The sequence below is a fragment of the Devosia epidermidihirudinis genome, from assembly GCF_000971295.1.
GTDB lineage: Bacteria > Pseudomonadota > Alphaproteobacteria > Rhizobiales > Devosiaceae > Devosia > Devosia epidermidihirudinis.
In genome coordinates, this window is record NZ_LANJ01000011.1 from 449837 (window position 1) to 680522 (window position 230686).

Here is a 230686-nt window from a genome sequence, read left to right on the forward strand (position 1 = left end):
AGCCGCCCCAGCCGCAGCCGATTTCCAGCACCGACGAGCCTTCCGTGACCCCCGCCATATCGGCGACGCGGCGGTACTTTGCCGCCTGAGCTTCCTCAAGGCTCTGATCGCCCGAGGTGAACAGCGCCGAGGAATAGGTCATCGAAGGGTCGAGCCACTCGCCGTAAAAATCGTTGCCGAGATCATAGTGCTCGGCGATGTTCTTTTTGGAGCCTTCGAGCGTGTTGCGGCGCGACAGGTGATAATGCAGGTCGCCGGCAGCCTTGCGGAAAAAGCCGGGATTGGCCTGCTCAAACATGTCGCGGTTTTGCAGGAAGAAGCGGAACAGCGCGGTCAGGTCGTCGACCTCGATATCGCCGTTCATATAGGCCGAGGCAAAGCCGACCGTGCCGCGCTGCATGGCTTCGGTCAGTACGCGGAAATTGTTGAGGCGCAACACGGCATGTTCGCCGGTCGCCGGGTTGCCTACGATGCGGGTGCGCCCATTGGGCAAAATAACCGTAACACCGCCATGCTTGGGTCTACCAAGAAGTGCGAACCCTACGCGCTCGACCACCCATGAGGCGAAACTCGTCCAAAGGGTTGTGCCCGCGCGCGAGTCTTCTACTGCTGTCTTCGTCATCGGCCGCTAATCCAACTATCGCTAGGAAGGCGGCAAATGAAGTCGCCTTGGTGTGTGCGTCGACTGCATACGAAAGCAACGCAAGCCTGGATCACCTGCGTGTGCCTGCAAATACTTTAGCCGCGATAGTTGGATATGCAAGCCACAGTTTAAGGCTCTGGCAGACACGACGATCCGGAGCCACACGGCCAGTAATCGCCTGCTAGCGTTGCGGTTTTGCCATGTCGGTCAGGCGGAACTGCACCTGTTCCCGCCCCTGATAATGATCGATCGACAGCGCGCCCGCGAAGTGAAATGCCGTATCGCTATCGCGTAAAAGGGCATCCCCCAGGGCGGTGTTTGCGGCACGGAAAGCGATGGCCTTGAGTCGCGCGCCATCTTCCGAGGTCAGTGCAAAACTGACATGACCGCCCTTACCCACGATCTGCGCGTAGCGCGCCCGATGGGCGGGGAAAGCGAACAGGGGACCAGGATTGCCCGAACCATAGGGCCCTGCCCGCTCGATATCCTTGACCAGATCCAGGCTGGCCCCGCGGGCGGTCAGCGCGGCGTCAATCGGCAGGGCCGTTGCGGCACGAGCGACCGATACGTCAGATGACAGCGCATCGGCCAGGAACGAGCGGAACGGACCCAGCTGGCCCGGCTTGATGGTGATGCCGGCGGCCATGGCGTGCCCACCGCCCTTGGCCAGCAGCCCCGACTCAACTGCAGCAATGACCGCGCGCCCCAGATCGACGCCCGGCATGGACCGGCCGGAACCCGTGCCCGTGCCATCGGGCTGCAGCGCAATGGCGAATGTCGGGCGCTCGAAGCGTTCGCGCAGGCGCGCGGCGATGAGACCGACCACGCCGGGGTGCCAATTGGCCGAGGCCAGCACCAGAACTGGCGGACCTTCACCAGAGCCAATTTCCATCTCGGCGACAGCGGCCGCTTCTTCGACCGCCTCGACCTCAATGCGCTGACGCTCGGAGTTCAGCTCTTCCAGCTTGGCGGCAATCACCAGCGCCTCATGCTCGTCATCCAGCGTCAACAGCCGCGTGCCGAGCGCGGCGTTGCCGATGCGGCCACCGGCATTAATGCGCGGACCGATGAGGAACCCGAGGTGATAGGGGTTGATCGGGCCATTCAACCGCGCTGCCAAAGCCAGCGCGCCGATGCCGCGATTGTCGCCGCGCCGCGCCACTTCGAGCCCGCGCACCACAAAGGCCCGGTTGAGCCCAACCAGAGGCACCACGTCGCACACTGTGGCCAGCGCCACCAGATCGAGCAGCTTGAGCAGGTCCGGCAGGCCCGTATCGCCACGCTGGCGCAGCGCGCGATTGACCGCCACCAGCACCATAAAGGTGACGCCAGCAGCACAGAGATAGCCGAGGCCGGAGATATCGTCAGGCCGGTTTGGATTGACCAGCGCATTGGCGTCCGGCAGCGCATGGTCGGCAAGATGGTGGTCGATGACCAACACATCAGCGCCACGGCTGCGCGCATGAGCAATCGGGGCCATACTGGTGGTGCCGCAATCGAGCGTGATAATCAGCGTCGCGCCGCCATCGATCAGCTTATCCATCGCGCCGATATTGGGGCCATAGCCCTCAAAAATTCGGTCGGGAATGTGGACCTGTGCCTCGATGCCAAAATGGGCGAGGTAACGCGCCATCAGCGCGCAGGAGCAGGCTCCGTCCACGTCATAATCGCCAAACAGGGCAATCGACTCGTTATCGGCAATGGCCTTGGCGATGCGGTCGGACAGCGGGTCCATCGCAGCGAGTGTCGACGGATCTGGCATCAGATCGCGGATCGTCGGCTCAAGATATTTGGGGGCGTCATCAATGCCGACGCCGCGCGCCGCCATGATGCGTGCCAGAATTTCAGAAATGCCAGTGCGCTGAGCGATGGCCGTCGCGGTGCGCGTTGTGCCCGCGTCGAGGCGATCCGTCCACGCCCGGCCCGTGACCGAGCGGCTGACATCAAGGAATGGTCTAGGCGCATCCAGCATGAGGGATAGCTAGGCGATTTAACGAAACGGCGAAAGAGGAATTCCCGCTTTCGCCCGAATGATGCTGCGGGTGGGGCGTGGCTACTCCTAGCACCCCCAATCACAGGCGCTTCCCGCGGACTTGATCCGCGGGTCATTGTCCGCTCGTGCCGGGCTGGGAGTGGCCCACGGATCAAGTCCGTGGGAAGCGATGGTGGGTGGGGATGGTGAAGGTGTAAAGCAGGAGCTTTACGTGCCGAGCAGTTTGGTGCACCGCCCCCTCAGTCGTCACCCTCGGGCTTGACCCGAGGGGGCTTCATTTGCAGGACGGCGGCTTAGTGCAGAGCCCTCGGGCCAAGCCCGAGGGTGACGAGCGGTGGGTGGGGAGTGATCCAGCTAAGTCGCTACCCAACACCCCCCTCGGCCCACCAACCCTACCGCGCGTGCTGCGCCCGGATCCATCGCACCGTCTGGCTCCAAGAGCGCATGACGATGGTGGAGGTTTCGACCGAGTTGCGGCGGAGGCGGATACCGTCGAGCAAGGAACCATCGGTGACGCCGGTGGCGGCGACGAGGACGTCGCCTGCGGCAAGTTCGGTCACGTCATAGACGCGGTTCGGGTCGGTGATGCCCATTTCGCGCGCACGCTCGCGCTTGGCGGGGGTATCGAGGATCAGCTTGCCCTGCATGTGGCCGCCGATGCAGCGCAAGGCGGCAGCCGCGAGGACGCCTTCGGGTGCGCCGCCGGAGCCGAGATAGATGTCGATGCCGGTGTCTTCGGTGTTCACCGCATGCATAACGCCGGCAATGTCGCCGTCGCTGATCAGCTTGACGGCCACGCCCGTGGTGCGCAGCTCCTCGATCAGGCTGGCGTGGCGCGGGCGATCAAGCACGATGGCGGTGACTTCGCTGAGCGGCACGCCTTTGGCCTTGGCCAATGCGCGCACATTCTCCGTCGCCGTCCAGTCGATATGGACGGTGCCAGGCGCATAATCCGCACCAATGGCGATCTTGTGCATGTAGACGTTGCGAGCAACGTTGAGCAGGCCGCCCCGCTCGGCCATGGCCAGCACCACCAGCGAGTCTGGCTGGTTCTTGGCGCAGAGGGTAACGCCTTCGAGCGGATCAACGGCGATATCAACTTCGGGGCCCTGCCCGTTGCCGACTGACTGGCCGATGTAAAGGTTGTCGGTTTCGTGCTGCTCGCCTTCGCCGATGACGATGCGGCCGGAAATGGCGACGCCATCGAGCTCGGTTTTCATCGCGAGGACGGCGGCGTCATCAGCAGCTTTTTCGTCACCTTTGCCGCGCCATTCGGCAGCAGCAAGCGCTGCCCGCTCCGTGACGCGGACCAGTTCCAGCGTCAGGGTGCGGTGCAGGTGGGCGGGGGTTTTGGCAACCTCGACCTTGGTGAGCTTCATGTTTCCTCCCGGAGCCTGACTTGCCCGGAGGGATATCAGAGCGTTTCGATCCGGATCAACTGCGGTTCACCCACAATGAAACCGTCGGCTGCGATCTGCGCAAGCGATTCACGCACCGATGATTCCAAAGTCTGCTGAGTGATCATCACGACTGTCCGGGTCGGCGAGCCGTCCGGTGCCACAGCCTTAGCGCTCAAATCGGACCGCTGGATGACAGAGTCGATGGATATATTGCGCTCGCCCATACGGGTGGTGATTGCGGCCAGCGCGCCGGGTACATCCTTGGCGTTGAGGCGGATGTAATAGCCGCCTTCATGCGCACGCATTGGCGCTTCGCGGTATGGCATCAGCTCGTGGCTTGGCACGCCCAGCGGCGGCACGCGGGTGCCACGGGCAATGTCAAGAATATCCGACAACACGGACGATGCGGTTGGCGGACCACCGGCGCCGGGACCGGCCAGCAGCAATTCGTGCACGTGGTCGGTTTCGAGCGCCACGGCGTTCATCACGCCATCGACGCCGGCAATGGCCGAGCCCTTGGGCACAAAGGTTGGGTGCACGCGCTGCTCAATGCCATCGTCGGTACGCTGGGCAATGCCGAGCAGCTTGATCTTGTAGCCGAGGTCAGCGGCGACCTTGATGTCGTGCTGGGTGATGCGGGAAATGCCCTCGACGCGGATTTTGTCCGGGGCAATTTCATAGCCGAAGCACAGCGTCGCGAGGATCGACAGCTTGTGCGCCGTATCGAAGCCTTCAACGTCAAAGGTCGGATCGGCTTCGGCATAGCCGAGCGCCTGCGCGTCCTTGAGGCAATCGGCAAACGAGATGTCCTCATTGCCCATGCGCGTCAGGATGTAGTTGCAGGTGCCGTTCATGATGCCGAACACCTTGGCGATGCGCGCCGAACCAAGGCCCTCGCGCAGCGTCTTGATGACGGGGATGCCACCTGCAACAGCGGCTTCAAAGCCCAGCTGCGCGCCGGATTCTTCGGCCATGCGGGCAAGCGTCAACCCATGTTTGGCCAGCAGCGCCTTGTTCGCGGTGACGACCGGACGGCCGATTTCGAGCGCAGCTTTGACAGCGGCAAAGGCCGGACCGTCCTCGCCACCGATCAGCTCCACGAACAGGTCGATGCCTTCAGATTTGGCCAGGGCGACGGGATCGTCGAACCAGTCGAGATTGGTGATATCAATGCCGCGATCGCGCGAACGCGAACGGGCGGCAACAGCAGTGACCACCAGCTGGCGGCCGAGTTTTTTGGTGAGCTCAGCGCCGTCCTTCTGCAGGATGCGCACCAGCGTCGCGCCGACATTGCCCAGGCCCGCCACGCCAATGCGTAGCGGCGGCAGCGTTTCGCCATCGCCATATTCCTGCATTGCCTTGAGAATGCGCGCACGGGTTTCCGTGCGGGGCTCGCGGCCCTCGCGCAGGTCAAAGACGAACAGCGGATCGCCCGCAACGGTGCGGCCAAAGCGCGTAGGCGTCCAGCCCCGGGCAGAGATGAAAGTTTCGACGGCTTGGCGGAAAGACTGGATATCACTCATGGTGGCGCCATCTGCATAGGATTTCGCCTAGCCGTCAATAGGAGTTTGGGCGGCATTTGCGCCGCCCACGAGATTATTGCTTTGCGACCGCCTCGGCGGCCTTTTCCATCACGTCGAGATAGGTCGGCAAGCCCCAACGCAGCGACAGCGCGCTTGGCGGGGAAACGGCAGCAACATTCTCGGTGCCCACCAGCGCGGCGAGGCCGCCATTGACGATGGGTGGGTAGGTCTTGGCATAGGGCTGGGCCAGGAAATTATCCAGTGCCGATTGCTCTTCATAATAGGTGATGAAGATGTCGGCGGTGAGCTTGTCGAACAGCTCATAGCTCAACGGGAAGATATACTGACCGTCATCGGGCGCCAGTTCGATAACGCTCGGCGCCATGGTGAGGCCCAGATCGGTCAAGAACTTCATGCGCGCATCGAGCGGCGCATAGACCGCGATGGAGCCGTCATAGTCGTTGCCGCTGGCAAAAGTGACCTTGGCGAGCGAAGGGCGCTTGGCGAATTCGGTGTTGAGCCAATCGGTGGTTTCGGCGACCAGCGTTTCAGCAGCCTCGGACTTGCCGAGCGCCTTGCCCACGGTGCGGGTCACGTCCTGCCACGGGCTGGTATAGGCGTCGCCGCTATAGGCCACGGTCGGCGCAATGCCCGACAGCAGTTCATATTGCTGCTCGGTAATGCCCGAAAACGCAGCGATGATCAGGTCCGGCTCCAGCGCCGCAATCTGCTCGAACGGCGGTTCGCCGGCATTGGTCAATACGGTTGGCGCTGTGGCGCCAGCTGCCGCAAGTGCATCCTCGATCCAGGGCTGAATGCCATTGTCACCACCGCCATAGGACTGGAACGGAACGCCGACGGGAATCACGCCCAGCGCAATCACCGCATCCTCATTGCCCCAGCCCCAAGTCACCACCCGCTGTGGCGCGGCTGGAACGACGGTGTCGCCGTAAACATGGGTGAGCGTAACGGGGAATTCCTGGGCGTGAAGCGCGACGGGAGAGAGCGCGACGGCGAGAGCTAGGAGGATACGGGACATGGCAGCACCGAGTGAAGGATGATGAGCCTTCCTACAAAAGATGATTTGTGTTGTCATGTATATTTTTGGGCAGCCTGAGAGATCGAAATACCCCCTCCTAACCTCCCCCTGATTAGGGGGAGGAACAGCTCGCGTTCAGGGCAAGATGAGAGACAATCCACAGGCCGGTTCCTCCCCCTCCCAGGGGGAGGCTAGGTGGGGGTACTCCCATGCAGCCTCCCGTCATGCCGCCAAGAGCAGAAATTTCCGCATCGTTCGGGATCGGCGCACAGTAACACTCGTGTGTCTTCTTGCCTTGACCAATGCCCTGCCCTATCTTTGCGGGCGCAGGGAGGAATCTCTGCATTGTTCTCAGGGCGGGGTGTAATTCCCCACCGGCGGTAAAGGCGGCGACGCCAAGCCCGCGAGCGCGCCACGAAAGTGGCGGTCAGCAGATCCGGTGTAATTCCGGAGCCGACGGTCATAGTCCGGATGGAAGAGAACGGGACCAAGCGCTGCTTTGCCAGCGCTCGCGTAGCTTTGCGCGAGCGTTGCTGCGGTGCCACTTCCCGTAACCCTGAGGAAACTGGTTACGGAAAGGACTTTAGATGAACCAGATTTCCTCGCCTACCAACGCCCCCGTACTCGGGGCGATCTTTATGCTCGGTGCGGGCATAACCTTTGCAATCACCAATATCCTGACCCCGATCATCACCTGGCAACTGGGCGTTCCGTCCACCGCCGTGGTGTTCTGGCAATATGTGATCGCCACCATCATCGCGCTGCCTCTGATCTTCCGGATCGGCTTTTCTGCGCTCAAGACCAAGCATCCATGGGCTCATGAATCGCGTGCGCTGCTGTCGGCGCTGGGCGTGCAGTTCTTTGCCTTCGGCTTCGCCAGTGGCGTGCCGGTCTGGCAGATGGTGGCGCTCTCGATGACAGGCCCCTTCTTCATCATCGCCGGGGCCACGATCTTTCTGGGCGAAAAGCTGACGCCACAGCGACTCATCGCGTCGCTGGTGGGCTTTGTCGGCGCATTGCTGGTGTCGGAACTGGGCTCGGAGCAGTTCACCTGGTTCTCGCTGACGCCCATTCTCGCCGCAGCCTGCTGGGGCTCGGTATCGGTCATCACCAAATATCTCAGTCGCGATGAAGCGCCAGAATCCATGACGCTCTACATGCTGGTGCTGATCACCCCGAACCACCTGCTGATCGGGTTGATCCTCGGCTTTGCGGTCGCCATTCTGCCCGAAGGCACGCTTCCAGCCAGCCTCGCCACCGGCTTTGATTTCGTGCTGCCCGGCGGCGACGCCCTCTGGCTGATCCTGCTGCTTGGTGCGGTCACCGCAGGCGCGCAATACTTCCTCGCGCTCGCCTACAAGGTGGCCGACGCGACGTATTTGCAGCCCTTCGACGATCTCAAGCTGCCGCTCAATACCCTGCTGGGCTGGCTCATCCTGTCCCAGGTCCCGCATGTCTGGTTCTGGCCGGGCGCCGTGCTCATCCTTGGTGCGTCGAGCTTCATCCTGTGGAGCGAGACCAAGCGACGGAACGCTGTAAGCTTCGCCTGATAGTGAAGGCCCCCGAACGATCCGGGGGCCTTTTTCTTTTGCTCTAACGATGACGCCATCGATCCTGATCCGGGTCAACCTCGGGCAACCCCAGGTCTCGCCGCAAAGCGCAGCGCCCTGGCGCTTCGTCGGCAGCCTTGAACCAACCCCGAACAGCAGCATAAATCTTCATGAAAGTAGTGCCTATCTTCATCATGGAGGCGAGTATCAGCCAGCTTCCATAGGAAGAAAAACGATGTGTTCGCATCGATACCATGAAGGAATTTCATGCTCTTTGGATCGAAGGCTTTCCCTCCACTGCAGACTTTGCGGGCGTTTCTGGCCGTTGCTGAAACAGCCAGCTTCACCAAGGCCGCGCAGGCAATCGGCATCACGCAGACAGGCGTGAGCCACCAGATCGCTCAGCTTGAACAGTGGCTTGGCGCAGAGCTGTTCGTTCGAGAAAGAAACGCCCTTCGCCTCACCCGCGTGGGCGAAACGCTATTGCCCGAGGTGCAAAACAGCCTCTCCTCTCTGGCTGCAGCTTTGGCCAGCGCCAAGCGTGTTCCTGGCCCGCGAACCCTCGTGATTTCAACAAGCCCGGAATTTGGCTCGCAATGGTTGGTCCCCCGGATTGACCGCTTTATTCAGGATCACCCTGACCTGTCGATTTCCGTCGCCCTCAGCTATCGCCGCGCGGATCTGATGGCGGGCGAGGCAGATCTGGCAATCTGGCTGGGCTCCGGCGGACCGCCGCTGAGCGCCGAGCGCCTGGCCATCGAGGAAGAGTTTCCCGTCTGCTCCCCCGAGCTTTACCGCACCCTCCCCAGCAGGCAAGCGGCGCGCGCGGCACCTCTGCTGCACTACGTGGGCGAGCGACACACCGTTCTGGATTGGCGCCGATGGTTCACCCAGATCTATGGGACCGAGGAAGATGGCGGCCCCGACCACATCCACACCGAACTGGATCTGGATACGGGACCAACGTTCAAGACCTTCGCCGAAATGCTGGATGCATGTAGGGCCGGCGCGGGGTTTGCCTTGGTCCGTTCATCCTTGGTGGTGGATGATCTTGCAACGGGCAAGCTGGTGCGCAGCTTTAGCGAAAGCGTAAATTCGGACCTGCACTATCATGTGGTCTGGCTGCCATCGAGCCAGAAGATGGACGACATCGACACGTTCAAAGCCTGGCTCAAATCAGAGCTTGGTGCCGTGGCCCCAAAGCCTCCGGAGTGACCCGGAGACCTTCGCCACGCTAGCTGGTCAGGAACGCCCGAGCACGACGTGGGTGGCCAGCTCGGAGGGGGTGGAGCTCAGGACGCGATATCCGAGGGCTGGCAAGTCGAGACCCGCAAACATCGCCTCACCCTGCCCCAGCAGCACGGGCGAAATGGCAAAGTGCAGTTCGTCGATCAATCCCGCCTGCAGATACTGGCGCACAGTCGATACACCGCCTCCGATTTTGACGTCGCGCTCTCCAGCCGCCTCCTGCGCGCGCTCAAGCGCCGCATGGATGCCCTCGGTGACAAAATAGAATGTGGTGCCGCCTTCCATGACGATGGGATCGCGGGCGTACTGCGTCAGGATGAAGGTTGGCGCATGGTAGGGCGGGTTTTCTTCCCACCAACCCTTCCATTCCTTGTCGAGCCATTCGCCGCGCTCTGGGGTAAACATGTTTCGGCCCAGAATGAACGCGCCGAAGCCATCCATGGATCGGTGGGCAAAGGTTTCGTCCACGCCCTCGGAGCCCTGCCCGTTCCCGAACATGGACTGGAACGTCTTGGTTCCGAAGAACCACTTGTGCAGCTCCTGCCCGCGCACTCCCAACGGGTTTTGCAAACTCTGGTCCGGGCCCGCCCCGAAACCATCGAGCGACAACGAAAACCCACCAACCCTGACACGTCCCACGCAAGCCTCCTGTGCTGGCACTATGCTGCCTCGCCCAACTGATGCCTGCAATCAGGAAAAACTAGGGCGGCAGACAATGTCCACCGCCCACCAGAACCAGGAAGTTGCTCGGCGCGCCTAAAGCGAAACCCAGCGCTGCTCCTGATGGCTTTGCGCCATGGCATGCACACTCCGCTCAATGCGCAGCCCAGCGTCGAAGTCGATAACGCGCGCAGGCTCGCCGCCGATCCGGCGCAGCAGCTCGTGGCACTCGATCACCTTGAGATCATTGAAGCCCAGACCATGCCCCGGCGCCGGAATGAACCGGTCATAAGGCGCATGCTGCGGGGCAGTGAGAATGGTGCGGAAGCCCTGTTCTGTTGGCTTATCTGAGGTGAGATAGAGCTGCAGCTCGTTCATGCGCTCCTGATCGTAGACGATGGTGCCCTTGCTGCCGAAAATCTGCAGGGCGATGCGACCCTTGCGCCCCCAGGCCGAACGATCGAGCGCCATGACGCCGCTGATGCCTTCGCCCAGCTCGAACAGCACGCTGGCGATGTCGAAGGTTTCCACCGCGCGCTTGCCGCCGTCGCGGGTTGGGCGCTCGGCATAGGGCTTGCTCAGATGGGCCTGAACCTTGGAGACCGAGCCGAACAGCACATGCATGAGGCTGAGCGGGTGGACGCCGAAATCGTCAAGCGCGCCGTAGCCGGAGCTGGCTTCGCTCTTCCAGTAGAACAGCGCCTCCGGGTCGGCCATAAAGTCTTCGTCCATTTCGAAGCGGACGTGATTGACCGTGCCGATGGCGCCATCGGCCAGCAGCGCACCGATTTGCCGGATCAGGGGGTTCTGAATGTAGTTATAGCCAAGGATCGCCACCTTGCCCGAAGCCTTCGCGGCCGCAGCCATGCGCTCGGCATCGGCCAAGGCCACCGCCATCGGCTTTTCACACCAGACATGCTTGCCCGCTTCGAGCGCTGCAATAGCCATCTCCGCGTGGAAGGCATTGGGGGTGGTGATGGACACCACATCGACGTCGGAATTGGCGATCAGTTCGCGCCAGTCGCCGGTGGATTGCTCGAACCCGAACTCGTCGGCCTTCTTGCGCGCGATATCGGCGTTCACCTCTGCCAGCGACACCAGCCGCACGCTGGGCCCGTCGCCGAACACCGCTTTGACACTATTCCACGCCAAAGCATGGCATTTACCCATGTAGCCGGTGCCGATCAGGCCCACGCCAATTGAACCACCCATTCCAACCTCCGATGTTTTCGAATGTTTAATCCATTCATTCCATTTTCGGAATAGACTTTCTAACACCACTTGCCTGATGGCCCCGATTGGGGATTATTGGGGCTAAGAGACTGTAGGAACGAGATATGTCCGCTACGACCGACAAGGTGCAGCCACCGCAGGACTTCGACGCATTGCGCAGCGCGATCCTGGAACGGAAGGCAGAACTGCCAAAACGCCTGACCCAGGTTGCGGCTTATGCGCTGGATCACCCGGACGAAATCGCCTTCGGCACCGCCGCCAGCATCGCCGTGTCGGCCGACGTCCAGCCATCGACACTGGTGCGGTTTGCGCAGCACTTCGGCTTCGATGGCTTCTCGGGCCTGCAATTGCTGTTCCGCGACCGGCTGCGCGAGCGCAACTCATCGTATGAAGACCGCTTGCGGACGCTGGAGAAGAACGGGCCGGCGCTCGCCGAGAGCACAACGATCTTCAACGGCTTCATCGCTGCCGCGCAGCGCTCCATCGATGGCATTGGCGCCGATGTGAACCCCGAGGCATTCGAGCGCGCCGTGTCACTGCTGGCCAAGGCGGACACAATCTATCTGATCGCCAAGCGCCGCTCCTACCCTATCAGCAGCTACATGGCTTATGCCTTCGGCAAGCTGAAGGTGCGCTACCAGCTGGTCGGCACATCAGCCGGCATTGATGATGACATGCTGGCGATGGCCACGGAGCGCGATGCGGCTTTTGCCGTCAGCTTCTCCCCCTATGCATCGGAAAGTGCGGCGCAGGCCCGCGCGCTCGCGGCCCGCAACATTCCCGTCGTGTCACTGACCGACTCGGCCTTCTCACCGATGGCAGAATGCTCGACCGAGTGGTTCGAGGTGGTAGAAGCCGATCACGCCGGGTTCCGCTCGCTCTCGGCCAGCATGGCCTTTGCCATGGCCCTCACCGTGAGCATTGCCGAGAAGCGTCGCCGGGGCAGCTAGGGCGAAATCCTGCGTCAATTTCACAAATAGAACGTCTGTTCCATATTGACGCGACGCCAGAACCTATGTTTCATGGCGTCAACGATTTCACTGAAGCCTGCTGTATCGGAGGTTCGATTGACGAACGCGCACCCAGAGAACGGGACGATGTCGCTCGACGTCATCACCATTGGCCGCTCGTCGGTTGACCTCTATGGCCAGCAGATCGGCACGCGACTGGAAGATGTTGGCAGCTTTGCCAAATCGGTTGGCGGGTGCCCCACCAATATCTCTGTCGGCACCGCTCGCCTCGGTCTCAAGTCCGCTTTGATCACCCGCGTGGGCAATGAGCAGATGGGCCGGTTCATCCGCGAGCAGCTGGTGCGTGAAGGCGTTGAAACCAAGGGTATCGTCACCGATCCGGAGCGCCTGACCGCGCTGGTGCTGCTCGCTGTTGAAAACGAGCATTCCTTCCCGCTGATTTTCTATCGCGACAACTGCGCCGACGGGGCGCTCAACGAAGACGACATCGACGAATCCTTCATTCGCACGGCGCGCTCGGTGCTGGTCACCGGCACCCACTTTGCCAAGCCCCATACCGACGCCGCCCAGCGCAAGGCGATGCGCATTGCGCGCGCCAATGGCGCCAAGGTCATTCTCGATATCGATTACCGCCCCAACCTGTGGGGCCTCGCCGGCCATGATGCCGGCGACAGCCGTTACATCGCTTCGGACACCGTCTCAGCCCACATGAAGACCGTGCTTGCCGATTGCGACCTCATTGTCGGCACCGAGGAGGAGGTTCTGATTGCCTCCGGCGAGTCCGACCTGCTCTCCGCGCTCAAGACGATCCGGTCCTTGTCCCCCGGGACCATCGTCTTGAAGCGCGGCCCCATGGGCTGCATCGTCTATGACGGCGCCATTCCCGATGATCTGGAACAGGGCATCGTTGGCAAGGGCTTCCCCATCGAGGTCTATAACGTGCTGGGCGCGGGCGACGCCTTTCTGAGCGGGTTCCTGCGCGGCTGGCTGCGCGGCGAGCCCCACGCCACCAGCGCCACCTGGGCCAATGCCTGCGGTGCGTTCGCCGTGTCCCGCCTGCTCTGCGCACCCGAAATCCCCACCTGGGTCGAGCTGCAGTATTTCCTCGAGCATGGCAGCAAGGAACGCGCCCTGCGCAAGGACGCTGCGATCAACCACATTCACTGGGCCACCACGCGCCGCCGCGAAATCCCAAGCCTGATGGCGCTGGCGATCGATCATCGCCTACAGCTCGAAGAGATGGCCGCGGGCGATCAATCCAAGCTCGACCGCCTGCCCGCCTTCAAGGCACTGGCGGTGAAAGCCGCCGTACAGATCGCCAAGGGCCGCGACGGCTTCGGCATGCTGCTTGACGACAAGTATGGCCGCGACGGCCTCTATGCGGCAGGGGCGGAAAACCTCTGGATCGGCAAGCCCATCGAGTTGCCCGGCTCGCGTCCGCTGCAGTTCGAGTTCAGCCAGGATCTCGGCTCGCGCCTGATCGATTGGCCCGTGGACCACTGCATCAAGGTGCTGTGCTTTATCCACGCCGATGACCCCGACGAGTTGCGGCACCAACAGATCGCCAAGCTCAAGTCTGCCTTTGAGGCTGCGCGCAAGGTGGGCCGCGAACTTTTGATCGAGCTGATCGCCAGCAAGCAAGGCCCGCTGGGCGACAATACGCTCGCAAGCCTCATCACCGAGATTTACAACGAGGGCGTCATGCCCGACTGGTGGAAACTGGAATCCCAGCCGACCCCGGCCGCCTGGGCCGCCATTGATGCGGTGATCGAGGCGCGCGACCCGCTGTGCCGTGGCGTCGTGCTGCTGGGCCTTGAGGCACCACAGGCCGAGCTGGAGCAGGGATTCGCCATCGCCCAGACGTCGCGCACGGTCCGTGGCTTTGCGGTGGGGCGCACCATCTTCGCCCCTGCCGCCAAGCAATGGCTGGCGGGCGAGATCAGCGATGAACAAGCCGTGCAGGACATGGCGCGCCGCTTCGGCGCACTGGTTGAAGTGTGGGAACGGTTGCGGGCTCAACAAGCCGCCTAGCGCAGCCCCCTCACCACCACCGTCTCACCATGATAAACATATGCAGGCGCGCAGCCCGCAGGCGACGAGGAACAAGGCACTATGAGCCAGAAAACAATCCGATTGACGATGGCACAGGCCGTAGCCCGGTTCCTGACCGTGCAGAAGACCGTGATTGATGGCGAGACGGTGCCGATCTTTGGCGGCGTCTTCGCCATTTTTGGCCATGGCAATGTGGCCGGTGTCGGAGAGGCGCTTTACGGCATCAAGGATACGCTGCCGACCTATCGGGCGCAGAACGAGCAGGGCATGGCCAATGCCGCCATCGCCTATGCCAAGGCCAGTTTCCGTCGCCGCTTCATGGCCTGTACCAGCTCCATCGGCCCCGGCGCGCTCAATATGGTGACCGCCGCTGCGCTGGCGCATGTGAACCGCATTCCGATCCTGCTGCTGCCCGGCGACGTGTTCGCCAATCGCCTGCCCGACCCAGTTCTGCAGCAGGTGGAAGACTGGGGCGACGGCACGGTTTCGGCCAATGACTGCTTCAAGCCCGTCAGCCGCTATTTCGACCGCATCACCCGCCCCGAGCAGATCATCCCTGCCCTGCGCCGCGCGATGCAGGTGCTCACCGACCCGGCCGAATGTGGCCCGGTGACGCTGAGCCTGTGCCAGGACGTTCAGGCGGAAGCCTATGATTATCCCGAAAGCTTCTTTGAGGAGAAGGTCTGGAACATTCGCCGCGTCATGCCCGATGGCGACGAGTTCGCATCGGCGGCCGCTGCCCTGTTGCAGGCCAAAAAGCCAGTGATCATTGCCGGTGGTGGCGTTCTCTATTCGCAGGCGAGCCAGTCGCTGCGCAGCTTTGCCGAGCGCTATGGCGTGCCCGTAATGGAGACGCAGGCGGGCAAATCCAGCCTGCCGCATGATCATCCGCTCAATATGGGTTCGGTTGGCGTTACCGGTTCGTCCGCATCCAACACCCTGGCCGAAGAGGCCGACGTGGTGCTGGCCGTGGGCACGCGCCTGCAGGATTTCACCACCGGTTCGTGGGCGCTGTTCCAGAACGAAGACCTCAAGATCATCGGCCTCAATGTGCAGCCCTTTGATGCGCACAAGCATCGCGCGCTGCCGCTGGTGGCCGACGCCAAGGTGGGCCTCGACGCCCTCAGCCAGGCGCTGACCGGCTGGCAGGCTGACCCGGAATGGACTGATAAGGCCGAGGCCGGCAAGGACGAGTGGCTGACCGCCGCTGACAAGGCCACCGCCACCACCAATGCCGAACTGCCCTCCGATGCGCAGGTCATCGGCGCGGTGCAGCGCGCGCGTGAGAACGCAGTCGTTGTCTGCGCTGCGGGCGGCCTGCCCGGCGAATTGCACAAGCTGTGGAAGGCCCGAGGCCCCGGCAGCTACCACATGGAATACGGCTTCTCGACCATGGGCTACGAAATCGCGGGCGGCCTCGGCGTCAAGCTGGCGCGGCCTGAGGACGATGTGATCGTCATGGTCGGCGATGGCAGCTACATGATGCTGAACTCGGAGATCGCCAGCTCGATCATGCTGGGCGCCAAGCTCACTATCGTGCTGCTCGACAATGCAGGTTACGGCTGCATCAACCGGCTGCAGATGGCCACTGGCGGCGCCAACTTCAACAATCTGTTGAAGGACACCCACCATGTCACTCTGCCCGGAATCGATTTTGCCGCGCACGCCGCCTCGATGGGCGCCATCTCGCGCAAGGTCGGCTCCATCGCCGAACTCGAAACCGCCCTGCACGAAACCGAAAGCAATGACCGCACCACGGTCATCGTCATCGACACCGACCCGCTGATCACCACCGATGAAGGTGGCCACTGGTGGGACGTGGCCGTGCCCGAGGTCAGCGATCGCCCTGAAGTGAACGCGGCCCGCGAAGGCTATGTGAAAGCGCTCAAGGCGCAGCGGGTGGGGTAGCCGAATTCACACATAGAGAGCGCGGCTCCCCCACCCTGCTCTCGCATCCCTCCCCACAAGGGGGAGGGAAAGATGGAGCCGCAGCCACAGAGCCGTCGGTTCCAGCGTCTCCCTCCCCCTTGTGGGGAGGGATCAAGGGTGGGGGTTCTACCGATGTCAGCAATTCTGGAGCCATAAATTGAAAGCCAAACTCGGTATGTCGCCCATCGCGTGGTGGAACGATGATCTGGTGGAGCTCAGCGATGATGTGTCGCTGGAGGAATGCCTGCGGCAGTCGCGTTCGGCGGGCTTTACCGGCATGGAAAAGGGGCGCCGCTTCCCCGACGATCCTGCGGTGATGCTGCCCATCTTGCGCGCGGCTGACGTCACCCTCTGCGGTGGCTGGTTCTCCGGCACGCTGGTCAATGAGGAACTTGCGGCCAACAAGGACCGCATTGCGCCGATGATCGAGCTGTTCAAGGCGGTCGATGCGCCCTGCATCGTCTATGGCGAAGTGGGCCGCTCCATTCAGGGCGACCGCAGCAAGCCGCTGGCGACCAAGGCCAAGCTGTCCGCCGACGAAATGAAGGCCTATGCCCGCACGCTGACCGAATTTGGCGAGTGGTGCGCCGAGCAGGGCATGCCCCTCTCCTATCATCACCACATGGCAGCAGTCGTGGAGACTGAGGCCGAACTCGACGCCTTCATGGCCGCTTCGGGCCCAGGCATTCCGCTGTTGTTCGACGCAGGGCACATGGCCTTTGCCGGGGGCGATGTCTTGCGTGTCATAGACAATCACCACGCCCGCATCAGCCATGTTCACGTCAAGGATGTGCGCATGAACGTGATCAACGGCCTCGACCGCACCAGGCAGAGCTTCCTCGATGCGGTGGCGTTGGGTGCGTTCACCGTGCCGGGCGATGGCTCGCTGGACTTCGGCGCCATCGTGCAGAAATTTGCCGATTATGGCTATGAGGGCTGGTTTGTCGTGGAGGCCGAGCAGGACCCGACCATCAACACGCCGCTCAAGATGGCCCAGGTGGGTCACAAGGAGCTGATGCGCGTCATGACGGCTGCCGGGTATACGGTCGAAACGCAAGGTTTCCCCAAGGGGTGATCCCAAGGCGGTCACTGTGCTAGAGCATGCAGCAACACTTGGCTCGCAGGCAGGAAATCACCCGATGGCACTGAAACAAAACGATCTCAACTGGTTCCGCCCGCTGTGGCGGCGCGTCGCCGTCACGGGTTTCCTTGCGGTGTGGACCGCCTGGGAATTCCTTTGGACCAAGGACCAGTTCTGGGGCCTGCTCGTCGCCGCAGCGCTGGCTTACTCGCTCTATAACTTCTTCTACGCCTTCCCCAAGGAGGAACCAGCCAATGTCGAACCAACCGAACCTGCGCGTCCGACCGAAGGGGAAGACGGGCCTCGTTCATGATGTGACCCCGGCCAGCGCCGGGTGGACCTATGTCGGGTTCGCCCTGCACAAGCTGGCCGCTGGCACTGTTACTGGCGGCGAATCCGGCGCGCAGGAACTGTGCCTGGTGCTGGTCAGCGGCAAGGCGCGGATTTCCGTCAATGGCGAGGACTTCGGCGAAATCGGCGAGCGCATGAGCCCGTTTGAGGGCGCGCCCTGGGCAGTCTACGTGCCCGCCGGCAGCGATTGGGCCGCCGACGCGACAACCGATCTGGAACTGGCCGTCTGTGCCGCCCCCGGCGGTGGAAATCATCAGGCGCAGGTGATCCCTCCCGGCCGCCACCAGCGCATCACGCGCGGCAAGGGCGCCAATGTCCGGCATGTCTACAACATCATGCCCGAAGACGACGGCGCGGCCCATTCCCTGCTCGTGGTCGAAGTGATCACCCCCCAGGGCAACACCTCGTCCTATCCCCCGCACAAGCACGATCAGGACAACCTGCCCCACGAAAGCCTGCTCGAAGAAACCTACTTCCACCGCCTCAATCCACCGCAAGGCTTCGCCATGCAGCGCGTCTACACCGATGATCGCAGCCTCGATGAGGCGCTGGTAATCGAGGATGGCGACGTGACGCTGGTGCCGAAGGGCTATCACCCCGTGGCCACCACGGCGGGCTACGACCTGTATTATCTCAACGTCATGGCCGGCCCGAAGCGCGCATGGAAATTCCACAACGCGGTGGAGCACGAGTGGCTATTGAAGTAGGGCGATAGCTCCGCCGCCACCGCTCGTCACCCTCGGGCTTGACCCGAGGGCTCTCCACTTCCCGTACGCAAGGAAAACACCCTCGGGTCAAGCCCGAGGGTGACGCTCTGTGGGGTGGGCAAGCTTAGCTGGTCGCCGATCCCTCCCCACAATCGCTTCCCGCGGACTTGATCCGCGGGTCTCTGTCAGCGCGTGCTGTGATGGAAATGGCCCACGGATCAAGTCCGTGGGCAGCGCCGCTGGGTGGGATAGATCTGGCGCGGACAGCCCGCGCCTGAAATAGGCGAACTAGCCCAGCCCGCCCGTAATCTCGCTCACCTTCACCGCCCGGCCTTCCTTGACCGATTTCAGCGCCGCTTCCGCCAGCGCCAGTGCAATCAGCCCGTCCAGGCCGCTTGGATTGGCCGGAGATTTTGATTCAACGGCGTCGATGAAGCTGCTGATTTCGCGGGCATAAGCGTCGAGATAGCGCGTCATGAAGAAGTCGTGGAGCGGTGGACGAGTGTAGCCGGAGGCGTTGGCAACTTCGATGGAGACCGGGCGCTGGTTCTCGGCCGAGACCGAGCCCTTGGACCCGTGCACTTCGATGCGCTGGTCGTAGCCATAGGTGGCGCGGCGCGAGTTGGAGATAGTGGCGTGCTTGCCGCTGGCGGTGGAGAGCATGACCGAGGCGCTGTCATAGTCGCCGGCAGCGCCGATGGCGGGATCGACAAGTACGGAGGCCTGCGCCGTCACGGTGTCGATCTCTTCGCCCAGCAGATAGCGGGCCATGTCAAAATCGTGGATGGTCATGTCGCGGAAGATGCCGCCCGAGCGCTTGATGTATTCCACGGGTGGCGCGCCGGGGTCGCGCGAGATGATGGTGACCATTTCTACGGCACCAATTTCGCCCTTGGTGATGACATCCTTGACCGCCTGAAAGTGCGGATCAAAGCGGCGGTTAAAGCCGACCATCAGTGTGCCGCTTTCGGCGTCGACGACCTTGAGGCAGGCCTTGACGCGCTCGACATCGAGATCAATCGGCTTTTCGCAGAACACGGCCTTACCGGCGCGCACAAACTGCTCGATCAGGTCGGCATGTGTATCGGTGGGGGTGCAGATGACGACGGCGTCGATATCGGCCGAGGCGAGGATCTGCTCGATGGAGCGGACTTCGCAGGCGTACTGCTTGGCCAGATCTGACGCAGCCTGCGCGACGGCATCGGCCACGGCGATCAGTTGAGCCTGGGAGTTGGACGAAACGGCCTTGGCGTGCACTTTGCCAATGCGGCCGGCACCAAGAAGACCAAAGCGAACAGTCATGAGTAGTCTCCAAAAAGGAAGCCGGGCACAATGCCCGGCCGGAATTCATGTGCAACGGTCAGCGATCAAACCGTTCCGCCCAGAGAGGTGCTGAGCACGGCCAGTTCTTCCCCGCCCGCCATCATGTCCTGCAATTGCTCGGCGTTCAATTCACCTCTGCTGGCGGTCCCCAGTGTGCGGCCACGATTGAGCACCGTAAAGCGATCACCGACCGCCAGAGCGTGGCGCACATTGTGGGTGATGAACACGACGCCAATGCCGGACTTGCGCACGCGGTCGATGGTCGCCAGCACATTGGCCGTCTGGCGCACGCCCAGCGCCGAGGTCGGCTCGTCGAGGATCAGCACCTTGGCGCCAAAATAGACGGCTCGGGCAATGGCGACTGTCTGGCGTTCGCCACCGGACAGCGTGCCCACAGCCTGATCGGGCTCGCGCAGCTTGATGCCCATGCGGCGCATCTCTTCCATGGTGACGCGGCTGGCCATGTCCATGTCGAGAAAACGGAACGGGCCCCATTGCTTGCGCGGCTCCTGACCCATCCAAAAGTTGCGGGTCACCGACATTAGCGGGATCATCGCGAGATCCTGATAGACGGTGGCGACACCGGCCTCCATGGCGTCGCGGGGGCTGTCAAACACCACCGGCTGGCCGCCGATGCGGATGGTGCCCTCGGTGGGCTTATGCACGCCCGCCATGGTCTTGATGAAGGTGGATTTGCCCGCGCCGTTGTCACCCAGCAGGCAATGGCACTCGCCGGGCAGCACCGAGAGCGACACGCCATTGAGCGCGATCACGGGGCCGAACTGTTTCTTGATGTCGACGAGTTCGATCAGTGGAGTATCGGCCATCTCAACGCTCCCCGGTGATGAGGCGACGGATATAGGTGTTGAGGATCACCGCCAGCAGCAGGATGACACCCAGGAACACCCGGAACAGCGAGGATTCCACCCCGGCAAAGAACAGCCCTTGCTGCACCACGCCAAAGATCAGGGCACCCAGCGCCGCACCGATGACCGAGCCATAACCGCCCGTCAGCAGAGCACCGCCGATAACCACGGAGATGATGGCCTCGAATTCCTTGAGCAGACCGCGATCGGCCGCGGCGGAGCCGAACTCCATCACTTGGCAGGTGGCGAACACCGTGGCGCAGAAGGCGGTGAACACGAACATGGTGATCTTGACGAGATTGACCGGCACGCCGACATAGCGCGCCGCACGGGCATCGCCGCCAACGGCGTAGATCCAGTTGCCAAAGCGGGTGCGGGTCAACAGAACGTGGGCAAAGATGATCAGCGCCAACGCCCAGATCATTAGCATGGGAATGCCATCGACGACGGGCTGGCCTGCACGCGCACCGTTCTTGAAGGTGGCGATCCAGCCGATATCGGCCAGCCAGGTGAACACAAAGCCAAACACCTTGCCGCCGAACAACGGCGCCAGCCAATCGCCTTGCGCCGCTTCGCGCACGCCGCCGACGATGGTCTGGCGAGTGGTGGAGATCGCGAGGTAAATGGTCAAACCGCGCAGGATGTACAAAGAAGCGAGCGTCACGATGAAGGATGGCAGGCCGGTCTTGACGACCAGATAGCCGTTCAGCGCGCCGATCAACATGGCGACAGCAAAGGCAGCGAGAATGGCGGCCCACATCGGCCAGCCCAGATGCACGCTCAATAGGGCAATCACGATACCGGCAAAGCCGATCATCGACCCGACGGAGAGATCGAACTCACCGGCGATCATCAATAGGCAGGCGCCCACGGCGATAATGGCGAACTGAGCGGAAACGACGCCCCAGTTCATCACGCCATCGGCGGCGAACATGCCCGTGCCACCGGCAACAACTGCAAAATATGCGAAGACAATAACCGTGCCGGCCATGGCGCCGAGCTCCGGGCGCATGAAGGCGCGCCGCAGGCTGGATTGGCGTTGGACACGTTCGTCGCCTGACGGCAGACCTGTCTGCTCGCTCATCGGGAACACCTCAAATTATGAAAAGCTGCCCTGCCCGCCTGTAGCGCAGGGTAAAGTGGGGCCGCGCCAGGCGCGACCCCAGTCGTTCTAGCGGTACTGACCCGCGTACTTCTCAACCAGTTCGATATTGTCCTTGGTGATGAAGCCTGGGCCCGAGTTGATCGAGTTGCCGGGCACCACGCCGTAACGCACGTAGTTGGTCAGGATCACGACTGGCAGATAACCCTGCAGGAAGGGCTGCTGGTCGATGGCGAAGTTGATCGTGCCTGCCTTGATTGCCGTGGCAATGCCGGGGGAAAGATCGAAAGTGCCAAAGAAGATCGAGCCGGCCTGCCCATTGGCATCGAGTGCCGCAATGGTCGGTTCAGCCGAGTTTGGGCCAAGCGTCAGGATGCCATTGGTGTCAGGGTTGGTCTGAAGATAAGCCGCGACCTTGGACTGGATTTCCGAGGGGTCGATACCGGAGTCGATCATCTGGCTGCCCAGTTCGACGCCGAGCGCGTCAGCAAAGCCCTGGCAGCGTTCAACCGAAGCCGGATTGGTAATGTAGTGGTTCACACAGAGGAAGCTGGTGACCCCAGCGGCTTTGGCACGTTCACCGGCACCGTGGCCAGCGTCATACTCTGGCTGACCAACATGCAGCAGCGCGCCAAGTTCCTTGGATTGCTCGATGGTGCCCGAATTGATGGTGATGACAGGAATGCCACGAGCGACCGCATCCTCAAGCGGTCCCTTCAAAACGTCGAAGTCAGCGATGGTGGCAATGATGCCATCGGCATTGGATGCGGCGGCCTGCTCGATGATGCGAGCCATATCGGCGAGATCGCCGGTCGGTGGATTACGGTATTCGACGGTGACGTCCATCTGCTCGCCTGCCAGGGCGATGGCGTTTTTGATGGTGTTCCACCAGCTGTCGGAATCCGGCGCATGGGACACCAGAACAAAACGTTCGCCCTCGGCCATAGTGGGCAGCGCGGTCGCTACCGACAGGCCAGCTGCCAGAACGGCGAGCGACAACGTCTTCATTGTAAGCTTCATTCATTCCTCCCTGAGTTGGAGAATGGCGATGCGGAACAAAAAAACCACTTACGCCTACCAACGAAACAAACATTCCATTTCTGATTTCAAAGGTCAAGTGTCGATGTTTGCTGGAGTATTTGCCGTTTTGAGCAACAAAAAGTGCAACCGTGTACACGGTTGCACTCCAAATTTCGCAGCAAATAGAACGGTTGTTTAGTTTTCGCGAGCGCGTTCGAGAATACGCTTGCACTCCAGCAACTCGCGCAGGACATTTGACAGCTTGTCACGCGATTCAGCATCAAGCGCCGCATTTGCCGTCATCACGGCCTCTTCGATTTCCGCCTCATCGCCGGCCGCTTCGGCCATTTCGATCATCGGCAGGATATCTTCCAGCGGCTTGCCCTCGCCCACGGCGATGACATAGCGACTGCCCTGATCCTTGAGGATGCGCTGGACGCCCTTGATGGTGAAGCCCTGATCATAGAGCAAGTGGCGGATGCCACGCAGCAGCAACACATCTTCAGGGCGATAGTAGCGACGACCACCGCCGCGCTTCAGCGGCTTGATGGTCGAAAAACGGGTCTCCCAAAAGCGCAGGACATGCTGGGGCAGGTCCAGTTCTTCGGCAGCTTCAGAGATGGTACGGAAGGCGTCGGGCGACTTGTCCACTCTGCTCAGACTCGCGGGAAAGCTTTATTTTCCAGCATTTACCATAGATTTGTTGATCTTCGATTTCAACACGTTGCTCGGTTTGAACACAAGAACTTGGCGGGGAAGGATCGGAACCTCCTCGCCGGTCTTGGGATTCCGGCCGATACGCTCATTTTTGGAGCGCACCTGAAACGAGCCAAAGGATGAAAGCTTGACGTTCGCGCCGGTGATCAGCGCATCCCCGATCAACTCGAGGACCCGTTCCACCAGCTCAGCTGATTCCGTTCGAGACAGGCCTACGGATCCATAGACAGCCTCAGCCAGATCAGCGCGCGTTACCGTCTTCTGCGTCATTCGTACCCTCGTATTGCCGACAGGTCCAAATCCCCGCGTCGGGACGACTTTCGGTCGCGTCCCAGACCGTGTTGCTCTCTGCGCGGCCCTTATGCAGGGTCGCCATATAGCGCGGGAATAGTCCCTTGTTCAGCGCAAACCGGCCGTCACAACCCCTCGTCAGGACAGTCTTTGCGCCGGGTTCCTCAGCCCCCCATGGGACACTAATGCCTTGAAAGGCTTAACGTCAATGCGTGGGGCGGAGTTACCAGCGAATGAGCGACGCGCCCCAGGTGAAGCCGCCGCCCATGGCTTCGAGCATCACCAGATCGCCCTGCTTGATGCGGCCATCGGCCACCGCAGCGCTCAATGCCAGTGGCACGGAGGCGGCAGAGGTGTTGGCATGCAGGGCAACGGTCATCACCACCTTTTCAGGTGGCAGGCCCAACTTGGCCCCTGCCCCTTCGATGATGCGCTTGTTTGCCTGATGCGGCACGAACCAGTCGAGGTCCTCGACGGTGTAGCCGGTCTTTTCCAGCGTCGCGTAGACCACGTCGGTGATCTTGCCGACAGCGTGGCGGAACACTTCAGGGCCGCGCATATGGACATGGCCAGTGGTGCCGGTGGTGGATGGTCCACCGTCGACATAGAGCTTATCCCAATGGTGCCCGTCCGAACGCAGCGCCGTGGCGAGAACCCCCTGCTCTGGCGCGTCGTCGGCCAGCTCGACCCGTTCCATGATCACAGCGCCCGCGCCATCGCCGAACAGCACGCAGGTGGTGCGATCGGTCCAGTCGAGCAGACGCGAGAAGGTTTCGGCGCCAATGACCAGCGCACGCGTGCCAAGGCCGTTCTTGAGGTAGCTGTCGGCCGTCGCAACGGCGTAGACGAAGCCCGAGCACACAGCCTGGATGTCAAACGCCATGCCGTGATGCATGCCCAGCTTCATCTGCACGAGCGTCGCTACAGACGGGAAGGTGTAATCGGGCGTCGTGGTGGCGACGATGATCAGATCAATGTCGTCCGGCGTCAGGCCAGAGGCCTCGAGCGCCTTTTTGGCAGCCGCCACAGCCAGATCGGAGGTGAACTCACCTTCGGCAGCGATATGGCGCTCTTTGATGCCCACACGCTCCTGGATCCACTCATCCGATGTGTCGACCGTTTTGGCCAACTCGGCATTGGTGACAATTTTCTCAGGAAGATAGCCGCCGACACCGCGGATGATGGAACGCGTCTTGGTCACGCCTGTTATGCCTCGGGTTCGGTGGCAAGCGCTGCTGGCACCGCCTTAACTGGGAAACGCTTCATAGTATCACTGATCTTGTCGATCAGACGGTTACGGCCCATTTCATAGGCCAATCCGAGGGCGCTTTTGTAGCCGATTTCGTCGGTACCGCCATGGGATTTAATAACAATCCCATTCAGCCCCATGAATACGCCACCATTAAGGGTGCGTGGATCCATTTTGGCGCGCAATGCTTTTAGCGCCGACATGGCGAACAAAGCGCCGATGCGGCTCATCAAATTTGCCTTCAGCGCATTGGATAGGTAGCGGCCGACCTGACGGGCGGTGCCTTCGGCCGTCTTGAGCGCGATATTGCCGACAAAACCTTCGGTGACCACCACGTCGACGGTGCCCTTACCGATGTCATCGCCTTCGACAAAGCCGTGATAGGTGAACCCTGCCCCGCTCGCTTCGGTCAGAATGCGGCCGGCTTCCTTGATCGATTCGAGACCCTTGACCTCTTCGGTGCCCACATTGAGCAGACCGACAGTCGGAGACTTCTCGTCGAACAGGCAGCGCGCCAGTGCGGAGCCGAGAATGGCGTAGTCCACCAGCTGCTGGGCATCAGCGCCAATGGTTGCGCCCATGTCGAGCACAACGATATCGGTGCGCAAGGTCGGCCAGATCGCAGCGATACCCGGACGGGCAATGCCCTCCATCGGGCGCAGGCAGAATGTGGCCATGGCCATCAGCGCGCCGGTATTGCCGCCGGAGATAGCCACGTCAGCCTCGCCGTCCTTGACGGCCTGAATGGCCATCCACATCGACGAGGTTCCCTTGCCCTTGCGCAGGGCCTGGCTTGGCTTTTCGTCCATTGCGATGACAACGTCGCAGTGACGCACGCTGGAGGCCGGCTTCAGCGCGGGGAATTCTTCGAGCAGTGGAGCGATCTGCTCCTGGACGCCATGAAAGATAAAGCGTGCATTCTTGCGCTCTTTGAGCAGCAAATGGGCACCGTGGATGACCGCCCGGGGAGCATTGTCGCCACCCATGGCATCCACTGATATTGTTATTGTATCGGTCATTTCAGCCCGTTTTTCGGCCCGAGTGGCAAGTGTTTAAACATATCCCATCGGGGAGTCGGTGCAAAGCCCCGGGACCCGGCGCTAAGCACCGGGATCCGTGGGCTTCTTGAGTTTGGAAAGACCAGCAAATGGGCCGGTCTCTTCAGCGGTGCCAGACAATCCCAGCGATTCGAGGCTTTCTCCGGGCAGACGCGGATAAGGATCGATCGCCAGCGCCAGAGTTTCGATCAAAAGTGCGCTGAGATCGACCTCGGGGCCATCGATATGGTCAGGGAAATCGTCGTCATCGATATCGACAAACACTTCCGAGCCAGGCGTCGGCTTGTGATGCGCGGCTTCCGGCAGGAAGACCCGATCGATGGGCTCATCGATGTCCTGCGTCACCGGCTCAAACGTGACAACCGATGGCTGCACGATGCGGGCAGTCAGGCGACCGAGCGCACGGATACCCCCGCGCAGCGGCGCGACAGACAGCGTGGCGTGGAAGCTTTCCACCGCATTGAGCTTGAGCACTTCGGCCAACTCGGCGCGTGCTGCTTCATCGGGCGCCACTTTCAGCGAGCGGCCCGTGGCGGGTAGACGATCGACGCGCACGATGGCATCGAGAATCGGGGATGGTTCCTGGCTCATGGAGCAGCCTCAAAATGGACGGTGCCACCGGTGATCGCATCGGCGGGCTGGGCGGCCAGCACCTCATCCTTGGCCAGCAGATATTCTGCCAGCGCGCGGATATGAGGGCCAAACTCGCCATCAAAGATATTGCGAGACAGGACGTCTTCGAGAGCGGTCACGTCCTTGCGGTCCATGGCCTCGTTGAGCGCAGCGAGAAGCCCGAAGAAGATGTTGCCCATTTTCTGGATCTTCTTTGGCACGCCGAGATCGCCCACGCCCATCTCGCGCAGTGAGCGGTCCATATCCTTGAAAAACAGATCAAAAACGGCCTGGCTGAAGTCCTTCTGCGCGCCCGCGGCGGTGCGCAGACGGCGGAACAACAGAGCCATGTGCAGACTGATCATATCGAAGCGACCAGTAACCGTGTCAGGTACTTGCCATTCGGCGTAGAAAATCGGCTGCCGGGATTGCGCCACAATGGCGCTATAAATGGCGTAAACCGGTTCAGTAGCGGTGTTCTTACGGAATAGAGACAGGATCATGGGATTGCGCTCAGCGTCTTGATCGGTCAAACAGGCAGGTAGAACGCTTGGCCGAGCCATTGCCAGCTTGCCAGAGAGACAAGTTGGCAGCTACACATTCCGGCGGCCGAGTGGCCGCCGCCTTGTTGTCGTGCCTATAGTCGAGAGCCATCGGGAAAGTCAAATTCATGCCCATGCGTACCGTTTCCGGTTCAGTTGCACCCATCGCTGCCATTCTGCTCGCTCTGGTGCTTGCTGGCTGCACGAGCAGCACTTCGCTGATCACCAACCGTACTCAGGGCTATGAGATTTCCGAGAGCGCGATGCAGCAGATTCGCGTCGGGCAGAGCCAGGAACTGGTGAAGCTGGTGCTGGGTTCGCCGCAGTCGACCAATACGTTCGGCGATCAATCCGCATATTATTATGTCGAGACCAAGGTTCGCCAGACCGCGTTCGGCGTGACGATGATCCAGTCTCGCACCGTGCTGGCCATCTATTTCGACAAGAACAAGAAGGTGGTCGACAAGGCCGTCTACTCGCTCAAGGACGGCAAGACCGTCACTATCGAGAACCGCCGCACCCCATCGTTCGGCGCCGACCGCAGCTTTATCGACTCGATCCTGTCGTCGTTCTAAGCGCAGTCCATTCAGTTTTCAGGAGCCCCGGGAAACCGGGGCTTCTTTGTTTTGGAGACCCACATGCATCACAATAGCAAGGAACACCGCGCGCTGGTCCAATGGGCGGCCGATTGCGCTGAACGCGTGCTGCCGTTGGCCGAGGCCAATGGCGACAAGCGCGCCCGCCAGGCCATCAGCGCCGCTCGGGGCTTCGCTGCCGGCAAGAACTCGGTGGATCACGCTCGCCGCGCCGCAGAGGCCGCCCACGCCGCCGCGCGCGAAGCTGGTACCGACGCCGCCCGCAACGCCGCTCGCGCCGCTGGCCATGCCGCAGAAACCGCGCATGTGCCCGCCCATGGCCCCCACGCGGCCAACTATGCGCTGAAGGCTGTGATTGCCGCAGGCGGCGATGATGAAGCTGAAGAAAAGTGGCAGGACGAACGCGTACCTGCGATTGGGTGAGAGGCCGCCTCTAAAGGCCCCCTCCCCATCGTCATCACCCGGCTCGTCCGGGTGATCCATCGTCTCACCGCGCGTGGTGTGGATTGCCCGGACAAGCCGGGCAATGACGACCCATCATGCTGCCGTGAGCACTTTGAAATCTCCGACCCCACCGGCGCTGCCCACGGACTTGATCCGTGGGTCTATGCCCGCTTGTGCCGCATTGAGAGTGGGTACCAGTAGCGTAAACACCGCCAGCCCCTCAGGACCACCTAGTAACCTCAAGCAAAAGCTACTTCGTATCAGACAGATCGCTACCCGCTTCGCGGGCGATCGCGTCGAGCGTCGCGTTGACGAGGCCCGTGGCGTCGTCTTCGTAGAAGGCCTTCGCCACATCGACATATTCAGTGATAACCACGCGGGGCGGAATGTCCTTGCGACGCAGCAGCTCGAACGCAGCGGCGCGCAGGATGGCGCGAAGCGTTGCATCGACGCGCTCGACCGGCCAGCTATCGGCAAGCGAACGATCAACGGCCGGATCGATCTCCAGCTGGTGCTTGGCAACGCCCGAAACGATCTGGCGGAAGAAGTCCGCATCGGCGGGCAAATACTGCTCACCCTCGATCTCACGACCCAGATGATAGCTGCCGAACTGGGCCAGCGTGTCCTCAAGCGTCGCGCGGCCCACATCCATCTGATAGAGCGCCTGAACGGCTGCAAGACGGGCGGCGCCACGCTGGTTAGCGGGACGGTCGGCCTGGGGATCGCGTTTGGGGGCTTCAGCCATAGGTGGTCACTCTGATTTGGCCAGGCTGGTGACACCGGGCGGCATGCCAACCCCATAGTCGCCCAGCACGGGAACTTCAATATATTTGGGACGGAAGCGGCTATGCAGTCCGTTGATAGATGGTCAGCGTGTCTTCGCCAAGCGCCTGTGGCTCATCGGCGGTCATGCCGCCCCAAGCCAGCGCTTCTGCGAGGGAGCCGGATGCACTTGCGGGCACCCCGCCCTCGCCGATTTCACGCGTGCTGGTGATCACCGCGAAGCGATCCACCAGCTGCGCCTTGAGCAGCGCAGCAGTCAGTTTCACGCCGGGCTCCACCAGCAGATTCTGCATGCCCTTTTTGCCCAGCATTTCCATCGTGGATGCAAGGCTCAGCCGACCATTGAGGCCCTCCACCGGGAAGGTCTGGATGGAGGCGGGAAGGTTCAGCGGGGCGCCATTTTGTGCAACGATCGCAGTACGATGGCCGGAGAAGCCAGCAATCAGATTCACCTTGCGATCAACGCCTTCAGCGCCCGCGAGAATGAGCCGCAGCGGTGTACGCGACTGTAGACCCGGGATGGTCACAGTCAGCGTTGGATCGTCGATCTTGGCGGTCGCAGCGCCGATCAAAATCGCGTCGGAACGCGTGCGCAGCAGGTCGATCCACTCGCGCGCAGCCGCGCTCAAAAACGTGCTCCGGTCCGCGCCCTGACGCGCAATCATGCCATCGGCCGAGACATTGACCACAGCCGTCACCAAAGGCCGTCCTGCCGTGTGCAACATGGCGTGGCCTGCGCTCAACGCGATCGAGGGGGCATGGTTGGCGTGAATGACTTCAACGCCCGCCGACTCAAGCCGCGCCGTGCTTTCGCCCTTGGTCGCCTCATGGGTGTCGCTGGCACCGATGACGACGCGCATGATGCCCGAGCGGATAATCGCATCCACGCATGGCGGCGTACGGCCCCAATGGTGGCATGGCTCAAGCGTCACATAGAGCGTTGCCCCGGCCGCAGCAAAACCCGCCGCCTCGATAGCCTGCGTCTCGGCATGAGGACGGCCACCCTTGGCGGTGACGGCGCGGGCGATCAGCCTGTTATCCAGCGCGTCCACCAGCAAAGCGGCCACGGTTGGGTTTTCAGCGGTCGTTCCAACAAATGGCGTAGCGTAACGCGCGGCGGCATCGAGCCACCGCACATCGACTTCTGTGGGCTGGCTCAATCGTCGTCGCCTCGCAACGTCCCCTGCCCTTGGGCAAGTTCAGCGAGGAACGACCGGAAGTCGTCGGCCGCAGAGAAATTCTTGTAGACTGAGGCAAAGCGCACGAATGCCACGTCGTCGAGCCCCTTGAGGCCATCCATGACATATTCGCCGATCTGATCGGAGGTGACTTCGACATCGCCCAGCGACTCGAGCTGACGGACGATGCCGGAGATCATGCGTTCGGTGCGCTCGGGATCAACCGAGCGCTTGCGCAGTGCGGTATTGACTGAGCGGGCCAGCTTTTCACGGTCGAACGGCACCTTGCGGCCCGTCTTCTTCACCACCGTCAGATCGCGCAGCTGCACGCGTTCGAAGGTGGTGAAGCGGCCGCCGCAGCCATTACAGACGCGGCGGCGGCGAATTGCGCCGGAATCTTCAGTCGGGCGACTGTCCTTGACCTGCGTGTCGTCGTTTCCGCAATAGGGACAGCGCATAATAGACCTTTATTGACCGTAGATCGGGAAGCGGTCGGTCAGGGCACGAACCTTGGTCGCGACCTGCTGTTCGACAGCGCCGTTATTGTCTTCGCCATTGGTCGCCAGACCATCGAGCACTTCGATGATCAGCTCGCCGACGAGCTGGAACTCAGCCGTACCGAAGCCGCGCGCGGTTGCCGCTGGGGTGCCCAGACGAATGCCCGAGGTGATTGCTGGCTTTTCTGGATCGAATGGCACCGCGTTCTTGTTGCAGGTGATGCCAGCGCGTTCCAGCGCCTTTTCGGCTGCCTTGCCGGTCAGGCCCTTGGGGCGCAGATCGACGAGCATGAGATGGTTGTCGGTGCCGCCACTGACGATATCGACGCCGCCCTTGACCAGCGTTTCCGCCAGAATGTGGGCATTGGCGACGACCTGCTTGGCGTATTCCTTGAACTCAGGCTGCAGCGCTTCATGGAACGCCACGGCCTTGGCCGCGATGACGTGCATCAGCGGGCCACCCTGAATGCCGGGGAAGATCGCCGAGTTGATCTTCTTGGCGATGTCCTCGTCATTGGTGAGGATCAGGCCGCCACGGGGACCGCGCAGGGTCTTGTGGGTGGTGGTGGTCGCAACGTGGGCGTGTGGGAACGGGCTGGGGTAGACACCGCCAGCAACCAGACCTGCCACGTGGGCCATATCGACAAACAGCAGTGCGCCAACTTCATCGGCAATGGCGCGGAACTCGGCCCAGTCCATCACGCGCGAATAGGCGGAGAAACCGGCTACGATCAGCTTTGGCTTATGCTCGCGGGCGAGCTGACGAACCTGGTCCATATCGACCAGACCGTCCTGCTTGCGCAGACCGTACTGAATGGCATTGAACCACTTGCCGGACTGGTTTGGACGCGCGCCGTGGGTCAGGTGACCACCAGCGTCGAGCGACATGCCCAGAATGGTATCGCCGGGCTGAACCAGTGCCTGATAGACACCCTGGTTGGCCTGCGAACCCGAATTGGGCTGCACGTTGGCAAAGCCGACGCCGAACAGTTCCTTGGCGCGCTCGATGGCCAGCGTTTCGGCAACGTCGACGAACTCGCAGCCACCATAATAGCGCTTGCCGGGATAACCCTCAGCGTACTTGTTGGTCATGATCGAGCCCTGCGCTTCCAGAACGGCGCGCGAGACGATGTTTTCCGACGCGATCAGCTCGATTTCGTGCTGTTGGCGACCGAGCTCATTTTGAATGGCCTTGGCGATTTCCGGGTCAGACTGTGCGAGCGACGCAGAGAAGAAATCGGGAAAAAGCGGGGTATTGGTGGCAGCGCTCATGCGGGGTTTTCCTCACAAAAGATCAGGGTGACCAGCGTGGCCGTGGCTTTATCACGGCGCGTGGCGCAAATCCAAGACCCATCAATCTGAGTTGGGTTCATGGGGCTTCCCTGATCGTGGATGGGTGCCCAGGCGAGCGGCTCTATGAAGTTCGCGTTCCCCGATGGTTGCCCATCTTTTCTCGCCAGTAGCGCGAACACCTTCCTTATTGCGCAAAAGCGGGCTCAGGGAAAGGGGCTCAACAGTCGCATAAGGCACCCTGCCCGCTTCATTCACAGGCAAAAGGTCCGCATGAAGTGCGGCGCTGCGCCGGTTATTTTACTCGGCCACAAAGGTTAATTCTGCCCCGCTGCGGCAACTCTTTGCCAGCGCTAAGCATTGTCTGTGCAGAGGCGCGTCTGTGCACGCGCATAACGTGGAGGAATCCTCATGCAGAACGCGATTGCTACCTTCAGCGCAGCACTTGTTACCGGCGCGATGATGCTTGCCAGCGCCGTGCCAGCACAGGCCCAGCGTTTTGATCAGAACTACAGCCAGCGCGACCGGGTCATTCAGACCTATTGTCAGCGCAACCCAAATGACCGCGATTGCCGCGGCTATTGGAACGGCGGCTGGGGCAATAACGACTACAACCGCTTCTACAATCAGCGCCGCAACAACCTTGATTCCCTTGCCACGGGTATCTTCGGCTTCACCTTCGGCGCCATCCTCGGAAGCGCCCTTGCCGGTGGCAATAATCAGGGCAATGTCGCCCGCCCCAACAATTCCAATGCCCACATCCAGGCATGCTTTGCCCGCTACAAATCCTACGATGTCGGCACGGACAGCTACATGGGCTATGACGGCTACCGTCACCGCTGCAATCTGTAGTTAGAACAACCGCTTAGGCGGTTCGGGCGTGTCGCCGAGCTTCATACGAAGCTTGGCGAGCGCCAATTGCTGCATCTGGGCGCGCGAGGCCGATCTTGGGGTAATCACCACCACTTCGGTGCCGGTATCGGCGTGAATGGCCGCGACCCGCATTTGCTGGCCGAGCTGCACAAACTCGAACAAGACTTCGCCACTGGTCATGATGTCAGCCCCTTTTGGCGACCATAACAGGATTCGGCAGCGCACAAATGCAAACGCCCTCCACGATGGGAGGGCGTCCTTGTTTCGGCTCGAAACAATCAGGCGTCGAAGGTGACTTTGCCCTGCTTGTCGAAGTCGTAAACGTCGTCGCGGAAGCTGACGATGCCCTGCTTGTTGGCCCAGGCGGTGATGTAGGTGGTGTGGATCGGCACGCGGGCCTTCACCTCGACATCGAGACGCTTGAGCGAGTCGAAGGTCGAGTCGACCTTGCCCTGATCCCAGTCGCCATTGTCGCGCAGCAACCAATTGACCAACTGAGCAACGCCATCGACGCGCACGCAACCCGAAGAGTGGAAGCGGGCGTTTTCGCCGAACAGCGCCTTGGATGGCGTGTCGTGCAGGTAGCAATCGTACGGGTTGTAGAAATTGATCTTGCAGTGGCCCATGGAATTGGCCGCGCCAGGTTCCTGGCGATACATGTAGTTGACCTGCTGATCGGTGATCGCAGCCCAATTGATCGTCTGCGGATCAATCTTGTTGCCGGCGCCGTCGTAGATGAAAATGTTCTGCTCAGCCAGATAGTTCGGGTTCTGCAGCATGTACTTGGTCAGGTCCTGACGGACCAGCGACTTGGGCACGTGCCAATAGGGGTTGAAGTTGATCTGGCTGACCTTGCTGGCCATGATCGGCGTGGCGCGGTCGACGCGACCAACCACTGCCGTATGGCGCTGCTCGACCATGCCCTCATTCACCGCCTCGATCGTCGCGGCCGGAATGTTGACCACCACGTAACGTGGGTTGAGGTTTGCAGCCATGGTCTGAACGCGCTGAGCGTTGAGATAAAGCTGATTAAGGCGCGTCGCGGCCGGCACATTGAGCGCGTACCAGGTCGGCTCATCCACCTGACCGTTGACGATCAGGCCATGGCGAGCCTGAAATGCGCGGACGCCGCGGTCCGTCGCTTCATCAAACTGGTCGTTGACGTTGGGCACCAGCGCCATGTCACCCGACGAAATCAGGCGGCGCTTGAGTGCGATGACGGGGCGGCCTGACTTGCCAACCACGAGACGGAACGCCTCCTGAGGCACCTCTTCCCAGCCGCCATTGGCGACGAAGGGCTCATACTGGGAAATGGCCAGCTGAAGATTATAGGCCGTGTCATAGGACAGGATCGGCTCATTGGTGGCGATCAGCGCCTGTGCGGCTGCTGTATTGCCATCGGTATTGACGTTGCGCAGCACGTTACCGCGGCCGAAAATATCGAAAAGGGATTCACCTTCCTGCGCGCGCGCCACTGTTGGCAGAGCCGCAGTCGCGCCCGCGAGGGCCATGGTTTTAAGAAGGGAACGTCTATTCAGCCGCATCAAGTCACCCGAATTATCTGTCTGCCGAAGCAGCATCAGCATTTACCATCGCATCCCATCGGCCACAACGCGGACAAGCGAGTGTGAACCTTCAGACTTCATGAACCAAGAATACGCGGGAAATGGTTTCAAACCACTAACCAACGTTCATACGCGAGTTTGAGGCTGAAATAAGAAACGCCAGCCCAAGGGCTGGCGTTTGATGTTCGGTGTGGCAGCTAGGCCACAATATGTACCTGTGGCTTAGAGCTTGTAGAGAATCTGGTCGACCCAGAAGCGCTCGAGGCGGGCAAGGGCCTTGTTCAGGCCGTCGAATTCGTCGTCGCCCAGACCACCGACCTTGTCGATGGACTTGAGGTGACGGTCATAAAGCTCGTCGATCACTTCAGCCACTTCCTCGCCCTTCGGGGTCAGCTTGATGCGGACCGAGCGGCGGTCGGAACGCGAACGCTCCTGGAAGATGTAGCCGGTTTCGACCAACTTCTTGAGGTTGTACGAGACGTTGCTACCCAGATAGTAGCCACGCGAACGCAGCTCGCCAGCGGTCAGCTCGGCATCGCCGATGTTGAACATCAGCAGCGCCTGCACTGGGTTGATGTCGTCCCAGCCCATACGGTCGAACTCGTCCTTGATCAGGTCGAGCAGACGACGGTGCAGACGCTCAACGCGAGAAACAGCTTCGAGATAAAGCGGCTTCAGGCTCTGGGGACGTTCCGGGGACAGGGCCTCGGCTGCGTTGGATTTGATTGCCATTTATGCCTCACTGTTTTGCAGTCTGTGCGATTTTTCGCATCTCATGAGGCCAAACTACGGCGACCGGACTAAGATCAGCCTAAGCAGCACGCTTAAAACTATCTTACTGGAATGCAATGAGAATTTGGCTTAATTCTTCGTTCCACTGTGTCAGACAATTGTAACCTAAACGCGGTGTAAACGGGATTAGCGGGGGTAAGTCTCTACCCCCTCTCGCTATTCATGCGCGGCTCAACATCGCACGGGCGCCGGCAAGCTTGAGGACCAGCACGCCCGCAACCGCCAGCCCTTGCGCCGCCACAAACACCAGACCATGCCCCGTCATCGTGGCCCCGTAAACAACCAACAGCGTTGCGCTGCCCACGACCCAGGTCACATCGACAAACAAGTGGAAGACCAGCGCGGCGCGGTAGGTCCGACGTGCCCGCGCAGTCCGGATATTAAAGACACCCCAAGGCATCAGGAACACCCCGACTGCCAGAATGAAGCCCGAAGGCAGGGACCAGCCGATCATCGTTGTCACTTGAGCAGATAGCAAAGCGACTGCTGCGCCCATGATCATTGAGACTATGCCGTCGAGCCAATAGGCAAAACGCGGATCTGGACGAAGGGTGGAGTGAGCGAGAGCGACCATCGGGCTATTCCATGATTGAGATGACACCGGAAGCCTGTCGCCAGGAGGTCATAAATTCAATTACCTTGGAGGTAAGTGCGCTGCCTCCGTCGCAGGGGCATTGTACAGGTATGGAGGCGGCTATGGTCGGCGGAATGTTGAAGCAATGGCGCAGGCTCCGCGGCATGAGCCAACTCGATCTGGCGCTATCAGCCGAAGTCTCGTCGCGGCATGTGTCATTCCTCGAAAGCGGACGGGCGCGGCCGAGCGCTGAAATGGTCAGGCGGCTGGCCGAAGCGCTGGCAATGCCGCTGCGGGAGCGCAATGGCCTGCTTGTCGCTGCGGGCTTTGCGCCCGTGTTCGGTGACAATGACTGGACCTCACCGCAAATGGCCGAAATCCGGCGCGCTGCAGGCATCATTCTTGGCGCTCATGATCCCTCGCCCGCACTGGTGCTGGATGCCGCATTCAATGTGCTTGAGGCCAACTCCGGCGCCATGGCTCTTTTGGGCGCAGGCGCGCCTGCGGCCCCGTCGCTCAATCTGGTGGATTTGGTTTTTTGTCCGGGACCGGTGCGCGATGGTCTGGTCAATTGGGACGAAGTTGCCCTCTACCTGATGCACCGCATGCGCGAAGGGGTGCGGATACGTGGGCCACAATCGCCGTTGGGTGCGGTGATGCAACGCGCGCTCGCGCAGCCTGGGGTAAGCCAGTTGGGTCTTGGCGCGCACACCAATCAGGGACTTGTCTTGCTGCCGGTGGTGTTCAATGCGGGTGGCGTCGAAACGCGCTGGTTTACAACTGTGACCAGCTTTGGTGCGCCGCAGGATGCGCTGGCCGAAGAAATCACAATCGAGCAGTTCTATCCGGCCTGACGGTCAGTCAGCAGCGCGGGCGCGACTCATGCGGATGCCGATGACAAAGATGACCAGGATGGACGCGAGCAGCACCAGCCGCACGCCAAAACCAAATGCCGACATGGTCACGTCGGGGCTGCCCAACAAATAGAGCACCAGCTCGACACCGGTGGACGCCACCAGCAGCACAGCGCCCCAGCTGGCCTTGATCCACAAGCCAACCGCCGCGAATAGGCGCGCTAGCGAGAAGATCGCCAGATAAACGAATCCCGTCATCCCCATGGCGGCGATCGGGCTGACCGAGCCGAGATTGACGCCAAGCAGCCGCGCAGCATCGTTGAGCCCCAGGAGAAGGCTGATGATGGCGACCACACGAATGTAGATGCCGATGGGCTGAGCGTTGAAATCCATGGCCATTGTCTAGCTCCTGCATGGCGATGCGACAAGCGGGACCTTGGATGGTGCTGCCGCCGCTGCTATTAAGGCGGCGCAAAATGGAGCCGCCCTATGGCCGAAAACTGGCATAAACACGATATGGATTTTCTCGGTGGACGCCGTCTGCGTCGCACCCGGCGCACGGCCTGGAGCCGGGCCATGGTGCGCGAGTCGGTGCTGACCCCAGCAGATCTGATCTGGCCGCTCTTTGTAATCGAAGGGCAGAACGAGAAGACCGCCATCCGTACCATGCCGGGTGTCGAACGCCTCAGCATTGACCTCTGCGTGGAAGCCGCCAAGGCGGCGCGCGATGCGGGCATCCCTGCCCTCGCGCTATTCCCCAATACGCCAGACCATCTGCGCAGCGAAAACGGCGCTGAGGCCTATAACCCCGACAATCTGATGTGCCGCACCTTGTCGGCCATCAAGTCAGCCGTGCCTGAAATCGGTCTGATTGCCGACGTGGCGCTGGATGAGTATTCCAGCGACGGTCAGGACGGTCTGGTTCGCGACGGCGAAATCCTTAATGACGAGACCGTCTCGGTGATGATCCGCTCGGCGCTGGCGCAGGCCAAGGCAGGCGCCGATATAATCGCACCATCGGACATGATGGATGGCCGCGTTGCCGCCATTCGCGAGGCGCTGGATGGCGAAGGTCATGAGCACCTGCAGATCATGTCCTACGCCGCCAAATACGCGTCCTTCTATTATGGCCCGTTCCGCGAGGCCGTGGGCACCGGCAGCCGTCTGCGCGGCGACAAGCGCACCTATCAGATGGATTACGCCAATTCAGATGAGGCCCTGCGCGAGATCGAGCAGGACATTGCCGAGGGCGCAGACAGCATCATGGTCAAGCCCGGCCTGCCCTACCTCGACATCGTCCGCCGCGCCAAGGACAACTTCAACGTGCCGATTTACGCCTACCAGGTGAGTGGCGAATACGCGATGATCGAGTTCGCCGCCGCCGCCGGCGCCATCGACCGTAAGGGCGCGATCCTCGAAAGCCTCTACGCCTTCAAGCGCGCCGGCGCCAACGGCGTGCTGAGCTATTACGCGCTGGAAGTGGCCCGCGAATTGGGCCGCTAACGTAGCCCCAACCTCGATGTCATCCCGGCCCTGAGCCGGGATCCATCCCGGGATCGACTCCTCCATCACAGCGTCATTCCCGCGAAAGCGGGAATCTCCCTTCTTCTTGCCACACCAATCTTCGTGCCACACCAAAGTGGGATTCCCGCTTTCGCGGGAATGACGTCGTGGCTGGACTGCCTCCATGGCGCCCCTTCCCCCGCGCGCCAACCCCACAAATTTCCGCCCACCCTCTTGCGTCTGGCCCCCAGCATGACAATGTTTTGGCCATGAGCCAGTACGACACCTACGCACCGCGCCCGAACCTGCCAGATCCTGCGACCGCTCCCGAGCTGTTTGAGGGCGTGCTGACACGCCGAGTGCTTGCCTATCTGATCGACCTCGCCATCATCGGCGTGCTGGTTATTGCGTTCAGCATTGTCGGCTTCATCGCCGGTTTCCTCACCTTTGGTCTCGCCTGGGTGGCGTTGCTGTTCGTCGTCCCCATCACCATCGTCATCTATTACGCGGCGACCCTTGGCTCACACAAACGCGCGACCGTGGGCATGCAGGCCATGGATATCGTGCTGACGCCAACGCGCGGGCAGCCACTGGACGGCTGGATGGCACTAGTTCACGCCGCCGTCTTCTGGATCACCTTCGCCATTTGCTGGCCGATTTCTCTGTTGTTTGCGCTGTTTACGCCGCGCCGGCAGATGATCCACGACCTCATCTGCGGCACGCTGATGGTGCGCCGGTCGCCCATGACCCGCCACTGGCAGGCGCACAATCGCCGCAGCCAAGAGGCCTATTGAAACGTTGCGGGGCTAAGGACAGGGGATTACACTATCCCCTGACAGCACCAAGGGTCTTAGATGACCGACCATACGCCTGAGACAACCCAGCTCTTTTTGACCGCCGCCATGCCGTGCCCCTACTTGCCCGACAAGCAGGAGCGGAAGCTGTTTACCCATTTGACGGGGCGACGGGCGTCTGCGCTGCATCATTTGCTGAGCGATAACGGTTTCCGTCGCAGCCAGAACCTCATCTACCGCCCGGCCTGCGAAGGCTGCAACGCGTGCCAATCCGTGCGCATCGTTGCCGACGAGTTCGAGGCCTCAGGCCGGTTCCGCCGCGTCATCCGCAACAATGATGATTTGTCCGTTGAAGTGCGCCCCACCAAGGCGACCAGCGAGCAATATGATCTGTTCAAGCGCTATCTGGAGTCGCGCCATGCGGGCGGCGGCATGAACCAGATGAGCTTTGTCGACTATGAATACATGGTCGAAGACACCCCGGTGCAGTCGGTGCTCGTCGAGTATCGCCTGCGCGACCATCCCGATCAGCCGCTGGTGGCCGTGGCGCTGACCGACGTGATGCCCGATGGGCTCTCCATGGTCTATTCGTTCTACGATCCCGATCTGGCCCATCGTAGCCTGGGCACTTTCCTCATTCTCGACCATATCTCGCAGGTGCGCTCGGCCGGGCTCGGCTATGTCTATCTCGGCTATTGGGTCAAGGATTCCCCCAAAATGGCCTACAAGGCGCTCTATCGCCCGCTCGAAGTACAAAGGGGCACTTTGGGCTGGTGCCCACTGGACTAGGCTCTGCGCCATCTTTGGGCCATAAGTGTCGGCGAGATGGCCCCGAGTTTCCCAATGTCGCCGGATAGTGCATGACCTTTATTTTCAAGCTGATCCGGATCGGGCTGCTGCTCGGCGCCTTCGGGGTCACATCGCTTGCAATCCTCGCGCTGTTTGGTTTTACGGTTCCTGAGCTGGACCTGCTCAACCACGCGCAGGTCTTCCTGTTCCCCGGCACCATCGTCGCAGTCGGTCTCGTCGCCCTGCTGATGCGTGGTCAGGCCCGCAGCATCGGCCTGATCATCGCCTTTGTCGGCTTTGCCGCCTCGGCCAATGTCATGCTCCCCGAGTTCCTCGGCTCGATGCGCAGCCGTCCGGCCGCTCCCCCCAGCGGCACCGTCACCATGATGACGCACAATCTGTTCGGGATGAATTATGAGATGGAGCAGGTTACATCGGCCATTCATGCGGACGATCCCGACATCATCGTGCTGCAGGAGTACTTCGGCGAGCAGGCGACGGATCTGCATCCGCTGCTGCTGAAGGATTATCCATTCTTCGTGCGCTGCCGTGGCGGCAAACGCGCCAATCTGGGGCTCTATTCCCGCATCCCATTCGAGCAGACCGAAGACGGCGCCTGCCCCGAGAATGCTTACAGCACCGCACGCACCGCCCATATCCTCGCCAGCTTCAAGACGCCGGATGGCAAGCCGTTCTCGGTGATCACCACCCATATGGATTGGCCGCTGCCCGTGCAGCGCCAGCGCGATCAGCTCACTGTGCTGTCCGACGTGGTCAAGGAAATCGACGGCCCGCTCATCGTCGCCGGTGATTTCAACTCGACGCCGTGGTCTTACACGCTCCGCGACTTCGTCGCCCGCAACGGCTTCACCCGCGAAACCATGAACCTCTTCACCTTTCCCATGCGGTTCTACTATTTCCGCGCCTGGCGCGACACGCTGCCCTTCCTGCCGCTGGATCACGTGATGACCAAGGACGGAATTGTGGTCCACGAACTACATGCGGGGGAGCCGACGGCGAGCGATCACCTGCCGGTGGTGTTCACGTTTAGCGTGGAGTGAGTAGGGCGGGTAGCAAGAATACCCCCACCTAGCCTCCCCCTCAAAAGGGGGAGGAACAGATCGGGTTTGAACAACGATCACGCCCACCCACTGCGCGGATCCCTCCCCCTATCAGGGGGAGGATAGGTGGGGGTACTCCGATCCTTCAATCGCGCACTTACTCAACACCCCACCGCGCTGCCCTCGGACTTGATCCGAGCGCCACTTGCAACCCGGCACATGCGGTTAGCGACCCTCGGATCAAGTCCGAGGGCAGCAATTATGGGTGGGATAGATGGGGCTAGGCGCGCTTAACATAGCTCAAGCGAACGAGCAGCTCAGTCCGCCACGTCCAGATCAAACACCAGCAACCCGGCAACGCCGCCTTCGAGCGCTGCGACCAGTCGTGCGCCAGCGGCCTGATGGGCCGGGTCAACCAGATACCGGTCCCGCGCTGCAGCGTCGGCCAGGTCCATGATGAACCCATCCTTGAACCCCTGCCCCAGGCCTTCCGGCGAAACATTGGGCCCGAAGTCCGCCCGCAGCAATCCGTCGATCTGCCCCACCAGAGCATTGAGACCGGCATAGATCGCCTCCCGCTCTTCCGTCGCGACATCATCCCGGAACTTGAGAAACACGCAGTGCCGGATCATCCGACGAACTTGTTATTGCGCGGGAAACCCGTCGGTGGCTGGCGACCGGCCGTGGCGCGATCACCGACCCAGTCGGAGAGCTCTTCCATCGGCTTGGTATAGGTGCGGCCCGAGCTATCGGTCCAGGTGAGGCCATCGGCTGCGTAGAAGGTTTTGAGGTCGGAGATCCCGCCATCCTTGTAGCGCTGCAGGCGCACGCCCTTGCCACGGCTCATTTCGGCGAGCTGGCTCAGCGGGAACACCAACATTTTGCGGTTCTGGCCGATTACGGCGACGCGGTCGCCGTTGCATGGCACCAGAAGGCTCGCTTCGTCGGGCGCAGAGACATTGAGGATCTGCTTGCCCTTGCGGGTATTGGCGATCATCTCGTCTTCACCGACGATAAAGCCATAGCCCGAGGACGAAGCCACGATGCGCTTCTGGCCGGGGCGATAGAGGAAGATATCGACGATATCCTGCCCCTCTTCGATATCGACCATGATGCGAACCGGCTCGCCCTGCCCGCGACCACCCGGCAACTTGTCGCCACCAATGGTGTAGACCTTGCCGCCCGTGGTCAGCATGAGCAACTTGTCGGTCGTCTCGCATTTGAGCGTCAGCTTCAGCCGGTCGCCGGCCTTGAAGCCCTTTTCGTCTATCTCGTCGGTGTGACCCTTGAGCGCACGGATCCAGCCCTTTTCGGACAGGATGACGGTGATCGCCTCGCGCTCGATAAAGGCCTCGGTGACTTCCGCCAGATCGGCATTGGGTGCGGAGCCCAGAACGGTACGGCGGCCACCGAGCGCATGAGGTGTCACCCCGTCGGCCTCAAACAACGGATAGGCCTTTTTGAGGGCTTCGACTTCCTTGCTGATCGAGCCCCACTGGCGCTTGTCCGAGGCAAGCAGCGCGTTGAGGTGGCCCTGCTCTTCGGTCAGTGCCGCATGTTCCTTGCGCAGTTCAAGCTCCTCGAGCTTGCGCAAAGAGCGCAGGCGCATATTGAGGATGGCTTCGGCCTGCACATCGGTCAGCTCGAACGTGCTCATCAGCACGGCCTTGGCATCATCCTCCTCTCGGATGATGCGGATCACCTCATCGAGGTTGAGATAGGCAATGATGTAGCCGCCCAGCACTTCGAGGCGGTGGGCAATCTGCTCCAGCCGGTGCTGCGAACGGCGAACCAGAACTTCCTTGCGGTGCTCCAGCCAGGCCTTGAGCGCCTGCGCCAGGCTCATCACCTTGGGCACCGCGCCCTTGTCGAGCACGTTGAGGTTGAGCGGGAAGCGCGTTTCAAGATCGGTGGTCTTGAACAGCTGCTCCATCAGGATCACGGCATCGACTGTGCGGGCGCGCGGCTCGAGGACGAGGCGGATATCGTCCGAGCTTTCGTCGCGCACGTCCTTGAGCAGCGGCAGCTTCTTGGCCAGCAGCAGCTCGGCGATCTTTTCGACCAGACGCGACTTCTGCACGGCATAGGGAATTTCGGTGACGACGATGAGGTAGACGCCGCGGGCGCTTTCCTCAATTTCCCACTTGGCGCGCAGGCGGAACGAGCCGCGACCGGTGGTGTAGGACTGGGCAATCGAGGCTGCCGACTCCACCATGATGCCGCCGGTGGGGAAGTCCGGACCCTTGACGAACTGAGTCAGTTCTTCGGCGGAAGCCTCTGGGTTAACATTGATAAGATGCAGCGCGGCGTCACACAGCTCGGCTACGTTGTGCGGCGGAATGGACGTCGCCATGCCCACGGCGATACCGGTCGAGCCGTTCGCGAGAAGGTTCGGGAAGTTCGATGGCAGAACGATCGGCTCTTCGTCTTCGCCGTCATAGGTCGGCTTAAAGTCGATGGCATTTTCGTTCATGCCTTCGAGCAGACGGGTCGCCACGTCAGTCATGCGGCTTTCGGTGTATCGCATGGCGGCGGCGCCATCGCCGTCGATATTGCCGAAGTTGCCCTGCCCGTCGACCAGCGGATAGCGCAGCGCAAAATCCTGCGCCAGGCGCACCAGCGCGTCATAGATCGACTGATCGCCATGCGGGTGGAATTTACCGATCACGTCGCCGACGATACGCGCAGACTTCTTGTAGCCCTGGCCCGGATCGAGCTTGAGCAGCCGCATAGCGTGGATGATGCGGCGGTGAACCGGCTTGAGGCCGTCGCGCACGTCCGGCAGCGCACGCTGGGTGATGGTCGACAGAGCGTAGGACAGGTACCGCTCTTCGAGGGCCTGCTTCAGATCGACGACGCGTTGGTCATCGGCAGGCGGGAGAGTGTCGGTATCGGCCATCGGCTGCTATTCCATCAGAACGAATCAAGAAACCACTATATCCCGAACACCCTGAATGCACCGAAAATGCAGCCGTCTCCGGGGGTTTTGCACGGTTTTGCAGATGTGAAATCACCTGCGGGCGAGCGTTACGGCTCGTGGTCTTTCGACAGCGCCGCAATCAGTGCCTCGCGCGTTGCCGAATGCTGCAATTGGCGCGGCTCCCACACATGCGCGTTGAGGAAATGCCCCGTCAGGTGCAGTGCCGCCGCTATGTCGTGCGGCGCGGCATTGCCCCGTGATGTCAGAAACGACGGCAGCGGCAGCAAGCGATCGAGATACGGCTGCGCCGCAGCACGAGACACCGCCCTGCCCGATTTGGGCGATATGTGGGTCAGGTCCTCGGTGACGCCGGTCGCCGCGCAGCTGGTCATGTCGAGGCCATAGCCAAGGTCATCGAGCACAGCCAGCTCAAACCGCGCCAGCGCAACGCCGTCGGGCTTGCCATCGATCAGCCGCAGCGCCATGCCCAGCAGCCGGTCATACGGATCGCGCTCGGGCAGCAACCGCAGGTGCTCGCACACCAGCTGGCTCATATAGAGCCGCGTCCGATCCTCGATGAGCTCGGCAGCGCGCCCCTGCAACAGCTCGACGGTGAACATGCCGAGCTGGTCTTCCAGCCGCGCGCGCCATGTAAGCTGAATGGTATTGCCGGGTTGCAGCACGGGCGACAGCCGCCGGGACCGACCACCACGGACCAGCCCCATATGCCGACCGCGCCCAGCCACCATGACCTCAGCAATAACGCTGGATTCGCCATGGCGCCGTGCACCAATCAGCAGGCCTTCACCGGTCCATTCCATGGCACTAGGCCCTCAATGGCACGCCCTCGTCCTTCGACGGGCTCAGGATGAGGGCTACTGCAATGATGTCATAGACCTCATGGTGAGCTTGTCGAACCACGAGGTCGTGGCACGTAGAACATCAGGGCTTGTTGTGCGGGAATTCGAGGCCCATTTCGCGATAGCGCTCTGGATCTTCGCTCCACTTTTCGCGAACCTTGACGAACAGGAACAGGTGGATCGGGACTTCGTACATCTCCATCAGCTCCTTGCGGGCTTCCTGGCCGATGGCCTTGATGGTTTGCCCACCAGCGCCGAGCACGATCTTCTTGTGGCTGTCACGTGTGACATAGACCACCTGGTCGATCTTGTAGGAGCCGTCCTTCTGGATCTTGAAGCTCTCGGTCTCGACCGTCGAGTTATATGGGATCTCGTCGTGGACGCGCAGGAACAGCTTCTCGCGGGTGATTTCGGCCGCGGTAATCGCCATGGTCAGATCGGTGAGATGATCCTCTGGGAAGTGCCATGGGCCGGGTGGAATGTGCTTGACGCACCAATCCATGAAGTCCTGCACGCCATAGCCCTTGAGGGCAGAGATCATGAAGGTCGCTTCAAAGCGGATCTTGGCGTTGATCGCCTCGGAGAGCTTAAGCAGCTCTTCGTTTTTGACCGTGTCGATCTTGTTCAGGATCAGGATGCGCGGATGATTGACGTTCTCGAGGCCGGTCAGCAGCGCTTCGAGTTCTGAAGTCAGGCCACGGTCCACGTCGACGATCAGCGCGACGATGTCGGCGTCCCCTGCTCCGCCCCAGGCGCTATCGACCATGGCGCGCTCGAGGCGCTTCTTGGGCGCGAAAATGCCGGGCGTGTCGATGAAGACAAGCTGGGCCTTTTCGAGCGTAACGACGCCGCGCACCTGGCTGCGGGTGGTCTGCGCCTTATGGGTCACGATGGACACCTTGGTGCCCACCAGCGAGTTCAGCAGGGTCGACTTGCCGGCGTTTGGTGCCCCAACAAGGGCGATAAAGCCGCAGGAGGTATCAGCCAGTTCGATCGGGGTACTCATTTGGTGTCCTTCCAGACCTGCTGGCGAATGAGGAATGCTTCGGCTGCCTTGTGTTCGGCGATCTTCTTGGAAGGGCCGGAGGCGCTGAGAGGCTCGAATTCGCCGAGAATAACAGAGATTGTAAATTGCGGCGCATGGTCGGGACCGGTGCGCTCAACCTGATGATAATGGGGGGGCTCCAGCCCGCGGGCCTGTGCCCATTCCTGCAGCGTGGTTTTGGCGTCGGCCTTGTTGGCCGAACCGTCCGCGAGGAATTCCTCGAACATGCGCTCGACGAACTCATAGGCCTTGCCCAGCCCGCCGTCGCAATAAATCGCGCCGATGACGGCTTCCGTCACGTCGCCGAGAATGGCTTCCTTCTCCGCGCCACCAGTGCGCGCTTCGCTTTCGCCCAGGATCATCTCAGAGCCAAGGTCGAGCGTGCGGGCGATGACGGCGCAGGTTTCCTTGCGCACCAGCGTATTGAGCGTGCGGCTCAGCTCGCCCTCATTGGCCTTGGGATAGCGGCGATAGAGCATATCGGCCACCACGAGTCCAAGCACGCGGTCGCCCAGAAATTCCAGACGCTGATAGGAGCGCTCGATCCGCTTGGCGGGCGAGACGGCGCTGGAATGGGTCAGCGCCCGATTGAGCAGATCCGGATCGGCAAATTTGTAGCCAAGCCGGAACTGCAGTTTTTCATGATTGCGAACGGCACGGCTCACGGTGTGGTCGTCGTATGATAGGGCACGTTGGAATCGACGCCCTGGAACATACGATCCCAGCGCACATTGGCTGGCCACTGCCAGATCTGCCAGGGTGGCAGATTGTCCTTGATCGAGAAGAAGCGCGCCTCTGCCTTGGCAATGAGGTTTACGGCGGGCACGTAGCCAACCTGGCTCAGCACACGGCTATCAGCCGAGCGGTCGCGGTTGTCGCCCATCATGAAGTAATGGCCGGCAGGAACGACATACTCAGCGGTGTTGTCGAGCGGCTGATCGTCCGAGATTTCCTGGATGATGTGGGTCGTGCCTTCAGGGAAGGTCTCGCGATAGACGGTCACCTCGACGGTGCGGTTTTCGCTATCGGTGTCCTGTGCCTTGCCGAGTTCTTCACGCTCTACCATCACGTCATTGATGTAAAGGCGGCCAGCCTTCATCTGGATGCGGTCGCCTGGCAGGCCAACGATGCGCTTGATGTATTCGATGTTCTGCGGAACCGGACGGAACACGGCGATATCGCCACGGTTCGGGTCCCGGCCAAAAATGCGGTTGCTGATCGGCAGCTCGAAATCGAGCGCCGAGAAATCGCCATAGCGACCCAGCGAGAACGAGTGCTTGCCGTAACCCCAGACGAATTTATTGGCTACGAAATAGTCGCCGATCATCAGGGTCTGCTGCATCGAGGCCGTGGGGATCGAAAACGGCTGATAGAGAAACGAGCGCAGTACGATGGCGATGAGAAGCGCCTCGACAACAACGACAATGGTTTCAACCCATTCGTTGGCCGCAGACTTCTTGGCAGACTTTTTAACGGACTGGCTCATGGGATTCCCCGGAAAGGTAGCGCGGCAGCGTTAGACAGTTGCAGTGGCCGGGTCAATCGGCAGCACTTCAATGATCACGAAGGCCTGGGCCAGGCCTGCATCATCTGTAATGGTCAAATGAATGTGGGGCGTGTAGCCCGCAGGCACAAGTCGAGCCAGCGCCGCAGCGGCACCGTTGGTCAAATTCATGGTCGGTTTGCCCGATGGCAGGTTCACCACGCCCATGTCGCGCCAATAAACGCCAGAACTAAGGCCAGTGCCAAGTGCCTTGGAACACGCCTCTTTTGCAGCGAACCGCTTGGCATAAGACGCCGCCCGCTGCGCCCGACGATCAGACTTGCGCCTCTCCAGCTCGGTAAAGCAGCGATGGGTAAACCGCTCGCCGTATTTCTCCAGCGTCTGCTCAACGCGGCCAATCTGGCAAAGATCAGAACCCAGACCAACGATCATCGACAGGCTCCGATTTTGTTGAGGGGATAAGCAGACCTAACCTGTAGCGAGTAGGAACCAAATTGGGAATTCGACACGATCTCGCCCAGCGCACCGCCCGTGCTCCCTCGCCCCTGAGAGGAGAGGGTTGGGGTGAGGGGTTCAGAGATCGGGAAAGCCAACTTGCGCCCCTTAAACGCTGAACCCCTCACCCGCCGCAAGGCGGCGACCTCTCCCCTCAGGGGAGAGGTGCGAAAGGCGAAATCGTGGCTCACTTCACACCCTGAATGCCACGGCTGCCGGGCTTTACGGCCGGAATGGCAGCCAGCTCGGGTGGCAACTGGTCGGCTGGGTAAGCCGGAACCTTAAACTCGATCAGCGACACCAGCGGCACGCCCACATCGGCCTCGCCGCCAGACCGGTCGATCAGGCAGGCTGCGGCGACCACATTGGCGCCGATGGCGCGCAGGGCTTCCACGCATTCGCGGATCGACAGACCGGTCGAAACGATGTCCTCGACCACGATCACCTTGTCGTCAGGGCTGATCTCGAAACCACGACGCAGCTCGAACTTGCCGTCGACGCGCTCGGTGTAAAGCGCTGGCAGGTTAAGGTGACGGGCGGTTTCGTAGCCGGGGATAATGCCGCCGATGGCAGGCGAGACAACCTTGGTCACATCGCCAAAGCCATCTGCCTTGATCTTCTCGGCCAGCGCCTTGCAGAGCTTTTCGGTCTGCGCGGCATACTGGAACACCTTGGCCTTCTGCAGGAAGACTGGCGAGCGCAGGCCTGAGGACAGGATGAAATGGCCTTCGAGCATTGCTCCACACTCGCGGAACACCGCTAGAACTTCATCCTTGGTCATCTGCATATCTCCGATCGACATTGCCGTCCCATTCGAGGCGGGAAATCATCCCCGCTTCGCGGACGCTGGCACGTTGCACCGACGACAGGCCGGGGCTCAGTTTGAGCGTTGCCAGAACATCGGTCAGTTGCGCAAGGTCGCGCACCTCGATTTCGAAGATCATCTGGTGAAAGTCGGGTGAGATCATCCGCATCACCAGATTATTGATGTTCGCCTCGCACGAGGCAATGGCCGAGGAGATCTGGGCCAGCGAGCCCGGCTTGTTGACCGATTCCATGGTGATGACGGTCGCATAAAGCTGATCGTCGCCGCTTTTGATGTTCCAGCGCACATCGACCCAGGCCACGTCGCTGTCGTGCAGATCGATCAGCGCGTCGGAATGGATCGGATAGACCATGAGCGGATGTTCGGGCTGCAGGATGCCAACAAGACGGTCCCCCGGCACCACGCCTTCCGACGAGATCGTCACCGGCATGTGGAAGTCGAGCTTGTTCAAAGCCGCCTGTGCGCGCGAGCCGGCACGCTGCCCACCCGGCACGCGGAAGCGGAACAGATCGGTGGCGCGCAGGGCGAACCAGCCGTCAGCGGTATCGGCAACCGGCAGGTCGAGTTTGCGGCGACGCTTGCGCAGGCCTTTGATCTTGGCCAGCTCGGTCGCCATTGGCTCGGAGCCAATCTTGCCCTCTCCGACCGCGATCATCAGGTCACGCCGGTTGGACATGCCAAGAGCCTCGGCCAGCGCCTTGGCTTCGCTCTCGTCCAGCATCACGCCTTCGCGCTCCAGCATCATGGAGAGCACATGCTCGCCCAGTGCCATCGCACGCTGGGTGGTGGCGTGACGCACCGAACGGCGGATGGCCGCGCGGGCCTTGCCGGTGGCCGCAATGCCGATCCAGTTGGATGGCGGCATGTGGTTCTGGTCGCGGATGATTTCGACTTCGTCGCCGCTGCGCAGCTGGGTCACCAGCGGCAGGATGGCGCCATTGATCTTGGCGCCGACGCAGGTGTCGCCAATGTCGGTGTGCAGGGCATAGGCAAAGTCGATCGGCGTCGCGCCACGCGGCAGCGCAATCAGCCGCCCGCGTGGGGTGAAGCAGAACACCTGATCCTGGAACAGCTCCAGCTTGGTGTATTCGAGGAAATCCTCGGTCGAGGAATTGCCCGTTGTCAGGTGCTCAATGGTGGAGCGCAGCGAGCCATAGGCGTGCGACTCGTTCTCGATGCGGCTGAGGTCGGCCGATGCACCATCTTTATAGAGCGCGTGCGCCGCGATGCCGACTTCGGCGATGCGATCCATTTCCTCGGTGCGGATCTGCAGTTCCGCGCGCTGGCGGCCGGGGCCGACAATGGTGGTGTGGATCGATTGATAATCGTTATGCTTGGGGACCGAGATATAGTCCTTGAACCGCCCGGGCACGACCTTCCACTTGGTGTGGACCACGCCGACCGTGTGATAGCACTCGGCCACCGAGCCGACGATGACGCGGAAGCCGATGATATCGGACAGTTGCTCCAGCGCGATGGATTTACGCTCGATCTTGTTGAAGATCGAGAACGGCGATTTCAGCCGCGCCTTGACCCGCGCCGTAATGCCTTCTGCGGCAAGGCGCTCGGTCAGCTCCTTGGAAATGGTCGAGATCGTCTCGTGATACTCGGCCTGCATTTCGTCGAGGCGCGCGGTGATCGCCTCATAGTGATCCGGCTGCAGGATCTTAAACGAGATGTTTTCCAGCTCGTTGCGCATGTCCTGCATACCCATGCGCCCGGCCAGCGGGGCATAGATATCCATGGTTTCCTGTGCAATGCGGCTGCGCTTTTCAGGCGGCATGTATTGCAGGGTGCGCATATTGTGCAGGCGGTCGGCGAGCTTGACCAGCAGCACGCGCACGTCCTGGCTGATCGCCAGCAGCAGCTTGCGCAGGTTTTCCGCCTGCGCTTCCTCGCGCGACACCAGGTTCAGCCGCTCGATCTTGGTCAGCCCGTCGACAATCGCGCCGATTTCCGGCCCGAACAGCTGATCGATTTCCGCCCGCGTCGCGTCGGTGTCCTCGATGGTGTCGTGCAGCAGCCCCACGGCAATCGAAGCGTCATCGAGCTTGAGCTCGGTCAGAATAGCGGCAACTTCGAGCGGATGATTGAAGTATGGATCGCCAGACGCGCGTTTCTGCGAGCCATGCTTCTGCATGGCGTACACATAGGCCTTATTCAACAGGTCTTCGTCGACGTTCGGGTTATAGGCCTGAACGCGTTCGACGAGTTCGTACTGACGCATCATGGGGGGATAGCCGCTTCGCTCGTATGAACAAACTTAGCGCTTTGAAAGAAAATGGGAAAGGTTCAGCCGGGAACTATTTCGGGATGATGGTCTGCCGCAGACGCATGTCACCATTGCTCGCCTCACCCACGGGTCACCCAGGCCTTGAGCCGGGGCCCATCTCGAGATCACACCACAGCCGCGATATGGGCCGAGCAACCATCGCAGGATGGATCCCGGCTCAAGGCCGGGATGACACCGAGATTGGGGTCAGCTCGGAGTGTGCCCCAAACCCGATGGGTCCCTCCCCCCTATCAGGGAGAGACTACAAGGGGGTACTCCGATCCCCCCCCAAAAACAAAACACCCCCGGCTCGCGCCGAGGGTGCTGAATTCTCCCAACCGATCAGCGATCAGTCGTCGCGGCGTTCTGGTGGAGCAAGGCTCTCGATGCCGCGCAGCAGTTCTTCTTCGCTCATGGTGTCGAAGTTCAGCGAATCGTCGTCGCCGTTTTCGATCAGTGGAGCGGCGTGCTCTTCTGGCTCGTCGACTTCGACATACTTCTGCAGCGAGTGGATCAGGTCTTCGCGCAGATCGTCTGGCGAGATAGCGCCGTCGCCAATTTCGCGCAGCGCCACAACGGGGTTCTTGTCGTTGTCACGCGCAACAGTGATCTGTGCGCCGGAGGAAATCATGCGCGCGCGGTGAGCGGCCATGAGAACGAGATCGAAGCGGTTGTCGATCTTTTCAATGCAGTCTTCAACGGTGACGCGGGCCACGAACGTCTCCAAAATCTTATGGAATGAACCCTTCCCTTATACCACAGGTTCGGCGGGCACAAGGTTTGGTGCGCCCTGCCCGCGAGGAAACCATAAATAGGCATTCAGACCTTGTCCGACTTGCCTCCATTCCTAAAAACGTGCGAATAGCGAAGTTAAAGTAAGGTTTTGGGAACCTATATTTTGCGCGGGCGCGGCGCGGGGGCAGCGTAGTGAGCGGTGTACCGCCCGGAGTTATTTCAAAAAATGCCAATCGATCCGAGGGAAAAGATCGTTCTATTCATTGATGGGGCCAATCTCTACGCCACATCAAAGGCGATCGGAATAGACATCGATTACAGGCGCTTACTGGCCGAATTCAATGCGAAGGCCTACATGCTACGCGCCAATTACTATACGGCGTTGGTTGAAGACCAGGAATACTCCTCTATCCGCCCGCTGATTGACTGGCTGGACTACAATGGCTTCACCGTCATTACCAAGCCTGCCAAGGAATTCACCGACGCAACCGGCCGCCGTAAGGTCAAAGGCAACATGGACATCGAGCTTTGCGTCGATGCCCTCGAGTTGGCCCCCTACTACGATCACATGGTCTTGTTCTCTGGCGATGGCGATTTCACCGCCCTGGTCGCCGCGCTCCAGCGCAAAGGCAAGCGCGTCACCGTCGTCTCGACGCTCACCACCTCCACCCCGATGATCTCCGACGATCTGCGCCGTCAGGCCGATTTCTTCATCGACGTCGCTGATCTCTCCAAAACCGTTGGCCGTCCACCAAGCACCCGCCCAGTCGTCGCGCCCGTGCCGGTTCCTGCCACGGAAGAGTAAGCCGCGAGGCGACGAACTCTAGGACCCGCCCCAGTCTCACCACACACCAACGCCTCCCGCGGACTTGATCTGCGGGCCACTGGCCGTATGCGCAATGTGGAGAGAAACCCCACGGATCACGTCCGTGGGTAGCGATGTGGGCGCAGGAGACGTAGAGGCAAGCCCGCCGATACGGGCACCACTTTACCCCCGACCGCCTTCTTTCATGATGCGGGACTTGTCGCGGTTCCAGTCGCGATTGCGCTCGGTTTCGCGCTTGTCATAGTTCTTCTTGCCCTTGCCGATACCGATCAGCACCTTGGCGCGGCCCTGGTCGTTGAAGAACAACTTGAGCGGCACGATGGTATTGCCGGCGCGCGACACTTCTTGATCGAGATGAGCCAGCTGTTTGCGCGACACGAGGAGTTTGCGCGGACGGCGTTCCTCGTGATTGAAGCGGTTGGCTTGCAGATATTCTGGAATATGCGCGTTGATCAGCCACAGCTCGCCACGTTCCGGCGAAGCGTAGGATTCGGTGATCTGGGCTTTGCCCAGGCGCAGCGACTTGACCTCGGTGCCGGTCAGCACAAGGCCGGCTTCCATGGTCTCGCCAATTTCATAATCGTACCGCGAGCGACGGTTTTCAGCCACGAGTCCGTGGCTGATCACACCGTTCTTGGATTTGTCGTTCTTGCTTGCCATACGACTTAGATAAGACCTGCGTGGGATAATGCAAAGTCCACCGCGTCCTGCGTTGCCTTGGCGACGGGCACCAGTGGCAGGCGCAGCTCGTTGGTGCACAGGTTCAGACGGTTGGCGGCATACTTTACAGCGGTTGGGTTTGGCTCGAGGAACAGGTTCTTGTGCAAGTGCACAAGCTTGTCCTGCACGGCGAGCGCGCCCTTGAAGTCACCAGCCAGCGACAGCTCCTGCATCTGCGAGCAGAGGCGCGGCGCGATGTTGGAGGTCACCGAGATACAGCCGTGGCCGCCATGCGCGTTGAAGGCGAGCGCGGTAATGTCCTCGCCCGACAGCAGGATGAAGTCATGGCCCAGCTTGTCGCGCTGCAGGCTGGTGCGACCCAGATCTGCCGTCGCGTCCTTGACGCCGATGATGTTGGAGTGGGCGTCGCGAAGCCGCGCAATGGTGTCGACGGTGAGGTCGACCACGGTGCGACCGGGCACGCTGTAGAGAATGACGGGAATGCCCACAGCGCTGGCGACAGCCGAGAAATGCTGGAACATGCCCTCCTGATTGGGCTTGTTGTAATAGGGCACGATGGACAACACGGCGTCCGCGCCAGCCTCTTCGGCGAACTTGGCCAGCGAGACGGCTTCGGCGGTCGAGTTGGACCCTGCCCCGGCAATCACAGGCACGCGCTTGTTGGCGACTTCGATAGCGATTTCGACAACGCGGCGGTGCTCTTCGTGGCTCACGGTCGGGCTTTCGCCGGTCGTGCCAACGGGCACAAGACCATGTGTGCCTTCAGCAATTTGCCAATCGACGAAACGCGCGAAGGCTTTCTCATCCACGGCCCCGTCAGCGAATGGGGTAATGAGAGCCGTGATGGATCCTCGCAGCATTTGTCACATATTCCTATTTAGGCGCCACAGTTCAGCCGTGGCGAGATGGCATAAGGCGGCCAATGAGCAGCCCTTTTAATGGGGCGCACCATACTTTCAGTTGCTCGTCATCACAACGCTTTGTTGAATGGACCAGCAAGCAGTTTCGCTCAGCAACCTAACGTTTACCCTGCGGGGTTAGGGTTAGGTTAACCGCAAGGATGGGGGCCCTTGCTGGATTTGTAGAGCGTACCAGCAGGACGGAATATGCACGGTTTACTCCGCGCTGGCGTCATCGCGGCGATGCTGGGTCTAGTGACACCAGCCCCCTTCGCGCCCATGACTGCCAATGACAGTATCGACACCACCACGACCGGCTCGATCACGCCGCGCGACGGTACGCCTGCGCCTGAGTCGAAGGGTTCAGCGGCGTTCCGCTCGGCCCTCACCGAGCTCAAGGATGGTGACGCGGCCACTGCCTATGCCTTGGCGCGGAGCCTGCCAGACGCTGTCGAACGTCGCACCATTCAGTGGGCCGCCATCTATTTCAATCCCGGCAAGATCGACTATGCGACCGTCGCGCGCTTTGCCGCAGACGCGCCAGATTATGCCGCCCCGAGCATTTACCGGACCCGCATAGAACAATCGCTGAGCAAGACCGATGCGGTTGCCGCCGACATCGTCAAAGCACTGGGCGACGCCACGCCGAACACCGTCGATGCGCAGATCATGCTCGCCATCGCCGAGCTCGACAGCGGCCATAAGGACAAAGCCACGGTGATGGCGCGTCGCCTGTGGATCGACAATTTCCTTACCGAGCAGCAGGAGATTCTGGTCCGCGATAAGCTCGGCGCTCTGCTGGATCACGACAGCCATTGGGCCCGCGCCATCCATCTGATGATGCATGATCGCGCCAAAGCCAGCGAGCGCCTGCTCGAATTCCTCACGCCCGCCCAGAAGTCGCTTGTCGTCGCCCGTGCCGCCGTGTCGCGCAACGATGACAATGCCAAGGCGCTGCTCGACAAGGTCGACAAATCCCAGCAGGCCAATCCGGTTTTCATTTTCTCGCGCGCCCAGCGGGCCCGCCAGTTCCAGCTGTGGCAGAGCGCCGTCGATTGGCTGGCCAAGGCCCCCGCCGAGCTGCCTGATTCCGAAGAGTGGTGGTATGAGCGCCGCGCCCTGGTGCGTCAGCTGCTCAATGTCGGCGAACCCGCCCTCGCCTACAAGGCAGCCGCTGGTTACACCAAGGGCCCCGATGGGCGTCTGGTCGATGCCCATTTCCATGCCGGCTGGATCGCCCTCTCGTTCCTCAACGACGCAGCCTCTGCCAAAAAGCACTTCGCTGCCATGGCTGCGCTCTCGACCCTGCCCGACACCATCACCCAGTCCAATTACTGGCTGGCCCGGGCCGAACTGAAGCTGGGCAACAAGACTGCCGCTGACGCCGCCTATGCCAAGGCCGCTCGTTACGGCACGGTCTATTATGGCCAGTTGGCCCGCACCGAGCTCGGCAAAGCCAGCGTCGATCTTCGCCCCCTGCCCGCATGGCAGCAAAGCGAAGCCATTTTCAGCACTCAACCTGTGGTGCGCGCCGTTCGCTTGCTCGCCGCCAACGGTCAAGCTGCCATGGCTGCGCCCCTGCTGCGCAATTACGGCACCAATCTGCGCGATGGTGCAGATCTGCTGCTGGCCGCACGGCTGGCGCAGGAAATCGGCGCGCATCACCTGGCAATTGCCATTGCCGGCACTGCAGAACAGCGCGGCACGCCGCTCGACATGTTCAACTTCCCCAAGGATGGCCTGCCGGACAGCGCCCAGCTCGCTGCTGACCGCGCAGCCGTCTATGCCATCGCCCGGCAGGAATCGATGTTTCAGATCGATGCGATTTCGCCAGCTGGCGCGCGTGGCCTGATGCAGCTGATGCCCGGCACGGCGCAGGATGTGGCCAAGCAGGTCGGCGTGGACTATTCCGCCAATCGGCTGGTTAGCGACCCCGCCTACAATGCCCTTCTCGGCTCAACCTATCTCAACAAACAGTTGCAGCGCTATGGCGGCTCGCTGGCCCTTGCGGCCGCCGCCTACAATGCGGGCCCCGGCAATGCCGACAAGTGGATTAAAGCCTATGGCGATCCCCGCGCCGACAATGTCGACCCGGTCGTCTGGGTCGAGCTGATCCCCTTCCAGGAGACGCGCACCTATGTGAAGCGCGTGTTGGGCAATTATCTGGTCTATCGTGAACGACTGGGCGGCGAGCGCACCACCATGCAGCAGGCGCTGCGCACCATTGAGTAGAAGCGCTGAAAAGCACTTGAGACGCGGAGTATCCTGCCCCTAATGTTGTTCATGCCGCGTCCCAGAACCGTGCCCGCCGAGCATCCCGCCTTCGCCGATCTGCCGGTCACCCATGTGGCGCTGGGCAGTGGCTTACGGGCGGCTGTGCATGTGTCGGGGCACCTGACAGGTCGGCGTCTGCCGATCGTCTGCATTCCCGGCTATCAGCGCAACATGAGCGACTTTCTGGCCTTCGCCACCCATCTTCGCCGCGCTGGTGGTGGCGACTGGCCAATCGTGCTGATCGACCTGCCCGGTCGCGGCCGCGCCGATGACCGTGCCCGCATTCAGGACTACAGCTCCCTTGCTGACGCGCGCGATGTCGCCTCGATCATTACCGCACTCAACATTGGCCGCGCCATCATTCTTGGCCAGGGCCATGGCGGCCAGGTCAGCATGGCGCTCGCCACCGATCATCCCCTGCTGATCGCCGGCACCGTATTGCTCGATTCCGGTCCGGTCACCGACTCGCGCGGCATCGTTCGCCTGCGCAACAATCTCGAACACATCGAAGCCCTGCGCGGCGCCAAAAATGTCACCAGCGGCTTCCGGCGCCTCCTCGGCGGTGACTATCCCGGCCTGCCCGAGGTTCAGCTCGATGCCCTGATCGGACGCACGCACTACGTCGACAAGCGCGGTCGCGCCCGCCCTCTCTATGACCAGCGCCTTATCAAGGCCCTCGCAAAAATCAATTTCGATGATGTGCTGATGGCCCAGTGGCCCATGTTTGACGCGCTCACCTGCGCGCCGCTGATGCTGCTACGCACCCAGCTCACCGATCAGCTGCGTCGCGAAACCTTTGATCAGATGGCGCGCCGCCGCCCCGACGCCGTCGCCCTCACCATCGCCGGGCAAGGCTCCCCGGCCCTGTTCGATCAGCGCGAAGAAATCGACGCCGTCCTCGATTTCGTCACCCGCATCAGCGAACCTAACAAAAGCCGCGTCGCCTAACGCGCCGCCAGCGCCGTCGCCTGCTCTACCCATTGCTCGCGCCGAATGCGGCCCTTGAACGCCAGTTGCCCGTCAACCCAGTCGATGTTCAATTTGGTCCAGGCTGCGATCTGGTCAAAATGATAGACGCCCAGGCCATTGAGCGACGCCTCGATCTTGGGACCGATCCCTTTGATCTGCTTGAGATCATCAGCCTTGCCCTTGCGCGGACGCAACAATGCGGCAGGCTTTGGATCATCCAGCTTCCGCACAGCCTTGGCCACCACTTCGGTCTTTGGCCGCGCTTTAGCTCTCGGCTTTGGTTTGGGCCTGGCAGACGCTGCGGCGACAAGCACCTCCGCCGGTGCTTCAATGAGAATGGGTTGCGGTATCGGTGCCAGCGGCGCGTGATCGACCGTCGCCGCCAATCGAGCCGCTGGCGTTGGCGGGCGTCTTACCGGCGTTTCAACGAGTGTTGCGGGCACAGCCACGCGTGCCTTGCTCATCGCAAATAGCGTACGTCGCGCCGCATAGGCCACGATACATCCCAGCAGATAAGCCGCCAGAATGAGCGCCCCCGTCTCGACAATAAGCGCCAGATTACCCGTCATGCACCACCGTCAGACGTTGGCGGCTTAAAGCTCAGCCAGCCGGTCACAAGGCCAATAATCGCGGCCCCGCCCAGATAGGGCCAGTAGAAGCCCGTCAGGTACACTAGCGTGTCCCAGCTCATCAGATATGCGCTCCCGATGCACAAGGTACGGAGCCGACCGAGCCGGCTCCGCAGCGATCAATAGTGGCGGTCGAGAACCTTCACCACAATCCGTCGATTGAGGCGCTTGCCCTCTGGCGTGCCATTGTCCGCAATCGGATTGGCTTCGCCAAACCCAAGTGCGTAGAGCCGCGCCGCCGTGACGCCGCGCTCCACCAGCGCCGAAACCACAGCCTCGGCACGCGCCACAGACAGCGCCAGGTTCAACCGTTCATCTCCATCGGAGTCCGTATAGCCCTCGATGTGCACGATGGCATCCGGACAACCCGCCAGGTCACCCGCCAACTCATCCAAGGCAGGCTGCGATTCCGCTGCGATAATCGCAGCACCCGACTGGAAAAGGATTGAATTGCGCGCGGAAAAATCGGCAAGCGGGGCAATGCACGCGGCAGTGTCGACCTTTTCTGTGGTCGGCTGGGGCGGCGCGGCGACCGGCTCTGCGGCCACCACAGGCACATCAACCGCCAAAGTCCAGGCCTTGCCGTCCGACAACGCAGCAATCGCCGCCGTCACCGCATCGCGCGTAGCCTCGTCCGGCGCTATGCCTTTGAGGCTCCAGTTGCCGTTGGCCAGATCAACCTGACCTTCATCAAGCCGCACCAGAGCACGCAACCCGGCCTCGGCATCAGTCACAAAACCTTCCGGCGCACCGGGCGCGATGCTAACGCTGATCGTCTCGCCGCCGGTAATTGTCGCGAAATAGCGCAGGGTCGCATCGGCCGGCAGCTGACCGCTCATGATCACGGACTTGTCCGCCCCCCGCGTTGCGGAGAACGCGTAATCTGGATCGACCACTTCGGAAGGCGTATCCTCTGCAGATGTCACGGCTGGCGCTTCTGCCACCGTCACCTCTGGTTCAGGCTCTGGCTCAACTGCGGGCGCCGCGACAACCACGGGCGCAGCCGACCCCACTGGGGCGGCAACCGACATGGACCATCCAGACGCTGCAAGATTGCGCGTGGTGAAGTCCGCATTGATCGCGCCCTCATCGATTTTCGATTTTGCCGTGCCGGTGATCAGCCAACCCGAACCGTCAAAGGCCACGGTTCCCTCGCCCAACCACTGCAAAAGCCCCAATCCGGTCTCGGCAGCAGAGGTGAAGTTGTTCGGCTCACCAGAGGCATAGGTCAGCGCCGACACCGTAGAAGCACCCGAAAGGGCGATCAGCTCGTCTTTGATCTGACGGTTCGGCACCATGCCGGACAGTGCAATCGCGCCACTGGTGTCCTTGCTCGCCTTCCAGTCGTACCGCGCCGCACGCGGTGGGGTGATATCTGCGGTGTTGAGGCTCAATCCCTGCGGCACCAGTGCAGCGAGTCCCTCCACCAAAGCCTCATAGTCAGACCCTGAGCGCGCGATCCCCGACAAAGTCACCACATCGCCATGCAGCGCGAAGCGGCCTTCACTCATGCGCCCCAGCGCAGCAAGGCCAAAATCGACCCCGGACTGGTACCGGTTTGGCGCACCGCGCCCCAGCTTCAAGAATTGCGTGTCGGCATTGGGATATTCGCTCAGTGCCTTGCGCGTCGCGTCATCCGGCGCATAGCCGTCGAATACGATCACCCCGCCCGATTGCCGCGTCGCGCTCACCCAATAGTCCGCAATACGCGGCGGATCGAGGACGACAATGGACCCAGCCTGGGCGATCTTGCGCGTCACATCATCGGCAATCGCCTGGGTGGGCGCAGCGCCAACCAGCTGGCTGAGACCGTCGCTGATCGTTGCCTCACCGTATTCAAGACGCGAGAGCTGCTCGACAAGCACCTGCGACAGTTCAACAAAATTGTCCGGCTGACCAGATGCAACGGCAACGCCGGTTGATAGGGCGAGCCCGGACAGGTCAGCCATGCGTAGACGATCTGTCACCTGACCATCAGGCACAAAGCCGCTCACCGAAATGCGTTTTCCATCGGAAACCGCAGACCAACGATAGGGCGAAGCGAACGGGGCCGCGATAGACGCATCGGCAATAGTCACACCGGATGGCACCTGTGCGCTCAAAGCCAGCAGCACATCGCCATAGTCGCGTTCGGAACGCGCACGACCGGTCACGTTGATTGCCAGATCGGTAATAGACACCTGCCCCTGATCGAGGTGGCTCAACTGCGCCAGTGCGAAGTCAATACCGGACAGCCACACATCCCGATCAGGCATGCCTGAACGCAATTGAAGATCAGCGGACGAAACACCTGCGCGCGTCGACAGGGCCTGTCGCGTCACCTCATTGGGCACACTGCCCGCCAGCACAATCGCACCATCGACCAGATTGGCGGTCATCCGATAGGGTTTCACGAGTGGCGCGACTGTAACGTCACCGGCAACAGAACGAACACCGGAAAGGCTCGCCAGACGCACCAGCGCGCCATCGGCCTCAGCCTGTGTGGAAATTGTCCCGCTCAGCGCAACGTCGCGCCCATCAAGGGAGACATCCGCCCAGGCAAAGCCCGCGGACCGCATGCTGCTTAAACTGCGGCCGGAGAGATCACTGGCGATATTGGCGGAGGTTAATCCAAGGCACAAAGCCGTCCCACCCACGACCGTAACCAGCCCCGGGGCGACCCATTTAACGAGGTCCCTGATCATATCCGTCCCAATAAAAATGCCGCAACAGCCCAAAGGCTAAAGCATTTCGCGACGCTATGAAATCGAAATTGGCTGGCTAAGCCATTGGGGTTGAACACCTTTGCGTTGCCCGCAACAGGTCCGAACCGACTTCACCCGAACGTTTCCCGAATCGGCCCCACAAAAGCAGAAAGGCCCGGCTTGAGCCGGGCCTTTCCGTATTCAGATGCGGTACGAGGATTACTCGAAGGACTTTGCAGCCTTGAAGGTAACCTTGTAAGCGCCGTTCTGCTGAACGGTTGCGCCAACCGACGACGAGAAACCGCCGCCTGGGTTCCAGCCGAGCTTGGCCGAACCGTAGAAGTCGGATTCGCCAGCGACAACTGCTGGAACGGTCGCATCGGTGCGGCCATAAACGCCGAGCTCACCGGTGAGCTTGATGGTCTCGGTGACGTCAGCAACGAGCTGAACGGCAACCTGGTAACCAGCAGCGGTATCAGCTGCGTTGTCAGCGAAGTAACGACCGCCAAGGTTCAGAGCGACGCCTTCCGTGACGGTGGCACCGATGGAGCCGCCGAAGCCATAACCGGTTTCACGGTTGTTGGCCGCATCGGTGAAGCTCAGAACTTCAGCCGAAGCTGCGATCGTGAAGATGTCGAAGGAACCCTGAGCCGACAGCAGACCGTTGTAGAAGCTGGTGTCGTCGTTTGCACGGGTGTTACCACCGAATGCGAAAGCTGCGCGAACCTTGAACTGGTCGAAGGCTGCAGTCACGCCGGAGTGGATTGCGTAGTTGTCTTCTGGACCTTCAACGCCGTCAAGGATGCCACCGAGAGCGCCGCTGATGTGCGCGGTGATCGCATCACCCTTATAGTCGAGAACGCCGACCAGAGTGCCCTTCGCGTCGAGCTTTTCCAGACCAACCTTGGCACCGATGCCGTCGCCGAAGCTGGTTTCCAGCTGGATGACGTGACCGCCAACTGCTGGGAAGAAGCCGTAGTACTCGTCGGAACCGATGACGCCCTTGTCTTCCTTGTCTTCGGCAAAGAGGCCGAGGAAGTTGAACGCTTCGTCGTCGCCCTTATTGAAAATAGAGCCCTTGCGACCAACGGACAGAACAGTCGCATCGCCAACCTGAACGTAGGCTTCGTCGATGAAGACGTCCTTGTTCTTGGTTGGGTCAGATGCGTCAGCACCATTCACAAAGACGGTCTTGTTTTCATTCTTCAGCTTGATCACAGCACGAGCAGGACCGAAGTCGCTCGAAGCGGTGCCAACAAACTTCAGCCAGGAAACAACCTTGGAGTTCCAGTCGTTATCGCCGGTAGCGAGACCGAGATCGCTCGAAGCGTCGCGGTTCTTGAGGCCAGCGAAAGGAACAATCGCGATCGACTCGTTGTAGTTGCCCCAGTTGAATTCATACTCAACGCCGCCAGAGATCTGCAGGCAGTTGGTGTCGGACGAGATCGTCAGGCCGGACAGACCGAGCGAGTCGCAAACGTCGAGCGAGGTGAGAACGCCGCTGAGATCAGCAGCAAAGCCAGCAGTCGAAAGACCAGCGGCAGCAACAGAACCGAGGATAAGGCTCTTGAGTTTCATTAGGTGACCTCCAAAGTCAGTCATTCTTGGTGCTGGTTGCCCAGCGGTTTGTCGAAACGCGACCACACTATCGTGGTGCAGTGTGTTGCCGTCGCGTTGCGACCGACAAACGATCCCATGCATGGATTCGCAAGACCCACTCTACGCACGGCGGCAAATGACGCAATCGCGCAAAAGCCGTTTTGGGGGTGAGGCAATGTGGTTGCCAACCGGATGTTGCAGATTCAGCACACAGATCGAAACCACCTGTTAACCCGATTGAACGAAGCGTTAAGATCTTAGCAGATCTCGCATATTTGACCGTACGACGCACATCGAATTGTCACAAATACTGGGCCTTGGCGAGGTGCAGACTGTGCACACATGTGGCAGTGATGTGGAGAGATTAGGGACACCGCCCGGCACCTTTGGGTGATCTGCCGTATTTGGAGGAGACAAAATGGACAACAATCAGAGGGTCGCCGTGGTCACTGGCGGGAGCTCCGGGATCGGCAAGACGGCGGCGCTGGGCCTCGCCAAGGCGGGTTATCGCGTCGCCATCTGCGGTCGGCGCGCCGATGCGCTGGAGGCTGTCGCGCAAGATACCGGTGGCTATTGGGCCGCCTGCGACGTCACCGATCCTGCCGCAGTCGCGGACTTCTTTGCCGGTGTGAAGGCAAAGTACGGCCGGATCGATGTGGTGTTCAACAATGCCGGCCGCTTTGCGCCCACCACGTCATTTGGCGATCTCGACGTCGAAACCTGGCGCGAAATGGTCGATACCAACCTCAATGGCGCCTTCTATGTGGCCCGTGAGGCCTTCCGCGCGATGCGCGATCAGTCCCCCCACGGCGGCCGTATCATCAACAATGGCTCGATCTCGGCCTATGTGCCCCGCCCCGGCGCGGCCTCTTATACCGCCACCAAACACGCCATCACCGGGCTGACCAAAGCCATCTCGCTTGATGGCCGTGCGTTCAACATTGCCTGCGGGCAGATTGATATCGGCAATGCGGCGACCGACATGACCAGCCATATGAACAGTGGCTCGCTGCAGGCCAATGGCACGATGATGCCCGAGCCCACCTTTGATGTGGCCCATGTCGTCGACGCACTGCTCTATATGGCGGGCCTGCCGCTCTCTGCCAATGTGCAGTTCATGACAGTGATGGCCACCAACATGCCCTATATCGGCCGCGGCTAGCCGAACACCTTCTCGCCGCTGATCCAGGTGGAGTTCACACGGCGTTCGTCCGACAGGTGGACGAAGCTGGCAATGGCGCCGGGGCGGAGATGGCCGAGCGTGTCCTCTGCCCCCAAAGCCTCAGCCGGATAGAGCGATGCCATACGAACAGCCTCGCCAAACGGCAGGCCGATGGTCGAATGCATGAATTCAATGGCGTCGATCATATCGAGATCGGCCCCAGCCAGCGTACCATCGGCAATGCGCAGCGCGCCGTTCGATCGGGTCACGACGCGACCATTGAGCGTGAAGCTCGTAATGTCGGTGCCGGTTTGCGACATGGAGTCGGTGACCAGGAATACCCTACCCGGCCCGGTTTTGGCGCGCAGCGCCACTGAAATCGCCGCGGGGTGAACGTGGATGCCATCGGCGATAAGACCGGCAAAAATCTTGCCGTCCATCAGCGATGCGCCGACCACGCCGGGTTCGCGGTTGCCGAGCTGGCTCATGGCGTTGAACAGGTGCGTCACCATGCTGGCGCCAGCGCCGAACGCTGCGGCTGCTGTATCGAGGCCGGCATCAGAGTGGCCGATGCTGACAATGATCCCGGCGTCGGTAAGGGCCTTGATTTGCGTTGGGGTCACCGTTTCGGCAGCAACCGTCACCAGCAGATGCGGCACCAGGGCCCGCGCCGCGATCAGGCGGGCAAGGTCTTCATCATCCATAGCGCGGATCAGCGAGGGATCATGCGTCCCCTTGCGCGCCACCGACAGGTGCGGGCCTTCCAGATGCAGGCCAATAAAACCCGGCACAGCCTGTTCGGTCGCGGCTTTGCCTGCAGCGATTGCGGCGACATTGACCGGAACTGTGTCAGTGATCAGCGTCGGCAGCAGTGCCGTGGTGCCAAATTCGGCATGGGCTGCGCAAATGGTGCGGATGGATTCAACGCTTGGCGCATTGTTCAGCAGCACGCCGCCACCACCATTGACCTGCAGATCGACAAAGCCCGGCACCAGCATGCCGCCCTCCAGCCGTACAATCTCGGCATTGGCGGGGATAGCGTCATTGCGCACAATGCCGGAGACGTGGCCAAACTCGATCAGCAGTGCGGCATCATCGTGCCAGTCATGCCCGTCAAAAATGCGGGATGCGGAAATGGCCTGTAGATCGCTCATTGGGTGACTTTCTTCAGCATGGACGGCTTATTGGCGACGGTCTTGCGGACAGCGCGGCGTAAATCAGTCTGGAGGGCACTCACGATTTGCTGCCTCCGGCACCGGGCGCATCGCCCAGCCGCAGTTCGGCGATGAAATCGTATGTATCGCCCCGATAGATGGAGCGAGTGAATTCGATGACTCGGCCCGATGCCAGATAGGACGTGCGCTCGATATTGAGCCCGGCCGATCCCACCGCCACCTGCAACAGCTTGGCATCTTCGACATCGAGATTGGCCGCGCGGATGCGTTGGATGGCGCGAACGGGGCGGTTGGCCGATTTGTCGAGATGGGTATAGAGCGAATGCTTGATCGACAGCGGATCGGGCAGAATGCGCGATGACAGGCTCGCGCGTTCAATCGCCAGCGGCATGTCCCCGCTCAGGCGCAGGCGCGAAATCCGCGCCACCTGATCGCCAGCCGACAGCCCCAGGATTACCGTCTCTTCCGGCGATGGTGCGTACAGCCCGCGATCGAGCCATTCAGCCCGCACTGCCATGCCGCGCCGCGCCATATCTTCGGTGAACGAGGTCAGCTGCGACAGTGACTGCTCGACGCGTTGGGTCTGTGGAGCAACGAACGTGCCCGAGCCGTGGCGCTGCACCAGCACCCCGTCCTTGACCAGCTGCAACACCGCCTTGCGCACCGTCACGCGCGACACATCCACCTTGGTGGCCAGATCGCGTTCAGACGGCAGCGCGTCGCCAGGATTGATGGCGCCGGTATGGATCGCATCTTCGATCCAGCGTTTCAGCTGTAAATAGAGGGGACCACCAACGGGAAGGACCACCGGGCCATCGGCGAAGAATTTCTTGGACAGATCGCCCATTACATTCCCCTGAACCGCTTGCGAGTAGTGGTGGATTGCATATCACTAAATTTCCGTACCGTGCCAAGCTCCATCCCTTGGCCGCCATAATACCAATAAAATACCATTCACCAAGCCCTCTTTGTGCAAAAGTCAGCGAAACCCGCATAGGGCTGCCGATCTTGGTGTTTTCTTGCCGCAAAAGCACGCTGCCGCACGGATATTCCGCCCTACGCTAGACAAGTGGTATTTTTTTGGCATCATTGCGAGCAAGGGAGAAGCCCATGACCATCAGCCAGACCGAGATGACCCACGCCAGCGCCAAGGGTTTTGACACCCTCCCTGCGCAGGACGCGCTGATGATTCTCGCCAAGGCTCAAGTCGAGGCCGCCACAGCGGTGCAAGAGGCTGTGCCACAAATCGCCGTCGCCGCAGACATCGCCGCGCAGGCGCTGGCCCGTGGCGGGCGGCTGATTTACACGGCGGCAGGCAGCTCGGGCCTGATGGCGCTGGCCGATGCGCTGGAGCTTCCCGGAACCTATGGCATTGAGCGCGACCGTATCGCCGTGCTTCTCGCTGGCGGTGTTGCTGGGCTGACCTCCATGGAAGGCGCGCCTGAGGATGACGCCGACGCCGCGCGCGCTCAGCTTGCGGAGATCAAGATCGGCCCGCTCGATTGCATGATCGCGCTCACCGCCAGCGGCTACACGCCCTATCCGATGACCATGGTTGAGATCGCGCGCAATGCTGGTGCCGCAACCATCGGCATTTCCAACAATCGCGGCGCGGCCATTTTCGACAAGGTCGACGTCGCCATCTGCCTGCCCACCCCGCCCGAGGTGATTGCCGGTTCGACACGCATGGGCGCAGGCACCGCACAAAAGATCGCCCTCAACATGTTGTCGACCATGATGGCCGCGCAGCTTGGCCATGTACACGACGGCTACATGGTCAATCTTATTGCCGACAACATCAAACTCCGGGGACGCGCCAGAGGCATCGTGATGAACGTCACCGGTGTCGACGAAGCAGCCGCGACACAGGCGCTGGATGCTGCCCAAGGCGCGGTCAAAACGGCCATTGTGCTGGCAGCCGGGGCCGACGACTTAGCCAGCGCCGAGACCCTGCTGGCCGACAACGACGGCCGCCTGCGCCCCGTTCTCGCCTCCTTGGGAAGATAGGCCCGCGCCACCCCAACCGCGTTGTCATCCCGGCCTCGAGCCGGGATCCATCCTGAGGTGGCTCTTTGATTCACCTTGCGGCCATGGCCTCATCTCGAGCTGGACCCGGGCTGAAGGTCGGTGTGACATCGTGGGTGTGGCAACTTCGGCGCAGACATGTCTCATCGTAGCCAGCCCCTCACCTCACCCACCGCTCGTCACCCTCGGGCTCGACCCGAGGGCTCTTCCCTTTGCCCAAATACCCTCGGACACAGTCAGAGTATGACGAAACAGAATGGAGATAGTCCCGCGACGACCCCGTGAGCGATTGCTCTGATGCCCGCCGTGCGGTTGCAGTAACGACCCCGCGCCCCTTCTGCCGGGGCGTCGACAGCGCGAGAGCAGCTCAGCATCCAGGCGAAATTGAGAGGCTGTATAGTCAAGGTCATGGCGGGTCCGAAATATCAGGCGATGTCGTCTTCGCCGGTAGAGCCGCCTTCACCCTCCCAGGTTTGAAGGCGTTTGACGGTCTGGCGAGGAAACTTGAAGCGCGCGCCTGCGCCCACGCCGTCTACCTCTGGCAGGAAGAGGACACCATGCGCCTCTAGTGCAGTCCGGACGTCGCGCTGGCACGTCGTGTCAGCGTCACCGACTTCGGCTTCAAAATGCTCGATCTCGTCGCTGGACACATTGGCGGCAGCGGCGAGGTCGGCAACAGACCACCCCAGAAGCGCGCGACCAGCGCGGCTTTGTGGCGGCGTTATTGGGGCGGGATCGGTCATGATGTCGTTACTCCTCAGCATAAGAGGACCATAGCAACGGTACATTGCCAAGGCTGGAGCGCCATTCAGCCCAGTAAATTGCAAAAAAGCGCGATCGAGGTGTCGATCAGGGATTGCGTGCTTCGTCGTATGGTTGAAACTGATGGCAAACACAGGATCTCGCCATGCACCTACCGACCGAAGATACCGATCGCGATCTCGTCCTCAACCGTGTGCTCAATGCTCCCCGGGACAAGATCTATGCCTGCTGGACCCAGCCTGACCTGCTCAAGCAGTGGTTTGCTCCAAAGCCATGGACCACGCCCAAAGTACAACTGGACCTGCGTCCGGGCGGCGGCAATGTCATCACCATGGCCGACGAGGCTGGCACCGAATATCCAAATGCCGGCCAGTATCTTGAAATCGTGCCCAATGAGCGCCTGGTTTTCACCGACGCCTTCACTGGAGATTGGGCGCCTTCGGCCAAGCCATTCTTCACTGCCTTCATTCTGCTCGAAGATGCAGGCGAGGGTAAAACCAAGTACACCGCCATTGCCCGCCATTGGACGGTCGAGGACGCCGAAAATCACAAAAAGATGGGTTTCCACGCCGGCTGGGGCATGTGCGCCGATCAACTCGAAGTGTTGGCTGCGAGTCTTTAGCAACCGCCCTCGGTATAAAACGTTGCACCTGAACGGCGGGCGTATTGTTGCGCCCTGCTCCCGGCAGGAGAATTGCGATGCATATCTACACCGAGGACGACATTCGCGAACGCGCCTACAGGCTCTGGATCGATGCAGGATCGCCCGATGGGCGTGATGTGGAGTTCTGGTTCATGGCAGAACAGCAATTGGCCGACGAAGACAAATTCAATGAGCCAGAAATGAGCGGGCGCGCCGCTCAAGGCGACAACCGCACCAGTCCGCTACCCCACTAACGGCTGACCCGAAAGCGTTTGAACGCGACCCGTGTTGCGTTCAAATCCGGCCTCTGATGTCATCGCTGGGTTTTGGCGCATTATCGGTCGATTTGGTTCACCGCAGCCCACGCATAATGTGACTCTTGATGCGAGAGCGTTTCGTTACCGATCTGTCGTAATGCTGTGATCTGTACGCCTCGCCATGCTGCCCCGTTTTGGGCCGTAACCCATTGAGTACACACATGACAGACCCGATCTTCCTCGAGCGCCAGGGCCACCGCACCTGGCTTAAATGGCACCGCGCCAAACGCAGGATCAGCGACCCCGTTTTCACCGGCCGCCGCATTCTCGAAGGCATGAAATTGGGCGCCAGCATTGAGGTTGATCTGGTTATCCACGCCGACCGTGGCTATGCCGTGCTGCACGATTTGAGCGTCGAGCGCGAAACCAACGGCACCGGAAAAGTCGCTGATCTCAGCGCCGAAACCCTGCGCAGCCTGCATCTGCGCGGCGAAGACGGCACCGTTCTCGATGATAAAGTGATGCTGCTGGAAGACCTTACGGCGCTGCTCGCCGAAGGCGGGCTTCATCCCGATTCAATCCTGCAGCTCGACTACAAGGAAGATTGGCGCGTCCTCGATCCGCAGGCAATTGCCAGGTTCAAAGCCGCCGTCTCCCCCGTCGCACCGCATATGATACTCTCATCGGGTGACGCAGAAGCCGTGCGGCTTTTGACCGATGACGTGCCCGGCATAAAAATCGGCTACGATCCCTGCCATGGCGGCGCGTTGGACCGTTTGCGCGAAAGCCGCGACTATGCCGGCTTCGTACGCAGTGCCGTTGCGGCCTCGCCCAAAGCCAAAACGATCTATCTGCACTTCCCGATGATCCTCGACGCCGACCAGTATGGCTTTGATATCATTGCCGCTTTTCAGGCCGCAAACCGCACCATCGACGCCTACACCATCCGCGTCGCCGACGCAGAGACCCGCCCACAGGTACATCGCCTGCTCGAGCTCCGCGTCGATCAGATCACCACCGATGACCCCGAAGGGTTGATGGCGCTGGCCGAGTAATCCCCGCCCCGCCCCGCGCCGGTCTGCTATTGTACAGAAACCTTCGGGTCCTTGCGCGGGGCGTCCTTGAGTTTATCGAGAAGATAGGCGTGCGTTGCCTTATTGGCGACGATGACACAGCCGGTCTTCTCGTAGAACTCGGGGCCGCGTCCCCACCAATCGGTGACAATGCCGCCGGCTTCCTGCACCAGCAGCACGCCAACGGCCCAGTCGACGAGGCCAGATTCCTCGTAGTACCCCGTCAGCCGTCCACAGGCGACGTAGGCGCAGGAATTGGCCGAGCTACCGACAATGCGCACCGCGCCAATCGGGTCCCGAATGGCCTCCAGCCTTTCGTAGAACCCCGCGAAGGTAAAGATCTGCGACGTCGCGAGGCCCGTCCCCACCGTCAGCAGTCCGGTTTCGGCCTGCTCACTCACCTGCAGCCGCTCGCCATTCAAAAACGCGCCCTGGCCCTTGATGACCGTAAACATCTCATCGGCCACAGGATTATACAGCGCCCCACAAACCGTCTCGTTCCCGCGCCGCAACGCGATCGAGATCGTGTAGTGCATCCCATTGATAAAATTGGTGGTTCCGTCGATCGGATCGACCAGCCAGCGATGCTCGCTATCCCGGTCCACTGGGGCAAACTCCTCCCCGGTAAAGCTCCATTCGGGATACTTCCCGAGCAGCACCTTCCGGATCAGCGTCTCGCTCTCCATGTCCGCCTCAGACACAAAATCCGCCGGCCCCTTAATCCCGATTTCAAGCTCGCGAAACCGCCTGAAATACCCCAACGTCAACTCCCCGGCCTCCCGCGCCACCGCAACCATATCCGCTAGAATGGGCTCATAATTCATAGGAAAACTCCGGGATGTGGGGACAAAGGCAAGGTGGGTGAACAGGTTTGCTCGTTCAAATGGCAGCGTGCTAGTGCTGCCTTGACGCACGCGTGATCCCCATACGAGCCGACGCCAATAGATTTGTGACAGAACGGAAAGACAGCACAACAATGAACAAAGCTGCATTCGCGAAATACGCGTCCGTTGGGATTCTGATGTTCGGCATCGCCTGCTCGACCGTATTGCCTGAAGTCGGCAGCGCCGGGTTCTACGTCCTCGCAGTGCTATCCGGCATCGTGTTTTTTCGCCCGATGATCCACTCCGTGCCGCGCTCCCCGGCCGTCGCCCTTCCCCTCGCCGCGCTCGCTATCCTCGCAGTCGCGCTGGTTCTGGCACCCGGTGGCTTCAGCAACCTGATCGCCTTGGCGTTCTTTGCGCCGATGCTGTTGGTCGGACCGCTCGCCACCACGCTGCGCATCGACGGACAAACCACCATCGAGCGCATCGCCATTGCAGCCTTCGTTGCCTGCGTATTGGCTGCGGGAGTTGGCATGTACGACGGCTTTATCCTCGGCGGTCACAGAGCAGGTTACACTGTCAACAATCCGATCCACTTCGGTGCGGTTTCGCTGATTGCGGGTTTCGTCGCACTGGTTGGCCTTTATTCGCCGAACAAGCTCATTCGCGGCCTGGCACTCACTGCGCCACTCTTCGCAGTCGGAGCTGTGGCACTTTCTGGCTCGCGTGGCCCTCTAGCCGCCGTACCCTCGATGGCCGCCATGGCACTCGCCGTCCTGCTGTTTCAAAAGACCAGCCGCCGGCATGCGCTTACGGTCTCAGTTGCCGCGGCCGTCGTTGGCGTCGCCTTCCTCGCATGGCTTTGGAATTCCCCCTATGTCCTTGAACTTCCAGGCATAGGCGACATTGCGGCCTATCTGCGAGACGGCTTCGTCGTCGACAGTTCAATAGCTCAACGCCTCGAAATGTATGCTGGCGGCCTCAACGCTTGGACGAATTCGCCCCTGTTCGGACAAGGCGCGGACTTCATCGCGCGCACCGCGGAGCTCTCGGCCGATCCTGCGACCTTCCCGCGATACGACCACCTGCACTCCGATTTCATCGACTTCGTCGCAATAGGCGGCAGCCTTGGCCTGATCGCCTATGTGCTTTTCATCGCGGCCATGCCGGTCGGCGCCATCGTTGCCCGGGGCAGGAACGCGCACGCTGTACAGATGCTCGCCTATCCGGCAGCCGTTGGCTACGTGGTGCTCGGCGCTACAAATGCCAATATCGGCGTCATCGCGCAGACGATCCTCCTGGCGACGCTCTGTGCCTTGGTTACCTATCTCGGTGAACCTGCCGTCGGAAAGCAGCAGTAAACTCGCATAAACGCATTCACGGCCTCTGCGTCGCGAGTGCGTCTATCCAACGATGGCTTTGAGATTCTCGATCGAACGGTCCACATCCACCTGTGTTTGAGCGATCAGCTCATCAACAGTTGCGAAACGGCGCATGTCGCGTAGTTTTTTGACGAGATACAATTCAATCACGAGTCCATAGAGCATTTCGTCGAGGCCATGGATGAAGGCCTCGACGCGGGTGGTGTCGACATCGTCAAAGGTCGGGTTTTTGCCCACGCTGGCGGTTGCGCCGAAGACCCGATCGGATTGAGGGAGGCGGACGATGGCGCTGTAAACGCCGTCGTCTGGATAGACGCTGAGCGGCGCCATAGCGATATTGGCCGTTGGGAACCCCAGAACCCTGCCGCGTTTATCGCCGTGAACGACGACGCCTTCAAGCTTCTCGAATTGCCCCAGGTCAATCATTCAGGACGCGTGGGCCAGGCCGAGATATTTGCTCTGGTGGAACACCAGCGGCGGCACCTGTGGGAAGAGGTGGCTCTGCAACACTTCGAACAGGATGATTTCGTGATCGCCGCCGCGCAACTGGTCATGCACGCGGCAATCGAGCCAGAGCGTTGCGCCTTCGATGAACAGCGCGCCATCGTCATTGACCGTCCACTCCACGCCTTCAAAGCGATCGCCATGACGGGACGAGAGCTTGCGCGAGAGGCTTTCCTGATCGGCACCGAGCACGCTGAGGCCGATATTGGCCGATTTTTTGAGGCGCGGCCAAGTGGAGGAGGTGTTGGCGACGCAGACCGAAACCAAAGCCGGTTCAAGCGAGACCGAGCTGAATGAATTGACGGCCATGCCAACCGGCTTGCCCTCGTCCATGGCGCAGACGGCGACGACCCCGGTGGGGAACATCGAAAAAGCCTGGCGCAGGATCAGCGTAGGGTGAACATCACTTGCCTCAAAAGCCTGGGTCACCTATTCCTCCATATAGTCAATTTTGATTATTTGAAATGAAGCTACTCAATTTGGTAGTTGGAGACAAGCTGGTTCCCAGCTTGTCCCGCAAATCACCCCGGAGCGAGCATGTCGAACATCACCCGTCTGGTTGTCCTTGGAGCGGTTCGCCAGTTTCAGCCCGTGCACGGCTATTTCCTGCGCCGCGAGCTGATGACCTGGCATGTCGACGAATGGGCCAACATCCAGCCGGGTTCGATTTACAACGCGCTCAAATCGCTCAAGCAGGACGGCTATATCGAGGAAAGCGGCACCGAGGCGGAGGGCAAGCGCCCCGAACGGACCGTCTACGCCATGACCGCCCTGGGTGAGGTCGAGCTGATGCGCATGCTGCGGCAAACGCTCTGGACCGTGGAGCCGTTCGACACCAAGCCGGTGATGGCGCTGACCTCGTTCATGTTCCTCCTCAGCCGGGCCGAGATCGTGGCGGCGCTGAAATTCCGCATTGCGGAGATCGACGCCAAGATTGCCAGCAATGGCTTCGATATCAATGATGTGGCCAAGTCGACGACCACACCTGCCTATGTGCGCGAAATCTTTGAATTGTCCTCGCTGCGCCTGCGGGCCGAGCAACAGTGGGCGCGCGACATTTATGATCGCATCTGTGACGGCCAATATGCCTTTGCCGGGGAAGATCCCCCCCCTGCCCGCAGCTAGCTGAGCGATAGACCGGCGCTCGGCGCGCCGGTCCACCAATCCCGATCAGGCCAGCTTGCGGTAAGCCGCGCCCGGGTGATCGTCGTTGAGGATCGAGTCTGGCGTGCCGACAAGGCGCTCGCGCAGGGTGTCGCCCTCGTACTCGGTTGCTGCGACCCCGCGGGCACGCAGGATGGGCATGACCTGCTCGACGAATTCGAGCGTCGATGTTGGCTGGATCACCGGCGTGAACAGGAAGCCATCGAGGTCAGCGCCTTCGGCCATTTCGACCATGATATCGGCCATCTGCTCTGGGGTGCCGACGAACGGATTGGTGCGGACGCCATGGGCGTGCCAGTCCTTGAGCACATCGCCAACGGTCTTATCGCCAAAGCGGGCGATCTGGGTCTGTGACAGCTCGGTGTGCAGATCACTCATCTTGGTGCTGGGATCATAGGACGAGAGGTCCAGCCCGGTGAACCAGGCATAGGATGCCACGGCCACTTCGGGCGTCTGGGCGGCGAGAATCTCGGCGTATTTTCGCTGAGCCTCTTCTTCGGTCGCGGCAACGACGCAGGAGAATGCGCTCATCACCTTGATCGAGTCTGGTGCACGGCCATTGGCGACCGCTTCGGCACGCAGAGCCTTGACCTGACCGGCCAGCTTTTCAGTGGTGCCGCCGCCGAGGAAAATGCATTCGCCGTGCTTGCCGCCGAACTGCGTGCCGCGACCGGACGAACCGGCCTGGAACAGAACGGGCGTGCCCTGTGGCGAATAGGATGCGTTGCCATAGCCATGCGAGCGGAAATAGGGGCCGTCATGGGCGATACGATGCACCTTGGCCGGGTCAGCATAGCGGCCCTGCTTGTCGCGCTCCAGCGCGCCGCGCTCCCAGGCGCCTTCAAAGAGCTTATAGCAAAGCGACATGAAATCGTCGGCCATGTCATAGCGCTCATCATGAGCAACCATGGGCATGCCAAAGGCGGCGACGGCGGTTTCGGCCGTACCTGTGGTCACCACGTTCCAGCCGATGCGGCCCTTGGACAGGTGATCGAGCGTCTGCATGCGGCGTGCGAAGGCATAGGGCGGCTCAACGAGGGTCGAACCGGTCATGACAATGCCGAGCTTTTCGGTGGCGCTGATCAGCGCCGCGCCGACGATGGCGGGGTCGAGGCGGGGCAGGTCGAGGCCTTCGGTGGTGCAGATTTCAGGGCGCGTGCCCTTCACATCGGCCCAGCCCCAGGCATCGGCGAGAAAGAGGAAATCGAACTTGGCGTCTTCACAAATGCGGGCGACGTTGACCCAATAGTCCAGCGTATCGAACATGTGGCGTCCGCTATCTGGATGGCGCCAGGTTGCGGTGCCGGAATCATTGGTCTGGGCGTTCTCGAACAGCCCGAAGCGAAGCTTCTTCATGATATTTCTTTCGTAAAAATGGGGGAAGATGGGGCGCCTTAGCGCCCGATCAAATCCTCATCGCTCCACCACAGGACGCGCTTGCGCAGCACGGCCAGAACCGACACCAGAATGACGCCGAGCAGGCAGAGAAGGGCGATACTGGCCCAGGTGACCGGCAGGTTGGCCTGCGCGGCAGCAATTGTAACGAGCGAGCCCAGACCCGCCTGCTGACCGGCGGCTACGAATTCGGCGACCGCCGCACCAACCACCGCCAAAGGCATGGCGATGCGAAGCCCGGCAAAGACGAAGGGCATGCAGCCGGGCAAGCGCAGATCGCGGAAGATCTCCCAGCGACTGGCATGGAGCGTCTTGAACACGTCGAGCGCCTTCTGATCGACATCGCGCAAACCGGCGAGCGAGTTGACCAGCATGGGGAAGAACACAACCAGCGCAGTGACGATGTATTTCGGCAGCATGCCAAAGCCGAAGGCGACGACCAGAGCAGGCGCTATGGCGACCACGGGCGTGACCATGACCACGACGATCAGTGGCATCACGGCCTTTTCGACGATGGGTAGCTCGGCCATGGCGACCGCGAGCAGGAAGCCAAAGAAGATACCGGCGCCGGCACCAATGGCGATTTCCTGCGCTGTGACCAACATGTTGGACCAGTACATTTTCGGGTCGCTGGCAAAGCTGTTGCCGATGGCATCCAGCGTCGGCAGCACATAGGGATTGTTGATCGCCACCAGCTGCCACAGCACGGCAACGATGATGAAGGTGACGGCGGGAGGGCCCCAGTTCCACAGGATCTGGCCCAGCGTGATCGAGGATCGTTTCTTGGACTTTTTGGTGGTGAGCGACAGGTCAGACACGGGCAGCCTCCATCACCTGGCGCAGTGATGCGCGCACTCTTGTTTCAAGATCTCGGAAGCCGTCGCTGGCATACATCGCTTCGCTGCGGGGGCGCGGCAGATCGACGTCGATAACCTCGGCAATACGGCCGGGATGGGCCGCCATGACGACGATGCGATCGGACAGCATGATGGCTTCAGGCACCGAGTGGGTGACGAACAGCACCGACTTGCGGTTGGACTGCCAGAAATCGAGCAGGCCCATTCGTTGCTGATCGCGGTTCATTTCGTCGAGCGCCGAGAAGGGCTCGTCCATCAACAAAATCTCAGGATCGAACACGAAGGCGCGGGCAATGGCAGCGCGCTGCTGCATGCCGCCCGACAGCTGGGCCGGATACTTGTTGATGGCGTGACCGAGGCCGAAGCTCTCGAGAATTTCACGAGGATCGCGCAACGCACGACCGGCATTGGCCGATGGGTTGATCTTGATCGGCAGGCTGACATTTTCGAGAATGGTGCGCCAAGGCAGCAGCGCTGGTGATTGGGGCACCAGCCCGATTGCCTTGTGGCGCGACGCCTCACGGACAGACTTGCCCTTGATGGTGACCGAGCCGCTATCGGCCTCGGAGAGACCGGCAACGACCTTGAGCAGCGTGGATTTACCGCAGCCGCTGGGGCCAATGAGCGAGACGAACTCGCCCTTTTTGATCGAGAGGCTGACGCCATTCAAAACTGTGGTGCGAGTGTCGTCGGCGCCGAAGCTTTTGACGACATTGCTCACCTGCACCCCGACATCGTCGGGGTGCACGGCGTTCGCGTGAGCGAAGCTGGAGACTGACATTATAGGCTCATTTCTCCGGCCAGATGAGTTTGCCGTCCTTGTAGAGCGAGGCGACAAGGTCGACGTCCATCATGCTGTCCAGTGGGGGTGGGTTCTTGAGACCGCCGAACTTCTGGTTCAGCTCATACTCGCCCTGCCATTCGGCATGGGTCTGCACGCCCGGAGGACCATAGGCACTGGTGCGAACCCAGTTGGATTCAACGCTCCAGGTGCGGGCCTGCTGGTCACGCGGGAAAGCCGAGCCTTGGTTGTTTTCCTCGGCGAGCTTGCTGATCATGTCGACGCATTTTTCCTCGTCGGCGAGGCAGATATCGAGCGCCTTAAGGCTGGCGCGCATGAAGTCACCGGCAGCTTCGCGATGCTCGGTCAGGAACTGCGTATTCACTTCCATCACGTTGTACGTGCCCTGCAGGCCAAGATCGCCTGGCAGGAACTGGTTGAATGGCAGGCCCATGGCCTTGAGCGTCTGGGGCTGGTTGGAGGCGTAGCCAACGATGGCATCGACCTGACCACGCGTCACGACCGTTGGGTCGTAATTGGTCATCTTGATCAGCTCGACCTTGGACACATCGACGCCAGCGGCGTCGAGCATGGCCAGAGCGATTGGCGTGATGTTGATGAAGTAACCGAGCTTCTTGCCCTCAAGGTCCTTGAGGCTCTTCACCGCTTCATTGGTGAAGATCGAGAACGGCGACGTGCTGCCATAGGTGGCGACAGCTGTCAGGTTGCGGCTATTAGCGGCCGCCAGCATGACGTCCGACGCAGAACCCAGCGCAGTGAACTGTGCCTGGCCCGAGGACACCAGCAACTGTCCATTGCCACCGGCGGCGTTGATATCGACCGTCAGGCAGAGCTGGTCGAAAAAGCCCATTTCCTTGGCGAGGAACACATCGAGCTGACCAGCGCTGGCCGAATAGCCGTAGCCGGAAATGTAGGTGATGGTTCCGGCGGCCTTGTTGCGCTCGCAGTCAGCATCGCTGATGATCACATTCTCCGCCGCCTGAACGGCGTGCAGCGGAACACCGGCAAATGCCAGAGCCAGTGTTGCGCACCCAGCCATCATGTGGCCGCGCGCAGACCGACCACTCAAAATTGGTCTATGAGACAAAGAATCCTCCCTAGCACATCCCATTCCTCTATGGGATCGCTCCACTAAACATGATCAAAATTGACTATGCAAACTTTTTGTTTTTGGAGGCTGTGGAATAGCGGGGAAGCGCAGCGGCAATCCCCATCGCCACTCTGCCGCTAACGAAACGACAGAGCCATCGCGATGCTGGCGGACATAACAGCAAGCACACACGATTGTTTGTAACTATCCGACATGTTTTTCCGTACCTATCGCTGCAGGCACCGCAGTTGCTGAGCTCCAGAGTCGGCTGTTGCGAGCTCATGACCTGCGCCGATGAGCAAGGAACAACTCTATGCTGATTTTTCTCCTGGCGTACCTTGGTGGGGCACTGACGATCGTAAGCCCGTGCATCCTCCCGGTGCTCCCCTTCGTTTTCGCGCGATCAGACAAGCCATTCCTGCAGAGCGGACTGCCTCTGTTGATCGGCATGGCAGTAACATTCGCGGCCGTTGCGACGTTGGCCGCTTTCGCCGGAGGCTGGGCGGTCGCTGCAAACCAGTACGGACGCATAACCGCCATGGTGCTGCTGGCGGCTTTTGGTGTGTCGCTGTTGATACCGCAATTGGCGGATCGACTGATGCAGCCGCTTGTCAATTTAGGGGCAAGGCTTTCGGTATCAGCACAAGCCAAGCAGACCGGCACGACGGGGGCCGTCCTCGCCTCGCTACTGCTGGGCGTGGCAACCGGATTGCTGTGGGCACCCTGCGCCGGTCCAATCCTTGGATTGATTCTGACTGGGGCTGCGCTGAGTGGGGCCAATGTGACCACTACCCTGCTGCTGCTCGCCTATGCAGCCGGCGCGGCAACATCGCTGGCCCTCGCGCTCCTCATTGGCGGCCGTGTCTTTGCCATGATGAAACGTTCGCTCGGTGTCAGCCAGTGGGTTCGTCGTGGGCTCGGCGCACTGGTGCTGGCCGCAGTGGTCGCCATCGGGTTGGGTCTCGACACTGGCCTGCTGACGCAGGTGTCACTGGCCAGCACCGGCTCGCTGGAACAGGGGCTGTTGGATCAATTGGGACGTGACGATCCCAATAAACCTCAATCAAGCCTACAAGCGTCATCCGATGGTACGCTGCCGATCGAGGGACAGCTCCCCTCGCTTGATGGGGCCGTGCAATGGTTCAATTCCCCGCCCCTGACGGCTGACGACCTAAAGGGCAAGGTCATCCTGGTGGATTTCTGGACCTATTCCTGCATCAACTGCCTTCGCTCCATCCCCTATGTCCAAGCCTGGGCTGAGAAGTACCGGGATCAGGGGCTGGTCGTCATTGGCGTGCATTCGCCAGAATTCGCCTTCGAAAAAGACATGGGCAATGTCGCCAAAGCCATAAGGGACCTGAAGATCACCTACCCCGTGGCGGCAGATAACGACTTCACAATCTGGCGCGCGTTCAACAACCAGTACTGGCCAGCGCATTTTTTCATCGATGCCAAGGGCGACATTCGCTACCACCACTACGGCGAAGGCGATTACGACCACTCCGAGAAAGTCATCCAGCAGCTTCTCGCAGAGGCCGGGCAGACCAATCTGCCAGATACGCTGGTATCGGTCGATGCGACTGGCGCTCAGGCCGCAGCGAGCAATGCTGACGTCAGATCGCCCGAGACCTATGTCGGTTACGCCCGCGCGGAAAAATTCGCGGCACCCGGCGGACTACGCCAAGATGCTGTCAATAACTATGGCGACGCCCCTACCCTCGCCCTGAACCAATGGACGCTGACCGGAACCTGGCTCGCTGGCCGGGAATATGCCGTGCCGATCCTCTCCGGCAGCGCGATCAGCTACCGCTTCCATGCCCGTGATCTGCACTTGGTTCTCGGAACCGGCGCGGATCGCAAACCGGTCCGCTTCAGAGTGACGGTGGACGGAAAGGCGCCGGGCGATGATCACGGTACAGACATCGACGCGGATGGCTACGGCGCAGTCGACGAACAGCGCCTCTACCAGCTGGTCCGGCAGCAAGGGCCGATTGTCGACAGAACGTTTGAGATCGAGTTTCTTGACCCGGGCGCCGAGGCTTTCGCCTTCACATTCGGCTAGACGCTGACGCCCCATCGAAAGGCAATGCCATACGTGGCATTGCCGCCAAATCGGCATGGAAAGCCGGACAGAAAACAAACAAAAAACCCCAGCTAAGTCAGCGACTTAATTGGGGTTTTTGGTAATGGCGGAGAAGAAGGGATTCGAACCCTCGAGACAGCTCTAAACCATCTGCGCCCTTAGCAGGGGCGTGCCTTCGACCACTCGGCCACCTCTCCAAGCGAGGCTGGTACATGAGAAATCGAGTCGGGATCAAGCCATTTTTGACGTTCGGGGGTAGAAAGTTTGGGAGGAGTGCCGGAAGCAGCGTTTTCCGCTCGTTGGTGGGGAAAACAGGCCCCAGGCTCCCCGACATAACAAGGGCGGCGTAAGTCCGAGAAACTCGAACGTCTTGGATTTGAACGAAAAAGGGCCCGAGCAGTGCCCGGACCCATTCGATACAGGCTCAGCGATGAATCAGCGCTGGTTAAACAGAACGCCCTGTGCGGCTTTGTCCTTGCTCAGATCGGCGGCAGGTGTGTCCTTGCCGACTTCCAGACCACGGGCAACCGCTGGACGGGCGCCGAGGCGAGCAAGCCAGGCTTTGACATTGGGGAAGTCCTCAATGTTCTGGCCCTGACGTTCCCAGCCCTGCGCCCAGCCAATCGAGGCAATATCGGCGATGGAGTAATCGTCCGCGATGTACTCCCTGCCCTCAAGCTGCTTGTTCAGCACGCCGTAGAGGCGGTGAGTTTCGTCGATGTAGCGCTTGGTGGCGTATGGGATGCGCTCTGGTGCGTAGAGGGCGAAGTGATGGTTCTGGCCCAGCATCGGACCAAAGCCGCCGACCTGCCAGAACAGCCATTCGTCAACCTTTACCTGTTTGCGCGGATCGGTCGGGTATAGCTGGCCGAACTTGAGGCCCAGATATTTGAGGATCGCCCCGGCCTCGAAGATCGAAATTGGCTGCCCATCTGGTCCTTCGGGATCGACGATGGCGGGAATCTTGTTGTTTGGCGAAATCGCCAGAAACCCGGGCTTGAACTGATCGCCCTTGCCGATATCGATGCGGTGATAGGTCCACGGCACGCCCAGTTCCTCGAGCATGATGTGGGCCTTCTGCCCATTTGGGGTGGGCAACGAATAGACGTCGATCGGCTTGGTCTGGGTGGTCATGTCGGATCCGTTCTGATTTGCGGTCGTGAACGAGATATATCGGCGCGTTACGATGAATGACAAGCGACGAGCACACTAATGTCTGCTCGTCGCCTGACGATTCATAGCCGCCTGATCCGCAAGTGCGGTTCGCCATTGCTGGTCTGCGATGGCGAGATGCCGTGGATATCCACGGTCGCTGTCACGCGCTGGCGCATGTTGGCGAACGACAGGGTCGGCGTCACATTCACAGGTTCATCGAACTGCACGATAACCTGAAAATGCTGCATATCGCCCCGCAGCTGCACGCCCAGAAGCATACCGCGATAGGGCTGACCCAGATAAGTGCCGGTAACGCGCGCACCGACCTGGAACGGCACGGCCACACGCTCTGGCAGAGCGGCGCGGGCGGTGTTCCAGTCGCGATAGCCGTGCGAACGGGCAACTTCTTCAAGGGCTGCGCCATGGCTCATGGTCTCGCCAACCTTGGCGCGGGTTTCGCGCAGGATTTTGGCTTCGGACTTCAGAGTCTGGGCGGAAGGGGTATCAAGGGAAAACGACATAACAAGGTCCTCTCATTTGCATGAGGCAACAGTGACATGGGAGCTCGCTTTGCCATGACGTGCCTCGCAAAGATGAACCGAAGTTCGTTCTCTCGCTTGGACTGGACTTCACCATCGGAATTGCTTCCGGCGAGCGGCGGGTGCCAGTAACCTGTCGCTTAGATGATCCTTCGCGCCGGTTTTGTCAACGCATGGCAGCAATGTGTATTTGCGCGAGTGATAATGCCATCACGGGAAAGCATTAGGTGAGACGCACACGGCGGCGTATGGGACGCAGTTCACACGGCGACATGGCCATGTGGCTTTGGAGAGAACTCATGGTTGACGCGCTGTTCCTGTTCGTGGCTGGCCTTCTCGGCGGCGCAGTCAACTCGCTCGCGGGCGGCGGCTCGTTCATCGTGTTCCCGGCGCTGCTGTTCGTTGGCGTACCGCCAGTCATCGCCAATGCATCCAACACCTATGCTGCCCTGCCCGGCTATGCGAGCGGCGCTTTCGGCTATTGGCATGCCATGTCGAAGTACAAGGATCGGCTGGTGATCTACACGATCATCGCCGCTGTGTTCGGCTATATCGGCGCCGAACTGCTGCTGGTGGTGTCTGACGAGCAGTTTTCGCGCGTCGTACCATGGCTGATGCTGTTTGCCGTAATGCTGTTCATCTTCGGCAACCGCCTCAACGCTTTTGTGGCTGCGCGCAGTGGTGGACGGCGCGGCATGAAGCTGGCCGGCACTGCGCTGCTGCTGGCTTTCCTTGCGGGCGTTTGCGTCTATGGCGGGTTCTTCAATGCCGGCCTGGGCATTCTGCTGCTGGCGTTTCTAGCCACTGCCGGCTTGAGCGACATCCACGCCATGAACGGGCTCAAGCTCTATGTGTCGTCCGTAGTGGCAGTGGTTGCCGTGGCGCGGTTCTCGTTCAGCGGATCAATCGACTGGTATCACGGCTCCATCGCGCTGGTCGGCGTCACCATTGGCGGCTATCTCGCCGCGCGCAATGCGCATCGCTTCCCCACTCAGTGGATCCGGGCTGCCGTGATCGTCTACGGCCTGTTCATGACCGGCTACTTCTTCTGGAACGCCTACGCGGCCTAATCCGCGCGTCTGATCCACACTGCCGCATCATGGAACGTCGCACCGCCAAATGGTGGCGCGGGCGTTGCGTTGGTCAGGGTGTTGATGCCCTTGCCACCGCGATGCGACTTGTTCTTGTGCAGGCCCTCGGCGATCAGCACGCCGGTCGGCAAGCCGGTCCGGATGCGCGCCGTGAGATCAACTGAGCCACGCCGATTGCCGACGGTGACGAACACGCCTTCTTCGATCCCAAGCCGCACTGCGTCATCAGGATGGATGAACACAGACGGCGCACCTTCCCGCTTTTGACTGCCGGGCGTTTCGTTGAAGGACGAATTGAGGAAAGCACGCGCCGGGCTGGTGGCAAGCCGGAATGGATGGCCTGCGTCCGTCGCCTCGGTGATGGCCCAGTGATCGGCGAAGCGCGGCATAGCCGCGGGATCGCAGGTCCACATATAGCCCTTCTTCAGCCGGGTTTCTTCCCAGTTGGGTTCAAAGCGGAAGCGCTTGTCCGGCCAGGCAAATCCGTCGGCGAAGCGCGCGGCGGCGTCAGGACGCTCGCGATCAACAAATCCGGACTTTTCGATTTCGTCCAACTCACCGTAGTTGGAGCGACGGAAGGTTTCGGCCACGACGTCACGATCCCTCGTCCGGAACAGATCGTCGTCCAGCCCCAGGCGCAACGCGAGCGCATTGATGACTTCATGGTTGGACCATGTGCCGGCAAGCCGCTCGATCACGGCTGGGCCATAGAGCACGCGGGTATGGCCACCGCGCGTGTAATAATCGTTGTGCTCGAGGAACATGGTCGCCGGCAAAACAATGTCGGCGAACTCCGCCGTTTCCGTCATGAACTGCTCATGCACCACAAGGAACAGATCCTCACGCGCAAAACCGCGGTGGGTCAGCGTCTGATCGGGCGCAACCGAGGCCGGATTGGTGTTCTGCACGATCATCGCCATGACCGGACCACCGCCCTTGAGCGCCTTGGCATCACCGGTCAGCACCGGGCCAATCTCAGACATATCGAGCGAGCGCGGATTGCCCTTTTGCAGATAGCTCCCGGTGATGCGGGATTTATCGAGCTTCCAGGTGCCAGAATTGGAGTGGAATGCTCCACCGCCACGATGCTGCCAGGCCCCTGTCATGGCCGGAATGCAGAGTGCTGCGTGCATCGCCGTCGATCCATTGCGCTGGCGGGTAAAGCCGTAGCCGAGGCGGAAATAGCTGCGCGGCGTCGTGCCCACGAGATGAGCAAACGCGGTGATCTGCTCGACGCTCAGGCCGGTGATCTCAGCGGCCCATTCCGGCGTTTTCGTCGCCAGGTGCGCTTCGAAATCAGGGCCAAAATCGGTGTACTTGGCCATGTAATCGCGGTCGGCGAGGTTGTCGCGCAGCAGCACGTGCATGACAGCCACCGCCAATGCCCCATCTGTGCCGGGCCGCAGAACCAAACCGAGATCGGCCTGTGCCATGGTCGCCGTTTCGTAGATGTCGATGACGACTATCTTGGCCTTGCGTTCCTTTTTGGCGCGCATGGCGTGGGTCATCACATTGACCTGCGTGTGGACGGCATTGGTGCCCCAGATGACCACGCAGTCGCTTTCGGCCATCTGCTCGGGGTTCACGCCGCCAAGCATGCCCGTACCAGCGATATAGCCGGGCCAGGCGGTGCCGGTGCAAATGGTGTCGTATTGGTGTGAATAGCCCTTGGCCGCGCGCAGACGGTCAATTCCGTCGCGATGCACATGGCCCATAGTGCCCGCGTAGTAGTAGGGCCAGATCGCCTCCGCGCCGTGCTCGTTCTCAATGGCGGTGAAGCGCGCAGCGATCTCGTCGAGAGCCTCATCCCACGAGATCGGCGTGAACTGCCCACTGCCCTTGGGGCCGCTGCGGCGCAAGGGCTGGGTCAGACGATCTGGATGATGCACCCGCTCGGCATAGCGAGCCACCTTTTCGCAGATGACGCCTGCCGTATAGGGATCGTCCTTGGCGCCGCGAACGCGCCCGATCGTGTGACTATCGATGACATCCACATCCAGCGCACAGGCGGATGGGCAATCATGCGGGCAGACCGAGCGGGCGGTGCGAAGGGCGACGGCTTTGTTCATGGCGCAAAGCTATCCGAGCGACGGCAACGGCTCAATGGAAATGCGCCGGGATCAACCCGGCGCATGGATGGGTTGCTCGCTAGGCATTACCGATGAGAATGCCCGCTGCAAACACCAGCGAACCACCGAGCACGACCTGCATCACTGCCCGCCAGAACGGCGTCTGCATGTAGCGATTCTGGATGAAGGCGATGGCCCAGAGCTCGATCAACACGATGACAATCGCAACGCTGGTTGCAGTCCAGAAATCGGCAATGAGATAGGGCAGCGCATGGCCCAAGCCACCAATGGCGGTCATGATGCCTGCGGCGAGGCCGCGCTTCACCGGCGAACCGCGACCGGTCAACTTGCCATCGTCAGATGCCGCTTCAGTGAAGCCCATGGAAATGCCCGCGCCGATAGCGGCAGCGAGACCGACAAGGAAGGTCTGGTGGGTGTCACCGGTGGCAAATGCCGCCGCGAACACCGGGGCCAGTGTCGAGACCGAACCGTCCATGAGCCCAGCTAGACCGGGCTGCACATAGGTCAGCACGAACTGGCGATGATTCTCGCCCTTTTCGAGCTCACGCCCTTCCGCACCCAGCGCTTCGGCATCGATGCGGTCAGCCGCGTCTGCGTGTTTGCGCTCCTGCATCGCCAGATCACCCAGCAGCTTGCGAATACCGGCGTCAGTCGTCTGCTTAGCCGCCTCCATATAAAAGCGGTAGGAGCCCTCCTCCATTTCCCAGACCTGCTGGCGAACCGCCTCGAGGGTGAGCGACTTCATCAGCCAAAGCGGCTTGCGCGCGATGAAGCCCTTAACGTTCTCCCGACGAATGGGAACCAGGTGCGTGCCAAAGCGCTCGACATACAGGTCCAGCAAGCGACGACGATGCTCGTCCTCCTCGGCCGCCATGCCTTCGAATAGCGCTGCAGAGCCGGGATAGGTATCGGCCAAACGTGTCGCGAATTCGGAATAGATGCGACCGTCTTCCTCCTCTGCCGCAACAGCCAGCGACAGGATTTCGCGCTCCGACAAGGAGGCAAATGGGCGACGGGTATCGGGCAACAGCGAAAACATGGGAGCGCTCATAGCTTAGAATGGTTCTAAACATTGTTTAGAACCATTCTAAGCTTAAGACAAGCGTTCGTGATCTGAGCTTCTATGCGTTGAGCAACAAGCTAGAAGCCGAGCATCGAACGCTGCGCGAACACGCCAGCCAACATGCCATGCGACGCAGCAAGCGTTACACTGGCCATTGGATTGGCCAGATCCCCGGCCGCAAACACGCCCGGCAGACTCGTTTCGAACTGCTCGTTCACCTTGAGAATGGTCCCAACGGGGGTCGCAGTTGTTTCGAGACCAAGCGTCTTGTGCACATTGGCTGCCGGACGATTTTGTGGATGGGCGAACAGAACATCGACAGCAATAGTGCGACCGTCCGCAATCGTAATGCCAGACAGCCGCCCATCGGCGTTCGGGATAGCGACGACTTTGCCGTCCACAATCTTGACGCCACGTGCAGCGATCTTATCGCGCTCATCCTGCGACAGTTCATGACCATCGGTGAACAGCGTCAGGTTGTTAGTCCAGTCACCATACAGCACCAACGATTGGACCGTATGTGCCCCCGAATACAGAGCGCCCCAGCTTTTGTCGGCAACCTCAAAGCCGTCGCAATAAGGACATGGTACCACTGATTTGCCCCAACTTTCGGCAAAGCCCGGAATATCCGGCATCTGGTCGGCAACGCCATAGCTCAGCACCAAACGACGCGCGCGTAGCGTTTCGCCATCCTCCGTCGTGACGGCGAAATTGTCCTTCTCGCCGCTAGCGCTGTCGGCGCGCGCATTGACGATGCGGATGGTTGGATAGCGGGTGATTTGTTCGCGGGCCACAGCCAGAATATCTGCGGGGTTCTTGTGATCATGGCCAAGAAAGCCATGCGAATGCGAGGCAAAGCGATTGCGCGGCAGGCCTGTATCCAGAACGGTCACCTTGCGGCGCGCACGCCCCATCTGAAGGGCTGTGGCAAGGCCGGCAAAACTGCCACCAACGACGATGATGTCATCCATGGTGATGATCTCCGGAATGAGAAGGAAGGGGATGGGGCACAGCCTGGCGCGCAATGTCGTCCAGCGACACCCGCTCCAGCCGCGCCGCGAGCAGCGCCTCGGCGTCCGCGATGAATTCGCCCATCACAGTGTCGACCGCCCGGACAATGCCGCATTGCCGATCACCAGGATCGCTCTCGGTGCGGATGAGCAGGCTTTCGCCCATGGCGGAATAAATGGTGCGCAGGCTGATATCGGTTGCAGGGCGCAATAAGCGCCAACCGCCATCATGCCCCTTGGTAGAGGCAACAATCCCCGCCTCCCGCAACTCCCCCAGCACCCGCCGCACGACAACCGGATTGGTCATCAGGCAAGTGGCCAGAGTGGTGGACGTAATAGCTTGATCGGGCTGCTTGTGCAGATGGACAAGGGCGTGCAGGGCGAGTGAGAGGCGACTGGATCTTTTCATGTAACTTTATTAGTTACATTCATGATCGATTGTCAACCGTGATGAATTTTCTGCCTTCGCCTGCCCTGTCCGCCGGCTACGACCCGATCGTCACGTTGAAGGCCTGCCACGAAGATGCTGCTCGCCGCCGCTGAACTGTGCCTGGCGCTCAGCGGGGTGTGAGCACCGGCAATGTGCACTCTGATCCCCGAGCGGTGACGAAGTAGGTCCAGCGACAGTCGCTTTATCCCCCGGGCGCGAAAAGCCCAGCCAAATGAACACCCCCGCTTTCCCTAAAGCGCCGCGAAGGCCTTAGTGGCGGTTTCGGTGTTGCGGCGGGCGCGGGTGGTGGCGTGGGTGGCGAGTTGGGCGGCCCCAGAGTGGAACTGGGAGAAGGTGATGCGGCGGGCGTCGTGGGTGGCGATGGTGATGCCGCGCCAGTTTGGCCGAACCGAGCGAACATCGGACCACGCCAGAACAGTCTCACGACCCAGAGCGGTTTTGTGTTCTAGCTGGGTATGGTTCCAGCGGATTTTGGTGAAAAGGCCGCCGAGGCCGATACCGAGCGCCCCTGCCCCCAGCAGAACTGCGGCGATGAAAGCCGCGATCATCTGCGTTGGATCAACGACGCGCGTACCGCCGATGAAGACCACTGCGCCCATCAGGACCACGGCCAGCGCTGCTGCACCATAGCAGGCAAAATACTCGACCATGGATGGACGAAGCTGCGACCAGCCATCGACGCTAGCGGCTTCTTCGCCCTGCACTAAGCGCAGCGCCAGGAAGGCGGCATATCCGAACGCAACCACGCCCGCAGCGCGGGCGAGTGGCAGACCGGCGGTCATCGGGATGTGTTTGAGAAAAAGAAGGGTGACGATAACGACAAGCGGCAAAGCCACTTCCTGCCAGCGCAAGGGCACTTTTGCTCTCCAAATGTTTTGGGGGGCCGGCGACGCGAGTTCGGCATTCCATTGCGCAAACGCTAGCAAGGATTGCCAAATTCGCCACTAACAAATTCGGGAAGTGGCGGGATGGCGGGGCGGCATGATTTTTTTGTCACACGCGGCGCCCGGCCGATCCTTGCCAAACTGATTCAACGTGCTGGCAAAGTGATTCATGCCAGCTCCGTAAGTCATTGAAAAATCAGGATAGAACCTTTAGGCCCACGATGCCTGCAACAATCAGGCCGATGGAAGCCAGGCGCGCAACGGTGACCGGGTCACCGAACAAATACATGCCGAGTGCGGCTGTGCCGACGGTGCCAATACCTGTCCACACGGCATAGCCAGTGCCCACAGGTAAATCACGCAGGGCCACACCCAGCAGCACGACGCTGACGATCATGGCGAGGACGGTGAGTGTTGTGGGTACGACGCGGGTAAAGCCGTCGGTGTATTTGAGGCCGATGGCCCAGCCCATTTCAAAAAAACCAGCGATGACAAGGTAGACCCAAGCCATTGGGGAACTCCAAGGTGTTGGCGGGTCGTCCCGGCCGAAATGATGAAAGCGCGAGGTCGTCCACGCGCTTCACACCTTTAGCCAAGCGCCCCACGAAGGTGAAGCGCGACAGAGGACCATCGGATTGTCGGCCAATGCATAGCGGACACGTTAGCCAGGTTGGACAGCGGCCCAAAACCCTGGACCGCCATGTCCTTATGCGGGGCTGGTAGAAGGAGCACCGACTGCCGCGGCCGTAGCGTTCTCCTCGGCATCGATCTCGGCCGCAGGCTCCTGCCGTAGCGTGTTTGCCAAAGGCAGCTCCTTGAGGAGGAACGTCAGACCAAACGCGATGAGCGCAGCGGCGGACGCCGTCAGAAACACGGGATGCAAGGCTGCCGCAAAACCTTCGAGAACCTGTTGGCGCACCGCCTCTGGCAGCTCGGCAATGGCCTTGGCGTTGAATGAACCGCCGCCGGAGGGCATGGCATCGCCAACCTGAGCAGCAAGTCCGGACGAAAAGATCGCCCCGAACACTGACACGCCGATCGAGCCGCCAATCTGGCGGAACAGCGTGTTTCCGGCGGTGGCAACGCCCATCAAAGAACGAGGCACGGCGTTCTGCGTCGCGGTGACGCCAACACTGTTGACCGGCCCAATGCCCAGGCCAACTAGGAACATGTAGGCGGCGATCTGCCAATCCGGCGTATCGAGCTGCATCATCCCTAACAGCAGCAGGCCAAAAGCCAGCACCGCGGTCGAGACAGTGGGCAGGATTTTGTAATGGCCGGTCCGGCTCATGAAAAAGCCGGACAGCGTCGATGCACCAATCAGGCCAATCATCATCGGCAACAGTTGCAACGCAGAATTTGTCGGACTGATGCCCTTGGCCAGCTGCAGATACATGGGCAGGAAGGTGATCGAGCCAAACATGGCCATGCCAACCAGGAAGCCGACGGCATTGCTGACGAGGAACGTGTTGTTCCGGAACAATTGCAGTGGCAACACAGGCTCGGCAGCGCGCGCTTCGACCCAGATGAAAACAGCCAGCATCCCCGCCGCCAGAACCACCAGACCGATGATCTGGGGCGACACCCAGGCAAAGGTATTGCCGCCGAGGCTTGTGGCCAGGACAAAGGCAGACAGCGCGCCTGTGAGCAGGACAAAGCCCACATAGTCAATCTTGTGCGCGACACGGTTGGCCATTGGCTTGAGAGCGAAACCGATCACCGCCAGAGCCAGAATGCCCAGTGGCAGGTTGATGATGAAGATCCAATGCCAGCTGAGGTGCTCGACGATGAAGCCGCCCAGCAATGGTCCAACGACAGTGGCCACGCCGAACACAGCGCCAAAAATGCCCTGTACCTTGCCCCGCTGCCGCGGCGGAATAACGTCGGCCACGACGGTCATAGCCACCACCATCAAGCCACCGCCACCCAATCCCTGCACCGTACGGGCAATAATCAGGAACGTCATGGATGAGGCAAAGGCCGACAGGGTCGAGCCAATCAGGAAGATGACTATAGCCGTCTGCAACACGATCTTGCGGCCATAAAGGTCGCCGAGCTTGCCATAGATGGGGGCCACAACGGTGGAACTGAGCAGATAAGCGATGACCACCCACGTCAGGTGATCCATCCCGCCCAATTCACCAACGATGGTCGGCAGCGCCGTCGACACGATGGTTTGGCCAAGCGAGGCCAGCAGCAGCGTAACGGCGACAGCTCCAATGATAAGGCCGACCGATTGGGCGTTTGCCCCCTCGGCGGATTGTGCAGTCTCTGACATAAGGTCATCCTTGAAACACAAAAGGCCACCACTCCGTGGCGCCTCTTGCGGAAAACATTCTGGCAGCATACATCTGCTCACGACATTTACATGTCAATAGCATGCAATTGCGAAAGGCATGCACCATACGGGGAACCGCCATGTCGAACGCTGATATCAACGCCCTGATGCGTAAGGCCGGAATTCCGGAAGAAACGGTGGATGCAGCTATGGCGATCGATGCCCTGCTACAGAATTGGCGCCGGCGCTCGCAGCGCCGCGAACTCGGACATCGCGCGCTCATCGACCTCAAGATCAATCTCGAACTACCGCAGCTGGACGTGCTGTTTTCCATCGAGGCCCCGCTCGACGAAAATGGCATCCAGGCTCCCGGTGAGACTATGGTTGCCACCGTTGCGGAACGGCTTGGCATCGACCCTTCGCGAGCCAGCCGTATTGTCAGCGACCTGGTGGACGCAGGCTATGCGCGGCGTGCCGTGAGCCAGGCCGACGCACGCCGCACCATTATCGAGCTGACGGAAGCGGGGAAAACCATCGTCGCCTCGGTGCGCGCCTATAAGTTTCTCATCATGGGCGACTTTCTCAACAGCTGGTCCAATGAAGAGCTGACCGCCTTCCTCCCGCTGCTGCGCCGGTTTGGGCACTGGTCGGACCACACAGAGCTTGGGGCAGAGAAGTTCTCGGACGATATCGCGGCGCTCGCGGCAAAGATCGCTGCCGACGCACCCAATAGCGCGGCCAAGGAAACGGCCTAGTATCCTCTGCCCCAAACCACCCATCTGTGCGAAGCTGTGGCTCCTTTATGCCGAGGAGGACATGTCGTGGCCACAGATTTTGCTGACGATGAGTTGACGCAATTCAAGGCGCATGGAGCGCGTCCCCTGCCCGCGGGAGGCAACTTTACCGAGCATGAGGGCGCCCGGATCTGGCACGCGGAGTATGGGGCTGGAGAGCCCGTAATTCTTCTGCATGGCGGCCTCGGGAATAGTGGCAATTGGGGCTACCAGGTCCCGGCATTGGTTGATGCAGGTTATCTGGTCGTGGCGATTGATAGCCGCGGACATGGCCGCAGCTCACGAGACGGCCGACCCTATTCCTACGAACAGATGGCGAGCGACGTCTTTGCCGTGATGGACGCGCTGAAACTGGCGCGAGCGGCTATTGTGGGGTGGAGCGATGGCGCGTGTATCGGGCTGGCGATGGCCCGGCGTGCGCCACAACGCGTTACGGGCGTGTTGTTTTTTGCCTGCAACGTGGACCCGAGCGGCGCCAGGCCGTTTGAGATGACCCCGAGCATCGACGCCTGTATCACGCGGCACCGATTGGACTATGCAACCCTGTCAGCAACTCCGGACGACTTCGAAGCCTTTTTCGAAGCAGTTGGCGAAATGCAGCGGACGCAGCCGAATTACTCGGCAGATGATCTGGCGGGGATAAAGGTGCCGGTGACCGTTTTGCAGGCCGAACATGATGAGTTCATCACCCCGGAGCACGCGGAATATCTGGCGGAGACGATTCCTGGCGCTGAGCTGCGGCTGATGTCGGGGGTAAGTCACTTCGCGCCCCTGCAGCGCCCAGACTTATTCAACAGCGAAATCCTGCGGTTTCTGAAAGGCCTCTCTCGATGAAGCAGCCCGTCGCGACCGTGTTGGCCAGCCACTCCAAAGAGATGCAGAGCCAGCTGCAGGATCTGCGACGGACCATTTTGGCCGTGGCGTCTGAGACCGATGGCGTGGGGACGCTAGAAGAGACACTCAAATGGGGGCAAGTTAGCTACCTGACCACAGAGACCGGCAGTGGAACGACTGTCCGCATCGATCAGGACAAGAAGAGTGGCAAGGCGGCGCTTTACGTAAGCTGCAAGTCCAACCTGCTTGAACGATATCGGGCTCTCTACCCGGACAGCTTTGCCTATGAAGGCGATCGTGCCGTTATCATCGGCGAGCAGCACGACGAGGCGGCGCTCCGCCATGTCATCGCCATGGCGCTGACCTACCATCTGGATAAGAAAAAGGCGCGGTAGAGACCGCGCCTTTTCAATCATTTCAGAGCTTAAACCTGCGGCTTGCGCTTTGGCTTATGGTCCTTCTTGGACGCCTTTTCCTTCTTGGCGAAAGGGGCGCCTTCGGCAGGCTTGCCAGCCCACTTTGGCTTGCCCTTGTCCTTGCTCGGCGGCGCCTTGCTCACCTTTGGCGCGCGGGGTTTGTCGAAGTCTGGCCGTGGAGCACGGGGCGCGTCGCCTTCTTCCGATGGGGTCCAGCCGCCAGTGGCAGGTGCTTCAAAGTCGTCGGGACGCAGGCCCGACGAACCATAGCGGTTCTGGCGGTCAGCGCGTTCCGGGCGCGGCGCATTTGGGTCGTAGCGCTCAATCGGACCGGGCGGACGACGCTGGGCCGCAGGCGGACGCGTGCGGCCTTCGGTGCGCTCACCGGGGCTATCGATCGACGAAATGGTTACGCCACGCTCGCCCGAACCGTTCTTCTCGACACTCTTGGCAAAGGAATCGGCCTTTGGTGCCGCGACTTCAAAGTGCGATTCCGTATCGAAGATGCGGATCGAGCCGATGGCTGTCTTGGTAACATTGCCGGCCTTGCACAGCATGGGCAGGAGCCAGCGCGGCTCGGCCTTGTGCTTGCGACCAACCGATACTTTGAACCAGGTGCCGCCCTCAAACTTTTCACGGACGCGCGGATCGCTATCCCCGGGCTTACCCAACTGGGGATTGTCGGTGACGTCTTCTGGCGCAGGACGGGCTGCGAGCTGCTGACGCAGGTAGGCGGCAGCGATAGCATCAGGGGTATAACGCGCTAGCAATTCGCTAACAAATGCCGTCTCATCTTCGCTCATTGGTGCACTAAGTGCGGCGTCCGACAGGATGCCCTCGCGATAGCGGGCGTCGATCTCGGCAGCAGATGGCGGCGCCATCATGGTGACATCGAGACGAGCGACCTTGAGCACGCGCTGAGCGACGTTGCGACGGTGCATCGGCGCGATGATGACGCAGGTGCCCTTGCGGCCCGCGCGACCGGTACGGCCCGAACGGTGCAGGAGCGTATCGGAGTTGGTCGGCAGATCAGCGTGGATCACCAGATCGAGGTTTGGCAGATCGATACCGCGGGCGGCAACGTCCGTTGCAACACAGATTCGGGCTCGGCCATCGCGCATGGACTGCAGCGCATTGGTGCGCTCAGCCTGGCTGAGTTCGCCCGACAGGGTCACGACGTCAAAACCGCGATTGTGCAGGCGCGCCGACAGATGCTTCACGCCTTCGCGGGTCGAAGCGAAGACGATGGTGTTGACGCTATCGAAGTAGAGCAGCGTGTTGATGATGGCGTTTTCGCGCTCGGCGGCGGGAACCAGCATCAGCTTGTAGTCGATGTCGGCGTGCTGATCGTTGCTGCTGGTGGCAGCAATGCGCAGAGCATCGCGCTGGAAGGTCTTGGCCAACTGGGCGATCTGCTTTGGCACCGTTGCCGAGAACAGCAGGGTGCGGCGATCTTCGGGGGCAGCATCGAGGATGAACTCAAGGTCTTCGCGGAAGCCCAGATCGAGCATCTCGTCGGCTTCGTCGAGCACAACAGCGCGCAGCGCCGACATGTCGAGAGCACCCTTGGTGATGTGATCGCGCAGACGGCCGGGAGTGCCGACAACGATGTGGGCACCACGTTCAAGCGCACGGCGCTCGGTGCGGATATCCATGCCACCAACGCAGGTGGCCGACTTGGCGCCGGTTTCGGCATAGAGCCATTCGAGTTCGCGCTGCACCTGCATAGCCAGTTCGCGCGTTGGCGCGATGACGAGGGCCAGTGGTGCGCCGACGGAAGCAAAGGTTTCTGCGCCATCCAGCAGCGTGGGGGCGATAGCCATACCGAAGGCAACGGTCTTGCCGGAGCCGGTCTGGGCGGACACGAGCAGGTCGCGGCCAGCGGTCTGATCTTCGATGATGGCGGACTGGACGGCGGTCAGAGTCTCGTAGCCCTTGGCGGCAAGGGCGCGAGCGAGTGGAGCAATGATAGTTTCAGGCAGGGACAATGCGGTTCTTTCATGGGACGCCGATCAATCAACGGCGTCATTGCCGCTTAAGCGGGGATCCCACTTTTTGCGGACGGAGCGGCAGGGAATTCCCGCTTTCGCGGAAACCAAGCTGTGGCGTTGCCAGGCACCATAGCACAAACAAGCAAAAAGGCCGCCCGGCGGGCGGCCTTCATATCGATGGTCGCTTCGGGTGACCGAAGCGTCACATATCAACCAACGATTTCGTCGTCGTTGAAGAAGAACTTGATCTCTTCAGCAGCGGTCTCTGGGGCATCCGAACCGTGCACGGAGTTTTCGCCGATCGACAGGGCGAATTCCTTGCGGATGGTGCCGTCAGCAGCGTTTGCTGGGTTGGTAGCGCCCATGACTTCGCGGTTGGCCAGGATGGCGTTTTCGCCTTCCAGAACCTGAACGACGACTGGCGAAGCGATCATCTGCTCGACGAGTTCGCCGAAGAAAGGACGATCCTTGTGCACGCCGTAGAAGCCTTCGGCCTGAGCGCGGGTCATGTGGATCTTCTTGAGGGCGACAGGACGCAGACCGGCTTCTTCGAACTTGGCGAGGATCTTGCCGATGAGGTTACGACGGACAGCATCTGGCTTGATGATGGAGAAGGTGCGTTCGAGCGCCATGGGTTCGATCCTTGAATGGGTCTGTTGGAAAAGGTCGCGCCTTGTAGCGGCGAAGTGCGACGGACACAAGACAGAGTGTGCGCAGAGCGACGCATGGCCGCCCTGCTTTTTGCGTTATTCTGCGCGGCAGGTGGTGGGGAGACTGCCCTATGGGACAGCGTTTAGTCGGAGACTTTGGATTAGTGTTGAGCCCGCGACGGCGCACGATTAAGTAGCACCACGGTCAATGCCTGCCCTCTGGAACATCACTCCATGCCCACCGACTCCGTATCGCTTGAGGCCCATTCGGGGGCATTTTTGGATCCAAGCCGTGGGCTGAGACGATTGCCGCGATCCCCGCGGCGTCCGCGGCCGGAAGCTTTCTATGGTCGCTTTGACCAACTGACACTTTTCTATGACTGCTTTCGCATGCCGGACGGACGGGTGCTGCTTGTTGGCCCACCGCCCTACAATTTAGGCAAAGCGATCCGCCAAAGTCAGATCACGTCCTGGCCGGGCGGGACGTTACTCAAACCACGGTTTTATAGCTCCGAGTCGGTGATGATTACCGAGCTTAGCGGTGTTGCTGAGGCGGCCACGACCATTCGGGTTGCTCTACCCGATGGGCAAAGCTTCCAACTGCCGATCGGCGCCAACTCCGTGGGCCGGTTTGCTGGCCGACGAGTTCTATTTACAATGAGCAAGGACAACGATCTGGCCTGGATCACTGAGTGGACTCGCTATCATGCCAAGATGCAGAGCGCAGACGCCGTGGTGTTCTTTGACAACGGTTCCAGCCGTTATGATCCCGCAGAAATCGCCGGGGCCATTCAGGCAGGCGGGATCGATTTGGCGGCAGTACATAGCTGGCCATACGTCTACGGTGCACCAGATCCGGCGGTACGGCTGAACCCGTTTTACACACAATTCCTACAGGTCGGCTCCATGAGCGTTATGCTCCGGCGCTACGGCATGGCCGCGTTCGGCTTGCTCAATTGTGATATCGACGAGTTGGCTGCCACGCCCGAAGGAACCACGATCTTTGATCTTGCAGACCAGTCGAAGCAGGGGCTGATCGTCATGCGGGGACGATACATCGAGCCGATAGCGGATGCGTCGTCGCCGGCTCAGGCCAGAACACATCGCCACTACTCGCACTTTCTGGCTGACCCCGCCCGCGCGCTATCCCGCCCGAAAAAGTGGGCCTTGCAGCCGACTCGCCCCTGGGTAAGGAATTTGGCAGTTCATCCCTACATGCACTGGATAGAAAACAGGCCCTGGTTTTCCAAGGAGACCCCGTCAGGGGTGTTTTATCGCCACTTCCGGGCAATCCATACGAACTGGAAAGATCAGCGCACGGAGACGGGACATCTCGCCAGTGAAGCGCTACTGCGCGATGCTGATTTTGCCGACCTAGTGGCTCGGGAGCAGTTCTGACCGCTTTTTAGATCGAAGCTGCTCGACGCTCGCCGGTAGAGTGTATGCAGGGCGACGCATGGCCGCCCTGCTTTTTTACTCAGCTTACGCAGTTCGTAGGCAAGTTGGTCGCGTTGACTGGCACGCCCCCAATCGAAAACTCGAAGCCAACGCCCTGGGTGAGGTCAGTGCCGGTCCAGGAACCCGTGTTGGCATCGCAATGCTTGATGCCGGCGCCAACCTGCAGGTCGCCCTGGATGTTTTTGAGGGGACCGCTGATGTAAGCCGCGCCATCACGAGCGCTCTCCACCACGACATTGTCAAAGGTGATGTCGCGCACTGGTCCACCCATGAAGCCCCAATTGTCGCCGTAGAAGAACACGCCATAGCTGCCAGCATTGGAGATCGTGACATCTTTGAAGGTCACGTTATTGGATGGGTTGATGAAAATACCGGCACGCGAGGTGTCAGAGATCGTCACGTTGGCAACCGAGATGTTCGAAGGGTTCTGACCGGGAATGCCGGAATAGTAGGCGAACATCAGACCATTCACACCACCGACCAGCGATGAATTCGTAAACGATATGTTGTGGCTGGTCTGGAACACGACGAGGTCCATGTCGCGATCAAGGCCAGAGTTATTGACGTGGAGCTGGTCGATCTCGACGTCGTGCGCACCAACCGTCATCAGCGCTTCACGGCGGCTGTTGGTGATATTGACATTGGAAATCGAGATGTTCTCGGCACTCGAAGTCACGACCGTTGGCCAGCCGCTGTCGTCGATCTCAGGGGCAATGAAAATGCCGTAGGTGACATCAGAGATATCGAGATTGCTGATGGACAGGTTCTGCACGCCGACTGCGTTGATCGCGGCGTTCGGCACGTAGGACGGATTGAAGATCGAGAATTCGCACTTCGTGTTGTCCTGGCAGATATAGGTGTCCTTGATCTCGCTATTGGTAATCGTCGCGCCCGATACACGGTTCAGCACGATACCATTGCCGGTCACGCCGCTGATCGAGACATTATCGATGGTGACGTTATTGACGTCCTGAGCAACGATGCCATTCTCGGCACCGACGATGGAGACGGTGGAAACCGTGGTCCCATCAGCAAGGCGGATGCCGTCGACCTTGAGGGGGGCGGCGAAGGCGGCAGGAGAAGACTGGGGGGTGGCGTCGAGGCTGGTTGCTGCGCCGGTGTTGAGGTAGCCGACTTTTTTGCCATCTGCCGTGGTGAGGTTGACCACACCACCACCGCCAACAAGCATCTGGTTGCTCGCAAGGACGAGGGTTTCGTCTACGACAATCCTGCCGGATGCCAGAATGATGGCACCATCGCCAGCTGCGGCGATCATGGCATTGAGGTCCTTGGCCTTGCCGTCTGCGGCAGACACCTGAATCACCTTGCCCGAGCCGCTATCGGCGAAGGCTGCGACGTCTGAGCCAAAGCTGCCGGCCGTGGTGGCGATGGAGCGATTGCGCTCAACGCGCTGATAGAGCGGAGAAGCGGCCTGAACAGCGGTCGGCGCGCCACCGATTGGGGCGGAGAAGCGGACATGGACGCTGCCGGACAGCTCGTTGTTGCTGTCATAACGCATGCCGCCGCCGAGGCCGAGCGTTGCGCCGGGCAGCATCTGATCGAGCGACAGGGTCAATTCGGTGCGGAGCGAAACACCGGCGACCGTCTCGGTGCGCTCGGAGCCCTGAACATAGGCGCCAGCATAAAGCTTAAGCGCATTGGGGCTGTCTTCAGGGAACACTGGCAGACGAATGCCAGCTTCGGCCTCTAGGCCATAGAGCGCGACTTCGTAGCCCTGATTGATGACGAACGCGCCATTGCTGATCTTGGCCTTGGAGAGAGCGTCGACCTCATTGCTGGTCGTGCCGATGGGCGCGTGACCGTTGAGGCGGAACTCGAACTGGGTGCTGAGGGCTTCGAGACCGGCAGAAATCTGCTGGTAGTTGAAGCCATAGGGCGAAGTGGCGAATTCAAGGGCGCCGTTGACGCCGAGGACCCAGTCACCAACCTGTTGGCGGTAGCCGCCGCCGATGGAGCCATACACCGCGCCGCCATCCTGATAGTCCAGCCAGCCATCAGCGAACAGGACCTGACCATCGGGGAGCATGAAGGGGACGAACACGCCGCCTGAAACGGACGCGTTTTCGCCGCCGCCAACCTGCAATTCGAGACGTGGAGGCGCGGCCTGAGCGAAGGCATAGGAAGGCGCAAGCGCGCCCATGGCCGCCACAAGGGCAACCCATGAAGAACGGTACATGAAAATCTCGCTGAATGCTGTGCCGGGCGAAGGGAGAAGTCGCTCGGAATTTCCGCTGACTATTATTCATGACTTACCGAGTCAACTTCTAAGTCGTTGTTTTTCAACAACCTGCGGCATTATGTCGACTCTGTTAGTCATAATTTAGCAAGGTTTTTCAGCATGAAATTGTTCTGTCATCTAAAAAAATTTTGATAAGCATCAGCAGCTTAGCGGAGCTATTTGAGAGGCCGAGAATGGCTTGATTCAGCAAAGCCGGTTGCCTTCGTCCGTGCTTAACTTTATCGAACGGGAAAGACCTTTATCGCAGGGACTTGCCCCATAGGCGCCGCTTGCCGGGAGCACCCTGCCCTCTCCCATAGATTGCCGCATCATGTTGACCATCAATAACCTCACCTATCGCATCCAGGGCCGCGAGCTGTTCGAAGACGCCTCAGTCGTCCTGCCGACGGGCTCCAAGACCGGTTTTGTGGGCAAGAACGGCACCGGCAAGACCACGCTGTTCCACTTGATCCAGGGACACATCGGGGCGGATGCTGGCGGCATGGAGCTCAACAAGAAGGCGCGTATCGGCGCGGTGGCGCAGGAAGCGCCTGCCGGCAATGAGAGCGTGCTCGATGTTGTGATGCTCGCCGACAAGGAGCGCACGGCGCTGATGGCGGAAGCAGAAACCGCGACCGATCCGGACCGCATCAGCGAGATCTATACGCGTCTGGCCGACATCGACGCCTATTCTGCTGAGGGTCGCGCCTCGGCAATCCTGAAGGGTCTCGGCTTTGAGCAGGACCGCCAGATGGCGCCGACGCATGAGCTGTCAGGTGGTTGGCGCATGCGCGTGGCGTTGGCCGGCGTGCTGTTCAGTCAGCCTGACCTGCTGCTGCTTGACGAGCCCACCAACTATCTCGATCTGGAAGGCACGCTGTGGCTCGAGAAGTATCTCGCCACTTATCCCTATACCGTGTTCATGATCAGCCACGATCGCGACCTGCTCAACAAGTCGGTCAACTCGATCATCCATCTCGAGCACAAGAAGCTGACCTTCTACAAAGGCAATTACGATACGTTTGAAACGACGCGTCGCATGCAGATGGATCTAAACAACAAGGGCCGCGAGAAGTCGCTGGACCAGATCGCGCATCTGCAGAAGTTCGTGGACCGCTTCAAGGCCAAGGCGACCAAGGCCAAGCAGGCCCAGTCTCGCATGAAGATGATCGAAAAGCTCAAGCCACCGGCAGCAATGTTCGACGAATATGCGGCGCCGTTCACCTTCCAGGCGCCGAAGGCTGAGCAGCCGACGCCGATGATCACGCTGGATGGTGTATCGGCCGGCTATGGCGACAAGACCATTCTGCGCAACGTGAATATGCGCATTGATCCAGGTGATCGTATCGCGCTGATCGGTGTCAACGGTAACGGTAAGTCGACCTTTGCCAAGCTCCTCGCGGGCGATATCAAGCCTATGGGCGGCAGCTATGGCAAGGGCAAGAAGCTGGAAATCGCGCACTTTGCGCAGCATCAGATGGACAAGCTTAAGCCCGAGTGGACGCCATTCGAGCACGTCGTCGAGCTGATGCCGACTGATAGCGAAGCCAAGCGCCGCTCGCGCCTGAGCCAGATGGGCCTGACCAAGTCGCGCATGGACACGCTGGCCAAGAACCTGTCGGGTGGTGAGCGCGCTCGCCTGCTGATGGGCCTGATCACCTTTGGCGGTCCGGGCATGATGATCCTCGACGAGCCGACCAACCACCTGGATATCGATAGCCGTGACGCGCTGGTGCATGCGCTCAACGACTATGAAGGCGCAGTGCTGATCATCAGCCACGATCGCCATTTGATCGAAGCCACCTGCGATACACTGTGGATTGCCGAAGGCGGCACGATCCGCGAGCTGGACGAGGATCTGGACAGCTATCAGCGCAGCATCACCTCGACCAAGGAAAGCAAGGGCGGAGGCGGATCGAAGGAAGATCGCAAGGCTGCCAAGCAGGCCGCCGCCGCACGTCGTGAACAGATTGCGCCACTCAAGGCCTCCGTTAAGGATGCGGAAACCAAAATCGCCCGTTTGAAGGTGGAAATCAGTAAAATTACGGCTCAGCTGGAAGACCCGAAAGTCTACAATGGCCCTGCTGATCGCGTTATTGCGCTGGGCAAAGACAAGGCGCGCTTCACTGCAGATCTTGATGCCACCGAAGAAACATGGCTATCGCTGAGCGCCGAACTGGAGACTGCTGAACGCGAATGACCAAACTGTCAGCCCAGGATGTAATCTATACACTTGGGCTGCAGCGGCACCCCGAGGGCGGCTGGTACGCCCGCACGTTCGAAGACGAGCAGGTGAGCGACAGTCGGGCGCAATCCACCGCCATCTACTATCTGTTGCAGGCAGGCGAGACATCGCAATGGCACCGCGTCGACGCGGTGGAAGTCTGGCATTGGTACGCTGGTGCACCGCTCGATCTGAGCTTTTCGGACGGCAAAAGCGTGAACGTGCATCGCCTCGGCAAAGATATCGAACTCGGTGAACGGCCCCAGGTGGTAGCGCCGCGCCTCATCTGGCAGTCGGCTGTCAGCCTTGGGGAATGGACCCTTGTAGGGTGCACCGTGTCGCCCGGCTTTGAGTTTGCCGGGTTTGAACTTGCGCCCAAGGGCTGGGAGCCGGGCCAGGATTAACCGGTGCGAGCGGTGTGATTTGACAGCGCTGACGCCATATCCTTTGGTGCCAACATAGTTCTCCGCGAAAGTGCCGCATGCGTCTGTCCCTGACCAAGCTCGTTGCCGCTGTCGTTCTCAGCATGATCTGCTTTGCTGGTGTTGCGCAGGCGCAGACGCCGACCATGACCAAATCGGAGCGCGCCGATATGCGCCGGTTTGCCTACAATAACAGCCTGTTTGTGCTCTACCACGAGGTCGCGCATCTGCTGTTCGACCAGTTGGAAATGCCGGTGCTGGGGCGCGAGGAAGATGCAGCGGACAACGTCGCCACCTGGATTTTGCTGAACAAGCGCACCAAGGCGGCAGAAGTGGCGCTGGCAGACGCAGCGCAGGGCTGGCTCTATTCGGGCGTGGCCTATGACAGTGGCGGCGACGAAGGCGATTTCGCGGCCTCCCATAGCCTGGACAAGCAGCGCGCCTATCAGATCGTCTGCCTCATGGTTGGCAGCGATGACAGCGCGTTCCGCCCCATCGCCAACAAATACAGCATGGACCGAGACCGGCAGGAAACCTGCTTCTGGGATTATGACCTGGTCGACCGAAGCCTGAAATCGCTGCTGGGCGTTCGCAATCCACCGGCCATTCGTGGTACTGAAGTGAAGGTGACCTATCATGACGCGGGCGGACGGCTAAAGGCAGCGGCTGACGCGTTCAAGTCCAGCGGCGTGTTCGATCAGGTCGCTGAAGAAGTGCGCACGCAGTACACGCTGGACGCCAAGGTCGCTTTCAATGCGCAGCGCTGCGGCGAGGCCAACGCGTTCTACGATCCGGATACGATCGAGGTCATTTTCTGCTATGAGTTGATGCAGGACTATATGGACCTTTACATGGACAATATGTCCAAGCCGGCGGCCCCTGCCCCGCGCGAAACCGGCCCCGGTCCGGGCAAAAACAAAATCTCGAAGTTCTGAAAGCGGCATGCCAGAAAGGGCGCGTAAAGCGTCACCTCTCTGCGGAGCCTTCGACATGACGACCATTCGGGCCATTTTGGCCACCCTGACCTGTTGCGTCGCGTTGAGCGGCGTCGCATTTGGTCAGGAAGACGATCCGGCTGCCGAAGCCATGGATTTCGCCATGCACGACGCGGCATACACGATGTACCACGAGATCGGTCACCTGCTGGTTGGCGAGCTCGGCATCCCCGTGCTTGGCAAAGAGGAAGACGCGGCCGATGCCCTAGCGGTCATCCTGCTGCTCAACGATCAGGACGACGAAATCGAGGCGTTCAACACGCTCATCGACAGCGCCGACGGCTGGTACTTCAACGCTGTGAAATCCACCGGGTCAGGCGTTGAAGACTTTTCCTACTACGACGAGCACAGCCTCGACATTCAGCGCGCCTACGCAATGGTCTGCCTGATGGTGGGCAAAGACCCTCAGGAATTCCGCGAGACCGCTGAAATCTATGAGTTCGACCAGCAACGGCAGGACGATTGCGCCTACACCTACGATCAGGCACACACCTCATGGGATGCACTGCTCGAGCCCCATACCGTCACCGACACGCCAGGCGCAGAGATCTCCGTCGTCTACGAAGAGGCCGGCGACTACACCGAGTTTGCCAACGAGCTGCAGTCGCGCGAAATACTGGAAAAAGCCGCAGCCGTGGTGATGAACCGCTATGTTCTGCCTGGGCCTGTGACCTTCCGCGCCGCCCTCTGCGGTCAGGCGAATGCCTTTTACAGCCCCAGCGAGAGCCAGATCACCTATTGCTACGAGCTGGCGGAGAACATGTATGGCCTTTATCTCAATGACATAGCCAACGCAGGTGATGAGGATACCGAAGAGGAATAGCCCTCTTTAAGTTGACCTTGACAATCACCTATAAGTCACTCCAGAACCGGGCATCGCGCAGTTCTGGAGTGCCCCATGACAATCTCTCTTAATCGCCGCCATTTCACTTTGGGCACCGCCGGACTGGCCATGTCCGCGATGTTGCCAACCCGCGCCTTCGCGCAGGACGCTACGCGTTCGGTCACCACCATTTATGGCACCTATGACATTCCCGCCGAACCCAAGCGCGTTGTCGCCGTCGACTCGCGCCTTGATCTGCAGCCAGCACTGGCGCTGGGCCTGAATGTGGTTGGCTATGGCCATTCGACGCCGGGCCACTGGGTGCCCGTTCCGGATGGCCTTGAGTTCTATGGCTCGGAGGTCAATATCGAGCAGGTGCTGGCGTCTGACCCCGACCTGATCATCTGTGCCAATTACGATCCGGACAGCGTCTGGTGGCCAGCCAACAAGCTCAAGAGCGTTGCGCCTGTCGTTCCGACATCCAATAACAAGCCCTGGAAGGAAGCTTTGCGCGAGTTGGCAACGCTTCTGGGCATGGATGGCGCGGGCGAAAGCGCCATCGCGGAATACGATGCGCTGATTGCCGAAATCAAGGCGCGCCACGGCGACAAGCTGGCGACCAAGACCGTAGTCAGCGTCCAGCCGGGCGAAGGCACCCTCTATGTGATGAACGGTCCCAAGATGTTGCAGCCGCAAGTGCTTGCAGACCTTGGCGCCAAGACCATTCCACCCAAGGCCGACCAGCTCTATGACAGCGGCGAAATTGCTGCTGAGGCCTTTGGCGATGTTCTGGGTGGTGTCGATGGCATCCTACTGGCAACCACCGCGCCGGAAGAAGCCACGACGCTGAATGGCGAAGTTCTCTGGGACCGCCTGCCCTCCGTGCAGTCGGGCGCCATCATCGCCTCAAACGGCAATATCAACTACGGCAGCATCTACTCGGCCATGCAGGTCGCCAAGCTTGTCGACGAGCTCTACTCAAAGATCGCCTAGCTTTTTGCAGCGCTCTGGAGTGGGCACCATGGTGTCCCATACTCAACGCTCCCCCGGACTTGATCCGGGCGGGCCTCTCCACACGGCAAGTGCCGACAGAGACCCACGGATCAAGTCCGCGGGAAGCGTCGGTGGGTGGGAGAGCTATTTGGGCGCGAGGCCCGCTAACCTAGCTGAAACCCACATACCTGCCGGGTTTATGGTTGGTCGCGACAATCAGATTGAGCACCAGCGCGCCGAGCACCGAATAGAGCACGCGATCCAGCGGCAGGATGAAGAAGGCCGCGATCAGGATCAGGGCGTCGACGCCGAGCTGGAAATAGCCGGCGCGGATGCCAAAATTATCCTGCAGGTAGAGCGCCAGAATATTGATCCCGCCCACGCTCGCCTTGTGGCGGAACAGCGACAAAATCCCCAGCCCGATCATGCCACCGCCAACCAGAGCCGCAAACAGCGGTTCGATACGGACAATGTCGAGCCATTCGGAAAGATGTGCCGTGAAGTAGGACACCAGCGCCACGCAAGCGATGGTCTTGACGGCGAAGGGCCAACCCATGCGCATGAATGCCAGAACGTAGAATGGCAGATTGATGGCAAAGAACAGCCAGCCAAACGGGATATTGGTGGCGTATTGCAGCAGGAGCGCAAGCCCCGCCGTACTGCCGGTCGTGAGGGTGACCTTGGCGTAAAAAACGATGCCAAGTGAGACCAGCATGGTGCCGATCAGCATGGCGAAAATGTCTTCGTGCAGCTTGTGACGACTCGGCGCAGAGAGGTCGGGTGTCATGCTTTTTTCGTCCAGCGGCCGGCTTCCTGCTGCCAATAGGTCACCGTGTTGCCTTCGCGCAGAGCCCGCCATGCGAGGCGCGCTTCGGCGACGGCATCGGGATCATGGCCCGAAAACATATACACCACCCGCTCATAGCCTTCCGCCGACTGCGGCACGGCGCGATCGATAAAAAACCGCACCGCCGCACCATTGGGATTTTCGGTGCCAGTGGTGATGAGGATGGGCTGGTGGGCGTCGGTGTCCGTGCCCGCAAGGCCATGCGGCAGAAAGCTTTCGTCGCGCCAGGTCCAGAGTTCAGCATCCAGCGCTTCGGCCCGTTCAATCGAGCCCGCCTCGACAACCGCACGCCAGCCGCGTTCAAGCGTCTTTTCCAGCAATTGCGGAATAACGGCTTCAAGCGGCTGATTTTCGAGGTGGTAGAAGAGAACGTCGGCCACTTTTGCTCCGATATCACAAGGTCGGGCGCAAACGCGCCACGACCTCTCGCTTCGACAGGTTCAGGATGCCTTAGCCCTGATAGTAGTCGCGCACCAGTCGATCCAACAGGGCCACGCCAAATCCCGGAGCCCAGGAGGCGTTGACCTCGGACGTACCGGCGCCAAACGCGGTGCCCGCAATGTCGAGATGCGCCCATGGCACGTCGTTAACGAAGCGCTGCAGGAACTGGGCGGCGGTGATGGAGCCAGCAGGACGACCAACCGAATTGCGGATGTCAGCAAACTTGGATTCGATCAGCTTGTCGTAGGCGGCGCCCAACGGCATCCGCCAGAGCTTCTCGTTGGACGCGATGCCGGCATTGAGCAGGCGCTGGGCCAGCTCGTCATTGTTTGAGAAGAGGCCAGCATGTTCGTGGCCGAGCGCCACAACAATGGCTCCGGTGAGCGTCGCCAGATTGATCATGAACTTGGGCTTGAAGCGATCCTGCGTGTACCAGAGCGCGTCGGCCAGAACGAGGCGCCCCTCCGCATCGGTATTGATCACTTCGATCGTCGTGCCGCTCATCGCAGTGACGATATCACCCGGACGGACGGCATTACCGGAGGGCATGTTTTCAACGAGGCCGATGACGCCAACGACATTGACGGGCGCCTTGCGAGTGGCCAGCGCCTGAAGCAGACCGGTGACAGCAGCCGCGCCGCCCATGTCGCCTTTCATGTCTTCCATGCCTGCACCGGGCTTGAGCGAAATACCGCCGGTATCGAACACCACGCCCTTGCCGACAAAGGCCAGCGGCGCAACGCCGACATCGCCGCCATTCCACTGCATGACCACGAGGCGCGCCGGGCGGTCAGAGCCCTGGGCGACGCAGAGCAGCGAGCCCATGCCCAGCTTTTCGAGCGCCTCAGGCTCAAGGATTTCGACGGTGACGCCGAGATGGCGCAACTCGGCGGCACGATCGGCAAACTCGACAGGACCAAGCACGTTGGCAGGTTCATTGACCAGATCGCGGGCCAACAGCGTTCCATCAACCACCGCGCCACGATCTGCGATTGCGGTATCGACCGCTGCCGGATCGGCGACATGCAGGGTAATGGTGAGCGTGCCATTTGGCTCATCAGAACGAGACGTCTTGTACTTGTCGAACTTGTAGTGGCGCAGGCGCAGGCCAGCGGCCAACTCGGCAATGGCAACCGGTGTGGCCGCCGCATCATCAATTACGACCGAGACAGCCTCGGTCTGCGTGGCAGCGATCTTGGCGAGCAGCGAACCACCGCGATCGGTCCACGCATTGAGCGGTGTTGAAGCGTCGGTCTTGCCGCTGCCGAGGACGAGCACACGCGAGCCACCCTGCCCCAGAATATCGAGGGCCTGTCCCTGCTTACCCTTGAAAGCACCAGCAGATGCGGTCACCGCCCAATCGAGCCCGGTACCGGACCAGACAGGCGCAGCTGCGCCCGACGGCGCCTGGCCTTCAGCGGCATAGATGATGGTGAAGGCAGCTGGCGCGCTGGTGAGCGCCGCGGTCTGGATCGTCAGGGACTGGGACATGAAGGGCCTTGATGGGCAAAGGACGGCGCAAGGCGCCAGGAAAATGCGTGCAGCAACATTGAAGCCTTTGGCGCGCGCGTCAATCCCGCAACAGAGGCTGTTCGAATCCTTGTTCACATGCGAGTGCGCTTGTGCAGGCCATCGAACTGCCCCAAGGTCAGTCCATAGCAGACGGCCCAATTCGGCATAGTCAGGACAATACCAGCCTAACATGAGACGACTGACGCGCTATCTCTCTCGCCAGTTTGTGACGGACGCGGTGATCCTGTTCGCCGTGCTGTGCGTCTTGCTGTGGCTGGTCAATTGCCTGCGCTCGTTCGACGTGGTCTCGGTGAAGGGACAGGGCTTGCTGACGCTGGGCTATCAGGCCCTGCTGACCATGCCGACCCTGTCGCTACTGTTCTTCTACATCTGTATCGGCATTGGACTCGCCCGCGCCCTCAATGCGCTGCGCCTCAGCCATGAGCTGCATATCATCCACACCATCAACGGTCTGGGATCGCTTTTCCGTGCCGTCGGCGTGGTGACGGCGGTGGGCGTGGCTGCAGTGCTGCTGCTAACCAATTTCATCGAGCCCTACGCCAATAAGCGCCTCAATGATCTCAGCGCAAGCGTGGCGGCGGACCTGCTGAGTTCGGCGTTGAAGCCGCAGCGGTTTACCCAGGTGACGCCAGGCGTGACGGTGTGGATCGGCAATCGATCCGGCAGCGGCGAAATTCAGGAATTCTTCGCCGACGACCGCCGCGATCCCGAGACTCGCCGAACCTATATCGCGGACACGGCACGCGTCTCGTCCGACGGCGACAACTACGTGATCGAGCTGCGCAATGGCTCGCTGCAGTACACCCAGGCCTCGGGGCGGTTCTCGGAGATCACCTTCGGCCGGTACGATCTGAGCGTCGACCGGCTGACTGCCCCAGTCGGGGAAAACTACGGGCCGGAGACACAGGACAGCATCACGATCATTTCCGATATGCTGCAATCCGGAGACTGGCCGGCCTATAACGTCTCAGTGCTCGTCAACCGCATGACTGAAGGCGCGCGCGTTGTCGGCATCGCTTTGATCGTGTTGTGCATTTCTGGCTTCCCGAGCGGGCGCCGAACACGGTTCTCTGTGCCTATGGAGGCGGTGGTCATGCTGATCGCGTTCACCGAGCGCGGGCTAAGCTCTTATAGTCCCACCGGCCCGGCGACGGGCGCAGCGGTGATGATCCTGGTCGGACTTGGCGTCATTTGCTGGCGGGTTCGACCACGCCGCATACCTGAAGCGGTACCAGCATGACCCGGATCGACTGGCTCTTACTGCGCCGCCTCGGAAGCCGCATTGGCGTCACCCTGTTCATTTTCTACGGCATCATTGCGCTGGTGGAATCGCTCGACACCTGGCGCTTCAACTTCGTCGCCAGCAATCAGGGTACGCACATGGCCATCCTGATGGTGGCGATGAGCGGCGTGCGCTGGACCATCAAGACCCTCCCAGTCACGGTTTTGATGGGCGCGATCATTGGCATGATCGACCTCAAGGCCCGTCACGAACTGACGGTGATCAAGGCCAGCGGCATCTCGATATGGCGGGCCGTGCGGGCGCCGACCATTGCGCTGATCCTTGTGAGTTTTGCCATCGCGCTGGGTGCGGAGACGGTCAGCACGCAGATCAACCGCGAACTCAGCCCCGCCCCACCCGGCCAGGCAAACCTATCCATGCCCAATGGAGAAATCTGGCTGGAGCAACGCGGTGGGGATCAGCACTATGTTCTCAAGGCAAGCGGTATGCAGGCCGGTGGCTCTAAGCTGGGTGACGTGACGGTGTTCAACCTCACGCGATCAGGCCAACACCGGATTGAAGCGCCGGAAGCGCTCCTCGAAAATGGCGAATGGGTATTCCCAACCGCTATCGCGCTCAGCCCCGATTCTCCGCCCGCAACGCTGACGAACTATCGTCTGCCCACAACCTCTTCGCAGACCGAGATCGACCTAAAACTGACCTCGACCGACGACCTGACTTTTTTCGAGCTGGTGCAGCTGCTTCAAGCCGGTGTGGCCGATAGCAGCATCCGTTCCGCGGCGGCCATGCGCATGGTCAAACTGTTGGCACTTCCTCTTGTGCTAACCGGGTCGCTGTTCATTGCTTTTGCATTTACCGCAGGTTATCGAAGGTCATCTAATTATGGTCCTGCGGTACTCTATGGGATCGTGCTTGGGTTCGTTGTTTTCGTGATTACCGAGATGGCTGACCGGGCCGGGTCAACCGGCGTTCTCGACCCCACGTTTGCGGCAGTCGGACCTGCAGTCGTAGCAATCGTCATTGGCGTGACGTTGTTGCTATACAAGGAAGACGGGCGAACGTGACGAAGTCTTGGGGCGCAAAAATCAGGGCATCGCTTCGGCTGGCTTGCGCCAGCGCGACGCTTTGTCTGGTCGCTACCCCCGCGGTGTTTGCGCAAGGGCTCATTCCCGTAGATTTTTTCAACGCCCCGATTAACCCAAGTGCCCCGACAGCGGTTGAGGCGGCCACGCTTGCGTTCGACGCAAAAAGTAACGTCATCACCGCCACCGGCAATGTTGTTTTGAAGGCTGATGGCTACACGCTGAGTGGCAACAACCTGGTCTACAACCGGGTGACGCGCGACCTGCGCATGACCGGTAATGTCAGCGTACGTGATCCCTCCGGCAACGTCATGGAGTCGCAAGACCTCAACGTGACGGGCGGCCTCAAACAGGCGTTTATCAACGCCATGACCATCACCGCCTATGACGGATCGCGCATCACAGCGGACAGCGCCGACTACAGCCAGGCGCTGCAGACGCTGCTCAACAACGTAACCTACGCGCCCTGTGGCGAATGCGTTGATGCCAAAGGTCGGAAGATCGGCTGGTCGGTTCACGCAACGACAGGCACGAAAAACGAAGTCGACAATTCGGTAACGCTCGAGCAGCCAAGCTTGGCTTTGCTCGGTATTCCAGTTTTCTGGCTGCCCTATCTATGGCTACCGGACCTGAGCGCGAACACCGTCGCCTCGATTCAAATGCCGAACTTCTCGTACAGCGACAAAACCGGCGGACGGGCGGAGATCCCGATCACTGCCTATTCCAGCCGCTGGACAGATATCATACTGACGCCAACGCTGATGAGCCGCCAGGGCTTGCTGGTGGGGGCAGAATGGATCCAGCGCTTTGAGTTCGGCGCCATCCGCGTAAAAGCATCGGGCCTCTACCAGTTGGATCAAACTGCGTTTTCGTTTCCGGAAGCGCAGCGCGACTGGCGTGGTGCTATCCAGACATCAGGCGAGTTCACCCCTGCACAGGATTGGACTGTCGGCTGGAGCTACACGGCCTTCACCGATGCCGCGTATTTGCCGGATTACAACCTGACCGTCGGGAAATCCTCGGTCGACGAGATTTACGCCACGAACCTGACCAACAACACTTTCATCGACGCGCGCGTGCAGCACTTCAATCTGCTGGGCGACGTTTATGCGGCTGACCAGGAAAAGCAGGGCGAAACGTTGCCAACGGTGCGTTTCGATCACGTCGAAGAGCTGGCACCCGGTTTTGGTCGCATCGATATCAGCGCCAAACTACTGGGCGTCCAGCGCCAGCGCGACGCCACTAGCGTGGTCAATGGTGTCCCCTACTCTTTCGGCTACGCTGGCAACAAGCAGCATGCGAGTTTGCAGGCCGGATGGCAGAAGCAATGGATTGGCGCCGGCGGCTTTGTCGCGACGCCCTATCTCGGTGGCCGCGCCGACGTAGCCTATTACGATGGCAACAGCCCTGACCCCGTCGCGCCCGGCGAAACCACACTGTGGAGTGCAACCCCGATTGCCGCCATGGATGTACGTTTCCCGATGGCGGCAAATGACGGCTCAACCGTTCACCTCATCGAGCCTATCGGACAGCTGGTCTATCGTGGGTCGGGTAACACAGCTGTTGGCATCACCAACGACGACGCCCAGAGCTTTGTGTTCGATGACACAAATCTCTTCAGCTACAACCGCTTCAGCGGCAGCGATCGGCAGGAAACGGGCCTACGCGCCAATATTGGCGGCCGCTATCAGGCCAACTTCGCCAATGGCGGCTATGTCGAAGTGATTGCCGGACAATCCTTCCAGCTTGCCGGTGCAAATGCCTTCGCGGCTGCGGATCCGTCCAATACAGCTGTCGGCAGCGGCATGGACGTAGATGCGTCCTACGCCGTTCTCGGCGCCTATGGCTCGTTTGTTGAAGGCGTGAAATTTGGCGGCAAGCTGCAGATCGATACGGGCACGCCACGAGTTGCGCGCGCGGGCCTAGGCGCCAGCTTTGAAAGCAACGGCTATTCGGCTGTGCTGGACTACCGCTATATCGCCGATAGTGCTGCAGCTGGTGTGCCACAGGCGCAGCATGAAGCTGGCGCCGAAGTTGGCGTGCCGATTACCGAGTATTGGACCATTAAGGGCAGCGCCTATTGGGACCTTGCCACTAACAATATGTTGGAAGTGGGCGGCGGGCTTTTCTACGATGACGGATACTTGCGGTTTGGCGCATCTGCGGCCCGCACCGGCCCGACGCATACCACTGCAAATGACACGCGCTTTACTGGGACCATTCGTCTGCTCGCCCCAGCCGGACTAGACGTCGGCCATCAGTACTAAATTGTTACAGTCGAGCGGTCCGGATTTTGGCCGCATTCATCGAGCAATTGACAGCGTGCTTTTCCCGCCCCATGGAGAGCGGGCACATTAATCTGAGGCGGATAACAATGATGGCGAACGGTTTCTGGGGGCGCGCAACGAGCGCCATGATCGTAGGTGCTCTGCTGACTGTTGCCGCCGCCATGCCAGCTTTGGCACAGAGCGTTCGCGTCACTGTCAACGGCACGCCGATCACCGACATGCAGATCGCTGCCCGCGTGAAGCTGTTTGCCCTCGAAGGCAACAAGAGCGGCACCAAGGGTGCCACCGAGCAGCTCATCGATGAAGCGATCCAGATCGCCGAAGCCAAGCGCCTTGGCGTGACCGTTTCCAATGCACAGGTTGATGACGGCCTGCTGCAGGTGTCGCGCAATCTCAAAGTCAGCCAGGACAAGCTGGTCGGTATGCTGCAGCAGTCGGGCGTCAACGTTGAGACGCTCAAAGATCGCCTGCGCGCCGCCATCGCCTGGAACGCTGTGACCGAGCAGGCCATCATGCCGCAGGTCCAGGTTTCGGACCTTGAGCTGGACCAGAAGGCCGCAGGTCAGGTCGCGCCTTATCAGGGCTTTGACTATATCCTCAAGGAAATCATCTTCGTTGCTCCCGGTGGCCAGGGCGCCAGCGGGCGTACTGCACAGGCGAACCGTTACCGCACCAGCTTTGCGGGCTGCGACAGCGCTGTTGAGCTGTCCATGGGCTTCACCGACGCTGCCGTGATCGATGTCGGCCGTCGCCATGCGACCCAGTTGCCAGAAGCGATTGCCAAGGAACTGGCGAACCTCAATGTCGGCGGCATCACCAAGCCGCGTGTGATCGAGACTGGCGTGTCGATGCTGGCCATCTGCCAGAAGACGCAGGCGCAGGATCTGACCTTCATCAAGGGCGAGCTGCGGTCGCAGGCTGGCAATCAGGCGCTGACCGGCCAGGTGGCCAATTATCTGGCGAACCTGCGCAAGCAAGCCAAGATCATCTACAACTAATTGAAACGGCCCGCCTCGGCGGGCCGTCCTACTTCAGGGTTCCCGGGGGCCAAGATGGACAAGCCGCTGGCCATCAGCATGGGCGAGCCTGCGGGCGTTGGCCCGGATATCGTACTTGGGCTTTATGCCCGCCGCCATCAACTCAAGCTCCCGCCCTTCTGCGTCTTCGGAAATGCCGATTTCCTGCGCGCCCGTGCCAGGCGTCTCGGGCTGGCCTTTGACATCACCGAAGCGACACCTGCGCAGACCAACTCCCTGTTCGAGACTGCACTGCCTGCGGTGCCGGTTGATGGCGACGTCCCCGACACGCCGGGCGTGGCGTCAGTCGTGTCCGGTCCTGCTGTCATCAATGCCATTGCCGCTGCGGTTGCCGCCGCACTGGCGGGCGACTGCCGGGGGCTGGTAACAGGCCCGATCCACAAAGGCGTGCTATATCAGGCCGGGTTCACCCATCCGGGCCACACAGAGTTTCTGGCTGAGCTTTGCGCCGTGGATGGCAACGAGCCGCTGCCGGTGATGATGTTGGCGCATGGCGGCTTGCGGGCCATTCCCGTGACCATCCACGTCCCGATCCGCGACGTGCCGGAGCTACTGACCACAGAGCTGATCGTTGAGACCGTTCAGGTCGTGGCCCATGATTTGCGGCAGCGGTTTGGCATTGCCAATCCAACCATTGCCGTTGCTGGGCTCAACCCACATGCGGGCGAAGGCGGGGCCATTGGGCGCGAGGACATTGAGGTCATCGCACCGGCTATTGCACAGCTGAAAGCTGAGGGCATCAACGTGATTGGCCCCCTGCCCGCTGACACGCTGTTTTATCCGGTGTATTGGGCCAAGTACGACGCGGTGGTCGCTATGTATCACGACCAGGCACTGATCCCGATCAAAACGGTGGCGTTTGAAGACGCCGTCAATGTCACGCTGGGCCTGCCCATCGTGCGCACGTCGCCTGACCACGGCACGGCCTTCGATCTGGCCGGCACCGGAAAGGCATCACCCAGTAGTTTCCTTGCGGCCATCAGAATGGCCGACGCAATGACGGCAACGCCATGAGCCAAATAGATAACCTGCCTCCCCTGCGCGAAGTGATCGCCGAGCATGGCCTGCGCGCCAAAAAAGAGCTCGGCCAGAACTTCCTGCTCGATCTCAACCTGACATCGCGGATTGCCCGCGTAGGCGGCTCGCTGGAAGGCGTTCGCGTGATCGAGGTGGGGCCGGGGCCCGGCGGGCTGACACGGGCTCTGCTGGCCGAAGGCGCACGCGAGGTGATCGCCATCGAGCGCGACGCGCGGGCCCTGCCTGCCCTCGCCCAGATTTCAGAAGCCTATCCCGGGCGCCTGACAGTGATCGCTGGCGATGCCATGGAGATGGATTATCGCACGCTGGCCGACGGCCCGACGCGGATCATCGCCAACCTACCCTACAATATCGCGACGCCACTGCTGACCGGATGGCTGACGCTGGACCCGTGGCCATCGTTCTTTGAGAGTTTGACGCTGATGTTCCAGCGGGAAGTCGCGGAACGCATTTGCGCCAAGCCGGGTGAAGACCCGTATGGCCGCCTTGGCGTGCTGGCCGGATGGCGCACCGATGCACGGATCGCGTTCAACGTGGGGCGCCAGGCTTTTGTGCCACCACCCAACGTGACCTCGGCCGTCGTGCATCTGACGCCAAAGGCCGTCGATGGCACGGTGACGGTGAAAAACCTCGAGCACATCACCCGCGCAGCCTTCGGCCAGCGCCGCAAGATGGTGCGTCAGAGCCTCAAGGCTGCGGGCGTGCCCGTGGAAGGCCTGTTGGCTGCTGCTGATCTCAAGGGCGACGAGCGGGCCGAGGAGCTGTCGATTGACGCTTTCCTCGCCATGGCCCGTGCCCTGCCCGGTCTACGAACCCAGGGCCAATAAAAAAAGACCGCGTCCCAGGGGCGCGGTCCTAATGTCGCATTATCGAAGCTTCGGACGTCAGCTCAGGTTCTCAAAGAGAATCGATCTGGTCTTGCAAGCCTTTGACGAAATTATCCAATTCGATTTGGCGTGGCCGTGTGAGGCGCGCTGCAGCAAGGATCGAGCGGACCTTCTGGGTCGACGCTTCCAGATCATCATTGATGATGATGTAGTCGTATTCCGAATAGTGCTGCATCTCAATCTTGGCATTGCGCAGGCGCTTTTCGATAGTGCCGGCGCTGTCCTGTGCGCGGCGCTCAAGGCGGGCACGAAGCTCCTTGATGGTCGGCGGCAGGATGAACACCGTGACCATGTCCGGTCGGCTCTTTTCATAGAGCTGCAGGGTGCCCTGATAGTCGACGTCAAACAGGATGTCGTTGCCGGCAGCCAGCTGCTCTTCGACCTTGGCGCGCGGGGTGCCATAGAAATTGTCGTGGACCTGCGCCCATTCGAGCAGCTCACCATCAGTCTTCATGCGGTTAAAGGTCGGCACGTCGACGAAGTAGTAGTGCGTGCCTTCGACTTCGTCGGTGCGGCGCTGACGCGTGGTGACCGAAACCGACAGGCGGATATTGGGGTCCTGCCCAAACAGCGACCGCGAAATGGACGACTTGCCTGCGCCCGAAGGCGAAGCGATCACCAGCATGACGCCGCGGCGTTGAGTGTCCATCGTGAGCCCCTATTCGATGTTCTGAACTTGCTCGCGTAATTGATCGATCGTCGCCTTCAGGTCAAGACCGATGGAGGTTAGCTCCACCGCATTGGCCTTGCTGCACAGCGTATTGGCCTCGCGGTTGAACTCCTGCGCAAGAAAATCGAGCCGACGGCCAACGGCGCCACCGCCCTTGATCAGCTGACGGGCGCTGGCGATGTGCGCGGTCAGACGGTCCAGCTCTTCGCGGATATCGGCCTTGGTAGCCAGCAGCAGTGCTTCCTGCAACAGGCGATCATCAGCAATAGCGATATCGGCAGCAATGTCGGCCACCTGCTGGCGCAAGCGCGCAAGAATGGTCTCGCGGCTACGGGCTGGATGGACCTCTGCGCGGGCAACCAGTGCTTCGATCGCATCGAGCTGCCCCAGCAACACCGTAGCGATCTGCGCCCCCTCCTGGCGGCGGGAGGCGCCCAGCTGGGTCAGTGCCTGACCGGCACAGCTCAGGATGGCAGCAACCAGCTGTTCCTCGGCCTCAGGCGACAGTGGATGATCATGCTGGTCAAGCACGCCGCGCAGACCCAGAATTCCGTCGAGACTTGGCGGGGAGGCGTCAATGCGGGTCGACAGATCGGCGATGGCAGCCAATACGGTATCGAGCGCCTGCTTGTTGACGACGAGTTCGCCGCCTGCCCCATCGCGATCCACGCTCAGATTGAACGTGATGGAGCCACGTGCAGCAGCCTTGCCGATCAGCTGGCGGATATCGCCTTCAAGCGCATCCATCCCCGGCGCAAGGCGCAGGCGAATGTCCAGACCACGGCCATTGACCGATTTGACCTCACAGACGAACGACGCTCCCGGCACGTTACCCGCAGCGCGGGCATAGCCGGTCATGGACGCAAGAGAAACGCTCACTGCGCTGCCGGCGCGTCGCCGGTCTCCGCTGCCTGCTCGTCTTCCAGCGCCTGACGTGCTGCCTCGGCGTCAGCTTCGGCCTGTGCAGCGGCTTCCGCAGCGATGCGGCGATACTGCGCGACGTTGGCCTGATGCTCTTTGTAGGTCACGGCAAAGACGTGGCCCTCGCGAGGCGTGGCCCCCTTGGCAACAAAATAGAGGTAATCGTGGCTATCGGGATTGGCGACAGCCTCCATGGCCTCGATGCCCGGATTGGCAATCGGCGTCGGGGGTAGACCGTCGATCTGATAGGTGTTGTAGGGCGTCTTGGCTTCGATCTCGGAGCGGCGCAGGCCACGGCCGAGCGTCGACTGGCCCATGGTGATGCCATAGATGATGGTCGGATCGGACTGCAGGCGCATCTTCTCGCGCAGGCGATTAACGAAGACGGCGGCCACTTCGGGGCGTTCCGAGGCGATGCCGGTTTCCTTTTCGACGATCGATGCCAGCACCAAGAGCTGCTCGGGGGACTGGATGGGCAGATCAGCCTGACGGTTGCTCCAGACCTTGGAGAGCGCATCGACCATGGCCATCTGCATCTTCACAACGACAGACTGGCGCGTGTCCCCAGGCATGTAGTCATAGCTGCCTGGCAGGAGCGAGCCTTCGGGCGGCACAGTGGTGACTTCGCCAACCAGATTGCTATCGGCATTGATGCGCTGCAGCGCTTCCCACGAGGTCCAGCCTTCGGGGATCGTCACCGCGTAGCGGATCGGGTTGCCTTCAGAGAGTTCCTTGAGGATGTCGGCCATGCTGGAGCCAGCGGCAATCTTGAAATCGCCCGCCTTGAGCTGCGACGCGCGCTCAAGAGCGCGACCACCAAGTTGGAATACATAGCGATTGCTGATGAGGCCCTGCTCTTCGAGGCGCTGGGACACTGTGCTGAGGCCGGAGCCCGATTCGACACGGAACGTGGTTTCCTGCTGCAGAGGGCCGTCGCCGTAAAAGGTCGACGCGCCATAGAGAAAAATACCACCCACTACGAGCAACCCGATGACCAAAAGGGTCAGGAAGCCGTTGAGGATATCAACAAAACCGTTGCTGGAACGGCGGCGCTGACGCTTCGGCTTACGATCGTTCATCGTGCTGGGTCACCCTAGAAGTCAGTGCACATTTGCGCGTGCATCTGGTCGTAACATCTCTTGCAGGCCACCCGAACCGGTCGCCGCGCGCATTGTTCTCATGCAGAGGGGCAAAAACAAGGGGGCACGCCGCGTTTGTGACGCGATGTGCCCCCGTTGAATGTTGAAAAAAGGTCAGCTGACCTTGCGCATCACCAGGGTCGCATTGGTGCCGCCGAAGCCGAAGCTGTTGGACAGCGCCACGTTGATCTCTTTCTTGAGCGCCACTTTGGGCACCAGATTGATCACCGTATCGACCGATGGGTTGTCCAGGTTCAGTGTGGGCGGAGCAACGCTGTCGCGCATGGCGAGCAGGCAGAAGATCGCTTCCACAGAACCGGCAGCACCCAACAGGTGGCCAATGGCAGACTTGGTCGAGCTCATAACGGCCTTGGGGGCCGCGTCACCGAGCACACGGGTCACCGCACCGAGTTCGATTTCATCACCCAGTGGCGTCGAGGTGCCGTGGGCGTTGATGTAGTCGATATCGGACGCGCTGATGCCAGCACGCTTGATGGCCGCAGACATGGCGCGGAAACCGCCATCGCCATCAGGCGACGGAGCCGTGATGTGATAGGCATCGCCGGACAGGCCATAACCAACCACTTCGCCATAAATCTTGGCGCCACGCGCCTTGGCACGCTCGTAATCTTCGAGAACGACGATACCGGCGCCCTCGCCCATGACGAAACCATCGCGGTCCTTGTCGTAAGGACGCGAGGCCGCTTCTGGATTGTCATTGAAGCCGGTCGACAGGGCACGGGCAGCGGCAAAGCCAGCCAGAGCCAGACGGTTGACGCAGCTTTCAGCACCACCAGCGATCATCACGTCGGCATCGCCGAGTGCGATCAGGCGGGCCGCATCGCCAATGGCGTGCGCACCGGTTGAGCAAGCGGTGACGACCGAGTGGTTCGGACCCTTGAGGCCAAACCGGATCGACACATAGCCCGATGCCAGATTGATAAGACGGCCCGGAATGAAGAACGGGCTGATGCGGCGTGGACCCTTTTCGTGCAACGTGACGGAGGCATCATAGATGCCGCCGACGCCGCCAATGCCCGAGCCGATCAGAACGCCTGTACGCTCTGCATCTTCCTGGGTCTTGGGCTCCACGCCCGCATCATCAATAGCCTGCTTGGAAGCCGCCATCGCATACACGATGAACGGGTCGACCTTGCGCTGTTCCTTGGTGTCCATCCACTCATCAGGATTGTACTTGCCATCGGCATAATCACCGAGTGGCAAGCGCTGAGCGATCTGGCAGGCGATATCATCGACCTGGAAGTCGTCGATGCGTTTGGCGCCACTCTTACCGGCCAGGATATTGGCCCAGGTAGCTTCAACTCCGCAACCGAGGGGGGTAACGAGACCCAGCCCGGTGACGACAACTCGGCGTAGTTCCATGATCCGCCCTCTGCCGGCTATTAGCCGACAGCCTTGGTGAGGAAGGAGACTGCGTCGCCGAAAGTCTGAATGCCTTCAGCAGCGTCGTCTGGGATCTCGACCGAGAATTCTTCTTCGAAAGCCATCACCAGCTCAACCTGATCGAGCGAGTCAGCGCCCAGATCGTCGATGAAGCTAGCCTTTTCGACAACCTTCTCGGCATCCACATTGAGGTGTTCCACAACGATCTTGCGGACCCGATCAGCGACATCGCTCATATTAGACTTCCTTTTTTCGAAATCGAGGTTTCGTTTCGCTTCTTATTGGCGCAGTGCCAAATCTTCAAGCACCGTTATTGGCCGACTTCGGCCGAATGTAAGCGCCCTTTCTGGCTCCCGCAAGCGGTGGCCAGGGCAGACAGCGGGGCCGATTATCACACTTGGCGAGCCAAGGCCATAAGACAGCCTCTTGGTTTTCAACGGCTTTCGTTGCCGTCAGACCATTGCCATCCCGCCATTTACGTTCAGCGTATGGCCTGTGATGTAGCCTGCAGCGTCGCTGGAGAGGAAAACGGCGGTCGCCGCGATTTCCTGTGCAGTGCCCAGACGAGCAGCCGGAATCGAGCTCAAAATCGACTCGCGCTGCTTTTCGTTGAGCTCATCGGTCATCGCCGAGGCGATAAAGCCGGGAGCAATGGAATTGACGGTGATGCCGCGCGAGGCGACTTCATAGGCCAGCGCCTTGTTCATGCCGATCAGGCCCGCCTTGGAGGCGGCGTAGTTGCCCTGCCCCGCGTTGCCGGTGACGCCGACGACGGAGGAAATACCGATGATGCGGCCAAAGCGCTGCTTCATCATGCCACGAAGCACGCTGCGGGTCAGATGGAAGGCGGCGGTCAGGTTGACGGCCAGCACCTCATCCCACTCTTCATCCTTCATGCGCATGAAGAGGTTATCGCGCGTCAGGCCAGCATTGTTGACGAGGATATCGAGGCCACCCAGCGCCGCTTCAGCGGCGGGAACGAGCTTGTCGACTTCCTCAAGCTTGCTGAGGTTGGCCGGCAGGATCGGGCAGTCCTTGCCGATTTCCTTGGCTGTGTCTTCGAGAGCGCTCACACGCGTGCCGCTCAGCGCAACGGTTGCACCAGCTGCGGCCAGTGCCTTGGCGATCTCGCGACCAATGCCACCGCTTGCGCCGGTGACGAGCGCGCGTTTGCCAGTCAAATCAAACATTTAGTCTTCCTCCGCGGAGACATTGATTCAGGCTCTTTGTCGCCTGAATCAAGTATTTAAGCCGTAAGTTGTGCGACGAAAGCGTCGATATCGGCGGGCGAGCCAACCGAGATCGAGGCGGCTTCGCCATTGATGCGCTTGGCCAGGCCCGACAGCACCTTGCCGGTGCCGAGCTCTGCCAGATTGGTGACGCCACCTTCATTGGTGAGCCAGGTGATGCTTTCGGTCCAGCGGACGACGCCGGTGACCTGCTCGACCAGACGCTGGCGAATCTCGGCCGGATCGGAGATCGGGCGCGCCAGAACGTTGGCAACGAGTGGCACGACAGGCGCGTTCATCTGCACTTCTGCAAGCGCCGCGGCCATAGCCTCGGCCGCAGGCTGCATCAGCGAGCAATGGAATGGCGCGCTGACGGGCAACAGCAGAGCGCGCTTGGCGCCCTTGGCCTTGGCCAGTTCAACTGCGCGCTCAACGGCAGCGACAGTGCCCGACACCACAACCTGACCGGGCGCATTGTCATTGGCAACGTCGCACACTTCGCCCTGCGCCGCTTCGGCCGCAACTTCGTGCGTGGTGGCCATATCGAGGCCCAGCAGCGCGGCCATGGCGCCGTGGCCGACGGGAACAGCCTTCTGCATCGCCTGACCACGCGTCTTGAGCAGGCGCGCCGTGTCAGAAAGAGAGAATGTGCCAGCGGCGCAAAGAGCCGAATACTCACCCAGCGAGTGGCCGGCCACATAGGCGGCGTGGTCAGCGATACGGACGCCCTTGGATTCGAGCACGCGGATCACCGCGAGGCTCACGGCCATCAGCGCAGGCTGCGCATTCTCAGTCAGGCGCAGGATTTCATCCGAGCCTTCAAACATGATCGCCGACAGGCGCTGATTGAGCGCTTCATCGACTTCCTGAAACACCGCGCGGGCTTCTGGATAGGCTGCGGCCAAATCCTTGCCCATGCCGACAGCCTGGCTGCCCTGCCCCGGAAAGGTAAACGCGTAGCTGGTCATGACTCTCTCATTATTAAGGTCACCCCATAGAAACGGGGCCTGAAAATGGGCTTTGCAGAATGGATAGGGCCAAGTCAAGGCACGCGGGCTAGCATTCAGTAATCAATCCCGCTGACTAGATGTTAACGAAAGGGTGCAAGATTAATTCGAGGCGAGAGGGTTGTTCCATGGCGGTAATACCAGCACCCCCCAATACCCAGCAGAATTCGATCAGCATGGTCTGGCATGCGTTGATCGTATTCGCCCTGGTATTGGTCTTGAGTCTATTGTCGGTGGTCACCCGACAAATCTTCTCCTTGTCCAGCCTCTGGCTGCCAAACGCTGCACTGCTGGCCCTGTTCGTGCTGCGCCCGGATTTCCGCACAACACTCAGTTGGCTGTCCGCGGCGGCCGCCTTCTTACTTGGCGACAAGATCGGTAACACCGAGATCGTGGAAAGCCTGTTCCTGACCGCGGCAAACCTGCTGGGGGTGGCCGTGGGCGGTCTGGCCATCGTTCGACTTGGCCTCGACAATCGCGGCCTCAACCGCCCCATGGACGCCATGGCGCTCCTATCGGCCCTTGTGGCTGCCGCCGCTGGTTCGGCAACTGTCGGCACCCTTGCAGGCCCGATCCTGTTCGGCATGACGCCGCTTGAGGCGGCGTTCTTCTGGTTCAGCAGTGAACTGAGCTATTATATTGCCATTGTCCCAACCATCCTGACGCTTGTCCCGCATACCAAGTGGCGCATCACCAGCGAGGCGCCACAGATCGGTAGTCAGGGAGGCAAGGTAGCGTCTTTCATTGTTCTGTTTGCTTCCCTTCTCGCCGTGCACCTGTGGGGCCACATGGGCGCCATGGTTTTCCCCGTGCCGGCGCTGATGCTGATTGCAGTGCAGTTCGCGCCGCCGGTCGCCCTGTCGGTCTCGTCCCTCGTTTGCGTCTGGATGCTGATTGCCGGGCCGATGGGTTACATTCCGCTGTCCGTTCCGATTGATGGAACCGATGCGACGGCGTCCTTCCGTCTGGGCGTTGCCATGGTCGCCACCACGACCATCGTGGTCGCGGCCGTCAACGCAGCCTGGGCCCGCGCCCATGCGCGCCTCGAGGTCCTCGCCACCCGGGATATGCTGAGTGGGCTGCTCAATCGCCGCACCTTCTTCGAGCAGGCCCGCCAACTGGTGCAGCGCGCCAAGAAGGAAGAAGACCTTGCGGTTCTGATGATCGACATTGACCACTTCAAGAAGGTCAACGACCTCAACGGTCACGCTGCCGGCGACCGCGTGATTGCTGAAACTGGCCGCATGCTGACCTCCACCCTCCCCGCCAATGCGATTCTCGGACGCATTGGGGGCGAAGAGTTCGCCGCCATCTTCCCGGTGAAAAGCAAAGACCCCAGCGCAACCATGCTGATCGCCGACAAAGTGTGCCAGCAGGCGCGCCTGATGAGCGTCACCACTGTGGAAGGCAATGTCATCCATGTCGCCGTCAGCGTCGGCGCGACGATCCAGCCTTTGGCCACCACAATCGATGATGCACTGGCCACCGCCGACACGGCCCTTTATGCCGCAAAAGAATCCGGCCGCGACCGGGTTGCCTTCGCAGAATGGTTCGACCCGCAGATCCGCAGTGAAAGCAGCCGCGTTCGCAGCGACAAGCGCACATAAACCTTGTCTTTGACGGCTGTTTGACCTATTGCACCGCCAGCAATTCGTTTGGCCGGGGGCTGAACGGAGGGTTTTTCGTTTGAAAGAACGAAAAATAGGGTTTCGATCCGGCCTCCCGTGTTCCCGCTCTTTGCAAGACTGCTTTGTTGCCTTTTCCGGCTTCAAAGGGGCTCCGCGCCAAGCATTGCTGTGTTTGAAACCACGAAGGAAAGGCGCATTCATGGCCCTTTACGAGCATATCTTCCTGGCGCGCCAGGACGTATCGCAGCAGCAGGTCGAAGAGCTGACCGCTGCGCTGACCGAAATCCTCGCTTCCGGCGGCGGCAAGGTCACCAAGAACGAATACTGGGGCCTCAAGGGTCTCTCCTACCGCATCCGTAAGAACCGCAAGGCTCATTACACCCTGCTGAACCTCGAAGCATCGCCAGCGGCGGTTGCCGAGATGGAACGCCAGATGCGCATCAACGAAGACATCCTGCGCTTCATGACCGTCCGCGTTGACGAGCTGGAAGAAGGCCCATCTGCGATGATGCAGAAGCGCGATCGCGACGATCGTGATGGCGGCCGTGATGGTGGTCGTCCCGGCGGCGACCGTGACCGTGGTGGCTTCAGCGGCGAACGCCGCCCACGCCGTTTCTAAGACAAGGACCGAAAAGCTATGGCTATCAAAGACCTTACCACTGCCCAGGCCCGTCGTCCTTTCCAGCGTCGTCGCAAGACCTGCCCGTTCTCGGGTGAAGGCGCGCCAAAGATCGACTACAAGGACGTCCGTCTGCTCTCGCGTTACGTTTCCGAGCGCGGCAAGATCGTTCCAAGCCGCATCACTGCCGTTTCGGCTCTGAAGCAGCGTGAACTGGCCCGCGCCATCAAGCGCGCCCGCTTCATCGGCATCATGCCTTACGCCGTTCAGTAAGACCTGAACGACCCGCGTTTTTGATTGGGAAAAGCGGTCTCCGCTTTTCCCCTGAACGCCCCGCTGGGGTTCCGGATGGTCCGGAGCTCCTAACCGTCCAAGCGACGGGACAGCCAAAAGGAATACCCCAATGAAAGTTATTCTCCTCGAGCGTATCGGCCGCACTGGCACGATCGGCGACGAAGTCACCGTTAAGGACGGCTTTGCTCGTAACTTCCTGCTGCCACAGGGCAAGGCGCTCCGCGCGACCGAAGCCAACCGCAAGAAGTTCGAAGGCGAACGCGCCGCTATCGAAAAGCGCAATGATGACCGTCGCAACGCCGCTGCCGGCATTGCTGATGGCCTCAATGGCAAGACTGTCGTCATCATCCGTCAGGCTGGTGAAACCGGTCAGCTCTACGGTTCGGTTGCTTCGCGCGATATCGTCGAAGCTCTCGCAGCCGAAGGCTTCACCGTTCAGCGTTCGCAGATCGATCTCACCGATCCGATCAAGTCGGTTGGCGTGCACACCGTGCCGCTGAACCTGCACGCTGAAGTTGCCGTCACCATCAACGTCAACGTGGCGCGCTCGGAAGACGAAGCAGCCCGTCAGGACGCTGGTGAAGACGTCACCGTCACCGTTTACGAAGACGACGTCGAAGGCGATTTCGCCGCCGGCCAGAAGGACGCACAGCAGGACGATCGTTTCGACGACGAACTGTAAGAGCGCTTTCAAAAGCATTCGAAAGGCCGGGCCCTGTGCCCGGCCTTTTTTGTTTTGGTTACCGGGTTAGCCCGGTCATGCCCCACTCCCACCGCTCGTCACCCTCGGGCCCGACCCGAGGGTCCTTGCGGCTCGAGAGGTCCCCTCGGATCAAGCCCGAGGGTGACGATCGCGGAGGGGGCAAGCTCTATGCCTCACGCTATTATCCCTGACCCCACCCGACTCATGCCATTCTGGTGCCTTGGTGCTGTGCAATGGCAGACTGGTACTATCCCCGTTGTCCACAGTGTTCACAGCAGCAGGTTAGCCGGTATTAACCTTGGCCCGGTACGCCGAGACTCTTGCCCACCCTGCGTGGTTAAGAAAGGTTAACTCCTTCACCGAGGCATTCATGGCTGAGATCGCAAGGCTACACCCGACAGAAGAAAAGTCGTTCCGGCTCGCTCCACACAACGTGGAAGCCGAACAGGCTCTGCTGGGCGCGATTCTGATCAACAATGACGCGTTCTATCGCGTGGCTGACTTTTTGGAGCCGATCCACTTCTACGAGCCGATTCACCGCGACATCTATGAGTTGGCGGGCAAAATCATCCGCGCCGGCAAGTCGGCGGATCCCACCACCATCAAGACCCACCTGCCCGACCAGCTGCTGCCTAACATGACGATGGCGCAATACCTGGCTCGCCTCGCGGCAGAAGCGACAACCGTCATCAACGCGGGCGACTATGGCCAGTCGATTTACGATCTGGCGATTCGCCGGAACCTGATTCTCGTCGGCGAGGAGATGGTTCAGGTCGCTTACGAATCGGACGTCGAGATGACGCCGAATAAGCAGATCGAAAAGGTCGAAGGCGAACTGTTTCAGCTCGCCGAAAAGGGCCGCTATGACGGTGGCTTCCAGAACTTCGGCTCTGCCCTCAGTGCCTCGATCCAGATGGCAGGCGAAGCCTTTCAGCGCGATGGCGGTCTGTCGGGTATTTCCACCGGCCTCGACGATATGGATCGTCAGATGGGTGGCCTGCAGCGTTCGGACTTGATCGTGCTGGCTGGTCGTCCCGCCATGGGCAAGACATCCCTCGTCACCAATATCGCGTTCAACATCGCCAAGGCCTGGACCAGCGAAGTTCAGGCGGATGGCCATCAGAAGACCACCAATGGTGGCGTCGTCGGCTTCTTCAGCCTCGAAATGAGTTCCGAACAGCTGGCCACCCGTATTCTGGCCGAGCAGGCCGAAGTGTCGTCATCGGACATTCGCCGTGGCCGTATTCACGACAGCCAGTTTTCCAAGCTGGTCGATGTATCCAACATGATGAGCAAGCTGCCGCTCTACATCGACGATACCGGCGGTATCAGCGTTGCTCAGCTCGCCGCGCGTGCCCGACGCCTCAAGCGTCAAAAGGGCCTCGACTGCATCATCGTGGACTATTTGCAGCTGCTGTCGGGCTCGTCCAAGGCCTCCAGCCAGAACCGTGTGCAGGAACTGACCGAAATCACCACGACCCTGAAGGCGCTCGCCAAGGAACTCGAAGTGCCGGTGATTGCGCTGTCCCAGCTGTCGCGTCAGGTTGAGAACCGCGACGACAAGCATCCACAACTTTCAGATTTGCGCGAATCGGGTTCTATCGAGCAGGACGCTGACGTGGTGCTGTTCGTTTATCGCGAAGAGTACTATCTGAAGAACAAAGAGCCCAAAGAGGGCACGCCAGAGCACATGACCTGGCAGGGTGAAATGGAACAGGTGCACGGCAAGGCAGAAGTGATTATCGCAAAGCAACGTCACGGACCGACAGGCACCGTGCAGCTGAGCTTTGAAGCGCAATACACGCGCTTTGGTAACCTCGCCCGCGCCGATTACCTTCCGGAACGCATGGAATAGGCATGGCGCTGACGTCTGGCCTGGGCGGGCAACTGAGTATCGATCTGGGGGCACTGGCTCGCAACTGGCGCGCACTCGACCAAGTGAGTGCGGGCGCGTTGACGGCTGCTGTGGTGAAGGCCGATGCCTATGGCACCGGCATTTCCATGGCCAGCAAGGCGCTCTACGCCGCTGGCGCACGCTTCTTCTTTGCGGCGACACCGGACGAAGGCATGGCGGTTCGCGCTGCAGTGCCCGATGCACACATCTTCATTCTCAACGGGCTCTATCCCGGCGCTGCCAATCTTTACGTTCGGCAGAACCTGATGCCTGTACTCTCGTCGATGGCGATGCTGGAAGAGTGGCTCGCCAAGTGCCTTGAGCGCAACGAGGCCTATCCGGCTGCGCTGCACTTCGACACTGGCATGAACCGCTTCGGCTTCCGGCTGAACGAGGCACCGCTGGTGCGCGAGCGCCTGCAGACGCTGGGCTATTCGCCACAGATGATCATGAGCCACCTGGCGTGCGCCGATCAACCGAACCACGAAAAGAACCGCACCCAACTGGCGCTGTTCGGCTCGGTGATGGCGCAGTTCCCCGGTATCCCCGCTTCGCTCTCCAATTCGGCAGGCTTGATGACGGGGCGGGACTATCACTTCCAGATGGTCCGTCCGGGCATCGCGCTTTATGGCGGTCGCGCGGTCAACGGTCGCAAAAACCCTATGGCGCCAGTTGTGACCCTGCATGTGCCGATCCTTCAGGTGAAGGAAGCGCGCACCGGCGAGACAGTCGGCTATGGCGCGGGCTATTCGCTGTCCCGGGACAGCCGTCTGGCCGTCGTTGGTCACGGCTATGCGGACGGCTTCTTCCGCTCGCTGTCATCGTCCAACAGCCGCCCCGGTGGCAAAGTGGCGATCCGGGGCAAGCTGTGCCCGGTAGTCGGTCGCGTCTCGATGGATCAGATCACAGTAGATATTACCGAGCTGGGCCACGACGTTCCCAATCCCGGCGAGGCCGCGGAAATCCTTGGGCCCCATATCAGCATCGATGATCAGGCAGACGCCGCGGGCACCGTGGGCTACGAGATCCTGACCTCGCTCAAGGGCCGCTACAACCGCAACTACGTCGGCGACGGTAACCTGCCCCCAGAGTGATTGGGCACGCCCAGCGAGCCCCATTCCACCCAACGTCACCCCGGCCCTGAGCCGGGATGACACCAAATTGGGATACGGCCGGGAGCATTACCCCCAGAACGCGTCTTCGGCTGGCTGATCTTCAGAGAACAACCAGACCTCGGCGATCTGACCACCAGCGACGCGCAGCAGGTCGACGCCATTCATCGCCATGGTCTTTGTGCCGCTTTCCGCCGCGAAGTGAATGCTGGCCGAAACCAGATCGCCATTGGCCATCAGTGTCCCGACATGGTCGATGCGGAAGCTGCCGGCGCTGCGCTCCATAAAGCCGCCGAGCAGCGCGAATACCGCGCCCTTGCCCGTATGCGTGCCCGACAGGCTACCCTGCCCCGGCTGATGCCAGACTAGGTCATCGGCCAACAGGCGGCCAACGGTTTCCAGATCGCCAGCAGCAACGGCGGCGAAATAGCGGGCGACGATATCGATGTTTTCTTTGCTCATGTGAACGGCTCCATAAAAGCGGGAACAGGCCTTTGCCTGCTTGGTGTTGGGCTAGAGCCTTGCACAATGCGTTGCAAGTAAGCACCCGTTCGTTATATAGGTACCCAATGGTGACCATTGAGACTAAGCAGCATCCCGCCTGGGACGTATACAAAGCTACCTGCCCCACCCGGCAGGTGCTGGATTGCATCGCGGACAAGTGGGCCGTGCTGGTGATTGGCCTGCTCAATGGCGGCACGCGGCGCTTTGGCGAAATGCGCAAATCGATCGAAGGCGTGTCGCAGAAAATGCTGACGCAGACGCTGCGCTCGCTGGAGCGTGACGGCATTGTCAGCCGCCGCGTCTACGCAAGCGTCCCGCCCAAGGTCGAATATACCTTGACCCCACTCGGTCAATCGCTGGCCGGGATCGTGGAGAGCCTGCGCGTCTGGTCCGAGAGCAATATCGAGGTCGTACTGGCCAGCCAGCAGACCTATGACGCTCGGCCCGAGGCCGAGTAGCACCCGCGCAGTTCTTCATTTGTTCTTGCCCTGCCCGACCATGTGCGCTATTGCCAAACCATCCGCGCACAAGGAACTGCGATGGCCGTTTTTGTCGTCCTGCTCAGAGCCATAGGGCCGGTCACTCACAAGGTGATGTCGATGGCACAATGGCGCGACGCGACGGAAGCGGCGGGCTTTCGCAATCCCCAGACCTATGTGGCAACCGGCAACATGATCGTGGACGCTGACGGCACTGCATCCGAGGTCGCGGCACGCATGGAGCAGATCATCACGGGCCTAGGCCTTGGCTCCGCCAACAAAGCTTTCGTCCGAACTGCGACAGACATGCAGGCGCTCTGCGCCGCCAACCCATTCCCCGAGGCGACGGCGCAGCATCCCAGCGACGTTGCCGCCTACTTCTTTGCGGACGAACATCCCCGGCTCGATTGGGTGAACAGCTTCACCGGGCCGGAGCACATTCGCATCGTCGCGCAGCATCTGGTGGTGGATTACCACGGCGGGGCCTCGGCTTCGCGGTTGCCGGGCCGTATCGAGAAACTGTCCGGCGTAGCGACTGCGCGGAACTGGAACACAGTGCGGGGGCTGGCAGAACGTGCCGCCGCCCGCGAGAATTGAGGAAGCGTCTTGGCCAAATCGCGATCATCTTTCATCTGTCAGGGCTGTGGCGCGGTTTATGTCCGCTGGCAGGGGCGCTGTGATTCCTGCGGTGACTGGAACACCATTGTCGAAGAGCTGACCGGTAGCGGCGTTGGCGCGGGTCCGAAATCGGCCAAGGCCGGCGGTCGCCCCGCCAATCTGGTGCCCCTCTCGGGCGAAACCGAGAGCGCCGCACGCGTCGTAACCGGCATAGCCGAACTCGACCGGGTGACTGGTGGCGGCTTCGTTATGGGTTCGGCACTGCTGGTGGGCGGCGACCCCGGCATCGGCAAGTCGACGCTGCTGCTGCAGTCAGCAGCGGCCCTAGCCAATCTGGGCAAGCGCGTCGTCTACGTATCGGGCGAGGAGGCAGTAGCCCAGGTGCGGCTGCGTGCGCAGCGGCTTGGCCTTGGCGATGCACCAGTGCTGCTGGCGGCGGAAACCAATGTCGAGATCATCCTCGCCACGCTCGAAAGTGGTCCCCCGCCCGATCTCGTCATCATCGACTCGATCCAGACGCTGTGGACCGACCGCGTGGACAGCGCCCCGGGCACGGTAACTCAGGTACGCACCTCGGCGCAGGCGCTGACGCGCTTTGCCAAAAAGAGCGGCGCGGCGGTCGTGCTGGTGGGCCACGTCACCAAAGACGGCCAGATCGCAGGCCCCCGCGTGGTCGAGCACATGGTCGATGCCGTGCTCTACTTTGAGGGCGACACCAGCCACACCTTCCGCATTCTGCGCGGCGTCAAGAACCGCTATGGCGCGACCGACGAAATCGGCGTCTTCGCCATGACGGAGCTTGGCCTTGAGCAGGTCGCCAATCCGTCGGCGCTGTTCCTCGATCAGCGCGACGAGGGCGCGGCTGGTTCGGCCGTGTTCGCTGGCATGGAGGGCACGCGCCCTATCCTCATCGAAATTCAGGCGCTGGTGTCGCCATCCCCACTCGGCACGCCGCGCCGCGCGGTGATCGGCTGGGATACCTCGCGCCTCTCTATGGTGCTGGCCGTGCTCGAAACGCGCTGCGGCGTGCGCATTGGCGCCAATGACATCTATTTGAACGTCGCGGGCGGCCTCAAGATCAACGAGCCAGCGGCCGACCTAGCCGTAGCTGCGGCGCTGATTTCCTCGCTCACCAGTTCGCCCCTGCCCTCCGACTCCGTCTATTTCGGCGAAATCTCGCTGGCAGGCGGTGTGCGGCCAGTGGTGCATGGCTCGCTGCGCCTGCGTGAAGCGCAGAAGCTGGGGTTCAAGGCCGTGTCGACGGGGCGCCTCAGCAATGCCGACCGCAATAGCGGGTTGGAAGTGTCGGAGTTCGCCCTACTGTCCGAATTGGTTGGCAGAATTGCTGCCAATGGCAAGCCGCGCGAACCACAGCGCGATGAGTGGTAGCGGGGCGACATGTTAACAGTTTGTAAAGAGAACGACATCTGAGAGGCCTGCTACCCTTGGCATGGGGACACAAAGCGGCTAAACGGAGCGCAACAAGCCGGGGCGGCAACTGGAGCGGGCGAAAACAATATGCTGACAGCATTTGACGTTGGTGTTGGTGTTCTGGTGCTGATCTCAGCGATCCTGGCAACCGCACGTGGTCTCACGCGCGAAGTGCTTTCGCTGGCTACCTGGGCAGGTTCGGCGGCCATTGCCGTCTACATGTACCTGTACCACCCCGAGATTGCGCAGCAGTACATCAAGGAAGAACTGGTGGCCAATATTGCCACCGTGGTCGTGACATTCATCGTCGCCCTGATCGTCCTGCATCTGCTGACCATGCGAATCGCCGATTTCGTCGTCGACAGCCGCATCGGGCCAATCGATCGCACTCTCGGCTTCGTGTTTGGCGTCCTGCGCGGCGTGCTGATCGCCATCGTGATCACGATTTTCGGCACATGGCTGCTGCCAAACAACCTGCCAAGCTGGGCAAAAGACTCACAGACGCTGCCGCATCTACAGAACATGGGCAACTCGCTCATTTCCATGCTGCCAGATGGCCTTGAGCAGCAGGTCACTGAAATTCTCAAGGGCGGCACTGGTCTTACCGAAGATCCAGATGCGCCTCCTGCTCCGGTCGACGAGGGCACGGACTCGACCGAAGACAGCACGCTCGGCCAGCCGATCCAGCCTCGCACCTGATGACAATCTGGTGAGCGGTCTCCGCTCGCCACAAGCCTGACCAGTTCGCTTGGCATTGGTCCTGGCACGAAAATGGGCTATTGGGTGCAGCAGACACCCTACATTCGGCCCGGCCGCTTGCGCGGCACGCAGTCCTGCGGTTGAGGCAGTATTGGCATGGAGAGCCCGGTGAACCATCCGAGCGACGATTTCGATCTTGAAAGCGACACGCTGCATGAAGAGTGCGGCGTGTTTGGCATTTTAGGGCATGAGGACGCGTCGACGCTGACCGCCCTTGGCCTGCACGCGCTGCAGCATCGCGGCCAGGAAGCAGCGGGGATCGTCAGCTTTGACGGCCGCCAGTTCTATACCGAAAAGCGCATGGGTCTGGTGGGCGACCACTATACCGACCCTGCCCTGCTGGCCAAGCTGCCCGGCTCGATTGCCATCGGCCACACCCGGTATTCAACCACCGGCGAAGTGGCCCTGCGCAATGTGCAGCCGCTGTTCGCCGAGCTTGAGGTTGGCGGCATCGCCATTGCCCATAACGGCAACTTCACCAACGGTCTGACGCTGCGCCGCCAGATCATCGCCACCGGCGCCATCTGCCAGTCCACTTCGGACACCGAAGTTGTGCTGCATCTGGTGGCACGCTCGCGCCACTCCTCCACCACCGACCGTTTCATCGACGCGATCCGTCAGATGGAAGGTGGCTACGCCATGCTCGCCATGACGCGCACCAAGCTGATCGCGGCGCGCGACCCCATCGGCATTCGCCCGCTGGTGATGGGTGAGCTCGATGGCAAGCCGATCTTCTGCTCGGAAACCTGCGCGCTCGACATTATCGGCGCCAAATACATCCGCGACGTCGAAAATGGCGAAGTCATCATCTGCGAACTGCAGCCCGATGGCTCGATCCAGATCGAGGAACGCAAGGCCGCCCGTCCGGCGCCACAGCGTCCATGCCTGTTCGAATATGTCTATTTTGCCCGCCCTGACTCGGTCGTGGCTGGCCGCAGCGTCTACGCTGCCCGCAAGCATGCCGGTATCAACCTGGCCAAGGAATGCCCGGTCGAGGCTGACGTCGTTGTTCCCGTTCCCGATGGCGGCACGCCAGCGGCTATCGGCTTTGCGCAGGCGAGCGGCATTCCGTTCGAACTGGGCATTATCCGCAACCACTATGTGGGCCGCACCTTCATTGAGCCGACCCAGTCCATTCGGGCCTTTGGCGTCAAGCTCAAGCACTCGGCCAACCGCGCCGAGATCGAAGGCAAGCGCGTGGTGCTGATCGACGATTCCATCGTTCGTGGCACCACCTCGCTCAAAATCGTGCAGATGATGCGCGATGCGGGCGCCACCGAGGTGCATATCCGCGTCGCCAGCCCGATGATCTATTATTCGGACTATTACGGCATCGACACGCCCGATCCGGAGAAGCTGCTGGCCAATCAGCACAAGGACCTGGAGTCCATGTGTAAGTTCATTGGCGCGGATTCGCTGGGCTTCCTGTCGATTGATGGCCTCTATCAGGCGGTTGGCGGCGAGAAGCGCAATCCATCCGCGCCGCAGTTTACCGACCACTATTTTACGGGCGACTATCCGACGCAGTTGACCGATCTGAACGGCCGCGCCAAGAACGAGCCGAAACATGTTTCCCTGCTGAAAGAGGCCGGTTAATGGCTGGAACGCAAGACGCAACCGCTCCTGATCTGGCCGGCAAGGTCATTCTCGTCACGGGCGCTTCGCGCGGTATTGGCTATGCCGCCGCTATCGAAGCCGCACGTCGCGGCGCCCATGTTGTCGCCGTTGCGCGCACCGTGGGCGGGCTGGAAGAGCTCGACGATGCCATTCAGGATCTGGGCTCGTCCACGACGCTGGTCCCGCTGGACCTGCGCGATGGCGACGCGATCGACCGCCTCGGCGCGGCAATCTTTGAGCGCTGGGGTGCTCTCGATGGCCTGATCGCCAATGCCGGTCAGCTCGGCGTGCTCAGCCCCCTTCCCCATGTGAAGCCGGAAGACTTCGAGAAAGTCATGGCGATCAACGTGACGGCGAACTATCGCCTGCTGCGTTCGACTGACCTGCTGCTGCGTCAGGCTGTGGCTGGTCGCGCCGTGTTCGTGTCCTCGTCTTCCGCAAAGTCGGCCCGCCCGTTCTGGGGGCTCTATGCCGCCAGCAAGGCCGCGGTCGATGCCATGGCAAAGTCCTATTCGGCCGAAGTTAGCCAGACCAAGGTCCGCGTCAACGTGTTCTATCCCGGCTCGGTGCGCACTGCTATGCGCGCCAAGGCGATGCCCGGTGAAGATCCAAACACGCTGCCAACGCCCGCCGATATCGCGCCCAAGCTGGTGGATATGATCAGCCCAGCTTTGACCGAGACTGGCCGCCTGTTCGACGTGACGACTGGCGTGTTCAGCGACATCTAAGAGAGCGTACGCTTCCACCAAATGCAAAGGCCACCCGATCAGATCGGGTGGCCTTTTTGGTTGAGCCGTAACCGGCATTAGCGCGCGGCTTTTCCTGCCGCCGCATCCGTCAACAGGGCCGCCAGACGCGGCAGCACCCATTTGGCGCTGAGCGGGCTAAAATTGTCGGCGAAGGCGGTGCCGGTCAGGGTGCCGAGCGGAATGTAGGCATTGCCCGCGACCGCAGGCAGGCGCTGGAACGGCGCAAAGGTCTCAAGGCGCTCAGTGCCTTCAGCGTCATTGGTGAACGACATCAGGATGTCCGCCTGCTGCAGGATATCGACATTCTCCATCGAGTATTCGGCGAGGCCACTATCGGAGGCATTGGGCGCGGGTACGAAGGTGAGGCCAAGCTCGGCGAACTGGGTGGCCATCGGGCCAGCGCCGATCACATAGAGCGTTTCGCCATACATCGAGCCAACCATGATCTTCTTGCCGCCCAGGCCATCGAGTGACCTGGCCGTATCGGCCATCAGGGCTTCAGTTTCAGCGATGGCCGCTTCCACCCGTTCGTCCTCGAACAGTGCCGAGGCGACGAGGCGCAGGCCGTTGCGCCATGGCGTGCTCCAATCGAGCGCGATGACGGGTGCTATGCCCTCAAGCTGGGACTGCACGCGTTCGATATAGGTCTTCATGCCGATGATGAGGTCAGGCTCAAAGCCAGCAACCACCTCTGGCGAGGCTACCGTGTCCACCAGCGGCAATTGAGGGACGTCCGCAGCAGCCGATTGCCATGGCAGGCCACCACGGCCCCACGAGCCGGTAAAGCCATAGCCCACAGGGGTGACGCCGAGCGCGAGGACATATTCAAGATCGGTGAAGTCGGAGAGCACCAGAACACGGGTCGGTTTCTTGGTGATGATCGCCTTGCCTAGCGCGTGCTCAACCTCACGGGCTTCCTGCGCATAGGCAGGCATGGCCAGCGCGACACCCGCTGCGACTGCGCCCAGCAAGAGGTGGCGGCGGGAAAGCGAGAGTGGGAGAAGCTGACGCGACATGGGATGCTCCAATAATATGATACTTACGATCATGTTATTGGAGCTAATAGTCGGTGGCGTTTGCCGCGTCAACGTTGGCGGTTAGGCAAGCTTGGTCATCAGCACCTTGTCGATACGGCGACCATCGAGATCCACCACTTCGAACTTCCAGCCATCATGTTCGAAGGTTTCGCCCACGGCTGGCAGGCGATTGATGATGGATAGCACATAGCCCGCCACCGTCTCGAACTTGGCATCCTTGGGGATGTGGAGCTTCAGGCGTTCGCTGAACTCGTCGACGGGCATCCAGCCGGCCACAAGATAGGAGCCGTCCTCACGCTTGACCAGCGCGGGATCATCACCCGTTTCTTCCTGGAACACGCCGGTGATCACCTCGAGAATGTCACCCGAGGTCACGATACCTTCGAAGTGGCCATATTCGTCCACCACCAGAGCCATGTGCACGGTGGAGTTCCGGATGGCGCGCACGACATCGAGCGCATCGGCATGGTCCATCACCACCGGCACCTGCTGCACGAACTTGCGCAGATCAAGCGGCTGGCCATTGGCGAAGACGCCGATGATATCCTTGATGGCGACAACGCCGATAATCGAGTCCGAATCCCCGTCCTGCACCAGCAGGCGCGAGCGGTGCGTACCCAGGATCACCTTGCGGATTTCCGAGCTGTCATCGCTCAGATCAACCACATCCACGTCGAGACGCGGTGTCATCAGGCCACGAGCCGAACGGTCGGCGAGGCGCATGACGCCTGAGATCATCGAGTGCTCGTCGCTCTCGAACACGCCGGCCGTAGTGGCCTCGGCGATGATGGTCTTGACCTCTTCTTCGGTGACCTTCTCTTCGGTCTCGCCGCTCTGGCCCAGAAGGCGCAGCACGAACTTGCCGGACACGTCCAGCAGCCAGACGATGGGCGAGCCGATGGCGGCCAGCAGCTTCATCGCTGGCGCCACGCGCGAAGCGACGCTTTCAGCATCACGCAGAGCGATCTGCTTGGGCACCAGTTCGCCCAGGATCAACGAAATATAGGTGATGAGAACAACGACGATACCCACGCCCAGCACGTCGGCGACACTGCCGGCAACGCCCAGTTCGCGCAGCCATTCGGTGAGACGCAGGCCCAGCGTGGCGCCCGAGAAGGCGCCCGACAGGATACCCACCAGGGTAATGCCAATCTGGACGGAGGAGAGAAACTTGCCGGGGTCTTCGGCCAGTCGGAGGGCGACGGCGGCACCGGTATTGCCTTGGTCAGCCATATTGCGCAGACGCGCAGGACGAGCGGAAACAACTGCCAACTCAGACATGGCCAGGAGGCCATTGACGATGGTCAGGACGACGACGATCAGAATTTCTACGAACAAGGTGTTTTCATGAAATGCGGCCCCGCACTCAGCATCGGGTCGCTTTGGACAGGCGCAATATAGAGGTAAAGCCCGTGGCTGCGCCATGGGTGTTAACAAAATACTGCGCCCGCCCCCGAAAAGGGCGGCCCGGGCGATTAACCCAGACGGCGCTTAGTCTTGTCGTCGTAGGGGTTATTGCCGCCAGCCCGGACCCAAAGACGGATCGGAGTGCCCTTGATATCAAAGGCTTCGCGCAGGCCGTTCACCAGGTAACGTTGATACGACGTGGGCAACACATCCGGACGCGAGGCGAACAGGATGAAGCTCGGTGGCCGCGTCTTGGCCTGCGTCATGTAGCGCAGCTTGAGGCGACGGCCCGACACTGCCGGAGGCGGATGCCCCTCGACCATGCCCGCCAGCCAACGGTTGAGACGTGCCGTCGAAACGTGCGCATTCCAGCTGCGTTCGATCTTGAAGATCGCGTCCATCAGCTTGTCGATGTTCTTGCCGGTCAGACCCGACAGGGTCACCAGTGGAACGCCGCGCAGCTGTGGCAGCAGGCGATCGCACTCTTCGCGCAGCACCTTGAGCGTCTCGTTCTTGTCCTCGATCAGGTCCCATTTGTTGAGGGCGATGACGAGGGCACGACCTTCGCGCTCGACCAGATCGGCCAGCGCCAGATCCTGCTTTTCGAACGGGATGGTAGCGTCGAGCATGAGCACGACGACTTCCGCATACTGGATCGAGCGCAGGCTATCGCCCACGGCCAGCTTTTCCAGCTTTTCGGTGACGCGCGAGCGGCGGCGGATACCGGCGGTATCCACCAGGTTGATCACGCGGCCATCCCATTCCCATGGAACGAGGATGGAATCGCGGGTGATGCCAGCTTCCGGGCCAACCAGCACGCGCTCTTCGCCAACCATGCGGTTGATCAGCGTCGACTTGCCCGCATTGGGACGGCCGACAATGGCGACGTTGAGGAAACGCTTGGGGTTCCAGCGGAGCGTAGCTTCATCGCCCTCGCCTTCCAGCATGTCCTCGGTGATATCGACATCAACCTCAGGCAGCGCATCGAGATCGGCGATGTCGCCCGCTTTTGCCTCAGCTTCTGCAGCAGCCTTATCGATGGCAGCGGAGACAATGGAGTACAGCTCGGACAGGCCAAGGCCGTGTTCAGCCGAGAGCGCAATGGCTTCGCCAAAGCCGAGCTTGAATGCCTCGACGAGGCCGGCCTCGGCAGCACCGCTTTCGGCCTTGTTGCCGACGAGATGCACATCCTTGCCCGCCTTGCGCAGGACCTGGGCAAAGCGCTGATCGAGCGGCACCACGCCAGCGCGGGCGTCGATCATGAACAGGATTACGTCAGCTTCACGGATGGCCAGCTCGGTCTGCTGACGCATACGGTCTTCGAGGCTACCGTCTTTGACGTCCTCATAGCCGGCGGTGTCGAGAATACGGAAAGTCAGGTCGGCGATGCGGCCTTCAGCCTCGCGCCGGTCGCGGGTCACGCCGGGCGTATCATCGACGAGCGCAATCTTGCGGCCGACGAGGCGGTTGAAGAGGGTAGATTTGCCGACATTCGGGCGACCGACAATGGCAACGGTGACGGTCATGATAAATCGTTCCGATCAGGCGAGGGGCAGACGACCGCTATTGAGCGGCCGGCTGAGCCTCGGGGGTAGCAACTGGCGCTTCTGCAGCCGGAGCGGTCGCAGGCGTTTCGTCGCTGACAATCTGGTCAATCGCGTCGGCCGCAGCAGCGGCGGCGTTCGGGACTGGTTCTGGCTGGGTGATTTCGCCCTGAGCGAGCAGCTGGGCAAGGTAGTAACCCATGCGATTGCGCACATTGCTCTGGGTCATTGGGTCGTTGAGAACAGAATCAAAGCTCTTCTGGGCGGCCGCAAAGTCGCCGGCCTTGTACTGAGCCAGACCGAGTGCCTCCCGCGCCACGTTGCGCAGCGGGCTACCTTCGACGGCGACACTTTCAACGCGAGCCTGAACATCGGCAAGCGTGCCGTTGTCGACGAGGATATTACCGGCGAGCACGAGTGCCAGCTCACGCAGGCGTGGGTTGGACTGCGAGTTTGCCAGCGCATCATAGGCTGCAACAGCTTCGGTCGGCTGGCCTTCGCGGGCCAGAACACCGGCCTTGCGGAACTCGGCAAGCGCTGGATAGCTGCCTGAACCATCGGCAATCAGCTTGTCGAGCTGAGCCTGAGCGGCTGGCAGGTCATTGCCATCAACCAGATCGAACGCCTTGTAGAGTTCGTCCGAAGACTGGGCGGCATTGTTGGAATGGTACCAGGTCCAGCCCTCGTTGACCGCCACAAGGGCAACAACGGCAACGGCAGCGCCGATTACATAGGGGGCAAACCGACGCCAGAACGAGCGCATACGATCGCTGCGCAGCTCTTCGTCGACTTCGCGAAAAATGTTGTCCTGGGACATGGCCTGCCTAAGGGTCGGAACGTGAATTGGCCGCACGTTTAGCACGCTGTCCGGCTAATGCAAATGCATCGCCGCCCCTCTACCCCCAGGACTGAAACAAAGACTGGCTTATACCCCGCTCTAGTGCGCGGCAGCCTCGGCGATACTTCCCCGTCGACGGCGTAAGGCCAGCCCTTCCCAGATACCCACAGCCAGCAATACAGCTGTCGTCAGCCAACCCATAACAAGCAGATTGACGTTGAAGGCAACTGGGAACAGTGCCGCCAGCACGACAACCCCTGCGACGTGAGACAGCGGAACGCCGCCGTAAACCACGCGCTTGTAGATTGCGCTCCCGATCAGGTAGATAGCCGGCCCACCCAGCAGGATCAGCACCTGAGGCAGAGCCAGCATCTCGTTCGGGTGCACCATGACCAGATCATTGCCGACTGCGGTCGCAATAACGCCCGCCACCAGAACGGCGTGGACATAGTGGAAATTGGCGCCGATGCGGCCCGGGTCACTTGAGCCGGTTATGGCGTCCGTCGCGTCTTTGCTCGAAGTGCCAAAATACAGCCACCACATGGCCAAGGTACCAAGGAAGGTTGCCAGAAGCGCCGAAATGATCGGCAGGTCCCAAGGATGCGCCTCGGTCAGCATCGCGCCCGTGGCCAGCAAGGTTTCGCCCAGCGCCACGATAACGAAGAGCTGGCAGCGTTCGGCCAGGTGGCCGCCCTCGATAGTCCAGTCTTTGGTGATAGAGCGGCCTAGGCCGGGGAAGGCAAAGCCCATCATCGGCGATCCATATTCGCAGAGGATCGCAATGGCCCACAGAATCATACGCGCTTCGTGCTCGACGAAGGCACCGGCAATCCAGAACACCGCCGAAACGGAAACCCACGCCAGCATGCGCCGGTAATTGGCCGCGAGTGGGTGATGCCTGCCCAGTTGCAGAGCGATAAACCCGGTTCGGCCCACCTGGATGGCCACATAGGCCAGCGCGAATACCCAGCCGCGCTCACCAAATGCCTCCGGAATGGCCGAAGTCATGACCAGACCGAGCAGCATGATCGTGAAGATCAGCCCGCGTATGCGCGGCGTTTCGGGATCGAACCAGTTGGTGACCCAACAGGTATACTGCCAGCCCAGCCAAACGGCGAACCACAGAATGAGCGTTTCAAGAACGCCCAATGCTGTCAGGTTGTGCAGCAGCTCGTGGCTGAGCTGCGTCACCGCAAAGACATAGACGAGGTCGAAGAAGAGTTCCTCGTACGTCACACGGGCATGATGCCCCTCGCGACGGCGGAGGAGAGGATGGCTGAGGGCATGCTGATCGGTCATATCGCCTACATGGCACTAGGGATCGCGGGGCCTACTTCAAGTAATGCCCCACTCTCTACTGCCATTCTGCGCCGGTCAACTGTTCTCGAAGATGTTCGAGAAGCAGGTCAAACACACCGGAGGAGCGGTGAAACCACCGCCTCCCCTTATTCCCACTCGATCGTGCCGGGGGGCTTGCTGGTCACGTCATAAACGACACGGTTGATGCCACGCACTTCGTTGATGATGCGGGTTGCGGTCTTGCCGAGGAAGTTCATGTCGAACTGGTAGAAGTCTGCGGTCATGCCATCCACCGAGGTCACCGCGCGCAGGGCGCAGACGAACTCGTAGGTGCGACCATCGCCCATCACGCCAACGGTCTGGACCGGCAGCAGCACAGCGAAGGCCTGCCAGATCTTGTCGTACTGACCCGACTTGCGGATTTCGTCGAGATAGATGGCGTCGGCCTGGCGCAGGATATCCAGCTTTTCAGGCGTGATACCGCCTGGGCAGCGGATCGCCAGACCCGGACCGGGGAATGGATGGCGGCCGATAAAGCTTTCGGGCAAACCCAGCTCGCGACCAAGGACGCGCACTTCGTCCTTGAACAGCTCACGCAGCGGCTCGACGAGCTGCATGTTCATGCGCTCGGGTAGACCGCCCACATTGTGGTGGCTCTTGATGGTGACCGATGGACCGCCGGTGAACGACACCGACTCGATAACGTCTGGATAGAGCGTGCCCTGAGCGAGGAAATTGGCGCCGCCGAGCTTCTTGGCTTCCGCTTCGAAGGTCTCGATGAACAGGCGACCGATGATCTTGCGCTTGGTCTCGGGGTCGGACTGACCGTCCAGCTCACGCAGGAACACTTCGGACGCGTCCACATGCACCAGCGGGATATTGTACTGGTCGCGGAACATGGTGACGACCTGCTCGCTCTCATTGAGGCGCATCAGACCGTGGTCGACGTAGATACAGGTCAGCTGATCGCCGACTGCTTCGTGGATCAGCACAGCTGCGACCGAAGAATCCACGCCACCGGACAGACCGCAGATGACGCGGCCGGTGCCGACCTGCGCACGGATCTTTTCGATCATCTTGCTGCGATAGGCCGACATGGTCCAGTTGGACGCAACGCCACAGATGTTGTGGACGAAGTTCGCATAGAGCTTGGCGCCATCGGGGGTGTGCACCACTTCGGGGTGGAACTGCACGGCCCAGATGCGGCGGGCTTCGTTGGCGATCATGGCGAACGGCGCATTGGCCGAGGTGCCGACGACTTCAAAGCCCTCTGGCAGCGCGACGACGCGGTCGCCATGGCTCATCCACACCTGGTGTTCTGAGCCAAGCTCCCAAACGCCATCGGACAGAGCCGAATTCTTCTGCACCTTGACTTCTGCACGACCGAACTCGCGGTGGTGGCCGGCTTCAACGCGGCCACCCAGCGCCATGCAGAGAGCCTGCTGGCCATAGCAAATGCCGAGGATTGGCACGCCTGCATCGAGAATGGCTGGGTCAATGGTTGGTGCGTTCGCATCCAGCGTCGAGGCTGGGCCGCCCGAAAGGACGACCCCCTTTGGCTTGAGAGCAGCCATGGCAGCGCCGGCGCTCTGGAAGGGATGGATTTCGCAATAAACGCCTGTTTCACGGATGCGGCGCGCGATCAGCTGAGTGACCTGCGAACCGAAGTCCACGATAAGGATTGCGTCGGGGGCGGCAGTGTCTTGGCTGGTCATGGCGTGGCCATACCGCTCAGTAACGGATTCCGCAAGACTCTGCTTTGCAAGGCTGGGTTGATACCCACACCTGCCGATCCCCGCCCTACCCTAGTTCAGGATGCCGATCGACAGGTTGAGCAACGACGCAAAGCCCACCCAAACAAGATAGGGTACAAACAGCCAGGCCGCGATGGGGTCGAGTTTGCGGGCCAGAACGATAAACGTCACGATCAGGGCCAAAATGACGGCGATCACGGCGAAGGCCGGCCAGATCAGGTGCGCGATGAACCATATGGGCGACCACATGAAGTTCAGCGCCATCTGGGCGTACCAGACCTTCATGGCCGTAGCGGACGGTGAGATCATGTAGATGCGCCAGCCGGCCACGGCGATCATCACATAAAGCGTGAACCAGACCGGTCCAAAGATCCAGTTGGGTGGATTGAATGGCGGCTTGTTGAGGCCTTCATACCAGGCGCCGGGGGTGGACTGGGTGCCGATCAGCCCGCCGACACCAATGACGACAACCAGAAAGATTGCGAGCGTGATCCACGGTCGAGGTGTGCGGTAATCCGCGAGAGATGCATAGGTCATCGATGGACAGCCAGATTGAGTGCGTATTGATCTGACAACGCATCAGGTGACCAATCGGTTCACTTCACTGCGTAATCGTACAGTCAGCCTTGCGGAAGGTGATGCTCTCCCCCGCCGCATACGCAATTTTGACGCTGGATTCGTCAGGCGCCCAGGTTGGGATGACCGAGGCAAACAGCGGCGTGTTCCCGGGCAGATCGAGCGGGCAACCCGTGCGCAACGGCGTGCCATCTTCGGCAGCGGTCTCAAAGATCGCCACCCGGCTGCAACCGCCATCCGGACAAAGCTCGCCCAATTCCAGCGCGGCATGGCCCGATGGCGCAACGAGCCTGAGCTTGGTGTCTGGACCCGGGAAGGCGAACCAGATCGCCGCCATCGCCGCGCCGACAATCACGACTGCGCCGAGCCCGAAGGCCCAGGGCGAGATCGAGGATGGTTCGTTGTCGAGGCTCATGCCGAGCGGCGCAGTGCGTTGATATAGAAACCGTCCGTGCCGGTGAGGCGCGGGGTCAGCGCAATGCCACCTTGCTCCGTCTCGGTGTCAGCCGGGAACGCGGTGCCGAAGGCCGACTGCCACAGCTCTGCCGGGTTCACCGAGGCGAAATCCGGATTGGCCTTGATGAAGGCGACGACCTGATCGTCGTTCTCTTCGGGCAGGATGGAACAGGTGATGTAGACCAGCGTGCCGCCCGGCTTGAGATAGCGCGCGGCATCCGCGAGGATCGCAGCCTGCTCGCCGACACGCTGCGCCAGCAATTCGGGCGTCAACTTCCACTTGGTATCGGGGCGACGACGCCACGTGCCGGTGCCGGTGCATGGGGCATCGATGACGACACGATCCATCTTGCCAACGAGATCTTCCAGCGCATCGGGCTGCGGGGCGCGGACCTGCACATTGCGCGCGCCGTTACGCTTGAGGCGATCATAGATCGGCGCAAGGCGGTTGCGATCGCTGTCATAGGCGAAGATCTGGCCCTTGTTGCCCATCACAGCCGCCAGCGCGAGCGTCTTGCCCCCGGCCCCTGCGCAGAGGTCGAGCACCTGCTCGCCCGGCTTGGCGTTGGCGAGGCCGGCCACCAGCTGGCTGCCCTGATCCTGCACTTCAAACCAACCCTTGAGATAGCCCTCGTCCGTCGTGACATTGGGCGTGCGCGCATCGCGCGGACCGGCGGGCATGGTGACGCCATTAGGCGAAAACTTTGTCTCGGCCGGATTGAACCGCGCCAGCGACTTCATCACCCGCTCGCGGCTCGACTTCAGCGTGTTGACGCGCAGGTCGAGCGATGGCCGACCCGACATGTCCTGCCCTTCGGCAATCCAGTTGTCGCCGAACGCGCGTTCCAGCGATGGTGTCAGCCATTCGGGGAAATCGGCAAGGATGTGGCCGGGCGTGCCATCAGGCAGCTGACCAACTGCGCGCTCCAGCTCTTCTTCAGTCAGTGGCGCGGGCGCGTGATTGTCGGTGGCAAAGCTTTCACTCAGCGCTGCCGGGTCTTCATTCCAGTCGCGTACCGCAACGGCCAACACCAGCGCGCGTGGCGTGTCGCTGCCCATCAGCGCAGCATGCGACGAGCGACGACGCAGCGCGTCATAAACCAGATTGCCGATGGCGGCGCGGTCGCCTGCCCCGGCAAAGCGATTGTTCAGGCCCCAGGCCTTCAGCGCCTCGGACACCGGGCGCTTGCGGGTTTCCACATCGGTCAGAACTTCAATAGCGGCGGAGAGGCGACCGGGAAGACGCATGGGACACAATACTCAGGATAGGAGGATACGCAGGAGGACCAATAGCCAGAGGACACCCAGCACCGCAAGTCCGGCGGTGAATACGGCAAAACGACTATCGAGGCGATTGGTGGTGACATGGATCGCCGTATGGCCAAAGCGCAGCGCCACGAACAGCCAGGCTAGGATCACCTCAACCCAGTTCGTGCCACCGCTCCACAGCGCCAGCAGCGCCACCACATAGAACAACACGGGCAGCTGGAACTGATTGTCGAAATTGTTCGACAGCAGCCGCGCCTTGAGTGGGTACGCAGTGCGGTCCACCGCAATGTCCTCGGCCGCAATCTCACCCGACATCACCCGCGGCACCCGCTCCCGGCCCAGCCACAACAGCAGAACGATGCTCAGCATCACTTGTGCGGCAACGGCAAGGATCAGCAGTTTGGTGACGAGCGGATACATGAAAGCTCCAGAACAGAATCAACCTGTGGGGCTAAGTCTTTGACGTGGAATCAGTTCCAGCGATGGTTCAGTAGACCTCATCCTGAGCCTGTCGAAGGACGAGGCCGTGGCACTGGACGTTCCACTCGCTCGACCTCGTGGTTCGACAAGCTCACCATGAGGTCTGTGGGGGACGGCTTAATCCCCCCACCCACCGCTCGTCACCCTCGGGCTTGACCCGAGGGTTCTTCACTTGTGGCTGGTCCCGAAGGTGACGATCTGTGCGCGCACACCGGCTCTGGAACCCAGCCTGTCAGTCGACACCCTCCCCCTTGCGGGGAGGGATCAAGGTGGGGGTGGCAGCACGCACCGGTCTCGTGGAGAGATACCCCCACCCTGCTCGATCACGGACTTAGCACGCTAAGTCCTGTCTCGCTTCCCTCCCCACAAGGGGGAGGGTTGACGACTGCGTGTTCGGTTGTCCGAACGCCCCTACCTACCGACCGCTGCGATAGTTCGGAGCTTCGCGCGTAATCGTCACGTCGTGCACATGGCTTTCGCTGAGTGCCGCGCCGGAGATCTTCACGAACACGGAGTTGTCGCGGAACTCCTGCAGGTTGTGCGCGCCGGTATAACCCATGGAGGCACGCAGCCCGCCCGCGAGCTGATGCAACACAGCGCCAGCAGCACCCTTGTAGGGCACCTGGCCTTCGATGCCTTCAGGCACCAGCTTCATCTGATCGCGCACGTCCTGCTGGAAGTAGCGGTCAGCCGAGCCCGAGCCCATGGCACCGACCGAGCCCATGCCACGGTAGGATTTGTAGGAGCGGCCCTGGTAGAGATAGACCTCGCCGGGGCTTTCGTCGGTGCCGGCCAGAAGCGAACCGACCATGACGCAAGAAGCGCCACCGGCCAGTGCCTTAGCCATGTCGCCGGAGAATTTGATTCCGCCGTCAGCGATCACTGGCGTGCCGGTCTTTGCGCCTTCTTCGGCACAGGCCATGACAGCTGCGAGCTGAGGAACGCCAACACCGGCGACGATGCGCGTGGTGCAGATCGAGCCTGGGCCGATGCCGACCTTGACCGAGTCAGCGCCAGCGCCAACCAGTGCCTTGACGGCTTCGGCGGTTGCGACGTTACCGGCGACGATGCGGGTGGAATTGCTCTCGCGCTTGACGCGCTCAACGGCTTCGGCAACGCGCACGGAGTGGCCGTGGGCCGTGTCGATAACCAGCAGGTCAACGCCAGCGTCGATCAGCTGTAGCGAACGCTCAAAGCCAGCGTCACCAACGGTGGAAGCAGCAGCAACGCGGAGGCGACCCTGCGCATCCTTGACGGCGTTCGGGTTCAGCTGAGCCTTTTCGATGTCCTTGACGGTGATCAGGCCGGTGCAGCGGCCGTCAGCGTCGATCACCAGCAGCTTTTCAATGCGGTGTTTGTGTAGCAGCACCTTGGCTTCGTCCTTGGAAACGCCGTCACGCACAGTGACGAGGTTTTCATGGGTCATCAGCTCGGCAATGCGCTGGCCCGGATTGGAGGCGAAGCGCACGTCACGGTTGGTGAGAATGCCCACCAGCTTGCCGATGGCGCGACCACCCTTGCCGCCGTTTTCAACGACGGGAATGCCCGAGATCCGGTTGAGCTGCATCAGGGCAAGCGCGTCGGCCAGCGTGGCGTCGGGGCCGATGGTGATGGGGTTGATGACCATGCCGCTTTCAAACGACTTGACCATGCGGACCTGCTCGGCCTGCTGCTCGGCAGTGAGGTTCTTGTGGATCACACCAAGGCCACCAGCCTGGGCCATGGCAATCGCCATGGCGCTTTCGGTGACGGTGTCCATCGCCGAGGAAATAATCGGCAGGTTCAGCGCGATGTCCTTGGTGACATAGGTCGCGATATCGGTTTCGCCCGGCAGAACGTCGGAGCTGGCAGGCTGCAGCAGCACGTCGTCAAAGGTGAGCGCTGCGTCGCCAGTGATAGTGGTAATAATCTTCGCCAAGGCCAGACCCTTCCTGCCTTCTGTGTGACACAGAGATGATTGGAGTTTGAACCGGACGAGCATTGCGCCGGGTTCAGGTTGGCGAGGGTCAATAGCACTGCCAAAACCGCTTGCATAGGGGCACAGCCGCTGCGCAAACGCATAACAAGGATGTCGAGAGGGAATAGGCGAGCGAGCCGTCGCGCAAGATGACGCCGACAAACGCTTCGTGCGGCACAAATTCCGACTAAATGTGAAGGGCGTTTCGGCTTTTCAGCCGCCGCCATGCGGTCCATAGTCGAGACCGTTCGGCACACTGCCGCATTCGATTCCCGGTCTCATGTTTGCAATCCGTGTAACGCCCCTCATCCTGGCGGTCGCCCTGTTCATGGAACAGATGGATTCGACTGTCATCGCCACCTCGCTGCCGGCGATTGCCGCCGACATCGGGACGGAACCGATTGCGCTCAAACTGGCGCTGACGGCCTACTTCGTGGCGCTGGCTATTTTCATCCCCATCAGCGGCTGGATGGCGGATCGCTACGGCGCCAAGAACATCTTCCGGCTCGCAATCCTTGTCTTCATGCTGGGCTCGCTGGCCTGTTCGTTCTCTTATTCGCTTGAGACCTTCGTGATCTCGCGGTTCTTCCAGGGCATCGGCTCATCGATGATGACCCCGGTCGGTCGCCTTCTGCTGGTGAGATCGACGCCCCGCAATGAGCTGGTCAATGCCATGGCCTGGCTGACCATGCCGGCACTATTGGGCCCGGTCACTGGGCCGCTGATCGGCGGGTTCCTCACCACCTATCTCAGCTGGCACTGGATTTTCTGGATCAACATCCCGATCGGCATTGCCGGCATCATCCTCGCCGGCATTTTCCTCAAGGTGCCAAAGGAGCGAAATCCGCGCCCGATCGATTTTGTCGGGTTCGTCCTGGCGGCAATAGCCTTTTCAGGGCTGGTCTTCGGGTTATCGGTGATGAGCCTGCCTGCCCTGCCCATCATCTATGGCTATCTGACACTGGCCGTCGGCGTGACTTCGGGCGCCCTTTATCTGCTGCATGCCAAGCGGACCAAGTATCCCCTGCTCGACCCTGCCCTGCTGCGGCACCGCTTGTTCAGAACCTCGATCACGGCGGCCTCGCTGTTCCGCATCGGCGTTGGTGCAGTGCCGTTCCTCCTGCCCCTGATGCTGCAGCTCGGGTTTGGCCTCAGCCCGTTCCAGTCCGGCGCGATCACCTTCATCTCGGCGGTTGGCGCGCTTGCCAGCAAGGCCATCGCCCAGAGCGTTTACAGACGGTTTGGCTTTCCTCAGGCGCTTGGCTGGGCCTCACTGCTGGGTGGCCTGCTGATCGCTGCGCAGGGTTTCTTTACCCCCGACACCTGGGTTCCGCTGATGATGTCGGTGCTGCTCGTTGGCGGCGTTTTGCGCTCGGTCTTCTTCACCGGCAGCAACGCACTGGGCTATGCAGATATCACCGACGAAGAGGCCAGCCAGGCCACGGCCATCGTCGCGGTGGCGCAGCAGTTGAGTGTGGCCTTGGGTGTCGCCGTGGCTGGTGGCTTGCTCGAGATCAGCACGCGGTTGCACGGGGGCGCTCTGCAACTGGGCGATTTTCAAACTGCATTCATCGTCGTCGGCCTGCTCAGTGCAGCGGCCGGGGTCATCTATTTCAGGCTGCCAGCCGACGCTGGCAGCCTTGTTTCGGGCCATCGGGTCCCGTCCCTAGCCAAGGAGTGACCGGGGACCAACCCCGGCGATTTTGCCGTGTCACGTAGTACACCCCTGATTCTCGCCACCGCGCTGTTCATGGAAAACATGGATTCCACGGTGATCGCCACTTCGCTCGCGGCCATTGCGGCCGATATCGGCACCGATCCTATTTCCCTCAAGCTGGCGCTGACCGCCTATCTGGTGGCGCTCGCAATTTTCATCCCGATTTCGAGCTGGATGGCCGACCGCTTTGGTGCGCGCAATGTGTTCCGCGTTGCGATGGTGGTGTTTATGCTGGGCTCCATCGCCTGCGCCTTTTCGGACTCGCTGGCAGCCTTCGTCGTCGCGCGGTTCGTGCAGGGCATGGGCGGCGCGATGATGGGTCCTGTGGCGCGCTTGGTGCTGGTGCGGGCCACCCCGCGCCACAAGCTCGTCGACGCGATGGCATGGCTGACCATTCCGGCGCTGATCGGGCCCATCGTTGGCCCGCCATTCGGCGGCTTCCTCACCACGTTCTTCTCGTGGCACTGGATTTTCATCATCAACGTGCCGATCGGGCTGCTGGGCATATTTCTCGTTGGGCTCGTGCTGCCCAATGAGGTGCGCAATGCGCCGCGCCGCATTGATCGCAAGGGCTTCTTCCTCGCGGGCGCGGCCTTTGCCCTCTTCGCCTTTGGCACATCGGTGGTCAGCCTGCCTGCCCTGCCGCCCATTTATGGCGCCATCACCGCTGCGGCTGGCATTGCGCTGGGCATGCTCTATGTCCGCCATGCGCTCAGCACCGACTATCCGCTGCTCGACCTGCGCCTATTGCGCTTCCCGATCTTTCGCACGTCGGTCGTCGCCGGGACGTTCTTCCGCCTCGGACAAGGCGCCACGCCGTTCCTGTTCCCGCTGATGCTGCAGCTAGGCTTTGGCATGTCGCCGTTTGAATCCGGCATGGTGACGTTCGCGGGGGCCATCGGCGCGCTGGTCGCCAAGTTCATGGCGAACTGGATGTTCGCCCGCTTCGGTTTCAAATATCCGCTGGTGCTGGCCACGGCAATTTCGTCCCTCGGCATTTTCGCCATGGGCACCTATGTGCCGGAAACGCCCATCCCGCTCATTCTCGCCGTGCTGGTCTTCGTGGGCTATTGGCAATCGGTGTTCTGGACTGGCTCAAACGCCTTTGTCTTCGCCGATATCGAGGACAAGGATGCGGGTCAGGCCAATGTCATCAGCCAGGTCTGGGGCCAGCTGATGTTTGCCATGGGCGTGGCCGTTGGCGGCGGTGCGCTCGAATTGACGCACAAGCTGCGGGGCGGTGGCGAGCTGATCCTCAGCGACTTCCACACGGCCTTCTATGTTGTTGGGGCCGTATGTCTTGTGTCGACGGTGCTATTCTGGCGCCTGCCGAACAATGCCGGGCACCAGCTCACCAAAGGCGTGCATTAGGCGTCGGTGCGCCGTGCATATTCCTTGTTGAGACGCGCGATGGCGGCCTGCAACAGGGCGGCTTTCTGGCGGTTGCCCGCGTCAGCCTGATCGAACTTGGCGGCCGAGGTGCCCTTGCCGCGCACATTGCGGCGCTGCTTGTCAGCAATGGTGCGGGCACGGTCGCGCCGTTCACGAAGACGGCGCGCAAGCGTACGCAGGCCTTCGGAATCCATACCGGAAAGTGCGGGGTGACGCGCGGCCTCTACGAGCTCGCGTTCATCCTTGTCGAGTACGCGGTCTTCGGTCTTGCGATTGATGGCCATGTTTTCTCCTTTCGGTTCACGTGACCAACGCTATAGCGCTGGGGAGCGTTCCGAAAGGATGACCTCTGGTCGCAGGCTTAGCGGTCGTATTCGCCTTCGCCCGGCTCGGTATCGTTGGTGCCCTTGAAGCCCTTGGCGATCAGATAGGCTTCCGCCGAATCCGCACGGCTGGATGGTGGCTTGGCGTGGAAGGTCGTCTTGAAGTGGCGCTTGAGCATGTGCAGCAGCTCATGTTCGGTGCCACCCTGGAACACCTTGGCGACAAACACGCCGCCAGGCGTCAGCACGTCGAGCGCAAACGCCGCTGCGATCTCGATCAGCTGCACGATGCGCAAGTGGTCCGTCGGGCGATGGCCAGTGGTTGGCCAGGCCATGTCCGACATCACGATATCGGCCTTCTTGCCACCCATGGCAGCAATCAGCTGCGCTGGCGCGTCATCGTCGGTGAAATCCTTGCGCAGCAGGATCACGCCGGGAATGGGGTCCATCTCCAGATAATCGATGCCCACGATCAATGGATTTGCGTCGGTTGAACCGGTCGCTGCGGCAGCAACCTGAGACCAGCCACCAGGGGCCGCGCCCAGATCGACAACGCGCATGCCCTTGCGGAAGAGATGGTGCTTTTCGTCCATCTCCTTGATCTTGAAGGCTGCACGCGAGCGATAGCCCGCCGCACGCGCTTTGGCGACATAGGGGTCATTGAGCTGGCGCTCGAGCCATTTGGTCGAGCTGACCTTGCGACCCTTGGCGGATTTCACCCGGATCTTGAGGTCTTTTTCGGACTTGCGGCCACCTGTGCCTAGAGCCTTATCAACCATTTGCAGTCCTCCGCGAGGGATAGCGCGATGCGCGATTGCGGACGCGGTCGGCATCCATCAGCGAGATTAGTATACCTTCGCGCAAGCCCCGATCGGCCACGCGCACACGTTCGGCAGGCCACTCGCGGCGAATCGCCTCGAAAATGGCACAGCCAGGTAGAACCAGATCGGCGCGGTCGCGGCCGATACAGGGGTGGGCAACGCGCCGGGCAAATGGCATGGCGAGCAGCACCTTCATGGTCTCATCGACCTCGGCGCGCTTCATCCACAATCCATCGACCTTCTGGCGCTCATAGCGCTCAAGCCCCAGATGCAGCCCCGCCAGCGTCGTCACCGTGCCGGATGTGCCGATCAGATGCACGGGATGATTGGCAATCATCTGGCGCAGCTTCTCGCGGCCACGGAACTGGCGCAGGTGCTCGGAGACATGAGACACCATGGCCTCGAACACTTCGGGCGTCACGTCAATGCCGCCAAACTTCTCGGCGATCGACACCACGCCCACGGGCAGCGACTGCCACGAGCGGATCGACGCCGACATACGGCCCTGCGACTTGGGGCGCCCGCCCCGGAAATCGAGCCAGGCCAGTTCCGAGGAACCACCACCGATGTCGAACATCAGCGCGCCCTGCGCCGTGTTCTCGATCAGGTCGGCGCAACCGGTCACGGCCAGTTCGGCCTCGGTGCGGCGATCCACGATCTCAAGATCGATACCAAGCTCTTGCTTGACGCGGTCGAGAAATGCCGGCCCATTTTCGGCAATGCGGCAGGCCTCGGTTGCAATCAGGCGCATCCGTGCGGGTTGATGCTCGCGCAGCTTGTTGCGGCACATGCGCAGCGCATCCATGGTGCGTTCCATGGCGGCGTCAGACAGGCGTCCGGTGACCGAAACGCCCTCGCCCAGACGGACAATGCGGGTAAAGCCATCCATGACGCGGAAACCGTGTTCATGAGGGCGAGCAATCAACAGGCGGCAGTTATTGGTTCCGAGGTCCAGCGCAGCATAAAGGGGGCCGCGATGCTTCCGGGGGCTGGGTGGCGTCCGCTGATCCGCTCCGGGCGACGGCCCATGGCCGCTTGCCCGCCCCGACCGGCTTTCGCCTGCGGGGGCACGAATCGCCGCTTCGCCCGAAGACGAAAGTGCGGCGGCGGACCGATCGGAATCGGTCACTGAAGTCTCCTGACGTGCGCGGTCGCAGAATACCGGCCTAACCGGTCGCGCCCGACGCACTTTTATTGCGTGTCAAAAGCAACGGTAGAGCAAGGGGGCGGTTAGCGCAATGCAATCTGGCGCAGGAGGCCCATTCCGGCGCGTCGCCGCGCGCCGGAATGGTTCGGCGTCACGCCCCGAGGGAGGCGCGGTCGCGATAGATGTAGACCTTACCGTGACGCTGCAGGGCAGACGCTGGGCAATCGGTGCTGATCGGTGCATGGAAGGCCTGCTGAAGGGCTTCCGCCTTGTGCGCACCGGTAGCGGCGAGCACAATTTCACGAGCTTCAAGGATCGTGCCGATCCCCATGGTCACCGACATCGGCGGTGGCATTTCGCCAGGTGGGAAATCTACGGCATTCGCAGTGCGGGTCGACTCGGTCAGAGGCACTTCGCGGGTACGGCTGTCGAAGGGCGAGCCGGGTTCGTTGAACCCGATATGGCCGTTGCGACCAATGCCCAACAGCTGCAGGTCGATGCCACCAGCAGCGACGATGGCCTGCTCATAGGCAGCGCAAGCCGCCGCAATGTCCCCTGCGCTCACGTCTGGCAGGCGGGCGTTGCCCGGCGCGAAGTCCACATGCTCGAACAGATGGTGCTGCATGTAGGCTTCAAAGGAACCCGGATGACCGTGTGGCAGGCCGACATACTCGTCGAGATTGAAGGCCTTGGCCTCAGCCAGCGAGAACTCACCAGCCTTAAAGCGGGCGATGAGCTCGTTATAGACATCGCGGAAGGTATTGCCGGTGGCCAGACCCAGGGTCAGCGTCGGCTTCTGCCGAACTGCGCGAGAAACATGCTCGGCGACGGCAGCGGCGACGGCTGCGGCATCATCCAGAACGGTGACGATTGGTTCGGTCATTGCACTGTCTTGGCTCGAGAAAAGGAACGCGGCGATTAACTCGCCGCGCGTTGCTGTATGCTGCCCGTGCCGCCAGCTGCCTGAACCGAACGGGTGCCCACGTCGATAGCAGCCGCAAGGCAGGCATCGCCATCGGCGCCATCCAGCCAAGCATGCAGGAAACCAGCGTTGAAGGCATCGCCTGCGCCAGTTGTATCCACAACATCGACCTTGGGTGTCTTTGCACTGAACCGCTTGCCGTTCATGGCCAGCAATGCGCCGTCGCCGCCGCACTTCACCGCCACAACCGGGAAGTGTGTCGACAGGTGCACCAGGGCTTCCTCTGCATCGAGGCAACGCGTCAACGCACGAGCCTCTTCCAGATTAGGCAGGAACACGTCGACGCCTGACGCGCGTTCAAAGAACATCGGGTCGCGGATCAGCTCGGAATCCCAGCTGGGATCGAGCGACACGGTGTGACCGTGCTTCTTGGCTGCGCTGACGGCATGCGGGATTTCATGCAGCGTCGCGTATTCGGCGATGTGCAGGTGTTCGGCCTCAGACCACGACAAAGCCGCCTCAAAGGTGCTTGGCAGAGCTACGCCGGCGCGACGCGACAGGAACGCGCGCTCACTGTCATCGACCATGACGACGGTGATCTGCGGACCAGCATCGGGATGGCGATCCAGGAATTGCAGGTCGATGCCGAGAACATCGATTTGCTCTTCGAGTGCCCGCGACACCGAGTCCGTCCCGTAGCGCGCCAGAAGTGCGGTCGGGCGACCGATCGAGGCAGCATGTGCTGCCGTGATCAGAGCGCCGCCACCAGGTGTCATAGTGAAGTCTTGTGCGAATTGCTCACGCCCAAGCACCGGCATCGCGTCCAAACCATTGAACACCATGTCGCAATAGACGCGGCCGAGGCTCAACATTGCCCGGCCGCCAGATTTTGTTTCAGTCATGCCCGGCCCAGCGCCTTTTCGGTTGCTGCGTCAAACAGGTAGAGCGAGCCCACTTCTGCGGCGACCGACACTGTGCTGCCGATGGCGGGCACAACGCGACCTGGTGCGGTGGCGACAACGGTTTCGCCAGCGAGCTGCAGGTGAACCAGAGTTTCCGAACCGAGCGGCTCGACAGCAACAACGGTGCCGGTGGCCGACAGACCCTGCCCGGCATCGTCGGTGACGACGAGATCGTGCGGACGCACGCCGACGAGCACCTTGCCATTGGTGTTTGGCAGCGCGCCGCCAGCCCATTTGGCATCTGCAAGCGACAGCGTGCCGCCTTCGATGGTCGCGGGCACCAGGTTCATCGACGGGCTGCCGATGAAGCGTGCGGTGAACACGTCGAGTGGATGCTCATAGAGGTCGGTTGGCGTGCCGACCTGCAGGATATGGCCATCCTTCATCACGACGATCTTATCGGCCATGGTCATGGCTTCAACCTGATCGTGCGTCACATAGACAATGGTGGTGCCAAGGCGACGGTGCAGGCTCTTGATCTCCATGCGCATCTGCGCACGCAGCTGAGCGTCAAGGTTCGACAATGGCTCGTCGAACAGGAACGCCACGGGATCACGCACCATGGCGCGACCAATGGCAACGCGCTGACGCTGACCACCCGACAGGGCTGCCGGACGACGGTCGAGCAGCTTCTCGAGACCCAGGATTGCGCCGGTCTCGGCAATACGCTTCTGCTTTTCAGCCTTGGACAGCTTGGACGTATAGAGACCAAAGCCAATGTTCTGGCCCACAGTCATGTGCGGGTAGATAGCGTAGTTCTGGAACACCATGGCGATGTTGCGCTGCTTTGGCTCGCGCTGGTTCACCACTTCGTCGCCGATCTTCAGCACGCCGCCGGAGATGTCCTCGAGCCCGGCGATCATGCGCAGGGTGGTGGACTTACCGCAGCCCGAGGGGCCGACGAACACTACGAATTCGCCGTCCTCAATGGTGAGGTCGATGCCGTGCACGGCGCGGGACTTGCCGTATTCCTTGACCAGCCCTTGCAGTTCGATCTTTGCCATCAGGCGGTTTCCTTCAATTCTTCAAAACGCTGTTTGAGAGTGTGGGCAGCGTCGGTTGCGCGCTGCACGAGGGCTGAGTGACGAGCCGAGAAGTCTGCGGCCTTGTCGCGGTATCCGGCGATTGCCGCATCGAGCGGTGCCGGCGCAGGGCCGCCAAAGCGGGTGCGCACCGAAACGAAGTACTCAGGCGAAACCAGCTCTGCGAACAAAGTCTGGTCGATAGTGGTCTTGCGGCCGGTCGAGTGCTCGAATGCCGCGAGGAACGGTGCGTAGCCGTCGGTCTGCAAATCGCCGCCTGCGGCAACAACAGCCTTGGCAACCGATGCTGCGATCTCATGGCCTTCGCGGAAGGACAGGCCTTCGCGACGAACCAGGCTATCGGCCAGCTCGGTGATGGTGATGCAGGAGCGGCGGATATTGTTCGCCACCTTGGCTGGATCCACCTTGATCTGGGCAACCAGCGCCGCCAGCAGATCGAGCACGCGATAGGCGCTGTCGAAGGCCTGGTAACCCATGGCCTGCGTTTCGCCTTCGCTGTCGTTCATGTCGGTGAACGGGGTATTGTGCATCACGTCCAGCATCGCACGGGCCCGACCGAAGGTCTGACTGGCGAGGTGGCGCAGATGCTCGATCGGCACCGGATTGCGTTTCTGCGGCATGATCGAGGAGATCTGCACCAGAGCATTCGGCACATAGATCTGGCCGACTTCAAAGCTAGTCCAGAACTGGAGATCCTGAATCGGACGACCAAGATGGAGGAACATCAGCTCCATCGCGCCATACGTCGACGTGATGTAGTCGACGCCAGCAATGCAGCTGTAGGAGTTCTGCAGCGGCGCTGCAAAACCCAGCAGCTCGGCAACGCGGGCACGATCAATGGCAAAGCCCGAGGTGGTGATCGCGGCCGCACCCATGGGGGAGAGGTCGACAATCCTGTAGGCCTCGAACAGACGCTCGATATCGCGCGCCAGCACTTCGGTCACAGCGGACAGATAGTGCCCGAGCGTCGATGGCTGAGCCGGCTGGCCGTGCGTATAGGCAACGATCAGCGTCGCCTTCTCGCGTTCGGCTGCATTGATCAGCGCCACATGCAGCGCCAGCGCCTTGTCGATCAGCACGTCCAGGCGGGCCTTGAGGCCCAGCTTGAACAGGGTGTGATCGATGTCGTTGCGCGACCGTGCCGTATGCAGGCGCCCGGCCAGATCGGGGCCGAGACGCTTCTTGAGCTCGCGCTCGATCAGGAAGAAGAAGTCCTCCACTTCGCCGGTATAAACCAGCGTCGTGGGATCGACTTCGGCATCGATGCTGTCGAGGGCACCGGCAATCTTGCCCGCCTGGTCGGCGTCAAGAATGCCAGTCTCGTTCAGCATCACCAGATGCGCGCGGTCGATCGCCCGGAAGGCTTCGACATGGTGGTTCTTGGCGCTGTCGAACAGCGGGCGAAGCACCGTTTCCTTGTAGACCGGGTCTGGGAAGACCGAGGTATCGGAGAGACGTGGATCGGTCATCGATTAGCCCTTCAGACCGGCAAGCATCACGCCACGGACGATGTAGCGCTGCAGCAGCAGGAAGACGACGAGCGTCGGGATGGTGCCGATGGCAGCACCGGTCATGATGAGTTCCCACTGGATCGAGGATTCAGCCGAGAAGCTCGAGATGCCGACGGGCAGCGTGTAGAGTTCCTTGGAGGTCGTGACGATCAGCGGCCAGAAGAACGCGGTCCAGTTGCCGAGGAACGTGAAAATGGCGAGCGCCGAGATGGCAGGCACCACCATGGGCATGGCGATCTTCCACCAGATGGTAAACTCGTTCAGCCCATCGACGCGTGCGGCTTCCAGGAAGTCGTTCGGAACGCCTTCAAAGAACTGCTTCATCAGGAACGTGCCGAAGGCTGTCATCATGCCGGGGAACATGATGCCCCAGTAGCTGTCGATCCAGCCGAGCTGGCTGCTCATCAGGTACCATGGGATCACCAGCATTTCGGTGGGGATCATCAGGGTCGACAGGATAGCCAGGAAGATGAAGTAGCGGCCGCGGAACTCGAACTTGGCCAGCGTGTAGCCAACAAGGCTGTCGAAGAACACGTTGGACAGAGTCACCGTCACGGCGATGAAGGTCGAATTGAAGAACCACTGCATGAAGCGCCCGTCACCGAGCACCTTGACGTAGTTGGCGAAGGTCGGCGACGCCGGGATCAGGCGAAGGTCATAGACCTGCCCTGCTGTCTTCAGCGACGTCGAGAACATGAACAGCAGCGGGGTGATCATGATCAGTCCGCCGATGACCAGCAGAGTCCAGATGATGATGCGCCCGGGGCGGATGTCGCGGCGGTTGGCCGCCAGTTCGGAAGAGGTCATGGCGGTCACTTCTTTTCCCTCAGAACATAAAGTTGCAGCAGGGAGACAACGAGCAGGATGGTGAACAGCACCACGGTCTGCGCGGCGGCGTAGCCCATCTGATATGACGAGAAGGCGGTCTGGTAGATCATCAGCACGATCGGCTTGGTCGCATTCAGCGGACCGCCCGGATCATTGCTGGTCATGTTGTAGACCTGATCGAAAATACGCAGGAAGCCGATGGAGCTGAACACAACCAGGAAGACGGTGGTGGGCTTCAGCAGCGGCACGGTGATCTTGCGCAGGATCGCCCAGTCACCCAGACCGTCAATCTTGGCGGCCTCATAGAAGGTGGATGGGATGGCACGGATACCGGCCATGAAGATGATGATCTGGAAGCCAAGGCCTGCCCAGATGGCTGGCACGAGGATGGATGGCAGAGCCTGAAGGGTCGAGCGCAGGAAAGGCTGCTGCTCCATACCGATCGTGCTCAGGAAGCCGTTGATCACGCCGATTGGCAGCGGCTGGTAGAACCAGCGCCACACCCAGCCCATGGCTGCTGCGGTCGTGAGGAATGGCAGAAAATAAAGGGCGCGGATGAAGCCGTGCATGAAGCGGACGCGATCGAGATAATAGGCGATCACGAACGAGATGATCAGGCTCACCGGCGTACCGACGAGTAGATAGAGGAATGTGTTCTGGAACACTTTCCAGAAAACCGGGTCCGCGAACATCTTCTGGTAGTTGGCGAAGCCGATGAAGTTGGCTGGGCGCAACAGATCCCAGTCTGTCAGCGACAGCCAGAATGCCGTGAATGTCGGATAAAAGCGGATTGCCGCGTAAAACAAGATGGGCAGAGCCAGGAAAGTCCAGGCCCAAATTACCCTCTTGGTACTCATGTTCAAGCGGTCCCAGAAGCGGGTCGAGCCTGCTCCTTGCTTTGCGGTCGCCGACGCCATGTTCGCTCCTGCCAATTATGCACGGGCGGCGGCATTGTCTGCCGCCGCCCGGTTGAACTTATGTTCTGATTACTTCGTTGCGGCGTCGATGATCGCCTGCTCGGCTGCAGCAGCCTGTGCGAGCGAGTCCTCTACCGACTGGCCTTCGAGCAGAACGCGGTTGACCATGTCGATTGCGGTCTGGCGCTGTGCGGCTTCGTCGTAGAACTTGGTGGTGTGTGCGTATTCCAGACCCTTCAGGAATGGCCCCTTGATTGGGTCATTCAGGTTGGTCTCGGTCAGCGCAACGTCACGACGTGCTGGCAGCTCGCCAACGATGTCGAGCCAGACTTCCATCGCTTCTGGCGAGGAGATGTAAGCCAGGAACTTTTCAGCAGCGATCTTCTCTTCGCCCTGTGCCGAAGCACCGATGGCGTTAGCGAAGTAGCTGGAATAGTTCGAGCGCACGCCGTTGGCGTCTGCTGGCAGCTCAACCACACCCCATTCGAATGGGTTAGATTCGAATGCGCCGAGGCGGAACGTGCCGTCGATGGTCATGGCAGCAAGACCAGCGCGGAACGCGGCCTGACCTTCATCCATGAAGCCAACGAGGCCAACCTTCTGCTCGGTCTGCAGATCGGTGTAGAACTTCAGAGCAGCTGCGCCAGCGGCGTCGTTGTACGCAACATTGCCTTCAGCATCGTATGGAACGCCACCGTTCTGACGGATCAGAGCTTCGCGCCACCAATGGTGATCCTGGCCCGCCATATCCATGGTGATGCCTTCGGAGATGATGTTGCCGCCGCCATCGCGCTTAACGGTAGCTTCAGCAGCAGCAAGCAGCTCTTCGAGGTTGCTTGGTGGGTTGGCAATGCCAGCCTCTTCGAACAGCGCCTTGTTGTAGAACAGGGCCAGCGAACGCACGGCCGTTGGCAGACCGTAGTAGCTGTCGCCGCGCTTCATTGCCGAAACGATCGGGAAGAAGTCGGATTCGATTTCAGCGGTTGGGAACACTGCTGGATCAAGCGGCTGGATCAGCTCGCCGGAAACGAAGTTGTCGAGCCATCCGTAGAACAGCTGCACAACGTCAGGACCCTGCCCTGCGACCTTAGCGGCAACAACGCGCGTCTGGTAGTCAGCATATGGGAAGGTCGTGTGCTTGACAGTGATATCGGGATTGGCTGCTTCAAAATTCTTGATCAGCTGGTCCATAGCCTGAACGCGGCTATCGAACACATACTGCCAATATTCGATTTCGACAGCCTGGGCCGAACCCAGCGCCAGGAAGCTGATACCGGCTGCGAGGCCGGCGATTTTAGCCTTGGAAAACATGCAATACCTCCACTGCACCATCGGGTCTTTTGCCGACAGTTATCTCTTCGCGAGAAGGGCGAACCTCGCCATTCTGCGCGTGAACGTCGGCGATGTGACACTCTCTTGTCAATAAAATAATCTACTTGAGTTATGTTCTCCAATGGCTAGTTTCGATCCGAGCGAAACGTGGTAGTGGCTAGCCTTGGGGGAGACAGCAGATCTTGAACAGTCAGAGCAAGCGCACGCTGCGTCAGCGCGTTGCCATCGGGTCAAACCCGGAGCGCAACCGCGCACATAATCGCCGCGTCGTCTTGGAAGTGATCCGCCTTCAAGGTCACCTCGGCCGCACGGAAATTGCTCGCCGCGCGCATCTGACGCCGCAGGCTGTGTCCAATATTGTCGAAGAGCTGCTCGACGAAGGTCTGTTGATTGAACTGGGCCGTTTGCGCTCGGGCCGCGGCCAGCCGCCAATCCAGTTTGCCGTCAACCCAGATGGCCCCCTGACCGCTGGGGTTGAAATCGCCGCCGATCATATGGTCACTGTTCTGGTCGATCTATCCGGCGGCCTGCGTGCCCAATCCAGAATCACGCTTGAGCAGACTGGTCCCGATGTGATCCCCGGCCTCGTGTCCGAGCAGGTCACCCAACTCCTTGCTACGCTTGGCGATCGTCCGTCGCGCCTGTTGGGCATTGGCGTGGTGATGCCGGGTCCATTTGAAATTGAAGGCATGAGCTCGGTTGGCCCCGCCACCCTGCCCGGCTGGACCGGCGTTGATGTTGCCGCCGTCTTTGCCAAAGCCACCAATGAGCATGTCGTGGTCGAGAACGACGCGACGGCTGCCTCGGTTGGCGAGCGCCTTTACGGCGCCGGTCGCCAGATGGGGCACTTCTGCTACCTCTATTTCGGCATCGGTCTCGGCTTGGGTGTCGTCCAGGATGGTCGCCCCATGCGTGGCGCCTTCGGCAACGCTGGTGAAATTGGCCATATCGGCCTTGTCCCGCGCAAGGGTAAGGCACACGCTGGCCCTGCCGGAGCACTTGAGCGCTTCGTGTCGGTTTTTGCCCTGCGCGAACATCTCGCATTAGCGGGCATCTACGCCGCTAATGTAGAAGACATTCAACGTCTGCACGATGAAGGCAGTAAGCCGCTGCTCGAGTGGATCGGGATCGCCGCCGACTATCTCGCGCCGACCGTCCTGATGCTCGAAAACATCTTCGACCCCGAAGCCATCATTTTTGGCGGCGGCCTGCCCGATTCGGTGCTCGACGCGGTTATTGCCAGCCTCAATCCGCTGCCCGTCTCGGTGGCCACCCGCCGTCAGCGCAGCAGCGACCGCGTTCTGCGCGGCCAGACCGGCCTGCTGACCGCAGCCCTTGGGGCCGCGGCCTTGCCGCTCCTTGAAACCGTTTCTCCACATCTCAGCACTGCCGCCGGCGCGGCCTCCTGACCCCTTAGTAATCTGGAATAATGCCATGTTGACCAATCGCGAACGCTTGGGTCGTCGCCAGTCCCAACCCGCTATGTTGGCTCTCCAGCGCGCGCTTTCGCGCCTCAGGTCCACGCTGACGGTGATGAACACCGGCGCGCATCCGGACGACGAGCAGAGCGGCATGCTGGCGCTGATGAGCTTCAACATGGGCATGCGCGTCATTATTGCCTGCTCGACACGCGGCGAAGGTGGTCAGAACACACTTGGGCCAGAGCGCACTGGTGCGCTGGGCGTGGTCCGCTCGCGCGAAATGGAAGAAGCCGCACGCGAACTGGGCGCCGACGTTGTCTGGCTCGGTCACGGCCCCAATGATCCCGTGCACGATTTCGGCTTCTCGAAATCCGGTCCAGATACCCTTGCGCGTTGGGGCAAGGATCGCACCATCGAACGTCTCGTGCGCGCCTATCGCCAGGAACGCCCGGATATCGTCATCCCAACCTTCCTTGACGTACCTGGCCAGCATGGTCACCACCGCGCTATGACCGAGGCGGCAGAGACAGCTATTGCGCTTGCCGCCGATCCAACGGCCTATCCCGAGCACTTCGCCGAAGGCCTCACCACCTGGCAGGTGGCAAAGTACTACCTGCCCGCATGGTCGGGCGGCGGTAATGGCTATTACGATGACGAAGTGCCACCGCCCCCCACCACGGTGAGCGTCACAGCATCCGAAGTCGATCCCGTCACGGGCGCGTCTTACGACATGATCGGCCAGTTTTCGCACGGTCGCCACGCCAGCCAGAACATGGGCTTCTGGCGCCCCGTGCCCCAGACCAGCTGGCCGCTGAACCTCAAGCTTGGTGGCGGCGCCGAGAACGACATTCGCGCACGGCTGCCCGCCACGCTGGGCGAGATCGCCGACCTCGTTGGTGATACTGCCGCCAATGCGCTGCGCGACGCACAGCGCTCCATCGACAGCGCCATCGCCGCCTTCCCGCATGGCGCTGCAATCATTCCTGCCCTGCTCGAAGCCAAGGCAAAGCTGCGCGACGCCGTACTGTCCGAAGAAGAATCAGCACAGTTCGCCCACCGCATCGCGCGCAAGGAATCCGAGATCGACGCGGCCCTCGCGCTGGCCGCCGGTCTGGCCGTCACCGCATGGGTCGAGCCAGTCAATCTCTCGCCCGGCAGCGAAGGCATGCTCAATGTCGCCATCGAGCAGGGTCAGGCCAGCGACATCGCGGTTCAGGCCGTCACCATCAGCGCTATCAGCGTCGATGGTCCCGCCTCCGGCGACACGCTCATCCGCATCCCGATTCGGGTCGCCAACGACGCCCCAATCGCCAACGCCTATCTGCCCGATTTCTGGTCACTGGGCGGCAATGGCGCTGTCAGCGTAGCGCTCACCGCAACCGTCTCGGGTCAGACCATCCGTATCCCGGTCGATCTCGAAGAAGCGGTGCAGATCGTTCCCCCCGCATCCGTCGAGCTGAACCCCGACGTGCTGATCGCACCACTTTCTGCAGGCGGCAGCACCAAGGCCGTTCGCGTCCGTACCGATGCTGCGCTCGACCGCGTCAGCATCGCGCCACAGGACGGTATCACGGCCAGCCCAATCGGTGGTGGCCTCAACGTCTCCATCCCGGCCGGTCTGCCCGCAGGTCTGCACACCCTGCCCGCCCTGATCGACGGCACACAGGCTTACGCCGTCACGCCCATCGCCTATCCCCATATCGGCCGCACGCATTTCGTGAAGCCCCAGGTGCTCGATGTCCTCTCGCTCGACCTCTCCCTGCCCACATCCCGCATCGGCTATGTCGGCGGCGGCAGCGATCGCGTTGGCCTCTGGCTCAATCGCATGGGCGCCGATGTTACCGAGCTCGACGCGGCTGCGCTTGCCGGTGATCTCTCGGGCTTCGACACTATCGTCATTGGCACCTTCGCCTTCGGCACTCGCCCCGATCTTGCGGCGGCAACGCCACGCCTCCACCGCTGGGTGGAAGCCGGTGGTCATCTCGTGACGCTCTATCACCGCCCAACCGATGGCTGGTCACCCGATTCGACCCCGCCACGTCGCCTCGTGATTGGCTCGCCATCGCTGCGTTGGCGCGTCACCAATCCGAACGCGGCTGTCGACGTGCTCGAACCCGGCCACAAGCTGCTGACTGGCCCCAATGTCATCACCCAGGCCGACTTCGACGGCTGGGATAAGGAGCGCGGCCTCTACTTCGCCTCCGATTGGGACGCGCCCTACCAGCCGCTGCTGGCCATGAACGATGCCGACGAGCAGCCTCTGCGTGGCTCGCTGGTTTCGGCCCCCGTCGGCAAGGGCCGCCACACGCACACGGCCCTCGTGCTGCATCATCAGCTCGACAAGCTGGTGCCGGGCGCGTTCCGCATTCTGGCCAATCTGGTGCAGCCCGCGTGACATGAACGCCCCCACGGCTCGGGCCGATCATAGCGGCCTTGTCTGGCTGATGTCGGATATGGTTCTCGTCACCATCATGACCGTTCTGGTCAAGATCGGCGGCGCGACCTATCCGGCATTGCAGATGGTGTTCATCCGCTCGCTGATCGGCCTCGTCAGCGTGCTCCCCCTGGCATGGCGGCACCGTGCCGCCATCCGCTCCACCAAGCATGTGGGACGCCATATCTTCCGCGTGTTCTGCAACACGTTGGCGCTCAGCACCAACTTCGCCGCCCTCACGGCCCTGCCCCTCGCCATGGCCAACGCCATCGGCTTCATGCGCCCGCTCGTGGTCATGGTGCTGGCCAGCGTTCTGCTCAGCGAACGCAGCACGGTCTGGCGTTGGGTTGGCGCATCCGTCGGCTTTGTCGGCGTAATCATCATGGTCGCGCCCGGCGATGTGGCGTTCAATCCCGGCATTCTGGCCGCGCTCGGCTCGGTAGTCTTCGGCTCCCTCGCCGTCATCCAGACCCGCGCCCTGGCCCGCGAGAACACCACCGTGCTGATGGTCTTCTACACCGTCGGCCTCACCGTCTTCACCGCCATTCCCGCCGCCATTGTCTGGGAGCCGGTGCAATTCGACGATTGGGGCCTGCTGCTCGCCATCGGCATTCTGGCGCAGGTCGGGCAATATTGCTTCCTGCGCGCCTATCAATCGACGCCCGCCAATATCCTGGCCCCGTTCGGGTATCTCTCCATCGTGCTGGCGACCTTTGCCGGCTATGTGGCCCTCAACGAAGTGCCCAGCTGGACGACATTGGTCGGTATTGCCATCATCATCGGGGCGCTCGCCGCCACCTCGCGCCTGGATCGGCGCAAACTGCAAAAGGACGCCGCGCATGACCGAGAGCTTTGATGTCGCCGTGATTGGTCTGGGCGCCATGGGCAGCGCCGCGCTCTACCAATTGGCTAAGCGTAATGTCCGCGTCGTTGGTATCGACCGTTTCGCCCCGCCTCACGCGCATGGCTCCACCCATGGCGAAACCCGCATCACCCGCCGTGGCATCGGTGAAGGCGAGGCCTATGTGCCGCTCGCCATGCGCAGCCATGAAATCTGGCGGGAACTGGAGGCCGAAACCGGTCAGAAAATGCTGTTCGAAGTGGGCAGCCTTATCATCTCCGAGCAGGACGACAATGTCGCCCGTCCCGGCCGCACCGGCTTCATCCGCCGCTCCATCGGCGCTGCCGAACGCTATGGCATCACTCACGAAATCCTCAGCGCCGATGACATCCGCTGCCGCTTCCCCAATCTCACCCCGCAGGACAGCGAGATCGGCTATTTCGAGCCCGGCGGCGGCTATCTCTGGCCCGAGCGCTGCGTCAGCGCCCAGCTCGATCTCGCGGCCAAACACGGCGCGACGACCTATCTCGGCGAGCGTGTATTGTCCGTGACGGCTGAAAGCGATGGCGTGCGCATCGTCACCGACCAGCGCACTATTCTGGCCGGTCAGGCGATTGTGTCTGCGGGGGCATGGGCCGGCCAGCTCCTCGGCGCGCCATTCGACCGCGTGCTGCGGGCAACACGGCAGGTCATGCACTGGTTCGCCCTTGCGCCCGACGCACCCAAAGAGTGGGCGCAGTCGCCAGTCTACATGTGGCCACATGGCGATGAGCAGGATGGGTTCTTCTATGGCTTCCCTAGCACCGATGGTGTCTCGGTCAAAACCGCTGGTGAATTCTACGGCGCGTCGTCCGATCCCGACGCCATCGACCGCGTCGTGCCCGAAACAGAATCGACCTTGATGCACGCAACGCACCTTGCGGGGCGTCTGGCTGGCGTCACCGCCAAGCCGGTCAAAACGGCCACCTGCATCTACACCCAGACCGCAGACAGCGCCTTCCTCATCGACCGTCACCCCGAATACGCCAACATTCTGGTGGCATCCCCCTGCTCCGGCCACGGCTTCAAACACTCCGCGGCTATCGGCGAAAACCTGGCCCATTGGACCCTTGATGGCGCACCGGTGGTGGATCTGTCGGCATTCGCGCTGGGACGTTTGCTCTAACCAAACAGGTTGCCCCGCCAGTCTTGGCGGGGCGCAGTCGTCACTTTTTGGTGGCTACAAATTTGCCTTCATCGCACAGCGCGACGGTCAGCTTCGTGAGGTCAATCTTGGCACCATCCGCCATCCAGCCGGCTGTCTTGTCAGCTGCAGGAGCGGCCGCCATGGCATCAGCCGCAGGTGGCGCAGCCCTCAGCTCATCGCATTTGGCTTGCACTTCAGCGACTTGATCGGCTGGCACAGCCTTGCCGCTGATCATGTGCGCATCTTGCGCAAAGGCTAGGGATGGCAGCGCCATAGAAGACAAAATGGCAGCGACCGACAGAAGTGATCTGACATTCATTGCATTTCTCCTTGGAAGCCCCGGATGGGACCAATGGTTAACGCGGAACCGTCATCACAGTTGCTGGAATCTAAAAACGTGATCGCGCCGAGCAATTGGTTCCAAACCAGACGACAGACCAAGCCCGAGGCTGAGCTGAAGTAGCCCGCCTTCGCTCTCACCGCCCCCTCAGGCGACCACTAAAAAAGATGGCAACGTCTCTCATCTGTATGGATGATTTCCGCAGCCCAGAAATCTGCTCTCGTTCCCCTCAACCGTTTGAGAGGGCGCATGAAGAAAATTGTAGCGATGGGGGCACTAATTGCCTTGGGATCTTTCGGTGTGGGTTCGGCCGTCGGTCAGGGGATCGTTGAGGCGCCGGCACCAACCACCTATCTAGCGCCAACTACATTCGACTGGAGCGGTCCCTATATCGGGGGAGAGCTAGGTTTTGACGCTGGCACGGGTAATGTCGACATTATCGCGTACCAGGATCCCATCATCCCCGTTCGCGTCTCCGGTGCAACTGCCGGCATCTACGCCGGATCAAATGCCCAGTTTGAGCATCTGCTCATCGGCGTAGAGCTTGGTGGAAACTGGGTAGGCGCTACCGACCGCGCCTATAGCGGCGGTGGAGGGCAGGACTATGTTGTTGACCGGAATTGGGAGGCATCACTCGTTGGTCGTGCAGGCTATGTCGCAGATCAGGTGTTGATTTATGGTCTGGCCGGGACTTCGGTCACTTCCCTGAAAACACGATTTGACCCCGGCGCATTCCCGTCAGCGACAGATACAGTGTGGGGCTGGACCTTGGGCGTCGGCACCGAACATGCCCTCTCAGACGCCATTTCTGTTGGGTTAGAATACCGATACGCGTCCTACGGACTAGGCAAGTTTCAGCACGGCGGCCCGTCGACGGTGGACTACGACACTCACGCCGTAAGAGCACGTCTATCGTTCCACTTCTAGATCTTAGTTTCTGACGAGTTGCCTGCCCGCCCACCGCGCGTCACCCTCGGACCTGATCCGAGGGCTCTTCACCTGCCACGCGTAGCGCAAACACCCCCGGGTCAAGCCCGAGGGTGACGACCTGGGTAGCCCGCCCCCACTGCACTTTCAACCATCGCCCCCTCGCCCCTTCAGGGGAGAGGGCTGGGGTGAGGGGTGAATGCCCATCAGTCGACCACCACTGCCACCTCCCCCCTCATCCGGCCCTCCGGGCCACCTTCTCCCCTGAAGGGCGAAGGGACGGCACTCTCAGCTTCACCAGAGGCGCCCTCCTCACCCACCGCGCGTCACCCTCGGGCCTGACCCGAGGGTTTTTCACTTCCTCAAACCGACAACACCCTCGGGTCAAGCCCGGGGTGACGACTGGATGATGGTGGCAAACCTACAGATCACCACTCGAGCGCCCACAATCATCACCTCCCCCCAGACAGCAAAAAGCCCCCGACCAGGAGGGAATGGTCGAGGGCCTTTTATTGCCCGCCGCCGCACGGCTACGGACAAGGCTGGCCTGCGTCGGGAGGAACGCAGGCCAGATTGCACTTAGTGCTTTGCGGGCTGGGTCAGGTTGGCCAGCAGGCGGAAGGCGCCTGGGGTCAGCTTGTCCAGCTGGTGATGCAGCACGAGGCTGGTGTGGGTGTGACGGCCTTCGCCGATCTCAGCCGACATCAGCGAGCCCAGCAGAGGCTCTTCGCCCGCGTCGCTCATCGAAAGCAGTGGCTTATAGACTTCGTCCCATTCGGAAACGAAATACAGGCCCCGCTCCTTGTCCCAGTTCGCCCAGTCCTCAGGACCAATGACGTTCGGGTAGTTGAGCAGCGGGTGATCGGGCTCGAGCGCGGTCACTTCGGCCTTGGCATCGGTCACGCGGTAGCGGATCGAAGGCGTACCGATCTTGAGGAAGGCCAGTGGCACAGTTGCCGGATCCCAACCGTCCGATGGACGGTGGTAGAGGGTCACGAGGTGACCACCATTGCGCACCCATTCATGGATGCCCGGCAGCGCTGCGACCAGATCCTTGCGGCGACCGAAGGCGAAAATGCCGACGATAATCGTGGTCAGGCCGCGATAAGCGCCCGCCTCGATATCGGATGGCGACAACTCGACCAGGTTGACGCCGAGGCGCTTCAGCCAGATCGCGACATTGTCGTTACCCGAGCCGACATAACCAACCTTTGCACCGGGTGGGAGAGCCGCCTCAACCGACTGCACCGGCACCGAGACCAGGGTCGGAACAACCGACTTGCCGATATGGGGATAGGAGAAGGTGTTGATGGCGTAAGCAGGCTGATCGAGCAGGCTTGGCTCGATGGCAATGCGCGTGGTGCCCAGATCTGCCGGAGGGGTCAGATCGAAGGTCCCTGCTTCGCGGCCAGTCTCGCCGGTCGCCGTCATCGCCCAGCCTTCTGGCAGGTTGAAGTCGAGATCGGAGGTGGTGGCGCCCGAAACAACAGCCGTCATCTCGACCGGTTCAAGCTCGTTGACCGTGTTGAGCACGATCGCGTCTGGCTTGAGTTCAAGCGATGCTGCCGGAATAACGCGCAGGGCATCTTCCAGATCGATATCGAGAACAGCGGTGTGACCACCGATATCGGCCGTCAGGCGAACGAAGGCGTCGCCGTTTCCGCCGAGTGGGTCGAACTGCTCGGCCAGTGGGTTGGTCAGCGCAGCGTCGGCTGCCACGGAAACCTTTTCGCCATCGGCGGTGGTTTCGGTGGTCAGGCCATCGCGAGCGATGACGGCAACCGACTTGATTGCAACCGTGTCGGGCGCATCGACGAGCGTCTTGACGATGATGTCCTGGCCGGGGCGCAGGTCGCCACCATCGGTATAGGCGCGGATCTGCATGCCAGCGGCAGTGGCCAGCACGAGGTCAACTTCCTTGGCCTTGCGGTCGAGGCGGTGTGCAACGCTATCTGCCAACTCGGCTGGGAGCGTTTCGCGTGCCAGAGCAATGGCCTTGCCGATTTCGGCAACCTTGGACAGCACGACGACTGGATCGCCATAGTCAGCGATGGCTTCGTCGATCAGGCCCTGGGCATTGCGGAGAGCGTCAGCAGCCGAAGCTGGCATGCCGTCGAGTTCTGCAATGTGGCCAACAGTGGCGATCAGGCCTTCGCGGATGTCCGATTCCTGGCCGCCGGCAGCGCCATTGGCAGTCCATGCCAGGTTCAGCGCCCATTCGGTCTGTGGATCAGGACGCCAGCTGCCCATGCCCTGGGTCAGGTGGCACGAACGCGACCATTCACCCATCTGCGGGAACGTAGCGCCCGAGATCGGATCGCGCTCAGGCGCACGAACAGTCAGCGTGGTTGGAGGTGGTGGGGTTTCGTCGTCATAGACGCCGCCGCCGCCGCCATAGGCTGGCAGGTAGATCTTTGGAACGGTCCATGGCTTGAGACCGCGTGCGATCTGCTCTGGGAATTCTTCGGCATTGCCCGACAACTCAGCCGTGACGAACGTCGCAACGTTTGCTGCGCGGTGGTGACCATGCTGGCCGCCAACGTCAAGGAAGCAGTTCATGATCACGTCTGGACGATAGTAACGGAATGCCCAGGTCATGCGCTCGATCACGCGGTCACGACCCCAACGGTCGATGGTCGCGTTCGGGTCCTTGGAGAAGCCGAAATCGTGCACGCTGTCATTGTGGCCCTGCCCGCCGAATGCCAGCGAGGCATCGAGCGAACGGGAAGCTTCAGTCATTTCGCGGGTGCGCAGCACGCCGAGGACCGAACCGCGCTCTGGGCCGATGGCGTTCTGCCCACCTTCGCCGCGCGTGATACAATAAAGCACCGGACGGATACCATAGACGTGGCGCAGCGCCGCGAGCATGCCGCTTGGCTCGTCGTCGGGGTGCGCGCCCGTGGTCATCAGCGTGACGGTGGAGGTGAGACGCTCAAGCTGGCGATAGAGCTTGACGATCGGCGGCTCCCCTTTCTGCGCGGCGATCAGTTGAAGATCGGTCGCGGGCGCGGCCCAGGCGGGGATCTGTGTTGCTGCCAATACGGGGGGAACAGCGGCGATAAAGGTACGCCGGCTTATGCGAGTCATGAAGTTTCCTCTCTTCTTCATCCGGGCTGACGCACAGGCGCCAAAGCGCATCTGTGACAGTCCTGCGACGGACTATGGGAGGGCGATTAACTTAACTCAAGTGCGTTAATCAGGAGCCGTGTTAGCAAAAAGGATGAGAGGAAAAGTCGGATGTTTTTCCCTCATTATCGGGCGATATGGCGTCACACTATGTGCACCCGATCTGTGGAAAAGCCCGCAAATCCCGCCCTGCCCGGCGCCATCCCCGACAATTTATCCCCATCGTATTGATGTGCTTGCAATCTCACGAAGCATTGTCTATGCAGACCTCGCCGGAACAAATCGCCCGGACCAAACGGTCCCGCGGTTCCCTTGCTGGGGAATAGTTCAACGGTAGAACAGCGGACTCTGACTCCGTCAATCTTGGTTCGAATCCAGGTTCCCCAGCCAATTCTTTTTCACAAATCAATCGTTAGCATCGCGGTCTCATGGCCGATGGCGGCCATAACAACGGCGCGGCGCCACATTTGATGGCTAGATTGAAAGTCCCAGCGACACGGCTCAGGACTGCTGCTTCGTAGTTCCAGATAGCGACGGGATTGGTAGATCGATGTGGATAGTGAGGCCGTCGGGGGCGATTGAGCGTGTTGCCAAGCCGCGGAGCTGGCCTTCGACGATGGAGTTGAACAGTTTTGAGCCGAATCCTGTGCCTTGGCTGGACTGAGCCGGTGACTGCGTCATTTCCAGCCAGCGGATGGCGTAACGCTCTCCGGTGTTGCAAAGTTCGATTCGCAGATCACCCTGTCCGTCCTTGAGCGCCCCATATTTGACGGCGTTGGTCGCCAGCTCATGAAAAACCAGCGCGACGGCGGTCACCGCGGACGGAGCGACCGGCAGATCATCCCCAGTGATCGTGATAGCGGCGTCGCCATTTTTGTAGGGGGCCAGCAATTGACCAAGCAACTCCGTGACGGTCAGCCCTTCATCGCTTTTGCGCCTGATGAGGGTATGTGCATCGTAAAGGGCACTTAGGCGCGCGCGCAGTTCGCCTGTAGCCTCCTTCACGTCAGAAGCATCGCGCAAGGTCAGGGCAACCAGGCCGTTCACGAGGGCAAAAAGATTGCCAATCCGGTGGTCGAGCTCACTGGCCACAATCTCGCGCTCGGCTTCGAGTTGCTTGGCATCATCGATGTCCGTCGAGGTTCCATACCAGCGCGTGATGACCCCGTCGCTGTTCCGCAACGGCTTGGCGAGGACCTTGAGCCAGCGATAGCTGCCGTCCCGGTACCGAAAGCGATAGTCTAGCGAATAGGTATTTCCCGTCGCGATACAGTCCCGCCAGACCTGTTCAACTCGAGCTCTATCGTCGGCATGGACCAGGCCTTTCCAGGTATCGGCCGTGATGCTGTCCGCTGCGATGCCGGTGAACTCAGTCCAGCGGCAGTTGAAGTAATCATGCCGACCCTTTGCGTCTGTGCTCCAGACAATCTGGGGGATGGATTCGCTCACGATATTGAAGCGTCGGTTGCTTTGCTCAAGCGCCTCAAAAGCCTCAGCCTCTTCGGTGACATCGATGGATATTCCGACGAGCTGGGAGAGGATATTTCTCTTGTCGCGCACCAGTTTCCCGAAGGCGGCAAACCAGCGTATGTCCCCGGACGATGTCTGCATCCGGTACCGGCAGTAATAATCCGAGCCTGTTGCACTTGCAGTGCGAAGGGCCTCCTGGACCAGATCACGATCGTCTCGGTAAATGCTCTTGAGCAAGTCGTCGAGTGGAATGCCTGTGTGGGCCCGCCCCTCCCATCCGACCAGCTTTGCCAGCTTTCCTTCCACCATGAACTTGCCACGAGCGAAATCGAGTTCCCAAGTCGCAACAATTCCACCGGCGTCCATGGCCATATCTACGCGTTGCCGGGCCAGGGAGAGCTTGTTGACCAGTTCATCGCGACTTCTCATCACAATGGAAAGGATGAGCGGTGCCAAGGCGATCATGAGTGCCACAAGGCGCATGGAAACCAGCTCACGTTCATCGGACGGGCCGATGACGTCATGGAGATAGGCTGTCGTCAGAACGGTTTGCGACCAGTAATTTATGGCGAGTGACAGCAGCGAAACGACGAACACCTGGTAGCTCAGCCCGCACCAAACCAATGCTGGCACCACGAAGGCGATAGCACCCGGCCCGTTCATGACTATGGTAATTATGCAGGACACTGCGAGCGACAGCGCAGGCAGAACCAGCGGCAGTTGCGTCCGCAAATCTGGCAGCTTCAACTCATGCGTGAACTCCTTCGCGCTGGGCGCGGACAGGACAACCGGGAGCAATGCAATATAATTGACCAGTTCGGTGACAAACCAGAAGACCCAGGCGTCGGCGACATCGAGGCCCAGCAAAACGGCACCAGCGACAGTACCAATTACCCCCGCAATGGCAGCAGCGGCCGTAGCGACAACGATGAGATAGAGAGCTGATACCGGCTCCCGCATGGACAGCTTGTTGGGGGGCAATAGCCTCCAGACAAGATACCCTGCCCCAACACCGCAGAGATTGGCAGCATTGAGCAGGAACGCCTTCTCCAAGCTGGTCCCCAGCAGCAAATCTGCAATCACATAGGCTGCCATTGCGGCCGCCCAGACAGATGCGCGGTTCAAGCCGGGAAAACGAATGAGCAATCCGAGCATGACCGCGTTGGCTGGCCAGATCATGGCCAAAAGGCCAACAGGTCTCGTCAGAATGCCAAGCAGACACAATGTCCCGACAACCAGACCAACGAGGATTGGACGCGACCATTGTGCAGAGAAAAGGCTCACAAGTCTCGACGAGGCACTGCTTTCCACGGAGGCCATAACTGACTCCTGCGCACAAGTCGCACTCGAAATATTAGTCACCACACATGTACTAAGTGGCTTTGAAATTCATAAATCTGCGACCAAATAAACCATGGTCAATTTTCAGATGAAGACGGCTAGTCTTAGAAAAATAAACCAATAAAAATCCGCGCCATCTCATGCGCGTCAGGTCCGCACCGGTGTATTCGACGGCCGCATTCTGCCGCCCATTTTGAAGCGATTAGCCGAAGTGCTCCGCCCCAGATGTGCAAAACGGACCATACAGCGGTTAACGAATTTAGCTAATAGATAAAATTGCATGCCGTCAATTGGGCGAGCTCAAGCAGAAGGGCCACACTTCGGTGCGGCCCTTCTGCTTTATATTGTTTGTGTGCATTACGCCTTCGCAGCGTTCCGGCGTTGTAGTGCCCGCTGGGCGCGATAGCTGAAGAGCACCAGCGCCAGTGCAGTCACTGCGAATGGAATGGTCTGGATCAACTCACCGGGGATCCAGTTGAAGAGGTTCGGCATGACAATCGCCAAAGCCTCGAACACACCAAACAGCAGTGCCGCGAGCATCGCCCCGACAGGGTGACGGGCCCCCAGCAGCACCGCGCCAAGCGCGATGAAGCCACGACCTGCAGTCATGTCTCGGGTGAAACCGATATAGTTGAACATGGCCAGCTGCGCGCCGCCGATGCCTGCCAGCGCGCCCGAGGCGATAAGACTCCAGGCACGGACCTTGTTGACTGGAATGCCGGCCGCTTCAGGCGCTGCAGGATATTCGCCAACGCCGCGCAGCCAGAGGCCATAGGGCGTGCGATAAAGGAAGTACCAGACTGCAAAGACCAGCAGCACGGCCAGCCACGAGAGGATGGAGTGGCCGGACAGCAGGCTCTTGAGGGTGCGACCGATGACCGGAATGGCCTCAAGGAAGGACAGGTCAACGCTTGGCACGCCCTTGGATGGCAGGTTGATCGAGGTGCCCTTGTCGCCACCAGTGGCCTGAGCCAGCGCAAACACGGTGCCGCCAGTGGCCAGGATGTTGACCGCGAAGCCAACGAGGATGATGTCCGCCTTCATGCGCAGATGGAAGAACGCCATCAGAGCGCCGAGCATAGCGCCTGCGCTGATGCCGGAGAGCACAGCGACATACCAGGGCGCATAGACAGAAACGATCACGGCCGTAAGCGCGGCAATCAGCATCATGCCTTCCAGCGCAACGTTGAGCGCACCGGAAAGATCGGAGATGAGGCCACCCAGAGTCGCAAACAGCAGCGGTGTGGTGGTGCGGATTACGGTGACGAAGAACGTCGCCGAAAAGACCGTCATCAGCAGTTCGATCATTTCGCTGCCTCCGGCGCGGTTGTGGCGGTTTGCGAGCGGCCCATCAGACGCCCGATGAATTTCTTGCCGGGCAAGGTGAAGGACGAAGCAACCAGCAGAATGATGATGGCCTGCACGACCGAAATCATTTCAGTGGGTACATCGGTGCGAATACCCATGAGCTGCGCGCCCTGGCGGAGGTAGCCATAGGCCAATGCCACCACAGGCACCGCCAGAGGCTTGTTGCGGGCCACGATGGCAATCAGGATGCCTTCAAAGGCCATGTTGCCATCGAAGTTCTGCGCGAGGTTGCCGAAGGCCCTACCCTGCACGAAGACTGCGCCGAGCAGACCGCCAAAGGAACCAGCGAGCGTCATGGCGGAGACCATGATGAAGCTGGAGCGAATGCCGGAGTATTCGGCAAACTTGGCATTGTGCCCGACGAGGCGCAGCTTGAGGCCCCAATTGGTGCGGTAGAGCAGGAACCAGACCACAACGGTCGCCGCCAGTGCGATGACGATACCCAGGTCAAAGCGGGTGCCGGGGATGATCGCGGGCAGGATCGCGGTTTCCGGGAACTTGGCGGTGACCAATTGGCCGGAGCCGGCCGGCGCCAGATGGGCGCGGATGATGTAGTTCACCACCAAAATGGCGATGTAGTTGAGCATCAGCGAGGACACAATCTCGCTGGCGCCAAAGCGGGCCTTGGCATAGCCGGGCATGAAGCCATAGACAGCGCCCGCGCACATGGCAGCAGCCATTGCAACCGGAATGGCGAAGGGCGTTGCGCCGATGGGCGACATGGCGACGAGAGCGGCAAACAGCCCGCCCATATAGACCTGCCCCTGCACGCCCATGGAGAATTGCTTAGCCTGGAACACGAGGCTGAAGGCCAGCCCGGTCAACGTGAGCTTGGCGACGTCATCGACCCACAGCCCAATGGTACGGTTGGAGGACAGCGGCGCAGTCAGCAACGTGCTGAAGGCCTTGGCCGGATCAGCAGAGGTGGCAAGAATAACCACCAACGCCACGAGAAGCGCGATGGCCAATGCGATGACCGCGCGGGCGACTTCGCGCCCGACAAGGGCGAAGCGTGAAGGAGAAGAGGTACTCATTGAAGCGCCGCCCGCATGGTTTCGGGGTCCTGGGTATTGAGGCCAAGCATGTATGTGCCCAGCGTCTCGGCGGTCAGGTCATCGCTGTTGACGAAGGCAGCGACGATCTTGCCGCGATAGAAAACAACAAGCCGGTCAGACAGCGCCAACAGCTCGGAAAGGTCGGCAGAGCTCAGGAGCACGGCGGCACCGCCATCACGCGCCTTGGTAAGCGACTTCCAGATAAACTGGGTAGCACCCAGATCGACGCCACGCGTTGGCTGATTGACCAAGAGGAGCTTAGGCTGCTCGGACAGCTCGCGGGCCACCACAATCTTCTGCATGTTGCCGCCGGAGAGCGTACCGACAGCAACGTTCGGGCCACCTGCCCGCACGGAAAACTGTTCGATCAGCGCTAGCGCATTGGCCTTGATCGCCTTGAGGTCAAGCAGACCATTGCGCACGAAGCGCTTGTCACTCAGCCTTGTGGCAACAAGGTTCTCGGCAATCGAGGCACCGGTGGCGAGACCACGGGCAATGCGATCTTCGGGGATACTGGCGACGCCCAGCTGACGGCGCTGCAGCACGCTGAGATCGTTGAGGTCTGCGCCATCAAGGGCAATGACGCCGTCGGCGGCGGGGCGGAGGCCCGCGATGGTTTCCAGCAGCTCGGCCTGACCATTCCCTTCAACACCGACCAGACCGAGGATCTCCCCGGCATGAACCTTGAGGCTCAAATCCTTGGCGATAGTCGAGCCGTTCTCGGCATCGATCTTGAGGTTCTTGACCTCGCATGCCAGCGGCCCGCGCGCGCCTGCGCGGTCGACACGCAGGGCGATCTCACGGCCGACCATCATGGTGGCAAGGCTGTCTTCGGTGACATCTCGAGCATTGACCGAACCGACGGTCTTGCCAGCGCGCATCACCGTAATGCGGTCAGAGATTTCAAGCACTTCGGGCAGCTTGTGCGCGATGAAAATGACGGTTCGGCCCTGCGCCACCAGCGCGCGAACGGCGACGAAAAGCTCTTCGACTTCCTGTGGCGCCAACACGGCTGTCGGCTCGTCAAGAATGAGAATGCGCGCGTCGCGATAGAGCGCCTTGAGAATTTCAACGCGCTGCTGCTGGCCGACCGGCAACTGCCCGACAGGCGGCAGCGGATCGACAGCAAGGCGGAATTTCTCCGACAGCGCGCGCACGTCAGCGATGGCCTTCTGGCGATCAAACTTGATGCCGTTGCGCGGCTCAGAGCCCAGAACGACGTTTTCATAAACGGAGAAGGACGGCACCAGCGAGAAATGCTGGAATACCATGCCGATCCCGTTGTCGATGGCTTCGCGCGGGTTGGCAAAACGGATCGGTTTGCCGTCGAGGCGCAGCTCGCCCCGATCATGCTGTTCGATACCGAACAGGATTTTCATCAGCGTGGACTTGCCCGCGCCATTCTCGCCGACCACGGCGTGGACCTCACCGGCCTGGATGGTGAGATTGACCCCATCATTGGCGACAGTGCCGCCGGGATAGGTCTTGCCGATGGAAATGGCTTCGAGCAATGGCGCCATGCCGTGTCCTAACCTCAGAAAATAGGCCCCGCACATGGCGGGGCCCGTTTGCTTACTGCATCACAGAGTCGACGACGATATCGCCAGCGATGATCTTTGCTTCTTCAGCATCGACCTCGGCGCGCACGTCAGCGGGAACGAGCTTGTCGTAATAGCTGTTCTTTGCAATGCCAACAGCGCCATCGGCCAGGCCGAGCAGCAGGCCGCTACCGTAAGGTGCGGTGCCATCAAGCGTCTGCTGGAGAGCGATGTAGATCGAGTCGCCGACCTTCTTTTCGACCGAAGTGAAGATCACGTCGGCCTGAGCCTGATCGTTGCCTTCAAAGATCGCGGCCTGATCGCTGTCGACGCCGACGGCAAGCTTGCCTTCATCGCGGGCGGCCTGAAGCGCGCCAACGCCGGTGCCACCGGCCACGGGGAACACAATGTCGGCGCCCTGTGCGAACTGCGCGAGCGCGAGCTCCTTGCCCTTTGCAGGGTCGGTGAAGGTACCGGCCACGGCGCGGACGATTTCCACATCTGGGTTTGCTGCCTTGGCGCCCTGCTCGAAGCCCGAAGTGAACTCCAGGATCGTGGTGCCTTCAACGCCCAGAATCTCACCGATCTTGCCGGTCTGGGTGATCTTGGCAGCAGCGTAACCGGCCAGATAGGCGGCGGTCGACACGCGGTAGTTGATGGCCAGCATATTGCCGAGATTGCCGGCGGAGAAATCTGGCGCGTCATCAAAAATGATGAACTTGGTCTCTGGGTAGTCCGGAGCCAGCTCGGCCATGAAGCCGGTCATTTCCCACGAGCCAGCAACAACAACGTCATACCCCTGGTCGGTGGCATCTGCCAGAGCAGGCTGCCAGCGACCACGATCCAGGCCGGACTCGATGACGGTGACTTCGACGGGGAGCTCTTCGGCGGCGCGCTTCAGGCCTGCTGCAGCGCTGTCGAGGAAGCTCTTGTCACCCAGGGTGCCGTGGACCACGTAGACCACCTTGAGCGGGTTTTCCTTGGTGTATTCCTGGGCAATAACGGAAGAGGCCGAAACAGAGGTCAGCAGGGCTGCTGCCAGCAGGCCGGAAACGGCACGGCGATTGAGCTTAGGCATGGTCATTCATAGCTCTCCAGTTGGATAAGGCGTTGAAATGGCGGCGTTCGAGCGCCGCCCTGAAACTCAGGCTTTCGCGCGGGCCGCTTCGACGCGGGCCCAGAAATCCTTGTACGTCGCCGAATAGTCGGCACGGATTTCGGCAAATGGGCGACGCTGAAGCTGGCGATCGGCCACCAGCTGCTCGCCCGACACCCAGGCGTGGCGGACATCGCGTCCGCTGCCGGAATAGATCAGCACAGTCTCGACGTCCGGGGTCTCGGAGTACCCTGCCCCGGAAATGTCGATGGCAATGATGTCTGCGGCCTTGCCCACTTCGAGCGACCCGACTTCATGGTCGATCCCCAGAGCGCGGGCGCCGTCGATGGTCGCCATGCGAACGAGGTCGCGGCTGGACAGAGGCTGGGCGCGCCCTTCGCGATGGGAGGCCACGAGTCCGGCCACACGCATTTCAGAAATCATGTCGTAGGAATTGTTGGCGGCGACGTTGTCGGTGCCAAGACCCACGACGACACCGGCTTCGCGCAGCTTTACGGCGGGGCAGATGCCCTCACGGCCGGAACGCAGACCCGCGGTTGCGTTGTAGGAAACCGAGGCAGCAGGCGCAGCGGCGAAAATCGCGATGTCTTCGTCGGTCAAGTCAAGGCAATGCGCAGCGTGAACGCGGCCGGCAAAGAAGCCGTCGCGCGACAGGGCCTGCGTTGCAGTCAGGCCATAGCGCGCCATGGTCTCTTCATTGTCTTCGGGTCCGCACGCCATGTGCAGATGCATGCCGCAGCCGTACTTCACGGCAAGATCAACTTCGGCGCGCAGCAGGTCTTCAGAGTTATCGACGTAAGGCGCGTGAGGGCCGAACCAGGGGATTACGCGGCCATCGGCAGAACGCTGGCGCTCGATGAAAGCCGAAGCGCTGGCCAGTTCCTGCTCGCCACGCTCCTTGTCGCCCAGCTGGACGATGCCATAGGCGATGACAGCGCGCACACCGGCTTGCGCAACGGCGGCAGCGATTTCGTCGGCAAAGAAGTACTGGTCACAGAATGTCGTTGTGCCCGACAGGATCATTTCAGCGCAGGATAGCGCGACGGCAGGGCCGATATCGGAAGCGACGAGGGAAAGCTCGGGCTCGCGGATGGAGTTGTACCAGCCATCCATGGTCAGCAGGCTCTGGCCTTCCGAACGACCGCGGAACAAGACCATCGCCGAATGCGTGTGAGCATTGATCAGACCCGGCATAACTATATGTCCGGGCAAGGACAAAACGCTGTCAAACTCGGAATCGTCCGGGCAGGTATCCATGGACCCCACGCCGGCGATACGACCGTCGATCATCGACACCCAACCCGCATCATGCGCGGTATCAAGTCCATCCACAGTCAGGACAATTGCATTGCGGAGAAGTGTAGAAGACATTTGACCTACGTTTAGTAAAGCGCTTTACATTGCGATCTAACGACGCTTTTGTGAACTTTGTCAAATGCTATCCGGCAACAATTGCCTGATATTTCGACTCATTGCGAATTCGCCTAAAAACTGGGCTCACGATTCCTGAGTGCAGTGCCATTTCTGGTGTGACATGCACTTGCGGGCAATGCCGCTTATCTCGATCTTCGCCCACCAGACGAATCTGCAGGCCGGTTATGAAGCGGCCTGTTACCGTCCCGGAGGCGTTGCAGCCAGCGCATTTCCAAGTAGTCAACACGTTGCGCATTTTGAGGGGGAAGAATGGCCAATCTAAGCGAGGTAGCGGCGGAAGCGGGGGTGTCTCCGACAACCGTTTCGCGTTACCTGAACCACCGAATCGAGCTGCCACAGGCAACGCGTGAGCGGATCGACACGGCCATTGCCAAGCTCGACTACCGGCCCAACCTCCTCGCGCGCCGACTATCCACAGGCAAGGCAGAGGCCATCAGTCTGCTGACACCGGACATCGCCAACCCGTTTTTTGCCGAACTTGCGGCAGCTGTTGAGCGCGAAGCCCGCGCACATGGCTACGCAGTCTATATTTCCTCCACCAGCGGCGATCCCAAAAACGAAATCGACGCCCTGCAACGCCTGTCAGACAGCCATGTCGATGGCCTCATCATGATGACCAACCAGGTCGACGACGGCACGCTCGCCCAATTGCTGGCAACCCGTAAGAACGTAGTTGTACTCGATGAGGACATCGCGGGGATAAGTGTACCCCGTGTTTTCGTCGACAATGCTGCCGGCGTTTATGATGCCACGCGCCATCTTATTGAGGCGGGCCATAGGGATATCGCCCTGATCGGCGGGCCGCGTCAGGTGATGAGTGTCATTGAGCGGCTGGAAGGTTTCAACCGCGCGACGCGCGAGGCCGGGATCGCCGTGCCAGCGGGTTGGGTGATGCTGGGTGAATATACCAGCGCCTATGGCGAGCTGGCTGCCTCGCAATTGCTGGATGGCCCACGCCGCCCGACCGCGATTGTCGCCTGCTCGGACTATATTGCCATCGGCGCCATCAAGGCAGTTCGGGCACGAAAATTGCGCATTCCCAATGACTTGAGCCTCGTCAGTTTCGATGACATGGCCTTTGCCGAACTGGTCGATCCGCCGCTGACCACCGTGCGCCAGCCAGTCGCCGAGATGGGCACACTCGCCGTTCAGCACCTATTGGCGTTGATCAATGGCGGAGAAGCACCGCCTCTGGAAACCCGTCTTCCCGTGCATCTGGTGAAGCGCGATTCCGTCGCCCCTCCCCCTTCGCAACCCACACCGATCGGTTAGCACACTGCTAGCATGTCGACGTGCAACACATAAAAAGGGCACTCCAAATGGGGCGCCCTTTTTTCGTACATAGAGGAAACGGCAGGCTCGGTCTTAGGGGGGGCTATGTGGCGTCGCCGCGCCAAAACAGTCCGAACCAAGCCTGCCGATGACGGGTGCCCCCGTCTACTCGACCGCAACTGCCGCGCGCGGCATTTCGGACAGCACTTCGGCTGCGCCATTGCGGATAATGACGATTTCTTCGAGACGCTGGCCGAACTGACCCTGCAGGTAGATGCCGGGTTCGATCGAGAACACCATGCCCTCTTCCAGCACGCTGTCGCTGGTGGCGGTGATGTATGGCGTTTCGTGAATATCAATGCCCAGACCGTGACCGGTGCGGTGCAGGAAGTTTGGACCATAGCCGGCGGCGGTGATCACATCGCGTGCGGCCTTGTCCACGGCACTCGCCTGAACGCCGGGCTTGGCAGCGGCAATCGCTGCGGTAACAGCGTTGTCGAGGATGGTGTGGATCTTGTCGAAGTCGGCAGGCTTGGCACCGAAATAGCCCACACGGGTCATGTCGGATGGATAGCCGTAGATACGCGCGCCGGTATCGATCAGCACGGCATCGCCAGCCTTGAGCTTGGTGCTGCCAGTGTGGTGATGCGGGAAGGCACCATTGGGACCGAAGCAGACGCTGCAGAACTCGGTGGTTGCGCCATTGGCCTTGTAGAAATCGCGGATAACGGTGGCGACTTCAATTTCGGTGATGCCGGTGCGCAGTGCGGCAAAGCCAGCGGCCATGGCGGCGTCATTGAGCACGGCGCTCTTCTTGAGCGCATCGTACTCAGCATCATCCTTGCGCGAGCGCAGGTAGCCGACGGTGTCATTGGTGAAGCGACGGCGGGCGCCGGGCAGCGCATCGAGTACCAGCAGCGCGAAGTCGGCGCGCATGGTTTCGTCGAGCACGATGGATGGCGCATCGCGGGTGACGCCAGTGGCCGTCAGCAGCTCGGCAAGCGCGGCGTTCGGGCCGTAGGCATCGGTCCATGGGAAGAAGGGCAGATCGGTATGCTGGCGAGCGCTGTCGACGTTGAGCGCTGGCATCAGGAAACCGGCAAAGGTGGGCGAGACCATCAGCAGCACGGGGCGCTCATCGCCATGGGGCGACAGATCGGCCAAGTACAGCATGTGGCTGGATGGCCCGATGACCACGAGGTCAGTCGCGGTAGCGGCCATGCGGGCGCGGAGATTGGCAAGGCGGGTGGTGAGCGTAGGGTTCATTCGAGTGAGTATCCTTTTTGGGGTGGATACCCCCTCCTAGCCTCCCCCTGACAGGGGGAGCGACTTGTTCAGAGCGCGGACAGGAATCTGCCGAGAACGCGATCTGTACCTCCCCCTTTTGAGGGGGAGGCTAGGAGGGGGTACGCGAGAGTTGAAGAGGAGCCGAGCCGGAGGGACTGGGCCCGGCTCCTCATGCGGCAGCGCTTGCGCGCCGCCGCAGTGGGTGTCGCCTTACTTGGTGACGAGACGGTAGTAGACGAAGTCCGAAGACGTGCCGTTCACGTAGCCATTCACATTTGGAGCCATGGCGACCTGATAGGTTGCCTGGAACATGATGACGATTGGCGAGCTGGCCTGAACCTGCTTCTGCAGGTCGACATACATGGCTTCGCGCTTTGCCTGATCTGGCTCAGCCAGAGCGGCAGTGACTTCAGCGTTCATCTCGGCCGGAACGGCCCATGCGTTGCGCCATGTGGTGGTGGCAGCATAGGCATCGTCGGCGTTATTCGAGTTGTAAGCGAAAGCCTTAGCGTTGGAGTGTGGGTCCATGAAGTCTGGGCCCCAATACAGCAGCATAGCCTGGTGGGTACGCTCACGGTACTTCGTGATGACCTGAGCACCGGTACCGGGCAGGATCTCGAAGTTGATGCCAGCTTCGGCAAACGAAGCCTGCAGCGACTGTGCCATATCGTTGAACGGGGTCGAGTTGATCACGTCCAGCGTCACGGTGACGGGCGTTGCAACACCGGCGTCAGCCAGGATCTGCTTGGCCTTTGCGACGTCGTGCGTGAACGGGGTCTCGTCATAGGAACCGGGGAAGCCCTTTGGCCAGAAGGCCTGGTGCTTTTCCATCTGGCCCTTGAGGAAGGACTGGGTCATGCCGTCGTAGTCAACGAGGTAACGGGCTGCTTCCCAGATCGCTGGGTTGGTCAGCTGGTCGTCCTTCTGGTTGAACGAGAGGAAGTGCACTGCCGACTGTGGGTAGAGCTCAACCTTGACCTTGGACGCATCCAGACCCGAAACCTGATCAGGGGTCAGATTCTTGGCCATGTCGACGTCACCCGAAGCAAGCAGCAGCTGCTGGGTGGCGGCTTCTGCAACGTGACGGATCAGAACCGTCTTCATTGCGGGCGCGCCCTTGTAGTAGTTCTCGTTGGCTTCGAGACGAACTAGCTCAGCAGGACGGAAGTCCTTGAGCACGAATGCGCCCGAACCAGCCGAGTTCTTGTTCAGCCAGGCATTGCCCAGATCGCCATCGACTTCGTTGGCCAGAACAGTGACTTCGTCAACGATGGCGCCCGGACGAGCGGCCAGCACGTTGAGCACGAAGGCGGACGAGAAGTCGCCATCCCACTTAACGGTGACGGTGTTGCCATTGGCAGTGACCATGTCCGCCACGTTCTCAGGGTTCCAGCCGAGCTGGGTGAGAATGAAGGCTGGGGTCAGGTTCAGCTTCACGACGCGCGAGAAGGAGAACACAACGTCTTCAGCGCGGACAGGATTGCCCGAGGAGAACTTGACGCCATCACGCATGGTGAAGGTCAGGGTCTTGGCCGCTTCGTCAGCGACCCACTCCGATGCCAGCGCTGCGGCGAGAACAGTGGTGTCCTCGGCGTCATACTGAACCAGGTGATCATAAAGGTTGGCATTGAGTTCGCCAGCGGTGAACTCGTAGGCCTGAGCCGGATCGATAGCGACGATATCGTCGATATTCTGGGCAACGACGAGTGCGTTGGCCGGGGTGGCTGCGTTGGCGACCATGCTGCCGAGTGGCAGTACGAGCGCGGTAGCGAGCAGAGCAGCTCTAAAGAGCTTCATCAGCGTTTCTCCTGCGGGTTGACTATCTTTTTGTTCTTCACCGGCTTGAGGCCGGGTTTTGCAACCGCTGCCACCTGGCGCGAAGGCCGTGCGGTAGAGCGGAAGAGCGCGAGCGTGCCTGTCCAGAGCAGGCGCGCCGGTTGATCGGTATGGTTAGACCACGAATGGGGGCGGTTGCCGCGGAAGTGCAGGCTGTCGCCCGCATTCATCACCATCTCTTCGCCATCGAGGCGCTGGGTAATGGAGCCTTCCAGCACATAGAGGATTTCCTCGCCCTCATGCGCCACCGTTTCAGAGGCATAACCGGGCGGCACCATCATCACAAAACTGGACAAAGTGCTGCCGGGGAAGTCCGTGCCCAGCCGTTCGTAAACGATGGACGACCCATCGAGCGAGAAACGATTGCGGTCCGTGGCCCGTGTGAGCGATGTTTTGGCGGTTGGTGCGGAGACGAAATAATCGATCCCAACGCCCAGCGCACGGGCGATCTGCGCCAGAGTTCCCAGCGAAGGCGTCGCATGATCGCGCTCGACCTGGCTTAGATAACCCACTGATACTTCAGCCGATTTGCCAAGTGCCTCGAGCGTCATATGCTGCTGTCGACGACGTGCACGAATAAGGGCCCCGACCTTGGGGTGACCCTCTGCTTCCGGCTTTGTCAGTGCGGTGCCTGCCATGCGCTCCTACCAAAATTTTTTTGATATAAGCAAAGTTTTCTGTATGGTGGAAGCGAAATATGAAGACGTTCACAGTCAGCAAGAGAGTCATCTTGCTGGCTCAAACTATTGTTTCCGTAGGAGAATATTTGGGTGAGCCTGGAGCCGCAGACTACCATATCCCCTGCCTCAATTTCGCCAACCAAACGTAGGTGGGGACGCGGTATATCGGCCATTTTGGGCTTTGCCGCGACAGTTTTCCTCACTTTTCTTGGCCTGTTGGCGATTACGTTCTTTATCGGCCGCGTGATCCCTATTGATCCAGTGCTTGCCGTGGTGGGCGATCGCGCCAGCAAGGCCGTCTATGAGGCTGCTCGCGCCAGCATGGGGCTGGACCAACCGCTTTACATTCAATTCGTCCAATATGTCGGCAATGTGCTGTCCGGCAATTTCGGCATGTCCGTCTCCACCGGCCGTCCGGTGATCGACGACATCAGCCGCTTCTTCCCAGCCACGCTGGAAATGGCGACCATCGGCATCATCATCGGCGTCATCATTGGCGTGCCCTTGGGCGTGCTGGCGGCGAGCCGTCAGGGCAGCTGGGTCGATCAGATCATCCGCGTCGTGGGTCTGCTGGGTTACTCCATGCCCGCCTTCTGGCTGGGCCTGGTCGGGTTGGCGCTGTTCTACGCCAAGCTGCGCTGGGTTGGCGGCCCGGGGCGTCTGGACGTGTTCTATGACGGGCTGGTCAGCCCGGTCACTGGCCTGATCCTCGTCGACAGCCTCATTGCTGGCGAGTACGAGATTTTCTGGAATGCCGTGAGCCATCTGATCCTGCCAGCATCGGTGCTTGGCTTCTTCAGCCTCGCCTATATCGCCCGCATGACGCGCAGCTTCATGCTCGATCAGCTGAACCAGGAATTCGTCACCACGGCCCGCGTCAAGGGCGTGCCTGAGCGCATCGTCATCTGGCGCCATGCGTTCAACCCGATCCGGGTGCCGCTGATCACCGTCATCGGGCTGAGCTATGCAGGCCTGCTCGAAGGATCGGTGATGATCGAAACCGTGTTCTCCTGGCCCGGCATCGGTAATTACCTGACCACGGGTCTGCTCAATGCCGACATGAATGCCGTTCTCGGCTCGACGCTGGTGATTGGCGCCGTGTTCATTTTCATCAACAAGATTTCGGACGTGCTGTACCGCGTCCTCGACCCGAGGGCACGCTGATGACCACAAGAGACTGGTTGCTCGAGGACTCCCCGAGCTCACGCTTTCAAGCCAATGCGGGCCGCGCCTATCGCGTGTTCACGGCGCTGCTGCGCAATCCCCTGTCGGTGGTTGGCGGGGTGATTATCCTCGTGCTGATCCTGACCGCGATCTTTGCGCCCTGGATTGCCCCCTACTCCGCCGTTGGGCAGGATCTGGCCAATCGTCTTGCCCCACCTTCAGGCACGCACTGGATGGGTACGGACGAGCTGGGCCGCGATATCTTCTCGCGCGTCATCTGGGGTAGCCAGATCACGCTGACCATCGTGGGTCTGGTGGCGCTGATCTCGGCACCGCTGGGCCTGCTGATCGGTGCGATTGCAGGCTATTTCGGTGGCTGGGTTGACCGCATCCTTATGGGCTTCACCGATATCTTCCTGTCGATGCCCAAGCTGATCCTGGCGCTGGCCTTCGTGGCGGCGCTTGGGCCTGGCATCAACAACGCGATCATCGCGATCGCGATCACCTCCTGGCCCGCCTATGCGCGTATTGCACGCGCTGAGACCATGACCATCCGCCATGCCGAGTTCATTTCGGCTGTGCGGCTGCAGGGCGCCGGTCCGATCCGCATTATCGTGCAGCACATTCTGCCGCTGTGCACATCTTCGATGATCGTGCGCGTGACCCTGGATATGGCGGGCGTGATCCTGACGGCGGCCGGCCTGGGCTTTATCGGCCTTGGCGCACAGCCGCCGCTGCCGGAATGGGGCGCGATGATCTCGCGTGGCCGTACCTTCATCCTCGATCAGTGGTGGGTGGCGACCATGCCGGGCTTTGCGATCATCATTGTATCGCTTGGTTTCTGCTTCCTCGGTGACGGGCTGCGCGACGTGCTCGACCCCAAGAGCGAGGGCAAATAATGGCACCAATGCTGGAAGTTAAGAACCTGCGCGTCAGCTTCCCGACCCATCGCGGACGGGTGGAAGTCGTCAAGGGTATTTCGTTTGACGTGGGCCGCGAGCGGCTGGGCATTGTGGGTGAGAGTGGTTCGGGCAAGTCGATGACGGGCCGCGCCATTCTCAAGCTGATCCGCAAGCCGGGTCTGGTGACGGCCGACCGCATGTCGTTCGACGGCATCGACATTCTGAGCCAGAACGAAAAGCAGATGCGCTCCATTCGTGGCGCGCGCATCTCGATGGTGATGCAGGACCCCAAGTTCTCGCTGAACCCGGTGATGACCGTGGGTCAGCAGATTGCCGAGGCTCTCGTCACCCACGAAAAGCTGGGCCGTCGTGAGGTCAATGAGCGCATTCTGGCCATGCTGGACGCAGTGCGCATCAACGATCCCAAGCGCGTGGCCGGGCTTTATCCGCACGAGGTTTCGGGCGGCATGGGACAGCGCGTCATGATCGCCATGATGCTGATCCCCGAGCCTGAACTGCTGATCGCCGACGAGCCGACTTCGGCGCTGGACGTGAGTGTGCAGGCGCAGGTGCTCGACATCATCGACGATCTGGTGACACGCAAGGGCATGGGGCTGATCCTGATCAGCCACGACCTCAACCTCGTCAGCCGCTATTGCGATCGCATCCTGGTGATGAACTCGGGCACGGTGGTGGAAGAATGCGCGGCCGGCCAGCTCGACAAGGCCAGCCATCCCTATACGCGCGGATTGCTCGCCGCCATGCCGACAATGAATGAAAACCGGGACGAGCTGCCGGTGCTGGACCGTACACAATGGGCGGGCACATGAGCACGATCAGTCTGAAAAACCTCGATATCTCCTATGGCGACACCAAGGTCGTGCATGGGGTGAACCTTGAGATCGCCGATGGCGAGAGCTTTGCACTGGTGGGCGAGAGCGGATCGGGCAAGTCCACGATCCTGCGCGCCATTGCCGGGCTCGCGCCCGACTGGACCGGGGAAATCTCGGTACTGGGCAAGGCGCGCAGCCATGGCGTTGACCGCGATGTGTCGCGGCAGTGCCAGATGGTGTTTCAGGACCCCTATGGCTCCCTGCACCCGCGCAAGACCATCGACGCGACGCTGAGCGAGCCGCTTGCCATTCACGGCATCGGCAATCGCGGCGAACGGGTCGAGGCGATGCTGAAGGCCGTTGGTCTCGACCAGCGCTTCCGCTTCCGCTTTCCGCACCAGCTGTCCGGCGGTCAGCGCCAACGCGTGGCGATTGCCCGGGCGCTGATGCTGGAGCCCAAGGTGCTGCTGCTGGACGAGCCGACTTCGGCGCTGGACGTGAGCGTGCAGGCGGAAATCCTCAACCTGCTCAAGCGCCTGCGCCGGGAACAGGGGCTGACCTATCTGATGGTGACGCACAACCTGCCGGTGGTGAGCTTCCTCTGTGATCGGCTGGCCGTGATGCGGCATGGGCGGATCGTGGAAGTCGCCAGTGTTGAACAACTCAAGCATGGTCAACTGACGGCGGACTATTCGCGCGAGCTGATGGCGGCGACGGTCGCTTCAGTTTAGGGCGAGAAAAGGGTACCCCCACCTAGCCTCCCCCTGAATAGGGGGAGGAACTCTGCCGGTGTTGGGGGCGGGATCGCAGATAGACCACGAGACAAAATCCTCCCCCTCATCAGGGGGAGGCTAGGTGGGGGTATCCCCGCGAAGACTTCACTTTAGGACATTGAGACAATGACTGACCAATCTGCCGCTATCGCACAGTTCGACGCAGCAATCTCCCAGGCCAAGGGCGCTGAGCAGGCATTTGCGGCGTTGCAGGCGCTGACCGAAGCGACCGTGGGCGCCAAGCTGTTCACCTACATGACCGTGGACATGGAAGAAGAAGTGTCGCGCCGCGCCTATACCAGCGACGCGAAGAACTACCCGACCTCGGGCACCAAGCCGATCCGCTACGACTCCTGGTTCGACATCGTGCACAAGGATCGCCAGTACTTCATCGCCAACACTATTGCCGACATTGCCAAGGTGTTCCCTGACTATGAACTGATCGACTCGCTGGGCTGCCAGTCGGTGGTGAACCTGCCAGTGATCATCGAGGGTGAGCTGGTCGGCACGGTCAACATGCTGCATGTCGACGGCTACTACACCCCAGAGCGCGTCGCCCAGATCCGCGAGCTGATCGCTGTCCCAGCCAAGCTGGCGGCACTGGTTGCAGCGCGCGGCTAAAGCCTGGTTTATCGCTGCAATGCAAAAACACCCCCGGAGATGATCCGGGGGTGTTTTGTTTCGAGGGCCTTGAAGTAAGGGAGATTCCCGCTTTCGCGGGAATGACGCAGTGGGTGGGGAACACCTATTGCGATACGCCGCGATGTCATTCCCGCGAAAGCGGGAATCCCCCCTTCTCTGCCTAGTTCCTCCTCCCTACCGTGCTGCCCTCGGACTTGATCCGAGGGGCACTCGCAGTATGGCACGGGTGGGGAGAGGCCCTCGGATCAAGTCCGAGGGCAGCCCAGTGGGTGGGAGAGTTGGCGACACGACCTCGTGGTTCGACAGGCTCACCATGAGGTCTACTCGGACAGCCCTGCCCTGTTATCCAGCCTGTGCCATCAGGCTGGCATTGCCGCCAGCGGCGGTGGTGTCGATGCAGACGTGACGTTCGAGGACAAGGCGACCGGCTTCATCTTCCGAAGTCAGCAGCGGTATGATGGCGCCCTCACGGGCGCTGAGGGCGATACGGATGGCGCGCAGGTTCGCGTCATCGGCAAAATAGGCCACGGCAGCGAAGGTCTTGGAAAAGCTCAGCGCATCGAGATCGAGCTCGGCCAGGATCGCCGTGTTGCCCAGCGTGGCCGCCATGACCGACTGCGCCTGCTGATCGGCAGGGGTTGGGCCGAGGCAGAGCACTTGGCCGCGCGGCGCAGTATGCATGACGTTGCTTTCGCCAGTTGGGCCCGGCAGCGCCAGGGGGGCAGTGTCGACTGCGCCGTGGGCGCGGGTGAAGCGGGGCAGATAGTGTGGACCGCCCGCCTTTGGGCCGGTGCCAGAAAAGCCCTCGCCGCCGAACGGCTGCGAGCCAACAACCGCACCGATCTGGTTGCGGTTGATATAGATATTGCCGGCGTGGATGGAGCTGGACACGGCACGGACGCGCGAAGAAATGCGCGTGTGCATGCCGAAGGTCAGGCCGTAGCCGGAGGCGTTGATCGCAGCGATAACAGCGTCGAGTTCGTCGGCCTTGAAGGTCGCGATGTGCAGCACCGGCCCGAAGATTTCCTCGGGCAGATCAGCAATGCCCTTAACCCGCAGGACGGTGGGCGCGACGAATGTGCCCTGCTCTGGCGCCTTGAGACGGTGAATCACCTTGCCGGCATTAACCTCAAGATAGGTCTCGATTTTCTTGCGCGCTGCCTCGTCGATGACGGGGCCGATATCGGTGGCGAGATGCCATGGATTGCCTAGGGTCAGCTCATCCATCGCGCCCTTGAGCATCTCGATGGTGCGCTCGGCGGCGTCTTCCTGCAGATAGAGAATGCGCAGGGCGGAGCAGCGCTGGCCCGCCGACTGGAACGATGACGCCAGGATGTCGCGCACGGCCTGTTCGGGCAGTGCGGTGGAGTCCACGATCATGGCATTGAGGCCGCCAGTTTCAGCGATCAACGGCGCTGTGGGCGCAAGATTGCCCGCCATGGCGCGGTCAATGCGGTGGGCGGTTGGCAGCGAGCCGGTGAACACTACACCTGCAATAGCCGGGTTGGAGGTGAGCGCGGTGCCGACCTCGCCAGCGCCCGGCAGTAGCTGGATAGCGTCGGCGGGGATGCCTGCCTGATGCATCAGCTGAACAGCGCGGAAGGCGATGAGCGGGGTCTGCGGCGCAGGCTTGGCCAGCACAGGATTACCCGCCACGAGGGCCGCCGCGATCTGGCCGGTGAAGATGGCCAGCGGGAAGTTCCACGGCGAGATGGCTGAGAAAGTGCCGCGGGGAGCGCCCAGCGTTTGGCCATCGGCCTCGTCGGCGTAATAGCGCAGGAAGTCGACGGCTTCGCGGACTTCGGCCACGGCGTCGGCCCAGGACTTGCCGGCCTCGCGGGCGAGCAGCGCGAACAGCTCTGGCAGATTGGCTTCGTAGAGGTCGGCAGTGGCGCGCAGCATGGCAGCGCGATCGCCCTTGGCCGTCCCTGGCCAGGCCGAGCCTGCCGCAGCAGAGATTGCAGCAGCAATGTCGGCCGGGCTGGCGTCGGCCACGGTGCCGATGAGATCGCTGTGGTCAGCCGGATTACGCAGTTCTGTCGCGGGCTGCGGTGCGGCCTTGGTGGCGAGCAGAGGCGCAGCGGCCCACTGATGGGTACGGAAAGCCTCGCGCGCAGCATCCACCGCTGGGAAGGTCGCCAGATCGGTCAGGTCGAGGCCAGCCGAATTGACGCGCTTGCCGAAGATGGCAGATGGCACCGGAATGACCGGATTGGCGATGGCATCGCCCAAAGCCAGCACCTTGCCGATTGGATCCTCGGCCACGACCGACGCTGGAATGTCCTCGTCAGCAATCTGGTAGACAAATGAGCCGTTGGCGCCGTTTTCGAGCAGGCGGCGGACCAGGTAGGCCAAGAGGTCCTTATGCGCGCCGACGGGTGCATAGATGCGTGTACGGGTGCCGTGATTGGTGCGCAGCACCTCATGCAGGCGATCACCCATGCCGTGCAGGCGCTGGAACTCGTAGGTGTCGTTAAAGCGCCCGGCTTCTGCAGCAAGGTGCAGCACGGCAGCGGCGGTGTGCGCATTGTGCGAGGCGAATTGGGGATAGATGTTGGACGCGGCCAGCAACTTACGCGCAGCGGCGATGTAGCTGATATCGGTCGAAGACTTGCGGGTGAACACCGGGAAGCCGGGCAGACCCATGACCTGGCTGCGCTTGATCTCGGCGTCCCAATAGGCGCCCTTGACCAGACGCACCATGATGCGGCGATCCAGCGACTTGGCGGTTTCATTGAGCCAATCGATCAGCGGCAGGACGCGCTTGCCATAGGCCTGAACCACGACGCCGAAGCCATCCCAACCGGCCAGTTCTGGCGTGGCGAGGACTTCAGCGATGATGTCCATCGACAGCTCGAGACGGTCGGCCTCTTCGGCGTCAATGTTGAAGCCCATATTGGCGGCGCGGGCGGCCAAAACGAGTTTGCGAGTCGCATCAACGAGTTCGGTCATGACCCGGTCGCGCTGCGCGAACTCGTAGCGCGGATGCAGCGCCGAGAGCTTGACCGAAATGCCGGGATTGTCGCGCACCGACGATGCCGTGCAGTGTGGCGCCAGGCTCGCGATAGCAGCGGCATAGGCGTCGAAATAGCGGACGGCGTCGGCGCTGGTGCGCGCTGCTTCGCCCAGCATGTCATAGGAATAGCGATAGCCCAGGGCTTCGGGCTTCTTGGCGTTGACGATGGCTTCGTCGATGGTGCGGCCGAAGACGAACTGGCTACCGAGCAGGCGCATGGCCTGGCCGACGGCCGTGCGGATGACAGGCTCGCCGAGGCGGGCAATGGCGCGGTGCAGCGCATTCCTGGGGCCGACCTCGGGGTCACCCAGCACGTCGGCGGTGAGGCTCAGGGCCCAGCTGGAGAAGTTGACCAGCTGGTTGGACGACGCGCCAAAGTGCGAAGCCCAATCGGAGCCGCCCACCTTGTCGTGGATCAGCGCATCAACCGTCTCAGCATCAGGCACGCGCAGCAGCGCTTCGGCCAGCGACATCAGCGCCACGCCTTCATCGGTCGCCAGACCATATTCAGCGAGGAAGGACTCCATCAGGCCAAGGCGATTGCCGGTGCGCACGGTCTCAACCAGCTTTTCGGCATGGGCGGAGATGGTGACGCGGTCCTCGGCGGACAGGCCGGTATCGGCGATGAGCTGGCGAACCAGCGGGGCCTCATCGGCAAGGTTGCGATCACGAAGAGACTGGCGGGCGGTGGTGATGTCGGTCATGGCGCTCTTGGGGCTAATGCTCTGAGCCGCAACACCCCTAGTCATTCCGGCGGAGGCCGGAATCCATGCTGTGCTTCATCCGCAGATCGTCGATGCGGGTTGCCTTCAGTATGGATCCCGGCCTGCGCCGGGACGACATCGTGGAGTTTGCAAGTCAGGCGAGAATTCGCCGGCAGAATGACATGAGTTTGACAGGCGTTTCGCCTGATTATGTGGCGGATACGCGCGTTCAGCGATATGTTGATGGCTTCAGCCGAGACAAAGCACCATGAAAACCGTCAGCTACGAGACATTAGACCAGATCGATAGGCATATTCTGGATGAACTTGCTAGGGATGGCCGCATCAGCGTGGCGGAATTGAGCCGGCGGGTAAACCTGAGCAAGACGCCGTGCCAGGCGCGGATCACCCGATTGGAGAAGTCGGGCTATATTCTGGGCTATCGCGCGGTGATCGACCCCAAGCGGCTGGGCCTGCCCCATGTGGCATTTGTCGAGGTGAAGCTGAGCGACACGCGCAAGAGCGCGCTCGCCGCATTCAACAAGGCAGTGCGGGCCATTCCTGAGGTGGAACAGGCGCATATGATCGCGTCGAGTTTTGATTATCTGCTCAAGGTGCGGACCAAGGATATCGCGGATTATCGCGAGGTTCTGGGGGAGCGGATTTCGGCATTGCCGCATGTGGCGCATACGTCGACGCATGTGTCGATGGAGGCGGTTAAGGGGGATGAGGAGTGAGGGGTGGTGAAGAGTACCCCCTCCTAGCCTCCCCCTGAAAAGGGGGAGGAATCCGGCCGGTGGATTTGATCCGATAGTGCCCCAAACCTCGATCTGTTCCTCCCCCTATCAGGGGGAGGTTAGGTGGGGGTACCCCGATCTCTCAGACAACAAAAAGCCTCCCCCTCTTGCGAAGGGGAGGCCCGTTAGTCCGGGATAGACCCAGGCTTATTCCATGATCATCGCGTCACGGAAGTACGGCACGTTCAGCGACGAGCGCCAGAAGCCGTGAACCTTGGGGCTCATCATCATGTAGCTGTTGCGGTGGTACTGCGGCAGGATGATGTGCTCGTTCATCAGGATCGACTCAGCCTTGCGCATCTCGGCCAGCGAGACCTTTTCGTCGCCCGTTGCCTTGGAGGCTTCGATGGCGGCGTCATAGTCAGCGTTGGACCAGTTCGCGAGGTTGTTCGGGCTACCGGTGACGAAGTTGTCGAGGAAGGTCATTGGGTGCGGATAGTCAGCGCCCCAGCCCATCTGCGCGATCTGGTACTCGACCTTCTGCACTTCTGGGTAGAACACCTGCCACTCGGTGGCCTGGATCTTCACGTCGATGTTGAGGTTCTGCTTCCACATCTGCTGGATGGCTTCGAGCAGCTTCTCAATTGGCGGAGAGGAGTAGGTCACGAACACGGTGTTCGGGAAACCTTCGCCGTTCGGGTAGCCAGCCTCAGCCAGCATGGCCTGTGCAGCTTCGACTTCGGCGGTTGGCGCCAGACCGAAGGTGTCACGACCTGCGGTGAAGTCTTCGCCAGCAACCATCATGCCCGGAGGAACGAGGCCCAGGGCCGGGATGTCTGCGGACTGCAGCACGAACTCGACGATTTCTTCGCGGTCGATCGCCATCGAGAGGGCTTCACGAACCTTGACGTTGTCGAGCGGAGCCTGGTGCGGGTTGAAGAAGGCATAGGTGGTGCCAAGAGCTGGAACGACCATGAATGCCTCGGACTCAACCGACAGGCGTGGGATTTCTGGCGAAGGCACGGACTCGATGCCATCGACGTCGCCAGCTTCCATAGCGGCCAGAGCCGTTGCGGGATCTGGGATCAGGCGGAAGGTGAGCTTGTCGAGCTGCACAGCGTCAGCGTCGTAGTATTCTGGGTTCTTCTCGAACACCACCGATTCACCAGCGTTGAACTGGGTGACGCGGAATGGACCGGTGCCGATAAAGGTCGACGCATTGCGGGTCCAGCCTTCAGGATCGGCCGAAACGATGTCTTCACGGACCGGGTAGAAGGTCGTGTAGGTCAGCAGCTGCATCATGTAGGGGACGCGCTGCTTCAGCGTGAAGGTCAGGGTCTTGTCGTCGGTTGCCTTGATGGCAATGCCTTCAACTTCTGTCGGGGCGTTGAACGCCTCTTCAGCACCCACGATCAGGAACAGCATGGACGAGTTCTTGGCGCCGGTCGCTGGGTTCAGAACGCGCTTCCAGGCGTATTCGAAATCATGCGCGGTCACTGGCTTGCCGTCCGACCACTTCGCATCGCGCAGGTGGAACGTGTAGGTCAGGCCGTCTTCCGACACGTCCCAGCTATCGGCCAGGGCTGGCACGATTTCGCCTTCGGCGTCGAAGCGCACGAGGCCTTCGAAGGTGTTGCCAATGATTGGCGCAGCAAAAGTCTCGGACGTGGTGCCGGGATCGTACTGGGCGGATTCATTGTTGACCACATAGGTCAGTTCACCCGCGGCGAACGCGCCGGCGGTGGAGGCAAGGAATGCCGCTGCGAGCAGTGGCAGAAAATGCTTCGTCATGCTTTCTCTCCTGGTTTGGACATTTAGTGTCCCTTGTTATTCATTTGCACCATCGCTGGATTGCCCGGACGAGCCGGGCAATGACGATGGAGAGCGTTTGGCGTTCCAGGACGTTGCCCGGGACGTCACCACCCGGCTTGTCCGGGTGGTCCATAATTGGGCAACCTATGCTGCCCGTGGCGTCACCGCATCCCCCGCATAGTGGCAAGCGGCGAGGTGACCGCCACCGATATCCTTCAAAGCCGGCTCGGTGCTGGCGCACAGCTCGGTGGCCATGGGGCAACGGGTGCGGAAGCGGCAACCGGTGGGGATGTGCATCGGGCTGGGGATTTCACCGCGCATCGGCTCGGACGGACGCGTTGCCGTTGGATCGGGCACGGGAATGGAGGCCAGCAGCGCTTGCGTATAGGGGTGGCTCGGACGCCGATAAAGATCGGTGTTGGAGGCCAACTCGACGATCTTGCCCAGATACATCACCCCGATACGGTCGGAGATGTGGCGCACCATGGATAGGTCATGCGTGATGAAGAGGTAGGTCAGGCCCAGCTGGTCCTGCAGATCCTCGAGCATGTTAACGACCTGCGCCTGCACCGACACGTCTAGCGCAGAAATCGGCTCGTCGCAGATGACCAGATCGGGCTCCAGCGCGATGGCGCGGGCAATGCCGATACGCTGGCGCTGGCCACCGGAGAATTCGTGGGCGAAGCGGTTGGCATGGTCGCGATGCAGACCCACGCGGGCCAGCAGCTCATGCACTTTCTCTGTGCGGGATTCCGGCGTGCCGATCTTGGCGATTTCCAGCGGCTCGGCGATGAGATCGCGGACGGTCATGCGACCATTCAGCGACGCATAGGGGTCCTGAAAAATCATCTGCACGCGGCGACGGAACGGCACAAGCGCCCGCTCGTCGGCCTTGGCGACGTCGGTGCCGTCGAACAGCATCTCGCCGGAGGTCGGCTGGTAAAGACGGATCAGCGTGCGGGCCAGCGTGGACTTGCCACAGCCGGACTCCCCGACAAGACCCAGCGTTTCGCCGGGATAGATATCGAGGTCGACACCATCAACAGCGCGCAGGGTCGGCTTGGGGCCGAACAGGTTGCGGCCCACGGTGAAATGTTTGTGCAGGTTCCGGACGGAAACGAGGGGCGCTTCGCTCACCTTGCCCGGTGTCGGCAGGCTGCTGTAAGGTTCAGACATGCGCTACTTCCTTGTCACAATAATGGTCATTGCACTGGTAGCAGCCATAACTATTGCGTCGTTGTCTGGTCTTCTCGGACTTTCGCTCATCTCGGAAACTCGGTCGATTTGTCCCGACGCCTTCCAATGCTCGGACGCCCTGACTTCAATGTGGCTGTATCTCGCCGTCTGTGCGCTCACATCACTGGGAGCAATAGGTCTCGCTGCAACACTCAAACGAGTGGTGCTCGCCCGTAACCCAAAACCCGAGATCACGCTGCCACCTCATTGACGCCAGCAACTTTGGGGGCATCGGGGTGGTGGAGCCAGCAGCGGGCGCCCTGCCCTTCGCCAAATACGGGCGGGAGGGCGGCCTGGCACTGCTGCATGGCATGCGGGCAGCGCGCGGTGAACGGGCAGCCTTCGGGCGGATGGGCCATATCTGGCGGGGATCCGGGAATGGGCGTCAGGCGGCGATGGGTGTCATCGCGCAGATCGGGCACCGAGGCCAGCAGACCCTGGGTATAGGGATGCTTTGGCGTGGCGAACAGATCGTGGACCGGGCCGGTTTCCATCACGAGGCCGCCATACATGACGACGATGCGGTCGGTGACTTCGGCAATGACGCCGAGGTCGTGGGTAATCAGGATCACAGCCATGCCAAGGCGCTTTTGCAGGTCCTTGAGCAACAGCAGGATCTGGCGCTGGATGGTCACATCGAGCGCGGTGGTTGGCTCGTCCGCAATCAGCAGTTTGGGATCGCACGCGAGCGCAATGGCGATCATGACGCGCTGGCGCATACCGCCGGAAAACTCGTGCGGATAGGACTTGAGCCGCTCGGCAGCCGAGGGAATGCGCACCAGCTCGAACAGTTCGATGGCGCGGGCACGGGCCTCGGCCCGCGTCGCCTTGCGGTGGCGCAGGATGGTTTCCATGACCTGCTCGCCCACCGACAGGGTGGGGTTCAGCGAGGTCATCGGGTCCTGAAAGATCATGCCGATCTTGTTGCCGCGAATGTCACGCAGATCGCCCTGATCGAGCGCCATCAAATCTTGGCCATCGAAATTGGCCGAGCCGCCCATGATGCGGCCCGTGGACTTGAGCAGGCGCAGGATGGACATGCAGGTGATGGACTTACCCGAGCCGGATTCCCCGACAATGCCGAGGATTTCGCCGGGGTGAACATCGAAGCTGACGCCGCGCACAGCCTGAACTTCGCCGCGCTGGGAGAAGAACGAGGTTTTGAGATCGCGGACGGAAAGGACGGGAGCACTCATTTACGGAACCGTGGATCGAGCGCGTCGCGCAGGCCATCGCCAAGGAAATTGAAGGCGAACATGGTGAGCGAAATGGCGGCGGCGGGGAAGAAGAGCTGGTGCGGGTAAGCGCGCAGGGTTTCGACAGCCTCGGAGGTCAGCGTGCCCCAGCTGGCCAGCGGCGGAGTAACGCCAAGGCCGATGAAGCTCATGAAGCTCTCGATGAAAATGGCCGACGGGATCAGCATGGTCAGCGTGATGATAATCGGGCCGATCGCGTTGGGCAGCAGGTGACGCGTGAGAATGCGCGGCGTGCTGGCGCCCATGGTGCGGGCAGCGGCGACGTAATCCTGTTGCTTGAGCGAGAGGATCTGGCCGCGCACGATACGCGCCATATCCACCCAGAACACTGAGCCGATGGCGATGATGATGGACAGCAATCCACTGTCGAACACCACCATGAGCAGCACGACGTAGAGCGTGAGTGGGACCGTGGAGATGATCTCGACGATACGCATCATGATGGCGTCGGTCTTGCCGCCCATATAGCCGGCAATGCCGCCATAAAAGATGCCGATGAAGAAGTTCACCAGCGTGGCGACAAAGGCGACGGTGAGCGAAATGCGCGCGCCGAACAGTTGGCGGACCAGCACGTCGCGGCCCAGCTGATCGGTGCCGAACAGATAGGTCATGTTCCACGACCAGCCCGAGGTGCGCAGCTCGGTGCCGTCTGCGCTGAGGATGCGGGCGGGCAGCTTGGCATAGTCGAGTGTGATGGCCTGGCCCGCGATCTCGAAGGGCTGCTGCTTTTTCAGCATGTCCTTGCGCTCGCCGCGCATGATGCCCAGCACATGGCCGCTAGCATCGACTTCATAGAGATTGAAGTTGGATGCGTTGAGGAAGAAGCGCGTGGTGTTCCCCTCCCCGTCCGTCACCGCATAGGTGTCGAAGGCGGGCGGTATATTGGCCAGCTTCAGGTTCTGGTCCGAATAGGAATAGGGGCTGAAGAACGGGCCGAAAATGGCGCCCAGGATCAGCAGGATGATGAAACCAATGGACACCACGGCGGGCTTGTTGGCCCACAGGCGCCGACGCGCATCCTGCCAATAGGTGAGACTTGGCGCGGACTTGACGGCCACGGCTTCGTCCTGCGGGAGCTTTTCCCACATGTTGGGTGAGATGTCGCTCATGCGGACGCCTCCGACAGCTTGATGCGCGGATCGAGCACGGCATAGAGCAGATCAACGATGAGGATCATCACCATAAGGGCGGCGGCGTAGAAAATGGTGATGCCCATAATGGCGGTGTAATCGCGGTTGGTGATCGAGAGCACGAACTGACGGCCAATGCCGGGCAGCGCGAAAATCTGCTCGATGACGAAGGAGCCGGTGATGAGGTTGGCGACCACGGGACCAAGCACGGTCACCACGGGCACCAGCGAATTGCGCAGGCCATGCTTGAACAGCACCTGGCCGGGGCGAAGCCCCTTGGCGCGCGCAGTTGTCATGTAATCCTGCTCGAAGGTTTCGAGCAGCGACGAGCGCGTCAGGCGCGCCACGAAGCTGACCCAGAACCCGGACAGCGCGAACACCGGCAGGATATAGCCGCGCCAGTTATCCAGCCCAAAGGTTGGCACCCAGCCGAGGCGCAGCGCGAACACATAGAGCATCACGGTGGCGATGACGTAGCTGGGGATCGCGACGCCGATGGTGGCGATCAGCATGACTGTGGTGTCAGGCCACTTATTGCGGTTGAGCGCGGCAATGATACCCAGCGGCACGCCGAGCGCGACCACGGCAATCACAGCCAGCAGGCCGGTGCGCATGGTGACGGGCAGACCGTCGGCGATCATCTTGTTGACCGACACGCCCGGATATTTGAACGAGGGGCCCAGATCGAGGGTCAGAATGCCCTTGAGATAGGTGATGTACTGCGCCCAGATCGGCTGATCGAGGCCGTATTTGGCGTTGAGCGCGGCCTGAATCTCGGGCGCCAGCATCTTTTCAGATACGAAGGGACCACCCGGAACGGCGTGCATCAGGAAGAACGTGAGCGTGACGATGGCCCACAGGGTCAGCAGCATCATGCCAAGGCGTTGTAAAATATAGGTAGGCAAGAAGCGACACCTCCCCAAATGGGGTCAAACGGCCATAAACGTCAGCCGCAAATGTCTGACATAATTTTCTATAGCAGCACTAAAATTTTTTTACTGCAAGTGCATCGGGATTTTTTACACCCCGGAAATGCAGCGGATTTGATCAATTGTGACCGTTAAACGACGCAAAACCCCGCAAGCAGTGCGCTCGCGGGGATTAACCGAAACTGGAAATTGTAGCGCCCTGCCCCACACCAGCGGTCGATCAGAGTTCGAAATGGTTCCGCAGGATCAGGAACACGGCCACGGCTGGAACGATCAGGTCTGCGGCCTTTTCGATGGCTTCTGCCGGATACTGGCCTTCGACGTCGAGCGCGTTGATGGTGCCGAGCAGGTCATTGCCCGCCATGACCGGAATGCTGATCGAAGAATCACAACCGAGCGAGCGGATCAGCGTGAGATCGGGGAAGTTGCCTTCCATCTCGGCCGCTGTGTTGATGGCGCTGATGGTGCGGTCCGTCTGCATGGAGCGGAACCAGTCGTCGATGATGATCGGCTTGGTCCCCAGCAGCGGATAGACTTCCGGATGGCTGGTATAGACGCGGCGGACGTGACCGGCCGCCATGTTGATGGCGGTCAGCGTGAACAGGCGCACGCCGATGACCGCCTGGGTCAGTTCATGCAGCGCCGCGCCGGTTTCTGCCGGATCGGTAAAACGGGCGAGCTTTTCTTCAAAGGTGCGGAAGGCAGCGGCGTGGTCGGTCATGCTGAAAGTCGATTCTCTTCGAGAGTGCGGTCAGCGGACTGAGGCGCCACGGCGCTATCGCCATCCACCACGCAATCGCGACCATTCGCCTTGGCTCGGTAGAGGCGAGTGTCGGCAAGCTGCATCAATTCGCCCGCGGGCTCATAGCCGGTGCCGACGGACAAGCCAATACTGATCGTGATGCCCAGCCCCTCGCCCAGATCGGACAGATCACAGCCAGCCACAGCCATCCGCAGGCCATCGCAAATCCGCAAAGCCGCGACAGCGGGGACCTCGGGAAGCACCAGAGCGAACTCCTCCCCGCCGAGGCGCGCCACATGGCCGCTCGCGCCAATGACATCGACCATCAGGCGCGCAATGCGCTGCAACACCACATCACCGACCATGTGTGAATAGCGATCGTTCACGGCCTTGAAGTGGTCGAGATCCACGATAGCCACGGCAAACGGACTGCCAGCGAGGCGCTCAAGGTTTTGATCAAAGCTGCGGCGGTTGGCGATGCCGGTGAGCGGGTCGGCCATGGCCTGACCGGCAAGCAACGCCGCGTGACTGCGCAGGCGCGCGGTTTCGAGGCGAATTTCCTCGATGCGGGCCAGTCGGCTGGTGTGTTCACCTGTCTGCCGCACATGCAGCGCGTGGAAGCGCTTGAACGTGGCGAGCGCCTCATGCACCTTGCCGTTGACCTCGAGGATTTCGGCGAGCTTGCGGGCAGCATTGACCTGATGATCGACCTGGCCGGATGCGTCCGCCAACGCCATCGCCTGAAGCAAAACCAGCTCCGCTTCCGCCCCATCGCCCATCCGCATCAACACATCGCCGTGTACATAAAGACGCAGAATGGTCAGGCTTGGACCGGGATTATGCGGCAGTGCGCAGGCGCGTTCGAGACACCCCAGCGCTGCCTCATATTCTCCTTCGACCCCAAGGAATTCGGCGCTGTTGCACAGCGCCACCCGCATGGTCCAGAAGTCACCACTCAGCTCGGCCTTTTCGACAGCGCGCGCACTCAGCTCAACGGCCTTCATGCGGTCCATTCTGGCGCGCTCGCGATCAAGAAGAACGTCGGCGGCTTCCTCGCGCTTGGAAAATGCGAAGCCCAGATTGAGCAGATAATATGCCTCTGCGGCGACTGTGCCATTGCCCTGCGCCATGGCGACCGAGCGCTCGATCAACTCAATGCCGAGCGCGACCTCGCGGCAGAGGACCAGCACAAGACCCTTGGTATTGAGCGCGAAGGCGAGCGCGGTGGCATCGTCTGCGTTTTCCGCCAGAGTGACCGCCCGATTGGCGAGATCGAAGGCTTCGTCGCTAAAGCCAAGATCGAGAAACAGCGTTGCCTTGACCGCGAGGGTGCGCGCCAGTTCGGCTTTGTTGCCGACGCGCTCCCAGAGCCATTTGGCCCCCATTGCGCATTCCAGCCCATGCTCGATCTGTCCGAGGCGGAAGCACGCCCAGGACATCTCGCAGAGGCACGTCGCCATTAGTTCCGAATGCCCCGTGGCTTCGGCGGAGGCATAGACGGCGCGAAACTCGGACAGCGCCTCCTCGCCCTGCCCCGCCCGCAACAGGCGAGTGCCGCGCACGAAGCGATCGGCAATAGTCTGGTCAAGATCGCCCATAAGAGAAGTGCTGCGCCCCGGTGAATGCTTAGTGGGCGGATTCTAGGGCTGTATTCCTAACAGCTTATGGTTATTTCCAGGTTTTAGGCGGGGAAAAGCGTCCAGCGGCGGGGGCGGAAGGCGATGCGGGATTTTTCGCCGGCCGGGTGATCGAAGGGCAGATCGATTTCGACGCGGTGGCCATCGCCACCTATTTCAAGCTCGACGCGACGCGTGCCACCGACACGGCGCGAGGTGGTGACCACGCCCGCGAGCGCTGCATCGCCCTCGACCAGATCGACATCGTGCGGACGGAAGAACAGGCGGGACTGGCCGGTTGGCGTATCGCCAGCAGGCACGCCAATGGCGCGACCACCTATCCACAGCTCGTTGTTTTCGACCGTGACCGGCAACTCACTGGATTCACCGATGAAGCCGAAGACGAAGGGCGAGCTGGGATGGTCATAGACCGTGTCGGGCGTGCCGACCTGTTCGATCTTGCCCTGGCTCATGACGCAGAGGCGGTCGGAGAGTTCGAGCGCTTCTTCCTGATCGTGGGTGACGAAAACCGTGGTGTGGCCGGTGCGATCATGGATTTCACGGAGCCATTTGCGCAATTCGCGGCGGACCTGCGCATCAAGCGCGCCAAAGGGTTCGTCGAGCAGCAGCACGGCGGGCTCGATGGCGAGCGCACGGGCCAGCGCAACGCGCTGACGCTGGCCGCCGGAAAGCTGATTGGGATAACGCTTTTCGAGGCCCGAGAGCTGGACCAGATCGAGCAATTCCATGGCTCGGCGGCGAATTTCGCCAGCAGGTGGGCGGCTGGAGCGTGGGCGGACCTTGAGGCCGAACGAGACGTTCTCGAGGATCGTCATGTGGCGGAACAGGGCATAGTGCTGGAACACAAAGCCGATATTGCGCTCCTGGACGGTCTTTTCGGACGCGTCTGTATCGCCGAAGAAAATCTTGCCGGCGGTGGGCATTTCCAGCCCGGCGATCAGGCGCAGCAGCGTGGTCTTGCCAGAGCCGGAGGGGCCAAGCAGCGCGATCAGTTCGCCCGAGCGAATATCGAGCGATACATCGTGCAGCGCAGGAAAGCGGTCAAACTCCTTGCGCACATTGGCAACGCGAACTTCCATAGGCCCCAAGTCTCCAGTTACTTGCCAGACGCGGCGATTTCGTCGCCGTAGCGCCATTCGAGGGCGCTTTTCAAGACGAGCGTGACCAGTGCGAGCAAGGCCAGCAGCGAGGCCAGGGCGAATGCCGCCGTGGCGTTATATTCGTTGTAGAGCATTTCCACCTGCAAAGGCATGGTGGTGGTCTGACCGCGGATTTTGCCAGAGACAACCGCGACGGCGCCGAACTCGCCCATGGCGCGGGCATTGCACAACAGCACGCCGTAGAGCAGGCCCCATTTGATATTGGGGAGCGTGACGCGCCAGAAGGTCTGCCAGCCATTGGCACCGAGCGAGAGCGCGGCTTCCTCGTCGCCCGTGCCCTGATCCTGCATCAGCGGGATCAGCTCACGCGCCACAAAGGGGAAGGTGACGAAAATGGTCGCCAGCACAATGCCGGGCAGCGCGAACAGCACTTCGATGCCGTAGGACTTGAGGAACGGACCGAGGAAGCTCCCTGCCCCGAACAGCAGCACATAGACCAGACCCGAAATGACCGGGCTGACCGAGAACGGCAGGTCGATCAGGGTGATGAGGAAGGCCTTGCCTTTGAACTCGAACTTGGCGATGGCCCATGAGGCGGCAAGGCCAAACACCACATTGAGCGGCACGGCGATGGCGGCCACCAACAGGGTCAGCCGGATGGCAGCCTGCGCGTCCTTTTCGACGAGCGCAGCAAAGAAGGTGTTGAGCCCCTTGGCAAGGGCTTCGTGGAACACCGCATAGAGCGGCATCAGCAGGATGATCGCCATGAAGACAAAGGCAATGCCGATCAGAATCCACTGAACCAGACGGCTTTCGCTGGTGGGCGAGATGCGGCGATGGGTGCGGGCGCGGAGCTTAGTGGCCATAACCGTACCTCCGGCGCGACCAGGCCTGGATCAGGTTGATGGCGAACAGCATGGCGAAGGAGATCAGCAGCATCACCGTGGCGATGACGCTGGCGCCGACATAGTTGAATTCCTGCAGGCGAATGTAGATCAGCAGCGGCGCGATTTCCGAGACGAAGGGAATGTTGCCGGCGATGAAGATGATCGAGCCGTATTCACCGACGCCGCGGGCAAAGGCCAGCGCGAAGCCGGTGAGAATGGCTGGGGTGAGGCTGGGCAGGATCACCTTGGTGATGGTCTGGAAGCGGCTGGCGCCGAGGGTGGCGCTCGCCTCTTCGACCTCGTTGCTCACTTCCTCGAGAATGGGCTGGATGGTGCGCACAACGAAGGGCAGACCGATGAAGATCATCGCGATGACAATGCCAACGGGAGTGTAGGCGATGCGCCAGCCGATGGGCGCAAAGATAGCGCCAATGGCTCCGCTCGGCGCATAGATTGCGGTCAGGGCGATACCGGCAACGGCGGTGGGCAGCGCGAAGGGCAGATCGATGATGGCATCGAAAATGCGGCGACCGGGGAAGCGATAACGGACCAGAACCCAGGCGATCAGCGTGCCGAAGACGACATTGATGCCCGCCGCGATCAGCGCAGTGACGAAGCTGACGCGCAAGGCCCCGAGCACGCGGGCATCGGTAGCGGCCTTCCAGAACCCCTCAGGGCCAAGACCCGCCGAGCGAATTGCCAAGGCAATCAGCGGGATCAGGATGATCAGCGAGAAATAGGAGATCGTGAACCCAAGCGTCAGGCCGAAGCCCGGAATAACGCTGGGCTGACGGAAGCTCAGGCCCTTGCGTGGCGCAGGCGAAACGGCGGCGCTCAAGCGGCAGCCCTGCTGGCAGCAGTTTTGATGGCGCGTTTCATGTCGACCTCTCAACCCGGTTCGGCGGCTCAGACCCTAGTGGAATGGCCAGCAAACTCAAAGATGGAGGCGTGGCGTTTACGACAAAGTGCGCGGAAAAATATTCTTTGACGCGCACGTTGCGGAGATTTCGGCAGGATAATCGAGCCTTTGATGGCGCTAGATGAGAATAATGCAGTCGTTAGACTTGCCGCTATTCATCCACGCTGGCGATTGGCCCCACTTACTTTGGTGGGGTCCAAAGCGGGGTCTCGCGTTCCAGCGGTCCCATATCCTTGATATCGGCGCCGCGCCGCATGGCGATGTTCATGCGGAAGCTGTTGCCGATGCGCTCTGAGCGTTCGACGAACAAGGCCGCGATATCGGGCGGACAAACGTCTTCGGCGGTACGGCGGAACAGGGCCAGCCAGCGCATGAAGTGGGCGTCGGAGAGTTCTGGGATCGCCATGTGCTTGGGCATGGGGCGACCGGCATAGCGGCCAGTGCCGAGCAACATGGAACTCCAGAAATCGGCGATGGTGGCCAAATGATGCGGCCAGGCTTCTGGCGCGATGATGCGATTGAACACCGGCCCGATCACTGGATCGCGGCGGGCATCATCATAGAAGCGATCCACGACCATGCGGATCATGGCTTCGTCGAGCGCCGCGGGCGTTTCCCAGCCAACACGCTGGTGGCGCGTGCCGATGGGTGGACGGGGATTGTCGTCACTCATGCTGGGTCGGCCTCGCGAATGGCGTAGCTACAGCGCCGCGCGCCTGAGACGATATGTTCAGACCGTTCGACAATGGCATCGGGCCCAAGAACCGCGCGGAATACGTCGAGTTCGGAGCGGCAGAAGCCCTGGCAGGCGGTGGCGGCAGCGCAGATCGGGCAATGGTTTTCGACCAGCAGCAGGCTGCCATCGGGCTGCTCCTGCCAGTCGGCCATATAGCCCTCATTGGTGCGCATCTCGACCAGCGCAGCCACACGCTCGCGCAGCTCGGCCTTACCATCGACCGCAGCCTCATAGATGGCGCGGGTATCGGCCTCGCGGGCAGCAATGATGGTGTCGAGCGCCGCTTCGCCCAAACTCGCGCGAACGATATCGAGCAGTTGTACGGTGAGTGCGGCATGGGTGTCGGGAAAGCGCGACTGCGCGGCGGGTGTCAGGGCCCAGCTTTGGGTCGGGCGACCGACGCCGTTGGCCTGGCTGGTGGCGGAGACAAGCCCCTCCTCCGCCAGACGCGCCAATTGCTGGCGAGCCGCTTCGCCGGTGGTGCCGAGCAGCTTGCCAATGGTGGCCGCGCCCAGAGCGCCATGCATCTTGAGCACCATGAGCACCCGTTCGGCGGGGCTGCGTGGCGACCAATCGGCATTTTCCAAGTTCAGGCTTGACATATTTGTCGGCAAGGTTTTCAAAGTCATCACTTGGAAATTTAGACGGCGTGATGGCGAAATGCAAGTGCCAGCGCCAGAACCCTTGAGATAAGGACCCTTCCCATGACGTTCACCCTGCCCAACCTGCCCTATTCGCACGCCGCTCTCGCCGAGCGTGGCATGAGCCAGGAAACGCTGGAACTGCACCACGACAAGCACCATCAGGCCTATGTGACGGCGCTCAACGGCTTCGTTGAAAAGAACGCCGATCTGGCCGGCAAGTCGCTGGAAGACATCATCGCCTTTGCCAATGGCAAGGCAGACCTCGCACCGGTGTTCAACAATGCCGGCCAGCATTGGAACCACATCCACTTCTGGAACGCGCTGTCGCCCAATGGCGGCAATCTCGGTGGCAAGCTCGAAGCCAAGATCATTGCCGATCTCGGCAGCGTTGAGGCGTTCAAGGATGCCTTCAAGACCGCTGCAACCACGCAGTTCGGCTCGGGCTGGGCATGGCTGGTGCTGGGCACCGATGGCAAGCTCAAGGTCACCAAGACGCCAAATGGCTCGAACCCACTGGCAACAGGTGAAGGCAAGCCGCTGCTCGGCCTCGACGTGTGGGAACACTCCTACTACGTCGATTTCCGCAATCGCCGCCCAGACTACGTGACCAACTTCCTCGACAAGCTGGCGAACTACGAATTCGCTGAAGCGAACCTCGGTTAATCGGCCAAGAGTAGAAAATCGTGTTTGAAGCGGGCATAGAGTTTAGCTGGAGGCAGGTCGCACGCGGCCTGCCGGAACAATGCCACGGCGCGTTCGTTGACCTGCCGGGGGAAGGATCGTGACGTTAGCTATGCCCGACTTTGACTTGCCAGACGCCATGGTCTTGCGGCCCACACGGCACCCCACAGTGGGTGACGCCGAGTTCCGCGCGGCAATGGCTGGCATGGCCGCCACCGTCAACGTTGTCACCGCGCGACGCGGCGATGAAGTGGTTGGCCGCACGGCAACTTCGGTCATGTCGCTGTCGCGCACGCCACCCGCCATCCTGGTATCCATCGATATCATGAGCCGCCTCGCCGACCTGATCGCCAAGACGGGTGGGTTTTCGCTGGCGATGCTGGCAAGCGATCAGCACGATGTGGCCGATGCGTTTGCCGGTCGCCGCGATCCGGTGGACCGGTTCAGCTTTGGCGAGTGGGACCGTTGGCCATCCGGCAATCCCCATCTCTTGGACGCCATGACGACACTGGATTGTGAAGTCATCGGCTCCATCGAAACGGGCACGCATGTGCTGTTTGCCGGGGCGATTATCGAGGTAGAATCTTCGACGCGTCCGCCACTTATCTGGCAGCGGCATGCCTATCATACCGTGACTGGGCTCGACTGAGCCGCCACTTGGTGACAAGCTGGCGCAATCGATTTGGCCGGGGCGGCAACCCTCAACCGCCCCCGGCGTTTCTCCCTAGAGGGAGGCACGATTGCCCCGGTACTATTTTCATTACCGCACCGATGATGAGCTGATCCGCGATACGGACGGCAGCGAATTGCCAGACTTGGACGCAGCGGAGCACAACGCCGCGGAACTGGGCAAGGCGATCGTTGATCGTGCCGCCAGCACAGGCGGCGATACCCGCCTGCCCCGCTCCATCGAGATCACCGACGCCAAGGGCGAAGAGCTGCTATATGTAGTTTTCTGGGCTGGCCCGAAAGTGGGCGACGGTCCGGCAGAGCCCGTGGAACCATCGACCCTGCATTGAGCGCTTGCGCGCTTTGGGGTTCGGCAGCACTCTGTCGCAGCATCATCCTAACCCCGGCCATTCCGATGATCCGTGCATTTGCTGCCGCAGCGTTGTGCTGTCTCGCCCTGCCCGCCCTCGCCAATGATTACAGCATCACCATCGACAACCGCGCCAGTCAGGCGGTTGATCGGGTCAATACATACCCGGTGGACGCGGATGGCGACGCCGTGGAGGACAATCTCGGTAACACGGGTGATATCGCGCCGGGGACGAAGGGACGGTTCGCCGTCGACGTCGACAAGTGCAGGCTCGTGCGCGTCTATATCGGCATGGCCAATGGCAAAGAGCTCGATGCCGACGTCAATCTCTGCAAAGGCAACACAATCGTCGTCACCGACTGACCTGAATAGAAAATGCCGGCCCGTGGGCCGGCATACGTCTTGCAAGGGAAGATTATGGGGCGGTGTAGATCTGATCGAACACGCCGCCGTCGCCGAAGAATTCGGGCTGCGCTTTGCGCCAGCCGCCAAAGTCTTCGATGGTTACAAGGTTGACCTTGCCGAAGCGGGCAATGTCATCAGGATTGGCTTTGTCTGGGTGGAACGGACGATAGAAGTTCGCCGCTGCGATAGCCTGACCTTCATCGGAATAAAGGTATTGCAAGTAGCCTTCGGCCAGATCGCGGGTGCCCTTCTTGTCCACATTGCCATCGACCACCGCAACCGGAGGTTCGGCCAGAATGGAAACCGACGGGGTCACGATGTCAAAGGCATCAGGGCCGAGCTCTTCGAGCGCCAGATAGGCCTCGTTTTCCCAGGCGAGCAGAACGTCGCCAATGCCACGCTGCACGAAGGTGGTGGTGGAGCCACGCGCGCCAGTGTCGAGCACGGGGACGTGCTTGTAGAGCTCGGTGATATAGGTCTTTGCGGTTTCATCAGAGCCGCCGGGCTGTGCCTTGGCCCACGCCCAACCGGCCAACAGGTTCCAGCGCGCGCCACCTGAAGTCTTTGGATTTGGCGTGATGACTTCAACGCCATCCTTGGTCAGGTCACCCCAGTCTGAAATGCCCTTTGGATTGCCCTTGCGGACCAGAAACACGATGGTCGAGGTATAGGGCGCGTTATTGTTTTCGAACGTGCCGCGCCAGTCTTCACGGATGAGACCGGTGCCGGCATCGGCGATGGCATTGATGTCGCTCTCCAGCGCCAGGGTGACCACGTCGGCCTCAAGTCCATCGATCACGGTGCGGGCCTGTGCGCCCGAGCCACCATGCGTGGTCTGAATGGCGACAGTCTCACCCTTTTCAGCCTGCCAGTGCTTTACGAAGGCCTCGTTGAACTGCTGGTAGAGTTCGCGGGTTGGATCATAGCTGACATTGATCAGCGTGCGGTCTTGCGCATGCGCAGTAACAGCAAAGCCCAAGGTCAGGGACGCGGCGAGAGCGGAATAGGCTATGAATTTCGATGCGTTCTTCATCTCTGTCTCCCGGTGAGATCGATGATTAAAGACTACCAGACCAATAGTGTATCGCAAGGCGCGGCTTAACGTTGCTGAGGCTAGCGAAGAACTTTTTTGTTTCAATACGACACAGGTCGAGAAAAACTTCGCCGCCACGCACAATCCTGCGAGCTTGGCGCAAATTCATACCCCTACCCAATAAACGCCTGAAACGCCCGGCAGGTGTCACCGAGGCATCGCCTTGGCACACTATAGTGCGAAGGGTGGGCAGACAGGGCGCAAGTCCCTGTTAGAGTGACTGTGCGAGATTGGGAGTAGATGTGACGATGGATCAGGGTAATCCGAACCGGCCAGCTCTGCTGGATCGAGCCGAAGCGCTTGCGACGGAGGATGCCGGTTTCGCGCGTTTCCTTGTCGCCACCGTTCAGGCAACCGACGGGGAAGACCTGCGTCGGCAGGAACCCGCGGCGTTCGAAGCCATCCTGCGCCGCTCCTATCAGAACGTGCTGAACTATTCCGGCGAGCAGAGCCAGATCACCGCAACGCCCCCTACCCGGTCTGGTGATCCGCTGGTCATCGACATTATCTCTCAGGACATGCCGTTCATCGTCGATAGCGCGCTGGCAGCTTTGCGCGCGGCTGGCGGCAGTGTGCGGCTCTTCTCCCACCCCGTCGTTCGGGTCGAGGGCGAAACCGGACCAGCCCTGAGCGTCCTGCATATTCACAGCGATCCTGTTGCCGAGCTGGATGCGGTTGTCGAAGAAATCGAAGTGACCATGACCGCTGTTGGCCGCGCCGTGCGCGACTGGCAACCCATGCTGGATCGCCTGCGCAGGTCCATCAGCGATCTTGCCCAGCACAGCACGCCCCAAAACGATGAGCCCCTGCGGTTCCTTGAATGGCTGATCGAGCACAACTTCACCTTCCTTGGCACGCGCGAATATCACGCCACCGCCAGCGGGCTGGAGCCGGTGGGCGATAGCGGGCTGGGTGTGCTGCGGGACCCCAATTTCAAGGTACTGCGCAGCGGCGCAGACTTCGTGGAATCGACGCCCCAGCACGCCGCCTTCCTCGCCTCGGGTGAACCGCTGCTGGTGACCAAGGCCAATGTGCGCTCGCTGGTGCATCGTCGTGCCCATATGGATTATGTCGGCATCAAGCTCTATGCCGCCGACGGTACGGTAGCCGGCGAACTCCGCGTAGTGGGATTGTTCACCGCCCAGGCACAGGCCACGCCGCACACCGAAGTGCCGATCATCCGCCGAAAAATCGCCGAGGTGATGCGCAAGTCGGGCGTTGATCCGCTGGGCCATGACGGGCGAGCGCTGCTGAGCGCGTTGGACAGCTATCCGCGCGACGAACTGTTCCAGATCGATGTGGCGCAGCTGCACGAATTCGCTCTGGTCATCGCCGGGCTCTATGATCGGCCTCGTGCCCGCGTTCTGCCGCGTATCGACCGCTTTGACAATTTCGTCTCGATCCTCGTTTACGTGCCGCGCGACCGCTACGACGGCGAAGCCCGCGCCCGCATCACGCGCTATCTGGCGCAGGTCTATGATGGCCGCGTCTCAGCGTTTTACCCGCACTTCCCCGAGGGGGAACTGGTGCGGCTGCATGTCATTATCGGCCGGGTGAGTGGCGCCACGCCACGCCCAAGCCGTGCCGAACTTGAAGCGCGCGTCGATGCTCTGACCAGCAATTTCGGCGACATGCTCGCCGCCATCGCCACCGATCTGGCGGCGATCAGCGATTATCGCGGGGCGTTCTCCCCGGCCTATCAGTCGCGCAATTCGGCAGACGATGCGCTGGTCGATATCGCGGTGCTGCGCGAACTGGGTGACGGCACTGGCATTGCGATCAAGCTGCGGGCCCGCTCGGGTGCTGATGGCTCGCTGGGGCTGAAATTCTACCACCGCGAGAGCGCCATTCCGCTGAGCGACCGCGTCCCGATGCTCGAAGCCTTTGGCTTCCGGGTGATCGACGAACGGACCTACACCATCGTGCCGCGCGACGGCGTTGAACGCTATCTGCACGATATGGTGCTTGAGCCGGTCGAGGCAGGATTTGACGTGGCAAACCGCGGCGCTGCGGTTGAAGAAGGCCTGCTGGCCGTGTGGGACGGGCTGGCCGAGAGCGACCAGCTCAATGCGCTGGTAACGCGGACCAATCTGGTGTGGCGCGATGCGGCGCTGCTGCGGGCGTTTTCGCGCTATCTGCGGCAGATCGGGACCTCCTATTCCCAGCGCTACATTGCCAATGTTCTGGTGAAACAGTCCAGCGCTGCGGCAGGGCTGGTTGCATTGTTCGATGCGCTGCATGACCCCAAACTCGCAAATCGCACCGCTTCGGAAGAGAGCGCTCGGGCTGCGATTGCCGCCGCGCTCGACGCCATGGCCTCGCTGGATGAAGACACAATCGTGCGGCGCTTCCTCAATCTGATCGATGCGTCCGTGCGCACCAATGCCTTCCAGCGCGATGAGGCCGGCCAATCCATGCCCGCGCTGGCCATCAAGTTCGACAGCAGCAAGGTCGAGGGCATGGCCGCGCCGCGCCCCTATCGCGAAATCTCGGTCTATTCACCGCGCGTCGAGGGCATTCACATGCGCTTTGGCGCGATTGCCCGTGGCGGCCTGCGCTGGTCGGATCGTCCTGAGGATTTCCGCACCGAAGTGCTGGGGCTGGTAAAGGCCCAGCAGGTCAAGAATGCGGTGATCGTGCCAGTTGGCGCCAAGGGCGGCTTTGTGCCCAAGCATCTGGTGGCCGGAATGCCGCGCGATGCGTTCCAGGCTGAAGGCACCGAGGCCTACAAGATTTTCATCGGCTCGCTGCTCGATGTCACCGACAATCTGGTGGATGGTGCTGTGGTGCCGCCACGCGATCTGGTGCGACGCGATGGCGATGATCCCTATCTGGTGGTCGCCGCCGACAAGGGCACGGCCAGCTTCTCGGACACGGCCAATGCCATCGCCACCGGCCGTGGCTTCTGGCTGGGTGATGCCTTCGCCTCGGGCGGCTCGGCGGGCTATGACCACAAGAAGATGGGCATCACCGCGCGTGGTGGCTGGGAGTCGGTGAAGCGGCATTTCCGCGAACTGGACCGCGACATCCAGAGCGAACCCTTCACCGCTGCTGGCGTAGGCGACATGAGCGGCGATGTGTTCGGCAATGGCATGTTGCTCAGCCGACAGACGCGGCTGGTCGCAGCCTTTGACCACCGCGATATCTTCCTCGATCCCAACCCAGATCCGGCTACCAGCTTTGCCGAACGGCAGCGCCTGTTCGCCCTGCCCCGCTCCAGCTGGCAGGACTATGACAAGGGACTGATTTCGCAAGGCGGTGGCGTGTTCTCGCGCAGCCTCAAATCCATCCCGCTCAGCGCCGAGATCAAGTCCGTGCTGGGTTTGCATGCCGACCACGCCACGCCAGCTGAAGTGATGACGGCCATTCTCAAGGCCGAGGTAGACCTGCTGTGGTTTGGTGGCATCGGCACCTATATCCGCAGCACGCAGGAAAGCGACGCCGATGCGGGCGACCGCGCCAATGACGCCATCCGCGTCACCGGCAATGCGGTGCGCGCCAAGGTGGTCGGCGAAGGCGCCAATCTGGGCGTGACGCAACGCGGACGCATTGAATATGCGCTGGGCGGCGGGCGCATCAACACCGATGCCATCGACAACTCGGCCGGCGTGAACTCAAGCGATCTCGAGGTAAACATCAAGATCGCCGTGGCGCCAGTGCTGGCAAACGGCACGCTGGGCATGGACGCACGCAACAGCTTCCTTGAGACGATGACCGACGAGGTGGCGGCGCTTTGCCTCCGCAATAACTATCTGCAGGGACTGGCGCTGTCGCTGGCCCAGCGCGAGGGGCTGGCAGCACTGCCAGACCACCGCGAGCTGATCGAGCGGCTGGAGGAACGCGGACTGCTCAACCGAGCCGTGGAATTCCTGCCGACCGATGCGGCGCTGGATGCGCGGGCAGCGGGCGGACAGGCCCTCACCCGGCCAGAGCTGGCCGTGATCCTGGCCTATGCCAAGCTGACGCTTTATGCGGACCTGCTGGAAGGGCACTCGATCGACGACGCCTATGTGGCGGGCGAGCTCTACCGCTACTTCCCTGAAACGCTGCACACGGCCTATCCGGAAGCCGTGGCACAGCACCGTCTGAAGCGCGAAGTGATTGCGACCGTCCTGGCCAATGCCATGATCAACAATGGTGGCCCGGCATTCGTCAGCGAATTGACAGCGGCCACCAGCGCCAGCCCGGGCGAAGTGGCGCTGGCCTATGCTGCCACGCGCGACGCTTATGGGCTGAGCAGCCTTCACGACCTGATCGACGCGCTCGATGGGCGGGTCGAAGGCCACGTCCAGCTGCGGCTCTATGCTGAGGTCGCGGCGCTGCTGCGCCAGGAAACCCTCTGGTTCCTGCGCAATGCCGATGTGACGCATGGGCTGGCCGAACTGGCTGAGCGCCATCGCGAAGGTGTGGCGACACTCCGCAGCATGTTGTCGAGCGCCCTGCCCTCTGCCCTCGGCGATGCCGTTGCCGCAGAAGTCGCCGATCTTATCGGCAAGGGTGTACCCGCCGAGACGGCGCAACGGATCGCCGAGCTGCCTGTGCTCAGCTATGCCAGCGATATCGTGGTGGTCAGCGAGCGTGCGGGCGTATCAGTGGCCGATGGCGCTGCGGCATTCTTCGGCGTCTTCGCGGCGTTTGCCCTCTGGCCGGTGATCGAGCAAGGCCGTGCCATTGTCCTCACCGACCGCTTCGATCGCATGGCGCTCGACCGCGCTCTGGCCAATCTGATGCGCGCCCAACGCGACCTGACCGCCGACGTGCTGAAAGCCGATACTGGCGCCGTCGCCCATCGCCTGGCAACATGGCGCACCCAGCGCAAAGCCGGGATCGAGCGGACCGCAGCGGCAGTGGCCGAGCTGACGCAAGGGGCGCTGACTGTGTCGCGGCTAAGTGTGGCGGCGGGGTTGTTGGCAGATTTGGCGCGGGAGGTTTGAGGGGAAGGCTGGTGGGTGAGGCGCATCGCTGCCATAATCCACGGGCTGTCCTCGGGCTTGACCCGAGGACCATTGGCCGCCCATGCCGCACTGAAAGTGGCCCTCGGATCAAGTCCGAGGGCAGCCCGGTGGGTGGGGTGATTTAGTGCACAACACCGACCGAGACCTCATCCTGAGCTCGTCGAAGGACGAGGTCGGGGTACTCAATCCGCTCCACTCGCACGACCTCGTGGTTCGACAAGCTCACTATGAGGTCGTTGCCCCCCATCCGAAAGTCGGCCTTGTTTCCCGCTGCCCTCATGGGACACTAAACCTCCCTTTTCAGCCCGAGTGTTTTTCATGACCACGACCCTTGCCCAATGGCTTGCTGCGCAGCCTGTTGATCCCAAGCTGGCGAGTGTTGTGGCGAGCATGGCGGCGGCAAGCATTGATATTGCGGCCGAGCTGCGCACGGCGTCGATCGCCGGGCATACCGGGCTGGCGGGACAAACCAATGTGCAGGGCGAGGCGCAGAAGGCGCTCGATGTCATCTCCAATGACATTGTTCTCAAGCACATAGAGCAAAATCCCGAGATTTCGATTCTGGTGTCGGAAGAGCTCGATGAGGCTGTCACCTTCGACAATGGCGGCGCATATCTGGTGGCGACCGACCCGCTGGATGGTTCATCCAACCTCGATGTGAACGTCACCGTCGGCACGATCTTTTCGGTGCTACCGTCCGCTGGTGGCTTGCTGCAAACCGGCCGAGCGCAGCTGGCGGCGGGCTATGCTGCCTATGGTCCTGCGACGAGTCTCGTGCTGACCTTTGGCACCAGCGTGGCCGTGTTCACGCTCAACCAGAACGGCGAATTTGTGCTGACGGCAGACAACCCACGTATCCCCGAGGCCTCGGCGGAATACGCGATCAACACCGCCCGTGAGCGGTTCTGGGATGAGCCAACGCGGCGCTATGTGACCGAGAACGTCGCGGGCGAAACGGGCAGCGCGGGCAAGCGCTACAACATGCGCTGGGTCGGCTCGATGGTGGCCGACATTCACCGCATCATGATGCGCGGCGGGATATTCCTTTATCCGCTCGACAGCGAAACCGTCAGCAAAGGTGGACGCCTGCGTCTGCTCTATGAGGCCAATCCGATGGCACTGCTGATGCAGGCGGCGGGTGGGCGCTCGACCACGGGGCGTCTGGATATCCTCGATGTCGTGCCGACCGACATTCACCAGCGGGTGCCGGTGATCCTCGGCTCGGCCAAAGAAGTCGCGCGGGTCGAGGGGCTGTATCGGTCGCTCGACTGAAAAGAGTACCCCCACCTAGCCTCCCCTGAACAGGGGGAGGAACAGATTGAGTTTGAGCTCTATCGAACCTAGGCACCGGACAAATTCCTCCCCCTTTTCAGGGGGAGGCTAGGAGGGGGTATCCTCCCCCCAACAAAAATCCACCGCCCCAAATTGCAACGTTGCTAAACCCCCGATATAGATCGTCAATAGATCAGCCGGCGCCCCCACATGCCGGCCGGGAGCCAGCATGACCGACGCGCCATTCACCCTGCCCAAGACCAATTCGAGCCTGTGGAGCATTCGCCCGTTCCACCGCCAATATCTGATGCGGCAGGCCAACAATCTCTATGATTTCTTCGAGGCCCCATCGATCAATCCCAAGGGCGGGTTTTACGAGCTGGACGAAGATGGCAAGCCGCTGGGCGGTGACAATGCCATCCGTCAGATCCACGTTACGACACGCATGGTCCATTGCGCGGCCATTGGCAGCCTGATCGGGCGTCCCGGCTCGGACGAGCTGGTCGACCATGGCATGCGCTATATCTGGGAAAAGCACCGCGACCAGAAACATGGCGGTTACGTGTGGTCGCTGGATGACAATGGTTACAAGGATAGCGGCAAGCAGGCCTATGGCCACGCTTTCGTGCTGCTGGCCGCGTCGAGCGCCAAGATTGCGGGCCATCCGCTGGCCGATCAGATGATCGCCGATGTAACCAAGGTTATCAATGAGCGCTTCTGGGATGAAAAGCGTGGCGCGGTGCGCGACGAGTTCAATCAGGATTGGTCGACGCTGCTGCCCTATCGCGGCCAGAACGCCAATATGCACATGACCGAAGCGCTGATGGCGGCCTTTGAGGCGACCGGCAACCGCGACTATCTGACCAAGGCCGAGCGCATTGCCGACCTGATCATCGCCAAGAACGCCGTTCCGATGGACCACCGCGTTGCCGAGCATTTCGATGACAATTGGGTGCTCGACAAGAACTATGAGGGCAACGAGATGTTCCGCCCCTCAGGCACGACACCCGGCCATTGGCTGGAATGGTCGCGCCTCCTGTTCCAGCTGTGGGCGCTGGGCGACAAGCGCCTGTCCTGGATGACCGATGCGGCACGCAACCTGTTCCGCCAGGCCGTTGACCTCGGCTGGGACGAAAAGCATGGCGGCTTCTTTTATACGCTCGATTGGGACAACAAGCCCATCATGCGCGAAAAGCTCTGGTGGCCGGTAAGCGAGGCGATTGCCGCAGCCGCTGTTCTGTCCACCCATGACCGCGATGACTATTTCCAGATCTGGTATCGCAAGCTTTGGGACTATGCCGAAAATCACGTGATCGACCATGGACGCGGCGGCTGGCTCAGCGAATTGACCGAAGACCTGCGCCCGACCTCCCGCCTGTTTGTCGGCAAGCCTGACATTTATCACGCACTGCAGGCCTGCCTCATTCCGCTCTATCCGGCGACAGGCACCCTGACCTCGGCAATTATCCAGGGCGACCACACGGTCAAACAAGCGCACTAAAGCGAACATGAAAAGCACGGTGCCCGCTCAGATTTACTGTGGGCACCGCGCGCTGTTGCAAGGCGTGGCCGCCGCGCGTACATGACCAGCATAGCAGAGAGACTTTGCCCATGCTGTTTTCCGACCGCCTCCCCGCCCAGCTTCCCCGCCTGTTAGTGGACCGCGCAGTCTCTGCCGCGCTGGAGGAAGACCTTGGACTGGCGGGCGATCTGACGAGCCAGGCGACCCTCACCCCACAAGCAAAAGCCACCGCCAGCATTTCGGCGCGCGAGCCCGGCATTGTTGCGGGCCTTGATCTGGCTGCGGCGGCATTCCGCCTGGTGGGCGATGGCGTGGTGTTCACCCCTGCACTATCCGATGGCGACAAGGTCGAAATCGGCGGCTTGGTGGCAAGTGTGAGGGGCCCTGCCCGGCTGGTGATGTCGGCAGAGCGCGTGGCGCTGAACTTCCTCAATCACCTCAGTGGCATTGCCACCCTGACGCGGCAATATGCCGACGCTGTTGTGGGCACCGGCGCGCAGATTTGCGATACGCGCAAGACAACACCGGGCCTGCGCGCCTTTGAGAAATACGCCGTGCGCTGCGGCGGCGGCGCCAACCACCGCTATTCGCTCGATGACGCCATCCTGATCAAGGACAACCACATCGCCGTCGCGGGCAGCGTCACGGCCGCCTACAAGGCCGCCGAGGCATTTGCCGGGCATCTGGTGGCCATCGAGATTGAAGTGCAGACGCTGGCCGAGCTGGAAGAAGCCCTGACCGCCGGTGCGCGGATCGTGCTGCTCGACAATATGGACAATGAGACGCTGACACGGGCCGTGGCGATCAATGCCGGTCGGGCGCTGCTGGAAGCATCTGGCGGTGTCAAGCTCGACCGCGTGCATTCCATCGGCCAGACGGGCGTGGATTTCATCTCCACCAGCCAGATCACCATGGCTGCCAAGCCACTCGATCTGGGCCTTGATGTCGAGATTGGGGTTTAACATGCTGCCAGTCACCCAGGCGCCGACCGATCAGAACCTGACCAACCTCGCGCTGTACGCAGCCATTGCGGCGGCCAAGGTGATCCTCGACATCTATTCGCGGCCCATTGCAACCGAGACGAAGTCAGATGGCTCCCCGGTGACTGAGGCGGACGCCGCCGCCGAAGCCATTATCCTCGCCCTGCTCAAGCCAACGGGCATTCCAGTTTTGGGCGAAGAAAGCGTGGCCGCAGGGATCATCCCTGAGCTGGGAGACCGCTATTTCGTGGTCGACCCGCTCGATGGCACCAAGGAATTCATCAAGCGCAACGGCGAGTTCACCGTGAACATCGCGCTGGTGGAGAACGGCCTGCCGGTGATCGGCATCGTTCTGGCGCCGGTTTCCGGCGAAACCTTTGTGGGCGACGCCAACGGCGCCTATTACTGCAACACCAAGACCGGCGTCGTTACCGACAACCGCCCCATTACAGTGTCCAACGTCTCCCCCATGCGGATTGTCGCAAGCCGGTCACATGGACATGTTGCATTGGCCTCGCTGTGCGAGACGTTCCAGGTGGAACAGGACGTGTCGGTCGGCTCGTCGCTGAAGTTCTGCCTGCTTGCGCGGGGCGATGCTCAGCTTTACCCGCGGTTTACGCCAACTTGCGAATGGGACACCGCTGCGGGCCAAGCTGTGCTTGAAGCAGCAGGCGGTGCGGTTGTGACGCTCGATGGCTCACGCATGAGCTATGGCAAGCAGACGCAGAACTTCCTGAACCCATACTTCGTTGCTGCAGCGAGTATGGAACTGGCCCGACGGGCCGCAGCGGAGATGACGAAGATCCTGGCGTGACACGCGAGCGTCCCGCAACGCGATCTTAACTCACTCAAGCGACCGCCTCGCGAATATCTTGCGATTCACTCGGCGAGCATATACAGAGCCAGCATATATCGGCCCGGCATATGCCCGGCGGAGTAAGCGCTCATGAATGTAAGAACTCTGTGTTTGTCGATCCTCTATGAGGGCGAGGCAACCGGATATGATATCCGCCGGCTCAGCGTGGAAGGCGAATGCGCCTATTTTATCGAGGCCAGCTTTGGCTCGATCTATCCCGCACTGGCCAAGCTCGAAGACGAAGGCCTGGTGACCAGCCGCACTGAGCAGCAAAGCGGCAAGCCATCCAAGAAGGTCTATTCGATCACCGAAGCAGGCCGCACGGCATTTGCCGATGAGCTGCTCGCACCACTGGCGCCAGATACACTGCGCAGCCCGTTTTTATTGTTCGCACGCTACGCCCGCATTCTGCCGCCCGAACTCGTCGAAGAGCGGGTCAACGACTACTTGCAACAGACTGTTGCTGCGAAAGAAAAACTCGACGGCGTACCCACAGGGTCTGGCTGCCATGCAGCAGACAAGTGGGTCATCAACTACGGACGTGCAATTATGGGCGTTGCAGAACAGTATTTGCGCACCCATATGCACGAGCTGATCACAATGGCGCGAGCCGAGCCGAAAAAAGACGCGGCTGAATAAGAGGGCGAAATCTCCATGCGTGCATATTTCTCATACGGCGTAGCGTTCGTGATCCTTGTGGTCGCCGGGCTGTGGCTCGCCACGGGTAGCCTTGTGATCGGCGGCAACGGCCCCGGTAACGGCGAGCGCCCCATTGTTTCTGTGCTGGAAGGCAAAGAGCATGGTCCAATCGCGACCCAGCTCGGCAATGCCGGCATTCTGGCCGAACACCCCTCAGAGGTTTCGTTCGACCCCGCCCTGACAATCGCCCAGCGTAATGAAGCCAATAATGGCGCCAATACGCCCAAGCAGTCGGTCCGCACCTCGACCTATGTTGCCCAGCCGATGACCATCGAGGTTCCGCTGCGTGGCCGCACTCAGGCCAAGGCGACCGTCAGCTCACTGGCTGAAACTTCTGGCATTGTCGATTCGGTCAGCGTCACCAAGGGTCAGACGGTTGCCGTTGGCGATCTGCTCTGCACGCTGGATCGCGGCACTCGTGCTGTAGCCGTCGAGCAGGCCAAGGCCGGCCTCGAGCAGGCCAATGCGGGTCTTGCCCAGGCCCAGGCTGATTTCGATACCAATGCCGAGCTGCGCAAGAAGGGCCTTGCTGCTCCCAACACTGCCCGCACCACCGAAGTTGCCCTGACCTCCGCAAAGGCGTCCATCAGCGCCGCACAGGCCGGCCTCGACAATGCCCAGGCCGAGCTGGACCGCACCGCGATCCACGCCAAGGTTGCTGGCGTTGTGCAGGACCCTCTGGCTGTGACCGGCTCGATGCTGTCTGCTGGCCAGCCTTGCGCCACCATCGTGCAGCTGAACCCAATGGTGTTCATCGGCCAGGTCCCCGAAGTACGCATTGGTCTGGCCAAGCTTGGTCTTGAGGCCAAAGTGACCACGATCAACGGCCAGGATGCCGAAGGCAAGGTGAGCTACATTTCGGCAACGGCCGACCCAGCCACCCGCTCCTTCCCCGTCGAAATCGAATTGCCAAACCCCAATGGCGACATTCGCGATGGCGTGTCGGCGACGGCAACTGTGCTGATGGGCTCTGCGCCTGCACACCTGCTGCCACAGTCTGTCCTGACGCTGAACGATGATGGCGTCATGGGCGTCAGCACTGTCGCTGACAACGTGGTGAAGTTCTACCCAGTCCAGATCGCCAGCGATACGCGCCAGGGCGTGTGGGTGCTGGGTCTGCCTGCATCGGTCGACGTGATCACTGTGGGCCAGGAATACGTCGTGGACGGCCAGACCGTAAACGCAACCAATGTTGAAGCCCCCAAGACAACGGAAAGCTGAGACTCATGCTCGACTTCATCGAACGCATCCTGAGGATGCCGCGTGTCGTGATGACAATCATGGTGCTGCTGCTGGGGGCCGGTTTTGCGGCCTACACGTCGCTGCCCAAGGAAAGCTTCCCGGCCATCGACATCCCCTACTTCTACATTTCGGTTGCCCAGACCGGCGTGTCGCCGCGTGACGCCGAGCAATTGCTCGCCAAGCCGATCGAAGACCGCATCAAGGAAATCGACGGGCTGGAGAACTACTCCTCCACCTCGACGACCGGCCATGCCTCGGTGTTCCTTGAGTTCAACGTGAACGCCAACAAGGACAAGGCCCTCTCCGATATCCGCGCCAAGATGGACGGCATCGCTGGCGACCTGCCGACCGACGCGACTGTGCCTACCGTGACCGAAATCTCCTTCACCGACATGCCGACCATTTCGGTGGCAGTGTATGGCTCGGTGCCGGAACGCGAACTCGTGCGTCGTGCCAAGGATCTCAAGGAAGAACTTGAGGGTATGGGCAATGTTCAGAGCGTGACCCTGTCGGGTTCGCGCGATGAAGTGCTCGAAGTCCAGATCGACCTGAACAGCCTCGAAGCCTACGATCTGACCGCTTCCCAGCTGTTCGACGCTCTCGCGCGCAACAACATGGTTGTGCCCGGAGGCGTGCTAGATACCGGCCAGGGTTCGTTCAACGTGGAAGTGCCCGGCCTGATCAAGAATGTGCAGGACGTCTACACCCTGCCCATCAAGACCTCTGGCGATACCGTCGTCACCTTTGGCGACGTCGCCACTGTTACCCGTACTTTCGAAGACGCGACCTCTTATGCCCATGTGAACGGCCAGCCAGCCATTACGCTGGGCGTGATCAAGAAGCTGGGCAGCAACGTCATCACCGTCTCTGATGATGTTCGCGCGACCACCAAGGCCTTCACCTCCGCTTGGCCGCAGGGCATCGAGACCAGCTTCCTGATCGATCAGGCAGACTCCACCAAGGGTCTGTTCCGCTCGCTTGAAGCCGCCGTTCTGACCGCCGTTGCGCTGGTGCTGATCACTTGTATCGCCACCCTGGGCGTGCGCCCTGCAATCATGATCGGCATGTCGATCCCGATCTCGTTCATGATCGCCTTCCTCGTCGTGCAGATGATGGGCATGACCATCAATATGATGATCATGTTCGGCCTCGTGCTGGCCGTGGGTGTTCTAGTGGACGATCCCATCGTGGTGGTGGAGTACGCCGAGCGAAAGCTGATGGAAGGCGTTTCCAAAAAGGAAGCGTTCATCCTGGCCGCTCGCAAGATGTTCGTGCCGGTGGTTTCGGCCACGCTGACCACGCTGGGTGCCTTTATCCCCCTGCTGTTCTGGCCCGGCATCATCGGCAAGTTCATGAGCTACCTGCCGATCATCGTGATCGTGGTGATGTGCGCTTCGCTCGTCTCCGCCCTGATCTTCATGCCGATCATCGGCGCTTTCATTGCTTCGACCCATGTGGATCCGAAGGCCAAGGAAGCCGCTGACATCGTGATGTATGCCGACAAGTTCGATCCCAAAAAGGTTGGGGGCGTCACCGGCGTCTATGTCCGCACGATGGAGCATCTGATCCATCAACCGATCATAACGCTGGCGGTTGGCTTCTTCCTCGTCGTGATGATGTTTGCCGCCTACATCATGAACCCCACCGGCACCGAAGCTTTCCCGGCTTCTGAGCCAGAATTCGGCACGGTCAACGTGATCACGCGCGGCAACTACTCGCCGTCGGAAATCCGCGATCTGCTGGTCGAGGTGGAAACACAGATCCTGCAGGTGCCTGGCATTCAGGACGAAGTGATGAGCTTTGGTGGCGGCGCTGGTGGACTGGGCGGAAGCTCCCCACCGGACACCATCGGTTCGTTTAACCTGCAGCTGATGCCGTATAACGACCGCGTCAAGGCGGCCGAGATCTTCCAGGACATTCGCGACCGCGTTGCCAATATCTCGGGTCTGGAAGTGCAGATCGCCGCTCAGGAAAACGGCCCACCAGCTGGCAAGGCCATCAACCTGCGCGTTGAAGGCAATGTCTATGCCGACATCGCCCCGGCGGTTGGCAAGCTGCGTGACTACATCGAGACCCAGCTGGGCGACACCATTGACGTTGAAGATGGCCGCCCTGCCCCCGGCATCGACTGGGAAGTGACGATCGATCGTGAAGCGGCTGCCAAGTATGGCATCGGCGTCCGCGAGCTGAGCCCCTATGTTCAGCTTCTGACGGCCGGCGTAAAGCTGGGTAGCTATCGTCCAGACGATGGTGGCGACGAACTCGATATCCGTGTTCGCCTGCCGAAGGACGAACGCACGTTCGATGCCCTCGACTCCATGCGCGTGGTGACGGCACAGGGCCTCGTGCCCGTATCGAACTTCATTCAGCGTACCGCTGTGCCAAAAGTTGCCAACATCTCGCGTCGCAACGGCGTCTATTCGATGAACGTGGCCGCCAACCTCAATCCGACCAATGCGGCCGGTGAGGCTGTGACCTCGGAAGCCAAGATCGAACAGATCAAGGCTTGGCAGGCAGGCCAGGAATGGCCCGCAGGCGTCAAGATCGTCTATGGCGGTGCTGCCGAGCAGGTTGACGACACCAATGCCTTCATCGTCACCGCGCTGTTCTCGGCGCTGGCGCTGATCGCTCTCATCCTGCTGATCGAGTACAACAGCTTCTATCAGGTCGTCGTGACCCTGATGACTGTGGTGATGTCGATTGCGGGCGTGATGCTGGGCATGGTGGTGACCGGGATGAGCTTCTCGGCCATCATGACGGGCCTCGGCATCGTGGCACTGGCGGGTATCGTGGTGAAGAACGGCATCGTTCTGATCGACACCTACAACCACTACCACCGCGAAGAGCATGTCGAGCCGGTCAAGGCGATGCTGATCACCATCAGCCAGCGCGTTCGTCCGGTGCTCCTGACCGCGACCGTGACCGCTCTGGGCGTGATCCCGATGGCGCTGAATGTCGAGTTCGACTTCATCCGCCGCGAGATCGTGGTCGGCGGCCTGGCTGGCTCGTGGTTCATCCACCTGTCTGCCGCACTGGTTTCGGGCCTGTTCGTCTCCACTGCCCTGACCCTGGTCATGGTGCCGGTGATGGTCGTTGCACCCAATGTGCTGCTCGACCAGATCAAGTGGGTCAGCCATCAGTTCGGGCGCCTCGGCGACTTCGTCCGCAATCGCGGTCAGGCTGCCCAGGCCGTGCCTGCTGGTTTTGACGGCATGGCCGTCGAGATCCCCGCCGATGCCGATGGCGCCAAGCGCTACATCGTCAGCCCAGATGCAGGCCTCAAGGACAATGACGGCCTCGTGGAAACGGAAAAGGACGGCGTCACCATCGTCAGCCGCCCCGACCGCCCAGAAGCCGCCGAATAGTCCCGCGACCCAAGAACAAGAAAAGGCCCGCAGCAATGCGGGCCTTTTTGTTTGGGGCAGTGTTAGATTGTGAAGGCGTTTAGCCGCCAGCGGTCCCCCTCAAACACAAGGTCGCGCCACTGCTCGCTTATGGGCGCTAGCGACTTTTGCCAAAATGCCAGGGCTGCCGTGTTTTGGATCGGGACGCCAAGGTGCCATTCTCCATGATGGTTGGCGAGGATAGCGCGCAACGCGGCGCTGCCAAAACCTCGCCCCCGGTAGGCCGTGAGAATGAAAAACTCGGCCATAAAGTAGCAATTCGATCGCCCTGTCAGCGGGCATTCATCGATGACGAAGGCAAAACCCGCGATCTCCTCACCCTCGTAGATGAGGTATGGAAATCGCCAAAACCTGTCGAGAAAGTCATACTCATACCTCCCGTCGGCGCCGACAGGAAACGGCATGAACTCAGTCATGTCGTAGAGGTAGAGTTGGATCAGATTGGCTATGCTTGAGCGGTCTGATGGTTGGGCTGGTTTGATGGTGATGGGCATAAGGGGAGTGTGGCTGCAGTTCTCTGGTTCGACAAGTTGATCCAGGCCTTGAACTTTTAGCCATTTTAGCTATTTTAGCCTTAGCTAATTTAGCCAAGGAGTTTCCATCATGGCCGCGATCACTGCCACCGATGCAAAGAACAAGTTTGGGCAGGTGCTGGAAATGGCTCAGGCAGAGCCCGTTCGCATCCAGAAAAACGGCCGCGACGTGGCAATCGTTGTGTCGCCGGAGCAGTATGCCGCGCTCACGGCCCAACAGGCCGCACCCAAGGTTCGCCCGCTGGTTGAAACACTGATGGCCCGCAGCCTTGAGCGGCGGAAGTCGCTTTACGAAGCCCTTGCCAAGTAGACGACCATGCCCAGCTATCTTACCCTCGATGAAGTTCTCTACATCCATGAGGTTCTGCTGAAAGCCTTTGGTGGCGCCGAGGGGGTTCGCGACCCGGGGCTGATCGAGTCAGCCCTGCTCCGTCCGCAGACCGGGTATTACTCCGACGTGATCGAGGAGGCCGCCGCGCTGTGGGAAAGCATGGCCATGAACCATGGCTTCATCGACGGCAACAAGCGCGTCGCCTATGCCTGCGTTGAACTCTACCTGCAGCTCAACGGTGTCGACATTGCTGCCAGCAATGATGAACTGGAAGTGTTCATCTTCAGCCACCTCGAAGCCGGGACATTCCGCAAGGACGTCATCGAGGCCTGGCTGCACCAACACACTGAGCCGCTAGTCTAGTTCGTGTCACCCATTATCGTTAGCGGGGCGAATTGCGAGGCTACGGATATTCTCCCAGATGCGGTCATGCATGATCTCCGCATGGCGCCTGAACAATGCTGAAACGTCGTCTGGCTCGATGGCGTAGTTCAACTCGTGCAGACGGGCGATGAGACGAGGCTGGTCGAATTCTGCGACACCCCCCGCCTCGCTAGCAACAAGCGCGGACTGAAACGCCGCATAGGTTCTGAACCCGAGGGCGGCGGCGAGCGCTTCGTCGGCGTGGGATGAGCGCAACTGAGGGCAGATTTCGCGCAGGGCGTGCTTGAAGGTGGCGAAGCTATCGCGATCAACTGTGATGGACATGGCACGATCCGGTCGTTCCTGGGCCGATGTCCGCCGATTACGCACCGACCGTGAACGAGGTCGCACCGTGATGTTCTGGTCCGTTTAACCCGGCGGCAGGTTGGGCCGGACTGGCCATCGCCAGAGTAGCCCAGTTCCCCGCCCTTGCACACCACCCTTCAGCAGTTAGGTCAGCCGAGAGAAAATGCGGGAGAGGCCCAGTGCGGCGGCGAAGGCCAGGGCGATCATTTCGACCAAGATGATTGGATTGCTCACGCTGTCGCGCAGTAGCCACAGCGCAATGCCGCCGACCAGCAGGTTTGAGCCGCCCCAGAGCACGTTGCGCGTAGCGCTGTCGAAATTGGGCGGGCCACCGACGAAGGGCGTGGGGAATTTCCGGCCCATCAGGCCGGAAACAAAATGCGGGATGCCGTTGATGAGGAAGAGCGGCGCGACGACGGCCAGCAGATAATCCCACCATGGCGTCATCGCGCTCTCCCCTACTCTGCGGCCGGCGTGCCACGCTTGACGAACCCATCCGGATCGTTGGCGGTTTCGAGCAGCTTTTCCTCGGCCTCGGTGGCCTCGCGCTGACGGCTCCACATCTGGGCGTAAAGACCATCATGGGCCAGCAGGGCAACGTGATTGCCGCGCTCGGCCACCACGCCGTCGCGCAGGACGAGAATTTCGTCCGCATTGACGACGGTGGACAGACGATGGGCGATGACCACGGTGGTCCGGTTCTTGGACACCACGTCGAGAGCCGACTGGATATCGCGCTCGGTCTTGGTGTCGAGCGCCGAGGTCGCCTCATCGAGGATCAGGATCGACGGTGCCTTGAGAATGGTGCGGGCGATGGCCACGCGCTGCTTCTCGCCACCTGACAGCTTGAGCCCACGTTCGCCGACCGGGGTGTCATAGGCCCTGGGCAGTGCCTCGATGAAGGGACCAACCTGCGCCATGGCGGCGGCAGCGCGGACTTCCTCATCGGACGCACCGGGACGACCGTATTGGATGTTGTAGCCGATGGTGTCGTTGAACAGCACGGTATCCTGCGGCACCATGCCGATGGCCGAACGCAGGCTCGACTGGGTCACGTCGCGCAGATCCTGCCCGTCAATGGTGATCGAGCCACCAGTGACGTCGTAGAAGCGATACAGCAGCCGCGAAATGGTCGACTTGCCTGCCCCGGTGGGGCCAACAATGGCAACGGTCTTGCCAGCGGGCACCTCAAAGCTCACGCCCTTGAGAATGGGGCGTTCCTCATCATAGTGGAACGTCACATTGTCAAAGCGGATCACCGGGCCAGTAATGGCCAGTGGCTGCGCGTCAGGCTTGTCCTCGATCTCGGGGTTCTGGTCGAGCAGCTTGAACATCTCTTCGATGTCCGTCAGGCCCTGGCGCAGTTCGCGATAGACGAAGCCAATGAAGTTGAGCGGACGATAGATCTGCATCAGGAAGGTGTTGAGCAGCACGAAGTCGCCCAGCGTCAGCGTCTTGTTCATCACGCCCACGATGGACATGATGGCAATGACGAGGAAGCCCGCATAGAAAATGACGGCCTGACCGAAGTTGAGGAAACCCAGCGAGGTCCAGATGCGGATGGCGGAGCGTTCATAGCCCGCCATCGCCTTGTCGAAGCGCTCGGCTTCCATCTTCTCATTGGCGAAGTACTTGACCGTCTCATAGTTGAGCAGGCTGTCGATCGCCTTGGAATTAGCGTCGGTGTCGGAATTGTTCATGTCGCGACGGATCGCGATACGCCAGTTCGACGCCTTGATGGTGAAGTACAGATAGCCCCAGATGGTGACGATCAGAACGCCAAGATAGCTGACGCCGAACATCCAGACGAAGATGACCGCCGTGATGGCGAATTCGACGATGGTCGGGGCGATATTGAGCATCGTGAAGCGCACGATGGTTTCAATGCCCTTTGTACCACGTTCGATAACGCGGCTGAGGCCACCGGTGCGGCGCGCCAGATGAAAGCGCAGCGACAGGCGATGCATGTGGTGGAAGGTTTGCAGCGCCAGCTTGCGCACGGCATGCTGGCCAACGCTGGCAAACAGCACGTCGCGCAATTGCTGGAAACCGGCATCAATCACGTTGCCCAGCGCATAGGCGATGACCAGAACGATGGGCACGGCCAGACCGAGCACCAGCGCACTGTCAGGCCCGGAGCCGTCGAGACTGTCGATAATGCCCTTATAGGCAAAGGGGATCAGCGTGGTCGCGACCTTGCTGACCATTAGCGCGCCAATGGCCAGAATGACCCGCATGCGCAGATCCGGCCGCCCCTCGGGCCACATATAGCCCCACAGGTTCTTGACCGTAGAAAATAGGGAACCCTCGTCCGCGGCGACGGACGGCTTCTTTTCGCTTTGATCGAGGCTCATCAGGCCTGTTCCGCTTCCCGCTGTGGGGCCGCTGCAGGCCCCAGACCGACGACAAGACCGGTGAAGGCGGTACCGAGGGCGGCAAGCCGGTCATGTTGGACAATGTAGCAATTGCGCGTGCCGCGTGGCTTGCGCTCGATTAGGCCGGCGTCGAGCAGCACCTTTATGTGCTGAGACACGGTGGATTGGGCAAGCGTCAGTTCTTCGGTCACATCGGCGCAGCAGCATTCGCCGCGCTGCTGGGTGGCCAGGATGCGCAGGATGTTGAGCCGCACGGGATGCCCCAGCGCTCGCATGGTATTGGCAATGTCGTCGTCGCGCATCTGAGCTACTTTGATCGGTGAATTACGATGGAAAATGGTGACTCTGGGACCCAAGGTCAATCCCTGCTGCCGATGAGCCCGCATTTAGCCGGTATTGTGGTGTGACTAGCCATATAGGGGGTGTTTCTAAGGCGTTGCAATGCTTGGTAACATTCCCGTGTAGACGTTGGGACGACAACGCCGTCGTGCCACTGTCAAAGCCGAGGGAAAGCCATGCTCCCTCATCAGACGCGGCCAGTGCCCCAAACACCTGCCGTGACTGACAACAGTTCGCCTCCAAAGCGATTGGGCGGTCCTCAGGGGCCGCCTTTTTTGTTTCTGCTTGATTTTCTGGCGGCGGACGTTCAAACATGCGCGCCATGAAGACCCAGTTCATTCTGATTAACTGCTGCATTATTACCTGCTAACCACTCGTTGGCGGCGCGGTCTTCTTCATCCTAAATATCTGACACTCGAAGAGCCCCGTCTGCCCGCGCAAATCCGCATGGCCAGGACCGGACCCTTATGACCACGCCGCAGCTCACGCTCTATAATACGCTGACCCGCACCAAAGCCCCCTTCACGCCGCTCGATCCGAGCAATGTGCGGATGTATGTGTGCGGCCCCACGGTCTATGACTTTGCCCATATCGGCAATGCGCGGCCGGTCATCGTATTCGACGTGCTGTTCCGACTGCTGCGACATACCTATGGCGCTGAGCAGGTCACCTATGTCCGCAACATCACGGACGTCGACGACAAGATCAACGCGCGCGCCCTGCGTGATTTCCCCAATCTGCCACTGAACGAGGCGATCCGCCGCGTCACCGAGCGGACGGAAGATCAGTTCCTGTCGGATGTGGCTGCCCTTGGCACACTCGATCCCACCATCCAGCCACGCGCCACCGATAATATCGCCGAGATGCAGACGCTGATCAGCGACCTGCTCGCCAAGGAACACGCCTACAACGCCGCCGGCGAAGTGCTGTTCGATGTGAAGTCGATGCCCGACTACGGCCAACTTTCAGGGCGCAATCTGGAAGACAATCTGGCCGGTGCACGCATTGCCGTTGAGGCCCACAAGAAGAACCCCGCAGATTTCGTGCTGTGGAAGCAGTCGGCGGACAACGAGCCGGGCTGGGATAGCCCATGGGGTCGTGGCCGTCCGGGCTGGCATATCGAGTGCTCGGCCATGAGCGAGCGCTATCTTGGCCAGACCTTCGACATTCACGGCGGCGGTCTGGACCTGATCTTCCCGCACCACGAAAACGAAATCGCGCAGTCCCGTTGCGCCCATGGCACCCACGCCATGGCGACCGTATGGATGCACAATGGCTTCCTGCAGGTGGAAGGCCAGAAGATGTCCAAGAGCCTGGGCAACTTCGTGACCATCAATGATCTGCTGCAGACCGGTGCCATGGGCGGCCATGCCTGGTCCGGCGATGTGCTGCGCCTGGCCATGCTGATGACGCATTACCGCGAGCCCATCGATTTTTCGGTGAAGCGTCTGGATGAGGCCGAAGGCAAGCTGCGCGACTGGCAGCGCGCTGCCCGCGACGCCGAACCCTCCGACACCGAAGCACCCGATGAAGCCGTGATCACCGCCCTTTCGGATGATCTCAACTTCCACCGCGCCTCGGTGGCCATCGATGCCTTGGCCAAGCTGGCCGGACGCGAGGGCGGCGAGGCGTTCAAGGCCCGGCTGGCGGCGACACTGACGTTCCTCGGCTTCGGCCTCGACACCCTTCTCACGTCAGACGACGGCTGGGTTGAGCCTCCCCATATCGCAGCGGCTATCGCCCAGCGGCTTGAGGCGCTCAACGCCAAGAATTTCGCCGAGGCCGACCGCCTCCGCGATGAGCTGGCCGAGCAGGGCATCGCGCTGATGGACTACAAGGATCCTGAAACCGGCGAGCGCCGGACAAAGTGGGAGAGCAAGCGATGAGCACACCAGCCGCCCCGGAACTGACAGGTGGATGCCAGTGTGGCGCCGTACGGTTTCGTGTGACGCGGCTGGGCCGTCCATCCATCTGCCACTGCCGCATGTGCCAAAAGGCATTCGGTGGATTCTTTGGTCCCCTGGCCACTGCGCATAACGCCACGTGGACGCGCGGCGAGCCCAAGTGGTTCCAGTCCTCCAATTCGGCCCGCCGTGGCTTTTGCGGCGATTGCGGCACGCCTCTGGCCTATGAGACGCGCTTCGGGCTGGAGCTGGCGATTGGTGCTTTTGACAACCCCATGGATGCCGCGCCGGTCATTCAGGTCAACCTAGCCGACAAGCTGCCACTGTTCGACACGCTGACCAGCCTGCCTGTGCGGACCGAGACGAGTGACGAATGGCGCGACTTCCTCGCCGGCATTCATTCCAATCAGCATCCTGATCACGACACCACCGATTGGCCACCCAAGGAGCATTCCTGATGGATCGCTACGCGCTGGAAGTGAGCGGCGGCTGCCAATGTGGCGCCGTGCGCTATCACACCACTGAGATGATGGATAACTCCCACATCTGCCATTGCCGCATGTGCCAGAAGGCCGTTGGCAATGTGTTTGCCGCGCTGGTCGCTGCCCCGCGCGAGACGTTGGTGTGGACGCGCGGCACCCCTGCCCGCTTTCGCAGCTCGGACCATGTGGACCGCGGCTTCTGCCGCGACTGTGGCACGCCGCTGTTCTACGACGACATCACCGGCAACCGGGTGAACCTCACCATCGGCTCGCTGGACAATCCGGACCTCTTTCCGCCCGGGGCCAATACCGGGCAGGAAGGAGAAGTGAGCTGGTTTCGATCGCTCACCAGCATTCCAGATGGCGGTGCCACCGAAACAGGCCAGGAAAAATGGGCCTCGGCCATAAAGGCCACAAACCACCAACATCCCGACCACGACACGGCCGATTGGCCGCTTCCGCGTTAGAGAAAAGACTATGTCCAAAGAACGCCTCTATATCTTCGACACAACCCTGCGCGACGGTGCGCAGACCGCCGGCATCGAGTTCTCGCTTGAGGACAAGATTTCTATTGCCGGGCTGATCGAAGGTTTGGGCGTTGACTATATTGAGGGCGGCTATCCCGGCGCGAACCCGGTCGACACCGAGTTCTTCGAGCAGAAGCGCACGCGCCGTGCGACCTTCACTGCCTTTGGCATGACCAAGCGCACCGGCCGTTCCGTCGAGAACGATCCGGGCGTGCAAGCCATCATCCAGTCCAAGGCCGACGCCACGTGCTTTGTCGCCAAGGCGTGGGACCAGCAGGTCAAGGTTGCGCTTGAAATCTCGCTTGAGGAAAACCTCGACAACCTCCGCGAAACCGTCGCCGCTGCCGTTGCTGCCGGCAAGGAAGCGCTGATCGATTGCGAGCACTTCTTCGACGGTTTCAAGGCCAATCCGGACTATGCCCTATCTTGCGTCAAGACGGCGCTCGATGCGGGTGCACGCTGGATTGTGCTGTGCGACACCAATGGTGGCACAATGCCATCGGAAATCCGCGCCATTGTTAGCAGTGTGCTAGCAGTTGCGCCGGGGTCGCGCCTGGGTATCCACGCGCATGA

General features: G+C 61.0%; 213 protein-coding genes, 2 tRNA genes and 2 riboswitches (2 of these 217 cut by a window edge). Of the genes, 88 read left to right on the forward strand and 127 right to left on the reverse strand.

Annotated elements, in window-relative coordinates; translation table 11 throughout:
* The 5 genes from WH87_RS05395 to WH87_RS05415 all read right to left on the reverse strand — a co-directional run.
* Positions 1-622, reverse strand: the 5' portion of a protein-coding gene (locus WH87_RS05395) for an SAM-dependent methyltransferase (protein WP_082092508.1). 614 nt of this gene lie to the left of the window's left edge; the window shows 622 of its 1236 coding nt (coding positions 1-622); its start codon is at positions 620-622; its stop codon lies beyond the left edge, outside the window.
* A gap of 202 nt (positions 623-824) precedes the next feature.
* The gene (gene recJ / locus WH87_RS05400; protein ID WP_046138176.1) at positions 825-2615 is read right to left on the reverse strand and encodes a single-stranded-DNA-specific exonuclease RecJ; all 1791 of its coding nucleotides are present in this window, start codon (positions 2613-2615) and stop codon (positions 825-827) included.
* A gap of 413 nt (positions 2616-3028) precedes the next feature.
* Positions 3029-4015, reverse strand: coding sequence for a class II fructose-bisphosphatase (gene glpX, locus WH87_RS05405; protein ID WP_046138175.1), 987 nt, complete (start codon positions 4013-4015; stop codon positions 3029-3031).
* A gap of 35 nt (positions 4016-4050) precedes the next feature.
* Positions 4051-5391, reverse strand: a complete 1341-nt coding sequence (locus tag WH87_RS05410) for a homoserine dehydrogenase (protein WP_046138602.1) — start codon at positions 5389-5391, stop codon at positions 4051-4053.
* A gap of 241 nt (positions 5392-5632) precedes the next feature.
* Positions 5633-6598, reverse strand: a complete 966-nt coding sequence (locus WH87_RS05415) for an iron-siderophore ABC transporter substrate-binding protein (protein ID WP_052726283.1) — start codon at positions 6596-6598, stop codon at positions 5633-5635.
* A gap of 343 nt (positions 6599-6941) precedes the next feature.
* Positions 6942-7085: riboswitch (FMN riboswitch) on the forward strand.
* A gap of 100 nt (positions 7086-7185) precedes the next feature.
* On the opposite strand from WH87_RS05415, the gene WH87_RS05420 reads away from it, so the two are divergent.
* Both WH87_RS05420 and WH87_RS05425 read left to right on the forward strand, forming a co-directional pair.
* Positions 7186-8148 (forward strand): DMT family transporter, encoded by a 963-nt coding sequence (locus tag WH87_RS05420; protein ID WP_046138174.1) that lies wholly within the window; start codon positions 7186-7188, stop codon positions 8146-8148.
* A gap of 267 nt (positions 8149-8415) precedes the next feature.
* Positions 8416-9363 (forward strand): LysR substrate-binding domain-containing protein, encoded by a 948-nt coding sequence (locus tag WH87_RS05425; protein ID WP_046138173.1) that lies wholly within the window; start codon positions 8416-8418, stop codon positions 9361-9363.
* Positions 9364-9390: 27 nt separating this feature from the next.
* On the opposite strand, the gene WH87_RS05430 is transcribed toward WH87_RS05425, so the two are convergent.
* Both WH87_RS05430 and WH87_RS05435 read right to left on the reverse strand, forming a co-directional pair.
* Positions 9391-10035 (reverse strand): dihydrofolate reductase family protein, encoded by a 645-nt coding sequence (locus tag WH87_RS05430; protein ID WP_046138172.1) that lies wholly within the window; start codon positions 10033-10035, stop codon positions 9391-9393.
* 117 nt (positions 10036-10152) lie between these two features.
* Complete coding sequence (locus WH87_RS05435) at positions 10153-11268, reverse strand: Gfo/Idh/MocA family protein (RefSeq protein ID WP_046138171.1); 1116 nt, start codon at positions 11266-11268, stop codon at positions 10153-10155.
* A gap of 125 nt (positions 11269-11393) precedes the next feature.
* On the opposite strand from WH87_RS05435, the gene WH87_RS05440 reads away from it, so the two are divergent.
* The 6 genes from WH87_RS05440 (at position 11394) to iolB (ending at position 18380) form a co-directional block, all read left to right on the forward strand.
* Complete coding sequence (locus WH87_RS05440; protein ID WP_046138170.1) at positions 11394-12239, forward strand: MurR/RpiR family transcriptional regulator; 846 nt, start codon at positions 11394-11396, stop codon at positions 12237-12239.
* A gap of 147 nt (positions 12240-12386) precedes the next feature.
* Positions 12387-14291 carry a bifunctional 5-dehydro-2-deoxygluconokinase/5-dehydro-2-deoxyphosphogluconate aldolase gene (locus WH87_RS05445; protein WP_046138169.1) on the forward strand — a complete coding sequence of 635 codons (1905 nt, stop codon included), beginning with the start codon at positions 12387-12389 and terminating at the stop codon, positions 14289-14291.
* 81 nt (positions 14292-14372) lie between these two features.
* A complete protein-coding gene (iolD, locus tag WH87_RS05450) occupies positions 14373-16220 on the forward strand; it encodes a 3D-(3,5/4)-trihydroxycyclohexane-1,2-dione acylhydrolase (decyclizing) (RefSeq protein WP_046138168.1) in 1848 nt (615 codons plus the stop codon).
* Between the two features lie 178 nt (positions 16221-16398).
* Positions 16399-17316: a myo-inosose-2 dehydratase gene (gene iolE / locus WH87_RS05455; protein ID WP_046138167.1), complete on the forward strand. Its 918-nt coding sequence runs from the start codon at positions 16399-16401 to the stop codon at positions 17314-17316.
* Between the two features lie 64 nt (positions 17317-17380).
* A complete protein-coding gene (locus WH87_RS05460; RefSeq protein ID WP_046138166.1) occupies positions 17381-17635 on the forward strand; it encodes a hypothetical protein in 255 nt (84 codons plus the stop codon).
* Positions 17577-18380, forward strand: coding sequence for a 5-deoxy-glucuronate isomerase (gene iolB, locus WH87_RS05465; protein WP_046138165.1), 804 nt, complete (start codon positions 17577-17579; stop codon positions 18378-18380). Before WH87_RS05460 ends, iolB begins: the two co-directional genes overlap by 59 nt.
* Positions 18381-18668: 288 nt before the next feature.
* Here the strand turns inward: iolB and iolG are convergent, their stop codons facing one another.
* The 10 genes from iolG to WH87_RS05515 all read right to left on the reverse strand — a co-directional run bounded on the left by iolG (position 18669) and on the right by WH87_RS05515 (position 27121).
* Positions 18669-19682, reverse strand: coding sequence for an inositol 2-dehydrogenase (gene iolG, locus WH87_RS05470; protein ID WP_046138164.1), 1014 nt, complete (start codon positions 19680-19682; stop codon positions 18669-18671).
* 65 nt (positions 19683-19747) lie between these two features.
* On the reverse strand, positions 19748-20530 hold the full coding sequence (locus tag WH87_RS05475) for an ATP-binding cassette domain-containing protein (RefSeq protein ID WP_046138163.1): 783 nt from the start codon (positions 20528-20530) through the stop codon (positions 19748-19750).
* A gap of 1 nt (position 20531) precedes the next feature.
* A complete protein-coding gene (locus WH87_RS05480) occupies positions 20532-21653 on the reverse strand; it encodes an ABC transporter permease (RefSeq protein ID WP_046138162.1) in 1122 nt (373 codons plus the stop codon).
* Between the two features lie 87 nt (positions 21654-21740).
* Positions 21741-22691 carry a sugar ABC transporter substrate-binding protein gene (locus tag WH87_RS05485; protein WP_046138161.1) on the reverse strand — a complete coding sequence of 317 codons (951 nt, stop codon included), beginning with the start codon at positions 22689-22691 and terminating at the stop codon, positions 21741-21743.
* Positions 22692-22886: 195 nt separating this feature from the next.
* Complete coding sequence (locus WH87_RS05490) at positions 22887-23342, reverse strand: MerR family transcriptional regulator (protein ID WP_046138160.1); 456 nt, start codon at positions 23340-23342, stop codon at positions 22887-22889.
* Positions 23343-23366: 24 nt separating this feature from the next.
* Entirely contained in the window at positions 23367-23678 is a 312-nt protein-coding gene (locus tag WH87_RS05495) for an integration host factor subunit alpha (RefSeq protein ID WP_046138159.1), read from the reverse strand.
* Between the two features lie 244 nt (positions 23679-23922).
* Positions 23923-24900, reverse strand: a complete 978-nt coding sequence (locus tag WH87_RS05500; protein ID WP_046138158.1) for a beta-ketoacyl-ACP synthase III — start codon at positions 24898-24900, stop codon at positions 23923-23925.
* A gap of 5 nt (positions 24901-24905) precedes the next feature.
* A complete protein-coding gene (gene plsX / locus WH87_RS05505; RefSeq protein WP_046138157.1) occupies positions 24906-25967 on the reverse strand; it encodes a phosphate acyltransferase PlsX in 1062 nt (353 codons plus the stop codon).
* An 81-nt stretch (positions 25968-26048) separates the two neighbouring features.
* On the reverse strand, positions 26049-26597 hold the full coding sequence (locus WH87_RS05510; RefSeq protein ID WP_046138156.1) for a YceD family protein: 549 nt from the start codon (positions 26595-26597) through the stop codon (positions 26049-26051).
* A complete protein-coding gene (locus WH87_RS05515; RefSeq protein WP_046138600.1) occupies positions 26594-27121 on the reverse strand; it encodes a ubiquinol-cytochrome C chaperone family protein in 528 nt (175 codons plus the stop codon). Before WH87_RS05515 ends, WH87_RS05510 begins: the two co-directional genes overlap by 4 nt.
* Before the next feature lie 167 nt (positions 27122-27288).
* Between WH87_RS05515 and WH87_RS05520 the strand changes: the two genes are divergently transcribed.
* Both WH87_RS05520 and WH87_RS05525 read left to right on the forward strand, forming a co-directional pair.
* The gene (locus WH87_RS05520) at positions 27289-27735 is read left to right on the forward strand and encodes an outer membrane protein assembly factor BamE (protein WP_052952310.1); all 447 of its coding nucleotides are present in this window, start codon (positions 27289-27291) and stop codon (positions 27733-27735) included.
* 63 nt (positions 27736-27798) lie between these two features.
* A complete protein-coding gene (locus WH87_RS05525) occupies positions 27799-28179 on the forward strand; it encodes a putative immunity protein (protein WP_046138154.1) in 381 nt (126 codons plus the stop codon).
* Positions 28180-28450: 271 nt separating this feature from the next.
* Here WH87_RS05525 and nusB read toward each other — a convergent pair whose 3' ends face one another.
* The 4 genes from nusB to glyA form a co-directional block, all read right to left on the reverse strand.
* Positions 28451-28945, reverse strand: a complete 495-nt coding sequence (gene nusB, locus WH87_RS05530) for a transcription antitermination factor NusB (RefSeq protein WP_046138153.1) — start codon at positions 28943-28945, stop codon at positions 28451-28453.
* Positions 28946-29045: 100 nt separating this feature from the next.
* Complete coding sequence (ribD, locus tag WH87_RS05535; RefSeq protein WP_052726282.1) at positions 29046-30143, reverse strand: bifunctional diaminohydroxyphosphoribosylaminopyrimidine deaminase/5-amino-6-(5-phosphoribosylamino)uracil reductase RibD; 1098 nt, start codon at positions 30141-30143, stop codon at positions 29046-29048.
* The gene (nrdR, locus tag WH87_RS05540) at positions 30140-30619 is read right to left on the reverse strand and encodes a transcriptional regulator NrdR (RefSeq protein WP_046138152.1); all 480 of its coding nucleotides are present in this window, start codon (positions 30617-30619) and stop codon (positions 30140-30142) included. The genes ribD and nrdR overlap by 4 nt, the downstream gene beginning before the upstream one ends.
* Positions 30620-30628: 9 nt before the next feature.
* Positions 30629-31930 carry a serine hydroxymethyltransferase gene (gene glyA, locus WH87_RS05545; protein WP_046138151.1) on the reverse strand — a complete coding sequence of 434 codons (1302 nt, stop codon included), beginning with the start codon at positions 31928-31930 and terminating at the stop codon, positions 30629-30631.
* 119 nt (positions 31931-32049) lie between these two features.
* A riboswitch (ZMP/ZTP riboswitch) is annotated at positions 32050-32132 on the reverse strand.
* A 227-nt stretch (positions 32133-32359) separates the two neighbouring features.
* Between glyA and WH87_RS18880 the strand changes: the two genes are divergently transcribed.
* Positions 32360-32800 (forward strand): BA14K family protein, encoded by a 441-nt coding sequence (locus WH87_RS18880; protein WP_052726281.1) that lies wholly within the window; start codon positions 32360-32362, stop codon positions 32798-32800.
* On the opposite strand, the gene WH87_RS05560 is transcribed toward WH87_RS18880, so the two are convergent.
* From WH87_RS05560 to WH87_RS05575, 4 genes are all read right to left on the reverse strand, one after another.
* Positions 32801-33001, reverse strand: coding sequence for a DUF6898 family protein (locus tag WH87_RS05560; RefSeq protein ID WP_046138149.1), 201 nt, complete (start codon positions 32999-33001; stop codon positions 32801-32803).
* 98 nt (positions 33002-33099) lie between these two features.
* Positions 33100-34365: a L,D-transpeptidase family protein gene (locus WH87_RS05565; protein WP_046138597.1), complete on the reverse strand. Its 1266-nt coding sequence runs from the start codon at positions 34363-34365 to the stop codon at positions 33100-33102.
* A 243-nt stretch (positions 34366-34608) separates the two neighbouring features.
* Positions 34609-35118, reverse strand: a complete 510-nt coding sequence (gene ldtR / locus WH87_RS05570) for a transcriptional regulator LdtR (protein ID WP_046138148.1) — start codon at positions 35116-35118, stop codon at positions 34609-34611.
* 220 nt (positions 35119-35338) lie between these two features.
* Complete coding sequence (locus WH87_RS05575; RefSeq protein ID WP_046138147.1) at positions 35339-35752, reverse strand: hypothetical protein; 414 nt, start codon at positions 35750-35752, stop codon at positions 35339-35341.
* Between the two features lie 134 nt (positions 35753-35886).
* Here WH87_RS05575 and WH87_RS05580 point away from each other — a divergent pair, with 134 nt between their 5' ends.
* Positions 35887-36606, forward strand: coding sequence for a helix-turn-helix domain-containing protein (locus tag WH87_RS05580; protein ID WP_281175168.1), 720 nt, complete (start codon positions 35887-35889; stop codon positions 36604-36606).
* 3 nt (positions 36607-36609) lie between these two features.
* Here the strand turns inward: WH87_RS05580 and WH87_RS05585 are convergent, their stop codons facing one another.
* Positions 36610-37005, reverse strand: coding sequence for a hypothetical protein (locus WH87_RS05585; RefSeq protein WP_046173229.1), 396 nt, complete (start codon positions 37003-37005; stop codon positions 36610-36612).
* Between the two features lie 90 nt (positions 37006-37095).
* Between WH87_RS05585 and hemB the strand changes: the two genes are divergently transcribed.
* The 4 genes from hemB to WH87_RS05605 all read left to right on the forward strand — a co-directional run bounded on the left by hemB (position 37096) and on the right by WH87_RS05605 (position 40753).
* Positions 37096-38109, forward strand: a complete 1014-nt coding sequence (gene hemB / locus WH87_RS05590; protein ID WP_197410729.1) for a porphobilinogen synthase — start codon at positions 37096-37098, stop codon at positions 38107-38109.
* 269 nt (positions 38110-38378) lie between these two features.
* Complete coding sequence (locus WH87_RS05595) at positions 38379-38903, forward strand: RDD family protein (protein WP_046138145.1); 525 nt, start codon at positions 38379-38381, stop codon at positions 38901-38903.
* 60 nt (positions 38904-38963) lie between these two features.
* Positions 38964-39692, forward strand: coding sequence for an arginyltransferase (locus tag WH87_RS05600; RefSeq protein ID WP_046138144.1), 729 nt, complete (start codon positions 38964-38966; stop codon positions 39690-39692).
* 71 nt (positions 39693-39763) lie between these two features.
* Positions 39764-40753 (forward strand): endonuclease/exonuclease/phosphatase family protein, encoded by a 990-nt coding sequence (locus tag WH87_RS05605; protein ID WP_046138143.1) that lies wholly within the window; start codon positions 39764-39766, stop codon positions 40751-40753.
* Positions 40754-41070: 317 nt separating this feature from the next.
* On the opposite strand, the gene WH87_RS05610 is transcribed toward WH87_RS05605, so the two are convergent.
* From WH87_RS05610 to rpoZ, 10 genes are all read right to left on the reverse strand, one after another.
* On the reverse strand, positions 41071-41385 hold the full coding sequence (locus WH87_RS05610) for a Dabb family protein (protein ID WP_046138142.1): 315 nt from the start codon (positions 41383-41385) through the stop codon (positions 41071-41073).
* The gene (parC, locus tag WH87_RS05615; protein WP_046138141.1) at positions 41382-43652 is read right to left on the reverse strand and encodes a DNA topoisomerase IV subunit A; all 2271 of its coding nucleotides are present in this window, start codon (positions 43650-43652) and stop codon (positions 41382-41384) included. The genes WH87_RS05610 and parC overlap by 4 nt, the downstream gene beginning before the upstream one ends.
* A 128-nt stretch (positions 43653-43780) precedes the next feature.
* A complete protein-coding gene (recO, locus tag WH87_RS05620) occupies positions 43781-44494 on the reverse strand; it encodes a DNA repair protein RecO (protein ID WP_046138140.1) in 714 nt (237 codons plus the stop codon).
* A gap of 121 nt (positions 44495-44615) precedes the next feature.
* The gene (era, locus tag WH87_RS05625; RefSeq protein ID WP_046138139.1) at positions 44616-45539 is read right to left on the reverse strand and encodes a GTPase Era; all 924 of its coding nucleotides are present in this window, start codon (positions 45537-45539) and stop codon (positions 44616-44618) included.
* The gene (gene rnc / locus WH87_RS05630) at positions 45536-46243 is read right to left on the reverse strand and encodes a ribonuclease III (protein ID WP_046138138.1); all 708 of its coding nucleotides are present in this window, start codon (positions 46241-46243) and stop codon (positions 45536-45538) included. Before rnc ends, era begins: the two co-directional genes overlap by 4 nt.
* Positions 46240-47064 (reverse strand): signal peptidase I, encoded by an 825-nt coding sequence (lepB, locus tag WH87_RS05635; protein ID WP_046138137.1) that lies wholly within the window; start codon positions 47062-47064, stop codon positions 46240-46242. The genes rnc and lepB overlap by 4 nt, the downstream gene beginning before the upstream one ends.
* 30 nt (positions 47065-47094) lie before the next feature.
* The gene (gene acpS / locus WH87_RS05640; RefSeq protein ID WP_046138136.1) at positions 47095-47514 is read right to left on the reverse strand and encodes a holo-ACP synthase; all 420 of its coding nucleotides are present in this window, start codon (positions 47512-47514) and stop codon (positions 47095-47097) included.
* A gap of 250 nt (positions 47515-47764) precedes the next feature.
* Entirely contained in the window at positions 47765-48358 is a 594-nt protein-coding gene (gene pyrE, locus WH87_RS05645; protein WP_046138594.1) for an orotate phosphoribosyltransferase, read from the reverse strand.
* A complete protein-coding gene (locus WH87_RS05650; protein ID WP_046138135.1) occupies positions 48345-50633 on the reverse strand; it encodes a RelA/SpoT family protein in 2289 nt (762 codons plus the stop codon). Before WH87_RS05650 ends, pyrE begins: the two co-directional genes overlap by 14 nt.
* A 391-nt stretch (positions 50634-51024) precedes the next feature.
* Positions 51025-51390, reverse strand: coding sequence for a DNA-directed RNA polymerase subunit omega (rpoZ, locus tag WH87_RS05655; protein ID WP_046138593.1), 366 nt, complete (start codon positions 51388-51390; stop codon positions 51025-51027).
* Between the two features lie 246 nt (positions 51391-51636).
* Here rpoZ and WH87_RS05660 point away from each other — a divergent pair, with 246 nt between their 5' ends.
* Positions 51637-52215 (forward strand): LabA-like NYN domain-containing protein, encoded by a 579-nt coding sequence (locus tag WH87_RS05660; protein ID WP_046138134.1) that lies wholly within the window; start codon positions 51637-51639, stop codon positions 52213-52215.
* Positions 52216-52398: 183 nt separating this feature from the next.
* Here the strand turns inward: WH87_RS05660 and smpB are convergent, their stop codons facing one another.
* Both smpB and dapA read right to left on the reverse strand, forming a co-directional pair.
* Positions 52399-52896 (reverse strand): SsrA-binding protein SmpB, encoded by a 498-nt coding sequence (smpB, locus tag WH87_RS05665; protein ID WP_046138133.1) that lies wholly within the window; start codon positions 52894-52896, stop codon positions 52399-52401.
* Positions 52897-52901: 5 nt separating this feature from the next.
* Positions 52902-53777 carry a 4-hydroxy-tetrahydrodipicolinate synthase gene (dapA, locus tag WH87_RS05670; protein ID WP_046138132.1) on the reverse strand — a complete coding sequence of 292 codons (876 nt, stop codon included), beginning with the start codon at positions 53775-53777 and terminating at the stop codon, positions 52902-52904.
* Positions 53778-54023: 246 nt separating this feature from the next.
* Here dapA and WH87_RS05675 point away from each other — a divergent pair, with 246 nt between their 5' ends.
* Both WH87_RS05675 and WH87_RS05680 read left to right on the forward strand, forming a co-directional pair.
* A complete protein-coding gene (locus tag WH87_RS05675) occupies positions 54024-56048 on the forward strand; it encodes a lytic transglycosylase domain-containing protein (RefSeq protein WP_052726278.1) in 2025 nt (674 codons plus the stop codon).
* 51 nt (positions 56049-56099) lie between these two features.
* Positions 56100-57038 carry an alpha/beta hydrolase gene (locus tag WH87_RS05680; RefSeq protein ID WP_197410730.1) on the forward strand — a complete coding sequence of 313 codons (939 nt, stop codon included), beginning with the start codon at positions 56100-56102 and terminating at the stop codon, positions 57036-57038.
* Here WH87_RS05680 and WH87_RS05685 read toward each other — a convergent pair.
* From WH87_RS05685 to WH87_RS05695, 4 genes are all read right to left on the reverse strand, one after another.
* Positions 57035-57628, reverse strand: coding sequence for a hypothetical protein (locus WH87_RS05685; protein WP_052726277.1), 594 nt, complete (start codon positions 57626-57628; stop codon positions 57035-57037). The genes WH87_RS05680 and WH87_RS05685 overlap by 4 nt on opposite strands.
* Complete coding sequence (locus WH87_RS20175; protein WP_281175169.1) at positions 57625-57750, reverse strand: hypothetical protein; 126 nt, start codon at positions 57748-57750, stop codon at positions 57625-57627. Before WH87_RS20175 ends, WH87_RS05685 begins: the two co-directional genes overlap by 4 nt.
* Before the next feature lie 57 nt (positions 57751-57807).
* On the reverse strand, positions 57808-60246 hold the full coding sequence (locus WH87_RS05690) for an OmpA family protein (protein ID WP_046138130.1): 2439 nt from the start codon (positions 60244-60246) through the stop codon (positions 57808-57810).
* 345 nt (positions 60247-60591) lie between these two features.
* Positions 60592-61950: a porin family protein gene (locus tag WH87_RS05695; RefSeq protein WP_046138129.1), complete on the reverse strand. Its 1359-nt coding sequence runs from the start codon at positions 61948-61950 to the stop codon at positions 60592-60594.
* A gap of 439 nt (positions 61951-62389) precedes the next feature.
* Between WH87_RS05695 and WH87_RS05700 the strand changes: the two genes are divergently transcribed.
* Entirely contained in the window at positions 62390-63133 is a 744-nt protein-coding gene (locus tag WH87_RS05700) for an SDR family oxidoreductase (RefSeq protein ID WP_046138128.1), read from the forward strand.
* On the opposite strand, the gene nagA is transcribed toward WH87_RS05700, so the two are convergent.
* Positions 63130-64287: an N-acetylglucosamine-6-phosphate deacetylase gene (nagA, locus tag WH87_RS05705; RefSeq protein WP_046138127.1), complete on the reverse strand. Its 1158-nt coding sequence runs from the start codon at positions 64285-64287 to the stop codon at positions 63130-63132. The two genes, WH87_RS05700 and nagA, sit on opposite strands and share 4 nt — an antisense overlap.
* Positions 64288-64366: 79 nt before the next feature.
* Positions 64367-65155: a GntR family transcriptional regulator gene (locus WH87_RS05710; protein ID WP_046138126.1), complete on the reverse strand. Its 789-nt coding sequence runs from the start codon at positions 65153-65155 to the stop codon at positions 64367-64369.
* A 263-nt stretch (positions 65156-65418) separates the two neighbouring features.
* Here WH87_RS05710 and WH87_RS05715 point away from each other — a divergent pair, with 263 nt between their 5' ends.
* Positions 65419-66315, forward strand: coding sequence for an N-acetylmuramic acid 6-phosphate etherase (locus tag WH87_RS05715; RefSeq protein ID WP_046138125.1), 897 nt, complete (start codon positions 65419-65421; stop codon positions 66313-66315).
* Positions 66316-66758: 443 nt separating this feature from the next.
* On the opposite strand, the gene WH87_RS05720 is transcribed toward WH87_RS05715, so the two are convergent.
* Positions 66759-67076: a hypothetical protein gene (locus tag WH87_RS05720; protein ID WP_046138124.1), complete on the reverse strand. Its 318-nt coding sequence runs from the start codon at positions 67074-67076 to the stop codon at positions 66759-66761.
* A 164-nt stretch (positions 67077-67240) separates the two neighbouring features.
* On the opposite strand from WH87_RS05720, the gene WH87_RS05725 reads away from it, so the two are divergent.
* The 3 genes from WH87_RS05725 (at position 67241) to WH87_RS05735 (ending at position 69050) form a co-directional block, all read left to right on the forward strand.
* Entirely contained in the window at positions 67241-67717 is a 477-nt protein-coding gene (locus WH87_RS05725) for an SRPBCC family protein (RefSeq protein ID WP_046138123.1), read from the forward strand.
* Positions 67718-67794: 77 nt separating this feature from the next.
* Complete coding sequence (locus WH87_RS05730; RefSeq protein WP_046138122.1) at positions 67795-67992, forward strand: DUF2934 domain-containing protein; 198 nt, start codon at positions 67795-67797, stop codon at positions 67990-67992.
* A 224-nt stretch (positions 67993-68216) separates the two neighbouring features.
* Positions 68217-69050, forward strand: a complete 834-nt coding sequence (locus WH87_RS05735; RefSeq protein ID WP_046138121.1) for a glycerophosphodiester phosphodiesterase — start codon at positions 68217-68219, stop codon at positions 69048-69050.
* 26 nt (positions 69051-69076) lie between these two features.
* On the opposite strand, the gene WH87_RS05740 is transcribed toward WH87_RS05735, so the two are convergent.
* A complete protein-coding gene (locus WH87_RS05740; protein WP_046138120.1) occupies positions 69077-69892 on the reverse strand; it encodes an inositol monophosphatase family protein in 816 nt (271 codons plus the stop codon).
* 152 nt (positions 69893-70044) lie between these two features.
* Here WH87_RS05740 and WH87_RS05745 point away from each other — a divergent pair, with 152 nt between their 5' ends.
* A complete protein-coding gene (locus WH87_RS05745) occupies positions 70045-71253 on the forward strand; it encodes an O-antigen ligase family protein (RefSeq protein ID WP_046138119.1) in 1209 nt (402 codons plus the stop codon).
* Positions 71254-71295: 42 nt separating this feature from the next.
* Here the strand turns inward: WH87_RS05745 and WH87_RS05750 are convergent, their stop codons facing one another.
* Both WH87_RS05750 and WH87_RS05755 read right to left on the reverse strand, forming a co-directional pair.
* Positions 71296-71700 (reverse strand): riboflavin kinase, encoded by a 405-nt coding sequence (locus WH87_RS05750; protein WP_046138118.1) that lies wholly within the window; start codon positions 71698-71700, stop codon positions 71296-71298.
* Entirely contained in the window at positions 71701-72207 is a 507-nt protein-coding gene (locus tag WH87_RS05755; protein ID WP_052726276.1) for a flavin reductase family protein, read from the reverse strand.
* Positions 72208-72315: 108 nt separating this feature from the next.
* On the opposite strand from WH87_RS05755, the gene WH87_RS05760 reads away from it, so the two are divergent.
* Positions 72316-72903 (forward strand): PadR family transcriptional regulator, encoded by a 588-nt coding sequence (locus tag WH87_RS05760; protein WP_052726275.1) that lies wholly within the window; start codon positions 72316-72318, stop codon positions 72901-72903.
* A 45-nt stretch (positions 72904-72948) separates the two neighbouring features.
* On the opposite strand, the gene WH87_RS05765 is transcribed toward WH87_RS05760, so the two are convergent.
* From WH87_RS05765 to WH87_RS05780, 4 genes are read right to left on the reverse strand one after another with little or no spacing between them, the layout of a single operon-like run.
* On the reverse strand, positions 72949-74298 hold the full coding sequence (locus WH87_RS05765; RefSeq protein ID WP_046138117.1) for an NtaA/DmoA family FMN-dependent monooxygenase: 1350 nt from the start codon (positions 74296-74298) through the stop codon (positions 72949-72951).
* Positions 74299-74336: 38 nt separating this feature from the next.
* Entirely contained in the window at positions 74337-75155 is an 819-nt protein-coding gene (locus WH87_RS05770; RefSeq protein WP_197410731.1) for an ABC transporter permease, read from the reverse strand.
* The gene (locus WH87_RS05775) at positions 75148-75975 is read right to left on the reverse strand and encodes an ABC transporter ATP-binding protein (protein WP_046138116.1); all 828 of its coding nucleotides are present in this window, start codon (positions 75973-75975) and stop codon (positions 75148-75150) included. The genes WH87_RS05770 and WH87_RS05775 overlap by 8 nt, the downstream gene beginning before the upstream one ends.
* A 7-nt stretch (positions 75976-75982) precedes the next feature.
* A complete protein-coding gene (locus WH87_RS05780) occupies positions 75983-77083 on the reverse strand; it encodes an ABC transporter substrate-binding protein (protein WP_197410732.1) in 1101 nt (366 codons plus the stop codon).
* Between the two features lie 316 nt (positions 77084-77399).
* On the opposite strand from WH87_RS05780, the gene WH87_RS05785 reads away from it, so the two are divergent.
* On the forward strand, positions 77400-79148 hold the full coding sequence (locus tag WH87_RS05785; RefSeq protein ID WP_046138114.1) for a cytochrome c biogenesis protein DipZ: 1749 nt from the start codon (positions 77400-77402) through the stop codon (positions 79146-79148).
* A gap of 125 nt (positions 79149-79273) precedes the next feature.
* Here WH87_RS05785 and WH87_RS05790 read toward each other — a convergent pair.
* The 3 genes from WH87_RS05790 to WH87_RS05800 all read right to left on the reverse strand — a co-directional run bounded on the left by WH87_RS05790 (position 79274) and on the right by WH87_RS05800 (position 80845).
* Positions 79274-79366, reverse strand: a tRNA-Ser gene (locus WH87_RS05790).
* A 238-nt stretch (positions 79367-79604) separates the two neighbouring features.
* Complete coding sequence (locus tag WH87_RS05795; protein WP_046138113.1) at positions 79605-80303, reverse strand: glutathione S-transferase N-terminal domain-containing protein; 699 nt, start codon at positions 80301-80303, stop codon at positions 79605-79607.
* 101 nt (positions 80304-80404) lie between these two features.
* Positions 80405-80845, reverse strand: a complete 441-nt coding sequence (locus tag WH87_RS05800; RefSeq protein WP_046138112.1) for a glyoxalase superfamily protein — start codon at positions 80843-80845, stop codon at positions 80405-80407.
* Between the two features lie 317 nt (positions 80846-81162).
* Between WH87_RS05800 and WH87_RS05805 the strand changes: the two genes are divergently transcribed.
* On the forward strand, positions 81163-81933 hold the full coding sequence (locus WH87_RS05805) for a sulfite exporter TauE/SafE family protein (RefSeq protein WP_046138111.1): 771 nt from the start codon (positions 81163-81165) through the stop codon (positions 81931-81933).
* On the opposite strand, the gene WH87_RS05810 is transcribed toward WH87_RS05805, so the two are convergent.
* The 7 genes from WH87_RS05810 to WH87_RS05840 all read right to left on the reverse strand — a co-directional run bounded on the left by WH87_RS05810 (position 81930) and on the right by WH87_RS05840 (position 89730).
* Complete coding sequence (locus WH87_RS05810) at positions 81930-84023, reverse strand: molybdopterin-containing oxidoreductase family protein (RefSeq protein ID WP_046138110.1); 2094 nt, start codon at positions 84021-84023, stop codon at positions 81930-81932. The two genes, WH87_RS05805 and WH87_RS05810, sit on opposite strands and share 4 nt — an antisense overlap.
* Positions 84024-84102: 79 nt before the next feature.
* The gene (gene mbfA, locus WH87_RS05815) at positions 84103-85083 is read right to left on the reverse strand and encodes an iron exporter MbfA (RefSeq protein WP_156458114.1); all 981 of its coding nucleotides are present in this window, start codon (positions 85081-85083) and stop codon (positions 84103-84105) included.
* A 101-nt stretch (positions 85084-85184) separates the two neighbouring features.
* Positions 85185-86078 carry an NAD(P)/FAD-dependent oxidoreductase gene (locus WH87_RS05820; protein WP_046138109.1) on the reverse strand — a complete coding sequence of 298 codons (894 nt, stop codon included), beginning with the start codon at positions 86076-86078 and terminating at the stop codon, positions 85185-85187.
* The gene (locus WH87_RS05825; RefSeq protein ID WP_046138108.1) at positions 86071-86526 is read right to left on the reverse strand and encodes an RrF2 family transcriptional regulator; all 456 of its coding nucleotides are present in this window, start codon (positions 86524-86526) and stop codon (positions 86071-86073) included. The genes WH87_RS05820 and WH87_RS05825 overlap by 8 nt, the downstream gene beginning before the upstream one ends.
* Positions 86527-86798: 272 nt before the next feature.
* The gene (locus WH87_RS05830; protein WP_156458115.1) at positions 86799-87425 is read right to left on the reverse strand and encodes a hypothetical protein; all 627 of its coding nucleotides are present in this window, start codon (positions 87423-87425) and stop codon (positions 86799-86801) included.
* 223 nt (positions 87426-87648) lie between these two features.
* On the reverse strand, positions 87649-87963 hold the full coding sequence (gene sugE / locus WH87_RS05835) for a quaternary ammonium compound efflux SMR transporter SugE (RefSeq protein WP_046138106.1): 315 nt from the start codon (positions 87961-87963) through the stop codon (positions 87649-87651).
* A 195-nt stretch (positions 87964-88158) separates the two neighbouring features.
* A complete protein-coding gene (locus WH87_RS05840) occupies positions 88159-89730 on the reverse strand; it encodes an MDR family MFS transporter (RefSeq protein WP_046138105.1) in 1572 nt (523 codons plus the stop codon).
* 140 nt (positions 89731-89870) lie between these two features.
* Between WH87_RS05840 and WH87_RS05845 the strand changes: the two genes are divergently transcribed.
* The 3 genes from WH87_RS05845 (at position 89871) to WH87_RS05855 (ending at position 91753) form a co-directional block, all read left to right on the forward strand.
* Entirely contained in the window at positions 89871-90485 is a 615-nt protein-coding gene (locus tag WH87_RS05845; RefSeq protein ID WP_046138104.1) for a MarR family winged helix-turn-helix transcriptional regulator, read from the forward strand.
* A 66-nt stretch (positions 90486-90551) separates the two neighbouring features.
* Positions 90552-91358: an alpha/beta fold hydrolase gene (locus tag WH87_RS05850; protein ID WP_046138103.1), complete on the forward strand. Its 807-nt coding sequence runs from the start codon at positions 90552-90554 to the stop codon at positions 91356-91358.
* On the forward strand, positions 91355-91753 hold the full coding sequence (locus tag WH87_RS05855; protein ID WP_046138102.1) for a hypothetical protein: 399 nt from the start codon (positions 91355-91357) through the stop codon (positions 91751-91753). The genes WH87_RS05850 and WH87_RS05855 overlap by 4 nt, the downstream gene beginning before the upstream one ends.
* Positions 91754-91782: 29 nt before the next feature.
* Here the strand turns inward: WH87_RS05855 and WH87_RS05860 are convergent, their stop codons facing one another.
* Positions 91783-93762, reverse strand: a complete 1980-nt coding sequence (locus tag WH87_RS05860) for a DEAD/DEAH box helicase (RefSeq protein WP_046138101.1) — start codon at positions 93760-93762, stop codon at positions 91783-91785.
* A gap of 212 nt (positions 93763-93974) precedes the next feature.
* Positions 93975-94397 (reverse strand): nucleoside-diphosphate kinase, encoded by a 423-nt coding sequence (gene ndk / locus WH87_RS05865; protein WP_046138100.1) that lies wholly within the window; start codon positions 94395-94397, stop codon positions 93975-93977.
* 252 nt (positions 94398-94649) lie between these two features.
* Between ndk and WH87_RS05870 the strand changes: the two genes are divergently transcribed.
* Positions 94650-95813 carry a hypothetical protein gene (locus WH87_RS05870; RefSeq protein WP_156458117.1) on the forward strand — a complete coding sequence of 388 codons (1164 nt, stop codon included), beginning with the start codon at positions 94650-94652 and terminating at the stop codon, positions 95811-95813.
* Positions 95814-95892: 79 nt separating this feature from the next.
* Here the strand turns inward: WH87_RS05870 and WH87_RS05875 are convergent, their stop codons facing one another.
* Positions 95893-98070 (reverse strand): inverse autotransporter beta-barrel domain-containing protein, encoded by a 2178-nt coding sequence (locus WH87_RS05875; protein WP_046138098.1) that lies wholly within the window; start codon positions 98068-98070, stop codon positions 95893-95895.
* Positions 98071-98443: 373 nt separating this feature from the next.
* Here WH87_RS05875 and WH87_RS05880 point away from each other — a divergent pair, with 373 nt between their 5' ends.
* From WH87_RS05880 to WH87_RS05900, 5 genes are all read left to right on the forward strand, one after another.
* Entirely contained in the window at positions 98444-100312 is a 1869-nt protein-coding gene (locus WH87_RS05880; protein WP_046138097.1) for an ABC-F family ATP-binding cassette domain-containing protein, read from the forward strand.
* The gene (locus WH87_RS05885) at positions 100309-100740 is read left to right on the forward strand and encodes a cupin domain-containing protein (protein WP_046138096.1); all 432 of its coding nucleotides are present in this window, start codon (positions 100309-100311) and stop codon (positions 100738-100740) included. The genes WH87_RS05880 and WH87_RS05885 overlap by 4 nt, the downstream gene beginning before the upstream one ends.
* Positions 100741-100817: 77 nt before the next feature.
* The gene (locus tag WH87_RS05890; protein WP_046138095.1) at positions 100818-101693 is read left to right on the forward strand and encodes a DUF4344 domain-containing metallopeptidase; all 876 of its coding nucleotides are present in this window, start codon (positions 100818-100820) and stop codon (positions 101691-101693) included.
* A 55-nt stretch (positions 101694-101748) separates the two neighbouring features.
* Entirely contained in the window at positions 101749-102576 is an 828-nt protein-coding gene (locus WH87_RS05895) for a DUF4344 domain-containing metallopeptidase (RefSeq protein ID WP_052726273.1), read from the forward strand.
* 75 nt (positions 102577-102651) lie between these two features.
* Positions 102652-103569, forward strand: a complete 918-nt coding sequence (locus WH87_RS05900; protein WP_082092514.1) for an ABC transporter substrate-binding protein — start codon at positions 102652-102654, stop codon at positions 103567-103569.
* A 169-nt stretch (positions 103570-103738) separates the two neighbouring features.
* Here WH87_RS05900 and WH87_RS05905 read toward each other — a convergent pair whose 3' ends face one another.
* The 3 genes from WH87_RS05905 to WH87_RS05915 all read right to left on the reverse strand — a co-directional run bounded on the left by WH87_RS05905 (position 103739) and on the right by WH87_RS05915 (position 106348).
* On the reverse strand, positions 103739-104356 hold the full coding sequence (locus WH87_RS05905; protein ID WP_046138094.1) for a YitT family protein: 618 nt from the start codon (positions 104354-104356) through the stop codon (positions 103739-103741).
* On the reverse strand, positions 104353-104796 hold the full coding sequence (locus WH87_RS05910) for a DNA polymerase III subunit chi (RefSeq protein WP_046138093.1): 444 nt from the start codon (positions 104794-104796) through the stop codon (positions 104353-104355). The genes WH87_RS05905 and WH87_RS05910 overlap by 4 nt, the downstream gene beginning before the upstream one ends.
* Before the next feature lie 70 nt (positions 104797-104866).
* Complete coding sequence (locus tag WH87_RS05915; protein ID WP_046138092.1) at positions 104867-106348, reverse strand: leucyl aminopeptidase; 1482 nt, start codon at positions 106346-106348, stop codon at positions 104867-104869.
* Positions 106349-106559: 211 nt separating this feature from the next.
* Between WH87_RS05915 and WH87_RS05920 the strand changes: the two genes are divergently transcribed.
* The 6 genes from WH87_RS05920 to rsmA all read left to right on the forward strand — a co-directional run bounded on the left by WH87_RS05920 (position 106560) and on the right by rsmA (position 113905).
* A complete protein-coding gene (locus tag WH87_RS05920) occupies positions 106560-107630 on the forward strand; it encodes an LptF/LptG family permease (protein WP_046138091.1) in 1071 nt (356 codons plus the stop codon).
* Positions 107627-108697: an LptF/LptG family permease gene (locus tag WH87_RS05925; protein ID WP_046138090.1), complete on the forward strand. Its 1071-nt coding sequence runs from the start codon at positions 107627-107629 to the stop codon at positions 108695-108697. Before WH87_RS05920 ends, WH87_RS05925 begins: the two co-directional genes overlap by 4 nt.
* Positions 108694-110982, forward strand: coding sequence for an LPS-assembly protein LptD (locus tag WH87_RS05930; RefSeq protein WP_156458118.1), 2289 nt, complete (start codon positions 108694-108696; stop codon positions 110980-110982). Before WH87_RS05925 ends, WH87_RS05930 begins: the two co-directional genes overlap by 4 nt.
* 107 nt (positions 110983-111089) lie before the next feature.
* Positions 111090-112001, forward strand: coding sequence for a peptidylprolyl isomerase (locus WH87_RS05935; protein ID WP_046138088.1), 912 nt, complete (start codon positions 111090-111092; stop codon positions 111999-112001).
* A gap of 54 nt (positions 112002-112055) precedes the next feature.
* Entirely contained in the window at positions 112056-113054 is a 999-nt protein-coding gene (gene pdxA, locus WH87_RS05940) for a 4-hydroxythreonine-4-phosphate dehydrogenase PdxA (protein ID WP_046138087.1), read from the forward strand.
* Complete coding sequence (rsmA, locus tag WH87_RS05945; RefSeq protein WP_046138086.1) at positions 113051-113905, forward strand: 16S rRNA (adenine(1518)-N(6)/adenine(1519)-N(6))-dimethyltransferase RsmA; 855 nt, start codon at positions 113051-113053, stop codon at positions 113903-113905. The genes pdxA and rsmA overlap by 4 nt, the downstream gene beginning before the upstream one ends.
* Positions 113906-113975: 70 nt before the next feature.
* On the opposite strand, the gene gmk is transcribed toward rsmA, so the two are convergent.
* From gmk to fabD, 7 genes are all read right to left on the reverse strand, one after another.
* The gene (gmk, locus tag WH87_RS05950; protein WP_046138085.1) at positions 113976-114614 is read right to left on the reverse strand and encodes a guanylate kinase; all 639 of its coding nucleotides are present in this window, start codon (positions 114612-114614) and stop codon (positions 113976-113978) included.
* 9 nt (positions 114615-114623) lie between these two features.
* On the reverse strand, positions 114624-115514 hold the full coding sequence (locus WH87_RS05955) for a YicC/YloC family endoribonuclease (protein ID WP_245622306.1): 891 nt from the start codon (positions 115512-115514) through the stop codon (positions 114624-114626).
* Complete coding sequence (gene mltG, locus WH87_RS05960; protein WP_046138083.1) at positions 115511-116635, reverse strand: endolytic transglycosylase MltG; 1125 nt, start codon at positions 116633-116635, stop codon at positions 115511-115513. The genes WH87_RS05955 and mltG overlap by 4 nt, the downstream gene beginning before the upstream one ends.
* Before the next feature lie 174 nt (positions 116636-116809).
* A complete protein-coding gene (fabF, locus tag WH87_RS05965) occupies positions 116810-118078 on the reverse strand; it encodes a beta-ketoacyl-ACP synthase II (RefSeq protein ID WP_046138082.1) in 1269 nt (422 codons plus the stop codon).
* A gap of 20 nt (positions 118079-118098) precedes the next feature.
* A complete protein-coding gene (locus tag WH87_RS05970) occupies positions 118099-118335 on the reverse strand; it encodes an acyl carrier protein (protein WP_046138081.1) in 237 nt (78 codons plus the stop codon).
* 216 nt (positions 118336-118551) lie between these two features.
* On the reverse strand, positions 118552-119289 hold the full coding sequence (fabG, locus tag WH87_RS05975) for a 3-oxoacyl-[acyl-carrier-protein] reductase (protein WP_046138080.1): 738 nt from the start codon (positions 119287-119289) through the stop codon (positions 118552-118554).
* 56 nt (positions 119290-119345) lie between these two features.
* The gene (fabD, locus tag WH87_RS05980) at positions 119346-120296 is read right to left on the reverse strand and encodes an ACP S-malonyltransferase (RefSeq protein ID WP_046138079.1); all 951 of its coding nucleotides are present in this window, start codon (positions 120294-120296) and stop codon (positions 119346-119348) included.
* Between the two features lie 167 nt (positions 120297-120463).
* Here fabD and WH87_RS05985 point away from each other — a divergent pair, with 167 nt between their 5' ends.
* From WH87_RS05985 to alr, 6 genes are all read left to right on the forward strand, one after another.
* Positions 120464-121942 (forward strand): GGDEF domain-containing protein, encoded by a 1479-nt coding sequence (locus WH87_RS05985; RefSeq protein ID WP_197410734.1) that lies wholly within the window; start codon positions 120464-120466, stop codon positions 121940-121942.
* Between the two features lie 220 nt (positions 121943-122162).
* Positions 122163-122582: a 30S ribosomal protein S6 gene (gene rpsF, locus WH87_RS05990; RefSeq protein ID WP_046138077.1), complete on the forward strand. Its 420-nt coding sequence runs from the start codon at positions 122163-122165 to the stop codon at positions 122580-122582.
* Between the two features lie 18 nt (positions 122583-122600).
* Positions 122601-122855, forward strand: coding sequence for a 30S ribosomal protein S18 (rpsR, locus tag WH87_RS05995; RefSeq protein WP_035100429.1), 255 nt, complete (start codon positions 122601-122603; stop codon positions 122853-122855).
* A gap of 130 nt (positions 122856-122985) precedes the next feature.
* Positions 122986-123558 carry a 50S ribosomal protein L9 gene (gene rplI / locus WH87_RS06000; RefSeq protein WP_046138076.1) on the forward strand — a complete coding sequence of 191 codons (573 nt, stop codon included), beginning with the start codon at positions 122986-122988 and terminating at the stop codon, positions 123556-123558.
* A 391-nt stretch (positions 123559-123949) separates the two neighbouring features.
* Entirely contained in the window at positions 123950-125434 is a 1485-nt protein-coding gene (locus tag WH87_RS06005; RefSeq protein ID WP_046138075.1) for a replicative DNA helicase, read from the forward strand.
* 2 nt (positions 125435-125436) lie between these two features.
* The gene (alr, locus tag WH87_RS06010; protein WP_046138074.1) at positions 125437-126567 is read left to right on the forward strand and encodes an alanine racemase; all 1131 of its coding nucleotides are present in this window, start codon (positions 125437-125439) and stop codon (positions 126565-126567) included.
* An 87-nt stretch (positions 126568-126654) separates the two neighbouring features.
* Here alr and WH87_RS06015 read toward each other — a convergent pair whose 3' ends face one another.
* Positions 126655-127047: a nuclear transport factor 2 family protein gene (locus WH87_RS06015; RefSeq protein ID WP_046138073.1), complete on the reverse strand. Its 393-nt coding sequence runs from the start codon at positions 127045-127047 to the stop codon at positions 126655-126657.
* Between the two features lie 110 nt (positions 127048-127157).
* On the opposite strand from WH87_RS06015, the gene WH87_RS06020 reads away from it, so the two are divergent.
* The 6 genes from WH87_RS06020 to WH87_RS06045 all read left to right on the forward strand — a co-directional run bounded on the left by WH87_RS06020 (position 127158) and on the right by WH87_RS06045 (position 132721).
* Complete coding sequence (locus WH87_RS06020) at positions 127158-127547, forward strand: winged helix-turn-helix transcriptional regulator (protein ID WP_245622307.1); 390 nt, start codon at positions 127158-127160, stop codon at positions 127545-127547.
* Positions 127548-127628: 81 nt separating this feature from the next.
* Positions 127629-128165: a DUF1697 domain-containing protein gene (locus WH87_RS06025; RefSeq protein WP_046138071.1), complete on the forward strand. Its 537-nt coding sequence runs from the start codon at positions 127629-127631 to the stop codon at positions 128163-128165.
* Positions 128166-128174: 9 nt separating this feature from the next.
* The gene (radA, locus tag WH87_RS06030) at positions 128175-129575 is read left to right on the forward strand and encodes a DNA repair protein RadA (RefSeq protein WP_046138070.1); all 1401 of its coding nucleotides are present in this window, start codon (positions 128175-128177) and stop codon (positions 129573-129575) included.
* Positions 129576-129704: 129 nt separating this feature from the next.
* Positions 129705-130316 (forward strand): CvpA family protein, encoded by a 612-nt coding sequence (locus WH87_RS06035; protein WP_046138069.1) that lies wholly within the window; start codon positions 129705-129707, stop codon positions 130314-130316.
* A gap of 156 nt (positions 130317-130472) precedes the next feature.
* On the forward strand, positions 130473-131972 hold the full coding sequence (purF, locus tag WH87_RS06040; RefSeq protein ID WP_046138068.1) for an amidophosphoribosyltransferase: 1500 nt from the start codon (positions 130473-130475) through the stop codon (positions 131970-131972).
* Positions 131972-132721, forward strand: coding sequence for an SDR family NAD(P)-dependent oxidoreductase (locus tag WH87_RS06045; RefSeq protein ID WP_046138067.1), 750 nt, complete (start codon positions 131972-131974; stop codon positions 132719-132721). The genes purF and WH87_RS06045 overlap by 1 nt, the downstream gene beginning before the upstream one ends.
* A 77-nt stretch (positions 132722-132798) precedes the next feature.
* On the opposite strand, the gene WH87_RS06050 is transcribed toward WH87_RS06045, so the two are convergent.
* From WH87_RS06050 to guaB, 11 genes are all read right to left on the reverse strand, one after another.
* Positions 132799-133758 carry an ABC transporter substrate-binding protein gene (locus WH87_RS06050; RefSeq protein WP_197410735.1) on the reverse strand — a complete coding sequence of 320 codons (960 nt, stop codon included), beginning with the start codon at positions 133756-133758 and terminating at the stop codon, positions 132799-132801.
* Between the two features lie 81 nt (positions 133759-133839).
* Entirely contained in the window at positions 133840-135102 is a 1263-nt protein-coding gene (locus WH87_RS06055) for a hemolysin family protein (protein WP_046138584.1), read from the reverse strand.
* 152 nt (positions 135103-135254) lie between these two features.
* Complete coding sequence (gene der / locus WH87_RS06060; protein WP_046138065.1) at positions 135255-136712, reverse strand: ribosome biogenesis GTPase Der; 1458 nt, start codon at positions 136710-136712, stop codon at positions 135255-135257.
* A gap of 37 nt (positions 136713-136749) precedes the next feature.
* Positions 136750-137547, reverse strand: a complete 798-nt coding sequence (locus tag WH87_RS06065) for a tetratricopeptide repeat protein (protein ID WP_052726271.1) — start codon at positions 137545-137547, stop codon at positions 136750-136752.
* A gap of 120 nt (positions 137548-137667) precedes the next feature.
* Positions 137668-138867, reverse strand: a complete 1200-nt coding sequence (locus WH87_RS06070) for a low temperature requirement protein A (protein ID WP_046138064.1) — start codon at positions 138865-138867, stop codon at positions 137668-137670.
* 146 nt (positions 138868-139013) lie between these two features.
* The gene (gene guaA / locus WH87_RS06075; protein ID WP_046138063.1) at positions 139014-140582 is read right to left on the reverse strand and encodes a glutamine-hydrolyzing GMP synthase; all 1569 of its coding nucleotides are present in this window, start codon (positions 140580-140582) and stop codon (positions 139014-139016) included.
* A gap of 90 nt (positions 140583-140672) precedes the next feature.
* Positions 140673-141158, reverse strand: coding sequence for a TspO/MBR family protein (locus tag WH87_RS06080; protein ID WP_082092517.1), 486 nt, complete (start codon positions 141156-141158; stop codon positions 140673-140675).
* A gap of 64 nt (positions 141159-141222) precedes the next feature.
* The gene (locus WH87_RS06085; protein ID WP_046138062.1) at positions 141223-141612 is read right to left on the reverse strand and encodes a hypothetical protein; all 390 of its coding nucleotides are present in this window, start codon (positions 141610-141612) and stop codon (positions 141223-141225) included.
* The gene (locus WH87_RS06090; protein ID WP_046138061.1) at positions 141609-142901 is read right to left on the reverse strand and encodes an RsmB/NOP family class I SAM-dependent RNA methyltransferase; all 1293 of its coding nucleotides are present in this window, start codon (positions 142899-142901) and stop codon (positions 141609-141611) included. The genes WH87_RS06085 and WH87_RS06090 overlap by 4 nt, the downstream gene beginning before the upstream one ends.
* Before the next feature lie 12 nt (positions 142902-142913).
* Positions 142914-143342, reverse strand: coding sequence for an MAPEG family protein (locus WH87_RS06095; RefSeq protein ID WP_046138060.1), 429 nt, complete (start codon positions 143340-143342; stop codon positions 142914-142916).
* Between the two features lie 475 nt (positions 143343-143817).
* On the reverse strand, positions 143818-145320 hold the full coding sequence (gene guaB / locus WH87_RS06100) for an IMP dehydrogenase (protein ID WP_046138059.1): 1503 nt from the start codon (positions 145318-145320) through the stop codon (positions 143818-143820).
* Positions 145321-145639: 319 nt separating this feature from the next.
* Between guaB and WH87_RS06105 the strand changes: the two genes are divergently transcribed.
* Together WH87_RS06105 and WH87_RS06110 are read left to right on the forward strand one after the other, a co-directional pair.
* Complete coding sequence (locus WH87_RS06105) at positions 145640-147040, forward strand: MFS transporter (RefSeq protein WP_046138058.1); 1401 nt, start codon at positions 145640-145642, stop codon at positions 147038-147040.
* Positions 147041-147067: 27 nt separating this feature from the next.
* Positions 147068-148447 carry an MDR family MFS transporter gene (locus tag WH87_RS06110; RefSeq protein WP_245622308.1) on the forward strand — a complete coding sequence of 460 codons (1380 nt, stop codon included), beginning with the start codon at positions 147068-147070 and terminating at the stop codon, positions 148445-148447.
* Here WH87_RS06110 and WH87_RS06115 read toward each other — a convergent pair.
* The 10 genes from WH87_RS06115 to WH87_RS06160 form a co-directional block, all read right to left on the reverse strand.
* On the reverse strand, positions 148444-148752 hold the full coding sequence (locus WH87_RS06115) for a hypothetical protein (protein WP_052726270.1): 309 nt from the start codon (positions 148750-148752) through the stop codon (positions 148444-148446). The genes WH87_RS06110 and WH87_RS06115 overlap by 4 nt on opposite strands.
* A 77-nt stretch (positions 148753-148829) precedes the next feature.
* Positions 148830-149570 carry an RlmE family RNA methyltransferase gene (locus WH87_RS06120; RefSeq protein WP_046138056.1) on the reverse strand — a complete coding sequence of 247 codons (741 nt, stop codon included), beginning with the start codon at positions 149568-149570 and terminating at the stop codon, positions 148830-148832.
* Positions 149563-150741: a Ppx/GppA phosphatase family protein gene (locus WH87_RS06125; RefSeq protein WP_082092518.1), complete on the reverse strand. Its 1179-nt coding sequence runs from the start codon at positions 150739-150741 to the stop codon at positions 149563-149565. The genes WH87_RS06120 and WH87_RS06125 overlap by 8 nt, the downstream gene beginning before the upstream one ends.
* A gap of 169 nt (positions 150742-150910) precedes the next feature.
* Positions 150911-151642 carry a glucosamine-6-phosphate deaminase gene (locus WH87_RS06130; RefSeq protein ID WP_046138054.1) on the reverse strand — a complete coding sequence of 244 codons (732 nt, stop codon included), beginning with the start codon at positions 151640-151642 and terminating at the stop codon, positions 150911-150913.
* A 35-nt stretch (positions 151643-151677) separates the two neighbouring features.
* Entirely contained in the window at positions 151678-152583 is a 906-nt protein-coding gene (locus tag WH87_RS06135; RefSeq protein WP_046138053.1) for a carbohydrate kinase family protein, read from the reverse strand.
* Positions 152580-153647: an ABC transporter ATP-binding protein gene (locus WH87_RS06140; RefSeq protein WP_046138052.1), complete on the reverse strand. Its 1068-nt coding sequence runs from the start codon at positions 153645-153647 to the stop codon at positions 152580-152582. Before WH87_RS06140 ends, WH87_RS06135 begins: the two co-directional genes overlap by 4 nt.
* Positions 153647-155155: an argininosuccinate lyase gene (gene argH / locus WH87_RS06145; RefSeq protein WP_046138051.1), complete on the reverse strand. Its 1509-nt coding sequence runs from the start codon at positions 155153-155155 to the stop codon at positions 153647-153649. Before argH ends, WH87_RS06140 begins: the two co-directional genes overlap by 1 nt.
* A 3-nt stretch (positions 155156-155158) precedes the next feature.
* Positions 155159-156004 carry a carbohydrate ABC transporter permease gene (locus WH87_RS06150; RefSeq protein ID WP_046138580.1) on the reverse strand — a complete coding sequence of 282 codons (846 nt, stop codon included), beginning with the start codon at positions 156002-156004 and terminating at the stop codon, positions 155159-155161.
* A 5-nt stretch (positions 156005-156009) separates the two neighbouring features.
* Positions 156010-156942, reverse strand: coding sequence for a carbohydrate ABC transporter permease (locus tag WH87_RS06155; protein WP_046138050.1), 933 nt, complete (start codon positions 156940-156942; stop codon positions 156010-156012).
* Positions 156943-157011: 69 nt separating this feature from the next.
* Complete coding sequence (locus tag WH87_RS06160) at positions 157012-158253, reverse strand: extracellular solute-binding protein (protein ID WP_046138049.1); 1242 nt, start codon at positions 158251-158253, stop codon at positions 157012-157014.
* A 203-nt stretch (positions 158254-158456) separates the two neighbouring features.
* On the opposite strand from WH87_RS06160, the gene WH87_RS06165 reads away from it, so the two are divergent.
* Genes WH87_RS06165 through solA form a run of 4 tightly spaced genes read left to right on the forward strand, consistent with a single transcriptional unit; the run spans position 158457 to position 164135 of the window.
* Positions 158457-159683, forward strand: coding sequence for an ROK family transcriptional regulator (locus WH87_RS06165; protein WP_156458124.1), 1227 nt, complete (start codon positions 158457-158459; stop codon positions 159681-159683).
* Between the two features lie 25 nt (positions 159684-159708).
* A complete protein-coding gene (locus tag WH87_RS06170) occupies positions 159709-162090 on the forward strand; it encodes a PIG-L family deacetylase (RefSeq protein WP_046138048.1) in 2382 nt (793 codons plus the stop codon).
* A 1-nt stretch (position 162091) separates the two neighbouring features.
* Positions 162092-162985, forward strand: a complete 894-nt coding sequence (locus tag WH87_RS06175; RefSeq protein WP_046138047.1) for a DMT family transporter — start codon at positions 162092-162094, stop codon at positions 162983-162985.
* Positions 162969-164135 (forward strand): N-methyl-L-tryptophan oxidase, encoded by a 1167-nt coding sequence (solA, locus tag WH87_RS06180; protein WP_046138046.1) that lies wholly within the window; start codon positions 162969-162971, stop codon positions 164133-164135. Before WH87_RS06175 ends, solA begins: the two co-directional genes overlap by 17 nt.
* Positions 164136-164175: 40 nt before the next feature.
* Here solA and WH87_RS06185 read toward each other — a convergent pair whose 3' ends face one another.
* On the reverse strand, positions 164176-164475 hold the full coding sequence (locus WH87_RS06185; protein ID WP_156458126.1) for a hypothetical protein: 300 nt from the start codon (positions 164473-164475) through the stop codon (positions 164176-164178).
* A gap of 270 nt (positions 164476-164745) precedes the next feature.
* Here WH87_RS06185 and WH87_RS18885 point away from each other — a divergent pair, with 270 nt between their 5' ends.
* A complete protein-coding gene (locus WH87_RS18885) occupies positions 164746-165423 on the forward strand; it encodes an outer membrane protein (protein ID WP_052726269.1) in 678 nt (225 codons plus the stop codon).
* Between the two features lie 579 nt (positions 165424-166002).
* On the opposite strand, the gene WH87_RS06195 is transcribed toward WH87_RS18885, so the two are convergent.
* Entirely contained in the window at positions 166003-168510 is a 2508-nt protein-coding gene (locus tag WH87_RS06195; RefSeq protein ID WP_052726347.1) for a PIG-L family deacetylase, read from the reverse strand.
* Positions 168511-168865: 355 nt separating this feature from the next.
* On the opposite strand from WH87_RS06195, the gene WH87_RS06200 reads away from it, so the two are divergent.
* Positions 168866-168939, forward strand: a tRNA-Gln gene (locus tag WH87_RS06200).
* A gap of 111 nt (positions 168940-169050) precedes the next feature.
* On the opposite strand, the gene WH87_RS18890 is transcribed toward WH87_RS06200, so the two are convergent.
* From WH87_RS18890 to WH87_RS06230, 6 genes are all read right to left on the reverse strand, one after another.
* Positions 169051-171339 carry a PAS domain-containing protein gene (locus WH87_RS18890; protein WP_082092520.1) on the reverse strand — a complete coding sequence of 763 codons (2289 nt, stop codon included), beginning with the start codon at positions 171337-171339 and terminating at the stop codon, positions 169051-169053.
* 378 nt (positions 171340-171717) lie between these two features.
* Positions 171718-172668, reverse strand: coding sequence for an ABC transporter permease (locus tag WH87_RS06210; protein ID WP_046138044.1), 951 nt, complete (start codon positions 172666-172668; stop codon positions 171718-171720).
* The gene (locus tag WH87_RS06215; protein WP_046138043.1) at positions 172665-173762 is read right to left on the reverse strand and encodes an ABC transporter permease; all 1098 of its coding nucleotides are present in this window, start codon (positions 173760-173762) and stop codon (positions 172665-172667) included. Before WH87_RS06215 ends, WH87_RS06210 begins: the two co-directional genes overlap by 4 nt.
* The gene (locus tag WH87_RS06220; protein WP_046138042.1) at positions 173759-175303 is read right to left on the reverse strand and encodes an ABC transporter ATP-binding protein; all 1545 of its coding nucleotides are present in this window, start codon (positions 175301-175303) and stop codon (positions 173759-173761) included. The genes WH87_RS06215 and WH87_RS06220 overlap by 4 nt, the downstream gene beginning before the upstream one ends.
* 52 nt (positions 175304-175355) lie before the next feature.
* A complete protein-coding gene (locus WH87_RS06225; protein WP_046138041.1) occupies positions 175356-176405 on the reverse strand; it encodes a BMP family lipoprotein in 1050 nt (349 codons plus the stop codon).
* A gap of 60 nt (positions 176406-176465) precedes the next feature.
* Positions 176466-177809 (reverse strand): amidohydrolase family protein, encoded by a 1344-nt coding sequence (locus WH87_RS06230; RefSeq protein WP_046138040.1) that lies wholly within the window; start codon positions 177807-177809, stop codon positions 176466-176468.
* 312 nt (positions 177810-178121) lie between these two features.
* Here WH87_RS06230 and WH87_RS06235 point away from each other — a divergent pair, with 312 nt between their 5' ends.
* Positions 178122-179144, forward strand: coding sequence for a LacI family DNA-binding transcriptional regulator (locus tag WH87_RS06235; protein WP_046138039.1), 1023 nt, complete (start codon positions 178122-178124; stop codon positions 179142-179144).
* A gap of 165 nt (positions 179145-179309) precedes the next feature.
* On the opposite strand, the gene WH87_RS06240 is transcribed toward WH87_RS06235, so the two are convergent.
* From WH87_RS06240 to WH87_RS06250, 3 genes are all read right to left on the reverse strand, one after another.
* Entirely contained in the window at positions 179310-180410 is a 1101-nt protein-coding gene (locus WH87_RS06240; RefSeq protein ID WP_046138038.1) for a M24 family metallopeptidase, read from the reverse strand.
* A 231-nt stretch (positions 180411-180641) separates the two neighbouring features.
* Positions 180642-182228 (reverse strand): ABC transporter substrate-binding protein, encoded by a 1587-nt coding sequence (locus WH87_RS06245; RefSeq protein WP_046138037.1) that lies wholly within the window; start codon positions 182226-182228, stop codon positions 180642-180644.
* Entirely contained in the window at positions 182228-182905 is a 678-nt protein-coding gene (locus tag WH87_RS06250; RefSeq protein ID WP_046138036.1) for a helix-turn-helix domain-containing protein, read from the reverse strand. Before WH87_RS06250 ends, WH87_RS06245 begins: the two co-directional genes overlap by 1 nt.
* A gap of 132 nt (positions 182906-183037) precedes the next feature.
* Here WH87_RS06250 and WH87_RS06255 point away from each other — a divergent pair, with 132 nt between their 5' ends.
* The 5 genes from WH87_RS06255 (at position 183038) to WH87_RS06275 (ending at position 187240) form a co-directional block, all read left to right on the forward strand.
* A complete protein-coding gene (locus WH87_RS06255; protein WP_407060024.1) occupies positions 183038-184111 on the forward strand; it encodes an ABC transporter permease in 1074 nt (357 codons plus the stop codon).
* Complete coding sequence (locus WH87_RS06260) at positions 184111-185010, forward strand: ABC transporter permease (protein WP_197410736.1); 900 nt, start codon at positions 184111-184113, stop codon at positions 185008-185010. The genes WH87_RS06255 and WH87_RS06260 overlap by 1 nt, the downstream gene beginning before the upstream one ends.
* The gene (locus WH87_RS06265; protein ID WP_197410737.1) at positions 185010-185843 is read left to right on the forward strand and encodes an ABC transporter ATP-binding protein; all 834 of its coding nucleotides are present in this window, start codon (positions 185010-185012) and stop codon (positions 185841-185843) included. The genes WH87_RS06260 and WH87_RS06265 overlap by 1 nt, the downstream gene beginning before the upstream one ends.
* Positions 185840-186577 (forward strand): ABC transporter ATP-binding protein, encoded by a 738-nt coding sequence (locus tag WH87_RS06270; protein ID WP_046138033.1) that lies wholly within the window; start codon positions 185840-185842, stop codon positions 186575-186577. Before WH87_RS06265 ends, WH87_RS06270 begins: the two co-directional genes overlap by 4 nt.
* 168 nt (positions 186578-186745) lie before the next feature.
* A complete protein-coding gene (locus WH87_RS06275; protein WP_046138032.1) occupies positions 186746-187240 on the forward strand; it encodes a GAF domain-containing protein in 495 nt (164 codons plus the stop codon).
* A 363-nt stretch (positions 187241-187603) separates the two neighbouring features.
* On the opposite strand, the gene putA is transcribed toward WH87_RS06275, so the two are convergent.
* A complete protein-coding gene (putA, locus tag WH87_RS06280) occupies positions 187604-190981 on the reverse strand; it encodes a bifunctional proline dehydrogenase/L-glutamate gamma-semialdehyde dehydrogenase PutA (protein WP_046138031.1) in 3378 nt (1125 codons plus the stop codon).
* Positions 190982-191249: 268 nt separating this feature from the next.
* Between putA and WH87_RS06290 the strand changes: the two genes are divergently transcribed.
* Positions 191250-191717 carry an Lrp/AsnC family transcriptional regulator gene (locus tag WH87_RS06290; protein WP_046138029.1) on the forward strand — a complete coding sequence of 156 codons (468 nt, stop codon included), beginning with the start codon at positions 191250-191252 and terminating at the stop codon, positions 191715-191717.
* Between the two features lie 207 nt (positions 191718-191924).
* Here the strand turns inward: WH87_RS06290 and WH87_RS06295 are convergent, their stop codons facing one another.
* The 12 genes from WH87_RS06295 to WH87_RS06350 form a co-directional block, all read right to left on the reverse strand.
* Positions 191925-193508, reverse strand: a complete 1584-nt coding sequence (locus tag WH87_RS06295) for a peptide ABC transporter substrate-binding protein (protein WP_046138028.1) — start codon at positions 193506-193508, stop codon at positions 191925-191927.
* A 165-nt stretch (positions 193509-193673) separates the two neighbouring features.
* The gene (locus WH87_RS06300) at positions 193674-194705 is read right to left on the reverse strand and encodes an ABC transporter ATP-binding protein (RefSeq protein ID WP_046138027.1); all 1032 of its coding nucleotides are present in this window, start codon (positions 194703-194705) and stop codon (positions 193674-193676) included.
* A gap of 251 nt (positions 194706-194956) precedes the next feature.
* Complete coding sequence (locus WH87_RS06305; protein WP_046138026.1) at positions 194957-195961, reverse strand: ABC transporter ATP-binding protein; 1005 nt, start codon at positions 195959-195961, stop codon at positions 194957-194959.
* Positions 195958-197130: an ABC transporter permease gene (locus WH87_RS06310; RefSeq protein WP_052726267.1), complete on the reverse strand. Its 1173-nt coding sequence runs from the start codon at positions 197128-197130 to the stop codon at positions 195958-195960. The genes WH87_RS06305 and WH87_RS06310 overlap by 4 nt, the downstream gene beginning before the upstream one ends.
* On the reverse strand, positions 197127-198056 hold the full coding sequence (locus WH87_RS06315) for an ABC transporter permease (protein WP_156458128.1): 930 nt from the start codon (positions 198054-198056) through the stop codon (positions 197127-197129). Before WH87_RS06315 ends, WH87_RS06310 begins: the two co-directional genes overlap by 4 nt.
* A gap of 244 nt (positions 198057-198300) precedes the next feature.
* Entirely contained in the window at positions 198301-198801 is a 501-nt protein-coding gene (locus WH87_RS06320) for a hypothetical protein (protein ID WP_046138025.1), read from the reverse strand.
* Positions 198798-200420, reverse strand: coding sequence for a tetratricopeptide repeat-containing diguanylate cyclase (locus tag WH87_RS06325; RefSeq protein WP_046138024.1), 1623 nt, complete (start codon positions 200418-200420; stop codon positions 198798-198800). The genes WH87_RS06320 and WH87_RS06325 overlap by 4 nt, the downstream gene beginning before the upstream one ends.
* 83 nt (positions 200421-200503) lie before the next feature.
* Entirely contained in the window at positions 200504-201538 is a 1035-nt protein-coding gene (locus WH87_RS06330; RefSeq protein ID WP_046138023.1) for a sulfate/molybdate ABC transporter ATP-binding protein, read from the reverse strand.
* A 17-nt stretch (positions 201539-201555) separates the two neighbouring features.
* Positions 201556-202425: a sulfate ABC transporter permease subunit CysW gene (gene cysW / locus WH87_RS06335; RefSeq protein WP_046138022.1), complete on the reverse strand. Its 870-nt coding sequence runs from the start codon at positions 202423-202425 to the stop codon at positions 201556-201558.
* A complete protein-coding gene (cysT, locus tag WH87_RS06340) occupies positions 202415-203284 on the reverse strand; it encodes a sulfate ABC transporter permease subunit CysT (RefSeq protein ID WP_046138021.1) in 870 nt (289 codons plus the stop codon). Before cysT ends, cysW begins: the two co-directional genes overlap by 11 nt.
* Positions 203285-203546: 262 nt before the next feature.
* Positions 203547-204038, reverse strand: coding sequence for a group III truncated hemoglobin (locus WH87_RS06345; RefSeq protein WP_407060025.1), 492 nt, complete (start codon positions 204036-204038; stop codon positions 203547-203549).
* The gene (locus WH87_RS06350; RefSeq protein WP_046138020.1) at positions 204035-204703 is read right to left on the reverse strand and encodes a helix-turn-helix transcriptional regulator; all 669 of its coding nucleotides are present in this window, start codon (positions 204701-204703) and stop codon (positions 204035-204037) included. The genes WH87_RS06345 and WH87_RS06350 overlap by 4 nt, the downstream gene beginning before the upstream one ends.
* 102 nt (positions 204704-204805) lie before the next feature.
* Here WH87_RS06350 and WH87_RS06355 point away from each other — a divergent pair, with 102 nt between their 5' ends.
* The 4 genes from WH87_RS06355 (at position 204806) to WH87_RS06370 (ending at position 206828) form a co-directional block, all read left to right on the forward strand.
* Positions 204806-205408: a superoxide dismutase gene (locus WH87_RS06355; protein ID WP_046138019.1), complete on the forward strand. Its 603-nt coding sequence runs from the start codon at positions 204806-204808 to the stop codon at positions 205406-205408.
* A 130-nt stretch (positions 205409-205538) separates the two neighbouring features.
* Entirely contained in the window at positions 205539-206075 is a 537-nt protein-coding gene (locus WH87_RS06360) for a flavin reductase family protein (protein WP_052726266.1), read from the forward strand.
* A 91-nt stretch (positions 206076-206166) separates the two neighbouring features.
* Complete coding sequence (locus WH87_RS06365; RefSeq protein WP_046138018.1) at positions 206167-206445, forward strand: DUF6894 family protein; 279 nt, start codon at positions 206167-206169, stop codon at positions 206443-206445.
* A 65-nt stretch (positions 206446-206510) separates the two neighbouring features.
* Positions 206511-206828, forward strand: coding sequence for a hypothetical protein (locus tag WH87_RS06370; RefSeq protein WP_046138017.1), 318 nt, complete (start codon positions 206511-206513; stop codon positions 206826-206828).
* Positions 206829-206880: 52 nt separating this feature from the next.
* On the opposite strand, the gene WH87_RS06375 is transcribed toward WH87_RS06370, so the two are convergent.
* The gene (locus WH87_RS06375; protein WP_046138016.1) at positions 206881-207903 is read right to left on the reverse strand and encodes a sulfate ABC transporter substrate-binding protein; all 1023 of its coding nucleotides are present in this window, start codon (positions 207901-207903) and stop codon (positions 206881-206883) included.
* A gap of 308 nt (positions 207904-208211) precedes the next feature.
* Here WH87_RS06375 and WH87_RS06380 point away from each other — a divergent pair, with 308 nt between their 5' ends.
* From WH87_RS06380 to WH87_RS06415, 8 genes are all read left to right on the forward strand, one after another.
* The gene (locus WH87_RS06380) at positions 208212-212897 is read left to right on the forward strand and encodes an NAD-glutamate dehydrogenase (RefSeq protein ID WP_046138015.1); all 4686 of its coding nucleotides are present in this window, start codon (positions 208212-208214) and stop codon (positions 212895-212897) included.
* Between the two features lie 339 nt (positions 212898-213236).
* Entirely contained in the window at positions 213237-214190 is a 954-nt protein-coding gene (locus tag WH87_RS06385) for a class 1 fructose-bisphosphatase (protein WP_046138014.1), read from the forward strand.
* Between the two features lie 229 nt (positions 214191-214419).
* On the forward strand, positions 214420-215691 hold the full coding sequence (locus tag WH87_RS06390) for an AGE family epimerase/isomerase (protein WP_046138013.1): 1272 nt from the start codon (positions 214420-214422) through the stop codon (positions 215689-215691).
* A 110-nt stretch (positions 215692-215801) separates the two neighbouring features.
* On the forward strand, positions 215802-216674 hold the full coding sequence (gene nadC / locus WH87_RS06395) for a carboxylating nicotinate-nucleotide diphosphorylase (RefSeq protein WP_046138012.1): 873 nt from the start codon (positions 215802-215804) through the stop codon (positions 216672-216674).
* A gap of 1 nt (position 216675) precedes the next feature.
* Positions 216676-217506, forward strand: coding sequence for a 3'(2'),5'-bisphosphate nucleotidase CysQ (cysQ, locus tag WH87_RS06400; RefSeq protein ID WP_052726265.1), 831 nt, complete (start codon positions 216676-216678; stop codon positions 217504-217506).
* Between the two features lie 132 nt (positions 217507-217638).
* Complete coding sequence (locus tag WH87_RS06405; RefSeq protein ID WP_046138011.1) at positions 217639-218187, forward strand: PadR family transcriptional regulator; 549 nt, start codon at positions 217639-217641, stop codon at positions 218185-218187.
* Between the two features lie 15 nt (positions 218188-218202).
* Positions 218203-219468: an efflux RND transporter periplasmic adaptor subunit gene (locus WH87_RS06410; protein WP_052726264.1), complete on the forward strand. Its 1266-nt coding sequence runs from the start codon at positions 218203-218205 to the stop codon at positions 219466-219468.
* A 5-nt stretch (positions 219469-219473) separates the two neighbouring features.
* Positions 219474-222854 (forward strand): efflux RND transporter permease subunit, encoded by a 3381-nt coding sequence (locus WH87_RS06415; protein WP_052726263.1) that lies wholly within the window; start codon positions 219474-219476, stop codon positions 222852-222854.
* Positions 222855-222916: 62 nt separating this feature from the next.
* Here the strand turns inward: WH87_RS06415 and WH87_RS18895 are convergent, their stop codons facing one another.
* Positions 222917-223387 carry a GNAT family N-acetyltransferase gene (locus tag WH87_RS18895; RefSeq protein ID WP_052726262.1) on the reverse strand — a complete coding sequence of 157 codons (471 nt, stop codon included), beginning with the start codon at positions 223385-223387 and terminating at the stop codon, positions 222917-222919.
* A gap of 109 nt (positions 223388-223496) precedes the next feature.
* Between WH87_RS18895 and WH87_RS06425 the strand changes: the two genes are divergently transcribed.
* Both WH87_RS06425 and WH87_RS06430 read left to right on the forward strand, forming a co-directional pair.
* Positions 223497-223736, forward strand: coding sequence for a type II toxin-antitoxin system Phd/YefM family antitoxin (locus WH87_RS06425; protein ID WP_046138010.1), 240 nt, complete (start codon positions 223497-223499; stop codon positions 223734-223736).
* A gap of 6 nt (positions 223737-223742) precedes the next feature.
* Positions 223743-224120, forward strand: coding sequence for a type II toxin-antitoxin system death-on-curing family toxin (locus WH87_RS06430; RefSeq protein ID WP_046138009.1), 378 nt, complete (start codon positions 223743-223745; stop codon positions 224118-224120).
* Positions 224121-224126: 6 nt separating this feature from the next.
* On the opposite strand, the gene WH87_RS06435 is transcribed toward WH87_RS06430, so the two are convergent.
* From WH87_RS06435 to WH87_RS06450, 4 genes are all read right to left on the reverse strand, one after another.
* Positions 224127-224465, reverse strand: coding sequence for a hypothetical protein (locus WH87_RS06435; RefSeq protein WP_052726261.1), 339 nt, complete (start codon positions 224463-224465; stop codon positions 224127-224129).
* Positions 224466-224630: 165 nt separating this feature from the next.
* Positions 224631-224933 (reverse strand): hypothetical protein, encoded by a 303-nt coding sequence (locus tag WH87_RS06440; RefSeq protein ID WP_046138008.1) that lies wholly within the window; start codon positions 224931-224933, stop codon positions 224631-224633.
* Positions 224934-224944: 11 nt separating this feature from the next.
* Complete coding sequence (locus WH87_RS06445) at positions 224945-226840, reverse strand: ABCB family ABC transporter ATP-binding protein/permease (RefSeq protein WP_046138007.1); 1896 nt, start codon at positions 226838-226840, stop codon at positions 224945-224947.
* Complete coding sequence (locus tag WH87_RS06450) at positions 226840-227163, reverse strand: ArsR/SmtB family transcription factor (RefSeq protein ID WP_046138006.1); 324 nt, start codon at positions 227161-227163, stop codon at positions 226840-226842. Before WH87_RS06450 ends, WH87_RS06445 begins: the two co-directional genes overlap by 1 nt.
* Before the next feature lie 504 nt (positions 227164-227667).
* On the opposite strand from WH87_RS06450, the gene cysS reads away from it, so the two are divergent.
* The 4 genes in view from cysS to cimA are tightly spaced (at most 10 nt apart) and all read left to right on the forward strand, a layout consistent with a single transcriptional unit that may run on beyond the window.
* Entirely contained in the window at positions 227668-229086 is a 1419-nt protein-coding gene (gene cysS, locus WH87_RS06455; protein ID WP_046138005.1) for a cysteine--tRNA ligase, read from the forward strand.
* Positions 229083-229562, forward strand: a complete 480-nt coding sequence (locus WH87_RS06460) for a GFA family protein (protein WP_046138004.1) — start codon at positions 229083-229085, stop codon at positions 229560-229562. The genes cysS and WH87_RS06460 overlap by 4 nt, the downstream gene beginning before the upstream one ends.
* Entirely contained in the window at positions 229562-230053 is a 492-nt protein-coding gene (locus WH87_RS06465) for a GFA family protein (RefSeq protein WP_046138003.1), read from the forward strand. The genes WH87_RS06460 and WH87_RS06465 overlap by 1 nt, the downstream gene beginning before the upstream one ends.
* A gap of 10 nt (positions 230054-230063) precedes the next feature.
* A protein-coding gene (gene cimA, locus WH87_RS06470; protein ID WP_046138002.1) for a citramalate synthase crosses the window boundary here: on the forward strand, positions 230064-230686 show its 5' end (the start). The gene runs 994 nt beyond the window's last position; only the first 623 of its 1617 coding nucleotides appear in the window; the start codon lies at positions 230064-230066; its stop codon lies beyond the right edge, outside the window.

Excerpts from the sequence above, each read along its gene's own strand:
- gmk (WP_046138085.1), bottom strand. The coding sequence starts at position 114,614 with ATGGACACTCAACGCCGCGGCGTCATGCTGGTGATCGCTTCGCCTTCG.
- WH87_RS05925 (WP_046138090.1), top strand. The coding sequence starts at position 107,627 with ATGACCCGGATCGACTGGCTCTTACTGCGCCGCCTCGGAAGCCGCATT.
- WH87_RS05795 (WP_046138113.1), bottom strand. The coding sequence starts at position 80,303 with ATGACCACCCAGACCAAGCCGATCGACGTCTATTCGTTGCCCACCCCA.
- WH87_RS06275 (WP_046138032.1), top strand. The coding sequence starts at position 186,746 with ATGACTGACCAATCTGCCGCTATCGCACAGTTCGACGCAGCAATCTCC.
- WH87_RS06035 (WP_046138069.1), top strand. The coding sequence starts at position 129,705 with ATGCTGACAGCATTTGACGTTGGTGTTGGTGTTCTGGTGCTGATCTCA.
- WH87_RS05875 (WP_046138098.1), bottom strand. The coding sequence starts at position 98,070 with ATGTACCGTTCTTCATGGGTTGCCCTTGTGGCGGCCATGGGCGCGCTT.
- WH87_RS06225 (WP_046138041.1), bottom strand. The coding sequence starts at position 176,405 with ATGACCATGCCTAAGCTCAATCGCCGTGCCGTTTCCGGCCTGCTGGCA.
- acpS (WP_046138136.1), bottom strand. The coding sequence starts at position 47,514 with ATGATCGTTGGTCTGGGTTCTGATCTTTGCCAGATTGGCCGCGTTGAG.
- mbfA (WP_156458114.1), bottom strand. The coding sequence starts at position 85,083 with ATGTTTTCGCTGTTGCCCGATACCCGTCGCCCATTTGCCTCCTTGTCG.
- putA (WP_046138031.1), bottom strand. The coding sequence starts at position 190,981 with ATGACCGACATCACCACCGCCCGCCAGTCTCTTCGTGATCGCAACCTT.
- WH87_RS05525 (WP_046138154.1), top strand. The coding sequence starts at position 27,799 with ATGCATCACAATAGCAAGGAACACCGCGCGCTGGTCCAATGGGCGGCC.
- WH87_RS06425 (WP_046138010.1), top strand. The coding sequence starts at position 223,497 with ATGGCCGCGATCACTGCCACCGATGCAAAGAACAAGTTTGGGCAGGTG.
- WH87_RS05885 (WP_046138096.1), top strand. The coding sequence starts at position 100,309 with ATGACCAAACTGTCAGCCCAGGATGTAATCTATACACTTGGGCTGCAG.
- dapA (WP_046138132.1), bottom strand. The coding sequence starts at position 53,777 with ATGCTGCGAGGATCCATCACGGCTCTCATTACCCCATTCGCTGACGGG.
- WH87_RS18885 (WP_052726269.1), top strand. The coding sequence starts at position 164,746 with ATGAAGAAAATTGTAGCGATGGGGGCACTAATTGCCTTGGGATCTTTC.
- WH87_RS06160 (WP_046138049.1), bottom strand. The coding sequence starts at position 158,253 with ATGTTTTCCAAGGCTAAAATCGCCGGCCTCGCAGCCGGTATCAGCTTC.
- WH87_RS20175 (WP_281175169.1), bottom strand. The coding sequence starts at position 57,750 with ATGAGCTGGGACACGCTAGTGTACCTGACGGGCTTCTACTGGCCCTAT.
- WH87_RS05650 (WP_046138135.1), bottom strand. The coding sequence starts at position 50,633 with ATGATGCGTCAGTACGAACTCGTCGAACGCGTTCAGGCCTATAACCCG.
- WH87_RS06330 (WP_046138023.1), bottom strand. The coding sequence starts at position 201,538 with ATGGAAGTTCGCGTTGCCAATGTGCGCAAGGAGTTTGACCGCTTTCCT.
- WH87_RS06345 (WP_407060025.1), bottom strand. The coding sequence starts at position 204,038 with ATGAGTGACGACAATCCCCGTCCACCCATCGGCACGCGCCACCAGCGT.
- WH87_RS05680 (WP_197410730.1), top strand. The coding sequence starts at position 56,100 with ATGCCGCGTCCCAGAACCGTGCCCGCCGAGCATCCCGCCTTCGCCGAT.
- WH87_RS05805 (WP_046138111.1), top strand. The coding sequence starts at position 81,163 with ATGGTTGACGCGCTGTTCCTGTTCGTGGCTGGCCTTCTCGGCGGCGCA.
- smpB (WP_046138133.1), bottom strand. The coding sequence starts at position 52,896 with ATGGCAAGCAAGAACGACAAATCCAAGAACGGTGTGATCAGCCACGGA.
- WH87_RS05765 (WP_046138117.1), bottom strand. The coding sequence starts at position 74,298 with ATGAAGAAGCTTCGCTTCGGGCTGTTCGAGAACGCCCAGACCAATGAT.
- WH87_RS06440 (WP_046138008.1), bottom strand. The coding sequence starts at position 224,933 with ATGACGCCATGGTGGGATTATCTGCTGGCCGTCGTCGCGCCGCTCTTC.
- WH87_RS05900 (WP_082092514.1), top strand. The coding sequence starts at position 102,652 with ATGACAATCTCTCTTAATCGCCGCCATTTCACTTTGGGCACCGCCGGA.
- WH87_RS05425 (WP_046138173.1), top strand. The coding sequence starts at position 8,416 with ATGCTCTTTGGATCGAAGGCTTTCCCTCCACTGCAGACTTTGCGGGCG.
- WH87_RS06105 (WP_046138058.1), top strand. The coding sequence starts at position 145,640 with ATGTTTGCAATCCGTGTAACGCCCCTCATCCTGGCGGTCGCCCTGTTC.
- WH87_RS05435 (WP_046138171.1), bottom strand. The coding sequence starts at position 11,268 with ATGGGTGGTTCAATTGGCGTGGGCCTGATCGGCACCGGCTACATGGGT.
- WH87_RS06090 (WP_046138061.1), bottom strand. The coding sequence starts at position 142,901 with ATGCGTCTTCCCGGTCGCCTCTCCGCCGCTATTGAAGTTCTGACCGAT.
- WH87_RS05575 (WP_046138147.1), bottom strand. The coding sequence starts at position 35,752 with ATGGTCGCTCTCGCTCACTCCACCCTTCGTCCAGATCCGCGTTTTGCC.
- WH87_RS06085 (WP_046138062.1), bottom strand. The coding sequence starts at position 141,612 with ATGAGCCTCGACAACGAACCATCCTCGATCTCGCCCTGGGCCTTCGGG.
- WH87_RS05890 (WP_046138095.1), top strand. The coding sequence starts at position 100,818 with ATGCGTCTGTCCCTGACCAAGCTCGTTGCCGCTGTCGTTCTCAGCATG.
- WH87_RS05740 (WP_046138120.1), bottom strand. The coding sequence starts at position 69,892 with ATGAATTATGAGCCCATTCTAGCGGATATGGTTGCGGTGGCGCGGGAG.
- WH87_RS06195 (WP_052726347.1), bottom strand. The coding sequence starts at position 168,510 with ATGACTCGCATAAGCCGGCGTACCTTTATCGCCGCTGTTCCCCCCGTA.
- WH87_RS05775 (WP_046138116.1), bottom strand. The coding sequence starts at position 75,975 with ATGTCAGTCTCCAGCTTCGCTCACGCGAACGCCGTGCACCCCGACGAT.
- WH87_RS06070 (WP_046138064.1), bottom strand. The coding sequence starts at position 138,867 with ATGACCGATCAGCATGCCCTCAGCCATCCTCTCCTCCGCCGTCGCGAG.
- WH87_RS06230 (WP_046138040.1), bottom strand. The coding sequence starts at position 177,809 with ATGTCTTCTACACTTCTCCGCAATGCAATTGTCCTGACTGTGGATGGA.
- WH87_RS05785 (WP_046138114.1), top strand. The coding sequence starts at position 77,400 with ATGCTGATTTTTCTCCTGGCGTACCTTGGTGGGGCACTGACGATCGTA.
- WH87_RS05610 (WP_046138142.1), bottom strand. The coding sequence starts at position 41,385 with ATGATCCGGCACTGCGTGTTTCTCAAGTTCCGGGATGATGTCGCGACG.
- WH87_RS06235 (WP_046138039.1), top strand. The coding sequence starts at position 178,122 with ATGGCCAATCTAAGCGAGGTAGCGGCGGAAGCGGGGGTGTCTCCGACA.
- WH87_RS05730 (WP_046138122.1), top strand. The coding sequence starts at position 67,795 with ATGCATATCTACACCGAGGACGACATTCGCGAACGCGCCTACAGGCTC.
- WH87_RS06250 (WP_046138036.1), bottom strand. The coding sequence starts at position 182,905 with ATGGCAGGCACCGCACTGACAAAGCCGGAAGCAGAGGGTCACCCCAAG.
- WH87_RS06380 (WP_046138015.1), top strand. The coding sequence starts at position 208,212 with ATGGATCAGGGTAATCCGAACCGGCCAGCTCTGCTGGATCGAGCCGAA.
- WH87_RS05800 (WP_046138112.1), bottom strand. The coding sequence starts at position 80,845 with ATGTCGTTTTCCCTTGATACCCCTTCCGCCCAGACTCTGAAGTCCGAA.
- fabF (WP_046138082.1), bottom strand. The coding sequence starts at position 118,078 with ATGGAACTACGCCGAGTTGTCGTCACCGGGCTGGGTCTCGTTACCCCC.
- WH87_RS06355 (WP_046138019.1), top strand. The coding sequence starts at position 204,806 with ATGACGTTCACCCTGCCCAACCTGCCCTATTCGCACGCCGCTCTCGCC.
- WH87_RS05685 (WP_052726277.1), bottom strand. The coding sequence starts at position 57,628 with ATGACGGGTAATCTGGCGCTTATTGTCGAGACGGGGGCGCTCATTCTG.
- WH87_RS06240 (WP_046138038.1), bottom strand. The coding sequence starts at position 180,410 with ATGAACCCTACGCTCACCACCCGCCTTGCCAATCTCCGCGCCCGCATG.
- WH87_RS05595 (WP_046138145.1), top strand. The coding sequence starts at position 38,379 with ATGAGCCAGTACGACACCTACGCACCGCGCCCGAACCTGCCAGATCCT.
- WH87_RS06065 (WP_052726271.1), bottom strand. The coding sequence starts at position 137,547 with ATGTCCCAGGACAACATTTTTCGCGAAGTCGACGAAGAGCTGCGCAGC.
- WH87_RS05460 (WP_046138166.1), top strand. The coding sequence starts at position 17,381 with ATGGCACTGAAACAAAACGATCTCAACTGGTTCCGCCCGCTGTGGCGG.
- WH87_RS05695 (WP_046138129.1), bottom strand. The coding sequence starts at position 61,950 with ATGAAACTCAAGAGCCTTATCCTCGGTTCTGTTGCTGCCGCTGGTCTT.
- lepB (WP_046138137.1), bottom strand. The coding sequence starts at position 47,064 with ATGAGCCAGTCCGTTAAAAAGTCTGCCAAGAAGTCTGCGGCCAACGAA.
- WH87_RS05895 (WP_052726273.1), top strand. The coding sequence starts at position 101,749 with ATGACGACCATTCGGGCCATTTTGGCCACCCTGACCTGTTGCGTCGCG.
- WH87_RS05735 (WP_046138121.1), top strand. The coding sequence starts at position 68,217 with ATGACAGACCCGATCTTCCTCGAGCGCCAGGGCCACCGCACCTGGCTT.
- WH87_RS05675 (WP_052726278.1), top strand. The coding sequence starts at position 54,024 with ATGCACGGTTTACTCCGCGCTGGCGTCATCGCGGCGATGCTGGGTCTA.
- WH87_RS05825 (WP_046138108.1), bottom strand. The coding sequence starts at position 86,526 with ATGAAAAGATCCAGTCGCCTCTCACTCGCCCTGCACGCCCTTGTCCAT.
- WH87_RS06115 (WP_052726270.1), bottom strand. The coding sequence starts at position 148,752 with ATGGCCATCAATCGCAAGACCGAAGACCGCGTACTCGACAAGGATGAA.
- WH87_RS05660 (WP_046138134.1), top strand. The coding sequence starts at position 51,637 with ATGCCAATCGATCCGAGGGAAAAGATCGTTCTATTCATTGATGGGGCC.
- WH87_RS06175 (WP_046138047.1), top strand. The coding sequence starts at position 162,092 with ATGAACGCCCCCACGGCTCGGGCCGATCATAGCGGCCTTGTCTGGCTG.
- nagA (WP_046138127.1), bottom strand. The coding sequence starts at position 64,287 with ATGAGCGATCTACAGGCCATTTCCGCATCCCGCATTTTTGACGGGCAT.
- argH (WP_046138051.1), bottom strand. The coding sequence starts at position 155,155 with ATGACCGATCCACGTCTCTCCGATACCTCGGTCTTCCCAGACCCGGTC.
- WH87_RS06445 (WP_046138007.1), bottom strand. The coding sequence starts at position 226,840 with ATGAGCCTCGATCAAAGCGAAAAGAAGCCGTCCGTCGCCGCGGACGAG.
- WH87_RS05560 (WP_046138149.1), bottom strand. The coding sequence starts at position 33,001 with ATGACCAGTGGCGAAGTCTTGTTCGAGTTTGTGCAGCTCGGCCAGCAA.
- WH87_RS05415 (WP_052726283.1), bottom strand. The coding sequence starts at position 6,598 with ATGTCCCGTATCCTCCTAGCTCTCGCCGTCGCGCTCTCTCCCGTCGCG.
- WH87_RS05715 (WP_046138125.1), top strand. The coding sequence starts at position 65,419 with ATGACCATCAGCCAGACCGAGATGACCCACGCCAGCGCCAAGGGTTTT.
- WH87_RS06290 (WP_046138029.1), top strand. The coding sequence starts at position 191,250 with ATGAAAACCGTCAGCTACGAGACATTAGACCAGATCGATAGGCATATT.
- WH87_RS05710 (WP_046138126.1), bottom strand. The coding sequence starts at position 65,155 with ATGGGCGATCTGTCCAAGAAATTCTTCGCCGATGGCCCGGTGGTCCTT.
- WH87_RS06465 (WP_046138003.1), top strand. The coding sequence starts at position 229,562 with ATGGATCGCTACGCGCTGGAAGTGAGCGGCGGCTGCCAATGTGGCGCC.
- WH87_RS06300 (WP_046138027.1), bottom strand. The coding sequence starts at position 194,705 with ATGTCTGAACCTTACAGCAGCCTGCCGACACCGGGCAAGGTGAGCGAA.
- WH87_RS06460 (WP_046138004.1), top strand. The coding sequence starts at position 229,083 with ATGAGCACACCAGCCGCCCCGGAACTGACAGGTGGATGCCAGTGTGGC.
- WH87_RS06245 (WP_046138037.1), bottom strand. The coding sequence starts at position 182,228 with ATGAAGCTCTTTAGAGCTGCTCTGCTCGCTACCGCGCTCGTACTGCCA.
- WH87_RS05495 (WP_046138159.1), bottom strand. The coding sequence starts at position 23,678 with ATGACGCAGAAGACGGTAACGCGCGCTGATCTGGCTGAGGCTGTCTAT.
- pdxA (WP_046138087.1), top strand. The coding sequence starts at position 112,056 with ATGGACAAGCCGCTGGCCATCAGCATGGGCGAGCCTGCGGGCGTTGGC.
- cysS (WP_046138005.1), top strand. The coding sequence starts at position 227,668 with ATGACCACGCCGCAGCTCACGCTCTATAATACGCTGACCCGCACCAAA.
- WH87_RS06410 (WP_052726264.1), top strand. The coding sequence starts at position 218,203 with ATGCGTGCATATTTCTCATACGGCGTAGCGTTCGTGATCCTTGTGGTC.
- WH87_RS06435 (WP_052726261.1), bottom strand. The coding sequence starts at position 224,465 with ATGTCCATCACAGTTGATCGCGATAGCTTCGCCACCTTCAAGCACGCC.
- WH87_RS06015 (WP_046138073.1), bottom strand. The coding sequence starts at position 127,047 with ATGAGCAAAGAAAACATCGATATCGTCGCCCGCTATTTCGCCGCCGTT.
- WH87_RS06095 (WP_046138060.1), bottom strand. The coding sequence starts at position 143,342 with ATGTATCCGCTCGTCACCAAACTGCTGATCCTTGCCGTTGCCGCACAA.
- parC (WP_046138141.1), bottom strand. The coding sequence starts at position 43,652 with ATGGCCGATACCGACACTCTCCCGCCTGCCGATGACCAACGCGTCGTC.
- WH87_RS05855 (WP_046138102.1), top strand. The coding sequence starts at position 91,355 with ATGAAGCAGCCCGTCGCGACCGTGTTGGCCAGCCACTCCAAAGAGATG.
- fabD (WP_046138079.1), bottom strand. The coding sequence starts at position 120,296 with ATGACCAGCTACGCGTTTACCTTTCCGGGGCAGGGCAGCCAGGCTGTC.
- WH87_RS05520 (WP_052952310.1), top strand. The coding sequence starts at position 27,289 with ATGCCCATGCGTACCGTTTCCGGTTCAGTTGCACCCATCGCTGCCATT.
- WH87_RS06375 (WP_046138016.1), bottom strand. The coding sequence starts at position 207,903 with ATGAAGAACGCATCGAAATTCATAGCCTATTCCGCTCTCGCCGCGTCC.
- WH87_RS05420 (WP_046138174.1), top strand. The coding sequence starts at position 7,186 with ATGAACCAGATTTCCTCGCCTACCAACGCCCCCGTACTCGGGGCGATC.
- WH87_RS06320 (WP_046138025.1), bottom strand. The coding sequence starts at position 198,801 with ATGACCGACCACGCCGCTGCCTTCCGCACCTTTGAAGAAAAGCTCGCC.
- WH87_RS06295 (WP_046138028.1), bottom strand. The coding sequence starts at position 193,508 with ATGACGAAGCATTTTCTGCCACTGCTCGCAGCGGCATTCCTTGCCTCC.
- sugE (WP_046138106.1), bottom strand. The coding sequence starts at position 87,963 with ATGGCTTGGGTCTACCTTGTCATCGCTGGTTTTTTTGAAATGGGCTGG.
- ndk (WP_046138100.1), bottom strand. The coding sequence starts at position 94,397 with ATGGCGCTCGAACGCACCTTCTCCATCATCAAGCCAGATGCTGTCCGT.
- recJ (WP_046138176.1), bottom strand. The coding sequence starts at position 2,615 with ATGCTGGATGCGCCTAGACCATTCCTTGATGTCAGCCGCTCGGTCACG.
- WH87_RS05580 (WP_281175168.1), top strand. The coding sequence starts at position 35,887 with ATGTTGAAGCAATGGCGCAGGCTCCGCGGCATGAGCCAACTCGATCTG.
- WH87_RS05915 (WP_046138092.1), bottom strand. The coding sequence starts at position 106,348 with ATGTCCCAGTCCCTGACGATCCAGACCGCGGCGCTCACCAGCGCGCCA.
- WH87_RS06150 (WP_046138580.1), bottom strand. The coding sequence starts at position 156,004 with ATGACCTCTTCCGAACTGGCGGCCAACCGCCGCGACATCCGCCCCGGG.
- mltG (WP_046138083.1), bottom strand. The coding sequence starts at position 116,635 with ATGAACGATCGTAAGCCGAAGCGTCAGCGCCGCCGTTCCAGCAACGGT.
- WH87_RS05605 (WP_046138143.1), top strand. The coding sequence starts at position 39,764 with ATGACCTTTATTTTCAAGCTGATCCGGATCGGGCTGCTGCTCGGCGCC.
- WH87_RS06140 (WP_046138052.1), bottom strand. The coding sequence starts at position 153,647 with ATGGCAAAGATCGAACTGCAAGGGCTGGTCAAGGAATACGGCAAGTCC.
- plsX (WP_046138157.1), bottom strand. The coding sequence starts at position 25,967 with ATGACCGATACAATAACAATATCAGTGGATGCCATGGGTGGCGACAAT.
- solA (WP_046138046.1), top strand. The coding sequence starts at position 162,969 with ATGACCGAGAGCTTTGATGTCGCCGTGATTGGTCTGGGCGCCATGGGC.
- WH87_RS05970 (WP_046138081.1), bottom strand. The coding sequence starts at position 118,335 with ATGAGCGATGTCGCTGATCGGGTCCGCAAGATCGTTGTGGAACACCTC.
- WH87_RS05820 (WP_046138109.1), bottom strand. The coding sequence starts at position 86,078 with ATGGATGACATCATCGTCGTTGGTGGCAGTTTTGCCGGCCTTGCCACA.
- WH87_RS06350 (WP_046138020.1), bottom strand. The coding sequence starts at position 204,703 with ATGTCAAGCCTGAACTTGGAAAATGCCGATTGGTCGCCACGCAGCCCC.
- WH87_RS06050 (WP_197410735.1), bottom strand. The coding sequence starts at position 133,758 with ATGTCGCGTCAGCTTCTCCCACTCTCGCTTTCCCGCCGCCACCTCTTG.
- WH87_RS05725 (WP_046138123.1), top strand. The coding sequence starts at position 67,241 with ATGCACCTACCGACCGAAGATACCGATCGCGATCTCGTCCTCAACCGT.
- guaA (WP_046138063.1), bottom strand. The coding sequence starts at position 140,582 with ATGACCAGCCAAGACACTGCCGCCCCCGACGCAATCCTTATCGTGGAC.
- iolD (WP_046138168.1), top strand. The coding sequence starts at position 14,373 with ATGAGCCAGAAAACAATCCGATTGACGATGGCACAGGCCGTAGCCCGG.
- WH87_RS05515 (WP_046138600.1), bottom strand. The coding sequence starts at position 27,121 with ATGATCCTGTCTCTATTCCGTAAGAACACCGCTACTGAACCGGTTTAC.
- WH87_RS06390 (WP_046138013.1), top strand. The coding sequence starts at position 214,420 with ATGACCGACGCGCCATTCACCCTGCCCAAGACCAATTCGAGCCTGTGG.
- WH87_RS06265 (WP_197410737.1), top strand. The coding sequence starts at position 185,010 with ATGGCACCAATGCTGGAAGTTAAGAACCTGCGCGTCAGCTTCCCGACC.
- WH87_RS06045 (WP_046138067.1), top strand. The coding sequence starts at position 131,972 with ATGGCTGGAACGCAAGACGCAACCGCTCCTGATCTGGCCGGCAAGGTC.
- WH87_RS05720 (WP_046138124.1), bottom strand. The coding sequence starts at position 67,076 with ATGACCGATCCCGCCCCAATAACGCCGCCACAAAGCCGCGCTGGTCGC.
- WH87_RS06135 (WP_046138053.1), bottom strand. The coding sequence starts at position 152,583 with ATGACTGAAACAAAATCTGGCGGCCGGGCAATGTTGAGCCTCGGCCGC.
- rsmA (WP_046138086.1), top strand. The coding sequence starts at position 113,051 with ATGAGCCAAATAGATAACCTGCCTCCCCTGCGCGAAGTGATCGCCGAG.
- WH87_RS06415 (WP_052726263.1), top strand. The coding sequence starts at position 219,474 with ATGCTCGACTTCATCGAACGCATCCTGAGGATGCCGCGTGTCGTGATG.
- WH87_RS05920 (WP_046138091.1), top strand. The coding sequence starts at position 106,560 with ATGAGACGACTGACGCGCTATCTCTCTCGCCAGTTTGTGACGGACGCG.
- WH87_RS05600 (WP_046138144.1), top strand. The coding sequence starts at position 38,964 with ATGACCGACCATACGCCTGAGACAACCCAGCTCTTTTTGACCGCCGCC.
- purF (WP_046138068.1), top strand. The coding sequence starts at position 130,473 with ATGGAGAGCCCGGTGAACCATCCGAGCGACGATTTCGATCTTGAAAGC.
- WH87_RS05905 (WP_046138094.1), bottom strand. The coding sequence starts at position 104,356 with ATGACACCCGACCTCTCTGCGCCGAGTCGTCACAAGCTGCACGAAGAC.
- WH87_RS06360 (WP_052726266.1), top strand. The coding sequence starts at position 205,539 with ATGCCCGACTTTGACTTGCCAGACGCCATGGTCTTGCGGCCCACACGG.
- WH87_RS05985 (WP_197410734.1), top strand. The coding sequence starts at position 120,464 with ATGGCGGTAATACCAGCACCCCCCAATACCCAGCAGAATTCGATCAGC.
- WH87_RS06215 (WP_046138043.1), bottom strand. The coding sequence starts at position 173,762 with ATGAGTACCTCTTCTCCTTCACGCTTCGCCCTTGTCGGGCGCGAAGTC.
- WH87_RS06130 (WP_046138054.1), bottom strand. The coding sequence starts at position 151,642 with ATGACCGAACCAATCGTCACCGTTCTGGATGATGCCGCAGCCGTCGCC.
- WH87_RS06305 (WP_046138026.1), bottom strand. The coding sequence starts at position 195,961 with ATGAGTGCTCCCGTCCTTTCCGTCCGCGATCTCAAAACCTCGTTCTTC.
- cysQ (WP_052726265.1), top strand. The coding sequence starts at position 216,676 with ATGCTGCCAGTCACCCAGGCGCCGACCGATCAGAACCTGACCAACCTC.
- WH87_RS06385 (WP_046138014.1), top strand. The coding sequence starts at position 213,237 with ATGACCACGACCCTTGCCCAATGGCTTGCTGCGCAGCCTGTTGATCCC.
- WH87_RS18890 (WP_082092520.1), bottom strand. The coding sequence starts at position 171,339 with ATGGCCTCCGTGGAAAGCAGTGCCTCGTCGAGACTTGTGAGCCTTTTC.
- cysW (WP_046138022.1), bottom strand. The coding sequence starts at position 202,425 with ATGGCCACTAAGCTCCGCGCCCGCACCCATCGCCGCATCTCGCCCACC.
- WH87_RS05745 (WP_046138119.1), top strand. The coding sequence starts at position 70,045 with ATGAACAAAGCTGCATTCGCGAAATACGCGTCCGTTGGGATTCTGATG.
- WH87_RS06270 (WP_046138033.1), top strand. The coding sequence starts at position 185,840 with ATGAGCACGATCAGTCTGAAAAACCTCGATATCTCCTATGGCGACACC.
- pyrE (WP_046138594.1), bottom strand. The coding sequence starts at position 48,358 with ATGACCAAGGATGAAGTTCTAGCGGTGTTCCGCGAGTGTGGAGCAATG.
- WH87_RS05485 (WP_046138161.1), bottom strand. The coding sequence starts at position 22,691 with ATGAAGCTTACAATGAAGACGTTGTCGCTCGCCGTTCTGGCAGCTGGC.
- WH87_RS06025 (WP_046138071.1), top strand. The coding sequence starts at position 127,629 with ATGGCCGTTTTTGTCGTCCTGCTCAGAGCCATAGGGCCGGTCACTCAC.
- WH87_RS06120 (WP_046138056.1), bottom strand. The coding sequence starts at position 149,570 with ATGGTTGATAAGGCTCTAGGCACAGGTGGCCGCAAGTCCGAAAAAGAC.
- WH87_RS05565 (WP_046138597.1), bottom strand. The coding sequence starts at position 34,365 with ATGCGGCTGAATAGACGTTCCCTTCTTAAAACCATGGCCCTCGCGGGC.
- WH87_RS06005 (WP_046138075.1), top strand. The coding sequence starts at position 123,950 with ATGGCTGAGATCGCAAGGCTACACCCGACAGAAGAAAAGTCGTTCCGG.
- WH87_RS06260 (WP_197410736.1), top strand. The coding sequence starts at position 184,111 with ATGACCACAAGAGACTGGTTGCTCGAGGACTCCCCGAGCTCACGCTTT.
- WH87_RS06430 (WP_046138009.1), top strand. The coding sequence starts at position 223,743 with ATGCCCAGCTATCTTACCCTCGATGAAGTTCTCTACATCCATGAGGTT.
- alr (WP_046138074.1), top strand. The coding sequence starts at position 125,437 with ATGGCGCTGACGTCTGGCCTGGGCGGGCAACTGAGTATCGATCTGGGG.
- ldtR (WP_046138148.1), bottom strand. The coding sequence starts at position 35,118 with ATGGCAATCAAATCCAACGCAGCCGAGGCCCTGTCCCCGGAACGTCCC.
- WH87_RS18880 (WP_052726281.1), top strand. The coding sequence starts at position 32,360 with ATGCAGAACGCGATTGCTACCTTCAGCGCAGCACTTGTTACCGGCGCG.
- WH87_RS06450 (WP_046138006.1), bottom strand. The coding sequence starts at position 227,163 with ATGCGCGACGACGACATTGCCAATACCATGCGAGCGCTGGGGCATCCC.
- WH87_RS06210 (WP_046138044.1), bottom strand. The coding sequence starts at position 172,668 with ATGATCGAACTGCTGATGACGGTCTTTTCGGCGACGTTCTTCGTCACC.
- WH87_RS05445 (WP_046138169.1), top strand. The coding sequence starts at position 12,387 with ATGTCGCTCGACGTCATCACCATTGGCCGCTCGTCGGTTGACCTCTAT.
- WH87_RS06325 (WP_046138024.1), bottom strand. The coding sequence starts at position 200,420 with ATGGGCGATCTTGACCAGACTATTGCCGATCGCTTCGTGCGCGGCACT.
- WH87_RS06310 (WP_052726267.1), bottom strand. The coding sequence starts at position 197,130 with ATGAGCGACATCTCACCCAACATGTGGGAAAAGCTCCCGCAGGACGAA.
- WH87_RS05935 (WP_046138088.1), top strand. The coding sequence starts at position 111,090 with ATGATGGCGAACGGTTTCTGGGGGCGCGCAACGAGCGCCATGATCGTA.
- WH87_RS05440 (WP_046138170.1), top strand. The coding sequence starts at position 11,394 with ATGTCCGCTACGACCGACAAGGTGCAGCCACCGCAGGACTTCGACGCA.
- WH87_RS05585 (WP_046173229.1), bottom strand. The coding sequence starts at position 37,005 with ATGGCCATGGATTTCAACGCTCAGCCCATCGGCATCTACATTCGTGTG.
- era (WP_046138139.1), bottom strand. The coding sequence starts at position 45,539 with ATGAGTACCCCGATCGAACTGGCTGATACCTCCTGCGGCTTTATCGCC.
- WH87_RS05700 (WP_046138128.1), top strand. The coding sequence starts at position 62,390 with ATGGACAACAATCAGAGGGTCGCCGTGGTCACTGGCGGGAGCTCCGGG.
- WH87_RS05880 (WP_046138097.1), top strand. The coding sequence starts at position 98,444 with ATGTTGACCATCAATAACCTCACCTATCGCATCCAGGGCCGCGAGCTG.
- WH87_RS05845 (WP_046138104.1), top strand. The coding sequence starts at position 89,871 with ATGTCGAACGCTGATATCAACGCCCTGATGCGTAAGGCCGGAATTCCG.
- nusB (WP_046138153.1), bottom strand. The coding sequence starts at position 28,945 with ATGGCTGAAGCCCCCAAACGCGATCCCCAGGCCGACCGTCCCGCTAAC.
- nrdR (WP_046138152.1), bottom strand. The coding sequence starts at position 30,619 with ATGCGCTGTCCCTATTGCGGAAACGACGACACGCAGGTCAAGGACAGT.
- WH87_RS06185 (WP_156458126.1), bottom strand. The coding sequence starts at position 164,475 with ATGAATGTCAGATCACTTCTGTCGGTCGCTGCCATTTTGTCTTCTATG.
- rpsF (WP_046138077.1), top strand. The coding sequence starts at position 122,163 with ATGGCCCTTTACGAGCATATCTTCCTGGCGCGCCAGGACGTATCGCAG.
- WH87_RS05410 (WP_046138602.1), bottom strand. The coding sequence starts at position 5,391 with ATGCAGGAATATGGCGATGGCGAAACGCTGCCGCCGCTACGCATTGGC.
- WH87_RS05870 (WP_156458117.1), top strand. The coding sequence starts at position 94,650 with ATGCCCACCGACTCCGTATCGCTTGAGGCCCATTCGGGGGCATTTTTG.
- WH87_RS06170 (WP_046138048.1), top strand. The coding sequence starts at position 159,709 with ATGTTGACCAATCGCGAACGCTTGGGTCGTCGCCAGTCCCAACCCGCT.
- nadC (WP_046138012.1), top strand. The coding sequence starts at position 215,802 with ATGCTGTTTTCCGACCGCCTCCCCGCCCAGCTTCCCCGCCTGTTAGTG.
- glyA (WP_046138151.1), bottom strand. The coding sequence starts at position 31,930 with ATGAGCGCTGCCACCAATACCCCGCTTTTTCCCGATTTCTTCTCTGCG.
- WH87_RS05690 (WP_046138130.1), bottom strand. The coding sequence starts at position 60,246 with ATGCGGTCCGCGGGCTTTGCCTGGGCGGATGTCTCCCTTGATGGGCGC.
- WH87_RS05480 (WP_046138162.1), bottom strand. The coding sequence starts at position 21,653 with ATGAGCGAGCAGACAGGTCTGCCGTCAGGCGACGAACGTGTCCAACGC.
- WH87_RS06220 (WP_046138042.1), bottom strand. The coding sequence starts at position 175,303 with ATGGCGCCATTGCTCGAAGCCATTTCCATCGGCAAGACCTATCCCGGC.
- iolG (WP_046138164.1), bottom strand. The coding sequence starts at position 19,682 with ATGACTGTTCGCTTTGGTCTTCTTGGTGCCGGCCGCATTGGCAAAGTG.
- recO (WP_046138140.1), bottom strand. The coding sequence starts at position 44,494 with ATGGAATGGACCGGTGAAGGCCTGCTGATTGGTGCACGGCGCCATGGC.
- WH87_RS05760 (WP_052726275.1), top strand. The coding sequence starts at position 72,316 with ATGTCGAACATCACCCGTCTGGTTGTCCTTGGAGCGGTTCGCCAGTTT.
- hemB (WP_197410729.1), top strand. The coding sequence starts at position 37,096 with ATGGCCGAAAACTGGCATAAACACGATATGGATTTTCTCGGTGGACGC.
- WH87_RS05810 (WP_046138110.1), bottom strand. The coding sequence starts at position 84,023 with ATGAACAAAGCCGTCGCCCTTCGCACCGCCCGCTCGGTCTGCCCGCAT.
- WH87_RS05840 (WP_046138105.1), bottom strand. The coding sequence starts at position 89,730 with ATGTCAGAGACTGCACAATCCGCCGAGGGGGCAAACGCCCAATCGGTC.
- rplI (WP_046138076.1), top strand. The coding sequence starts at position 122,986 with ATGAAAGTTATTCTCCTCGAGCGTATCGGCCGCACTGGCACGATCGGC.
- glpX (WP_046138175.1), bottom strand. The coding sequence starts at position 4,015 with ATGAAGCTCACCAAGGTCGAGGTTGCCAAAACCCCCGCCCACCTGCAC.
- WH87_RS06370 (WP_046138017.1), top strand. The coding sequence starts at position 206,511 with ATGATCCGTGCATTTGCTGCCGCAGCGTTGTGCTGTCTCGCCCTGCCC.
- WH87_RS05510 (WP_046138156.1), bottom strand. The coding sequence starts at position 26,597 with ATGAGCCAGGAACCATCCCCGATTCTCGATGCCATCGTGCGCGTCGAT.
- fabG (WP_046138080.1), bottom strand. The coding sequence starts at position 119,289 with ATGTTTGATTTGACTGGCAAACGCGCGCTCGTCACCGGCGCAAGCGGT.
- WH87_RS18895 (WP_052726262.1), bottom strand. The coding sequence starts at position 223,387 with ATGCCCATCACCATCAAACCAGCCCAACCATCAGACCGCTCAAGCATA.
- WH87_RS06080 (WP_082092517.1), bottom strand. The coding sequence starts at position 141,158 with ATGACCTATGCATCTCTCGCGGATTACCGCACACCTCGACCGTGGATC.
- rpsR (WP_035100429.1), top strand. The coding sequence starts at position 122,601 with ATGGCTATCAAAGACCTTACCACTGCCCAGGCCCGTCGTCCTTTCCAG.
- WH87_RS06405 (WP_046138011.1), top strand. The coding sequence starts at position 217,639 with ATGAATGTAAGAACTCTGTGTTTGTCGATCCTCTATGAGGGCGAGGCA.
- iolB (WP_046138165.1), top strand. The coding sequence starts at position 17,577 with ATGTCGAACCAACCGAACCTGCGCGTCCGACCGAAGGGGAAGACGGGC.
- WH87_RS06155 (WP_046138050.1), bottom strand. The coding sequence starts at position 156,942 with ATGGCGTCGGCGACCGCAAAGCAAGGAGCAGGCTCGACCCGCTTCTGG.
- WH87_RS05750 (WP_046138118.1), bottom strand. The coding sequence starts at position 71,700 with ATGATTGACCTGGGGCAATTCGAGAAGCTTGAAGGCGTCGTCGTTCAC.
- WH87_RS05475 (WP_046138163.1), bottom strand. The coding sequence starts at position 20,530 with ATGGCCGATACTCCACTGATCGAACTCGTCGACATCAAGAAACAGTTC.
- der (WP_046138065.1), bottom strand. The coding sequence starts at position 136,712 with ATGACCGTCACCGTTGCCATTGTCGGTCGCCCGAATGTCGGCAAATCT.